A 222,695-nucleotide genomic window follows, 5' to 3' on the forward strand; every position below is an offset into this window, starting at 1 on the left:
ATCTGTCTTGTCCTGCTGGGTATCTTGCTTGGGAGGGTGGCGCGGCTCAGCTGCGCATCTTGTCGGTTTCGACCACGGCGCCCGAAGCGATCAGCGCCTCGATCTCCTCCGCGGAGAGACCTGCCTCGGCCAGCACCTCGCGGGTTTGCCCGCCGAGCGCCGGGGGCGCGCGGCGCACGGGCGGGGTCTCGCCGTCGTAGCGCACCGGATGCGAGAGCATGACCATGGGCGTGCCCTTGCCGCTTTCGACCTCGGTGAAGGCCTTGAGGTGCTGCACCTGCGGGTTGCTCTTCAGCCCGTCGTAATCCTGCACGACCTCGTGCCAGACCCCGGCCTCGGTGAGCTTGGTCACGGCCTCATCGGTGCTCAGCGCCGCCATGCCTTCGCTCACCATGCGGGAAATCTCGCCGCGCTTGGAAAACCCTTCGTCGGCGGAGAGCTCCGCCAGTTGCGGCAGGCCGAGCGCGCCCGACAGCTGCGGCGGCGTCGACATGGAGATCATCACGTGGCCATCTTTGGTGGCGTAGATGCCGTAGGGCGCGGGGCTGAACCATGTGGCCATACCGTCCGAGCCGCGCGGCCCGGCGCGATCCGCACCGTTCATCCATGCGGTGATCGACTCGCCCTGCAGATCCATCGCGGCCTGCAGCATGTTCACCTCGACGCGGCGGGCGGTGCCGGTGCGCTCGCGCTCGAACAGCGCCGCGACGATGCCTGCGACCGTCAGCGCGGCGGCGTGGTGGTCGATCGGCACCGAGCCGACCGCGACCGGGCCGCTTTCCATGCTGCCGGTATGCGCGGCGAGCCCGGCCATGGCCTGCAGCAGCACGTCCTGCCCCGGGCGCTTGGCATAGGGGCCGTCGGCGCCGTAGCCGGTGGTGGTGGCGTAGATGATGCGCGGGTTCACCTTTCGCATCTCGGCCTCCGACAGGCCCAGCTTGTCGAGCGTGCCGGGGCGGAAGTTCTCCATCACCACATCGGCGGTCTCGATCAGCCGCTTCACCGCCGCGATGCCCTCGGGCGACTTGAGGTCCACGGCGATCGACCGCTTGTTACGGCCGGTGGTGATATGGTTGACCGACGTGTCGTCGACAAAGCGGTTGGCCACCGCCCAGTTGCGCTGAAAGGCGCCATTCAGCGGCTCGACCGTAATCACATCGGCACCGATGTCGCCAAGGTGCTGCGCGGCCGCCGGGCCGGACAGGAAGTGGTTGAAGCTCAGTACTCGGATGCCATCAAGCGCGCCCATGTCGGTCCCTCTGGTTGTTTCGAGAGAGACCCTAGGTCAGATGCGGAGGCCTGAGAATATATCTGACTATGATAACTGAGCCGCCGAAAATTCGAAAAACGAATAGACTGAGGAGAGGCGAGTGATGCGCGCGACTTGGCCTTACCAAAATTGGCATTGCCAGAAACAGCCAAGGCCCCATGCCGAGAGGAATCCCGGTGGGTCTATCAGGCCGTGTGCTGCTGTTCGGAAGGGAGAGGGGAACAGCGGCGATCCCAGGGAGGAGGAGAGGGATCGCCGCCAATTTCCGGAGCTCAGGGAGGAGGAGAGAGCCCCAGGAAACCCGTTGACGCATCGCTGCGTCGTGTCTTGAAGTTAGACAATGCTGCAGCGCCGCACAATGGTCAGCTTTGCAGACCTGTCTTGCCGTGGCGTCATAGCAACAGGCGCGCCATGGCTTTGCTCAAAAGGTGAGCAATGGGGAGCGTTCGCGGCTGTCGGAGGTACGGACTGCTTCAGCTTGAAAGCGCGACCCGCAACATTTGCTCATTGATTGAGCAAATGCGCCGAGCGCGCCACGGAATGACCGGAGCAGTACAAAAATAGCTATGCGCCGGTTGCGCGCTGATCAACGATGTTTAGCTGAGGGGGTATCCGGCCGCCCCAAACCCTCCCGAAGGGGCGACCGGATCGTTGCAGATGGCTACTCCTCCCAAAGCGCCATCATGCTGGTCGATCTGCTGAGCGCCTTGCGCCAGTGGGTCGACCGGAATGTCGTGTCGTGAACACAACACATGAAGAATTGGTGACTGTCCAGTGATTTCTCACCGGCAGACGTTGCGTCACAGCCTGCATTTTAGGCAGTCGGCTGACTGTGACGGCAAGTTGCGCACGCATAGGGCGAGCGAACCCCGCATCCAGCAGCCCAACCGACGCTCACAAAAGCCGGCATTCCCTTTGACTGCAGGGGTTTGAAAGCTCAGCGCCGGGGCCTATACCAAGGGCAAGCCGCGATCAGCGCGCCCTACCCCCAAAGCCCTGCGAGGAGCCCGGACCATGCCCAATCCCACCGCCGCCATGCTGGTCATCGGAGATGAAATCCTCGCCGGTCGCACGCGCAATTCGAACATGCACTATCTGGCGCAGGAACTGACGAAGCACGGCATCGACCTGCGTGAGGCGCGGATGGTGGCGGACGAACATGATGCCATCGTCGCGGCGGTCACCGCGCTCAAAGACGCCCACGATCACCTCTTCACCTCGGGCGGGATCGGCCCGACCCATGACGACATCACCGCCGATGCGGTGGCGGGCGCCTTTGGCGCGTCGATCGGCGTGCGTCAGGACGCTTATGATCTGCTGGCCGCGCATTACGAGCGGTCGGGACGCGAGTTCAACGAGGCGCGCCAGCGTATGGCACGCATTCCCGAGGGCGCGACGCTGATCGACAACCCGGTCTCCATCGCGCCCGGCTTCACCCTTGGCAATGTGCATGTGATGGCCGGCGTGCCGTCGGTGTTCGAGGCGATGGTCGCCTCGGTGCTGCCGAAGCTGACCGGCGGCGCGCCGCTGCTCTCGCAATCCCTGCGGATCGAGCGCGGCGAAGGCGAGATCGCCGGACCTCTGGCGCAGCTCGCGGCGGATTTCCCCGATCTGTCGATCGGATCCTACCCATTCCAGAAAGATGGGATTTACGGCGCGAACATCGTCATCCGCGGCGCCGAGGGTGCGCGCGTCGATGCGGCAATGACGCGCCTCGCCGCGCTCTTTCCCGCAAGCTGACCGGGCCGATTGCCCTCGCCCGCCACAGCCGCCATAGATGATGGCAAGGATGTAACCCGTACCGGCCGCGCCGCCGGCAGAGTGCCAAGATGACGCCAGACCTGCCAAGCCTCTACGCCACGATCGACACCACTTGGCCCGCCGCCTCAAAGGTGGCCGCAGGTCCGTGGCTGCTGCGACAGGGCGCGGGCGGCGGCAAGCGGGTGTCGTGCATCACCGCCGAGGACGGCTGGAGCCCCGACGATCTGCAGGCCGCCGAACAGGCGCAGCGGATGATGCAGCAGCAGCCGCTCTTCATGATCCGCGCCGGAGAGACAGCGCTGGACGTGGCGCTCAACTCGCGCGGCTATGAACTGATCGACGAGGTCAACCTTTGGGCCTGTCCAATCTCCCGGCTGACGCAGACGCCGCCGCACCGGATGAGCGCCTTCTCGCTCTGGGAGCCGCTGGCGATGATGCGCGAGATCTGGGCCAAAGGCGGCATCGGCCCGGCGCGCGTCGGGGTGATGGAGCGGGCCGAATGCCCCAAGACGGCGCTCTTCGGGCGCGTCTCCGACAAGCCTGCCGGGGCGGGCTATTGCGGCATCCACGACGGCATCGCCATGGTGCACGCGCTGGAGGTTCTGGGCGCGCACCGCGGCAAGGGCGTGGGCAAGGCCATGATGCGCCGCGCCGCGATCTGGGCCGAGGACCGGGGCGCAAAATGGATGTCGGTGGTCTGCCTGCGCGACAACGAAGCGGCCAATGGCCTCTATGCTTCCCTCGGGATGGTGCTTGTGGGACAGTACCACTACCGCATCAAACCCGGGACCTGAGCGCATGACCAAGGACAGACCCACCGCCCTCGATCTGCCGATGGTCGACCCGCTTCCAGAACGCACCCAGAAGTATTTCGACGTCTGCGAGGACAAGCTCGGGATGGTGCCCAACGTCCTGAAAGCCCATGCTTTCGACATCGCCAAGCTCGACGCCTTCACCGGGCTCTACAACGAGTTGATGCTGGCGGACTCGGGCCTGTCCAAGCTGGAACGCGAGATGATCGCGGTGGTGGTCTCTTCGATCAACCGCTGTTTCTACTGCCTGACCGCCCATGGCGCCGCCGTCCGCGAATTGTCGGGGGATCCGCAGCTTGGCGAGATGCTGGTGATGAACTGGCGCGTCGCCGACCTGCCGCACCGCCAGCGCGCGATGCTGAGCTTTGCCGAGAAGTTGACCAAGGCCAGCGCCGAGATCGCCGAATATGACCGCGAGGCCCTGCGCGACGCGGGGTTCTCTGAGCGCGACATCTGGGACATCGCCAATGTGGCGGGCTTTTTCAACATGACCAACCGGGTGGCCAGCGCCACCGATATGCGGCCGAATGACGACTACCACACGCAGGCGCGCTAAACGCCTCCTCCCTGCCCTCGCGCTGTCGCATCTCTGTGCAGCGCCAGTTGCGGCGCTCGACCTTTCGCTGCCCGCAACCGCCCGGCTGGCGGAAGAGCGCATCACCGATCCCGGCAGCTACGCCGTGCCGGTCGCGCCCTGGACCGAGATGGAGGGGCTGCCCACCACCGCCGTTGAGGGCCGCGTGCAGCGGCAGGCGTGGCGGCTGGACGCCTCGGGGCTGACGGTCCTGCAGATCATCGACCCGCTGCGCGCGCAGTTCGTCGATGCGGGCTGGGACATCCTGCTCGACTGCGAAGCGCGCAGCTGCGGCGGCTTTGACTTCCGCTTCGCCACCGAGGTGATGCGCGCGCCGGCGATGTATGTCGACCTCACCGCCTACCGCTTTCTTGCGGCGCGCGGACCCGGTGGAGAGGTCCTCACCGTTCTTGCCAGCCGCAGCCCCGCGGCGGGTTTCCTGCAGGTGATCCGCGTCACGCCGAATGCGCCCACAACCGTCGCGCCTGCAGTGCCCGGAGCCGCCGAGGCTGAAAGCGGTGAGGACGCCGCCTCAGCGCCCGTGGTAGCCAGCGCCGAGCGCGACCTGATCGATACGCTGGAAGAGAACGGCCATGCCATCCTGCGCGATCTCGCCTTCGCATCCGGCGCCGATGAGCTCGGAAAGGGGCCGATTGACTCGCTCGACCGGCTGGCCGGCTTCCTGCGCGAGGATCCCGCGCGGCGCGTGCTTTTCGTCGGGCACACCGATGCGACAGGCTCGGCCGAGGCCAATGTGGCGATCTCGCGCAAGCGCGCCAACGCCGCGCGCAGCTATCTGCGGCAGCGCCACGATATCCCGGCGGCACAGATGGAGGCCGATGGCGCGGGCTATCTCGCGCCTGTGGCAAGCAATCTTGTCGAGGAAGGCCGGGAAGAGAACCGCCGCGTCGAGGTCGTGCTGCTGCCAGCGGTGGAGTGACCGCCGACTGATCTCAGCTTTGACGCCTCAGGGGACCAGATCGCCGACGCGGCCCGAGATCGGAGCGCCCTGCTCGCGCAGCACCGTGTCGAGATAGGCTTCGAACTGCATCGCAAGCTCGCGCGCCGGGCCGCCCACTTCGGTGCGAGAGACGACCACGCGCCGTTCGGTGTCGTAATCGGGCAGCACGCGGGTCAGGCGCCCTACGCCCAGATCCCGCGCCACCACGAAATCCGGCAGGCAAGCGATGCCCAGACCGGCAAGGCAGGCTTCGAGCACGGTGCGGGTGTCGGAAAGCTCGATCCGCCGCTCGGTGGTCACTGGCGTGTCCGCGCCGCGCCGGTCGGTCAGCGTCCAGATCACGCTCTCCTGCTCAGACGGCAGATGCAGCAGCCGATGCGAAGCCAAATCGCTGGCGCTGTTGGGGCGGCCCTGCGTCGCGAGATAGAGCGAGGAGGCCACCACCACATGGGTGCTCACCGCCAGCGGGCGCCCGTCCATCACGTCGCCTGCCTCGGTCGAGATGGACATATCGCAGCCCTCGGTCCCGGCGGGTTCGAACACCACCGATCCATCGGGATGCGACGCCAAAAACCGACCGAGCCGCGGCAGGATCATATGCTCGACCAGTTCCGCCGGCGCGGCGATGCGCAGCGCGGCCTCCTGCGGCTCTGCCAGCGCGCGCGCGCAGGTGTCGGCCCAGTCGGCCTCGGCCAGCAGCTGCCGGGTCCAACGGTAGTAGTGATTGCCTTCGGTGGTCGGGCGGACCTGCCGGGTGGTGCGTTCAAAGAGCTTCAGACCGAGCCGTCGTTCCAGCGCAGCAACATTCTTTGAGACCGCCGCTTTCGACATTCCGAGTGCTTCTGCCGCAGCGGTGAACCCGCCGTGATCCATCACATGTGTGAACGCACGCAACTCGGCAAACTTGTCCATTCCGACTCTCCAAAGACCTTACTGGGTAGTGCCCCGCCGCGGCTTATGTAGTCCAGAAGACAGTTTTTCAACATTGTTAATTACACTGTTACTGACAATGTCATGGACTTTCCGCAAATGTGCCTTAATCTCAGTGACATGACCCAGAAATCTCCCCGCCATCGCAGCAAAGAGGAAAAGAGTGCCGCCACCCGCGCCCGGCTGATTTCCGCTGCCCGGCGCCTTTTTGATAAGCACGGTTACCATAATGTCTCGGTGACCGAGATCGCCCGCGCCGCCGGGGTCACCCACGGGATGATTCACGTCTACTTCCATTCCAAGGCCGGGCTGCTCTATGCGCTGATCCGCGACAACAACGCGGCGCAGATCGACAGGCTCTCGGGCTCGTTGCACGAATATGCGACGTTCGAGGAAAAGCTGCGCCACATCGTGACCGTCTTCGCCGAGGATGACCTGTCCGACCCGCAACTGATGGCCGTGATGCAGGCCTATTTCTGGCAATGGCCCGCAGAGACCGAAGCCGAGAATCGGCTGCAGCTGCGGCAGGCGCTCGCGCCGCTTTGGCAGGCGCTGCGCGATGAGCCCCGCTTCGCACACCGCAGCGACGCTGAAATCGACGACGCGGTCGAGGCGTTCTACGCCCTCTACAGCCACGGTCTGCGCCCGGCGGTCTACACCGGGGCCAGCGCGGCGGACTGCGCTGACCGGATTGTTGCCCGCAGCTTGATGCTTTTCGGCGGATTGTCTCAGCCCGCGAGCGGCGCAGGCGCCATCGCAGCCGCCATCTAGAAGGCACCCTGCCCCCAGAAAAAAACACCCCGGTCGCGCCGGGGTGCAGGTTGGCTTGGATCGAACAGCCTGAGGAAAAACGTTTACCAGGCCTGCGGGCCTTTGTCGGCGAAGGCATGGACGAGGAAGTCGATGAAGGCGCGGACCTTCGGTTGGGTGAAACGGCCCGGCGGATAAACGGCATAGATGCCCTGCGTCTCGACCGGCAGATCCGGGATCGCATCTTCGACAAGCCCCTGCTTCATCGCATCGGCGTAAAGATACGACGGCAGATAGGCGATGCCGAGACCCGCGATACAGGCGTTGAGCAGCGACTGCCCATCGTTGACCGAAAGCCAGCCAGCGGTGCGCACCTGACGCTTTTCGCCCGACGGTGCGGTCACCTTCCAGACGTTGCCCGACGACTGGTTGGAATAATGCAGCAGCTTGTGCTCGTTGAGATCGTCGATCCGCATCGGGCGCCCGAACTTCTGGAAGTAAGACGGCGAGGCGATCATCCGTTTGGTGGTATCGGTGAGCTTGCGGGCGCGCAGCGTGCTGTCTTCCAGCTCGCCGATGCGCACGGCCATGTCGAAGCCTTCCGAGATCAGCTCGACGTAGCGGTTGTTGAGCACCATGTTGACGGTGATGTCGGGAAATTCGGCAAGGAACTCGCCCAGAACCGGGCTCAGATGGTTCACCCCGAAATCCGTCGCGACAGAAATGCGCAGCAGTCCCGAAGGGGCCGATTGCATGGAGGTGACCAGCGCGTCGGCTTCGCCTGCATCGTTCAGCACACGGCGGGCGCGGTCGTAATAGGCAAGCCCGATCTCGGTCGGCGAGACGCGGCGCGTCGTGCGGTTGAGCAGGCGCGCGCCCAGCCGGGCCTCCAGCGAAGAGACATGTTTCGAAACGGCTGACTTCGAGATCCCCATCTTCTTTGCCGCGTCTGTGAACCCTCCTTGGTCCACGACCATGGCAAAGGCCTCCATTTCGGTCAGTCGATCCATACCCATACCCTCACAATCGCTCGTCTGATATCGGTATCACCTCGGATTGGGGCAGGACTTGGACGGAGCGGAGACAATATCGGGGTTTCGATGGGCACTGTGCCTGAGCGCGAAACCCGAAGGTAAAATGTGCTGAAGAACTGTTTCCGCCCTTCAAACGACCATGCCTGCCTCAGACCTCCGCCCGTCTTCGCCGCCGCCCTATGGTCACAATTAAGGCCCTGCCCGTCTATCAGGACCCCCAGCCAGACCGCGGCTAGTGCACCGCCCTCGCACGCCCGGCGAGCCAGCGCTCGTACTCGCGCTGCGCGCTTTCCAGCGTCTCGACGTTGAGCGTGCGGGTGGTGAAGGCGCGTGACAGCGCCTTCACCCGCTTGTTCAGCGCCGGGCCCATATCCTCGCCCTCGACCCCAAGCTTGTCGTAAAGCGACAGCAGCCGGTTCTGAACGGTGCGCAGCGACATGCCGCGGCGCTCGGCGATCAGCTTGTCCTGCAACCCAAGCGCAAGATCGAGCAGCACCGCATATTCGCTCTCGTCCAGCGCATTGCGCGGCGAGGCGGTGCGACGCTGCAGCCGGTGCACCTCGCGGTCGACCATGATCTGCCCCTCCATCAGCACCGCGCGCAGCGCCAGTTTCAGACGCTCGCGGGTGGCGGTCTTCAGCACGTAGCCATAGGCGCTGTCCTCGGGCACGATGCGCGAGATGCCCCGCAGATAGGCCTCGTCGGAATAATTGGACCAGAACAGGATGCGCGTGCCGGGGCGCTCGGCCCAGATCGCGCGGGCGGCTTCGATGCCGTTGCGCCCGTCCATCTGCAGATCCATCACCACCGCCTCGATGCGGCCGTCACGGGCCTCGGCCTCGCCAGCGGCACCGTCAGAGGCATGCAGCATCTCGGTCACCTCGGGCAGAGCCTCGGCAAGCGCGTCCTGCAGATAGGAGGCGTGAAACTGGTCGTCCTCGACAAGCAAGACTTTCATTCTTCGTTCTCCGGAAGGGTGACGGTCACGCGGGTGCCGCGATCGGCCACAATTTCAAGATCGGCGCCAATCAGCTGGGCGCGGGTACGCAAATGAGAGAGCCCGGACCGGCGGCCGACCTCGGGGCCGATGCCCCTGCCGTCGTCGCTGATCGTGACGCGCAGGCGCCGGGCGGGTTCGGAACTCACAGAGACCAGGATGCGACGCGCGCCCGAATGACGCGCGGCGTTGTTGATCGCCTCTTGTGTGATGCGAAAGAGCGCGGTGCGCGCGGTCGAGCCAAGCCGGTCCGGCGCGCCATCGGTCTCATCCTCGACGTCCACTTCCACCGGCTCGGCCCCCACCGCGCGCTCCAGATGGACCCGCACCGCATGGGCGTAGCCGAAAAGATCGAGCAGCGTCGGCACCGCGGTATCGATGAGCGCGCGCAGATCGTCGATCGTGTCGGTGACCCGCTCGGCAAGCAGATCGCGGTCCAGCGGCGCGTCGCCGGTCAAATCGCGCAGAATCCGCGTCAGGTCGGCGAGCGTCTGGTCATGCAGATCCATGCCGATGCGCTGGCGCTCCTGCTCGAGCGTCTGGGTCAGTTCCAGCGCCCCCTGCCGCAGCCCCTCGGCCTCGTCCTGCGCGGCAGCACGGAAATGCGCCGCCTGCTGCGCCTTGCGCGCCGCATGCAGCGCGTGGAACCACGGGGCCAGAAGATTGCCGAGGTGCTGAAGCCGCGCGGCGTCACCCTTGTCGTAAAAGCCCTCGGTCTCATGCGAGATGTTGAGCGTGCCAGTCACCTTCCCCATAACCCGCAGCGGCACATTGATACGCGCGCGCAGGCGGTGGTTGAGGATCGGCTCGCAACAGGCGCCGGGGAACGTATAGCGCGGGTCCTCCATGGCATTGGCGCTGATCATCAACTCGCAACGGCCCTGCAGCAGATCGCGCACCGGCGAGTAATGCACTCTCGTACGGCGGTGCGACCAGCGGGTCTCGATGCCCGCCTCATAGCTGACCACCCAGCCGGGGCTGTCGTGCAGGCAGATGTCGGCATGGGTGAAGGGGATCACCTCGGCGACAAGCGGCGCGATCGCCGCAAGCGCGGCGCTAATCTCGACCTCTTCGGACAGCCGCGCGCTGATCGCGTCGAACACGGCCTGTCTGCCAAGCCCAGCAGCGGCCTGCGCTACGGGCGCAGACCTGCCTTGCGCGGCACGGGCCGCTTGCGGTGAATTCATGATGCCTCCCCACGCGCCTCCTCTTGCGCGTCTCCGCAAGATGGCGCGTTACGCCGCAGAAGAAAACACCTTTTCCCGCAGAGTTCTTGCGGCTTTCCGCAAGCGATCTGCGGGCTGCTCACTTTACGGGCAGCTGCCGCAGGGGCAGCATGGGCGTGCCCGTGGAGGACGGGCGACCAGTGAGCGCCCGCAAAGGGCGATGGGAGGGAGAATGACCAAGTTCCATTTCGGAACCCGGATGCTGCTCGGCGCGGCGGGGCTTGCCATGGTGGCAGGCGGCGCAATGGCCGACACCTCCGGCAAGCGCATCGCGCTGTCGAACAATTACGCGGGCAACTCGTGGCGTCAGGCGATGCTGCAGACCTTTCAGGAGGTCGGCTCGAAGGCTGTCGAAGAGGGTGTCGTCGCCGCGGCGGACGCCTATACCACTTCCGAGAACCAAGCGACCGAACAGGCCGCGCAGATCCAGAACATGATCCTGCAGGGCTATGACGCGATCATCCTCAACGCCGCCTCGCCGACCGCGCTGAACGGCGCCGTCGAAGAGGCCTGCAATGCGGGCGTCACCGTTGTCAGCTTTGACGGTATCGTCACCGCGCCCTGCGCATGGCGCATCGCGGTGGACTTCAAGGCGATGGGCAAGGAGCAGGTCGAGTATCTCGCGCAGCGTCTGCCCGAGGGCGGCAACCTGCTGGAGATCCGCGGCCTTGCCGGGGTTTTCGTGGATGACGAGATCCATGCGGGCATCGAGGAAGGCGTCAGCGAGAACAGCCAGTTCGAGATCGTCGGCTCGGTGCATGGCGACTGGGCACAGGACGTGGCGCAAAAGGCCGTGGCGGGCGTGCTGCCCTCGCTGCCCGATGTCGTGGGCGTGGTGACGCAGGGCGGCGACGGTTACGGCGCGGCGCAGGCGTTCAAGGCCGCGGGCCGCGACACGCCGCTGATCGTGCTTGGCAACCGTCAGGACGAGATGCAGTGGTGGGCCGAGCAACGCGATGCCAACGGCTATGAGACCATGTCGCTGTCGATCGCGCCGGGCGTGGCTTCGCTGGCCTTCTGGGTGGCGCAGCAGGTGCTCGACGGTGCCGAGGTGCCCAAGGACCTGACCGTGCCCTTCCTGAAGGTGACGCAGGACACGCTCGACGACGCGCTCGAGACCACGCCCGAGGGTTCGGTCGCCAACACGGTCTACACGCTCGACGACGCCAAGGCCGTTATCGAAGAGGCCATGTAAGCCATCATGAGTACCGCAGCCCAAGCGGCTGCGCCGATCGTCGCCCTGACCGATGCCGCCAAGCATTTCGGTCCGGTCAGGGCGCTCGACGGCGTGAGCCTGTCCATCTCTCCGGGAGACTGCCTTGGCCTTGTCGGCCACAATGGCGCCGGGAAATCCACGCTCGTCAACGTGGTCAATGGCGGGCTCGCGCCCTCCTCGGGCACCGTCACCTTTCCCGCCTCGGGGGCGGCAAACGCGCTGACCGCCGGGGTGCGCTCGGTGTTTCAGGAACTTTCGCTCTGCCCAAACCTGACGGTGGCAGAGAACCTGCGCATTTCGCATTCCGCGCTTCGCGGGCTGAACTGGCGCACCCCTGCGCGCGCCGAGATCCGCGCCGCGCTGGATCAGGTGTTTCCCGGCCACGGCATCGACGCCGACGCGCCGGTCGACACGCTGACCATCGCCGAGCGGCAGATGGTCGAGATCGCCATCGGCTTTGCCCCGCGCGGCACCGAGGCGCGGCTGGTCATCCTCGACGAGCCCACCTCGTCGCTCGACGCAGGCATCGCAGAACAGTTGCTCGCCCACATCAAGACCTTCTGCGCGCAAGGCGGTGCGGTGATTTTCATCTCGCATATGCTGGGCGAGATTTTCGAGGTCGCCACCCGCATCCTCGTGATGAAGGACGGCAAGGTCGTCGCCGAGAAGCCCGCCGGAGGCTTCACCCGTCAGGGGCTGGTGGACGCCATGGGCCATGTGGCCGCCGAGGGCACCGCCGCGCAGGCGGCGCGGGTGCAGGGCGCGGAAGTCGTGCACACGCTCGAAGGGATCTGCGCGCGCGAAGGAGAGATCGTCGGCCTTTCGGGGCTCGCCGGCCATGGGCAGGCCGAGGCGCTGGCGCGGCTCTATCTTGGGGCCACCTCCTCGTGGCGCAGCCCGCGCGAGGCGGGGATGGTCTTTGTCGCTGGGGATCGGGGCCGGGATGGCGTGCTGCCGCTCTGGCCAATTCTGCGCAACGCCTCGATCTCGATCCTGCCGCAGATCGCCAAACGCGGCATGGTCGACCGCCCCCGCGAGGCCGAGATCATCGCCGAGTGGAAAAAACGTATCGGCATCCGCACCGATGACGTGACCAACCCCATTCTGTCGCTCTCGGGCGGCAACCAGCAAAAGGTGCTCTTCGCCCGCGCGCTCGCCTCTTCCGCCCCGGTGGTGGTGATGGACGATCCCATGCGCGGCGTCGACGTCGGCACCAAACAGGACGTCTATGCCATGATCCGTGCCGAGGCCGCCAAGGGCCGCACCTTCCTTTGGTATTCGACCGAAACCGAGGAGGTCTGCCAATGCGACCGCGTCTTCGTGTTCCGCAACGGCGAGATCTCTGCCGAACTCACCGGCGACGAGATCACCGAGGAGCGCATCCTCGAGGCCTCTTTCGAGATGGAAGGGGCATGACATGAAGCTTTTTGCGAAATACCGGATCCTCTTGCCCGTGGTCTCGCTGGCGGTGCTGCTGGCGGCGACCTTCTACATGCAGCCGCGTGCGATGAGCTATTTTGGGCTCAACCTGCTCTTCAACCTCGCGGTGCCCATCGCGCTGGCGACCATCGCGCAGATGATGATCATCATGGTCAATGACATCGACCTGTCGCTTGGTGCCTTCGTGTCGCTGGTGGCCTGCGTGACGGCGACCTTCCTCAATGACAGCCCCATGCTGGGCGTGCTGATCCTGCTGGCGCTGGTGCTGAGCTATGCTGCGCTTGGCGCTGTGATCCACGCGCTCGACCTGCCCGCCATCGTGGTGACTTTGGGCATGTCCTTCGTCTGGGGAGGGCTGGCTCTGTTCATCCTGCCCTCGCCCGGCGGCGCGAGCCCCGGCTGGCTGCGCACGCTCATGACCGTCAAGCCGCCCTATGTGCCGATGGCGGTCTGCGCTTCGGTGCTCATCGCGGCGGTGACGCATGTGCTGATCATCCGCTCGGGCATCGGCACGGTGCTGCGCGGCGTCGGCGGCAACGCCCGCTCGGTGCAGCGCGCGGGCTGGCCGGTGGTGCGACTGAAGGCGCTGGCCTATGGGCTGGCGGGGCTCTTCGGGGTGTTTGCCGGGATGGCGCTGGTCGGGCTGACCACCTCGGCCGATGCCAATATCGCGCTGCGCTACACGCTGCTGAGCATCGCCGGGGTGATCCTCGGCGGCGGCGAGTTCACCGGCGGTAAGGTCAGCCCGGTGGGCGCGGTCATCGGCGCGCTCACCCTGACCCTCGCCGCGTCTTTCCTGAGCTTCCTGCGGCTCTCGCCCGATTGGCAGATCGGCGCGCAGGGGGCGATCCTGATCCTTGTCCTGACGGCGCGGCTGCTCTTCACCCGCCGCGACGCGCAGGCATGAGGAGGCGCGCATGAAACTCATCTCGAAACCCTGGATCTGGTCCTGGGTCGCCGCCGCCGCCGCCTTTGCGCTGACCGTCGTGCTCACCGAGGGGCGTGGCGCCGGAGAACTGGCCTATGCCGCGCTCAGCTTCGGGGCCTTTGCCGCCATCGTCGGCCTCGGGCAGATGCTGGTGATCACGCTGGGTCCGGGCAATGTGGACCTGTCGATCCCGGCCACGATGACGCTCTCGGGCACGCTGGCGCTAAAGGCCATGGGCTCGGATCCGGGCACGGCGTGGATGGGGCTTGGCGTGGCGATCCTCGTGGGCTTCGGCACGGGTTTGGCCAATTTCGCGCTGATCTACCTGCTGCGGCTGCCGCCCATCATTGCCACGCTCGCCGCTTCGCTGGTCTATCAGTCGCTGGCGATCTGGTCGAACCGCGGGCTGCGGATCAAGCCGCCCGCCGGGCTCGCGGAGTTCGCCACCGGGCGCTCCATGGGCATTCCCAACGTGGCTCTGGTCGGGCTCGGCCTGTCGCTGCTGATCTGGGTGCTGCTCGAACGCTCGGTCTGGGGGCGCTGGCTGCTGGCCTCCGGGCAGAACCTGCGCGCCGCGCGGCTTGCCGGGGTGCCGGTCGAAGCGGTGCGCGCCGCGACCTATGTGGCCGTCACCGTCTTTGCCGCCATCGCCGGCTACCTGCTGGCCAGCTTCTCGGGCGGCGCGGCGCTCAACATGGGGGCGGAATACCTGTTGATGTCCATCGCCGTGGTGGTCATAGGCGGCACCTCCATCGCCGGGGGCTTTTCCAATGTGCCCGGCGTCTGGGGCGCCTCGCTCTTCATGTTCCTCGTCGTCTCCATGCTCAACTCCTACGGCGCAGGCGCCGGGGTGCGCATGGTGCTGACCGGTCTCATCATCATCGGCATCGTGATTGCCGCCAGCACGAGGAGGGTTCAGCGATGATCCGCACGCCCGAACATCTGGAAATCCATGACGCGCGCTTTCGCCGCCTCGTCCATCCGATGGGCAAGCTCGAACGGCTCTGCACCGGTTTCACATGGACCGAGGGGCCGGTGTGGTTCGGCGACCGAAACGCGCTGATCTTCTCCGAGATCCCCTCGCAAACGCTGTACCAGTGGACCGAAGGGCCCAGCGGCGGGCTCAGCACCTTCCGCGCGCAGAGCCAGTTCAACAATGGCAACACCCGCGATCCTTTGGGGCGGCTGGTGGGCTGCCGCCATGGCACGCGCGACGTGGTGCGCACCGAGCACGACGGATCGCTCACCGTGCTGGCCTCCGAGCACGCGGGCAAACGGCTCAACTCGCCCAATGACGTGGTGGTCAGTTCTGATGGTGCCGTGTGGTTCACCGACCCGACCTACGGCATCATCTCGAACTTCGAGGGCAACCGCGCCGAGCCCGAGCAAACCGCCCGCCATGTCTTCCGCATCTCGCCCGAGGGCGGCGCGCCGGTGCCGGTGATCTCGGACTTCGCGCAGCCCAACGGCCTGTGCTTCTCGCCGGACGAGAGCCTCCTATACGTGGCCGAAAGCGGCTCGAGCCATGACGACAGCGTGCCCTCGGTGATCCGCAAATACGCGGTGGAGGGCGCCGCGCTCACGCCGCTCGGCGATTTCGCCACGCTCGACTGCGGCCTGCCCGACGGGATGCGCTGCGACATCGAGGGCAACCTCTGGTCCTCGGCGGGGGACGGGGTGCATTGCTTCGCGCCGGACGGCACGCTGCTGGGCAAGATCCTCGTGCCCGAGGTGGTCGCCAATCTCTGCTTCGGCGGGCCCGACGGCCAGCGCATGTATATCACCGCGACAAGCTCGGTCTACCGCGTCTTCGTCGACGTGAAAGGCGCCGAGCCCTGGACCCGCAGCACCCGCGCCTGACCGCGCTTTCATTGTTCCCCAAATACGCCCGCCGGAGGCGTCCCCCCGCCTCCGGTTCCCCCTCCGCCTTCAAAAACCCGTGTCCGGAAAGGTCGGAACAGCGGGCGGGCCCTTCCCGTTGCATATCCAGACGCGCCCAAGACGGCGCCTTGATTGCAAGACAGATGGAAGGAGACCCTCATGACCGCCATCAGCACCGCAAAGATTCTGATCATCGCCACCAATGGCTTCGAACAGTCGGAGCTCGAATTCCCGCGCGACCAGCTGCGCGTGAAAGGCGCCGAGGTCCATGTGGCCACGCTCGACGGCAAACCCATCAAGGGCTGGGAAGGCACCGACTGGGGCCGCGAGGCCGAGGCCGACGCCAAGATCGCCGACGTCAATTGGCATGACTACGACGCGCTGGTGATCCCGGGCGGCCAGATCAACCCCGACCTGCTGCGGGTGGAGCCGGGTGTCATCAACCTCGTGAAAGACTTCCACAACGAGGGCAAGGTCATCGCCGCCGTCTGCCACGCCCCCTGGGTTCTGGTCGAAGCCGGCATCGTGAAAGGCCGCGAAGTCACCTCCTACGCGTCGATCAAAACCGACGTGATCAACGCGGGTGGCAATTGGGTCGACGAAGAAGTGGCCTGCGACAAAGGCATCATCACCAGCCGCAAACCGGACGACCTAAAGGCCTTCGTCTCGAAAATCGTCGAAGAGATCGAAGAAGGTCAACACGATCGCAAGGCGGCGTAACCCTTCCGTACCGCTTTGCGACACCTGGCCGCGCCGGTCCCCCCGGCGCGGCCTTTTGCTTGCAGGGCGACAGATTTGTCCCCTGCCGCGAAAGCCTCCAAGGAAGGTGGATTTTCCGCGCCAACGCCGATTCCGCGCTCGGGTCAGTGAACCACAGTACGCGCCGATTGAGTGTCCCACGCTTGATTGAGCCGAGCGAGCATCTCATCGCACAACGCCGCCACCCCAGGGGCGATCGCGACGTCGCGCCCGGCACCTACTGACTTCGACGAGACGTGATAGCGATCGGCAGTCGCTAGAGATTGATCACCTGCGAACCGTCGGATGGCATCCGTTTCCGCCTTGGGATTTTGCACGAAAATCTCGTAAGGGACCAAAAGCACGCGCGGGTCATCCTCAAGCGCCTGCTGGAAAAAGAGCGTGTTGCGCGCGTACCAGAACAGGGCGGCGGCATCGGCTTCGGTCGGCTCTTCGACAGCCTCACGCACCCGCCGCAGCGTCTCTTCGGAGAGGTTCTCTCCGCGCCAGTCATTTCGGTCGTTCAAAAGCGCCGAGAGGTCGCGGCGCCCGTTATCCTCACCGAACATCCGGAGGTTCGAGCGCACCACATCGCGATAGTCGCGAAACATCCAAACCGCCCGGCACTGGGGAAAGCCATCCAGCATCGCTCTGGCATTCTGGCTTTCGACAAGAGGTTTGAGGACGATTAGGTCGGCCGTGTTCCTCTCCAACCGCGCCTTCACATCCTCAAGCGGACGCAGGCGCAGCCCATGCGTATCCTGCGGATCGCTCAGCGCGCTCTTTTCCGGGAACACATCGCTTCGCGGATCCTGCGACAGCACTTCGCTCAACATGGTTGTCCCGGATCGCTGACACCCAAGGATCAGCAACATGCGCCCTTCCCCAGCAGGCTCGCCGAACCGCCTCAACTTCTTGAATACGCGCCGTGTCTCTACCGAGGCGCGATGGCGTATCCGAGGCCAACTCACCGGTCTATCTCTTACAGTCAATCGCATTTACCAGACCTCAAAAAATTCAATACAAATCGCCACCACGCCTCGCAATGCGCCCTACTCTCCCGCTGAGCCCCATCGTAATTGAGACGCGGCGTAGCGGTCAGGTGACCGCCACGAGAGTGATGCGCAATGTGAGGCCCGTCGGCCTTCAAAGCAGCCCCGGGGTCGTCGGAGAAGGGTTAATTCCCCTCGGAGTTTCCAATGCGAGCCCCGCTGATCGTCATGCTGCCCTCAGCCGCGGGCTCTGGCAACGAATTTTTAACCGCAAGCGCCTCCCGCCCCCCAGCCGCCGCGCGAGGCGACTTAACAGGGCGCCGAAAAAGGCCTGCGTGAGGGATGGTTTCCCTCGACGCGGATGCTGGGTGGGGCTGGAGCATGCGCAGGCAGACCTGACTGCGGCTTCCCCGGTCAGGCCGGCAGCAGTTTCGGCAGCCTTGCGAGATTGCAGGCCGCCATTGTCAGCGTAAAGCGGGCGCGCACGCGCTCGATGCCGCGATACATGGTCTGTGTCAGGCCGCCGACGGTCTTGGCCCAGCCGAAGGGTTCCTCGATCTTCTTTCGGCACCGCTGGGATTTGGCATAGCCGGGATGTCGGGTGGTCCGACCGTCGATGGCTGAATGGCGGGACTTCTGGGCGACATGCGGCGTCACTACCATCTGGCGCAGTTCGGCGACGAAGTCGGCGCTGTCGTAGTCACGATCCGCTGCCAGGGTCAGACGCCGCGTCGATCCGGGCGAGTGCCGATGGAGCATGTCGATGGCGGCACGGCGCTCGGCGTGCCCGTCAGCTTGCGTGAGGTCGGCCTGCACGATCAAGCCGGAACGGTTCTCCATCAGGCTATGCCCCATGAAGCATAGCACCGCGCCAGCACCGGGCGACTTCTTGAACAGCCGGGCCTCGGGATCAGTCATCGACGCGTGCGTCGCGTTCGACCGACGTTCGCCACGAAAATCGACTTCGGCATTGCGGCGTGCGGGACGGGGCATGGGTTTGGGCTCGGCAGTGGATTGGTCAGGAGACGATGTTGGCGATACACGGTCATCTGGCGGATCACCCGGATCGTCGTCCCGGTCGGGCATCGCACTGTCCTTCGGCTGGAAGCTCTTCATTGATGACCAGGCCTTCACCAGCGTTCCGTTGACCGAGAAATGATCGTCCGACAGCAGCGGTGCCACCTCGCGATGCGCCAGGATGGCGGCCATGATCTTGCGGGACATGTCCGTGGTCAGCAGCCGGTCGCGGTTCTTCGTGAACACCGTGGGGACCCACACCGCATCATCTATTCCGAGGCCTACGAACCACCGGAACAGCAAGTTGTAGTCCATCTGCTCCACGAGCTGCCGCTCGGATCGGATTGAGTAGAGGATTTGCAACAGGCTGGCGCGGATCAAGCGTTCCGGCGCAATGGAAGGACGGCCCTCACGCGCATAAAGTCGATCGAACTCGGCATCCAGGGAGCGCAGTGCATCGTTGACGACGGATTTGATCTTGCGCAGCGGATGCCGGGACGGGATGCGCTCCTCAAGATCGACATAGCTGAACAGCGACCCCGTCACCTCGTCCGATCCGCGCATCGCCACTTCTGTCATGGCGCGCGCTGCCTTCGCCGGAGCGACCGCCCTGCCCTCACCCGGCGATTGGCGGGCCGCGCTCGGCGTCGGCCCTTCGGCCACCGCAGGCGACGTCGAGGCCGCGTTCCGCGCCCGCGTGCGCTTCGTGCATCCCGATGCCTCGTCGGGCGATGAGGAGGCCATGAAGGCGCTGCAGGCGGCGCGGGAGGCGGCGCTGCGGGCGCTCGGCGCGAAATGAACGCCCCCCGACTGCCGACCGACGAGCGCTTCGATCTGATCATGGCGGATCCGCCCTGGCGCTTTCACACCCGCTCCACGCGCGGCGTTACCGCCAAGGGCGCGGGCGGTCAGTACCGGACCATGTCCCTCGAGGCCATCGCCGCGCTGCCCATCGCCTCGCTCGCCGCCGAGGATTGCCTGCTCTGGCTCTGGGCCACAAACCCCATGCTGCCGCAGGCATTCGAAGTGATGGGCAGCTGGGGCTTCTCGTTCAAAACCGCCGGGCATTGGGTGAAGACCACCCGCTTCGGCAAGCTCGCCTTCGGCACCGGCTACATCCTGCGCTGCGCCGGCGAGCCATTCCTTGTCGGCACCCGCGGGCGCCCGGTCACCACCCGCGCCGTGCGCTCGGTGATCATGGGGCCCCTGCGCGAGCACTCCCGCAAACCCGAGGAAGCTTTCGCGGCCGCCGAGGCGCTCATGCCCGAGGCGCGCCGGCTCGAGCTCTTTTCCCGCCAGACCCGCCCCGGCTGGACCGCCTTCGGCGATGAGGCTGGCAAATTCGACCGCCCTGAGGAGTTTTTGTGATGATGATCGCCAGCGCCGCCGCGCGCGTTAAACCCGTGCCTCTGCCGCATCCCATGGTGCAGGCGCTCTCGTCCTCGAAGCTGACCGCGCTGGCGCTGCCGCTTGGTCCCTTCCGCACCATCGCCGCCGACGACCTTCTTTGGGTCCGTGAGGGCATGACCGTGCTCGATCGCCAGCGGGCCGGGCACCTGGACTTTTGCTATTCGGGCGACGCGCGCCGCCGCGCCGTGCCTTGGCCTGCAGCCCTCGCCCGCCCCGGTGCTGGCTTCCGCCCTGCCGAGGCCAAGCCGGTGCAGGCGTCGCGCTTCACCCTGCTGATCGAGAGCGCCGAGCATGTGCGGCTGCAGCGTGTCGAGCCCGAGGACGCGCTGCGCGCCGGGATGACGCTCGATGGCGAGGGCTTCGGCGCGCTCGGCTATCCCTTCATGCGCCCCTTCGACACGCCCCTCGAGGCGCTGCGCTTTCTCTTCGCGCAGCACCACCCCGGCGAGCCTGAGAACCCGGAGGTGGTGCTGCTGCGCTTTTCGGCCCTGTCGCGCAATATCGCGCGGATCGCCGTGCAGCCGCGAAGACGCGGCACGAGGTGGCGGAGTTCTGGCGCCGGCAGCCCTTCGATCTGCAGCTGGAGAATATCGCTGGCAACACCCCGCTCGGCAATTGCGATGGGTGCTTTCTGAAGGCCGAGGCTGTGGTCGCCGGCCTCGCCCGCGACCATCCCGAGCGCCAAGCATGGTGGGAGCGCATGGAGCGCCGCGCCTCCGATCTGTGGTTTTCTCTGTCGCCCTGGGGGCGGTTGCGGCGGCTCGTCGAGCGCGACCCTGCGCTCGTTGCGGCGCTGCGAGAGGCTTATGCGGACTGCCCGCCGCGCTCGGTTGTCGAGAGCATGATCGCCCGCCCGCCTTCGGCTGGCACCTTCTCGAGCCGCTATTCGCGGGCTGAGCTCCGCGAGAATATCGAGCGCAAGGGCCCCGGCATCTTCGATCTCGAGGGCTATTTCTGTCAGGCCGATGATGGGGAATGCACCGGGTGAGCAGCTGCCACCCCGCTCGCGCCACCATCGTCGCGCCGCCGGGCCATCCATGGCGCGGTCTGCCGCTGCAGCTGCTCGAGCAACGCGAGGGCGCACTCTCCACCAATCTCGGCATCTTCGTTCTGGATCGCTTCGGTAACTGGCGCCACGCATCCTGCGCGGCCATCTCCCTCATGCTGGAGGACTGACCCATGACAGCTTTTTTCATCCTGCTCTATGCGCTCGCGCAGATCGCCGATGTGGTGACCACGCAGCTGGTCATCGATCGCGGCGGCGTCGAGGTGAATCCGCTCGTGCGCTGGCTGATGAAGCGCAGCCGCCAGCGCTGGGCACTCGCGAAGCTGGCGCTGTCCGGTCTCGCCGCCTGCCTCATGATCATCGGCGGTGCCCCGCAGCTTTTGCTGCCGCTCGGGCTGATCGTTGGCATGGTTGCCTTCCGCAATTGGCGCATTCTTCGCCGCATGTCATGACCGGCGAGAGCACGGCGGATCGCCGCGCCTGCGGCTGCATGTTCCATGCCTTCTGCGCGCGCTACGGCTGCCTGAAAAGGGCGGCGAGACCGCTAAAACTTTAGTTACATCGCCTTTGACCGGCGCTGGGAGGCCACCCTACGCTCGTGGCCATGTCACATCGGTTCCTGTTTATCCCGTTGTTTCTCTCGCTCGCGGCCTGCGACACCGACCGCTCGAGCCGGCGAACCACCTCCATTGAAGGCCATGACTTCGAAGTCATGCAATTTCGCCGCCTCCCAAATCAGTATTATGCCGCCCCCGTCGATCGCAGCGTCTACTACCGGCCCTTTCCCGGTTTGCGCCGCAGCAATGTGGCCGCAATCGAAGCGGTCACCGGATGCGAGGTCATCGCGGAGACCATCCACCATCTCGACAACATCTCGACCGAGGCTGAGGTGCGCTGCTGATCTGCGGATCCGGCAAGCCACCGGCGTTTGGAATCCGGTCGCTGCCACCCTGCCACCCCTGCACCCGATTGCACGCTGACCTTGGCTGAAATGGTCAGCCTGCAATCTGGTGTTTACCCATGTCTGAAATCGCAAAATGCGCCGCAAAGCGCTTCCGCTCGGAGCGCGGCTATGGCTTCGTCACTCTGCCCGAGGGCGACGATATTTTCCTCCACCTCTCCATTCTGCGCGAGTGTGGCTTCGAAGCGCCGCCGCAGGGCGCCACGGTCGAGGTCGAGTATCGCCCCTCGCCAAAGGGCCTCGAGGCCATCCGGGTGCTCTCCATCGAGGGCGGCACGCCCGAGCCGGAGGTGCCCATTCCCGACCACATCGTCGCCGCTCGGGTGAAGCTCTTCGACTTCCGCCGCGGCTTCGGCTTTGCCATCCCCTTCGGCTATCCGGGGCGCGATGTCTTCTTCTCCATGGACGCGCTGGACGCCCTGCCGACCGCGCCTGCGCCCGGCGAGGCGGTCGTGCTCGTGCTCGAACCCGGGCCGCGCCCGCGCGCCGAGCGCGTCCTGCGATGGGATCAGGCCAGACAGAATGGGGAGGCTCTCGATGTCGCTTCCTGATCCCTTGACGCCCGAGCAGGTGCAGGCGCTGGCGCGCTCGCTCTCGCGCATCGGCGAGATCGACACCTCGATCAACAAGCTGGGCAAGCTGCTCTCCGACTCTCCGGTGCTGCCCGATGAACTCGGCTCAAAGTTGCGCGCGATCGTCGGGGCGCGGGTGATGCCGCATTTCACCGACGAGCGGCTCGGGCAGGTCATTCTTGCCGCCGCGATCAATGCGCTGCTGCATGAGCGTGGGCTCATCGAGGCGGTCGCGAAGGGCTTTGCGCTCGTGCCCGACGCACCCTGCCCCCGCCAAGAACTCGAGGCTATCTGGGAGACGCACGAATGCGGAACGACGAACCTGTGACCGAGGCGAGCATCGATCTTGGCTGCGGCTGCACCAAGTGCCGCGCGCTCGCCCTGCTACAAACCGCCCGGGTGATCGCGCCTGAAAGCCACGAGGAGGCCCGGCTTCTTCTGCTGATGGCAGCCGCGCTCGATACCGAGGGCACCGCCGGGTGGCTTGCCGCCACCGCGCAGGCGTTCTCGATCTCGCGCCGCATCCTTCGGGACGCGCCACCGCCGCGGAGGATGCACTGATGGCGGTCTGGATCGCGCCGCCCTGGTGGCTTGGCGATGAGGCGCATGCCTATGCCGACACCGCGCTCGAGGCGGAGCGCGCCTCCGTCTCGCGCGTGCTGGGCCCGCATGGCTGCCCCTTGCCCTATGAGGCGCGCCCCACCCTCGGCTTAGATCTGCGCCCGCAGGAGCGGCGTCATGGCTGATCTGCACCGCAACCCGCGCCCGTCTCGTGCGGCGATGAAACACGCGGCGCATCGCCAGCTGTGGCGGCTTGTCGAGGGCGCGGTGACCGACGCCTTCCGCAGCCATCCTGATTATCTCACCGACCGGGGCACCCGCCTTGCGGTCGAGAGCGTTACCAAGCGCGTTGTCGGCACCCTCGTCGGCCACGCCATCCAGACCCGCGAGGGTGGTCGCTTCGGCGGCTCTCGTCGCGCGGCCTCGCTAACAGGCCGCGCAGGCTCCGGCGATTAACGGAGCCAATCCGGGGCGACTTCCTGCGCCCCGTAGCCCGCTCGGCATGCAGGTGCCGGGCGGGCTTTTTCGTGCCCGGCGCCGGGGGTGGCAAGCCTCCGGCGTTTGGATTCCGGTCGCTGCCACCCTGCCAGCCCTGCCCGGCGTTTCAGGGTGTTGCATGTCATCGCAACGAGGAGTTTCCAAAATGACCGCATCGATCAAGCCGCTCTACGTCCGTCTGGCGCAGGCTCAGGAGGTTTTCGGCATCCACCGGGTGACCTTCTACCGATGGGCGGCCGCGGGCCAGATTCGCATCCATAAGAAGGGGGCGATGTCGCTGCTCAAAGTCTCGGAGGTCGAGGCGTTCCTCGAAAACCGTACCGAAGCGTTGCAAGACGTTGCGTCGTAATGCGCGTGCGCTTGGGGGGCTACTTGGGGGGCCGCCGTAGCGGCCACCTTTCACTTTCCTGTCTTTTCAAACACTTAGTCAGGAAAAGTGGTGCCCCCACACGGACTCGAACCGCGGGCCTACTGATTACAAATCAGTTGCTCTACCAGCTGAGCTATAGGGGCACCGTGGGCGCAGGGATATGCCAGCTTGGCCACCGGGTGCAAGGGGGATTTCACCGATTTGCCTTCGCCAAAAGTCCAACCGCCGCCAGACCGACGCCGATCACCAGCACTGCGGCGGGGGCGGCGCCTCCGAGGTTCTCCAGCGATGCCTGATCATGCACGCGGGTTGCCAGCGTCTCATAATTGAACGGGCGCAGGAGCAGCGTCGCGGGAAGCTCCTTCACGCAATCGACGAAGACCAGCAGCAGCGCCGAGGCGACCGAGCCGCGCATCAGCGGCACATAAACCTCGCGCAGGGTCTGGCCCTGCGTGCGGCCGAGCGAGCGCGCCGCGCGGGCGAGGTTGGGCGAGACCCGGCCCATTGCAGCATCCGCCGCGCCTTGGGCGATGGCGAAGAAGCGCACGAAGTAAGAGAGCACCAGCGCAAAGGCCGAGCCGGTCAGCACAAGGCCGATGTCCACGCCGGTGAGCGCCTCGACGCCATCGGCGAGCATATGATCCACCGCCGCGAGCGGGATCAGAATGCCGACGCCCAGCACCGCCCCGGGGGCCGCGTAGCCGATGGTCGAGACCGGCAGCAGCAGCCGCGGCAGTTGGCGTCCCGACAGGCGCACGCCATAGACCAGAAACACCCCGCCCAGCACGGTCAGCACCGCAGCGATACCGCCAACGCTGAGCGTGTTCGCTCCGGCGCGCCAGAGATCCGGGTCCGACCAAGCGCCCGCGTTGTCGAGCGCGTGCCCGAGGATCACCCATGCCGGCAACACAAAGCCCATGGCGAAGGGAATGGCGCAGGCCAGCGCGGCTCCCCATGCCCAGCCCCCCTCAAGGCGCGTGCGCGGCACCGGGCGGTGGCGCGACGAGAGGTTGAAGAACCGCATCTTCCGGCGCGAGCCCTTCTCCAGCAGCACCAGCAGAATCACCAGCGCCAGCACCGTCCCGGCGATCTGCGCCGCGCCGCCCGCGTTGTTGCTCTGCAGCCAGACGCTGAAGATGCCGGTGGTCAGCGTCTGCACCGAGAAGTAATCGACCGTGCCGAAATCATTCACCGCTTCCATCATCGCGATCGCCATGCCCGCGGCGATCGCAGGCCTCGCCAGCGGCAACCCCACCCGCCAGAACCGGGCAAAGGCGCCCTGCCCCAGCGAACGCGCCACCTCATCGGCGCTGCCCGGCTGCTCGCGAAAGGCGTTGCGTGCGAGCAGGTAGACATAGGGGTAAAGCGCCGCCGAGAGCACGAGGATCGCCGCGCCCATCGAGCGGATCTCGGGGAACCAATAGTCGCGCGAGGTCTGCCAGCCAAAGATCTGCCGCAGCCCGGTCTGCACCGGCCCGGCGTATTCCAGAAAATCCACCAGCGCATAGGCGCCCACATAGGCGGGGATCGCCAGTGGCAGCAGCAGCAGCCATTCGAGCCAGCGCCGCCCGGGAAACTCGTAGCGCGCGACCAGCCATGCGGCCCCGGATCCGGCGGCCCCGGCCAGCAGACCAACCCCAGCCATCAGTTTCAGCGTATTGCCGAAATAGCGCGGCAGCGTCGTCGACACGAGATGCGGCCAGATGTTCTCGCTCGGAAAGAGCGCGATCCAGAGCACCGCAAGGATCGGCGCCACCACCACAGACGCGATCAGCGCCGCCCCCAGCGACCACGGGCTCGGCCAGCGCGCGCGAAAGCGGCGGGGGGCGCTGTTGTCGGCAAGGCTCATGGCGGCTCCTTCGTGGATCCCTCTGGGTCGCGCGCGGTTTCGCTCGGGCGCAAAGCGCTTATAGTGCGCCCTAAAGGCAATCGAAAGAGCAGGCGGAACCACAGGGCCATGCAGGTCATTCTTCACATCGGCGTCCATTGCACGGACGAGGACCGGCTGCTCAAGGGACTTCTGCGCAACGCCGACGACTTTCACCGCGAAGGCATCTCTATCCCCGGCCCCTCGCGCTACCGCATGCTGCTCTCGGAAGTGGTCAGCCAACTGGGCGCGGGAGCCCCGGCGCCCGAGGCGCGCGAGGTGATGCTCGACGCGATCCTCAGCGAAGATCCGGCGCTGGTGAAACGGGTGATCCTCAGCCACGAGACGCTTTTGTCGGTGCCCAAGCTGGCGCTCGAAGGCGGCGAGATTTACCGCAAGGCCGAGCGTCGGTTGCAGGCGGTGGCCAAGCTTTTCGACGGCGATGATCTGCAAATCCTCATCGGCCTGCGCGATTTCGCCACGTGGATCCCGGCGATGCTGCGCGCAACGCCGCATGAGACCCCCGAAAGCTTTCTGGCCGGGGCCGATCCGATGCAACTGCGCTGGTCCGACCTTATCGCCCGGATCCGGCAGGCGCTGCCGGACGTGCCGCTGCTGCTGTGGTGCAACGAGGATACGCCGCTGCTCTGGGGGCAAATCCTGCGCGAAGCCGCGGGGATCGAGGCAGAGCGCAAGATCATCGGCAGTTTCGATCTCTTCTCCGAGCTTGTCAGCCCCGAGGCGATGCAGCGGTTCCGCGGCTTCCTGCGGGAGAACCCGCAGGTGAGCGAGGCGCAGAAGCGCCGGGTGATGGCGGCCTTCTTGGAAAAATACGCGCTGCCCGAGGCGATGGAAGAAGAGCTCGACATGCCCGGCTGGGACGCGGCCTATGTGGATATGCTCACCGAGGTATACGACGAAGATGTCTGGCAAATCTCGCAGATGGATGGCGTGCGGGTGTTGGCTCCCTGAGGGCTGACGACACGCGCGGCGCGCGAAAACTTTGGTGTTTGGAACAAAAGGCGCTGCGCACCCGCCCGGAATCAAGGCCGAAGGCCGCCGGGTGAGCGGTCGTTCATTGTGGCGCCATCGGTTCAAGCCCGATGGACGACGCCGTCCCGGCGGGCTGGCGCTTTTCATCGTAGCGCTGCGCTCGGAAATCACTCGGACGTGGCTGGGGTAAAGCGTGCACCTCCAAACTCGCAGCGCCACCCCACGGGCAGGCGCTCGCCCGGCTAACGCGCCGCCAATGCAAACCGCGCAAGGATCAGCCACCGCGCAACGCGCCTCTTGGCGCAGCCGCGCGGCGAGGCTACACCAGCCTTCCCGAAGACCCCCGAACCACCCCGCCGAAAGACCCCAAGGAGGCCGCCCCGTGGACACCCAGACCCGCATCGCCAGCACCATCGCGCGTGAAATTCAGGCCAGCCCGAAGCAGGTGACGGCGGCGGTCGAGCTGCTCGACGGCGGCGCCACGGTGCCCTTCGTGGCGCGCTACCGCAAGGAAGTCACCGGCGGGCTCGACGACACGCAACTGCGCAACCTGTCGGAACGGCTCACCTATCTGCGCGAGATGGAAGCCCGCCGCCGCGCCATACACGACTCGATCAAGGAACAGGGCAAGCTGACGGACGCGCTGGAGAAATCCATCGCGGGCGCCGAGACCAAGGCCGCGCTGGAAGACATCTACCTGCCCTATAAGCCCAAGCGCCGCACCCGCGCTATGATCGCCCGCGAGAACGGGCTCGAGCCGCTGCTGCGCGCCATCGAAGAGAACCGCAACGCCGATCCGGCCAAGCTGGCCGAGGGCTACCTTGGCGAGAACGTCGCCGATGTGAAGGCCGCGCTCGACGGCGCACGCGACATCCTTGGCGAAGAGCTGACCGAGAACGCGCCGCTGCTCGGCACCCTGCGCGAGTTCATGCGCGCCGAGGCCTTCATCACCGCCAAACTCGCCCCGGGTAAGGAGCAGGAAGGCGCCAAGTTTTCGGACTATTTCGACCACCGCGAGAAATGGGCCGATATCCCCTCGCACCGCGCGCTGGCGATCCTGCGCGCCTCGAAGGAAGAGGTGGTCACCGTCGACATTGCGCCCGACCCCGAGGTCTCGACCCGCCGCGGCGAGGACATCGTGGCTGCGGCCATCGGCATCCGCGGCGACGGCGCTGGCGACCAATGGCTGCGCGGCGTGGCCGATTGGACATGGCGGGTGAAGCTGAGCCTGTCGATGTATGTGGATCTGATGACCGAGCTGCGCCGCCGCGCGCATGAAGAGGCCATCGCGGTCTTTGCCCGCAACCTCAAGGACCTGCTGCTGGCCGCGCCCGCCGGCTCCAAGGCGACGCTGGGGCTCGATCCCGGCATCCGCACCGGGGTGAAATGCGCCGTGGTGGACGCCACCGGCAAAGTGCTCGACACGGCGACGATCTATCCCTTCCAGCCCAAGAACGACACGCGCGGCGCCACCGCCACGCTGATGGAGCTGATCGCCCGCCATAAGATCGAGCTGATCGCCATCGGCAATGGCACCGCCAGCCGCGAGACCGAACGGCTTGTGGGCAACGTGCTGAAGCTACTGCCCGCGAGCGTGACGAAGCCGACCAAGGTTGTGGTCTCCGAAGCCGGGGCCTCGGTCTATTCGGCCTCGGAAACGGCGGCCAAGGAATTTCCCGATCTCGACGTCTCGCTGCGCGGCGCCGTGTCCATCGCCCGCCGCCTGCAGGACCCGCTCGCCGAGCTGGTGAAGATCACCCCCCAAAGCATCGGTGTCGGCCAATATCAGCACGACGTCGACCAGCGCAAACTGGCGCAGACGCTCGAGGCGGTGGTCGAAGACGCGGTGAACGCCGTGGGCGTCGATCTCAACACCGCCTCTGCGCCGCTCTTGGCGCATGTGGCGGGCCTCGGCCCGTCGCTGGCACAATCTATCGTCAGCCACCGCGACAGCACCGGTGCTTTCCCCTCGCGCAAGGCGCTGCTGAAAGTGGCGGGGCTGGGACCAAAAGCCTTCGAGCAATGCGCGGGCTTCCTGCGCATCCGCGACGGCGCCGAGCCGCTGGACGCCTCCTCGGTCCACCCCGAGGCCTACGGCGTGGCGCGCAAGATCGTCGCCGCCTGCGGGCGCGACATCCGCCAGATCATGGGCCAGCCGCAGGCGCTCAAGGGGCTGCGCGCCGAAGAGTTCGTCGACGGCGCCTTCGGCCTGCCCACGGTGCGCGACATTCTCTCGGAGCTGGAAAAGCCCGGCCGCGACCCGCGCCCCGACTTCGTCACCGCCAGCTTCACCGATGGCGTGGAAGAGATCACCGATCTGCGCCCCGGCATGATGCTTGAGGGCACGGTGACCAACGTCGCGGCGTTCGGCGCCTTCGTCGACATTGGCGTGCATCAGGACGGTCTGGTGCATGTGAGCCAGCTGGCCGACCGCTTCGTAAAGGACCCGCATGAGGTGGTGAAGGCGGGCGACGTGGTGAAGGTCCGCGTCACCGAGGTGGACGTGCCACGCAAGCGCATCGGGCTTTCGATGCGCAAGGATGGCAGCGGTCGCGAGGCGGCGCAGGACCGGCGCGCCCAGCCCGACAAAGGGCGCGGCGGCGCACCGCGCGGCAAGGGCGGCCCCGGTAAAGGTCCGCGCGGGCCGATGAGCAGCGGGCCCAAAGGAGCCTCCAAGGGCGGCTCGGGCGGCGGTCAGGGCGCGCTTGGCGCGGCACTGATGGACGCGATGAAGAAGAAGCGCTGAACCCCGCGCTGCGCTCAAGCTGCCGGCGACAGCGTATCCCCGGCAGCCTTTCGCGGATCAGAGATAGCTCTGCAGCATCTCCATGTCGGCCTCGGTCAGCGCGACGCCCTTTTGCTCGGCCTCGGCCCGGATCTTGGCGCGGCGGTCGCCCGGTAGGCGCTCCTGCCCCGCCGCCCGCACCGTGTCAGACAGCGCGGCGACACGGGTCGCAAAGCCGTGGCTGCCACCGTGCTCGGGATCCATCACCAGCAGGAACTGACCGGTGAGCGGGATCTTCGCCCCTTCGTGCTGCGACCAGTCCACCTCGGTCGAGAACGCCCCGCCGGTGAAGGCGGCGGCGAGGATCTCGATGGTCATGGCAATCGACGCGCCCTTATGGCCGCCGAAGGGCAGCAGCGCGCCACCGTTCAGGATGACATTCGGATCATTGGTCGGCTGGCCCTCGGCATCGACGCCGGTGCCGGGCCTCAGCTCATGCCCCTCGCGCGCGGCGATCTGTACGTCGCCATGCGCCAGAGCGCTCGCCGCCTGATCCCAGACATAGGGCGCCTGCCCCGCGCGCGGCGCGGCAAAGGCCATCGGGTTGGTGCCGAAGACCGGCGTCTTGCCGCCCGGCGGCACCGCCACGGCCATGGAGTTGACCACGCTCAGCGCCACCAGCCCCTCTTCGGCAAAGGGCTCCACATCCGGCCAGAGCGCGCTGAAATGCTGCGAGTTGCGGATCGCCAGCGCCGCGACGCCCTCGGCCCGCGCTTTCGCCACCAGACGCGCGCGCGCCTCGGCCAGCGCCACCTGTGCAAAGCCGCCCTGCGCATCGACCCGGATCAGCGTGCCGCCGTCCTCGTCGATCACCGGCATGGCGCTGGGATTGCCCCAGCCGCTCCGAAGCGTCGAGACATAGCCCGGAATGCGGAACACCCCGTGGCTCAGCCCGCCGTCACGCTGGCAGGTGGCACAATTGGTCGCCAGCACCTGCGCCACGCGCGGCGGCAGGCCCTGACCTTCAAAGATTCGCGTCAGCAGACCGACCAACTCGTCAAAGGGAAGGCTCACCTCGCTCATGCGGCCAACTCGCGGGTGACCAGCTCGATCCAATAGCGCATGCCGGGCAGGATCGCCTCGTCGTTGAAATTATACGAGGGGTTGTGCAGCTCGGCGCTGTCGCCGTTGCCGTACCAGACGATCGCACCGGGGCGCTTCTCCAGCATGTAGGAGAAATCCTCCGAGCCCATCATCCGGTCGCAATTGTCATCGACATTCTCGGGCCCCGCCACAGCCGCCGCCGCGCCGACGGCCACAGCCGCTTTGCCGGCATTGTTGGCGGTGACCGGATAGCCCGGACGCCAGTCAAGCTCGACCTCGCAGCCGAACTGCTCGGCCCCGGCGTTGAGAAGACGGCGCAGATGGCCCTCGATCTCGGCCCTTGTCTCGGAATTCATCGTGCGGATCGTGCCGCCGAATGTGGCTGTGTCGGGGATCACGTTGAGCGCCCTGCCCGACCCAGCCTCGAGGTAGGTGATCGAGACAACCACCTGATCGAAGGGATCGGAAAACCGCGACACCAACGTCTGCGCCGAGGCGATAAGATGCGCCGCCGCGACCACCGGGTCAATCGACATGGTGGGCGCCGAAGCATGGCCGCCGCGCCCGGTCACCGTCACCACGAAACGATCCCCCGCCGCCATCAGCGGGCCGGGGCGCGTGGCGAACTGGCCCACCGGCAGGCCCGGCTTGTTGTGCATCGCATAGACGCTTTCGATGCCGAAGCGCTCCAGCAGCCCCTCCTCGATCATCGTGCGTGCGCCCGCGCCACCCTCTTCGGCGGGCTGGAAGATCAGCGCCACGGTGCCCGCGAAGTCGCGGGTCTCGCACATGTACTGCGCCGCGGCGAGCAGCGTCGCCGTATGCCCATCATGGCCGCAGGCGTGCATCATGCCGGGGATCTTCGAGGCGTAGGGAAGGTTGGTCTTCTCGTCCATCGGCAGCGCATCCATATCGGCGCGCAGCCCGATCACCGGGCCCTCGCCCTTGGCCCCTTTGATCAGCGCCACGATGCCGGTCTTTGCGATGCCGGGAGCGATCTCATCGACGCCAAAACCCTTCAGCTTTTCTTCGACGAAGGCGGCGGTGATGGGCAGATCGTAAAGAAGTTCGGGCTGTTCGTGGATGCTGCGGCGCCAGCTTTTCGCCGTTTCGGCGATGCGGGCCATATCGTCTGCGTGGGTCACGCGGGTCTCTCCTGTTGTCTCGATCCGGCGGCGCGGGGCGCATTGCGGCGCGGCCATGCCGGATCACGCGCGCATGCTTGCAGAAGCGCAGGCGAAGGCCAAGACGGTCAGAGAGAATCTTCGACGCGAAAGCCCTCGGGGATCTCGTCGCGCCCCTCGAGCAGCAGATCGGCCATCACCTGCGCCACCTTGGGGGCCATGCCGAAGCCGATCTTGAAGCCGCCATTGGCGATGAACACACCCTTGCGCCCCGGCCAGCCGCCCAGCATCGGCGCGCGGCTGCGTGCGCGCGGGCGCACCCCGGCCCAGCGTTCGATCACCTCGGCGCCATGCAGCGCGGGCACCGCCAGCGCGGCGCGGGCGACCAGATCGTCGCATTGATCGTCGGTGGCGGTGGGATCGTCGAACTCGCGCTCCGAGGTCGAGCCGATGGCCACCGTGCCGTCGCTGTGCGGCACCACATGCAGCCCGCCCGCAAAGAGCTGCGGCACCTCGCCCGCATCGAAGCGCAGGCTCACCGACTGGCCCTTCACCCCGGTGCCGACCCTCTTGCCAAGCGCCTGCGACAGATCCTCGAGCCCGCGCCAGCCCGCAGCCCAAAGCACCTGCCCTGCGTCCTCGGCCTCCGGCTGCACCTCCACGCCGCGCACCGCCAAGGCCGCGACCAGCGCAGCGCAGGCGCGGCGCGGGTTCATCCGCGCGGTCAGCGTGTCATGCACCAGCAGCCCGGTTGGAGAGACCGGCGCCCAATCCCCCGCCTCTTCTGCCTTGATCACCCGCCAGACCGCGTGATCGCCCCAAAGCTGCCGCGCCGTCTCTTCGCGCCCGCGCGCCAGATCCACCGCCTTGTCGTCGGCCAGCGGCTGCAAACGCCCCAGACGGCCATAGCCCGCCGAGACGCCGCCGGTCTCCTCCACAGCGGCCCAAAAGCCCGCCGCCATCAGCAGGCTTTCCAGCTGGAACGCCTTCTTGGGGTTCCAGTTCTCGGGCACATGCGGCGCCAGCGCCCCCACCTGCCCGCCGCTCGATCCGCTGCCCGCGCCGAAGGGATCGACCACCCGCACCCGCGCGCCGCGCTGCACGCAGGCCCAGGCGATCGACAGGCCGAAAATCCCCGCCCCGCGCACCGTCACATCCACGCCATTCTGCCCGCTTGCCATTCCGACCACTCCGCTTCATGTAGGATCACAGTTCTAGGACAGGTGCGCAGAATGAGCCAGCCCGACACCCCCCGGCCCGATCCCCTGCTGCCCGACGATGCACCGGAGTGGCGGGACGGAGACGTGCCGGTCTCACCACGCTTCGACGATCCCTATTATTCGCTCGAGAACGGCCTTGCCGAAACCCGCCACACGTTTCACGCGGGCAATGATCTGCCAGCGCGGCTGGTGGATGGGTTTCATGTGGCCGAACTGGGCTTCGGCACCGGGCTGAACCTGCTGGCGACGCTGGCGCTCTGGCGCGCAGAGGACATCCCCGGCGCCCTGCGTTTCACCACTTTCGAAGCCTTCCCCCTTGGCGCCGAGGACATGCTGCGCGCGCAGGCCGCCTTTCCCGAGCTTTCGGATATCGCTGCGGAACTTGCGCCCTTCTGGCAGCAGAACGCCCGCGCCTTTTCGCTGCCCGCCCTGCAGTTCACCATGGTCGAGGGCGACGCGCGGCAGACCCTTGCCGCATGGGAGCAGCGGGCCGATGCGTGGTTCCTCGACGGCTTCTCGCCGGCCAAGAACCCCGAGCTTTGGGGCCCTGATCTGATGGCCGAGGTCGCCCGCCACACCGCCCCGGGCGGCAGCGCCGCCACCTATACCGCGGCAGGCCATGTGCGCCGTGCGCTCGCTGACGCGGGGTTCGAGGTGACCCGCCAGCCCGGCCATGGCCGCAAACGCCATATGACCGTCGCGAAAATGCCTCTCGCAAGGACGCCCTGAATGGCCCAGCAGAACACCCGCCTCGGCATCTGGCTGATGGTGCTGACCACCTTCATCTTCTCGGTGCAGGACGTTCTGTCCCGACATCTATCCGAGGCCACCAACGTCTATATGGTGACGATGGTGCGCTACTGGTTCTTCGCGCTTTTCGTGCTGACGCTGGCCGCGCGCCACAAGGGCGGGCTGCGCGCCGCCGCCAAAAGCGGCCAGCCGCTGCTGCAGGCCTTCCGCGGCGTGCTCTTGGTGCTCGAGATCTGCGTGATGGTCTCGGCCTTCGTCTATCTCGGCCTCGTGGAAAGCCACGCGGTCTTTGCCTGCTACCCGCTGCTCATCGCGGCGCTCTCGGGCCCGGTGCTGGGCGAAAAGGTCGGCTGGCGCCGCTGGAGCGCGATCGGCATCGGATTTCTTGGCATCCTGATCATCCTGCAGCCCTCGGGCGGGGTGTTCTCGCCGCTCGCCGCCATCCCGCTGCTGGCGGCGCTGATGTTCGCCCTTTACGGGCTGCTGACCCGCCGCGTGGCGCGCACCGACAGCGCCGCCACCTCGTTCTTCTGGACCGGCACCGTGGGCGTCGCCACCGCCACGCTCATCGGCATGTGGTTCTGGGAGCCGATGAGCGCCCCTGACTGGGCGATGATGGCGGCGCTCTGCGTCACCGGCGCGGCGGGGCATTTCACCTTGATCAAATGCTATGAGGTGGCCGAAGCCTCGGCGGTGCAACCCTTCGCCTACCTGCAGCTGGTCTTCGCCTCGGCCTTCGGCATGCTGGTCTTCGGCGAGACGCTGCGGCCCAATGTGGCGCTCGGTGCCGCGATCATCACCTGCGCGGGCATCTTCACATTGATCCGGGCCCGAAAGGCGGCGCAGGGCTAAGCCGCAGCAAACTCAGACAGGGCGCGCCGCACCAGCCGCGCGTCCCTTGCTTCTTCTCTTTAAAAATACGCAAATCCGGCGCGGCCACCCGCACCGCGCTGCTCAGATGAGCAACTCCCGCAGCATCGCAAAACGTGGCGACGCCTTCGACATCGAACACAAGCGTCACGACGACCTGCCCCCGCCTGCATGACTGCAAACACTTGATACAAGAAGCGCCTTTGCGGTGGCGCAGCGATGCTTGCGCAAAGGGCCCCGCCGTGGCGGAGCCCCTGTCTGTCGAGCGAAAATGCAGGGTTACTGCTGGGCCGGGATCTGCTGCACGAGGCCGCGCTTGAGCTCGCGGTCGAAGGTCTTGGCAGTGGTGGCGACGACCGCTTCGGGAGTCTCCTTGTCGAGCCACATCGCCTCGACGTCCTTGACCAGCACATCGGTGGTCTTGGCGGGGAAGAAGGTCTGCACCTTGTAGCCGAAACGACCGTCGGCCACGGCGCCCGACACGGCGGTCGCCGCGTCGAAATAGGCCTTCACAACGCCGCTCGCCTCGGGATCGGTGGGGAAGTCCTGCAGCGGGATCGACCAGTAGCCCGGCCAGACCGTGGCGATGTCGACGGCGAAACGCTTGGACATGATCATGTCGAGCACCTCTGCCGCGCCCTCGATCACTTCCGAGTTGGCGTTGACCGACAGCGCGAAGGCCGCGCCGACCGAGTAGTTCGGGTAAGCCACGGCGTCCGACAGCTGCGGGAAGGCGGCCCAACCGATGTCATCGGCCTTGTCGCCGGTAAAATAGCTCATCGCCCATTGGAACGCGAAGGAGGGCGCGAAGAAGAACGGCGTCTTCTCTTCGGCCAGTGCCGAGATCGAGCTGTCGAAGTTGAGCGAGAAATAGTCGTCGCCGCCCAGATAGCCCGCCTTGTAGTAGCGGTTCAGCTCTTCCATCGCCGCCAGCATCTCGGGGCTGTCGAAGCTGGCCTCGCCGGTGAGCATCTTTTCAAGCTCGGCGGGCGGCACGAATTGGTTGATGAAGGTCGAGGAATAGTTCTCGTTGATCGGCTGCCAGCCATTGTTGCCGACGGCAGAGGCATACATGCCCTTTTCCTGCGCGGCCTTCATGATCTCTTCCAGCTCTGCGCCGGTCTTGGGAACCTCCCAGCCGTTCTCTTCGAGCACTTTGGCGTTGTAGAACATGCCGTCCGACACCAGCGAGGGCGTCATGCAGTAAAGCCCGCCCTGCTGAGTGCAGGCCTGCATCGACGGCGCGACGATACGGTCGTTCCAGCCGTATTTCTCGGCGTAGTCGCTGAGGTCGGCAAGCTTGCCCGCTTTGGCCAGCGGCGAGACCCACGACGGGCCCGAGGTGTAGACGATGTCCGGCCCTTCGCCCGCCATGACCGAAACGCGCACATCATTGTCGACGTCGTTCTTGTATTCGATCACCAGATCATAGGTGTCCTGCGCGTCGTGGAAGGGCTGGACCAGCGTGGTTTCCAGCGCCTCGCGGTACTCGGGGGACGCGCCCCAGAACCAGAGCGTGACGGTCTCGCGCGCCGCCGCCTGCAGCGGCAGCAGGGCGACGGTCGTGGCCAGAAGGGCAAAACGGGTGGAGCGGGTCATGGGAGGGATCCTGTTGGGAGGTTGGGTGTTGGGAGGAGGTTATTGCGGGTACCGCAGGCGCTGGCCTTGAGCATCGAAGTAGAGGCACTGCGCGGCTTCTGCCGAGAGGCGCAGCCTGTCGCCCGGTGCGGGGCGCGCGCCACGGGTTTCGACGCAGAGACGGGTGCCGCCCGCGTCGAGATAGGAAAAGCCAAGGTTGCCGAGATCCTCGGTGAAGAGCACCTCTGCCTCGATCGGCCCCTCGGGGTCGATGCGCAGATGTTCGGGGCGGATGCCGATCTGCGCGGCGGCCTCGGGCGCTTGCGGCAGCGGCAGGCGGCCAGTCTCTACGAGGTTGATCTTAGGCGAGCCGATGAAGCCCGCGACAAAGGCATTGGCGGGATCGTTGTAAAGCTCGAGCGGACGGCCCACCTGCTCGATCCGCCCGCCGTTCAGCACCACGATGCGGTCGGCCAGCGTCATCGCCTCGGTCTGATCATGGGTGACATAGATCATCGTATTGCCAAGCTCGCGGTGCAGCCGGGCGATCTCGATGCGCATCTCGACGCGCAGTTCCGCGTCGAGGTTCGACAGCGGCTCGTCAAAGAGGAAGATCTCGGGGCTGCGGGCCAAGGCGCGCCCGATGGCGACGCGCTGGCGCTGCCCACCCGAAAGCGCGGCGGGGCGGCGGTCGAGATAGGGCTCGAGCCGCAGCAGGCGGGCAATCTCTTCGGCGCGGGCGCGGCGCTGCGGCTTCGGCACATTGCGGATCTTCAGCCCGAAGGCGATGTTCTCGGCCACCGTCAGATGCGGGTAGAGCGCGTAGCCCTGAAACACCATGGCCACGTTGCGCTCGACCGGCGGCAGGCGCGTGGCGTCGCGCCCGGCGATCTCGATGCGGCCGGTGTCGATGCCCTCAAGCCCGGCGATGGTGCGCAGCAGCGTGGACTTGCCACAGCCCGAAGGGCCGACGAAGACGATGAATTCGCCCGCCTCGACGGCGAGATCGAGGCCGCGGATCACTTCCGTCTCGCCATAGGATTTGCGGATCTCGGAGAGCGTCAGCTGCGACATATGGGGCGGGTCATCCCTTGACGGCGCCGCGGGTGACCCCGTCGACGAACAGGCGTTGCATGAGAAGGAAGAAGATGAGCAGCGGCGCGATGACGATCACCGCCCCCGCCATCATCAGCGATTTATCCGAGGCGATCTCGCTGTTCATCGACAGGAAGGCGAGCATGACGGTGTAGCTCGACTGGCTTTGCTGGAAGGTCTGAGTGATCAGATATTCGTTCCACGCGTTAAAGCCGGTGAGGATCGCGACGGTGACAAGGCCGGGGCGCATCAGCGGCAGGATCACCAGCCGGAACACCTGCCAGTTGCCCGCGCCCTCCATATAGGCCGCCTCGTCCAGAGCAGCGGGGATCGACAGCGCGAAGCTGCGCAGCAGCAGGATCGCCACCGGCAGATTCACCGCCGAGAGGATCACCGCCGTTGCGACCGGGTTCGAGACGAGGCCAAGCTTGGCGTAGACGAAGAACAGCGGAAACAGGAACAGCTGGATCGGCACCGCCACCGTGGCAAGGAAATAAAGCATGATGATCCGCCAGCCGCGCACCGCCTTGCGGGCCAGCGGCCATGCCGCCATCGCGGCGGTGCCGGTGGTCAGCGCGACGGTGACAGCGGTGATGAGGACCGAGTTGATAAGCGCGTGGCCGAACTGACCGGTGCGCCACGCGCGGGCGAAAGCGTCAAGGCTCGGGCTCTGCGGCAGCGCCAGCGGATTGCTGACCACTTCGGCATGGGTTTTCAGCGCGTTGAGCGCCATCAGCGCCAGCGGGAAGAGCACCGCCGCCACCAGCAGAAGCAGGATCACGGTCCCTGCAAGCCGCCCGGCACGGCCCGGCACATGGGGTTGCGCGGCGCTCATTTCAGCGCCTCCCGGCTGACGAAGATGTAGGCGAAAGAGGCAAGGATGCCGAAACCGCTCATCACCACCGCCACGGCTGCCGCCTTGCCGACCTCGAAGGTGCGGAAGGCGAAACCATAGGCCAGCGTCGAGAGCATCTCGGTCGAGCCCGCCGGGCCGCCGCCGGTCATCAGGAACACGTAGTCGAAGTTCAAAAAGCTGAGGATTGTCACCAGCGCCAGCAGCAGCGCCACGGTCGGCAGGATGTTGGGCAGCGTCACCTCGCGGAAGATCTGCCAGCCGTTCGCGCCCTCGAGATAGGCCGCCTCGAGCTGATCTTCGGGCGTCTGCCGCATGGCGGCGAAGAGGATCACCGCCAGATAGCCCCAGAAGCTCCAGATATTCACCGCCGCGACGGTGTAGAGCGCGGTATCCGGATCGCCGAGCGGGTAGCCGACGGGCGTGATGTTGCGGTCGATCCAGCCCAGCAGCCCGGCGTTGTTGTCGAGGATCACATTCATCCAGATGCCGACATTGGCGACCGGAGAGATCACGAAGGGCAGCAGAAAGATCGCCTGATAGACCGCCGCCGCCTTGCGCCGCGTGGTCAGCAGCGCCGAGACGAACAGCGCCAGCGCCATGGGGATGGTCAGGAAGATGATCAGCCAGCGGCCATTGTTGACCATCGTGCTCCAGAAGGCGCGGTCGGCGAAGAGGTCCTGATAGTTTTCAAAGCCGATGTACCAAGGCTCGGACACGCCATCCCAGTCGGTCAGCGACATGGCATAGGTTGCGATGGCCGGCAGCGCGATCACCGAAACCGACAGGAGCAGCGCGGGCAGGCAGAACCAGAAGAGGCTGGAATGATGTCTCGGACTGGCGCGCATGATGCGTCCCGGCTCTCCTGTCGTTAAATCCGTGAGTGCGGCTTTCGATGAGGTATTACTATTAATACCCTTTGGTCCTTGTCAACGCCCTGACGTCAGCTTTCCTGTGTCAGCCCTGCCCCATGGGCGCCGAGTTCAGCGTCAGCCGCACCGCATCGCCCCAGACGAGGCGCGACAGTTCGATCGGGCGCTCCTGCTGGTCGAAGGTGATCAATTCCATCTCGATCCCCTGCGAGCCAAGCGGGCGTTGCAGCAAAACCGCCTGATCATTGGAAAGCTGGATCATCCCCACGCGGTTGCGCGAACGCGAGGGCGTCAGCTTGAACGCCTCGGACAACGTGCTCCAGACCGAATTGTTAAGCAGCGCATGCGGATCGAACCCCGGCATCAGCGCGGCAGGCAGCCAGCTTGTGTTGATCACCAAGGGCCGGATGTCCGCCGAGACGAGGCGCACCAGCCGGAAGCCCTGCGCTCCTTCAGGCTGCCCGAGCGCCATGGCGACGGACGCGGGCAAAGCGCAACATTCGCGGGACAGGAAGGAGATCACGCTGCGCTCGCCCTGCGCCTGTATCTGCTGCCAGATCGGCTGCATCAGCGTCAGGTCGATCTCCAGTGGCGCGGGCTGCGCCTTCACGATGGTGCCGCGCCCGTGCACCCGCTCGATAAAGCCCGCCTCTACCAGCCGCCGCAGCGCATTGCGCAGGGTGACGCGGCTGACGCCGTAGGCCTCGGCCAGTTCGATCTCGCGCGGCAACCGCGTGCCCTCGGGGGCCATGGCGCCTTGGATCGAGCGCCGCAGATCATCCTCCACCTGCAGATAGGCGGGGACCGGAGAGTCTGGGTTCACCGGTTGGAACTCGAGCGCGGGATCGGGTCGACTTTGCATGAGGGCTCCTTCTGCTGCGGCCACAGTATTGCGTCCCGAGGAAAATGAAAATATGAGGTATTACGTTTAATACCTATTGGAGCTCACATGCGTCCCCTTCTGATCGACTGCGACCCCGGCATCGACAATTCCGTCGCCATCGCCTATGCGCTGCGCTCGGGCGCCTTCGACCTGAAGGCCATCACCACGGTGTCGGGCAATCTCACCGCCGACGCCTGTTCGCGCAATGCGCGGCAGTTGCTTGACCTGATCGACGCGCCGGGCATTCCCGTGGCGCAGGGCCCGCTCAAGCCGCTGACCCGCCCCTACCCGCGCGATCCCTTCTCGCATGGTTCGGACGGTCTGGCCGAGATGGCGCTGCCCGTCAGCACCCGCCCGCTCGACCCGCGCTTTGCCGCCGATCTGATCATCGAGATGGCCAACGCCCACCCCGGCGAGCTTGAGATTGCCGCGCTGGGGCCGATGACCAATATCGCGCTGGCGCTGATCAAGGACCCGGACCTGCCGAAGAAGGTGAAAAGCCTGACCGCGATCTTTGGCGCTTTCGGCCTGCATGCCTCGGGCACCGAGCGCGCCACCGGCGACAATCCCGCCAGCGAGTGGAATGTCTATGTCGATCCCGAAGCGGCGCGGTTGGTTCTGGAGGCGGGCTTCAACTTCACCGCCTGCGGCCTCGACGTGACCACGAGGCGCGAGTTGCATCTCACCGAGACGCATCGCGCGCGCCTTGCCGCCTCGCCCCGCCCCGAGGCGCGGCTGCTGCGCGAGGTCACCGATTTTGTCGAGCGGCGCGGACATGGCACCTATTGCGGGCTGATCGATTCCGTCGCCATCGCCACCGTGCTGCACCCGGAATGGACCCGCATCACGCCGCTGCGCGTGCTGATCGAATGCATGAGCCCGATCACCCTTGGCCAAACGATCGTCGAACGGCGCGAGAACTTCAGCTGGGACGGTCTGTCGGCGCTGGATGTGGTCGAGGATTTTGATTTCACCGCCTTCATGGACGAGATCGTCGACGCCTTCTGCTGAGGCGCTCCGCAAACTCCCAAAGGCCAGCCGGTGCAATCCGCCATGGCCTTTGCGCCCCGCCTGAGGATAAATCAGACGGGCGCGCAAATTGGGAGATCTGCGATCGACACCTCGGCACGACTTCTCAGCAAGCTCCGCTTTCGGCAGGTCCGCTGCTTCATCGAGGTTGCCCAGAACGGCAGCTTCATGGCGGCGGCCGATGTGCTGGGGCTGACGCAACCAGCGGTCTCGCGCTCGATCCGCGAGCTTGAGGCGACGCTGGATGTGGTGCTTTTTGACCGCTCGCAGCGCGGCGCGGTGCTGACGGTGCATGGGCGCAAGCTGTTCGACGCTGCCGAAGCGGCGATGGCGCTGCTCACCGAAGGGCTGCAGGCGACGCAGGATATGGGCGGGGCGCGGGAATTGCTGCGCATCGGCGCGCTGCCCAACGTCTGCGGCCTGACCCTGCCCGCGATCATCGAGGACTTTCAGGAGATTTACCCGCGCACCACCGTGCGGGTCGTCTCGGGCTCTAACGCCGACCTGCTCGCCCGGCTGCGGCAGGGCGCGCTTGATCTGGTGATCGGACGGCTGTCGGATTCCACCGCGATGCATGGGTTGAGCTTTCAGCATCTCTACGACGAGTCGATCGTCTTTGCCGTGGGCACAGAGCATCCGCTGGCGCAAAGCGATGCGCGGGCCGATCTGCGGACGCTGCTGGAGCAGCCGATGCTGGCGCCGATCCCCGGCACGATCATCCGGCAGGAACTGGAGCGCTTTTTATTCAAGAGCGGGTTCGTCGCGCCGGATTTCGACATTGAATCGATCGACGCGGGCTTCATCAACAAGACCATCCGCGCCTCGCGCCATGTGGTGGTGACCGTCGAGGCGCTGGTGGCCGATGCACGCGCCGCGGGCGAGGTGGTGGTTCTGCCGATCCGCGATGCCGCGCTCAACGGTCCCGTGGGGCTGACCACCCTGCCCGGCGTGCAGGACGGCGCGGCGATGCGGCTGCTGCAGAACATGTTCCGCGAGCGCCTGTCCCGCGCCCCTCTTCATACCAATAATGATATGATCGAGGCCGAGAAGGAATAGGTCATTCTCGCGCGCATGATATATTGTCAGCGCTCAGAGGAGAGAATTCCGAACCGGAGGAGAGCGGATGTTCCACACCCTTAAATACATGACGGCCGCGGTTGTGCTGGCAAGCGCCAGCCTTCCGGCGAGCGCCGAAACGCTGAGCATTGAGGGTGGTGGCAGCGCGTCACTCACCGGCATCGTGCCGCAGACATGGGCGCAGTTCACCAGCGGCGCGGGCTATGATCTGCAGGTCTCGCTCGGTCAGGCGCTGACGCGCTCGGCGATGAAAGTCGGCGCCGGTCAGCTTGATCTGGCGGTTGTGCCGCCGCCCGCCTATGGCGCGATGACCCGCGGTGCTGGGCCTTATGCAAACGCCGCCGATCAGGCCAAGGCTTTTTCTGGCAACATGCGGCTGCTGTTCACCTTCCCCGGCGGCTCGTTCCATCCCATCGTCTGGGCCGACAGCGGCATCGAAAGCTGGGACGACATCAAGGGCAAGCGCGTCTATGTCGGCCCGCCCGCCGGAGCCGCCGCCAATCAGGCCCGCGGCATGGTGCGCGAGGCCAGCGGCGGCTTTGAGGATGGCACCGATTACGAAGGCATCCGCCTGCCGTGGGAAGCCTCGAGCCAAGCCTTTCAGGATGGCCAGTTCGACATGTTCATCATGTCCGCCGCCGTTGGCCAGCAGTCGGTTCAGGAACTGAGCCTGCAGCGCGAGATCCGCATTCTCGGCGTCGCGGATGACATCGTTTCGGGCGACGGCTGGGCTGACTACCTCGTCGATCAGGCGGTGCGCACCGATGTGGTGCCCGCGGGCACCTATCAGGGCCAGGTCAATGGCGACGAAGACCAGACCATCATGGTCACCGTGATGATGATGGGCGCCAACAAGGACCTGTCGGACGAGGCGGCCTATGCGCTCACCAAGTCGTTCTTCGACAATCTCGATGCGATGAAATCGGCCAACGCGCTGCTGACGCGGCTCAACACCGACGAGCCCTTCGCGGGCGCCAATATGCCGGTCCACCCCGGCGCGGCGCGTTTTTACGAAGAGCAAGGCATCACCATCCCGGACGCGCTGAAGGCAGAGTGATCCGGGCGCCGGCAGACCGCCGGAGCAGATGAACCGCACCCGGCCCCCATATGGGCCGGGGCACCGCCGCCACCGCGGCGCAGGGCCCACGCCGGGCCGGGAGGAAACCTCATGACATCTTCGATCGAACGCAGGGTGAAGGCCTTGCACTGGGCAGGTCTTGCCGTTGGTCTTGTCATCGCCCTCGCCGGGCTTGCCAACGTGATGCCCACCTATGGCGTGCTGCCGCGCGTCGGGCCGTTCGAGCTCGACTGGTTCCGGCCGCTGTTCTATTGGCTCTGCTTCCTGAGCTTCCTGATCTGGGACGCCCTGCGGCTGACCCGCGACGGCAAGCTCACCGTCTTCCACCTGATCGGCTACGCCATCGCGCTGGCGCTGATGAGCTGGGTGTCGTGGGACTATTATCAGGTCTCGATGGTGCTGAAGGACAGCTTCATGTTCTTCTCGGCCCGCGAGGCATGGATGGCCGCGATCCCCGCCGTGCTGTCGATCATCGCCTGCTGGCGGCTTTGGGGCGCGCCCATCGCCATCCTTGGTGCCGTGGTCTTTGCCTATCTCGCCACCGGCCCCTACTGGCCCGGCGTCTTCCAGACCATCGTCGGCGACATGAATGAATTCATCGCCCAGAACATCTGGTACGACGCCAGCCAAGGCATCTTGGGCAACATCATGGGCATCGTGCTCTCGACTGTGCTGCCCTTCATCATCCTCGGCGCGGTGCTTGAAGGTTGCGGCGCGGGCGGCTCGATGATCCGCATTTCGTTTCACCTGATGCGCCGCTTCCGTGGTGGCCCGGCCTATGCGGCGATCTCCGCCTCGGCGCTGTTCGGCACCGTCTCGGGCAGCGCCGTCGCCAACGTGGTCGGCACCGGCGTCGTCACCATCCCGATGATCCGCCGCCGCGGCTTTTCCGGCAACTTCGCGGGCGCGGTCGAAGCCGCCGCCTCCACCGGCGGGCAGATCCTGCCGCCGATCATGGGCGCTGCCGCGCTGGTCATGGCCGATATCGTCGGCGTCAGCTACCTCGCCGTGATCCTTGCTGTGCTGATCCCTGCCATCGCCTATTACGTCAGCCTGTTCCTCGCGGTCTTCTTCGAGGCCGAGAAGCTTGGCATCACCGCGCGCGAAGAAGACGAGGCGGTCGCGCCGCCCGCCGGACAGGACTGGATCAACCTCGCGCTGGTCTTCGGGCCGATCGCGCTGATCGTCTGGCTGCTGGTATCGGGCCTGTCGCCCGCCGGGGCCTCCATCGCGGCGATCTTCCTGCTGATCCCGATGAGCTTCATCAACCCCGAGATCCGCCGCGCGCCGTGGAAGCTGCTGGAATCGCTGGCCGAGGGCGGCAAGACCGTCGCGCAGCTGGCCATCGCCATCGCCATGGTGGGCATCGTGGTTTCGACGCTGAACGCCACCGGCATCCCGACCAAGTTTGCCGTGCTGCTGGCCAATGCCGCGAGCAGCTCGCTGATGGCCGCCCTGCTGATCGCCGCCGCGGGCTGCATCGTGCTGGGCATGGGGATGCCGACGCTGCCGGCCTATATCGCCATCGTCGCCGTCATGGGCCCCACGCTCACCGGCTTTGGCGTCGAGTTGCTGACCGCGCATATGTTCGTGTTCTTCTTCGGCGTCGCCTCGGTGATCACCCCGCCGGTGGCCATCGCGGCCTATGCCGCAGCGTCGATCTCGAAGGGCAAGCCCATCGGCACGGCGGTCGAGGCGACGCGGATCGGCGCGATGATCTTCCTCGTGCCCTTCGCCTTCGTCTACAACCCGGCGCTGCTGCTGGGCACCGAGGCCGCGGCCAGTGCCTCGCTCGGCTTCGTCGCCTTCTCGCTGCTGACGCTGGCGGCCTCGCTCTACCTCGCTTCCAGCGCGCTCATCGGCTTTGACAAGCAGCGCCTGCCGGGCTGGGAGCGCCTGCTGCGCCTTGCCTGCGCCGCCACCCTTCTGTCGCCCTATGTGCTCGCCGGTGCTGCCGCGCTCGCCTTGGGCATCGCGCTCGCCGTCTGGCGCCGCACCGCGAAACTTCAAACCGCCGAGGCCCTCTGATGTCCGACCGTCCCAGCTTCATCCTGTTCATCACGGACCAGCACCGCGCCGATTTCCTTGGCTGCTACGGCCACCCGATCGTGCGCACGCCGAACATCGACGCCATGGCCGCGCGCGGCACCGCCTTCGACCGCTTCTATGTGGCGAGCCCGGTCTGCATGCCCAACCGTGCCAGCCTGATGACCGGGCGCATGCCCTCGGGCCACGGGGTGCGCTTCAACGGCATCCCGCTGTCGCAGCGCAATGTCACCTTCGTCGAGTTGCTGCGCGACGCGGGTTATGACACCGCGCTGATCGGCAAGAGCCACCTGCAGACCTTCACCGGCATCGCCCCGGTGCTGACCCCGCCCGAGGCGCGCCCCGGCTACTACAAGGCCAACGGCGAGCTGAGCGAGGCGGTGCGCAATGATTTCGCCACGCCGGTCTATCACGTCGAAGAGCCCGACTTCTGGTCGGGCGAGATGCCTGCGGTACCGGTGCCCTTTTACGGCTTCAACCATGTGGAACTGGTCACCGGACACGGCGATCACGTGGGCGGCGATTACACCCGCTGGGCGCTGGAGCGCGATCCCGACATCGGCGCCAAGATGGGCGCGAAGAACCAGCTGCCGCATGACTACAGCTGCCCGCAGGCGGTGCGCACCGCCGTCCCGTCCGAGCTTTATTCCACCTCCTACATCGCCGAGCGCGCAAGCGCGTGGCTGGAGGCGCGCAAGGACAGCGACAAGCCGTTCTTCCTGATGGTCAGCTGGCCCGACCCGCATCATCCGTTCAACCCGCCCGGCGACTATTGGGACATGTACAAGCCCGAAGACATGCCGGTGCCCGAAGCTTTCACCTCAAACGACTGGACGCCGCCGCCGCATGTGGCGGGCGTGCTGGGCGCGCGCGAGGACGGCAAGGCCAACCTTCAGGGCATGAACGCCATCGGCTGCTCGGCCCGCGAGGCGCAGGAGGCGCAGGCGCTGACCTGCGGCATGATCACCATGATCGACGACGCGGTGGGCCGGGTGCAAGGCGCGCTGGCGGCCAGCGGGCGCGGCGATGAGACCGTCACCATCTTTACCTCGGACCATGGCGATCACCTCGGCGATCACCGGCTGCTGTTCAAAGGCTCCGAGCAATACGAGCAGATCACCCGCGTGCCCTTCGTCTGGGCCGACCCGCAGGGCGATCAGGGCGCACGCAGCGACCGGCTCGGTCAGACGCTGGACATCGGGGCGACGATCCTCGAACGGGCGAAGATCGAACAGGCTTGGGGCATGCAGGGGCGCGACCTGATGTCCGAGACCTCCGCCCCCGAGGGCGTGCTGATCCAATACGCGCATCAGGCGCAGATGGACGGGCTGGGCGTCTGCCCCAATGTGCACAGCCTGCGCGACGCGCGCTACCGGCTCTCGGTGTTCCAAGGGCTGGGTTGGGGCGAGCTCTATGATCTCGAGGCCGACCCGAACGAGCTGCGCAACCTTTGGGACACGCCCGAGGCCGCACCGGTAAAGGCCCGTCTGCTGGAGCAACTGATGCAGGCGGAACTGGCGCATACGGAAACCGCCCCTGCGCCTGTCGCCCGCGCCTGAGTTTGAGTTTGTGTCTGGGCCTGATCCGATGACCCGCGAAAGCCCCTCCCCGCGCGCCCTCCGGGCGCGCGCTGCCGCTTTGGTTCCCGACTGGTTCGGGCTGACCACCAAGGCCACGCTGCGCGCCGACCTGATGGCGGGCCTCACCGGCGCGACGCTGGTGCTGCCGCAGGGCGTCGCCTTTGCCGCCATCGCCGGGCTTCCCGCGGAATACGGGTTCTACACCGCGATGGTCTCGACGCTCGTGGCGGCGCTGCTCGGCTCCAGCTGGCACGCGGTGTCGGGGCCAACCACGGCGCTGTCGATCATGCTCTTCGCGACGCTCTCGGAGAGCTACCTGCCGGGATCGCCGGAGTATGTCACCGCCGCGATCACCCTGTGCCTGATGGTGGGGCTGATCCAGCTTGCCTTTGCCGTGGCGCGGCTCGGGGCGCTGGTTGATTTTGTGTCGCATTCGGTGATGACCGGCTTTGTCACCGGGGCCGCGATCCTCATCGCGCTGAGCCAGCTGCGCCATGTGCTGGGCGTGCCGCTGCCGTCGACCAGCGATCTCGGCGCCTTCGTCAGCGCCATCCCAGAGGCCGCGCTCGCCACCGATTGGCACGCCCTCATCGTGGCGCTCTCGGCCTTTGTCGTCGGGCTGGCGATCAAGATTCTGGCGTCCGCTCTGGCCCAACTATCTGGCCGCGCTGATCGTTGCCACGGGCATCAGCCTCGCGCTTGGCGGCGCCGAGGCGGGCATCGCCACCATCGGCCCGCTGGGAGAAATCCTGCCGAGCATGGACGTGCCCGACCTCTCGCTCGGAGACCTGCGCGAGTTCGGCGGCGGGGCCATAGCCATCGCCATCGTCGGCCTGCTCGAAGCGCTGTCGGTGTCGCGGGCGCTGGCGCTGCGCTCGGGGCAGATGATCGACGGCAACCGCGAATTTCTGGCGCAGGGCCTGTCCAACGTCATCGGCAGCCTGTTCCGCTGCTACCCCAGTTCGGCCTCCTTCACCCGCTCGGGCATCAATTACGACGCAGGGGCCCGCACGCCGCTGTCGGCGATCTTCTCTTCGGTCTTCCTGTTCGGCATTCTGCTGCTGGTCGCCCCGGCTTTCGCCGTGGTGCCGATCCCCGGCATCGCCGGGGTGATCATGCTGGTGGCGTGGCGATTGATCGACTTTCGCGAGATCCGGCACCTCGTCACTTCCTCCTCGACCGAGACGATCATCGCCGGGGTCACCTTCGCCACGGTGCTGCTGGTCAACCTCGAAACGGCGATCTACGTGGGCGTCCTGCTGTCGCTGGGCTTCTTCCTGCGCGGTGCCGCGCGCCCCTTCCTCGGACAGGGTGCGCCCGATCCCTCGACGCCCGGCAGAGTGTTCAAACACGCCGCCCCGAATGGGCTGGAGGAATGCCCGCAGCTCATGGTCTGCCGCCTCGACGGGCCGCTGTTCTTCGGCTCGGTGGAATACCTGCGGCGCGAGTTCCGGCGGCTCGAACGCGAGCGTCCGCTACAGCGCACCATGCTGTTCATCGTCAAGGGCGGCGGCGACGTCGATCTCGCCGGAGCCGATCTTATCCTTGATGAAGCGCGGCGGCGCGAACGCATGGGCGGCGCGCTGCACCTTCAGGTCAAGACGCCGCGCACCCTGACCAAACTGGCGCGTTTCAAAGTGGTTCGCGAGCTTGGCAGAGAGCGGCTGCACCTGTCGAAAGGCGATGCCATCGCGCTGATCGTGCCCAAGCTCGACGGCGACATCTGCGCCACCTGCACCAAGCGCATCTTCCACGAATGCGCGCGCCAGCCGGGACCGCCCGCCAAATAACGGCGGTGTGAGTACAGGTTGCGGGGATGCGCTTGCCCGCACTGCGCGAGCCGCTATGCTCTGACCTCTGGTTCCAAAGCAACGGGAGAGAGCCATGACCCCGCTCAAGACCGCCGCCGCGCTTCTGGCGCTTGCGGCCCCGACAGCGCTCTACGCGGCGCATGGGCCGGACGTGTTTCAGGAACCGGGGGACGCGGCCCTTGCGGCACAAAACGCTGCAGAGCCCTCTGGCCAGCTGCTTGCGATGAGCATCGGCAAGCCCGTCACCCTGACCCAAGGCGAACAGCAGACGCTGCGCACGCTGGTGCCCGGTCTCGACCCCGCATTGGTGCCGCCTGCCAAAGTGGGCAAGCTGCGCGCCATCCTTTACGGCCAAGGCAATGACGCCGAAAAGCGCGGCCGCATCGAGCGCCTGCTCAACTGAGCCGCGCAGCGCTTGCCGCGGCGCGCGCAAATCCGCGAGGCTCAGCAAAGAGCGCTGTCGATATGCGCAAAGGAGGCAGCGATTTCCTGCGGCAGCGCGCCACTCTCCTGTACCGACGCATCGGTGCATTCGAACGAAAAGGCGCCCTCGTAGCCCGCCGCGCGCAGCGCCGCGATCTGCTCGAGAGTGCCGCAGCGATCCTGCGCATCCACCAGCACGCGGTGCGGGTCCTGCGACGCGTCAAGCGGCACATCGGGCGCGGAGATGCCGGAGATATGCACCATCCGCGTCCACGGCGCAAAGACCTGCAACTCACCGGCGATCTGGTGCTGGAACGTGTCATGCACTATGCCGAAACAGCCGCTGCCGCCCACCGCCTCGATCGCCTCTACCGCCTCGGCTTTGCGCCGCAGGCTCGACGCGGCAAAGCCGATCGGCTCGACCAGCGCCACCAGCCGCCGCCCTGCAAGCATCTCGCGCACCTCGCGCAGCGCCTCGCGCAGCGGCACCACAGGCCGGTCATCGACCGAGGGGATCAGGCTGATCGTCTCCGCGCCCGCCGCCTCGGCGACCTCGATCAGCGCGGCGACCTGCGCCGCCCGCGCGCGGTCCCAGACGTTGATGCCATAGACCTCGCTCAGCCCCAGCAGCCGCAGCCCCCTGCCGCGCGCCATGCGCGCCGCCTCGCGCGGGTCCAGCCCGTCGAAGAACGGCCGCCCGAGATCGTCGCGCGGCTCGACCCCGACGCAGCCGAGGCGCTGCGCGAGATCGAGAAAGCCTTCCCAGGAAAGATGCCGCGCCGTCTTTTGGTTCAGCGCGCGGGGGATCATGTGGCGTCGCGCTCCATGATCCACTCCACCGGCGGCGCCGGGACGAAGCGCCACTTGCGCAGCGGCCCGGCCATCACGTTGAGATAATACATCTCAAAGCCATAGGGCGCGCCGCAGGGATGGTGGCCACGCGGCACGCAGACCACGTCGTGATCATGTACCGCCATGGTCTCGTCGAGCAGCCGGTCGTCGGTATAGACCCGCTGCACGCCAAAACCATCCGCCGGGTTGAGCCGGTGGTAGTAGGTCTCTTCGAGATAGGTGATGCGCGGGAAATCATCCTCGTCATGGCGGTGGCTGGGATAGGACGACCAATTGCCCGCCGGGGTAAATACCTCGGTGACCAGCAGGCTGTCGCAGTAATCCTCGTTCTCCATGGCGATATTGTTGATATGACGGGTGTTCGCGCCCTTGCCGCGCTGCGTCAGGGTGATCCCCTCGGGCCCGATCCGCCGCGCCTCATGACCGCCCACGCCGGGTGCCGAGCATACCGCGATAGTACACTCGCTCACCGCCTCGGCCCGCCAGTCGCAGCCATTCGGCAGATAGAGACAATGCGGCGGGGTCTTTTCAAAGACGTTCATCCGCTCGCCCAGCTCGCCCCAATCCTGCCCGGCGCCGGTGATCTTCGCCTTGCCCTCGACCATCACGAGGATCACCTCGCGCTCGCCGGTCGCCTCGGCTGCGCTCTCGCCCGGCCGCAGCCGATAGAGCGAAAACCCGACGTAGCGCCAACCGGCGCTCTGCGGCGTGATCTCATGCACCTTGCCGTGCGCGCCGAAGGGGCGGTGAAGAAGATGGCTCATCGGTCCTCCTGTCCGGGCGGCGCAATTCATGGCCCCACCCTTTCATCTTTCCAAAAATACTCGGCGCCCAACGCTCTGTTCCCTGAGCACCAATCCTTCATTGTTCCGCAAAAACGCCGGGGGTGCGGGGGCTGGCCCCCGCTGCCCCCCGCTCTCCCCCAGCGCGCTCAGTCGAAGACCCGCTGCTTGGCGGCGTTCTGCGCATAGGTCTCCCGCGCGCTCTCCAGCCGCTCCGGACCGCCCACCTGCGGCACCGCCACGTCCCACCAGTGACCGCCCGCGCCGGTGCCCGGCACCGCCGTGGTGTCGATGACGATCACCGTGGGAATGTCGCGGCTGCGCGCCTCGGCGATCTTCGCTTCAAGCTCGGCGATGTTGGCGGCCTTCTCGGCATGCGCCCCCATCGAGCCGGCGTGGCTAACGAAGTCGATCTCCGGCTGCACCTCGACGTTGCTGTCCTTGTACATATTGTTGAACTCGGCGCCGCCGCATTCGATCTGCAGACGGTTGATGCAGCCGTAGCCGCGGTTGTCGGTGAGCACGATGGTGAAGGGCACGCGCCGCATCACCGCCGTCGCCAGTTCCGAGTTCGCCATCATGTAAGAGCCGTCGCCGACGAAGCAGATCACTTCCTTCTCGGGCGCGGCGAGCTTGATGCCCATGGCACCAGCCACCTCATAGCCCATGCACGAATAGCCGTACTCCATGTGATAGCCGCCCTTGGCAGCCTGCCAGAGCACCTGCAGCGCGCCGGGCATGGTGCCCGCGGCGCACATCACCACCGTGTCCTCGGTCGAGACCCGCTGCACCGCGCCGATCACCTGCGCATCGCTCGGCAGCCCGGCCTTCTCGGGCGCCGCGATGACCTCGGCCACCGCATCGTGCCAGCCGCTCCGCGCCGCCGGATCGTGCCAGCCGTAGAGCCGGTCCTTCAGCGCCGCACCCAGCTTCTCCAGCACCACTTTGGCATCGCCGACCACCGGCTCGGCGCCGTGCTTCTGTGCGTCATAGCCCGCAAGGTTGATCGACAAGAGCCGGCGGTCCGCCGCCTCAAACACCGTCCACGAGCCGGTGGTGAAATCCTGAAATCGCGTGCCGACGCCGATCACCAGATCCGCCCGCGCCGCCAGATCATTGGCGCAGGCCGAGCCGGTCACCCCGGGCGAGCCGAAGTTCAACTCATGCTGCCACGACAGCCCGCCCTTGCCAGCTTGCGTTTCGACCACCGGGATGCCGTGCCGGGTGGCGAACTCGGCCAGCACCGCTTCGGCCCCCGAATAGAGCACCCCGCCGCCCGCGACGATCAGCGGACGCTTTGCCGCCTTCAGCATCGCCAGCGCCGCATCCACCTCTACCGGGTCGGGCTCGGGCCGGCGGATGCGCCAGACCTTGGGCTCAAAGAACGCTTCGGGGTAGTCGAAGGCCTCGGCTTGCACGTCCTGGCAAAAGGCCAGCGTCACCGGGCCGCAGTTTGCCGGATCGGTCATCACGCGCATCGCCCGCGGCAGGCAGGTGAGCAGATGCTCGGGCCGGGCAATGCGGTCAAAATAGCGCGACACCGGGCGGAAGCAGTCGTTGGCCGAGACCGTGCCATCGTCGAAATCCTCGATCTGCTGCAGCACCGGATCGGGGCGGCGGTTGGCGAAGACGTCGCCGCAGATCATCAGCAGCGGCAGACGGTTCACATGCGCCAGCGCCGCGGCGGTGACCATATTGGTCGAGCCAGGACCGATCGAAGAGGTCACCGCATGGGCGCGCTTGCGCCGCTTGGTCTTGGCATAGGCGATGGCGGCATGCGCCATGGTCTGCTCGTTCTGGCCGCGCCATGTCGGCAGCACATCCTGATAGCGGTGCAGCGCCTCGCCGATCCCCGCCACGTTGCCATGCCCGAAGATCGCCCAGACGCCCTCGATGAAGCGCTCGCCCTCTTCGGTCATCTGCACCGAGAGCCATTTCACCATCGCCTGCGCGGCGGTCAGCCTGATCGTGCCCATCGCCTCTCCTCCTTTGCGGCCGCCCGCGGCCTCTTCGTCTAGATCAAAATATCCCGGGGGCGTTCGCGCCCCGGCGCGGACGGGGGCAGCGCCCCCTCTAGTCCCGCCATCTTTCATGCTGCATTCAGCCGGGCGCCGGCGCGCGCCGCATCCCAGAGGTCGCACAGCCGGGCGTAGCGCGCCGCCATCTGCTCGACCGCCTCGCCATCGGAGATCGCGTCGCTCATCCACGCCCGCGCCGCGTCGCCAAAGATCGTGCGCCCCACGGCAAAGCCCTTCACCAGCGGCTGACGTGCGGCGAGCGCAAAGCTCTCGGCCAGTTCCTTCTCCGGCGCGTCGAGGCCCAGCACCACGATGCCGCGGGTGCGCGGATCGTTCTCTTCGATCGCCGCCACCGCCTTGGCCCAGGCCGCCTCGGTCTTGAACGGCTCGAGCTTCCACCAGTCGGGGCAGACGCCGAGCGCGTAGAAGCGGCGGATCACCTGCGCCGTGGTCTCATCGTTCACCGGCGCGACCTTCGAGGGGATCACCTCCAGCAGAAACTCCAGCCCATTGCGCCGCGCGGCGGTGAAGAGCCGCAGCACGGTCTCTTCCTGTGCGGCCCATGTCTCGGCATCATCCTCGGGGTGGCAGAAGCACAGGCATTTCACCACCTGATCGCGGGGCCATTCCCGAAGGCCGCCGTAGTCCGGCCCGAGATCGGGCTCGAGCATCAGCGGCCGCGAACCCGGCCATTCCACCGGGCGCCCGATCCACAGACCCGTGCCCTCGGCCGCGTAGAGCGCATCGCGCCCGAGCCGCCCGTCGCAGAGGATGCCATGGCCGCCGTTGCCATCGGCCACGTCCTGCGCCGCGCGCAGGCAGAGCTGCTTGAAAGCGCCGATCTTCTCGGGCGTTGCACCGGCCATCTCTTCCATCTGGCTGCGGTGGTCGAAGGCAAAGACGCGCATGGTCGACCAATCGCCCTTGCGGTTGGTGGCCCAATGCACCTGTTCAAGCGCCGCATCATTGCGCAGATCTTTGCGCTGGATGCCGCGCTCGAAGAAATACTGCAGCTCCTCCCAGCTTGGATAGGCCGGGGTACAACCGTGGCGCGAGACGGCGAAGGCACCGCACGCGTTGGCGTATTTCAGCGTGGTCGGCCAGTCCTCGCCATCGAGCCAGCCTTTCAGCAGGCCCGACATGAACCCGTCGCCAGCGCCCAGCACGTTGAACACTTCGATGGGAAAGCCCGGCCCGGTCTGGCCCGCGTCGAGGCTGCCTGGGATCGCGCCCTCGAAAGCCGTCGCTCCCATCGGCCCGCGTTTGCAGACGAGCACCGCATCCGAGACCTTGCGCACGTTGCGCAGCGCCTCCAGCGTGTCGGTCGAGCCGCCGGCGATGTGGAACTCCTCCTCGGTGCCGACGATCAGGTCGAACAGATGCAGCGTTGACTGCAGTTGCGCGGTGACCTCGGCGCTCTCGGCAAAGCGGCTCTCGCCATCGCCATGGCCAAGCACACCCCAGAGGTTCGGGCGGTAGTCGATGTCGAGCGCGGTCTGCGCGCCGTGTTTCCGCGCCAGTTCCAGCGCCTTGAGCACGGCGGCGCGGGTGCGCTCGTGGCTCAGATGTGTGCCGGTGGGCACCACCGCGCGGGCCGAGGCGATGAACGCCTCGTCGATATCCTCCTCGCACAGGCCCATGTCGGCGCAGTTCTCGCGGGAGAAGATCAGCGGGAATTGTTCCTGATCGCGGATGCCGAGGATCACCAGCGCCGTGAGCCGCTCGGGGTCGGTGACGACGCCCCTCGTTTCCACGCCCTCGCGCGCCAGCTGTTCGAGGATGAAGCGCCCCATATGCTCATCGCCGACACGGGAGATCAGCGCCGACTTCATCCCCAGCCGCGCGGTGCCGCAGGCGATATTGGTGGGCGAGCCGCCAATATATTTGTCGAAGGACCCCATGTCTTCCAGACGGCCACCGATCTGGCTGCCGTAGAAATCCACACCGGCCCGGCCGATGGTGATCACATCCAAGGTCTTGGTCATGGGTCTCCCCCCTTCTTGCTTCAGAACCCGGCGCGCCGCAGGAAGTCCCGGCTGGCCGCCAGGTCCTGCAGGATGCTGCCGCTGTTCCGTGGGTCGCGTTCCTGTTCGATGGTGATAAAGCCGCCATAGCCGAGTTCCGTGAGCAGTGACCGGATGGCGGAATAGTCGATGCAGCCCTTGCCGATCGGGCACATGACCCCTTCGGCGCAGGCGTCGAAGAAGCGGATTTCGCGCGACATGATATCCGCATAAACTTCGGCATCTATGCCCTTGAAATGTATGTAATCCACGCGATCCGCATAGGCGCGCAGCGTGGCCACCGGGTCCATGCCCGAATAGTCCATATGGCCGGTGTCGAGGCAGAGGCCCGCGGTTTCCGCGGGGATGTCCTGTGCCAGTTGATCCAGCTCATCGGCGAACTCGATGTAGCCGCCCGCATGAGGGTGGATCACCGCACGCACGCCGTAGCGGTCCCGCGCCAGCTCTGCGATGGCCCGGATGTTGTCCATCATGCCGCGCCAGTAGTCCGGCGACAGGCGCGGCGCGCGGTCCGAATGACCGGCGGCGTAATCGCGCACGTCGTGACCCCAATCCATGACCGTCAGATACGGCGCCTCGAAGCGCTGGCCCTTATGGCTTTGCGGCTTTGGAAGCGCGGTGATCAGAGCGCAGATCTCGGCGGTCTGCCGCAGCAGTTCGTCGCGATTGGAGGTTGAGACGAGATCGTCGAAAATCGTTCCTGCGACGATGGATAGACCGCGTTCTTCAAGCTCGCCTCCGACCCGACACGCATCCAGGGGCATATAGCCATACGGCCCCAACTCGAGCCCGCCGAAGCCCGCTGCGGCGGCCTCGTCCAGCACCTGCTCCCAAGGCGGCAGATGCGGGTTTCTCACATCGTCCACCCCCCAGCAGCAGGGCGCGCAGGTTATGGTGATCGGCCCGCTCATCTCAGACCGCCACATTAATGGTTTCGAAGGTGAGCCGCTTGTGGAACTGCTCGTGGAAGGCGATGAAATCCTTGGTGTGCTGCTGCTCCATGTGAAAGCCATGCGCGGCCTCATCCACCCAGCTTTCAACGAAGACCAGCTTGTCGGGATCGTCGGTGCAGGTGAAGAAATCATAGGCAAGGCAGCCCGGCTCGGCGCGGGTGGCGGCCTGCGCGATGGGCGCGCGGGCGAGGATCTCATCGCGGGTGCCGGGCATCAGCTCGATGGTGATGATGAATTTATACATGGCTCAGGCCCCTTCGATCTCAGAAAGGGCGATGCTGCGCCCCTCGGTGGCACTGCGCCGGGCGGCGTCGAGCACGGCCAGCGTGGCGATGGCCGCTTCGGCCGTGACCGGGGGCGGCGTGCCGTCACGCACCGCCTCGGCGAAGCCTTCGTAATAGGCATGGTAGCGCCCCTGCTCGGAGGGGATTTTCACCGCCCCCGCAGCGGTGCGCAGCGTGCCCCAATGCGGCTCGGCGTCGTAGCCCCAGCCTTGGGGATCATCCGCCGGGCGCTGTCCGGCAAAGATCGCCTGAGCCTGCACGTCGGTGCCAGCGGCCACATAGCTGCCCGCGCTGCCATAGGCGCGCAGTTCGCGGCAGGTGAGATGGTTGAGCTTGCTGGCGGAAATATGTGAATGCGCACCATTTTCATGGCGCAGGGTCAGCACGAAACCAGCGTCGGTCGGCCCCTCGGGCAGGTCCACCATATCAAGCTGGGCATCGACCGAGACCACCGGCCCCAGCAGCCAGAGCGCCTGATCCACCACATGGCTGCCGAGATCGCGCAGCAGCCCGCCCGTGGGGCCCGCTTCGAGCGTGGCGGGATCGTCGAAATCCATGCGCGAGTGCAGCCGCCAGACGGTCCCGAGCCGACCATCGTCGATCAGCTTGCGCAGGGTCCGGATATCCGCGTCCCAGCGGCGGTTGTGGTAGACGCCGATCGTGACACCCTTGACCCGCGCCGCCTCGGCCAGTTCGCGCGCGGCGGCGGCTGAGGGGGCGAAAGGCTTGTCGGCGATCACATGGACGCCCGCCGCGATGGCCTCGAGCACCAGCGCACGGCGGGTCTGCGGCGGCGTGGTGATGGTCACCGCATCGACGCCCGCCTCGAGCATGGCCGCAAGACTGGAGAAGATCGGCGTGCCGGGCAGCTCCGCCTGCACGGCGGCCACGGTGGCAGGCGCTCGCGCGACGATACCCGCGAGGCTGACGCCCCGCGCCGCCGCGATGAACGGCACATGGAAGTGCCGCCCGCCCGTTCCGTATCCGACAACGCCGATCTTCATGGTCTCTGCCCTCAGCGAATTATCGTGGCCTGAAGGGCGTCGATCGAGGACTGGATCCCGGCGTTGGTGGACATGGTGAAATCCTCCATCTCCAGCGAGACCCAGCCGTCGTAGCCCATCATGCCGACCACCGAGAAGAACTCTTTCCACCATTGCAGATCATGGCCCGCGCCGACCGCCACATAGTTCCATGCGCGGTTGGCCACATCGGTCACCTCCTTGAGTTCCAGCAGGCCGTTGACGTCGCAGAGGCCGCGCTCGATCCGGGTGTCCTTGCCGTGTACGTGGTGGATCGCCGGGCCAAGCGCGCGCGCCACGGCAATCGGGCAGGCCCCCTTCCAGAAGAGGTGGCTGGGGTCGAGGTTCATGCCGACCATGTCGCCCACTTCATCGCGCAGACGGAACAGCGTCTCGGGGTTCCACACCAGCATCGCCGAGAAATTCTCCAGCGCGTATTTCTCGACGCCGCAATCCTTGGCGTGCTTCACGAGGTCGTGCCAGAGCGGGAAGGCTCGGTCTTCCCATTGGTAGCGGTCGCGCTCGGGCATCTCATCGGGCCACGACTTGGTATAGACCAGCCAGTTCGGCACCATATCGCCGGGCGCCGCTTCGGGCAGGCCCGACATGGTGACGATCTTCTTCACGCCGATCTCGCCCGCGAGGCGGATGGTGTCCTCCATCTCCTTGCGGTGACGCTTGCCCATCTCGCCCGGATCGAGCGGGTTGGCCGAGCAGTTGAGCGCGGCGATCTCGAGGCCACGCGCCTCGATCTCCTTGAGGCGGCGCTTCAGCTCGGCGCGGTCGGCCAGCAGCGTCTCGGCGCGGAAATGCGGTGCGGGCGACCAGCCACCGCCGGTCATCTCGATCCCCTCGACGCCGAGGGCGACACATTTGTCGAGCATGTCGGTGAAAGACAGATCACCCATCACGTCGGTGCAGATGGAAAGTTTCATCTCGTTGACTCCGAAGAAGTAAATACAGTCCGGCGAGGCCGCCCCGATTTGGGAGTGGGAGGAGAACCAGAGGCCGCCCCGCCGTGCCGGGTCACTGGTAGGTGACCCATTCCGAGCCGCCATCGGCGGAGCGGACGCAATTTTCCAGCCAGCGCACGCCTTCGGTGCCGGCGGTGATGCCCGGGTAGTGGTGGGTGTCGAGGAAGGCCTCATCCCCGCGCGCCTTGGCGTCGATGGCCTCGGCGATCCACAGGTAGATATTGGCCCAGCTGTCCCCCAGCCCTTCGGTGTGCAGCGCGCCCATACGGTCCACCGCGAGGCTTTCATCCTCGAGATAGGGCATGCCGTGGTGCAGAATGCGGTTCGGCTCGCCCTGCACCTCATAGATCAGTTGATCGGGATGGCTGTCCGACCATTGCACCGAGGCCTTGGACCCAACAAAGCGGTACTGCTGCGAGCCCATGTTCCCGGCGTTGACCGAGCTGACCCAGAGCCGCCCGCGCGCGCCATTGTCGTAATGCATGAGCACCGTGGCATGGTCCTCGAGCGGAGCACGGCTGGGGATGAAGGCCTTGCGGTCGCAGAGCAGTTTTTCGATCCGGAGCTCGGGCAGCACCACTTCCGAAAGATAGTAGAGATGCGTGCCGATATCCCCGAGCACGAAGGTCGAACCCGCGGTTGCCGGGTTGGTGCGCCATTTCACCGCCTCGCCCGCATCGGTATCGTCCCCGGCGTTGAAACCGTGGGTGTACTGCATGTCGACGATGCGGATCTCGCCCAGCATTCCCTTGGCCACCATCGCCGCCATCTGATGCACCAGCGGATGGCCGGTGAACCCGTAGGTGACGCCGACGATCAGCCCCTTTTCCTCGGCCAGCGCGGCGATCTCGTCGCATTCGGCCACGGTGAAGAAGAGCGGCTTTTCGCAGATCACATGGATGCCTGCCTGCAGCAGCGCCTTGGTGATCTCGTAGTGGGTGAAGTTGGGCGTGGCGACCGCGACCACCTCGACGCCATCCTCGCGCCCCGCCTCACCGGCGATCAGGTCCTGATAGGTGGCGTAGCAGCGGTCCGCCGCCACGCCGAGGTTGGTGCCGAAGTCGCGACCGCGCTCGGCGTCGAGATCGAAGGCCCCGGCCAGCAGCTGGTAGGTGCCGTCGCGCAGCGCGCCGGTGCGGTGCTTGTAGCCCACCTGCCCGGTGCGCCCGCCGCCGACCATGCCCCAACGCAGGGGGCGCGAGAGTGTGCGTTCGCCGTTGATCATATCCGCCCTCCTCAGGCTGCCCGCGAGATCGGCGCTTCGTAAAGCGCCGGTTTGTCGCGCATGCGGATCATCTCGCGGCCGCCGCTGGCGACAGCGCGCAGCGCAGCATCGGCCACCAGCGTCGAGGCATAGCCGTCCCAGGTGCTCGGCCCGGTCGCCGTGCCCTCGCGGGCGGCGGCGATCCATTCGCGGAACTCCTGATCGTAGGCTTCGATGAAGCGCTCGCGCCAATCCTCGGGGATGGTCTGGCGGATACCACTGGCGTCCGAGACCACCGTGGCCGGACGGTTGGGCAGCGCCGCGACACCGCGCTCGCAGGAGGCCTCGCCGCGGATGTCATAGCCGTAGGCGATGTTCACCGAGATCTCGACATCCACGATCGCCCCGCCCGCCATATGCAGCAGCACGAAATGCGGATCGCGCAACTCGCCGCCCTGACGGGACTTGCGCGGTAGGCGCACCTCGACCGAGGCGATCTCGTCCGACAGCAGCCAGCGCGAGATATCGGCGTCATGCACCAGCGTGTCGTTGAGCGGCATTTCCGAGGTGTAGAGCCCCGGCGGAACCGATGCGTTGCGGTGCACCGAATGATACATCAGCGGAAGGCCCAGCGTGCCGCCGTCGAGCACCGCCTTCAGCCGCCGATAATCGGCGTCGAAACGGCGCATGAAGCCCACCTGCACAAGCCTGCGGCCAAAGGCGACCTCGGCCTCCATCACCCGCAGCGCCGCCTCTTCCGAGGTGACCAGCGGCTTTTCGCAGAACACCGGCTTGCCCGCGGCGATGCAGTCGAGCAGCTGCTCTTCGTGCGCCGGTCCCCACGAGCAGATCACCACGGCGTCGACATTCTCGGCGCGGATCAGCGCCTGAGGGGTGTCATAGACCTCGGCGCCCTGCGGCGCGGCAGAGGTTGCACGGTCGCGGTCGATGTCGCTCACCGCGACCACCTCGACCCCGGAGAGGACTTGGGTCAGACGGCGGATGTGATCCTGCCCGATCATCCCCGTCCCGATCACACCAACACGAAGGCTCATTTTGCACCCCCGAAATGCTTGTCGATGTAGCGCTGCATCTCGGAGCGCATGAAGGTGCCCGAGGCGTCCATGCGGTCCTCCCACGCAAAGACGCAGGCGGTCATGATGCCGTCGAACCCGATCTCGGCGAGCGTGCCAAAGAAGTCGTCCCAAGGCACTTCGCCCTGACCGATGTCGAGATGCTGGTGAATGCGGGCGTTGGTGCCCGGCGGATTGAGGATGTAGCGCAGGCCCGAGCTGGCCTTATGGTTGAACGTGTCGGCCACATGCACATGCGCCAGCACATCGGCGCATTCGCGCAGCATCGCCTTGGTGTCGTCTCCGAAGTAATAGGTGTGCGGCGCGCAGTAGAGGAACTTCACCTGCTTGGAGTTCACCGTGCGGATGATGTCGACCGCCGGCTGCAGTTCCTCGACCCAATCCTCGGGGTGCGGCTCGATGTGCAGCATGATCCCCTCGCGCTCGAAGATCGGCACGAGCTCTTCCATGGAGCGCCACCACGCATCCTCGCTGCTCTCGATCATCGAGCCGGTGTGGCAGCAGTAGCAGCCGCCCTTGTCCGGGTGCGGGCCGCGACCGAATTCGCTGTTCATCGTGTCGACGCCCAGCTCGATGCAGATCTCGATGGCACGTTTCCAGTGCCGCACCGCAGCCTGCCGCTCGGCCTCGTCGGGGCTGGCCCAGCGGTACATCGGCAGCAGCGACGCGATGCCGACGCCGGAGTCCGAGAGCGCCTTCTTGAAGCTCTTCACGCGATCCGGGAAGACGCGGGGTGCCTTGAACCACTCCAGAAAATCCGCGCGGGGGCTGAGTTCGATCCACTCGTAGCCAAGCTCGGCGACCTTCGAGGGCAGCTCTTCAAGGCTCAGGTGGCGGTGCATGAACGGGTCGAGCGCAATCTTCATGGCTCTGTCTCCTCCCTAAGAGATGTCGGGGCGCGCGCCGCGTGACGGGCGGCGCGGCTTTTTGTCCTCAGGCCACCGGCTGCGGCGGATGACCTTGGTGGGTCTCCATGTACCCTTCGATGTCGGCGTCCAGACTGGCGAGGGCCTCCCCCCCTGCCATGAGATCGGTGATCTCTTCCCGGGTCTTCTCGCCGCGCATGAAGTTGGCCGCGAGCGCGCCGCGGATCAGCACCGCGAAATGGTCGCCGACCGCCATGGCGTGGGTCACCTGGTGGGTGATGAAGATCACCGCCAGACCGCGCTTGCGTGCCTCGAGCACGATGCGCAGCACGTGGCTGGCCTGCTTCACCCCCAGCGCCGCCGTGGGCTCGTCGAGGATCAGCACGCGCGCGCCGAAGTGGACCGCGCGGGCGATGGCCAGCGACTGGCGCTCGCCGCCAGAGAGGCCGCCGATCAGCCGGTCGCCGTCGTCGATGCGGGTGATGCCGAATTCCTGCACCGCCTTCACCGCGGTCTCATTTGCGGTCTTCTTGTCGAAGATGCGGAACGGGCCGAATTTCTTGGTCGGCTCGACCCCCACGAAGAAGCTGCGCCCGATGGACATCAGCGGAAAGGTCCCGCCAAACTGGTGCACCGTGGCGATGCCGCGGTCGGCAGCGTCCTTGGGCTTGTCGAAGCTCACCTTCTCGCCGTCCATGAACATCTCGCCCGAGGTCGGCTTGTGCACGCCGGCGAGGGTCTTGATGAGGGTGGACTTGCCTGCGCCATTGTCGCCGAGCAGGCAGAGCACTTCGCCCGCGTTCACTTGCAGTGTGATGTCGTGCAGAACGTCGATCGGGCCAAAGCTCTTGTTGACGTTGCGAAGTTCCAGAACCGGATGGGTCATGCCTTGGTCCCCGCTTTCTTTTTCATGGGTGAGAAGTTGAGGGCTGCGCTGCGGAAGCTGTTGTTCATGAGCACAGCCACGAGAAGCATCACGCCGATGATCAGGCTCGACCAGTTGCGGTCGATATCGGTGAAATAGATGCCTTGGCTGACCACTGCGAAGGTGAGCGTTCCGAAGAAGATGCCGAGGATCGAGCCGAAGCCTCCGGTCAGCAGCACCCCTCCGACGACCACCGCGACGACGGCGTTGAAGATGTAGTTCATGCCGCCCGAGACCTGTGCCGAGTTGAACAGGATGGCGCCGCACATGCCCACGAAGGAGGCGCTGGTGGCCGAGAGGACAAAGAGCGCGATGGTCATCCGGTCGGTCGGGATACCGGCGTTGCGGGCGCTGATCTTGTCGCCGCCCATGGCGAAGATCCAGTTGCCGTAGCGGGTGTGGTGAACCACGAGGACCATTACGACGGTGAAGGCGAGCCACCACAGGATGATGATCTGGAACGATCCGCCAAGCAGCGTGCCAAAGATCGCCTTGGCCCAGCCGGGCGCCTGCAGCGGCACCGAGGCATTGCCGGTCAGCAGCACTGAGGCCGAGAGCACGATGCCCTGCATGGCGACCAGCGTGCCGAGGGTGATGATCAGCGAGGGCACCGAGGTGCGCACGGTCAGGATCCCGTTAATCAGTCCGACGATGACACCGATGCCGAGCGCGCCAAGGATGCCGATCACGATGGGCATCTCGTAGTAGCCCGAGATGATCGCGATGCTCATGGAGCCTGCCGGGATCATCGCGCCGATCGAGATGTCGAGCTCTCCGGCGATCATCAGCATGCCCATCGGGATGGCGACGATGCCGAGGTTGGCGGCGAAGTTCACCCAGCTGGCGGCCCCGAAGAGGCTTGTCAGATCGACGCCGCCGAAGAGCACGAAGAACAGGATCACGGCGATCAGGCTGAGGATGGATCCGGCCTCGGGCCGCTTCAGGAGTTTTCCGACGATGAGGTCATACATTGTCTCTCTCCTCAGCTTTTCTTCTTGGTGGAGTAGGACAGCGCCATCTGGCGGAAGGTGTCGTTCATCAGCACCGCAAGAAGCAGGAGTGCGCCGATGATCACGCTGCCGAGGTTCGGGTCGAACCCGGTGAAATAGATGCCTTGGTTGACCATCGAGAAGGTGATGGTTCCGAGCACGATGCCGATCACCGACCCGAAGCCGCCGGTCAGAAGCACGCCGCCGATGACCACGCACATGATCGAGTTGAAGATGAAGGATTGGCCGCCCGCGACCTGCGCGCTCTGGTAGACCATGGCCTGACTGATGCCGACAAAGGCCGAGCAGAAGCCGCTGGTCATGAACAGCGACATGGTAAGCCGCTCGGTCGGGATACCCGCGTTGCGGGCGCTGATCTTGTCGCCGCCCAAGGCGTAGATCCAGTTGCCCCAAGGCGCGACATGCAGCACGTAGCCGATGACCAGCGCGAAGGCGATCCACCAGAAGATGGTGACCTGGAACATGCCGCCGATGAACTGCCCCAGAAGGCCTTTATAGAAGGCGTCCGGCACGATCGAGGTGCTGGTCGAGCCGGTGAGCATCACCGAAAAGCCCAGCGTCAGCCCCATCACCGCGAACATCATGCCGATGGTGACGATGAGCGAGGGCACCTCGGTGCGGATCACCAGAAACCCATTGGCCGCGCCGACCAGCAGGCCGACCCCCAGCGCCGCGAGGATGCCGACGATCTCGGGCTGGCCGTAATGGCCGGAGATCACCGCCAGTGTCAGCGACGAGGCCGGGATCACCGCGCCGACCGACAGGTCAAGCTCTCCGGCGATCATCAGCAGGCCGACGGGCAGCGCGACGATGCCGATCTCTGCGGCGACGTTGAGCCAGCTGGCGAAACCGGCGGGCGACAGGAAGATCTTGCCCGCGGCAAGAGCGAAGAAGACGAAGACCGCGATCATGCCGAGCACGGAGCCCGTCTCGGGCCGGCGTACGAGCTGACCCAGAGAGGACTGCAGCGATGGTCTCGCGCTCGCCGTCGTGGATTTCTGTTGGGTGGCAGTGGCCATTTTGGCTCCCCCGTGCTGGTTCGGTCCGGTGGGTCGGGAAGACACGAGGCTCCGCGCCGCAGCCCGGGCTGCGCCGTGTCTTCCCTTGGCCGCGCGGATCACGCGCGGCCGATGCTCATGAGGTCAGGGGCGCGCTTAGCGCGTGCCTTCCTTCACGCCGGCCATGGTGGCCTCGACGTTGGAGCTGTCGATGATGCCCGGACCGGTGAGGATCTCGCGGGTCGGCACGGTCAGCCCGTAGTTCACGTAGCTGTTGAGGATCGACACCGCGAGAAAGCCCTGATGGTAGCCCTGCTGATCGATGGCGCAGGTTTGCTTGCCGTCCTTGATGTTGTTCAGGATGGTCTCGTCGAAGTTGATGCCGCAGACATGCACCTGCCCCATCTTGCCGGACTGCTGGATGCCGCTGATCGCCGAGTTGGCATCGACGTTGCCGACGGTGAATACAGCGTCGATCTCGGGGTGCTGCAGCAGATGCGCGCGCACCGCCTGCGCCACCGCGGTGGCCGAGCCGAAGGAGGTCGCCGGGAGCGGCAGCACCGAACCTTCGCCGCCGCCGTTGCCCATGCCCTCGACGAAGCCGTTGCAATAGGCCTCGATGTTGGCCGCGCCCGGCAGCGTGTTGATGCAGACGCCATTGGTCTGACCGTTCTCGGTGAGATATTCGCCGCCAGCGACACCGGCCTTGTAGTCGTCCGAGCCGACATAGTTCATCGCGCCGAGACGGTCTGCGGCATCGAGACCACCGGCGTTGTAGATGATCAGCGGAATGTCGGCTTCGACCACCGCCTGAAAGGCCGGGTCCATCGCCTCGGGCACCCAGTTCGGCCCGACGATGGCGTCGGCACCCTGATCGATCGCCTGGCGGATCAGTTCCGCGGCATCGACACCGAGGTTGTCGTAGTTCTGCGGCCCGAGCCAAGTGACGGATCCGCCCTGCGCCTCGGCGACGAGCCCGGCGTCTTCTGCGCCGCGCTTCACGATGGACCAGAAGGGATCGTCGGGCTTGCCGCCAACAACGAAGATATTGGCAGCGGAAACCGCGGTGGCGGCGACGGCTGCAACGGCGGCATACGAAACGGTGGCCGCGATACGGCTGAATTTGGTCATTGAACTTCCTCCCTGTCCCCACCTCCTCCGTGGGGGTCTCAGTGCCGAAATGTATAGCGCGAAGCTTGAAATTTCTGGAACAGAAAATAAGATCATTAGTGTCATTCGTTTCAAAATGTGTCATTCAAAATGACATGAGCCCTGGGGAGGAGCCCGAATGAACCGGCCGACAATCGCAGATCTTGCAGAAGAAGCAGGGGTTTCCGTCTCGACGGTGAACCGTATCCTTGGCGGCACCGCCTCGGTGCGTGGCAGCACGATGCAGCGCGTGCAGGCCGCCGCGGAACGGATCGGCTTCTACGGGATCGGCGCGATCGAGGACCGGTTGCGCAAATCGGCACCGACCTACCGGCTGGGATTCCTGCTGCAACAGTCGAACCGAGAGCTTTACCAACTCTTCAGTCGGCACATCATCGCCGCCTGCCGCGCGCGCCGCGACGAGGTGATCGAGCCCTTGGTGGATTTCGTCGACCTGCTGACGCCGGAAAACATTTCGGCTCGGCTGACCGCGCTTGGTCAGGAGTGCGACGCGGTGGCAGTGATCGCCGCAGACCATCCGCTGATCGGACAGGGCATCCGCGCGCTGCGCGAAAAGGGCAAGCCGGTGGTCGCCTATATCACCGACCAGTCGGCCCCCGAGCGCGCCGCCTATGTGGGCGCTGACAACTGGAAGATCGGACGCACCGCCGCTTGGCTCATCGCGCAGATGACCCATGAGCCGGGACGCGTCGCCAGCTTCATCGGCAACCACCGCTACCAGTGTCAGGACGTGGCCGATGCCAGCCTGCGCTCCTACCTGCGCGAGCATGCGCCGCATCTCACGGTCGAGGAAAGCCGCCCGACGCATGAGGAATCCGGCGTCGCCTATGAGATGGTGCGCGACCTGCTCGAGACCACCGACGATCTGCGCGGCATCCTCATTCTTGGCGGCGGCATCTCGGGGGTGCTGCAGGCGCTGCGCAAGGCACCGGAAGAGCGTCGCCGGAACATCCGGCTGATCTGCCGCGACATTGGCCCCGAGACCCGCAAGGGGCTGTCAGAGGGGCTGATCACCGCGGCGCTCTGCCACCCGCCCGAGGCCACCTCGACGCTGCTGGTGCAGACGATGATCGACGTGATCCACGACGACACCCAGAGCGCCACGCTGCAGCGCACCATCCCCTTTGACATCGTGACCCCGGAAAACATCTGACGGCGCGCGTCAGACCACCTCGATCCAGTTGCTCATCCCCGAAGCCGCATGGCCCAGCATATGGCAATGCAGCAGCCATTTCCCGGGGTTGTCGGCGACGAAGGCGATCTCGGCGCTCTGCTGCGGCATCACCAAAAGCGTGTCGCGCATCGGCCCCGCAGCGCCCTCGATCAACTGCCGGAAATGCATGCCGTGCAGATGCATGGCGTGCGGAAAGACCGTGTCGTTGACCAAGGTGATGCGCGCCGTCTCGCCAAGCCTATAGCGGGCAAAGGGATCTGCGCCGCGCCCCACCTGTCCGGCCAGCGCCCAGAACTGGCCGCGCTGGATGAGCTCCTGAAAGTTCATCTGCCGGCCCTCGAAACGCCCCGAGGCCATGCCGCGCATCGCGCCGCCCTCCATGCGCATTTCGCGCGGCGTGGCCTCCTCAAGGCCACCGATCTGCATACGCGGGTTGGGCGGCAGCGGCTGCGGCGCGGCACGCCGCGCGCCGGAGGTCCTCCCGCTGACCTCCAGTTCCACCAGCGCCTGCCAGCTGTCGTCATCCCCCGCGTAGAGTAGACCTGCGGGCGTGCCCTCTTCGGCGGTGACATCGACGATCAGGTCCACGCGCTGCGCCGGAGCCAGAATGATCTCTTCGACCAGCGGCTCGGGCGACGCCAGCGGCATGCCGTCAAGCGCCACGGTCCAGCCCTCCATCCCCTGCAGCCGCAGCACAAAGATACGGGCGTTGGCCGCATTGATCAGCCGCAGCCGCAGCCGCGCGTTCTGCCCGGCCTTCAGCCGGTGATCGAAGCGCCCGTTGACCCCGATCAAATTGCCCATCCGCCCGGCATGGCTGCGCATCATCGGGGCGGTGAAATCTGCGTAGAACTGCGCGGTGTCCGGATCGATCAGCCAGTCGTCCAGCATCAGGATCTCATCCGCGTCCACATCCGGCGGCGTCGCTTCCTCGACGATCAGCGCGCCCGAGAGCCCGCGCGCCACCTGCTCCATCGAGTTGGTGTGGGCGTGGTACCAATAGGTGCCGGCATCCGGCAGCGCGAAGTCATAGTCGAAACTTCCGCCCGGCGGCACCGCCTCTTGCGTCAGCCCCGCCACGCCGTCCATGGCGTTGTCGATGCGGATGCCGTGCCAGTGCACGGATGTCGGCACCTCCAACTCGTTGACCAGCCGCCGCGACAGCCGCCCGCCCTGCGCTGCGCGCAGCACCGGGCCGGGCAAACTGCCGTCGTAGCTCCAGACCTCGGTCATGCCGTAGCCCGGCGGCGCCAGTTGCACCGACGCGGCGCGGGCGGTGAGCGGAGCGGGCGCGCTGGCCGCCGCTCTGCCGGGGCGGATCAATGGCGCTGCGAGAAGGCCCGCGCAGACCGCGCGGCGAGACATCATCAGTGTCATGTCATTCGATCCCATTGGCGCGCTGCAATTCGCGGACATAGGCGATGATCGCCGTCACGTCGCCCGCTGTCACCCCGTCCTGCGGAGGCATATTGCCGAACCGCCAGTGATGCGCCCGGACGCCCTGCGCGGCGGCGACCTGAAAGGCGGCATCGCCGTGGTGCGAGGGCTCGTAAATCTTGTGCACCAGAGGCGGGCCGAAGCCCTGCTTGCCCGCGGCGTTCTCGCCATGACAGGCGGCGCAGACCGCGTCGAAGGCGGTTTTGCCCAAGCTGGCGGTCTCGGACAAACGTGCAGGCAGCGTCACGTCGGCGATCGGTGCGCCCTCGGCGGGCGCGGTCTGCGCCGCCGCGTCCGGCGCTGTCTTTTGCGGTACAAAAATGGCCCATCCCGCAACTGCGACAAGGGCGACGGCCGCGAGGCCGATGAGGGGTTTGGTCTTCATGGGAGCTATCCTGACTGGGATCGTCCCTGCTCATCGGGGCGATCCGGAAAATGGGGGTGCCGGACGGGTCCGGCAGCGATCATTTTCGTCAGGCGCGCGGAGGGGGCGGATCGGTGGCGACGCTATGGGCCCGCAGGACGCGCGGTGTGGGCACGCCGTGACCGGGCAGCCCAACGGCCACCACGCGCGGGGCAGCGGCCTGCCACGCCTCAAGCATCGCGCAACAGGGCGAGGCACCCGCACAGGGATGCTCGTCGTGATGCGCATTGGTGCCCGCGCTTCCATCCGGATGCGCGCACTCGCTGCAGGCGGGAGAATGGCTCATGGTCACGCCCATCGCCTGCGCGGCAACCGGCGCCAAAAGGACGGTCATCCATCCCACGAGCAACATGATGCAAAGCTGGCGCATCGGACCTCCTTGGCCCGACATATCGCCAGACAGCGCGCCCATGGTCAACAGCGCCCCGCTCACGGCTGCGCCATCTTCGCTGCGTCAGAAAATCCCGATGCGATGCGCCAGCCGCTTCCAGTCGCGCATCCGCTGGTCCATGTCGGCGCCCGAGGCCGTCGCCGTGGCGTGCACCAAAAAACTCGTCGCGGCGTTGAGCCCGAGGATGGATTCGAGGAACAGCCCGGTCTTCGAAGGCGTGTTGATCACCGCGTCGGTCACCTCATGCGCCCAGTGGCAATATTCGTCGGTGATCACCACCACCGAGCGCCCCTGCTCGCACGCCATCCGCGCCAGCGTTTCGCATTCGGCGGCATAGGGGATGACGTCGATGATCAGCAGGCAACTGCCTCCCGGCGCGGGCGGGTCGAGCCATTCCGACAGCATGCTGTCGTGGCCCGACAGGAAACGCACCCGAGGCCGCGCCAGCGCCAGCCGCCGCGCGGTGTCTTCGGCCAGTCCGCGCACGGTCTGGAACCCGGTGACATAGACCTCCTCCGCCTCTCGCAGATAGCGCTCTGCCGCCGCAAAGGCGGGCGTGTTGATCTTGGCGTAGACGGTGCTGACCGCGCGCAATTCGGCGTTCATCTGATCCTGCCAGTCTTCGGGCAGCTCGCCGCTGTCATCGGCGAGGCTCTCGCCCGTGACCGAATAGCGGTGGCGCAGCATCGCCTTGAACTCTTTCATCCCTGCGCAGCCGAAGCGGCGCAGCATGCGCCCCACGGTGATCTCGGCCACACCCGCCTTTTGCGCGATGGATTTGCCGGTCTCGAACGAAATCGAATTCAGGTTGAGCAAAAAATACTGCGCAACCTTTGCCTCCTGCTTGGGCAGCGTCGGCAGACCTTCCTCCATCCTGCTTACAAATTCATCGACCGGCGCTTCGGCATAGGAGGCGAACCCGTGAGACATGGCGATTTCCCTGACGACAGAAAACTAACATTTGACGAAAATGACAGTATCGAACCATTTTGGCGACTCAAGGCAAAACCGAAAAACAGCCTGACAGGGAGTCCTCCAACCATGAAAAAGATGCATCTTGCCGCAACAACGGCGCTGATCCTCGCGCCGCTCGCCGCCTCTGCCGAGACGTTGTCGCTCTACAACTGGGGCGATTACATCAACCCGGCCGTGCTCGAAGCTTTCACCGAAGAGACCGGGATCGAGGTCACCCTCGACAGCTACGGCTCGAACGAAGAGATGCTGGCGAAAATTCAGGCCGGCGCGACGGGCTATGACATCGTCTTCCCCTCGGTGCACATGCACGACATCATGTTCCAGCTTGGCCTGCTGGCCAAAACCGACATCGGCTCGGCCCCCGGGTTCGAGAACATCGACCCGCAGTTCATCCGTGCCAAGACCGACCCCGACGCCGAATATTGCCTGCCCTACGCATGGGGCAACGTCGGCATCGTCTACAACAAAGAGCTCGCTGGCGACATCAAGAGCTGGGAAGACTTCTTCGCCCTCGGTGCGAGCGGCAAGAAGGTCACCCTGCTGGACGATCTGCGCGAGACCATCGGCATCGGCCTGATCATGAACGGCAACTCGGTGAACTCCACCGATCCGGCAGAGGTCGAGGCGGCGGCGGATTACATCATCGAGCATCTCGATGGCGTCACGGCCTTTACCTATGACTCGGTGCCGCAGGTGATCTCGGGCGACGTGGCGGCGGCGCATTGGTACGTCGGCGCGAACCTTTACGTGTCAGAGAACCCCGACACCATCGGCTATATCATCCCCGAAGAGGGCGCGACGCTTTATCAAGAAGACATCTGCGTGCTGGAGTCCGCGCCGAACAAGGACGCGGCGAAGAAGTTCCTCGAGTTCTACCTGCGCCCCGAGATGGCCGCGCTGAACGTCGAGCAGCAGATGAACGGCACGCCGAACCTTCCCGCGCAGAAGCTGATCCCCGAGGCGATCGCCGGAAACGCGACGATCTACCCGCCGCAGGAGGTGATGGACAAGCTGCAGATCTTCGAGGATCTGGGCCGCGACCTGCAACTCTACAACTCCGAGTGGACGCGCATCAAGACCGCGCAATGACACCCTTTGACACCTCTCCGGCGGGGGTCATCCCCGCCGGCGCGCAGGACCGGACCACCATGCCCTCTCCTCTTGAAATCATCAACGCGCGCAAAGCCTTCCGCACCCCCGAAGGCGGCACGATGACTGCGCTCGACGGCATCTCGCTAAAGCTTGCCAGCGCCGAATTTGTCACGCTTCTCGGCCCCTCCGGCTGCGGCAAGACCACGCTTCTGCGCACCATCAGCGGCTTTGAGACGCTGGACGCGGGCGATGTGCTGATCGACGGCACCGCGGTCACCCAGATGCCCGCGCACCGCCGCCCGGTGAACACCGTGTTCCAGCGCTACGCGCTCTTTGGCCATATGAGCGTGGCGCGCAACGTCGGCTACGCGCTGGAGATCGCGGGCCGCGACAAGCGCGAGATCCGCGCGCGTGTGGGCGAGATGCTGGAACTGGTCGGGCTTGCGGGGATGGAGAAACGCTCGATCCAGCAACTGTCCGGCGGCCAGCAGCAGCGTGTCGCTTTGGCGCGCGCGCTGGCGGCACGGCCCAAGCTTTTGCTGCTCGACGAGCCGCTTTCAGCGCTCGACAAGAACCTGCGCCAGAAGATGCAGCAGGAACTGAAGGCACTGCAACGCGAGCTGGGCATCGGCTTTATCTTCGTGACCCACGATCAGGAAGAGGCGCTGACCATGTCCGACCGCATCGCGGTTCTGGCGCATGGCCGGATCCAGCAGATCGGTGCGCCGACCGAGCTTTACCAGACCCCGGCCAACCTCTTTACCGCCGACTTCCTTGGCGAGAGCAACCTGCTGCCCGTGAAGATCGAGGGGGGCCGCGCCTGCCTGCCCGACGGCCAGAGCTTTGCCACCGCCCACGCTCCCGGCACCGCCACGCTGCTCTTGCGGCCCGAGGCGCTTTCGGCCACGCCGCCCGAGGGCCATGCGCTGAGCTTCACCGGCACGATCCGCGAGACCTATTACACCGGCACCGATCACCAGATCGCGCTGGACACACCCGCCCATGGCACGATTACCGCCCTGCTGCGCAGCAACAGCGCCCTGCCCGGCCTCGGCAGCACGCTGACGCTGCACGCCCCGGCACAGGGGCTGCACCTCATTGACGAGGCAAAGCCATGACCCTCGCCCGCCGCAAGTTCCTGCATCTCGTCGGGCTGCTTGGCGCGCCGACGGTGTTCTTGCTGTTCTTCTTCTTCGGCCCACTGCTGATCACGCTGGTCTACAGCTTCCTCACGCCGGGCCTTTACGGCGGTGTCGACTGGATCTTCTCGCATCTCAACTACGGGCGCATTCTTGGCTGGGCCGACACGCGCTATGAGAAATTCGATCCGGTCTATATCGCCATCTTTCTGCGCTCGCTGCGGCTGGCGGCGCTGACGGTTCTTGCCAGCCTTCTGATCAGCTATCCCGCCGCGTTCTGGATCAGCCGGATGCGCCCCGGGCTGCGCGATTTCTCGATCTTTCTCGTCACGCTGCCGTTCTTCGTCAGCCTGATCGTCCGGCTTTTCGCTTGGGTGCTGATCCTGCGGCCCACGGGCTTTCTCAATCAGGGGCTGATGGCGATCGGCCTGACCTCGGAGCCGATCGAGTTTCTCTATACCGATTTCGCGGTGATCCTCGGGATGACCTATGTGTTCATCCCCTTCATGTTCCTGCCGCTCTACGGCTCGATCGAGAAACTCGACATGGCGCAGATCGAAGCCTCTTCGGACCTCGGCGCCACCCGCGTCCAGACCTTCCGCAAAGTGGTCCTGCCCGCCACGCTGCCCGGCATCATCGGCGGCTCGGTGATCACCTTCATCCCGGCCTTGGGCAACTTCATCGTGCCGTCGGTGCTGGGCGGCGCAAAGGTTCTGATGATCGGCAACCTGATCGAGCAGCAGTTCCTCTCGGCCCGCAACTGGCCCTTCGGCGCGGCCTTGGCGATGATGGTGATGTGCGCGGTTCTCGTGCTGCTGGTGATGCAGTTGCGCCTCGCGCGCCGGGAGGCCGAGGCATGATCCTGCGCCGCATTCTGAACCTCTATGGCCTGCTCTTCTTCGCCTTCATCTACGCGCCGATCCTGCTGGTGGTGATCTATTCGTTCAACGCCAACACCGTGAACATGATGATCTGGGACGGTTTCACGCTGGATTGGTACCGGCAAATCTTTGGCATGGAGACCGCGATCACCGACAGCACCACCTATGTGGATAGTTCCGACCAGCTCTACGGCGCGGTGCGCACCAGCCTGATCGTCGCGCTCTCGACCTCTGTGCTCTCCACCGTCTTCGGCACGGCGCTGGCGCTGGCGGTGGCGCGCTACCGCTTTCGTCTGGCGCGCTTTTACCGGACGCTGCTGATGATGCCGATGATCATGCCCGACATCGTGCTGGGCATCGCGCTGCTGATCTTCTTCATCACCATCGGGATGAACCTGTCGCTGCTGAGCATCGTCATCGGCCAGTCAACCTTCCTGATCTCCTACGTCTTCGTGACGGTCTCTGCCCGGCTCGCCGAGTTCGACACCAGCGTCGAGGAAGCCTCGGCAGACCTTGGCGCCACCCCGGCGCAGACCTTCCGCAAAGTCACCCTGCCGGGCATCGCGCCGGGCATTCTGGGCGGTTGGCTGCTGGCGTTCATCATTTCGATGGATGATCTGGTGATCACCTATTTCATCGCCGGGACCGGCAACACCACGCTGCCGATCCACATCTGGGGCCTGCTTCGCCGCGGCATCAAGCCCGAGATCAACGCCATTGCCACGCTGATGCTGCTGTTCACCCTGCTGATCGCCGCCATCGGCCTCTACTTCAGATCGAGACGACAGAAATGACCGTGACGACCAAGCCGCGCGCGCGCGAACTGGGCATTCCCCTGCCCGGCACTCCCGGACCGCTCAACGCCATCACCGATGTGCCGGGGATCGAAGTGGGCACCACCGAGCTGCTGTCGTCGCGCGACCCTTCGCTCGCCACCCGCGGCATTCAGGTGCAGACCGGCGTGACCGCGATCCTGCCGCGTGGCCGCGACCCCGAACCAAAGCCGGTCTGGGCCGGACAGTTCAGCCTCAACGGCAATGGCGAGATGACCGGCGCGCATTGGGTGCGTGACGGTGGCTGGCTGGCCGGGCCGATCATGATCTCCAACTCCCACGCCATCGGCCCCTGCCACACGGCGGCGGTGCGCTGGATGATCGAGACCTATGGCAGCACGTGGGAGGACAACCACCTCTGGGCAATGCCGGTCGTGGCCGAGACCTATGATGGCGTGCTCAACGACATCAACGGGCTGCATGTGACCGAGGCGCTGGCGCGGCAGGCGCTGGATGCGGCGAAACCCGGCCCGCTGCGCGAAGGCAACTCCGGCGGCGGTGCGGGGATGATTTGCTACGAGTTCAAGGGCGGCACCGGCAGCGCCTCACGCACGCTGGAGGTCGATGGCGCGAGCTTCACCATGGGCGCGCTGGTGCAGGCCAACCACGGGCTGCGGCCCTGGCTCACCGTGGCAGGCCGCCGGGTCGGGGCGCAGATGACCGAGCATCGGATCGTGGACATGATGACCGAGCGCGGCTCGATCATCGTGATCCTCGCCACCGACCTGCCGCTCTCGCCCAGCCAGCTTGAGCGCCTGTCGCGCCGCGCCGCCATCGGCATCGGCCGCGCAGGCTCCCCGGGTGGCAACAACTCGGGCGATATCTTCCTCGCTTTCTCGACCGCCAATGAGATGCCGCTGCCGCAACTCTCGGGCCCGTGGCGGCAGATGACCTGCCTGAACGACGAGCTGCTCGACCCGGTCTATATGGCCGCCGTGGAAGCGGTGGACGAAGCGGTTCTCAACGCGCTTTGCGCCGCCGAGGACGTGCCCATGGCCCGACCCGCGGTCGGCACCTGCCGCGCGATGGACACCGAAAGGCTCATGTCGCTGCTGCAGGGCTGAGCTAGGGTGGCAGGTACGGCGGCAGGCAAGGCGGCGGCGCGGCGGCGCTTGCCGAGGGCCGCCCAGCGGGGAATACTTGTCCCTCAACCGACGAGGAGCCTCATGCCCCCTGCCGCCACACCCTCCGCCCCTGCCTCGGGCCGCCCCTTCGTTCGCGCCACCGCGCTCGTGCCGGTGCTGCGCCATTTCGAGGCGCAGCACGAAGCGCTGGCGGAGATCGTCGGGGCCGAGGGGCTCGATCTTGCGGCGCTGCGCGATCCCTATGAAGAGATCCCGCTCTCGGCCTATCTGACGATCTTTGAAGGCGCGGCCCGTGCCGCCAAGGACCCGGTGCTGGGGGCCCGTCTGGGCCGCGCCATCACCCCGGCGGACCTTGGTCCGACCGGGCTGCTGCTGGCGCAATCGGCCACCATCCGGCGCGGGCTGCACCGTTTCATGGGGGCGCTGGCGGCGCTGCAGAGCGCCACCGAGATGACGCTGACGCAGGCCAAGGACGACACCGGCTGGCACAGCATCAGCTACCAGATCCGCAGCCCCACCGGCGCCCCCGGCGCGCAGGACGCCGAGTTCTCGCTGTCCTGCCTGTGCCAGTTGCTGCGCCTTTCGTTCGACCGGCATTGGGCCCCCGAAGAGGTGCATTTCACCCACGCGCCCTCGCGCCGCCCCGATCTTCTGGAACGGCTGTTTGGTGCGCCCGTGCGTTTCGAGCAAAGCGCCAACAGGATCCTCTTCGACACAAGCGGCCTCGACACGCCGCATCGGACCGAGGACGCCGGGCTGATCGCTGTGATCGAGCGCCACGTGGCCGATCTAGTTCACGCGCAGGACCCCGAGCGTAGCGTGAGCGAGCGGGTGCAACTGGTCATCAGCCGCAACCTCGGCCATGCGCCCGTTGATCTGGCGACGGTCTCGGCGGCGCTCGGCATGGCCCCGCGCAGCCTGCAGCGCCACCTCGCCGCCGAAGGTAGCTCGCTGCGCGATCTGGTCCGCGCTCAGCGCCAGACGATTGCCGAGCAGCAGCTTTCGCATCCGGGAACGCGGCTCAAAGCCGTGGCCGCCACGCTGGGCTATTCGGATGAAACCGTGTTCTGGCGCGCCTTCCGCGACTGGACCGGAGACGCCCCCTCGCGCCGCCGCAACTAGGCGACTCACCTCGGCGTGAATTCGCGCTCTGCCACGCGCGCAATCAGACCGCGCCACAAAGCGCCCAGCAAAGATGCAGCGTGAAAACGCCTTTTCCGCCCCTCGCGCCGCGCCACCGCAGGTTGCGACAAGAAAGCGCAGCTGGCGGCACATTTGGCGCGTTTTATCGAATTTTTGGCGCGTATCGCAATAGATGCACGCAGCGCCTCTCTTCAGCCTTTCGGAAAACCGCGACCCCGAGAGGACGACATGAGCGACACGATCACCGACACACCGCCCGCAGACGCCGCCGCAACGCAGCCGGTCAAACACCCGCTGGACCCGATCTCCGCGCAGGAGGTCACCACGCTAAAGGCCGTCCTCGCGGCGGCGGGCTTTGCCGGGGACAGCACGCGCTATTCCTACGTCATGCTGCGCGAACCGGCCCGCGAGACGCTGGCGAGCTTCACCCCCGGCGCCGCCATCCCGCGTGAGATCGGCGTGCTGGTCACTGACCTTGCCGCCGGGGCGCTGACCGAGATCATCGTCGACATCCCCGCCAAGAAGATCATCCACCAGCGCAGCCTCGATCCCAAGGTCGACGGCTGGGGCCCGGTGCTCGACGAGGATTATGTCGCCGCCGAAGAGATTGCCAAGGCCGATCCGCGCTTCGTCGAGGCGCTGGCCAAGCGCGGCATCACCGATCTCGACACCGTCTTTTGCTGTCCGCTTTCGGCGGGCGTTTTCGGCTTCGAGGAAGAGGAAGGCCGCCGCATGCTGCGCGTGCTGAGCTTCCAAGCGCCGAGCGCCGATGCCATCCACGCGCTCTGGGCCCATCCGATCGAGGGCGTCGTCTGCCATGTCGACCTCACCGAGCGGAAGGTGCTGCGCTTCGTCGATACCGGCTTTCCCACCGTGCCCGCGCAGAACGACGACTATCTCGATCCGGCGATCGAAAAGCGCGAGACCATGAAGCCGCTCAACATCACCCAGCCGCAGGGCGGGTCCTTCACCATGGAGGACAATGTGCTAAGTTGGGAGAACTGGTCCATCCGCGTCGGCTTCAACGGGCGCGAGGGGCTGACCCTGCACGACATCCGCTTCAAGGACGGCGACCGCGACCGCTCGATCCTCAACCGCGCTTCGGTGTCCGAGATGGTGGTGCCCTATGGCGAGCCGCAGCCGACGCACGAGTGGCAGAACTACTTCGACGCGGGCGAATACCAGTTCGGGCGTCTGGCGAACTCGCTGGTGCTGGGCTGCGACTGCCTTGGCGAAATCCACTATGTCGACGCTACGGTGGTTGATGACTTCTGCAACCCCATCGAGATCAAGAACGCCATCTGCATCCACGAAGAAGACTTCGGCACGCTGTGGAAGCACACCGACATCTTCACCGGCCGCTCCGACGTGCGCCGCCAGCGCCGCCTCGTGGTGTCCTTCTTCGTCACCGTCGGCAATTACGACTACGGCTTCTACTGGTACTTCTACCTCGACGGAAAAATCGAGCTTGAGTGCAAGGCAACCGGCATCGTCTTCACCTCGGGCCGCCCCGAGGGCGACTATGAATGGGCCACAGAACTGGCGCCGCAACTGGGCGCGCCGCAACACCAGCACATGTTCTCGGCAAGGCTCGATTTTGCCATCGACGGGCTGAAGAACCGCGTCGACGAGATCGACGTCAAGCGCGTACCGATGGGCAAGGGCAACCCGGTGGGCAACGCCTTCACCCGGCAGATCACCCGGCTCGAGACCGAAGAGGATGCGCAGCGCGTCGCCCGTAACGAGTTGGGCCGGGTCTGGCGCATCTCCTCGGCGGAGACGACCAACTACCTCGGCGAGCCCACCGCTTATGTACTGGCGCCCGAAGGGCTGCCGTTGCTGCTGGCGGATGACGCGGCCTCGATCACCCAGCGCGCGGGCTTTGCCACCAAATCGCTCTGGGTCACCAAGTTCGACCGCGACGAGATGTGGGCGGCGGGCTACACGCCAAACCAGCATCCGGGCGGCGCGGGGCTTCCGGCCTATGCCGCGGCGAACCGCTCGGTGGATGGCGAGGATATCGTGGTCTGGCACACCTTCGGCCTGACCCACTTCCCGCGCACCGAGGACTGGCCGGTGATGCCGGTGGATTACGCGGGCTTCAAGTTGCGCCCCGAGAACTTCTTTGACCGCAACCCGACGCTCGATGTGCCCAAGGACCCGAACGGCGCAAAGTGCTGCCGGTCGAACAAGATCGCGGCGGAGTGAGCCTTGTCCGGCTGGCACCTCTCCCTGCTGGCCCTCGCGGCGCTCGGCACGCTGGCCTGCATGGCCGGGGCTGACCGGGCGCAGCGCGGCGCGGCGCTGGCCTCGCTGCTGGCCATGGCGCTTGCCATGGCGGGCGGCACGCCGGGGCTGATGCTGGGAGCGGCGGGATTGCTGGCGCTGGTGCCGCTGGCCGCACGCGGCGCGGCGCCTGCGCTCTGCGCGCATCGCGCCGCCTCGAACCTCGTGATGGCGCTGGTGCTGGGGGCGCTCTTTGTCCTCAACGGCAGCGCGCTTTGCGCCAGCGGAGCCATCCCGCTGCTCACGGCGCAGGGCCTCACCCGCCTGCCGACGCCGGGGCTGGACCTCTACCTGCAGGGCGCCGCGCTGGCGCTGGCGCTCTATGCGGGCTTTGGCCTGCTGCTGAGCCTGCGCGCGCTGCTGCGCCGTGACCTCGCCCGACTGGGCGAGATCGCGCCAATGACCTTGGCCACCGCCGGTATGGGCGTGGGCCTCACCTGAAGAAGAAAAACCAACGATCCAACAGGAGACAGACATGACACGCATTGCCCCTCTCGCCCTCACCGGCGTCCTTGCGGCCCTCCCCGTCGCCGCCCTCGCCGAATACCCCGAAAAGCCGGTGGAGTTCGTCATTCCCTTCCCGCCCGGCGATCTCGAAGACATCCTGACCCGGATGATCGCCGACGAATTCCAGAGCGAATACGGCGTTGCCGCCGCGGTGGTGAACAAGCCCGGTGGCGGCGGTGGCCCCTTCCCCGGCGCTGTGGAAGTCGCAGGCGCCGCGGCGGACGGCTACACCATCGGCTCTTTCGTGTCGGACGTGCCGCTGTCGGGCCCCGAGATCGGCATCCCGCAGCTTTCGCCGAACCCCTTCGAGCCGATCGGCATCTTTGTCACCTACCCGTTCGTCATCGCCACCTCGGGTGACGCGCCCTATTCGTCGCTGGACGAGCTGGCCGATTACGCCAAGGAAAACGACGTCGCGCTTGGACACTTCGGATCCATGCTGACCCCGACGCAGATCACCTTTGCCGTGGCGCAGGCCAAGGGCTTCGACTTCGCCTACGAGAGCGCCTTCGACGCGCTCGACTGCAACACGCTGGCCTCGGGCGATGTGGACGTGATGAACACCACGCTGCAGCAGGTCTTCCCCTGCCTTGATGACATCAAGGTGCTCGCCTCCATCGGCTCCGAGCGCATCCCGCTCACCCCCGACACGCCGACCGTGGGCGAAGTGGTGCCCGAACTGAACCTCGCGCTGTGGAACGGGCTTTTCGTGAAGTCGGACGTGCCGCAGGAGGCGCGCGACAAGATCGCCGCCGTGGCCGAGAAGGTCATGGCTTCGGACGCCGCCAAGAAGCTCGCCGCTGACACCGGGGCGCTGATCTACTGGCAAGACGCCGAGGAATTGCAAGCGCAGCTCGAGGCGGATATGGCCGCGCGGGCGAAGATCGCCGAGCTTCTCGATGAGTGACCCGATCGCCAAACCGGTGCCGGGCGTGGACATTCCTCCACGCCCGGGCCAGCGCACCGGCACGCGCTTTCAGCGCGTGCTGCGCACCATCAGCCTGCGGCAGGTCACCGGCGCGCCGCGCCGTGCCGCCGGGCCGGGCGAGGTGATCTTTGCCGCCGGGTTCTTCGGCCTGTCGCTGATCCTTCTGCTGCTGCTGCCGTTCCAGACCGACTGGCTGCCGCGCACCAAAGCCTTCGTTCAGCCGCGCTTCTGGCCCGCGGTGGCGACCCTTACCATGCTGGTCTTTTCCGCCGGATACTTGCTGCGCGCGCTCGCCGCGCACCCCTCGGGCGGCGCATGGCAGGAGATCAAGGGCTGGCTGCGCCCGCTGGAATTCGCGGCATGGTTCCTTGCCTATGTGCAGCTCGTGCCGTGGGCCGGATACCTGCTGGCAACCGCCCTGTTCACCTGCGCGCTGAGCTGGCGGCTCGGCTACCGCTCGCTGCGCTGGATGGGGCTGGCGGCACTTTTTGCGCTTGGCACCGTGCTCGTCTTCCGCAGCCTGCTGGGGGTGAACATCCCGTCGGGCGCGATCTACGAGCTGCTGCCTGCGGGCGATTTCCGCTCCTTCCTGATGACCCGTTTCTGAGGCCCCGCCATGGACATGCTCCTTTCCGGCATCGGTATGCTGATGCATCTCGACGTGCTGCTGGCCCTGCTGATCGGCTCGGTCGGCGGCGTCATCATCGGCGCCATCCCCGGCGTCGGCCCCGCCGTGGCCATCGCCATCCTGCTGCCCGCCACCTTTGCCCTGCCACCGCTCGTGGGGCTGGTCATGCTGCTCGGCATCTACGGCTCGTCGATGTTCGGCGGTGCGCTGCCGGCGATCCTGATCAACACGCCCGGCACGGCGGTCAATGCGCTGACCACCTACGACGGCCACCCGATGACCAAACGCGGCGAGGCGCTGAAGGCGCTGGGGCTGGCCTATGGCGCCTCCTTCGGCAGCGGCATCCTGTCGATCCTCGCGCTGATCTTGCTCTCGCCGGTGCTGGCCAAGGTCGCGCCGATGTTTGGCTCGAAGGAGATCTTCCTCGCCGCCCTCCTTGGCCTCGTGCTGGTGGTCATCGCGCACCGCGGGCAGGCGCTGGCGGCGGGCATGCTGGCGGGCTTCGGTGTCTTTCTGGGGACCGTGGGGCTGGAGCCGCTCAAATACACCCAGCGCTTCACCTTCGATCAGCCTTGGCTGGCCTCGGGTTTCGACCTGATCGTCGTGGTGCTGGGGCTCTTCGCGCTGAGCCAAGCCTTCCTGCTGCTCTCGGGCCCAGAGGACGCGCCCGATGCCAAGCCGATCAAGGGCTCGATGGCGCGCGCCATCGGCCGTACCTTCCGCCACAAGCGGCTGGTCGCGGCGGGCACGGGGTTCGGCGTGCTGATGGGGATGATCCCCGGCGTCGGCGAGTTTACCGCGCAATTCCTGAGCTACACCTACGCGCAGAAAACCTCGAAAGCCCCCGACGCCTTTGGCAACGGCAGCGAAGAGGGGCTCGTCGCCTCGGAGGCGGCCAATAACGCCGTGCCCGCCGCGGCGATGATCCCGCTTTTGGCGCTCGGCATCCCCGGCGAGGCGCTCACCGCCATGATGCTGTCGGTGTTCTACGTGCACAATGTGATCCCCGGCCCGCAGCTCTTTCAGGGGCAGATCGATTTCGTCTACGCGCTTTATGCGGCGATGATCCTGCTCAACGTGATCGTGGTGCTGTTCATGATGGTCTCGTCGAACCTGCTGCTGAAGATCATCCGCATTCCGACGCGCTTTCTGGGGGTGATGATCCTGACGCTGAGCTTTGTCGGCGTCTACAGCCTGCGCAACTCGATCACCGATTGCATCATCGCGGCGGTCTTTGGCTGGATCGGGCTGATCCTCAAGCGGCAGGACCTGCCGCCGGTGCCGATCATCCTCGGGCTGGTGCTGGGCGGGATCATGGAGACGAAGTTCCGCCCGGCCATGGCGCGGGTCGAGGTCTTTGCCGATTTCTTCCAGCGCCCGGTGGCCGCCTTCCTCGGCCTCGCCATCCTTGCGCTGGTGGTGGGGCATCTCGCCTCGCTGCGCCGGCAGGCACTGGAACGCGCGGAAACGGCAGAAGCCTGACCCATTTGCGGCGCGCGGGTCTTGTCCTGCGCGCCGCACAAAAGCAGAGCGATTTCCCGTCCCATCCGCGGCCTGACCCTGCGACAAGAAAACGCCAGATCACAAATGGTTGAGGGATGACTTTCTCAGAGCGTGTGCTAGGGTCGCCGCACTATTTGGTTTCCAAGCAATTGACGTACGGGAGAAAAGTGATGTTGAGGCCGTATATTCTGGCGATCCCCCTAGCCTTCACTGGGCTGACAGGGGCCGCATTGGCGCAGGAGCAGACCGAGAAGCCGAACATCCTCGTTATCTGGGGTGATGACATCGGCTGGTCGAACCTGTCGTCCTACGGGATGGGCACCATGGGCTACACCACGCCCAATATCGACCGCATCGCGATGGAGGGCATCCGCTTCACCGATCACTACGCGCAGCCAAGCTGTACCGCAGGCCGCGCCGCCTTCATCACCGGGCAATACCCGATCCGCTCGGGCATGACGACGGTGGGCCAGCCGGGCTCTGCGCTTGGCCTGCAGGCCGCCTCGCCCACGCTCGCCGAAGAGCTCAAGCAGATCGGCTACCGCACCGGGCATTTCGGCAAGAACCACCTTGGCGACCGCAACGAGCACCTGCCGACGGTGCACGGCTTCGACGAGTTCTTCGGCAACCTCTACCACCTCAACACCCAAGAAGAAGCCGAGCAGCGCGACTATCAGAACTTCGGCAAGGCCTTCTCGGGTTCGCTGGAAGACTATGAGGCGCAGTTCGGCACGCGCGGGGTGATCCACTCCTTTGCCTCCGAGACCGACGATCCCACCGAGCAGCCGCGCTTTGGCAAGATCGGCATGCAGACCATCGAGGACACCGGTCCGCTGACCCAAGAGCGGATGAAGGACTTTGACATGGCCGAGGTGATCCCGCTGGCGCAGGACTTCATGCTGGGGGCCAAGGAGGCGGGCGAGCCCTTCTTCGTCTGGCTTAACACCAGCCGTATGCACCTCTACACCCGTCTCAACGACGAATGGCGTTATGCGGCCGAGCAATATACCTCCGAGGCCGATTTCTACGGCTCGGGCATGCTGCAGCATGACCATGACATCGGGGTTGTGCTCGACTGGCTCGAAGAGCAGGGCCTCGCTGACAACACCATCGTCTGGTACTCGACCGACAACGGCCCCGAGCACAATTCGTGGCCGCATGGTGGTACCTCGCCGTTCCGCGGCGAGAAGATGACCACCTACGAAGGCGGCATCCGCGTGCCCTCGATGATCCGCTGGCCGGGCCACCTGCCCGAGGGCAAAATCCTCAACGGCATTCAGGGCCATCAGGACATGTTCACCTCGCTGGCCGCCGCCGCCGGGATCGAGGATGTGGCTGCCGAGGTCATGGAAGAAAAGCAGCAGTACATCGACGGGGTGGATAACCTGCCGTACTGGATGGGCGAAGAAGATGCCTCGCGCCGCACGCATATCTTCCACTACTATGAAAGCAAGCTGACCGCCGTGCGGATGGGCCCGTGGAAGTTCCACTTCTCCACCAAGGAAGACTATTACGACAGCCTCGAAGCGCGCACCGCGCCGCTGGTCTTCAACATTCGGATGGACCCGTTCGAAAGCTACAGCAGCACCGATGCCTATGGTCACCTGATGCAGAAGGTCTCGTGGCTGATGCAGCCGATGAGCGTGCTGATGGGCCAGCACCTGCAGACACTGGCGGAATACCCGCCGGTGCAGGGCGGCGCCTCCTTCGACATGTCGAATGTGGTCGCGGACTTCCTCGACAACGCGATGCAATAAGCAGACACGGCAGGGCGCGGAGACGCGCCCTGCCCTCCGGTGCGCCCGAACCTGAACCTCCGCGCCGCGGGTCAGCAAAGATCAGCGCCGGAAGGGTCGCTGCAGTCAGGCGCTAAGCCGAAAATTTGAAGCATTGCGGCACGACATCGGCTGGAACATGCCGCTCTTGCCTCAACCCACCCTCCGCAGTCAGAAACGATCGCAAGCATGAGGCACTGCTCCCAAGCCCTTGTGTTGCCCTGCTTCCGCATGCCATCATCCCAGCGATCGGCGCGCCCATGGATAAGGCGCAGACCCTTCCTGTCGCTGGGTCGGACAGATTGTCCACGTCTGGGATCTTGATGCTTCCGGGGGATTGGTATACTGGCGCATACAATAAGCCCGCCGCCGCTCGCCGAACCAGATCAGACCCTTCGGCGCTGCAGCTTTGCCAAACACCAGTCGCAGGAACCGTCATGAGCTTGTACACCGATTACTTGCAGGAAATCGAAACGCGCAAGGGCGAGGGGCTGCACCCCAAGCCGATCGACGACGGCGCACTGGTCGCAGAGCTGATCTCGCAGATCGAGGACGAGGGCAACGAGCACCGCAAGGACTCGCTCGAGTTCTTCATCTACAACACCCTGCCCGGCACCACGAGCGCCGCAGGCGTGAAGGCCGCCTTCCTCAAGAAGATCATCCTCGGCGAGACCGTGGTTGCGGAAATCACCCCCGAGTTCGCTTTCGAGCTGCTGTCGCATATGAAGGGCGGCCCCTCGGTGGAAGTGCTGCTCGACCTCGCGCTTGGGGATGACGCCGCGATTGCTGCGCAGGCCGCCGACGTGCTGAAAACGCAGGTCTTCCTCTATGAGGCCGACATGGAGCGCCTCGAGAGCGCCTACAAGGCTGGCAACGCCGTGGCCAAGGATGTGCTGGAAAGCTACGCGAAGGCTGAATTCTTCACCAAGCTGCCCGACGTCGACGAAGAGGTGAAGATCGTCACCTATATCGCCGCCGAAGGCGACATCTCGACCGACCTTCTGTCGCCGGGCAATCAGGCGCACTCGCGTTCGGACCGCGAGTTGCACGGCAAGTGCATGATCTCGCCCGAAGCGCAGAAAGAAATTCAGGACCTGCAGGCACAGCACCCCGACAAGCGCGTGATGCTGATCGCCGAGAAGGGCACCATGGGCGTGGGCTCGTCGCGGATGTCAGGCGTCAACAACGTGGCGCTCTGGACCGGCAAGAAAGCCAGCCCCTATGTGCCCTTCGTCAACATCGCTCCGGTCGTCGCGGGCACCAACGGCATCTCGCCGATCTTCCTGACCACTGTCGGCGTGACCGGCGGCATCGGTCTCGACCTGAAGAACTGGGTCAAGAAAGTCGACGCCGAGGGCAAGCCGATCCTCAACAATGACGGCAACCCGGTGCTCGAGCAGAAATACTCGGTCGCCACCGGCACCGTGCTGAAGATCGACACCCAGAACAAGAAGCTGCTCGACGAGAATGGCAAGGAACTGGCCGACGTCGCCTCTGCCTTCACCCCGCAGAAGGTCGAATTCATGAAGGCCGGCAGCTCCTACGCCGTGGTCTTCGGCAAGAAACTGCAGACCTTCGCCGCTGAGACACTCGGCGTCGAGCCGACCCCGGTCTACGCGCCCTCGAAAGAGGTCTCGATCGAAGGTCAGGGCCTCACCGCCGTCGAGAAGATCTTCAACCGCAACGCACTCGGCGTGACCTCGGGCAAGACCCTGCACGCCGGTTCGGACGTGCGCGTGAAGGTCAACATCGTGGGCTCGCAGGACACCACCGGCCTGATGACCTCGCAGGAACTGGAAGCGATGGCCGCCACGGTCATCTCGCCCACCGTTGATGGCGCCTATCAGTCCGGCTGTCACACCGCCTCGGTCTGGGACAAGAAGGCACAGGCCAACATCCCGCGCCTGATGAAGTTCATGAACGACTTCGGCCTGATCACCGCGCGTGACCCGAAGGACCATTATCACGCGATGACCGACGTGATCCACAAGGTGCTGAACGACATCACCGTGGACGATTGGGACGTGATCATCGGCGGCGACAGCCACACCCGCATGTCCAAAGGCGTGGCCTTTGGTGCGGATAGCGGCACCGTGGCGCTGGCGCTGGCGACCGGCGAGGCGACCATGCCGATCCCCGAGTTCGTGAAGGTGACCTTCAAGGGCAAGATGGCCGATCACATGGACTTCCGCGACGTGGTGCACGCCACCCAGGCGCAAATGCTTCAGCAGCACGGCGACAACGTCTTCCAGGGCCGCGTCATCGAAGTGCACATCGGCACCCTGCTGGCGGACCAAGCCTTCACCTTCACCGACTGGACCGCAGAGATGAAGGCCAAGGCCTCGATCTGTATCTCCAACGATGAGACGCTGATCGGCTCGCTGGAACTGGCCAAGCACCGCATTCAGGTGATGATCGACAAGGGCATGGACAACGCGGCGGGCACGCTCGCAGGTCTGATCGCCAAGGCCGACAAGCGCATCGCCGAGATCCGTTCGGGCGAGAAGCCCGCGCTGACCCCGGATGCCAACGCCAAGTATTTCGCCGAAGTGGTCGTCGATCTCGACCTGATCGACGAGCCGATGATCGCCGACCCGGACGTCAACAACGCCGACCCGTCGCGCCGCTACACCCACGACACCATCCGCCCGATCTCGTACTACGGGGCCGAAAAGAAGGTGGACTTGGGCTTTGTCGGCTCGTGCATGGTGCACAAGGGCGACATGAAGATCGTCGCGCAGATGCTGAAGAACCTCGAGAAATCGCAGGGCAAGGTCGAGTTCAAGGCACCGCTCGTGGTGGCCGCGCCGACCTACAACATCATCGACGAGCTGAAGGAAGAGGGCGACTGGGAAATCCTGCAGAAGTACTCGGGCTTCGAGTTCGACGATCTGTTCCCGAAGACCCAGAACCGCACCGAGTATGAGAACATCCTCTACCTCGAGCGTCCGGGCTGTAACCTCTGCATGGGCAACCAGGAAAAGGCCGCCAAGGGCGACACCGTTCTCGCCACCTCCACCCGCCTGTTCCAAGGCCGCGTGGTGGAAGACTCCGCCGAGAAGAAGGGCGAAAGCCTTCTGGCCTCGACGCCGGTGGTGGTGCTTTCGGCGATCCTTGGCCGCACGCCCAACGCGGATGAGTACAAGTCGGCTGTCGAAGGCATCGACCTGACCAAATTCGCGCCGCCGCAAGAGGTGCCGGGCACCGCGCGCTCGGTCCACTTCTGATCGCCAAAAGCGGTCTTCTGCGGGCGTCCCTGAGCCGCCCGCAGGCCACACAGACAGACGGCACCCGCTTCGGGGCGCGCTTCAGGTTCAGGGATTTCCCCCGCCGGGTGCGCCGCCAAAGCGGGTGCCGTTTTGCGTAAGGCCGGGCTACGCGGCCCCGTAACGCATCGGCGGCGCCCCCGTAGCGCGCCAAAGCGGCCTAAATTTCGCCCCCGCAATTCCCCCACACTTCCCCCGCAGTTATCCCCGTGGACGTAGCGTAAACCTCTGGACGACTCGGTTGAGCGAAAGCCTCTGCGACCGCATCTTTGGGCTGTCGAAACCAACAGATGAGGCGATCAGCATGGCCCGGATCCTTCTGCTCCTGCCAGACCACGACCAGCGCCGCGCGCTGGATCGCATTCTTTCCGAGGGCGGCCACGCCGCCTTCCAGACCGCCACCGCCGATGACGCCCGCCCGCTGATCGAAAGCGGCCAATACGATCTGGTGATGATGGACCCCGACCTGCCCGATCAGGACGGTTTTTCGTTCCTGCGCGATCTGCGCGCGCGCAACGACCGCCAGCCGATCGTCGTGCTGAACCGCTACGCCAAGGTCGCGACGACGCTGCTCGCCAAGGGCCTCGGCGCCAGCGGCATCCTGACCATGCCCTTCACGCGCGGCGAGTTCTTCACGACCATCGACGACGCCATCGCGGCCTGAAACCAGCCGCCACGTGACGACACGAAGGCCCGGAGCGTTGCTCTGGGCCTTTTGCTATCCGCAGACAAAACAAGTGCGCAGGACATGGCACAAACCAGATTCATACCATTGTGATAAGCGCTTACGCGCCGACTCTCACGTCACATGTTGCCGAAATGTTCCCCTCAAGCTAGACTAAGGGAAAACAACGCACCGAGGCGGCAGCGAATGAGAAAAGAATACGAAACGATCCTTGGCGCCGTGACCTTTCTGGCGCTGGTCTGCATAGGCTATGCCTATTACGCGCTCGAAGCCTCGGTCGCCACGACGCGGGCTCTGCCGCTCATCGGCTTTGGCTATCTCACGGTGCTGGTGCTGGTGTTCAAGGCGCTTGGCCTCGCGCTCAGCCCCGCCAAGCGCCGCGAGTTGACCCGCCATGTGGAAGCGCATTCCGCCGCCCTGTCGCGCAACCTGCGGCTGGCGGTCAAAAAGAACGACTACAACCGGGTGATCGCCGACGAACGGCACGAGATCGCGCTGGAATTTCTCGACAGTATCGACCTGTCTTTCGACTATCACCGGATCGAGCCCGCGGTGGTCGACTACGTGCTGGCCGAGGTAGAACGGATCGAAAGCGAGGCCAAGGACGGCGGCTTTGACGCCGAGGATTACCCGAGCGATCCCGCCGAGTTCGAGCATTGGTGCGCGGCGCAATTGCGGCATTTCGGCTGGGACGCCGATGTCACCAAACGCGGCTATGATCAGGGCATCGACATCGTCGCGCGCAAGGGCGCGCTGGTCATCGGCCTGCAGGTCAAACGTTACAATTCTCCGGTCGGCAACAAGGCCATCCAAGAGGCGTTCACCGGCAAGAACTACTATGGGCTCGCCGGGGCGGCGGTGCTTGCCACGGCGGGGTTCACGCCAAGCGCGCGCCGCCTTGCCGCCACGACCGGCGTTCTGCTGCTGAGCCCGCACGACCTGCCGACGATCGACCGCGAGTTCGGCGTCGAAGGGTTCACCGAAGCCTGGGCAATGTAAGCGGCGCAAACGCCAAAAGTTCGCCACCGCACTGGGGGCCGCGCGGCGAAAGGCGCGGCACCCTCTAGAGGTGAACCAAGCATTTGTCGCATCGCCATACGTTGCGTTAGTATCGGCGCATTGAATTACCGCCGGGCCGCGCTCGGACTGCCCGCACAGCGACCCATTGCATTCAGCAGCGCCGACCTCCCGTTGTCTGGCGCAGCGCATTGATTTCAGCCGCTGGAGTTTGCCATGGCCAATCTGATCGTCTGCTGCGACGGCACTTGGAACACCCCAAGCCAAGAGGAAAACGGCAGGCCCTCGCCCACCAATGTGGTCAAGATACACTCCGCGCTGGCCCCGCTCGACGCCGATGGCACCCCGCAAAAGACCTACTACCGCCCCGGCGTCGGCAGTTCCGGCGGGCTCTGGACACGGCTCAAGGGCGGCGGGCTCGGCGTCGGCCTCGATGACGACATCAAGAGCGCCTATCACTGGCTGTCCGAGAACTACCTGCCGTCGGACAAGATTTTCCTTTTCGGCTTTTCCCGCGGTGCCTTTGCGGTGCGCAGCCTGGCGGGGGTGATCGGCAAATGCGGGCTGCTCGCCTTTCCGGGCGACGATATCACCGAAGCCGAGAAATGGCGCCGGGTCGATGCCGCCTATAAGGCCTATCGTTCTCTGGGCCCGGGCAAGAAGTGGAGCAACAGCAGCTTCGAGCGGATCGCCGATGTCAAAATCGGCTTCATGGGGGTCTGGGACACGGTGGGGGCGCTGGGGATCCCCGATGAGTTCCTCATCAACGTGCTCGACAACCGCAAGAAGTACCAGTTCCACGACACCGAGCTTGGCCCTCAGGTTGCCGTGGCGCGCCATGCAATCGCCGTGGATGAACGCCGCCGCAGCTTTGCCCCAACGCTCTGGACCAGCCACGATCCGGGCGAAAGCGACGTGGTGCAGACATGGTTCACCGGGGTGCACGGCGACGTCGGCGGCGGCTATGCGGACCGGGCGCTTGGCGACATCACACTGCGCTGGATGATCGACGAGGCGCAGCCCCATGGTGCCGCCTTCCGCGCCTCTGCCTTCGCTCAGCTTGCCGGGAACCACCTTGGTCAACTGCATGATTCCACGAAGAACTCGCTCTTCACCTACCTCAAGACCCGCCCGCGCAGCGTGCCGGACATCGACACCAACAGGACCGAGGTGCATGACAGCGTCCGCCAGCGGCAGGCGACGCCGCCGCTGGTGCAACCGGGCTATTGGGAGACACGCAGCCTGCAACCCGGCCAGAGCGACACGCTCAACGTCTATGCGCGCGAGCAGTGGAACTATAGCGGCATCTATCTACAGGCGGGCGTGACCCATGACTTCACGGCGCGCGGCGAATGGCTCGACGGCAAGATCAAATGCAGCCCCGACGGCGCGCCGGCTGGGTTTCACCTCGCCTATGCGCTGGTCTCTCCCTTCGACTGGTATCAGCGCCGCCGCCGCGAGAGCACCAAGAACCCCAATGCCACCATCCCGCTGGCCCGGCGCGAGCAGGATCTGCCGTGGTTCTGCCTTGTAGGTGTGATCGCCAGCGGCACCGGCGTGCACGCGCAGACCAAGGAGCTTTGCCCGCATGAGGTGTTCCGCATCGGCTCCAAGGCGCGCATCACCCCCAAGACCAGCGGCTATCTTTACTGTTTCGCCAATGACGTCTGGTACGCCTACGCCAACAACAAGGGGAAGGTGCGCCTGACGGTTTCGGCGTGATGATCTCGGCCCGATGATCTCGGCCGGATGATCTTGGCCCGAAAATCCTAGGGAGACGACTGCGCCGCCTAAGCCGCCATGCCGCGGGCGACGATGGCGAAGCAGGTTTTCAGATGCGTATTCCGATCCACGATCGCGTCCCACGCTGGCGCGCCCCTGCGACGAGAGCCCGGCGCGCCAAAGGCAATATCCATCAGCATCTTGGCAACGGTTCCAGCGTCCGTGACCTCGATCCGTCCCAAATCGCGCTGCCGCGTCAGCCAGTCCGTAAGCAGCTTGCGCGTATACTCCGGCCCTTCTCCCAGAAACACCGCGCCCAACTCCGGCGAGCGCTCCGCCTCCGCCACCAGCATCTGCGCCATCCCGAACCGCCGCTGCTCTGCCGCCGCGTCGAGGTTCACGAAGAAGATCCGCTCGAGCGCCTCGGCAATGGGCAGATCGTCGTAATCGCCCGGCAGATCCACCATGCTGCGGCGGTGCTCACCGACCAGCGCGGCAAAAAGATCGGGTTTGCTGGGGAACACCCGGTAGACCGTGTTCAGCGACACATGCGCCGCCGCCGCGATCTTCGACATGGTCACCCCCTGATAGCCATGCTCCAGAAACAGCGCGGTCGTCACATCAATGAGGTGCTTGCGGCGCTGCGCGTCATCCGCCGCCTTGGGGCGCCCCTTGCGGGGGGCCGGGCTAGTGCTCTGATCTTTCTTTCCCTCCGAAGTCATGTCATTCCCTCACAAAACCGCGATCTCCTCGCTTCGCACCATTTACAGTAATTCTAATTACTATAAGTGTCAAAGCGACCACTGACGGAAGGTCATCGGCGCAGCCGTGCCCTGCCCCGTCTCTCGACCTAATGACTGAACCCGGCGCCGGACTCCGCTCCGGCGGGCGCGGAAGGCGTGACCGCACGCTGCCCCATGCCCTGCTGGCGATTGAATGGATGACCGATGATGACAGTTTCCGCAACCCGTCCCGACCCTCTGGGAGCGCGCGCATGATTCCCCGCCGCCTCGCCTCTGCCGCCCTGCTCGCGCTTGTCTGCGCGGGGCCGGCTGCCGCGCAATCGGCGCAGGGCCAATCCCAGCCGATGCAGGTGGGTGTGCTTGAGATGACGCTGCAGGACGTGCCCCAAACGCTCGACCTTCCCGGACGCGCGGTGGCCTTCGAGCAGGTGGACGTCCGCCCGCGGGTCGATGGGGTGATCACCAAGATCCTCTACACCCCCGGCACCCCGCTGAAGGTGGGCGATCCGCTGTTCCAGCTTGATGATGCCGCCTATGCCGCCACCGCCGCCTCTGACGCCGCCGATCTGGCCGAGGCGCAGGCCAATCTGCCGGTGAAACAGGCCGCCTACGACCGCGCGGTAAAGCTCAAGGACAAGGGCTATACCCAAGCCGAGATCGAAAGCGCGCAGTCCGAGCTTGCCTCGGCCAAAGCCGCGCTCGATGCCGCGCAGGCGGCGCTCGATTACGCCCAGACCCAGCTGTCGTGGACCACGGTACAAAGCCCGATCGAAGGCTTTGCCGATGTGGCCGACGTCTCGGTGGGCGATCTGGTGACCTCGGGCCAATCGGATGCGATGACCACCGTCACGCGGCTCGATCCGATCTATGTGGACATGCTGCAGCCCTCCTCGCGGCTTTTGGAGGTGCGCAGCCGGATCGAGAACGGCACGCTTACCCCCAATGCCGCGCTCGACGCCAAGCTGAGGCTGGAAGACGGGCAGGTCTACACCGGCTCGGGCAGCTTCGTGTCGCCCAGCACCACCGTCTCGACCACCACAGGCACCGTCAGCGTGCGCTTCAAGTTCGAGAACCCCGACAACAAGATCCTCCCCGGCATGTTCCTGCGCGGCACGGTCGAGCTTGGCACCTCCAAGGCCTTCCTCGTGCCGCAGCGCGCCGCGCAGCGCGCCAGCAATGGCGATCTCACCGCCTTCGTGGTCGGGGACGAAGGCACCGCCAAGCAGGTCACTCTGACCACCACGGGCAGCTATCAGAACAGCTGGATCGTCACCGAGGGCCTCGAAGAAGGCCAGCAACTGATCCTCGACGGGCAGAAGACCATGGCCGCGGGCACCGCCGTCGCGCCGGTGCCGTCGCAGCTTGACGAGAACGGGCTGGTGCAGCCGCTGCAGACCGCGGCCAACGAGAGCGAATAGGCAGACCCCAATGGCCAGATTTTTCATTCACCGCCCGGTCTTTGCCTGGGTGCTGGCGATCATCGTCATGCTGGCGGGCTGGTTCGGCCTGAGCAGCCTGCCGATCTCGCAATACCCTCAGATCGCGCCGACCACCGTGCGCATCTCGGCCAGTTACTCCGGCGCCACCTCGACCACGGTCGCCAACTCGGTCACCTCGGTGATCGAGGACGGGCTCACCGGGCTCGACGGGCTGACCTATATGACCTCGACCTCCTCGTCGGGCAGTTCGTCGATCTCGCTGGTGTTCGACGAGACGGTCGATCCCGACATGGCGCAGGTGCAGGTGCAGAACAAGCTGCAGCTGGTGCAATCCTCGCTGCCCGAAGCGGTGACCAGCACCGGTGTCAGCGTCACCCGCTCCACCTCGTCGATCCTGCTGGTCGGCGCGCTGGTGTCCGAGGACGGCAGCTATGACCAGACCGAGCTTGGCGACATCCTCGACCGCACCATCAAGGACCCGGTGCAGCGCACCGACGGCGTGGGCTCGATCAACTCCTTCTCGGCGCCCTATGCCATGCGCATCTGGCTCGATCCCGACAAGCTCTACAAATACGGGCTGACGGCGAATGATGTGACCGATGCGGTCTCGGACCAGAACAGCAACGTCACCGTTGGCTCGCTGGGTGATCTGCCTGCCGCGACGGGGCAGCAGATCACCGTGCCGCTCAATGCGCAGTCGCAACTCGCCAGCGTGCCGGAGTTCGAGCAGATCGCGCTCACCACCGCCGAGGATGGCTCTACCGTCTACCTTGGCGATGTCTCCCGCATCGAGATCAACTCCGAAGACCTCGGCTCCAGCTCGCGGTTCAACGGCCACCCCGCCGCCGGTTTCGGCGTCAACCTCGCCACCGGCGCCAATGCGGTAGAGACCGCCGCGGCGGTGCGGGCGACCATCGACAAGCTTGCCTCCGCCCTGCCCGAAGGCGTCACGGTGGCCTACCCCTATGACACCTCGCCCTTTGTCGAGGAGTCGATCCATCAGGTCTACCACACGCTCGGCGAAGCCATCGTGCTGGTCTTTCTGGTGATCCTGATCTTCTTGCAAAGCTGGCGCGCAACGCTGATCCCGACCATCGCCGTGCCCATCGTTCTGCTTGGCACCTTCGGGATCCTCGCGGTCTTTGGCATGTCGATCAACACGCTGACCATGTTCGCGCTCGTGCTGGCCATTGGCCTGCTGGTCGATGACGCCATCGTGGTGGTCGAGAACGTCGAGCGGATCATGGAAGAGGAAAAGCTCGACCCGGTGGAAGCCACCGAAAAGAGCATGGATGAGATCTCAGGCGCGCTGGTGGGCATCGTGTTGGTGCTCTCGGCGGTGTTCCTGCCCATGGCCTTCATGTCCGGCTCCACCGGCATCATCTACCGGCAGTTCTCGGTCACCATCATCTCGGCCATGGTCCTGTCGCTCTTCGTGGCGCTGATCCTCACCCCGGCCATGTGCGCCAGCCTGCTCAAACCCAGCCACGGCGAGGCGCGCTTTGCCCCTGCGCGCTGGTTCAACCGCGGCGTCGGCGGCGTCACCTCCGGCTACACCGGCGCGGTGAGCCGCCTCGTCCGCCGCCCCTTCCGCATGTTCATCGTGCTGATCGCAGTGGGCTTTGGCGCGGGCTATGTCTACACCTCGCTGCCCTCTTCCTTCGTGCCGACCGAAGATCAGGGCGTGCTGATGGCCATGGTGCAACTGCCCGACAACGCCACCCGCGTGCAGACCGAACAGGCGGTCGAGCAGGTCGAGGCCTACATGCTCAACGACCAGTCCGACAACGTCGACGCGGTCTTCGCGGCGGTGGGCTTCAGCTTCGGCGGCTCGGGCCAGAACAACGCCATGATGTTCATCCGCCTCAAGGACTTCGAAGAGCGCGAGGGCACCGCCGCAGGCGATATCGCCATGGCCGCCAACATGCATTTCGGCGGCAACAGCATGGGGCAGATCATCTTCATGCAGCCGCCCGCCATTCAGGGCATGGGCTCGTCCTCGGGCTTCGACATGTATCTCGTCGACGATGGCGGCAATGGCACCGAGGCGCTGCATGAGGCCGCCGACACGCTGGTCGCGGAAGCGCAGGAGACCGGCATTCTGACCGGGCTGCGCGGCAATGACGCCGCCTCCAAGACCTCGATGCAACTCGATATCGACCGGCAGAAGGCGCAGGCCTTCGGGCTTACGATCTCGCAGGTCAACGCGATGCTTTCCACAATCTTTGCGGGAAGTTACGTCAATGACTTCACCCTAAACGACAAGCTGCGCGAGGTCATCGTGCAGGGCGACACCGAGTTCCGCATGCAGCCGGACGACATCACCAAATGGTTCGCCCGCAACAGCGACGACGAGATGGTGCCCTTTGGGGCCTTCATCGACCAGAGCTGGGACCAGACCGCCGCAAGCCTTGGCCGCTACGGGGGCACCAATGCCATCGAGATCACCGGCGATGTGGTCACCGGCGTCTCGAGCGGCGACGGCATGGCCAAGATGGAAGAACTGGTCGCCGATCTGCCGGGCAATTACAGCGCCGCTTGGGTCGGCCTGTCGCTGCAAGAGCAGGTCTCGGGCAACCAAGAGCCGATGCTCTATTCGCTTTCGGCGCTGGTGGTCTTCCTCTGCCTCGCCGCGCTTTACGAAAGCTGGACCGTGCCGTTTGCGGTGATGCTCTCGGTGCCCGTCGGCATCCTCGGCGCGCTCATCGCCGCGCAGGTCTTTGGCCAATCGAACGACGTCTACTTCAAGGTCGGCATGCTGACCACGATCGGCCTAGCCGCGCGCAACGCCATCCTGATCGTCGAGTTCGCCGAAGGGCTGCGCAAAGACGGCCAGAGCCTGCTTGAGGCCACGCTGGTGGCAGCCAAGCAGCGTCTGCGCCCGATCATGATGACCACGCTGGCGTTCATGCTGGGCATCCTGCCGCTGGCCATCGCCACCGGTGCCGGAGCCAACGCGCAGAACTCCATCGGCATCGGCATGCTGGGCGGCATCACCTTCTCGGCGCTCTTCGGGATCGTGATGGTGCCGGTGTTCTACGTCGCCGTGATGCTGCTGGTGGGTAAATTCAAACGAAAGGAGACCGCGCAATGAACGTGGTGAAGCTGCTCCCTCTGCTGCTGGCCGCGGGCTGCGCGGCGGTGGGGCCCGAGTATGAGCGCCCGCAGATGGCGCTTCAGCAAGACTTCGTCGGCGGCACCAGTGGCCCAGTGGCACAGGTCGCGGCCAAGGCGTGGTGGCAGGACTACCGCGACCCGATGCTGAGCGATCTTATCGCCCGCGGACTGAGCCAGAACCTTGATGTCGCCGCCGCGCGCGAGCGCATCCGGCAGGCCGAGGCCAATCTGCGCGCCACCGGGGTCAATGCCGCGCTCGACGGCGCGCTGGATGCGTCGCGCACCCGCAGCGGCGGCGAGGCGAGCGCGATCAGCACCGCCTCCGCCTCCGATCTCAGCGCCTCGCTGGTGCTCGACATGTTCGGCGGCATCCGGCGCGAGCAGCAGGCCGCCGCCGCCGATCTATCGGCGGCCCGTTCCGACCTGCAGCAGGCGCGGCTGGCATGGCTGGCCGATCTCGTCGCCGCCTATTCCGATGCGCGCTACTACCAGCAGGCGCTGGCGCTCTCGCGCGATACGATCAACAGCCGGGTCGAGACGGTGCGCGTCACCCAGGACCAATATGATGCCGGAGCCGAGACCGAGTATAACCTCGCCCAAGCGCAGGCGCTGCTGGATGCCGCGCGCGCCGATCTGCCGGGCTACCACGCGCAGTTCAACGCCAATGTCTTCGCCCTCGCGACGCTGCTGAACGAGCCCGCCGGCCCGCTCATGGCGCAGATGCAAAAGGGCGCGCCGCAGCTGCGCACCCCTGCGGGCGGCGCAACCGGCGTGCCCGCCGATCTGCTGCGCAACCGTCCCGACGTGCGCTACTACGAGCAGCTTTTGCAGGCCGCCGTCGCCGATGTGGGCGTGGCCGAGGCCGACCGCCTGCCCTCGCTGACCCTCAGCGGCGATCTTGGCGTCACCTCCGGCACCAGCAGCTGGAGCTTCGGCCCCGCCCTGTCGCTGCCGCTACTCAATCAGGGGTTGCTTTCGGCCAAGCGCGACGCGGCCATCGCGGAGGCGCGGCAGGCCGAGATCGACTGGCGCTCTTCGGTGCGCGGCGCGGTCGAGGACGTGCAGGTGGCGCAGTCCAACCTCAGCCTCTACCGGCAAAAGTCCAATGCGCTACAGACCTCTGCCGCCTCCTACGAGCGGGCGCTGGGGCTGGCGCGGGACAATTATCGTGGCGGGGCGATCACCCTGCTCGATCTTCTGGATACCGACCGGTCCGCCGCCTCGGCACGGATCAGCGCCGCCTCGGCCCGCAATGACGCAGCCAAGGAATGGGCGACGCTGCAGATCGCCATCGGCGCAGGCGCAGGCGTGAGCGCGACCGGCGGCAGCTAACAGGTGGGCGTCCGGAAGAGATCACTTTTGGGCGCCAAGGGGAAAAAACTCAATCGGAGGCGACGGAAAGCCAGGGACTGTCCGTAGAACCTCCAACCCATGAAGGAGAAAGACATATGTTGCGCAACTTCACCCTCGGCCTCATCGGCGCGGCCATGATCGCGCTGCCCGCAGGTATCGCCAGCGCACAGGGCAAGGATTGCAACGCCGGTGGTTCCAAAGCCACCTGCAGCGCCCCGGCAAACGGTCATGGCGCTCAGGCCCAGAAGGGTCAGCAGCAAGGCACTCAGCAGGGCAAGCAGCAGCAGGCCAAAGCCCCCGCCCAGCAGGCCAGCCCCACCGCCAAACAGGCGAGCGCGAAATCCTCCGCCCCGCAACCTTCAGCCAAGATGGCGCGCGGCGCGCATTTCGACGGGGGCGAGAAGATCTCGGACCCCAAGGCGCATGGTCTCAGCCAAGAGCGCGGCGTCAGCTACTACAAGAAGGACGGCCAGCTTTACCGCGTCGATGACGACACGCGCGAAATTCTCGCCGTGGTTGGCGCGGTGGCAGAGCTGCTGAACTGATCGCGCAGACACACACCGGTGCGGCCCCAAACGGGCCGCGCCGGATCAGAGAATCTCGCCGCCGTCGATCACCAGCGCCAGCCCGGTGACAAAGGCCGACCGGTCGGAGGCGAGGTAGAGAATGCCCTCGGCGATCTCCTCGGTGCTGGCCCAGCGGCCCATGGGAATGGTGTCGGCGACATAGCTCTCCAGCGCCGCGCGCCCGCCCATCTGCTTTTCGAACCCCAAGTTGAAGGGCGTGTCGACAAAGCCCGGACAAAGCGCGTTGAAGCGGATCTTCTCGCGCGCGTAATCCACCGCCATCTGCTTCACCATCGCCACGGCGGCATGTTTGGTGGTGGCGTAGGAGACCATGCCACGATCGTATTGGCAGCCCGAGTTCGACGCGGTGATGATCACCGACCCGCCGCCCTGCGCACGCATATGCGGGATCACCGCGCGCGAGGCGACAAAATGCGCCCGCACGTTCAGCGCCCATGCCGCATCCATCTGCGACGGGCTGACGTCTTCGACCTTGCCCTCGATCTGAATGCCCGCGTGGCTGTGCAGCACGTCGAGCCTTCCGTGGTCCTTCGCCACCCGGTCAATCACCCCCTCGACCGCCGCATCGTCGCGCACATCGAGCTCCAGCGCCTCGCCGCGCCCACCGATGCGTTCGATCTCGGCCAGCGTCTCGGCGGCCAAGGCGCCCCGCAGGTCGGTCACCACCACATAGGCGCCCTCGCGGGCCATGGCCACGGCACCAGCGCGCCCGATCCCCGATCCGGCGGCGGTCACCAATGCGACACGATCTTTCAGCATGGGTATCTCCTGAAGTTCTGAATTAGGGGCGGGCTTGCGCCTGCGAGCGCCGCAGCAGCACCTGCGCGACGATCAGCATGAGCAGCGAGGCCGCCATGACCATCGTGCCGATCGCGTTGATCTCGGGCGTCACGCCGCGGCGGATCGACGAAAAGACGTAGATCGGCAGCGTGGTCTCCGCGCCCGCGACGAAGAAGGCGATGATGAAATCATCGAAGCTGAAGGTGAAGGCGAGTAGGAAGCCGGCAAGGATCGCCGGCAGGATCTGCGGGAAGGTCACCTGCCAGAAGGTGCCCATCGGCGTCGCGCCAAGATCGCCAGAGGCCTCGATCAGCGCGCCGTCCAGCGTCTCCATCCGCCCGCGCACCAGCAGCACCACAAGCGACATGGTGAAAAGCCCATGCGCGCCGATCAGCGAGCCCGTGCCCAGCGACAGTTTCCAGCCGGTCAGGGCCTCGAGCCAGGGGTTCACCAGATCGAACACCGAGACCAGCGCAATCAGCGTTGCAATGCCGATGACGATGCCGGGGATCATCACCGCGATCTGCACCAAGAGGTCAAAGACCTTGCGCGTGCGTCCGCGCATCCCGGTCAGCGCCAGCGCCGCCATCGTGCCCACCACCGTCGCCAGCAGCGCCGACAGAAAGGCGACGCGCACCGAGGTCCAGAGCGCCTCCATCACGAAAGGGTTGTTCAGCGCCCGCCCGTACCATTGCAGCGAGAACCCCTGCATCTGCGAGGCCGAGCGCCCCGCCGAGAAGGAGAACAGCGCGATGATGCCGATCGGCAGGTAGAGAAAGGCGTAGACCGCCAAAGCGTAGAGTCTCATCAGGGTCTCCGGGGGCTCACATCAGGCCGACGTCGTCGCGGCTGGCGCCGAAACGCTTCACGAGGCGGGTGTAGATGCCGACGGTGATCAGCATGATCACCACCAGCGCCACCGCCACCGCCGAGCCAAAGGCCCAGTTGCGCGACTGCAGGAAGAGATCGACCAGCGCGTTGCCGACAAAGAACACTTTGCCGCCGCCAAGGATCGCCGGGATCAGGAACTCGCCCATGAGCAGGATGAACACCAGCATCGAGCCGGTCAGAACGCCGGGCATCGACAGCGGCAGGGTGATTTGCAGAAACGCGCGCCACGGCGGCGTCCCCAGATCGGCGGCGGCCTCCAGCAGCCGCTTGTCGAGCTTCTCCAGCGCCACGTAGATCGGGAAAACCATCAGCGGCAGATAGCCATAGACGATGCCCACCAGCACCGCGAAGGGAGTGTTGAGCAGCCGCACATCGTCAAAGCCGATGGCCTCGAGCAGCGCCGGGATGCCCTTGCCGCCGAGCAGGAAGATCCACGCGTAAGAGCGGATGAGGATCGAAGTCCAGAACGGCACGATCACCAGCACCAGCAGCATGGTCTTCCATTTCGGGCTCACCTTCACCGCAAGGAAATAGGCCAGCGGATAGGCGATGAGCAAAGCCGCGATGGTTCCCACCGGCGCGAGGGTGAGGGTGTTGCGGAAGGCCGCGAAACGCGCCGGCAGGTTGGCGTATTGCTCGAAGGTAAAGCCGGGAGCGTAGCCGCCAATGGCGCTGCGCTCGCCGAAAGAGAAGATCAGGACGACAGCCAGCGGCAGCAGCAGCATCGCCGCATACCACAGCCCTGCCGGTGTCAGCAGCAGCGCTCGCGCCCTCGATTGGGTCATGGCCATCGTCCGTCTCCGTCTTTGGTTTTACGCCGACTTGAAGCGCGCCATCAGCTCGGCACGGTTCGGGTCGGTCAGGGTCACCGCCGCGCCGAATTCCAGCGGGCTCAGCGCCTCTGCGGCCGGGTAGATGATCGGATCGTTCAGCAGATCCTCGGGCAGCAGCGCATTGGTGCGGCTGTCGGCGACCGGATAGCCATGGGCGAGCGCTTCGCGGGCGTTCACTTCCGGATCGAGCAGGAAGTTGATCAGCGCATAGGCTGCTTCCTTGTGGGGCGCGTCCTTGGGGATGGCGTAATAATCCGACCAGATCTCGCCGCCTTCCTTGGCCAGCGCAAAACCGATCTCGGGCATGTCGGTGTTCATCTGCTTGCCGTCGCCGGTCCAGCACATGGTCAGCCACGCATCGCCGTTGCGCATCGCGGGCTGGTAGTCCGAGGAGATGGCATAGAGATGCGGCTTCACGTCGATCAGCAGCTTCTCGGCCTGCGCCAGTTCCTCGGGGTCCACCGAGTTGAACGAGAACCCGTGGTAGCACAGGGCGTTGCCGATGGTGGTGAGCTGGTAGTCATGCACCATCACCCGGCCATCCCACGCGTCGCGGGCGCCGTCGAAGAAGGCTTTCCAGCTGTCGACCACGCCGCCGGTCTTATCGGCGTTGAAGGCGATGCCGGTGGTGCCCCAGTTCTTCGGCACACCGTAGACGACGCCGTCGATGGTGCCCGCATCCGAGAAGCGCTTGTCAAAAGCCGCCGCGTCGTAATTGGGGATTTTCGACAGATCGAGCGGCTCGATGAGATCGGCTTCGACATAGGTCGGGATGGCGTAGTTAGTGGGAACGAACACGTCCCAGCCCGAGCCGCCAGCCTGAATCTTCGCCAGCATCTCCTCGTTCGAGCCGAAAACGTTGACCTGCGTATAGGCACCGGTCTTATCGGTAAACATGTCGAAATCAGCGGGGTCGTGGTAGTTCGGCCAAGTCGCCAGCACCACCCGGTCGCCGATGTCCTGCGCACGGGCGCGGCTCGGCAGAAGCCCCGGCATGGCGCCGCCCATGACCGCTGCGGCGGTGCCGAGACCGGTCACACCAAGGAAGTGCCGGCGCGTGACCGAGCCCTTCTGATAGCGCCGCAGCTCTTCCATGAACGCCTTGCGCGAGATCGGCGTATTATCGTCTTTCATCTCGATTTTCCCTTGTTGGACTTTGACTTATCTAAATGTCTTCAGTCGTCGGCGGCGAGAACGAGACCCGTTCCCTCCGGCCAGAGGACATGGACGGAGGCGCCCACGTCATGCCCGCCCAGAATTCTTTCGGCCTGTCGCGGGATATTGACCTGAAGCGGGCCGATGCGATCGGCGCTCAGCAGGTATTCGGTGTGATCGCCCAGAAATGTGCGATGGGTGACGCGGGCGGGGACAGCGGCTGTCCCCGCGGGGACAGCGGCGTCCCGCGGGGCGAGCGAGAGCGCCTCGGGGCGCACGGCGACCTCTGCCGTCTTGCGCGTGTCGCCCGGCTCGTCGCGCAGCACGACCTTGACGCCATTGCCCAGAACCGCCTGCGCCATGCCGCCCTGCCGTCCGCTGATCCGCGCCGAGACGATGTTCGCCTTGCCGACGAAATCGGCGACATAGCGGCTGCGGGGACGGTCGTAGAGCTCTTGCGGGCTGCCCACCTGCGCGAGGCGCCCCTTGCCCATGATGCAGATGCGGTCGGACATGGCGAGCGCCTCTTCCTGATCGTGGGTGACCAGAACGAAGGTGATCCCAAGGCTGCGCTGAAGCTCCAGAAGCTCGCGCTGCATCTCGCCGCGCAGCTTGGCGTCGAGCGCCGCCATCGGCTCGTCGAGCAGCAGGATCTTCGGCTCGTTGACGATGGCCCGTGCGAGCGCCACGCGCTGTTGCTGGCCGCCCGACATTTCCCAGATCCGCCGCGGCCCGAAATCGGCGAGCCGCACCGTGGCCAGCGCCTTGGCGACCTTCAGTTCGATCTCGCGCTTGGCCAGACGCGGGCGGCGCTGGCGCAGCCCGTAGCCGACGTTCTGCGCCACGGTCATATGCGGAAACAGCGCGTAATGCTGGAACACCATATTCACCGGGCGCTTGTAGGCGGGGACCGAAGACACATCGCGCCCGTCGATCAGCACCTCGCCCTCGGTCGGGCTTTCGAAACCCGCCAGCATGCGCAGCGCCGTCGTCTTGCCGCAGCCCGATGGCCCGAGGAAGGACAGAAACTCGCCGCGCCGGATCCGCAGGTCGATGCGGTCGGCGGCAACGACCTCGCCGAAGCGCTTGGTCGCGCCGACAAATTCCGCCACGGCCTCTGCTGTGCGTATGTGAGTGGTGGAGGCTTCGGCCATGGTCGGTTCCTGAATCATCTTTCTCCCCGTCGGCTTATCCTTTGCCTGCCTGCGGGTCGGATTTACCTTGCGCCAAGCGACATATGCCGTACTTTCCAAAAACGCTACGAAAAGAGCGGATGGCTGTATATACCTCAAAGGGCATAGGTCGCGATGAAACCGCAGATGGAAGAATGGGTGATCGCCAGCGCCAAGGTCCTCGAGACGCTTGGCACGGCAGGATTTGCCAAGGCGCTCACCGATGCGATGCGCTGCATCGTACCGTTCGAGTTCACCGTCACTTTCGCCTATTATCGCGACAGCCGACCCCTTGATTTATATGACGATTTTCCCGCCGCGAAGCGCCGGGTGATGGTCGATGACTATCAAGAGGGCCCCTATCTTCTGGACCCGTTCTACCTGCATTCGGCGGCCCCCACGACGTCGCGGCTGGTGCGCCTGCGCGATCTGGCGCCGGACCGGTTCTATCAGGCCGAATATTTTCGCAACTACTATGTGCAGACGGGACTTGCCGAAGAAATAGGCTTCATCGTCGACGTCGGCCAAGATGTGAGCGTGGTGATCTCGGCGATGCGCGAGCACAAGGCGTTCTCGGCGCGGGAATTTCGCGACCTGCAGACCATCTTCCCCTTTGTCGAATCCGCCGCGCGGCGGCACTGGTCGGGGCTGATCGAGGAGTTCTCGGAGCGTCCCGCCTCGGCACCGCCGCGCCTGCCGCAACTGATCGACGACGCCTTCCAGCGCTTCGGGCGCAACCTGCTGACCCCGCGCGAGGCGGAAGTGGTGGAATATATGCTCAAAGGCTATTCCGCCGACGCCAGTGGCCGCGCGCTCGGCATCGCCTCGGGCACGGTGCGCATCCACCGGCGCAACATCTACGGCAAGCTTGGCGTCAGCTCGCAAGGAGAGCTTTTCTCCAAGTTCATGTCCTCGCTCGAAGATCTCTGAGCCCGCGCGCAAAACGGTTGCGCGGATGGATCAGGTCAATTCTTTACAATTTGCTGCCTTTTTATCGCCTTAAAGGCGAGCAAGATCGCGGCCATGACAGGTTATGCCCCACACGCCCCGCGCGGCGCCAAAGCGCCACACCCGCTGCTCATCGCGGCTGCCGCGCTGGGTTTCGTGGCGCTCTGCGCGCTTTATTGGCCGTTCGCGGCGGATGACGCCTTCATCGTCGGGCGCTATGCCCGCAATGCCGCCGCCGGGCATGGGCTGGTCTACAATATCGGCGAGCAGGTCTCGGCGCTGACCTCGCCCTGCCGCTAGGCGCCCTGCCCTTCACCAGTCTGCGCCACGAGGTGCCCGCCGCCCACGTCAATCAGCGGCAGGCGCGCCGGGGCGTCGCCCAGCGGACGGATCGGGGACGGCATCTCTCCGGCGGGGCGCACATGCGCGCGGCCCTTGCGCGACGGATCGGGGATCGGCACCGCGTCGAGCAGGCGCTGCGTGTAGGGATGGCGCGGATCGCCAAAGACCTGATCACGCGTGCCCATCTCGACGATCTGCCCCAGATACATCACCGCCAGCCGGTCCACGACGTTCTCGACCACCGCCATGTCGTGGCTGATGAAGAGATACGACACGCCCATCTCTTGCTGCAGCTCTTCGAGCAGCGCCAGCACCCGCGCCTGTACCGACACGTCCAGCGCCGAGACGCTTTCGTCGCAGATGATCAGCCGGGGTTTCAGCGCCAAGGCGCGGGCGACGCAGATGCGCTGGCGCTGACCACCGGAAAACTCATGCGGATAGCGGGTCATCTGCTCGGGCGTGAGGCCGACGCGCTGGAACAGGTCGGCGGCACGGGCGCGGTGCTCTTCGGCGCTGCCGACACCGTGGATCAGCAGCGGCTCGGCCACCGCCTCGCCCACGGTCATGCGCGGATCGAGCGCGGCCATCGGGTCTTGGAACACCATCTGCACGTCGCGGCAGATCTCCTTGCGGCCCTGCGCGGTCAGTTCGGACAGTTTCTTGCCCGCGACCTCGATCAGCCCGTGATGCGGCACGAGCCCTGCCAGCGCCTTGGCGATGGTGGATTTGCCGCAGCCGGACTCGCCGACGAGGCCGAAGGTCTCGCCCGGGCGGATGTCGAAGCTCACCCCCTCGACCGCATGCACACGGTGGGTCGGACGTCCGAAGAAATTGGCACCGATGTCGAAATGCACCTGCGCGTCGATCAGCCGGGCGACGGGCACCGGAGCTTGGGGCGGCAGCGGGGCGGCGCGCGCGGCCCCGGCCCCGAGGCGCGGCACGGCGGCGAGCAGGTCGCGGGTGTAGGGCTGCGCGGGCGCGTCGAAGATCTGCGCCACCGGGCCGGATTCCACCATGCGCCCGGCCTTCATGACCACCACGCGGTCGGCGGTTTCGGCCACCACGCCCATGTCATGGGTGATGAGGATGATGGCGGTGCCGGTCTCGGCCTGCAGATCGCGCAGCAGATCCAGCACCTCGCGCTGCACGGTGACATCGAGCGCGGTGGTCGGCTCGTCGGCGATCAGCAGTGCCGGGCGCATGGCCAGCGCAATGGCGATCATCACGCGCTGCCGCATCCCGCCCGACAGCTCGTGCGGATATTGGCCCATGCGGCGCTCTGGCTCGGAGATGCGCACCCGGCGCAGCGCTTCAACGGCGGCGGCGCGGGCCTCGCGCTGGGGCAGCGGATCATGCGCGCGGATCGCCTCGATCAGCTGCGTGCCGATGCGGTGCACCGGGTTGAGCGAGGTCATCGGCTCCTGAAAGATCATCGCCACCTTGGCCCCGCGCAGGCCGCGCATCTCGGCCTCGGGCAGCGCGGGAAGATCGGTGCCCTCGAGCAGCGCCTGCCCGGAGGTGACCGAGACGTTGTTGGGCAAAAGCCCCATCAGCGCCAGCGAGGTGATCGATTTGCCCGAGCCCGACTCCCCGGCGATGGCCAGCGTCTCGCCCGCCGCCAGATCAAAGCTGAGCCCCTCGACGATGGGCCGCAGCGTGCCGCGGTCGCGCACCGAGACGGTCAGCTCCTGCACCGAGAGCAGCGGGGTGGTAGCCGCCCCCTGAACGGGGGCAGCCATGGTTTGCGCCAGATGCGTCATTCGAAGACCGCGCGCGGGAAGTAGAAAGAGACCACCCAATTCGGCGCGTCGACGATCTCGGAGATCCGCAGATCGCCGCAGGTCGAGACCAGCATATAGGCGTCGACCGCCGACATGCCGTGCTGCGCGCAGAGCAGATCGACCATGCCCGCCACCGCGTCGCGCGCGCCGCTCATCAGGTCGGGCCCGACGCCGGTGGTGACCTCATAGCCCTTGGCGTCGAGATGGTTGGTCACCGGCCCCGCCGTGGTGAAGCGCGGCATCTTGAGGTTCGCGCCCTTCACCAAATCGAGCGTCAGGGTCACATCCATCGGGCTTTCGATGGCCGTGCCGCAGACCTCGCCGTCGCCCTGCGCCGCATGGGTGTCGCCGACCGAGAAGAGAGCCCCCGCCACCTCGACCGGCAGATAAAGCACCGTGCCCGCCGAGATGTCGCGGATGTCGAGGTTGCCGCCCGTGCGCCGCGGCGGCACGATCGAATGCAGGCCGGGCTCGGCCAGCGCGACGCCGATGGTGCCGGTGAAGGGTTTCAGCGGCACCTTGCCGGTGCTGCCCCAGAGCGCCGGGGCCAGCGTTTCAGCGTCATATTTCCACAGGGTCAGCGCCGGGTCGGTGAACTGATCGGCCAAGAGGCCAAAGCCGGGAATATTCGCCGTCCAGCCCCATGCCGAGCCTTCCTGCACCCGCGGGGCAAAGCCTTCGAGGGTGATTTTCAGCGCGTCACCGGGCTCGGCTCCGTCGATGTAGATCGGGCCGGAGACCGGGTTGATCTTGCCGAAATCGAGCGCCGCCACGTCTTCGACGGTGCTCGACGGGCCAAGCTGGCCCGCCGAAGAATCCATGCAGTTGAACAGGATGGTGCTGCCCGGCGCGACCATCTCGACCGGGGCAATGGAATTGTCCCATCCAAAATGATGCTGCGCGCCGTGGATGGTGTAATCGCAGTGTTTGCACATGGGATCACTCGGTCACATAGACGTAGTCATAGTTCACCGGGATCGAGACCGGATCGACGTAGAGCGCGTCATCGCCGCCCATGCGCTCGGACTTCATGGTGTAGCGCTGCTCGTTGAACACCGGCACCCAAGGCGCTTCTTCCATCACCTTCATGTAGACGTCCGACCACATCTCGAGCCGCTCGGGCGCCGAAGGATCGGTGAAGCTGTCGGCTTCGGTGGCCATGGCGTCGATGCTTTCGTCGCAGAACTTCGACCAGTTCCAGCCGCCCTCGCCCGCACCGGCGCAGCCGAGGATCGGGCCGTAGAAGTTCGAGGGATCGGGGAAGTCGGCGATCCACGCCATGCCGCCCGACCAGATCATCGGCGCCTCACCGGCACCGCCAGCCTCGATCACATTGGCCTGCGCGAGCGAGCGGATTTCCACATCCACGCCGATCGCCTTCAGGTCCTGCTGGATCGCCTGCGCGATGCGCGGGTTGGGGTCGGTGTTCATCACGTAAAGCTCGGTCGAGAAGCCGTCCTCCAGACCCGCTTCGGCGAGCTTGGCCTTGGCGGCCTCGGCGTCGAAGGCATAGCCTTCGTAACCTTCGGTGTAGCCGGGCATCGACGGCGGCAGCGGCTGGGTCGCGGGCACGGCGCGGCCGTTGATGATCTGGGTGATGCGCTCTTTGTTGATCGCCATGTTGATGGCTTCGCGCACCTCGAGCTTGTCGAGCGGCTCCATGCCAACGTTGAGGGTGATATAGCCGGTGTGCAGCTGGCCGCCTTCGACCACGCGCTCGGCCTGCGCCGGATCGCCCATGACCTCTTGGAATTTCGCCGGCGGGATGCCGTCGCCGGGCACATCCACCTCGCCCTGTTGCAGGCGCAGCAGCGCAACGATCGGCTCTTGGCCGACTTCGAAGGTCACGCCGTCGAGATAGGGCACGCCGTCGCGCCAGTAGTCGGCGTTCTTTTCGAACACGAGGCGCTGACCGATGGTCCATTCGCCAAGGCTGAACGCGCCGGTGCCGACCGGGTGCTTGCCGAAATCAGTGCCGTATTCGTCCACCGCTTCCTTGGGCACGACCGAGGCAAAGTTCAGCGCCATCACGTGCAGGAAGGTGGCATCGGGGCGCGAGAGGGTGATCTTCACCGTCAGCGGGTCCACCACCTCGACGCCCGAGAGCGTGTCGGCTTCGCCGCTGGAGATCTCGTCAAAGCCCGCGATGGAGGCGAAGAAGCCCGCGCCGGGCGACTGGGTTTCGGGGGTGGTGACTCGGTCAAGCGAGTATTTCACGTCTTCGGCGGTCATCTCGCGACCGTTGTGGAATTTCACCCCTTCGCGCAGTTTGAAGGTGAAGACGGTGCCGTCCTCGCTGACCTCAAAGCTTTCAGCAAGGCCGGGGCGCAGTTCGGTGGTGCCGGGCACATAGTCCATCAGACCGTCGAACAGCGATTTGATCATCGACCAGTTCTGCCAGTCGTAGCCGATCGCCGGGTCGAGCGTGGCGACATCGTCCTTATAGGTGACGGTGATCATCCCGCCGGGGGTGGCGTTGGGATCGGGCGTGTAATCCTGCGCGAGCACCGGGATCGCCGAGGCGAGCAGGATCGCGGTGGAGGTGAGCAGTGCTTTCATCTTGTGGTTTTCCCTGTTGCTTGTGGTGACCGTTGTCCGTGAGTGGTGGTGTCCGGCCTTTTCGTGAGTGGCCTTGTCGTGCGTGGTCTTTGGGTCGTTTTGGGTCGTGAGTGGTGGTGGATGTGGTCCCTGAAAAATAGGCGGGACCGGGGGTAATCAGGGTCAGCGCAGCTTGATGCGCGGGTCGATGAACGGGGTGATCAGGTCGGCCAGCAGGTTGCCCAGCACGATGGCGGTGGCCGAGACCATGGTGACGCCCATGATGATCGGGATGTCGACGCGCTGGATCGCCTGCCACGCCAGTTGTCCGATGCCGGGCCAGCCAAAGACGCTCTCGACGACGACGATGCCGCCCATGAAGATGCCGATGTCGATGCCGATCATCGCGATGATGGGAAGGATGGCGTTGGGCAGCGCGTGGCGCAGCAGCACCCGGCCCCGCGTCAGCCCCTTGGCGCGGGCGGTGCGGATGTAGTCCTGCCGCAGCACGTCGACCATCGACGAGCGCATCATCCGGCTGTACCAGCCCGAGCCCATGATCCCCAGCGTCACCGCGGGCAGCACGAGGTGGGCAAAGGTGCCGTAGCCGCCGATGGGGAACCAGCCCAGCTGCACCGCGAAGAGATAGAGCAGCAGCAGGCCGACCACGAATTGCGGCGCCGAGACCGCGACAAAGCTGGTCACCATCAGGCCCTGATCGAGCGGGCGGCCCCGGAACACGGCGGCGACGATGCCCAGCGTCAGCCCGATCAGCAGCTCACAGACGATCCCACCCGCCATGAGCAGCAGCGAGGCCGGGAGCCGTGCGGCGATCAGCGTCGAAACCTCGGTCTTTTGCAGGTAGCTGCGGCCCATGTCGCCCTGCACCAGCCCGGTGAGATACCGCCAGTATTGCACCATCAGCGGCTGATCGAGGCCCAGCTGATGGCGGATGTTCTCGACCGTCTGTGCCGTGGCCGAGCGCCCGGCGATCTGGCGCACCGGGTCGGCGGGCAGCACGTAGAGCAGCAGGAAGGTGATGAAGCTCACGCCCAGCAGGATCAGCGCGGATTGGATCAGGCGGCGGGTCAGGTAATTGAGCATCAGTCGTTGCCCCTCTGCGTCGGGTCGAGCACGTCGCGCAGCGCGTCGCCCACGAGGTTGAAGGCCAGCGCCAGCAGCAGGATCGCCGCGCCGGGGATGAACACCAGCCAGGGCGCCGCCTGGAAATAGGTCTGGTTCTCGAAGATGATGTTGCCCCAGCTGGGGGTCGGCGGCTGCACGCCCACCCCCAGAAAGCTCAGCGTCGCTTCCAGCAGCACGGTGACGGAGATGCCCAGCGTGCCCCAGACGATCAGCGTCGGAATGAGGTGCGGCAGGATGTGGCGGAAGAGGATGCGGGCCTGCGAGGCGCCGAGGGTCTTCTCGGCGGCGATGAACTCACGCTCGGCAAGGCTGGTGGTCTCGGTATAGACCACGCGGGCGGTCTGCACCCAGTTGACCAGCGCAATGACCATGGCGACGATCCACAGCGAGGGCTGGAAGATCGCCGCGAGGCAGATCGCTAGCAAGAGCGCCGGGAAGGCCATCATCAGATCGGTGAAGCGCATCAGCAGCGCGCCGAACCAGCCGCGCACGAAGCCCGCCAGCACGCCCACCAGCGTGCCGATGATCAGCGCCACGCCGTTCGCCACAACGCCGATGATCAGCGAGGTGCGCGCGCCGTAAAGGATGCGGGTGAAGAGATCGCGCCCAAGAAGGTCTGTCCCCATGAGGAAATCCCCGCCCGGCGGCAGCGGCTCGCCATAGAGCGACAGCCCCTCGAAAAGCTGCTCATCCGGCGCGAACGGGGCGATCCACGGCGCGAAGACCGCGCCGCCGACCACCAGCGCGATGATCGCCAGCCCGAAAAGCGCCAGCTTGCGGCGCAGCAGGCGGCGCAGGGCGCCCGCCGGAGCGGTGCCGGCAAGGGATGCGGTGGTGTCAGCCATGATCGCTGCCTTCCTCTGGCTCGGGATTGTGTGCCGCGACGATCCGGTCCGCCGCCTCTTCGAAGCTCACCCGCCATGCCATCGCCATGGCGCGCAGTTGCTCGTAGGCCTGATCCTCGGTCTTGCCGCGCGCCGCGAGCAGCGCCACGGCGCGCACCACGGTCTGGCGCTGGCCGAGACGGCGGCGCAGCGCGTCGATCTCGCCCGACTTCTCGACGCGCGCATCAAAGGTGGCGCGGGCGATCAGCAGCGCCGAATAGACGCCGCCATCGCCGACCGGCTTCAGGATCTGCGCGTCAGCCCCGAAGTTCATCAGCCATTCGATGCGCCCCGGCGCCTCGGACCCGATAAGCGCGATGGTCGGCAGCGGCGCCTCGCCCGGCTCCCATGGGAACTGGTCGTCATAGGCGGTGTCGACGTCGATAAAGAGGTAATCCGCGCCGCGCGCCGAGGCGGGAAGATCGGGCCAGTGGCAATCGACCTCAAGCCCGATGGCCTGCAACTGGCGCACCAGCGCGGTGACCGTGGCGTGCGGACGGTGGAGGATCGCGGCTCTTGCGCCGCCCAGATCGGGAATGCGCAGCCGCCGTCTCATTTCACCACCCGCAGCTTGGTCGGCGCAGTCTCGCGCTCGCGGGTGAGATAGGGATCGCCCTCGACCGGCGCTTCGGTGCGCAGCGGCACGAAAGCCCCGTCGCGCACCTGCGCGATGGCCACCGGCAGGCGGGTGTGATGGGTGCGGGCACACAGGCCCATGGCCGCGGCGCGCGGCTGCGCCAGCAGATCCGACAGCGGCAGGTTTTCCGCGCCCGGCGCATCCGCCAGAAGCCGCGCCAGCATCATCACCGAGGCGTGCCCCGCCGCTTCCAGCGACGAGCCAAAGTCTTCGCGCCCGAAGTTGCCCGGCAGCGCCGGGTGCTGGCCGCGGAACCAAGGCCCCGCCGAGATCAGCCCCTCGGCCGCCGCCCCCATTGCAGGCAGTTCGCACTCGGTGACATTGCACGACAGCACCGGGCAGCGCCCCGAGCCGAAGAAGGGATCGCGCTGCCGCAGCTCGGCCATCGCCGACAGAAAGGCGTATTGTGACGGGCCGATCAGCTGATTGAGCACGAAGTCGGGCTTGAGATCAGCGATTTCCTCGACGATCCGGGTGATCTCGGTGGAGCCGAGCGGCAGGTAGCGTTCGCCCAGAACCTCGCCGCCTGCGCGCATGCCGATCTCGCGCGCCAGCCGGTTCATCTCCCAGCCCCAGATGTAGTTGGAGCCGGTCAGATAGCTGCGCGTGCCGAACTCGGCAAAGACGTAATCGAGCAGCGGCAGCAGGTGCTGGTTCGGGCTGGCGTGGGTGTAGACGATGCGGTCGGAGGCCTCGAACCCCTCATAGGGGGCGGGATACCACAGCGCGCCATCCATCCGCTCCAGCGCCGGGATCACCTCCTTACGGCTCCACGAGGTGGTGCAGCCGATGACATGGCGCGCGCCGCTGCCCTGCAGGATTTCCTCGCAGAGCGGCGCATAGGCATCCACATTGCCCTGCGGGTCGCGCTCGACCGGGCGGAAGGTCATATCGAGCGAGGCATCCGCGTTGACCTCTGCGATCGCCTTCAGCGCCCCGGTGCGGCTTGCCTCGCTGATGAGGCTGTAGGTGCCAGAGCGGGAAAACAGGATCCCGAGGTCTATCTCGCGCGTCACGGCGCCCTCCTAAAACGAAAAAAGCCCCGCTGATCCCAACCGCCCGAAGGGGCGGAATGCGGGATCGCGAGGCGCTTTTGCCGACTATGTTGAGGCCAGCATCAGCGCGGAGAGGACGCGCTGTCAACGCTCTTGCCGGGGGGTGCCAAGGGTGCCGCTAAGAAATTCGCGCCGTTTGCTGATAATTTGTGCCGCCAAGACACCTTTGGGCGACCAGCCACTCTGATTTTCTACCCTAAGGCGGCGCGCGCCTGAGCTTTTGTCTGTGCCTGCCCGTTGGCTGGGCATTCACACCGGGAGGGATCAGACAAGCGGCTGTCAGCGCAGGGAATTTGATGCGGCGCAAAGTGCGCCCCCCGCGAATTTGCTTACCTTGCGGCAGGATTGTCCCAGCGAGGACCCGCATGACAGCAGAAATGATCGGCCCGGCAGGAGAGGTTGTCGCCATTCGCGGCGCGGTGGTGGACGTGCGCTTTCAGGGCGGCCCCCTGCCAAAGATCAACGACGCGCTGCTGGTGCAGCGGCCGGGCGGAGAGGATGTGACCATCGAGGTACAGGCGCATCTCGACGCCGCCACCCTGCGCGGCATCGCGCTGCAGGCAACTGGCGGATTGCGGCGCGGCGCGCGGGTGCGGCCCATTGGCGGGCCGCTCGAAGTGCCGGTCGGCGAGGCGGTGCTGGGACGGCTGCTGGATGTCACCGGCGGCATCGGCGACGCGAAAGCGCCGCTGCCCGCCGACGTGTCGCGCCGCCCCATCCACCGCGCCCCGCCGCCCTTTCGCACCGGCGCGGGCCATCCCGAGCTGTTTCACACCGGCATCAAGGTCTTTGATCTGCTCACCCCGCTGGCGCAGGGCAGCAAGGCGGCGATGTTCGGCGGCGCGGGCGTCGGCAAAACGGTTCTGGTGATGGAACTGATCCACGCCATGGTCGCCAGCTACGAGGGCATCTCGGTCTTTTCCGGCGTGGGCGAGCGCTCGCGCGAGGGGCATGAGTTGCTGGTCGAGATGACCCATGCCGGGGTGCTGGACCGCACCGTGCTGGTCTATGGCCAGATGAACGAGCCGCCGGGCGCCCGCTGGCGGGTGCCGCTGACCGCGCTGACCATCGCCGAGCACTTCCGCGACGAGGCGCAGCGCAACGTTTTGCTGCTGATGGACAACGTCTTTCGCTTCGTTCAGGCGGGGGCCGAGGTCTCGGGGCTGTTGGGCCGTCTGCCCTCGCGCGTGGGTTATCAGCCGACGCTGGGCACGGAAGTGGCCGACCTGCAGGAGCGCATCGCCTCTTCAGGCAGCGCCTCGGTCACGGCGGTCGAGGCGGTCTATGTGCCCGCGGACGATTTCACCGATCCGGCGGTGACCACGATCGCCTCGCATGTGGACAGCATGGTGGTGCTCTCGCGCGCCATGGCCGCCGACGGCATGTATCCTGCTATTGATCCCGTGGCGTCTTCGTCGATCCTGCTCGATCCGCTGATCCTTGGCGAAGAGCATGTGCGTGTGGCCAACGAAGTGCGCCGCGCCATCGAGCATTATCGGGGGCTGCAGGATGTGATCTCTCTGCTGGGGATGGAGGAGCTCGGCCGCGAGGACCGGCAGATCGTCGAGCGTGCCCGGCGGCTCCAGCGGTTCCTCACCCAGCCCTTCACCGTGACCGAAGCGTTCACCGGCATTCCCGGTCGCTCGGTGCCGGTGGAAGAGACCATCGCGGGCTGCCGGGCGATCCTCGCAGGCGACTGCGACGCATGGGACGAGCGCGCGCTTTACATGGTCGGCACGCTCGAGGAGGCGCGCGAGAAGCAGGGCGCCGGAAAGGACGCGGCATGAGCGGGCTGCATCTCACCGTCACCACACCGATGAGCGTTCTGGTTGACGAGACCGGCGTGACATCCCTGCGCGCCGAGGACCGCAGCGGTGCCTTTGGCATTCTGCCCGGCCATACTGCGTTCCTGACGGTGCTGCCCGCCTCGGTGCTGCGCTGGCGCTCCGCCGACGGGGCGCTGCACTTCTGCGCGCTGCGCAGCGGACTGCTGACGGTGGAGCGTGGCGAAGCGGTGGCCGTGGCCTGCCGGGAGGGGGTGCTGGGCGATGATCTTCATGCGCTGGAGGCAGAGGTCGACAGCCTGCGCGCCGCCGATGCCGATGCCGACCGCCGCGAGCGGGTCGAGCAGATGCGGCTCCATGCCAGCGCGGTCCGGCAGCTGATGCAATATCTGCGTCCGGGGCGCCCGGCAGGCCCATCGGCCCCGCCCTTCGCCTCCGGTGGAGAGGGCCCATGACCGACGAGCAGAAGAACCATATCGCCGAGGCCGCCCGACGTTCGGCGGACCGAGACCGGCTTGGGAAAGAGACGCCTGAACCCTCGCTCGGGGCGCGCCTTGGGCAGATCGGCATCCTTGGCTGGGCCGTGGTGGTGCCGACCCTGCTGGGCGTGGTGCTGGGCCGCGCCGCCGACCGCGCCTTTGGCACCGGCGTCTTCTTCACCGCCCCGGCGATCATGATCGGCGCCGCGATCGGCTTTCACGCCGCATGGAAATGGATGCACAAGCAATGACCCTGCCCGACACGCCCTACGCTCTCGCCACCCTCGCGCTCTGCCTTGGCTTCGCGCTGGGATGGGCGCATTTCGCCAGCCTGCGGCGGTTGACCGACCTTTATCTCGGGTCTGGCCCGGCGTGGCTGGCGCTGGTCTTGCAACTTGGCCGTCTCGCCGTTCTGGCCGGGGTCTTGGTCGGGCTGGCCCTACTGGGCGCGCTGCCGCTGCTGGCGGGCACGATAGGGCTGCTTCTGGCGCGGCAGATGGTGCTGCGCCGGTCCCGGAAGGGCGCGTGATGGACAGCCCGCTTTCCCTCGATCCGCTGTTCTATCTGGGGCCGGTGCCGATCACCGAGCCGGTGCTGGTGACATGGGCGATCCTCGCGTTTCTGACACTCGGCTGCTGGCTTGCCACCCGCAACCCGTCGCTGACACCGGGACGGCTGCAGACCGTGCTGGAGCTGTTCGTCGGCACCGTCGATGCCCAGATCAGCGACACGATGCAGCGCGACCCGCGCCGCTACCGCGCGCTCATCGGCACGATCTTCCTCTTTGTGCTGGTGGCCAACTGGTCGTCGCTGCTGCCCGGCATCGAGCCACCGACCGCGCGCCTTGAGACCGATGCCGCGCTGGCGCTGATCGTGTTCGCCGCCACCATCTGGTACGGCGTCGCCGCGCAGGGGCTGCGGGGCTATCTCGCCACTTTCGCCGAGCCGTCCTGGGTGATGATCCCGCTCAACGTCGTCGAGCAGATCACCCGCACCTTCTCGCTGATCGTACGCCTCTTCGGCAACGTGATGAGCGGCGTCTTCGTCATCGGCATCATCCTCACGCTCGCCGGGCTGCTGGTGCCGATCCCGCTGATGGCGCTCGATCTGCTGACCGGCGCCGTACAGGCCTATATCTTCGCCGTGCTCGCCACCGTCTTCATCGGCGCCGCCGTGGGCGAGCAGGCGCCATCCCCCACATCGCCATCCGCTTCCGCAAAGGAGACCCGCCCATGACCGCAAACCTTGTCGAGATCGTCAGCATCCTTGCCGCCGCGCTTGCCGTGTCCTTCGGCGCCATCGGTCCGGCGCTGGCCGAAGGGCGCGCCGTGGCCGCCGCCATGGACGCCATCGCCCGCCAGCCCGAGGCCGCGGGCACGCTCAGCCGCACGCTCTTTGTCGGGCTCGCGATGATCGAGACCATGGCGATCTACACGCTGGTGATCGCGCTGCTGCTGCTCTTCGCCAACCCCTTCGTCTGAGGCAGGCATTGCGATGAGTTTCGACTGGTGGACATTGGCGCTGCAGACGATCAACCTTTTGGTGCTGCTGTGGATCCTGTCGCATTTCCTGTTCAAGCCGGTGTCGGAGATCCTCGAAAAGCGGCAGGCGGCGGCAACCGATGCGCTGGACCATGCGCGCAGTGCAAAGGCTGAGGCAGAGGCCGCTCTGGCCGAGCTTCGATCCGGCGATGCCGCCGTCGCAGAGCGCCGCGCAAAGCTTCTGGCGACGGCGCAGGCCGAGGCCGAGCGCGCCCGGCGTGAACTGCTGGACGCGGCGCGCGAGGATGCCGCCAAACTGCGCGCCGAGGCGCAGGCGGAGATCCAGCGCAGCCGGAGCGATGCCGAGCGCGCGATGCAGGACGAGGCGGCGGATCTGGCGGTGGACATCTCGCGGCGGCTGCTCGACCGGTTGCCCGCGCAGATGCGCAGCGCGGGGTTCATCGACGGGCTGGCGGAGGCGGTGGCGCGGCTGCCAGAGCAGACGCGGGAGGGTCTCGGCGGCTCGGGGCCGATGGTGGTCCGCGCGGCCAGCGCCCTCAGCGATCCAGAGATGGCCCTGCTGCAGGGCCGTCTCGCCGAGGTGCTGGGCCATGAGATCGCGCTTTCCGTGACCGCCGATCCCGCGCTGATCGCCGGGCTGGAGCTGGACGCGCCGCATGCGGTCGTGCGCAACCACTTCCGCGCCGATCTTGACCACATCCGGCAGGAGTTGCTGCGGCATGACTGAAGAGCCCCCCTCTGCCGACTGGCTGCGCCGTGGCCGTGCCACGCTCGCCCGCACCGAGCTTGCCCCCGAGGCGGAGCCCATCGGCCGGGTGATCGCGGTGGCGGACGGGATCGCGCGGGTCTCGGGCCTGCCGGATGCGCCGCTTGGCGCGCTGTTGCGCTTCGAAGGCGGACAGGCGGGATTTGCCCAGACGCTGGATGCGCGCGAGATCGACGCGGTGCTTTTTGACGATGTGACCGGGATCGAGGCCGGGAGCAAAGTCACCGACACCGGCGATGTGGTCCGCGTGCCGGTGGGGGATGCGCTGCTCGGGCGCATCGTCGATCCGCTGGGCCGTCCTATCGATGGCGGCGCCGCGCTCGAGACACAGGAGGCCCTGCCCATCGAACGCCCTGCCCCCGGCATCATCGAGCGCGCCTTGGTCTCGGAGCCGCTGATGACCGGCGTGCTGGTGGTCGACAGTCTTTTCGCCATCGGGCGCGGCCAACGCGAGTTGATCGTCGGCGACCGGGCCACGGGAAAGACCGCGTTGGCGGTCGAGGCGATCCTCAACCAAAAGCACAGCGAGGTCATCTGCATCTACGTCGCCGTCGGCCAGCGGGCCACGGCGGTCGAGCGGGTGATCGCGGCGGTGCGCGACCATGGCGCACCAGAGCGCTGCGTCTTTGTCGTCGGCAACGCCGGAAGCGCGCCGGGGCTGCAGTGGATCGCGCCTTTCTCGGGCATGACCATGGCCGAATATTTCCGCGACGCGGGCCATGACGTTCTGATCGTGATCGACGATCTGACCCGCCACGCCGCCACCCACCGCGAGCTTGCGCTTCTCACCCGGGAGCCGCCGGGGCGCGAGGCCTATCCGGGCGATATCTTCTACCTGCACGCGCGGCTTTTGGAGCGCGCCGCCAAACTGCCGCGCGAGACCGGCGGCTCGATCACCGCCCTGCCCATCGCCGAGACCGACGCGGGCAATCTGTCGGCCTATATCCCGACCAACCTGATCTCGATCACCGACGGGCAGATCGTCCTCGACTCCCATCTCTTTGCCGCGAACCAGCGGCCTGCGGTGGATGTGGGGCTGTCGGTCAGCCGGGTCGGCGGCAAGGCACAGGCCCCGGCGCTGCGCGCCGTCTCGGGGCGGCTCCGGCTAGATTACGCGCAGTTCCAGGAGCTTGAGATGTTCACCCGTTTTGGCGGCATCTCGAGCACGCGGGTCAAGACGCAGATCGCGCGCGGCGAATGCATCCGGGCGCTGCTGGGCCAGCCGCGCTATGCCGGGCTGCGGCTCGTGGATCAGGTCGCGCTGCTGGCGGCGCTGGCCGAGGGGGCGCTCGATGGCATCCCGGCAGAACGCCTGAGCAGGATGCGGCAGGAGTTGCCGGGGCGGCTCGACACGCAGGGGCATGAGCTTGTCGCGGCGCTGCAGGAAAACGGCACGCTCAGCGACGCGCAGCGCACGGCGCTCGTAGCGCTGGTGGTCGAACTGGTGGGTGAACTGGCTGGGGGGAATGGGCCGGAATGAGCGGCACGCTTTCCGACGTCGAGGAACGCATCGGCACGGTCCACAAACTGTCGGCGGTGATCGCCGCGATGCGCGGCATTGCCGCCTCGCGCCTGCAGGACGCCAATGCCCATGTGGGTGCGATCCGCCTCTACGCCGACACCATCGGCGAGGCCATCGGTCAGGCGCTTGGCCTTTCCGAGGCCGAGCGCGCGGCCCCGACGAGCGCAGCCGGGGGCGGCGCGCTGCACATCGTGCTTTGCGCCGAACAGGGCTTTGCCGGGAATTTCTCGGCGCGGATGCTCGAAGCCGCCCAGCATGCGCTTGTCGAGGCGGACCGCACGCATGAGGTCTTGCTCATCGGCGACCGCGGGCTGCTCATCGCGCATGACTACGGCATCACGCCAAGCTGGAGCGCCCCGATGATCGCCCATCCGGCGCGCACGGCGCATCTGGCCGGGCGCATTGCCGAAGCGGTGTTTCAGCGCATCGCGGGCGGGCGCGCCAGTTCGGTGACGATCCTGCATGCCACGCCGGGCGGGACCGAGGGATATGACGTTGTGCACAAACGGCTCGTGCCTTTCGACTACGGGCGCTTCCCCGCCCCCAAGACGATGCTGGAGCCGCGGATCACCCTACCCCCCGAGGACCTGCTTGCCCGGCTGGTCGAAGAATATGTCTTTGCCGAGATCAGCGAGGCGCTGATGCTGTCCTTCGCCGCCGAGAACGAGGCGCGCATGCGCGCGATGATCGCCGCCCATGACAATGTCACCGCATCGCTTGAGGCGCTGGTCGGACAGGCGCGGCGGCTGCGGCAGGATGCGATCACCGAAGAGATCATGGAGCTTGCCACCGGCAGCCTGCCGGCGCGCTAACCGCTAGAGGTCGGACCATGGCTGACATTGACCCGCAAAAGCCCTACCTCGAACAGGCCCGCGCGTCTTGGGCCTAAAAATCCAAATGGTCGAGCGGGCACAGCCTGCAAAGAAGCTCCAGATCGCATTCGCCGCAGGTTCTGAGCTGATGCATTTGCCCAAAGAGGAAGATGGCACGCTTCCCGGCGGCCACCGCAAGCACCAGCGCACCGGACGCAATAGCCATTTCCAGTGCCGCGAAGGTCTTGTCCGCGGCGTAGATGGCAGAGCAGATGAGGATCCCGGCAATCGCGCCCGCGCCAAGCGAGAGGATCACGCTCAGTCGCAGCAAAAGCGGCAGGGTCCGGGCAAAGAAATCCTGAGTCACGGCGGGCCTTGAAATTGAGTTACCTAGAAAACGAGCGCACTCCCTGCCGCTCAGACTTCCGCAGTTCTTACGCTCGGTCAAGGCGGCAGGGCAAGGGATCGGCTGCGGCCGAGCTCGGTCGCCGCAGCTGTGCTCAATCCAGCCGCTTTCGGAACCGCAGCGAGGCGACGATCAGCCCCAGCACGGCAAAGCCCAGCAGCCAGCCCGCGTCGGGCAGCAGATCGCCCAGTGCCGCATCGCGCAGCACCACGCCGCGGATGATCCGCATGAAATGGGTGGCGGGCAGCAGGTCGGCGAGCATCTGCGCGCCCTTGGGCATGCCCTCATAGGGGAACATGAAGCCCGACAGCAGGATCGACGGCAGCAGCACGAAAACGGTCATCTGCATCGCCTGCAACTGGTTGCGCGCCAGCGTCGAGAGCACCAGCCCCAGCGAGAGGCTGGCGAGGATGAACAGCAGCGTCACCAGCAGCAGCACCCAAAGCGCGCCTGCCACCGTCACCGAAAACAGCAGCGCGCCGAGCCCGAGGATGATCCCGACCTGTATGAGGCCGATGCCGACATAGGGAATGATCTTGCCGATCATGATCTCGACCGGGCGGATCGGCGTGGTGATCAGCATCTCCATATTGCCGCGTTCGCTTTCGCGCACGATCGCGGCAGAGGTGAACATAATCATCGTCATCGTCAGGATGATGCCAACCAGTCCCGGCACGATGTTCACCACGGTGCGCTGTTCGGGGTTGTAGAATAGCGCCACCTCGAAGGTCGGCACCGCGGCATTGGCGGGCTCGCGGAACATCTCGCCCAGAGGCATCGAGCGCAGCGCCCGGATCGCCCCGGCAACCAGCGTGTCCGAGCCGTCGGCGATCCACTGCGCGATGGGCCGGGCGGTCGGGTCGTCGACCCCCGAGGCGAACCGGCTGCCGATGGCGGGGCTGCGCACCAGCCGCTGCGCCACATCGCGCGGGATGATGAAGGCAGCGCGGGCCTCGGCCCGGACGATGGCGCGTTCGGCCTCGGCGACGGTGGCGAGATGTTTTTCGAACCGCACCACCTGCGTCGCCTCGACCATCTGGATCAGGCTGCGGCTGAGGTTGGTGTCGCTCTGGTCAACCACCACCGCCGGGATGTGCCGGATCTCGGTGTTGATCGCATAGCCGAAGAGCACCAGTTGGATGAGCGGGATCATCACGATCATCCCGAAGGTCAGCCGGTCGCGCCGCAGCTGCAACAGTTCCTTGCGCAGGATCGCCATGATGCGCCGCCCCGAGATCATCGCCCGGCCCCGGGGGTTTCGGCTGTTTCGGTGGGTTCGGCGGCCTTAACTGGCCGCTGCGTTGCCAGCACGAAGACATCCTCGAGGTTCGGCGCAATGGCCCGCACCTGCGCTCCCGGATGCGCGCTCAGAGCCTGCTGCACCAGCCCGACCGGATCGCCCGTACCTTCGGCCACCAGCACCCGCAGCCGTGCGCCGATCTGCGCCACCGAGATAATCCCCGCCCCTCCGCTCAATGCCCGGCCAATGTGGCGCGGATCGTCTGCGGCCACCTCCACCGCGCGCCCCTCGATCCGTGCCATAAGCTCATGCGGCGTGCCGTCGGCGCATTTGCGGCCCCGGTCGAGGATGGCGATGCGGTGGCACCGCTCGGCTTCATCCATCAGATGGGTCGAGACGATCATCGTGGTGCCCTTGTCCACCAGATCGAACAGCCGCTCCCAAAAGGCGCGGCGGGTCTCGGGATCGACCGCCGCCGTGGGCTCATCGAGGAACAGCAGCTCGGGCTCATGCATGACCGTCGCCGCCAGCGCGAGGCGCTGCCGCTGCCCGCCGCTGAGCGATCCGGCCAGAACATGGGCCTGTTCGATGAGCGTGTAAGTCTCCAGCAGTTCGGCGATGCGGCGGCGTTTGGCTTTGGCTGGCAGATCGTGGATGTCGGCGATGAACCGCAGGTTCTCGAGCACGGTGAGGTCGCGGTAGTGGGTGAAGCCCTGCGTCATATAGCCGATGCGCCGCTTCACCGCCTCGGCATCGCCCGGCAGCCGCGCGCCCAGCACCTCGGCGTAGCCCTCTGTGGGCGTCAGCAGACCGGTGAGCATCCGCATGGCGGTGGTCTTGCCAGAGCCATTGGGACCGAGCAGGCCATAGACCACCCCCTTCGGGATCGCGAGATCGAGCCCGTCGACGGCGGTCTTCTCGCCGAAGCGTCGGCTCAGGCCGAAGGTCTGGGCGACATTTGCGGTCATGGCAGCGCCGCCGAAACCGGCAGCCCCGCCGGCAGCTCCGCCGCCGCCTCGGGCAGCGCGACCTCGGCCGGATAGACCAGACGGCTGCGCTGCTCTTGGTTGAGCGCGTAATAGGGCGTGAAGGCGGGCTCGTTGTTGATCCACCGCAGGGTGCCCTCATAGGCCTGCTCGGCGCCGTCGAGCCGGACACTGACGGGATCGCCGATCGAAAGCCCTGCCCGCCGCATCTCGGGCACATAGACGCGGGCATAAGGCCGGTCGTCGGTGAGCAGCACCGCCACCGGGCTGCCCAGAGGCACGCGCTCGCCCCGGTTCCACGGCAGGCTGTCGAGCAGACCGTCGCGCGAGGCGCGGATGGTCAAATCCGACAGCCGCGTGCGTTCCGCCGCCACCTGCGCCTCGGCGGCGGTCACCTTGGCCTCGGCAATGCGGATATCCTCGGGCCGCGCACCGGTCCGGAGTTCCTGCAGCGTCTGCTCGGCGCTGGTCAGCTCGGCCAGCGCAGAGTTGCGCCGCGCCACGTCCTGATCGAGCCGCGCGGCGGTGACGGTGCCGGTCTCGAGCAGGCGGGCGTTGCGATCGTAGCTGGCCTGCGCCTCCTGATAGACCGCCCGCGCGCCCTCGACCCGCGCCTCGGCGATGGCGATCTCTTCGGACCGTGCGCCGGTCTGCATGCGTTCAAGGTCGGCCTGCGCCTCGGCAAGCTGCGCCTGCGCCACCGCCAATTCGGCCTGCTGCAGCGTATCGTCGAGCTGGACCAGAACGTCCCCGGCGGCGACCGCGCTGCCCTCGGCGACGGGCAGTCCGGTGATGATCTCGTTGGCGGTGGCCGTCAGCACGACCCGCTCGCGCATCAGAAGGCCAAGCGCCACATCCGGCCCCCGGCTCTCACACGACGGCAGCGCGAGCGGCAGCAGCAGCGCCGGTGCCGCCAGTAGCCTCAGCAATGCGATCATGACCGTCCCCTCCTTGCGCGCCCGCTGGTCAAGCCTCGCGCGCCCGGCCCTTCACGTCCATGACTTTGATCAAAGCCTTGCCTCGGGAGCCTTGCGCGGATCGGCACAGCAAAAGGGCCGCTGCAGAGCGGCCCTTTGAGAGGTTTCGACAGATGCGCTGCGGCTCAGTTCGCCGTGCCGCGCCATGCGTCGCGGTCGATGTCGAGGTCGGCGTAATCGTCCGGGTTCAGCACCGGACGGTCGACGCCCGCCTTCAGCTGTGCCCGGAAGTCACGCAGCAGGCGCAGCGCCACCGGGAAGAGCATCATGATCGCCAGAAGGTTCACCACTGCCAGCACGCCCATCATCGGATCGGAGAAGAAGAACACCGCCGTCGCGCCGGGCGCCACCGCGCCGACAAAGACGATGGCCATGATCGCCAGACGGAAGAGCACCAGCGACACCGGGTGCTTGGACAGCACGCTCAGGGCGTTCTCGCCGAGGTAGTAGTTGTAGATGATCGACGAGAAGGCGAAGAGCAGGATCGCCCCGGTCAGGAAGTACTGCGCCCATGCCCCGAGGTGCGACACCAGCGATTGCTGGGTCAGCGCCACGCCGTCGATGCCTTCGGCTCCGGGCACATAGACGTCGCCCAGCAGGATGATGAAGGCGGTGCACGAGCAGATCAGGATGGTGTCGATGAACACCGAGAAAGACTGCGTGATGCCTTGGCTGATCGGGTGGCGCACTTCGGCGGTGGCCGCCACGTTGGGCGCCGAGCCGAGGCCCGCCTCATTCGAGAAAAGCCCGCGCCGCAGACCCTGCGCCAGTGCCGCGCCCATGCCGCCGCCAACCGCCTGCTCGAAGCCGAAGGCATTGCTGACGATCGACGAGATCACGCCGGGGATCTCGGTGATGTTGAGCACGATGACGATCAGCGCCAGCGCCAGATAGCCCACCGCCATGATCGGCACGATCACGTCCGACGCCTTGGCGATGCGGTGGATGCCGCCGAAGATGATCGCGCCCGCGATCAGCGACAGCGCGATGCCGGTCCACAGACGGTCAATGCCGAGGCTGTCCTGAACGGCGCCCGCCACGGTGTTGCCCTGAAAGGCGTTGAAGCCGAAGCCGAAGGCCGCGATCAGGCAGATCGCGTAGACCACCGCCAGCCAGCGGAACTCTTTGCCCAGACCGTGGATGATCGACAGCGCCGGGCCACCGCGGAAGGTGGTCTCGTCCACGCGGCGCTTGAACAGCTGCGCGAGCGAGCATTCGACGAGGCTGGTGGCCATGCCGACCAGCGCCACCGCCCACATCCAGAAGACCGCGCCGGGCCCACCGAGGGTGATCGCCACGGCGACCCCCGCGATGTTGCCGCCGCCGACGCGACCGCCGACCGAAACCAGCAGCGCCTCACGCGCCGAGATGCGGCTCGGGTCATCCGAGTTGTTGGCGCTGCTCAGCACGCGGAACATGCGCCCGAAGAAGCGGAACTGGACGAAGCCGGTCGCCAGTGTGATGAAGCAGCCAAAGATCACGAGGATCGGGATCAGCGACCAGCCCCAGGTGAGATCTCCGATCTTGCCGAAGATCATTTCCAGAAATTCCATGCACTCCTCCTAGGTCTATGCGGTCAGTTTCACGCGGATTGGCGCGCACACTAGGCAGGCAAAAGCGGAATACCATTTCACTAGCTTGCGCCCCCCTGACGCGGGTTGATACGGGAGCGCATCAACTAGCGAAGGATGTGCGGATGTCGCGCGATCTGTCCCGGAACCTCAGGCTGCTGTGCAGTTACCACAAGTCGATTGCCGAGGTGTGCAGACAGCTTGGAGTGAACCGCTCGCAGTTCAACCGCTACCTTTCGGGCGAGACCTTCCCCTCGCTCCGGCTGATGCAGCGGATGTGCGATTTCTTCGGCGTGGACGAGAGCGAGTTGCTGCTGCCGCACGCCCAGTTCGCAGAGATGGTGCGCCTGCGCCCCGGCCATATCGCCGCCACGGTCGAGCGCAACGTGGTGGCCACCACGGCCAATGACATCAGGCTCGACTCGCAGCGCGCGCTGCAGGCCTACACGGGCACCTACCGGGTCTATTACAACTCGATGTCGCATCCGGGGCAGATCCTGCTCTCGGTCGGGCGCATCTATGCAACGCCCTTCGGGATGAACGTGAAGACCATCGAGAACGTCGGCAAACCGGGGCGGTCGAAGTTCACCTGCAAGTATCAAGGTGCCTGCTTTGTGCTCGGCGACCGGATCTTCATGACGGTGATGGAGACGCTGACCCGCAACGAGGTGATGCAGATCATCCTCTATCCCAGCTACAACAACCGCATCCGCTATCTGACCGGCGTCGTCTCGGGCGTGGCGGCGCGGGCGCCGCGGCCTCCGGCGGCGACGCAGATCGTCTTTGAATACCTCGGCGACAAGGCCGACCTGCGGCGCGAGATCCGGCGCAGCGCGCTTTACGCGCCCGACAGCGCCGACATCCCCGAAGAAGTGCGCGAAATGCTGGGCTCGTGGGAGCAGCGCCGCGGCCCGCTGATCGAGGCGCCGCTGGCCTGAGGCCTAAGCTCCCTAAGGCTTAAGCCGTGCGCATCTCGCCACAGACCGGGGTTTCGAGGAAGGCACGGCACTGGTCGAAACTGGCGTGCAGCGACAGCGCGTAGTGCAGCTTGGCATAGGCCATCTCGGGCGTCATGTCGCGCCCGTCGATCACCCCGCTCTCGCGCAGCACCCCGCCCGCCGCATAGGTGCCGAGGCTGATACCGCCCTCGGGGCTCTGGCTGACCGCCACCACCGGCACCTGCCGCTCAGCCGCCAACGCCAGCGCGGCGCGCAACTGCGGCGTGTCCGGCGCGGTGCCGGCACCGTAGCAGCGCAGCACGATGCCATCGCATTGCTCTGCCGCGAAGCGCAGCACATCGATGCAAGCGCCGGGCGCGATGGACAGCACGGCGACACGGTGTGGCAGCACCTCAACCGCCATGGGATCCGCCGCTGGGGACAGCGGCGCTCCGGCACTCTCTGCCGCGACGAAGGCATCCAGCGCAGAGGAATGCGCCTTGCGCACGCGCGCGCCGTGCAAAAGCCGTCCGGCGAATTGCACCCAGACTCCCGGAGCCGTGCGCGTCGCGGCATTGAGCGCATCGGCAAGGTTGTCCCACCCGTCGCTGCCCTCCACCGTCAGCGGCAGCATCGACCCGGTTACGATGACTGGCTTTGTAAGCCCGTGCAGCGCGAGACACAGCGCAGCGGCGCTGAAGGCGAGCGTGTCGGTGCCATGGGTCACGACGACACCGTCGAACTCGGCCTGCGCCTCGGCCAAGAGGCGGCTGAGGCGGTTCCATTCGCGCGGCGTTGCCTCGGCGCTGTCGATCAGCCGGTCGAGTTGGCGCAGCGTGACATCCTGCGGAATGCGCCCCTCGGTTTGGAGCCGCTGCAGCGCGTCCTCGATCACCCCGGCCTGCGGCGCGAAGCCTTGCGGCGTCGCGGCCATGCCGATGGTGCCCCCGGTGTAAATCAGCAGAAGTCGCACGTGTCCCCTTTCGCGTTGCGCGGCGCGGTGGCCGCAGGCCTGTCTCTCGAATTTTCCGGCGCCGGGCCAGATGCCCCGGCAGAGCCGCCTGACGCGGACCATGCCCGGGGTCGCGTCAACCAGCGTCACCTTCGCCGCTACCATAGAGATTGCACGTTGCCACCGCATCCCGGCGCGGTAAACGCCGCCGCGAAGTCACCGGGAGGAAAGACCGTGCGAACCGAATTTGATTCACTGGGCCACTATGAGGTGCCCGACGATGCGCTCTACGGCATTCACACCATGCGCGCCTATGACAACTTCCGGATCTCGGATGTGCCGGTTTCGGAGTTCCCCGAGCTTGTGCGCAGCCTTGCCATGGTCAAGAAAGCGGCAGCGGCGGCGAACCACCGTCTGGGCGTGCTGAGCGCAGAGAAGACCCATGCCATCGACGTCGCCTGCGACGCGCTTCTGGCGGGCGAGCACCACGCGCATTTCATCGTCGACATGATGCAGGGCGGCGCGGGCACTTCGACCAACATGAACGCCAATGAGGTAATCGCCAACCTCGGCCTGCGCCACATGGGCCATCCGCCGGGCAGCTACGCGCAGCTGCACCCCAATGACGACGTGAACAAATCGCAGTCCACCAATGACGCCTACCCCACCGCGCTGCGCCTTGCGGTGCTGCAGCGGCTCGAGGGGCTCTCGGTCGAGCACCAGCGGCTGTGCGACGCCTTTGCCGCCAAGGCCGAAGAGTTCGACGCCATCCCCAAGCTGGGCCGCACCCAGTTGCAGGACGCGGTGCCGATGACGCTCGGGCAGGAATTCCGCTCTTTCGCCAACACCATCGAGGAAGATATCGAGCGGCTGCGCGACGTGTCGGACCTGCTGATGGAAGTGAACCTCGGCGGCACTGCCATCGGCACGGGGGTCAATGCGCCCTTGGGCTATGCCGCCGTGGCGGTGGAAGAGTTGCGCCGGGTCTCGGGTCTGCCGCTGCGGCAGGCGCGCGATCTGGTCGAAGCTTCGTCGGACCTCGGCGGCTTCGTGGCCTTCTCTGGCATCCTCAAGCGGGTGGCGGTGAAACTCTCGAAAATCTGCAACGACCTGCGTCTGCTCAGTTCGGGCCCGCGCTCGGGGTTTGGCGAAATCCGCCTGCCCGCGGTGCAGGCAGGCTCGTCGATCATGCCGGGCAAGGTGAACCCGGTGATCCCCGAGGTGGTCAATCAGGTGGCTTATCAGGTAATCGGCAACGATCTGACCGTGACCATGGCTGCCGAGGCCGGACAGCTGCAGCTCAACGCGATGGAGCCGGTGGCAATCCTCAACATCCTGCAGTCGATCCGTATCCTCAAGCGTGCGATGGCCTGCCTGACCGACCGCTGCGTGGTGGGCATCGAGGCCGACGAGGCGCGTTGCCGTGGCCTGCTGGAGAACAGCCTCGCCGTCGCGACCTCGCTGGTGCCGCAGATCGGCTATGAGAGCGCGGCGCGCGTCGCCAAACACGCGCTGAACAGCGGAATATCGGTGCATGAGGCGCTGAGGGAACTGGGCATCGACGCCGAGCCGCTGGCCTCCTGAGCCGACTTTCCGCCGATCTCAAAACGGGCGACCCTTGGGCCGCCCGCTGCAAAAGCCGGGTCAGCCCGGCGCGTACCAGATCGGCGAGGTATAGGCGCGCTCGGTGGTGATCATCGGCACCTCTTCGGGCATCTCGACGCCAAAGCGTTTCGCCTCATAGGCGGTCCAGCGCGGCGTCGGGATCTCGATCACCCGCGCGTAGTAGAAGGCTGGCAGCGCCGCATCGAACTCCGGGTCCTGCCAGACGCCGATCAACTCGGGCGCGCCGATGGTGTTGGTCCAGCTTGCGTTGGCCACATCGACCGTATTGCCCACATCCGGCAGCTTGCCGTTTTCATCCGGCGCCCGGTCGCCCGACCAGACCACGTCGAAAACCTTTTCATGGGTCTCGCCTTCGGCGTCGATCCAGCCTTTGACCACCTGAATGCGGTCAAGGTTGCCCGACAGCGGGTCCTTCAGCGCCGCCATCAGAAAGCTGGGCGCGGCGCCATCCGGAGCAGCCCCGAGATCGCCGCCCATCGGCACCCCCTTGGCATAGCCCGCGTCCGCCGGAAGGCGGCTAATCGTGTCGGCCTCGGAAAAGTCGTAGCCGCCGAAGAAGCGCACCGTCATGCGCGAGCCGGTGGTCGCATAGGTCTCTTTGCGCATCATCGCGTCGAAGATCGCCGCGCGGGTGTTCTCGGAGGCCCAGACCGCGCCGAGGCCACCCGCCGCCTGTTTCCAGCCGTAGATGGTCAGCGAGGGGTCGGGCGCTTCGATCACCACATGCTCCCAGCGGTGCGGCTCGGGCTCGACGCCCGAATGCTTGCCAAAGAAGTTATCCTCCTGCGCCGTGGCCATGCCGGTGTGCGAGTCTGTGGCGCCGACCATGCCAAACTTGAACGGGTTCACCCCAAGGTCGCGCTCGATGGCAAGCCCGCGCTTCAGCGCCTCGCGGGCGTATTCCCCGGCGAGCATGTCGGGCGTTTTCACCTCGGTGCCATTGAGGTTCGAGGCGTCCCAAGTGTCATGATCGGCGAACTCATCATCGGGGCTGAGGAACGGATGCGCCTCGCCGTCGCCCTTGATCTGTGTCGGCTCGTAGAGTGGCTCGAACCGCGCGCGCATCTGCGCAATCTCTTCGGTCAGGGCCGAGCCGTCATAGGCGTTCATCGAGAACATCCGCCCGTTCGACAGGTTGCCATTGTGCGGGATGGCCAGCACCTCGGCGCCGCTGCGTGCCTCATAGTCGGCGAGATAGCTCCAGAGGTCCTCGGGGTTCTTGCTGTCATATTGCGAGAAGGGCCGGGTCTGGTTCGCCCGCGCCGCATCGTCACGGAACAGCACATTGCGGTGCAGGTTGTTCGCGCCCTCGGTGGTGTATTCATAGCCGATGATCGCCGAGAACACGCCCGGCTCATTGTAGCGATCGGCGAGCGCGGTGTAATTCTCCCACGCGTGCTTGATGGCCTTGGGATTGTCGATCGGCGGCTCTTCTCCTGACAGCGAGGCAACGATCTCCATCGCGGTGTCGAAGGCCCGCTGTGCATCCCCGGCGGTCAGCGCCTCGTACCAAAGCCGCCCCTGCTCGGTGGCAAGCACCTGCGCATCGCCCGACAGAAGCTGCGGCATCAGCCCGTACATCTCAGCGTGGTCGGAAATCACCAGCCAGTCGAGCGGACGCGACAGTTTGGCGCGCAGCCCGTGGGTGGTGGTCACTTCCTCACCGCGTGCAAAGCGATAGGCGTCCTCCTGCGACAGCCGCGTCATGGTGCCCGCATCGACCGAGACCATCGTGTGCAGATGCGAGTCCCCCCAGAGCGGTATCTGCGGGAAGTTGCGCCCGGCGTAGGGCGAGAAGGCGTCGGGCGCGAGCACCACTTCGGTGTCCGCCTGCTCGGTGGAATATTCCTGCGCGGCGGCGCCCAAGGCCCCCAGACCGAGCGCAGCCGCGCTGAGCGTGAGCGCGGCGCGACTGGATAAGGTGTATATTTGATTAAAGAATATTGGCATTGAGTGTTTCCTCCCCAAGACAATTTCTCAAAGGAAGCACCAAGAACCCCACACTAGGGTTTGTACCACATTTTCCTATGCCGCGGGATGAATATGAGCGCAGGCGCGCCCGAGTTGGGGCAGAGACTGCCGGTCCCGGCCCCGATCAGGCTTCAAGTCTTAAGGGGCCGCCGTGCTTATGACGGGCCGCTTGGCTTGTGCGTGGAAACCGTCAGTCGCAGCGCACCGACATGCCGCCGTCGACGACGATTTCGGTGCCGGTGACAAAGCGCGCCTCGTCGGAGGCGAGGAAGAGCGCCGCATTCGCCGTGTCACGCCCATCGCCCATCCAGCCCATCGGGATCCGTGCCAGCCGCTGTGCCAACAGCGCGTCCACATCGCCGCCCGCGCGCTGGCCTGCCAGTCGCGCCTCGACCATTGGCGTGTGCAACTGCCCCGGCACCACCGTGTTCACCCGCACGCCCTTGGGCGCGTATTCCACCGCCGTGACCTTGCCGAACTGGATCACCGCCGCCTTCGACGAGGCATAGGCCACCTGCGCCGCGCCGGTCCAACGGGTGCCCGAGGTCGAGGAGGTGTTGACGATCGCGCCCGAGCCCTGCGCCTCCATATGCGGCAGCACCGATTTGCAGGTCAGAAAGACGGACTTCAGGTTGAAATCCATCTGCCGATCCCAGTCGTCCTCGGAAAGCTGCGCCGCGCCGCCCTTGAACGAGCCGCCGACGTTGTTGACCAGAATGTCGACCCTGCCAAAGCGGGCGATGCAGGCCGCCACCATGGCCTCGACGCTGGCGCGGTCGGTGACATCGCAGAGATAGGGCTCCACCTCGTCGCCCGCATCGCGGGTGCGGCTCAGGGTCTCTTCCATCGTGTCGGCGCGCAGATCGACCGCGAAGATCTTTGCCCCCTCTTCGGCAAAGCGCACGCAGGCGGCGCGGCCATTGCCCCAGCCCGGCCCGACGCAGCCCGCGCCGGTGATGATGGCGACCTTGCCTTCAAGCCGCCGGGTCATGCGAGGTCTCCGAAATCGTAGAGCTTCGCGGGGTTGTCCACCAGCAGACGCTGGAGCGCGTCCGCTGTCGGGACGATCACCTTCAGCGTATCGACCAGCACGCCATCGTCCGGCGGTGCGGCGCGGAAATTCGGATGCGGCCAGTCGGTGCCCCAGATGGTGCGCTCGGGGTAGAGCGCGACCAGTTTGGCGGCAAAGGACGTTGCGTCGGCGTAGGGAGGTTCCTGCACCGAGCAGCGTTCGGAGCCCGAGACCTTGAGCCAGATATGCTCATTCTCGCCCAGCCGGATGAGATCCTGAAACGGTGCCTGATCCATCCCGAGGCTGGCATCGATCCGGCCCATGTGGTCGATCACCACCGGGCACGGCAATTCAGCCAGCACCGGCGCGAGCTCGGCGATCAGCTTTGCCTCCATATGGATCAGCAGCTGCCAGCCGTGCTGCGCCAGCCGCGGTGCCAGCGCGCGCAACTGGTCGTGGGTGGCGCCGGGCGCGAGATGCGACATGTAGTTGAAGCGCACGCCGCGAAAGCCCTGGGCGTGCATCTCGGTGATCTGCGCATCGGTGATCTCGGGCGAGGCGAGCGCGATGCCGAGGTACCGCCCCGGACGCGCCGCCATGGCGTCGGCCACCACCGAATTGTCATGGCCGTGACAGCCGGACTGGACGATCACGCAGCGGTCGATCCCGAGCATGTCATGCAGCGCGAAAAGCTCTTCCTTTGGCGCGTCGCCGGGCTTGAAGCCGCTCTCGGGCGCATAGGGGAAACGGGAGGTGGGGCCGAAGACATGCACATGGCAGTCGGCGGCGCCCTTCGGCAGGGTCAGCGTCGGGGCGCTGCGGTCCGGGTTCCAAGTGATCGGGGCGTCGTTCATGTCAGCTCCTTCGGCGCGTCTTGGGGCGGGGAGATGCGGAACACGTTGAGCGTGGCAGAGATCAGCGTGTAATAGCCGATGACTCCCACCAGATCGACGAGCCGCTGCGTGCCGAGCACCGCTTCGGCTTCGGCGTAAAGCGCATCGGGCACGTTGTTGGTCGTCAGCACAGAGACGGCGACGAGGTGGGTCACGCGCTCTTCGGCGTCACCGTAGGGCGGCTCGGCGCCGGTGCGCAGCGCCTCGACCAGATCGGGCGAAAGACCGGCCTTAAGCGCCGGGGGCTTATGCGCAAACCACTCGTATTCGGCGCTCCAGTGACGGGCCATGGTGAGGATCGCCAGCTCGCTCAGCCGCGGCTCCAGCGCGCTGTCATAGCGGCAATAGCGCCCAAGCTCCTGCGCCTTGGCGGCCAACTCGGGGCGGTGCAGCCAGACCGCGAGCGGCCCGCGCACGCCGCCGCGCGGGCCCGAGGCGATGGCCGCGTGGATCTCGCGCTGGCGATCAGTGTAGGTCTCGGGATCGGGAGCTGCGAGGCGCTGTTTCGGCCAATCGGTCATTGCGGGGCCTCCGTTGCCTTGAATGCGGGTTCGGCGGCGGCGAAGCGCTCGAGCCAAGACGCCAGTTCGGGCCAGCGGTCGCGCCACAGGACCGGCGCGCGCCAGTCGAGGTAGCCAAGCGCGCAGGCCAGCGAGATCGCCGCCGCGTCGGTACGGGCCGGGTCCGGCGGCAGGGCGGCGAGCGACGACAGCCCGCGCTCGACCTTGCCACGCTGGTGCGCCAGCCAGTCATCCGAGATTTTCTCGGCGCTGCGGAAGCGCCCTTCGTAGACCATCAGCAGCGCCGCATCGGTGACGCCGTCGGCAAGGCACGCGCGGGTCAGGCAGTGAAAGCGCGCCCGCCCCTCACGAGGGATAAGGCCGCGCCCCTCGGAGAGCGTGTCGAAGAACTCGAGGATCACCCGGCTGTCGTAGAGCGTCTCGCCATCGGTCATCAGGCAGGGCATCTTGCCCAGCGGATTCTGCTGGCGCAGGTCGTCGGCGGGATCGCGAGTGTCGGCGGCGACCAGTTCGATCCGCTCCGAAAGCCCCAGCACCTGCGCCGCCATCCGCACTTTGCGCCCATAGGGAGACGTCAGCGTGGTGCGCAGGATCGCCCGGCCGCCCTCCCCCGCGCCGCAAAGCGCGAGGGGTTTGTCGAGGGTCATGCTCATAGCATCGTCTCCGGCAGGAAGAGTGCGATTTGCGGCACAAGGCACAGCAGCACCAGCATCGCAAAGCCCGCCAGCACGAAGGGCAGCAGCCCTTTGAACACCTGCTCCAGCGAGACCCGCCCGTTCGAGGCCGATTGCACCACGAAGCAGTTGATCCCCACCGGCGGCGTCACCGCGCCGATCTCGACCAGCAGCACCACGAAGATGCCGAACCAGATCGGATCGAAGCCGAGGTTCATCATTACCGGGTGGGTGATCGGCAGGGTGATGGCCAGAAGCGCGGGCGCGTCCATCATCATCCCCAGCGCGAGGTAGATCAGCGAGACCAGCAGCACGATCACCCAGCGGTTCACCTCGAGCCCGGTCAGATAGCCGCCCACCGCATTCGCCACGCCCGAGAGCGCAAGGAACTTCGAGAAGACCAGCGCGCAGATCAGGATGCCGAAGATCATCGCCGAGGTTTGGATCGTTTCCAGCAGCGTCTTGCGCAGCTCCACGCCCTTGATCCCCCGGTGCCGGATGATCGCCAACAGGAAGGTAGCAAAGGCGCCGATGCCGCCCGCCTCGGTCGGGGTGAAGATGCCGACGTAAAGGCCCACCACGATCAGCAGGATGATCAGCACCAGCGGACCGGCCAGCTTCAGCGAGGCGAATTTTTCGCGCAGGGTGAAGCTGTAGCTTTCCTGCGGTGCCAGCGACGGGTTGCGCAGCACAGTCAGCCAGATGGCGAGGCAGAGCACGATGGCGAAGACGATGCCGGGGATGAAGCCCGCGATCAGCAGCGCGCCGATCGAGCTGTCGGTGAGGATGCCGTAGACCACCACCAGCGCCGAGGGTGGGATCATCACCGCCAATGTGCCCGCGATGGCGATCGAGGCCGAGGCGAGGCTTTTATCGTAGCCCCGGTCGAGCATCTGCGGCAGCGCCAGCTTGGTGAAGACGGTCGCCGTGCCCACCGAAGACCCCGAGGCCGCGCCGAAGGCCGCCGCGCCAAGCGTCGTCGAGATCGCCAGACCGCCGCGCAGGTTGCCGAGCCACTTGGTGGTGGCCTCGAAAAGGTCTTCGCCGAGGCCCGCGCGCATGGCGAAAAAGCCCATGAGCAGGAACAGCGGGATGACCGAGAAGTGGAAGCTGTGGGTGGTGTCGAAGAAGACGGTGCCAAGGATCGCCGTCGCGGCCTTGAAGCCGACGAGCGAGGCAAGGCCGAAGGCGCCCACAAGGCCCAGCACCACCATCACGTTGATGCCCAGCAGGATGCCGCCGAAAAGTCCGGCCACGCCAATCCCGCCAATCAGGAGCGAGCTCATTCCATCACCTCATCAGAGTCGTCGTCGAGCGTTCCGCCAAGCGCCACCCAGATCCCGTCGAGCAGGTACTGGATCGCCAGCAGGCCAAGGCCAAAGCAGATCGCGAATTTGATCGGCCAGATCGGGAAGCGGATCGAGCCACGTTCAAGCTCGCCGATGGCGAAGCTCTTGGCCGCCATCAGCCAGCCCGCGTAGGCGGCCCATGCGAACAGCACAAAGCCCGCCAGCATCGCCAGCACCTTGGCGGCGCGCGCGACGCCGTGCGGCAGGCGCTGGGTCAGCAGCACCACCTTGATGTGGCCGCCATGCATCTGGGTCAGCGCCAGAGACAGGAAGATGATCAGCGGCAGCGCGCTTTCGGTCAGCTCCAGCGTGCCGGTGACCGGCTGATTGAAGACGTAGCGCATCACCACATTGGCCACGACGAGCAGCATGACCGCGAAGATCAGCACGCCCGAGGCGAGGCCGCATAGCGACAGGAATGCGCCGTAGCGACGGCGCAGGGTTTCTAGCGTTTGCATCTTTCGGGACTCTTTCGAGGGAGAGGTCCCGCGCCGGGGGTACGCTTTGGCGCGGGACCGGTCACGTCCGGATCAGGACGGTGTGTCGAAGTCGAAGCTCTTGGCGATCTCGTCAGCCGGAACGCCAAGGCCGTTCGCCTTGTCGATCCATTCCTGACGCACGTCCTGCACGCCTGCATCGTCCAGAACGCCCAGCAGTTCTTCTTGCGGGAAGGGGATCACCTCGACGCCCAACTCGCCTGTCCAAAGCTCGCGCACGCGCGCCGCGTCTTCGTCGAGCACGCGGGCGTATTCCACGAGGTAGTCCTTGCCGAGCTGGTCGATGACAGCCTTGGTCTCGTCGTCCATCCCGTTGTAGCTGTCGAGGTTCATCGCCAGCAGGTGGCCAAAGGAGGCGCCCAGCGGAATCTCGATGTAGTATTTGGCAACCTCGTCGTACTTCCAACCGCGTGCCAGCGCCGGGCCGATCGGGGTGCAGTCGATGATCGAGCGCTGCAGGGCCTCATAGGCCTCGGAGGTGGCGATCGACACCGGCGACGCGCCGAGCGCCTCGATCAGCTTGGGATAGGCAAAGCCATAAGAGCGGATGCGCAGGCCCTTCATGTCCGCCGCGCTCTTCACCGGCTTGGTGCAGAGCAGGCCGTAATCCTCGAGCGGACGGAAGCCGAAGGCGTGCAGGTTCTGGCTTCCCAGCTCTTCGCTGAACTGCGGATAGGTGGCGTGCATCTCTTCCATGAACTGCCCCACTTCGAGGGTGTTCATCGGCTGCGGGATGAAGAAGCCGACCGCGTTGTTGAGCGGCATGAGATCGGGGAAATAGGGGGTGATGATGTCGCCGAAATCACCGACGCCCGCGGCCAGCGCCTCGGGGATCTCTCGGGTCTTGGCGACCGAGCCGCCCCAGAACACCTCGATGCTGTGCGTGCCGCCGGTGCGCTCGGCGAACTGGTCAACGAGCCACTGCGTGGTGATCGCCTGCGCGTCGCCCGCGCCCTGCGGCTTGAAAGTGATCCATTTGTAGGTGTCCGCCTGTGCCATGCTGGCAAGGCCGGTTGCCGTCGCGAGCGCAAGCGCCGACGACCGCAGGAATGCGTTCAGAGACATGTGTCCTCCCAAGGTTGCGGACCCTCCTCCGGGCCCGTCTGAGGCGATACTCGGAGATCGCCAGACATGATTCAAATACTGTTATATGATCGACGCGATACCTTTTAGGTATTGCTCAGCGCCAGATGCCGGACGCCACGAGGTCGCCGACGATGTCACGCACCAGAGCCTCGACCACCTGAATTGCCTTCTTGCCGCGCTGGTCGGCCTTGGTGGCGGTGCAGAGCGTCCATGCCATCTGCGGCTTTACGATGGGCCGCGCCTCGAGCGTGCCGTTCTGCACCTCCGAGAGCACCCCGCCATAGGTCAGGATGGTGAACCCATGGCCGTGCCGGACCAAGGATTTCAGGTGCCACACCCCATCCACCCGCTGCACGATGTTCAATTCGGCGCCGATCTCGTCAGCGTGCTTGTCGACGAGGATGCGCAGAAAGTTGGGGCGGCTCGGCATGATCAGCGGCATCGCCGCGGCCTCGGCGAGCGTGTAGCTGTCCTTGTCGAGCGCGCCGCAGGGGCCGACGACATTGAGGTGCTCGACCAGAAGCTCGGTGGTGACGATGTCGTCCTGCAGCGGCGCGTCATGCATCACCGCCAGCCCGATCTCACCCTGCGAGAGCTTGTGTTCGAGCGCGTTCGAAAACCCCTCGACGAAGCGCAGCTCGATCTCGGGATACTCGGCTTTGACCCGCGACAGCAGCGGCGGGGTGATGAACTCTCCCGGCGTCGGCGGCATCCCGACCACGACCACCCCCTGCGGGCGATCGGCATGGGCGGTGACATCGTGATGGGCCTGCGCGATCTGCGCCATGATCGCATAGGCGCGGCGCTGCAAGATCTCGCCCGCCTCGGTCAGTTCCATCCCCCGCGCCGTGCGGTTGAACACCTTGAGCGCCAGATCGCTTTCGAGCCGGGCGATCTGACGGCTGAGCGCGGGCTGGGCGATGCGCAGCCGCTCGGACGCGCGCGTCATGTTCTTTTCCTCCGCCACGCAGAGGAAATAGCGCAGGGTGCGCAGCTCTGGCTGCCAATCGCGCAGCGTGCTTCCGGTTTCGACCATCTCCCCCCTCCCTGGCTCAGTCGTCGGGCCGGATAAGCTCCCACGCCTCGGTGACGGTGGCATAGTCGCGATAGCCCATGCGCGAGATCGGCCGGGCCTTCACCGTGTCGAAGCGTCCGCCGGTGATATATTCGTCGCGAATGTGGGTCTGCACCACTTGCCCGATGACCATGAAACGGTCGATCGGCGTGCCGGTCCGGTCGGTGAGTTCGGTCACCGAAAGCGTCACGCATTCCAGCGCTGCCGGGCTTTCGGCGACGAAGGGCGCATTGGTCTCGATGCTGGTCCCGAGGGTCAGCCCCGCCTTCTCGAACTCATTGGCGCCGTCGGGCATGGCTTCGGACGAGATGTTCATCTCCTGCGCCAGCGCCTCGGTCGCCAGCGAGAAGGTGAACTCGCCCTGATCGCGCGCATTGACCACCGAGTGCTTCAGCCCGTCCGAGGTGAAGCAGATCATATGCGGGCTGTTGCCGATGGCGTTGAAGAAGGAATAGGGCCCGAGGTTCGGCACACCTTCGGCATTGCGCGTGCCGATCCAGCCGATGGGACGCGGCGCGATGATCGCCTTGAACGGGTCGAACGTCAGGATATCGGGGCGGGTATCGCCGTAATGCATGGGGCCTCCTCGGGAATTCACACGCTTTTCTAAGGCGAAGGCAGCCCGGAACACCATCGCTTTCGCGACGTCGCTGCACGTGCGGACGGCGTCTGGCTGAGTTCAAGGACTGGTGTTTGGCGGCGCTGACCGCTCTGCAGGTGCCATAAACGTCGCGCCCCTCCCCGTTAGAACGGGCGCGGACAGCGCTGATTTGCGCGCCAAAGTACAATCGGGCGGCGCCAGCAGGGCACCGCCCGAATAGACCACAACCGGTCAGAACGCTCAGGCGAAGAGCGCGTCGCTCGGCGTGAAGGCGAGCGTGTCGATGCGCATCGGCTCGTTGCCGCGATCACCGACGCCATAAAAGATGATCTCGTCGCCCGCTTCGATGTCGACGTCTTCGATCACGTGGTGCGTCAGGGTCTGCTTGTTGGCAAAGGCGCTGCCGAGGTTCTGATCCCAGTACCATGCTTCGAGCACTTCGTCATTGAGACGCACCTCAAGATAGGACACCCCGTCGTTCTCGTCGAAGTAATCGATGCGCATGTCATAGGTGCCCGACTCGCCCTCGAACGTGGTGGTCGCCGTCCCTTCATGCTGCGATTTGATGACCTTGCGGCCCGAAGCATCCCCCAAGCTGGCGGTCCGAAAGTCCCCTGAAAGATCAAAGTCCTCCGCCTCGATGCTGAATGCCTCGGCCGAAGCCCCTGTGTCGCGGCTCGCGGTGACCGTCTGCTCATCAGAGCTCGTATCCTCCTCGTCCGCGCTATCGTCTGGTGCGTAACTCAAATCGACAGAGACGGTCGGAGCGGAGCCGAACCCATCGAGCAGCCCGTTGATGTAATCCTCGATGTTGGCGATCCCGTTTCCATCCGCATCGCCCTGTGCATCCGCCTTGTTGACGTTCGACCCAAGCAGCACCTCATGGACGTCGGGAATGCCGTCGTCATCGCTGTCTTTCAGCGCCGAGGAACTGCCACGGTCAAGGTAGCCGCCCACATCCTTTGGCGCGTCAATAAGCTCGCCAGTATCGTTCAGCACCGTCTTGATGATGCGCTGATCGATCTCGCTCCGTTCGCCATCAATCATGACGCCCGCATGCGAAAGCACCCAGTCGAGAACCTTGCTCGTCGGGAGAATTTCCTCCGTCGCCGGATCGAAAACGAGGCCACTCTTGATCTTGTTGGTCGCATCGCCCCCGATTTCCGAGACATTGTCCGAAATGTAAAATGCATTGTCGCCCGAGCCGGAATTGACCCGGATTGCCGGGCGTCCGTCGGAATCGTCGCCGGAAATCATCACGTTGCCGATGGCATGAAGGCTCCCGCCGTGGACTTCGAGGCCCTGCCGACCGTAATTGTAGACGACGTTATTCACGAACTCGATGCTCTCGGAGGCATCTTTGACGATCGCGTTGCGTTGGTCGTTGCTGGCGAAAAGATTGCCGATGATGCTGATGTTGGAGCTGCCATCTCCGATCAGCATACCCATGCTGTGATCGCCCTTCGAGTGCGATGAATTCACCAGGCCTTCGGCGATGATGTTGTTCGACCAGGTGACATTGCTGGGGCCACCCCAGGTCGATGCGTTCTCGTCGATCGCCCAGGACAGCGAATTGCTGTCGATGATGACATTTTTGACCACACGTCCGTCCTTGCCGACCGAAATGCCATCTCGATTGTCCGGATCATGGCCATCTTTCGAGTCGCCCGGTCGCACATTCATGCCGCGGATGATCACATTGCTTTCGACGACACGCAGCCGCGCGCCGGTCACGGTGATGCCGCCCGGCGCCGTTTGCCCGGCCAGGGTGACATCACCGTTAATTTGAATTTGGTCAGTGAGGTCGATTTGTCCGCCGACCTCGAACACGACAATGCGAGGTCCATCGAGGTCCTCGAGCGCCCACCGCAGCGAGCCTTTTCCGGAGTTGTTCAAATTGGTAACCTTAACAACCTCACCACCACGCCCCCCGGTCGTGTTCGCACCAAATCCTTGCGCTCCCTCGAACGCCAACGTTTTATTGCTTTCTACGCCCATCTGAAAATTAATCCCGAAATTCATCCTAAGGTTGTAAGCTCTTGGTCTGACATGGAAAATGCTCAGACGCCCCATCCGCCCAGAGACATCTTTCGATGGGAAGCTTTGCCAGAGGATCTGGGAGATTTACCGCCGACAGGGCGCGAGCGGTTCTGCGCTCAGCCCCAGCATTCCGGGCGGTGTTCCGGGGAGATTCCTGCCAACTCCGCCCGGAATGCCGCCGTGCAGCGCCTGAATTGATCTGCATATTTTTCGAAACAATTGAGTTTTAATGGGTTATGTACGGAAACGTTAAGTGAGCGCCCAACATTTGTTCGGCGAACAATTGCCGGAGCGTCACAGGCGGAATTCCGCACTCTGGCTGCCCGAAAAACAGGCTTAGGCTCAATTTTCAGCACTTTTCGCTGTGTTTTGGGGTCAGCCGCCCCAAAATGAACGCAGTTCACCCGGCGCGTTCGTCCAATTGCGCTCGAGCAACCGTGCCCCCGGCAGGGGTGGTCGGCACCGCGCATGGTCGACGCTCGAGGGCCAACGGACGAGACAAGACTAACCGGAGACGTCCCAAACTTTCCAGCGCATTAGCCCGAAACCTTACGTCGCCCCGCCGTCGAAATGAGCCCGCAACATCAGCAAACCGCAGATGACGTGGCCTAAACGCCGCGCCGATCTACCTCCGGGGACAAGGGCCCACGCGGCCAGTGACCAGCAAGACCGAAGGATACCCCCCATGAAACAGATCGCGATCAAGGCACCCGGCGGGCTCGACAATCTCATCCTGTCTGACGCCCCGGACGCAGCGGCTCCCAATCCCGGTGAGATCACCGTCCGCCTTCACGCCAACTCTCTGAACTTTCACGATTACATGGTCGCGAAGCGCGAAAATGGTGCCGCAGACGGGCGCATTCCAATGGCCGATGGAGCCGGTGTGGTGACGGCGACGGGGGACGGCGTGACGGAGTTTTCTGTGGGGGATCACGTCGTATCGTGCTTCTTTCCCGACTGGCAGGACGGCGACGACCGCCCCTCCGATTTCGCGCGTGTTCCCGGCGACGGAATCGACGGCTACGCCCGCGAAACGGTGACCCTGCCCGCGACTTGGTTCACCCGCGCGCCGATGGGCTGGAGCCACGCCGAAGCCTCGACCATCACCACCGCCGGGCTGACCGCCTGGCGTGCGCTGGTGGTCGACGGCGGTCTGAAGCCCGGCGATACGGTCGCGGTTCTGGGCACTGGCGGGGTGTCGATCTACGCGCTGCAACTGGCCAAGGCGATGGGCGCAAAGGTTATCGCCACCTCCTCTTCGAACGCGAAGCTCGAGCAGCTCCGGGCGCTCGGGGCCGATCATGTCATCAACTACCGCGAGACCCCGGAGTGGGGCGCCGAGATGCAGCGGCTCGCCGGCGGGCGCGGCGTCGATCTGATCGTCGAGGTCGGCGGCCCGGCCACGCTAGCGCAATCGATCACCGCTGGCCGCCCCGGTGCGCATATCGCGCTGATCGGGATCCTGACCGGCGTCGCCGGCGATATCCCCACGGCCACGCTCATGCGCAAACAGCAGCGACTGCAGGGGCTCATCGTGGGCTCGCGCAAACATCAGCAAGATTTCGTTGCCGCGCTCGATACCCTCGAAATCCGCCCGGTCATCGACCGAAGCTTCGAACTGGCCGATCTGGCCGAGGCCTTCCGCTATCAGGAAGGCGGCGCGCATTTTGGGAAGATCTGCGTGACCATGTGAAGCTGGAAGGCCCCGGACCCGGAGGGAAACCGGTCCGGGGCCTTCTCGCTGTCCGCATCGCTGTGGCAGGCGTGCCTGCCCTGCCTTGGCGACGGGTCTCAGAACGTCATTGCGGGCGCCTTTCTCAAGGCGTGCGCAGCGGCGTTACGGGACAGATACCGCCGATACTCCCGGTTGAAGCGCTTCTCCAGCCCCAATCGTCGTTCCGTCCCGACTTAGTCAGTTTTACTTGGCCTCGCGCTCGCCTTCAAGTTGCAAGCGCCCTCCTCACGCGGGAACGCGGCACCTTCCGAGGGCGCAGAGGCAGAGCGCCCGGCTCAGCGCCGGCGGAAGGTCATATAGTGGGGCGTGCGGCCTTCGCGCAGGGCCTTCTGCTCGTAGCGGGTCGAGATCCAGTCGCCCCAAGGCTCGCGCCAGTCGGCGGGGCCTTCGGCGAGCCATTCGAACCCGGCTTTCGGCACTTCGACCATGGTCTGGCGCACGTAGTCGGGGATGTCGGTGGCAACGCGGAAGATCGCGCCCGGCTTCATCGCCTTCGCCAGCGGCTCAAGGTGCTCTTGCGTGACGAAGCGGCGTCGGTGGTGCTTCTTCTTCGGCCAAGGGTCGGGATAGAGGAGGAATGCCCGGTCGAGGCACCCGTCCGGCAGCACATCGAAGAGGTTGCGCGCATCGCCCGGATAGACCTTGAGGTTGTCCACCTTCGCATCGCGGATCTTACCCAGCAGCATGGCAACGCCATTGATGTAGGGCTCGCAGCCGATGATCCCCACGTCGCGATTGCTGGCCGCCTGATGCACCAGATGCTCGCCGCCGCCAAAGCCGACCTCGAGCCACACCGGCTTGCCGCCGAACATGGCGTCCATGTCGAGGGCGTCGCGCTCGGGGTTCACCTCCCAATCCACCGGCCCCGGCGACAACGCCGCCAGATCCTCTTCGAGGTAGGTCTCTTGGCTCGGACGCAGGGTCTTGCCCTTCACGCGGCCATAGAAATTGCGCCACGGGGCGCCGGGATGTTTGTTCGAGGTGGTCATGCGCCGCGATTTAACGGCGAAGCGGGCGCGGAGCAATCCTCTCCGCGCCCTTTTATGACAGGGCATGCGCGCACCGCAGCCGCGATGGCTTTGGTTGGCCCGCGCGATGCCGCCCCTCAATAGGGGAACGGATGCGCCTTGTGGGTGGCGTCGATACGTTCGAGCAGCTCGTCGGACAGTGTGACCTCCGCCGCGCCGAGCAGATGCTCGAGCTGGCCGAGGGTGGTCGCGCCGAAGATCGACGAGGCCACGAAGGGCCGCCTCGCCGACCACGCCAGCGCCATATGCACCGGGTCGATGTCGAACTCACGGGCAAGCTCGAGATAGGCCGCCACCGCCGGGAAGACACGCTCGGAGGCGCGTCCGCCCAGATCGCCGTTGATCGACATGCGCGAGGCCTCGGGCACTGCCCCATCCTGATATTTGCCGGTCAGCAGCCCGGCCCCGAGCGGCGAATAGGGCAGCAGGCCCACGTCTTCGTTGACCATCAGCTCGCCAAGATCGGTGTCGGCCATCCGGTAGAGCAGCGAATATTCGTTCTGCACCGAGGCGACACGCGGTCCGCCCACCTCATCGGCCAGGCGCAGCCATTCCGCGGTGCCCCAAGCGCTGTCGTTCGACAGACCGAAGGCGCGGATCGTGCCACGTTCGACTTCGCGCTGCAGCGCACCCAGAGCGTCGGCCATATGCTGGCGCGTCGCCTCGCGGTCCTGTTTCCACGGCGCGAAGGTCCAGTTCTGGCGGAAGGCGTAGCTGCCGCGGTTCGGCCAGTGGAACTGATAAAGGTCGATATAGTCGGTCTTCAGCCGCTTCAGCGAGGATTCGACCGCCACGGGGATCGTCTCGGAACTGATCGGAGCCTCGTCGCGGACCAGCTTGGACGGCCCGGTGTGCTTGCTGGCGAGGATCCATTCGCCGCGGCGACCGGTCTTCTCGAACCAATCGCCGAGGATTTCCTCGGTCCGGCCCACGGTCTCGGCACGCACCGGGTTCACCGGGTACATCTCGGCGGTGTCCATGAAATTGATGCCGGCGTCGAGCGCGCGCTCGATCTGCGCAAAGGCGTCCTCGGGCGGCGTCTGGTTGCCATAGGTCATCGTCCCGAGGCAGAGCTCGGTCACCGACATGCCGGTACGGCCCAGCGGATTTTTCTTCATTGGGAGTCTCCTGTTAGCGCAGGGGCGGACACTAGTGGCCTTTGCCGCGTTGCCAAGCCCCCGAGGCGCACATTGACTCTGCGGCAGCGCGCTTTGCACAGCATGCAGGCAATGCATAGGTCCTGAACAAGTCCGGACAAGCCCGGCACTTCAAGGAGAATTTCCCATGCCTTCCCTGCCATCCCAGCGTTTTGACCGTCAGACCGCCATCGTCACTGGCGCGGCCTCCGGCATCGGTGCCGCCATCGCCGAGCGTCTGGCCGCCGAAGGGGCCACCGTCATCATCGCCGATCTCAAGCTGGACGCGGCCGAAGCCATGGCCAAGACCCTGCCCCGCGCCATTGGGATTGCCGTGGATGTCTCGGACGAAGGATCGGTGGCCGCGCTGATTGAGAAGACCGTGAAACGCACCGGGCGGCTCGACCTGCTGGTCAACAACGCCGGGATCGGCGGCCCCGCTGCCACGGTCGGCGACTATCCGACAGAGGCTTGGCGCAAGGTGATCGACGTGAACCTCAGCGGTGTCTTCTATGGCATGCATTTCGCCATCCCCGAGATGAAAAAGACCGGCGGCGGCGCGATCGTCAACATTGCCTCGATCCTCGGCTCGGTTGGCATCCCCATGTCGCCCGCCTATGTCGCCGCGAAACACGGCGTGGTGGGGCTGACCAAAAGCGCGGCGCTGGAGCACGCGAGCGACAAGATCCGGGTCAACTCCATCGGGCCGGGCTTCATCCACACGCCACTTCTGGATCAGACGCTGGACGCCGCGACGCAGGATCACCTCGCCGGGCTGCACGCGATGAAACGCATGGGCACCCCCGAGGAAGTGGCCGCGTTGGCCGCCTTCCTGCTCTCGGACGAGGCGAGCTTCATCACCGGCTCTTACCATCTGGCCGACGGCGGCTACACGGCGCAGTAACCGCGCCCACCGCAGAGCCATTTTCCCTGAGGCACAAAAACGACGCCGCCCTGTCGCCTTCGGTCGCGACAGGGCGGCGCAGGCATGGCCCTAAGCCCCCATGCGCCTGCCACTTTCCTTCGCCGCCCTCTTCCTCTCCGTCATCCTGCAGCAGCTCTCGTCCGGCGGCGTCGGTCCGCTGGATGCGCTCTCGGGGTTCGCGCTGAATTTCACCACCGCGCAGATCGGCTTTCTCGGCTCGGCGCATTTCATCGGCTTCTTCATCGGCTGCTGGTGGGCACCGCGGCTGATGGGCTCGGTGGGCCATTCGCGCGCCTATGCTGCCTTCACCGCTGCCGGGGTGATCGGTCTTGTGGCGCACCCGCTGCTGACCACCGCCGAAGCATGGGCGGTCTTCCGCATCGCCACGGGCCTGTCGGTGGCCGGAGCCTATACGGTGATCGAAGCCTGGCTGCAGGCCGAGGTCACCAACCAGACCCGCGGCCGCGCCATGGCCGCCTACCGCATGGCCGACATGGGCGCGGCGCTGGTGGCGCAGATGCTGATCGGCGTGCTCGAGCCCGCGCATTACGTCAGCTACAACCTGCTGGCGCTGCTGTGCTGCACCGCCATGCTACCGATCACCCTGACCCGCCGCGCGCAGCCCGCCACGCCTTCCGCCCCCCGCCTGCGCCCCGGCCTTGCTGGCGCGCGCTCGCCGCTGGCGGTGGCAGGGGTCATCGTCTCGGCGCTTTCGGGCGCGAGCTTTCGGATGGTCGGCCCGATCTACGGCGCGGGTGTCGGGCTGCGGGCCGATCAGATCGGTCTCTTTCTTGCCGCCTACATCGCGGGCGGCGCGGCGGCGCAATACCCGGTGGGCTGGCTCGCCGACCGTGTGGATCGCCGCACGGTGCTGATCTGGCTGTCGGTCGCCTCGATCCTCGTGGCGCTGGCGACGGCGAGCCTGCCCGCCCTGCCCGCGCCTGCGGTGATGACCATGGCCGCGCTCTTCGGCGTCGTCACCTACCCGATCTATTCGGTCTCTGCCGCCCACGCCCATGACTTCGCCGACAGTTCCGAGCGGGTCGAGCTCTCGGCGGCGCTGATGTTCTGGTACGCGGTGGGGGCCATTGCCGCCCCCTATGGCGCCGCGCTGCTGATGGCCGCATACGGCCCGTCGTCGCTGTTTCTGCTGATCGCCGCCGGGCACCTCGTGCTGGTGATCTTCGGCCTGATCCGCATGCGCGCCCGCCCCGCCGAGCGCCGCACGCCATATGTCTACGCACCGCGCACCAGCTTCCTCATTGGTCGCCTGCTGTCGCGCCAGCGCGACGACAGAGAATAGAACCTCCGCTTCGTCTAGAGGCAAATATCCTCGGGGTAGCGCGAGGGGGCAGACAGCCCCCTCGCTGCTGCACTGGCAAGCCCGCGCAACATCCGCTAAGGACGCGACAACTCCAAATTCATTCGCGGGACGAACATGGCACGTCATCTGATCACCTCGGCGATCCCCTATATCAACGGGATCAAGCATCTCGGAAACCTCGTGGGCAGCCAGCTGCCGGCCGATCTCTTCGCCCGCTACCAGCGCGCGCGCGGCAATGAGGTGCTGTTCCTCTGCGCCACCGACGAGCATGGCACACCCGCCGAGCTCGCCGCCGCCAAGGCTGGCAAGCCGGTGGCCGAATATTGCGCCGAGATGCATGAGACCCAGTCGAAGATCGCCGAGGGCTTCCGCCTCAGCTTCGATCACTTCGGCCGCTCGTCGAGCCCGCAGAACCACAAGCTGACCCAGCATTTCGCCGGGGTGCTGGCCGAGCGCGGACTGATCCGCGAAGTGTCCGAGACGCAGATGTATTCGCCCACCGACGGGCGCTACCTGCCGGACCGCTACATCGAGGGCACCTGCCCCAACTGCGGCTTCGAGGATGCGCGCGGCGACCAATGCGACAATTGCACCAAGCAGCTCGATCCGGTGGACCTGATCAACCCGCGCTCGGTGATCTCGGGCGCCACCGATCTGCAGATGCGCGAGACCAAGCACCTCTACCTCTGCCAGAGTCTGATCAAGGACGAGATCGAGGCCTGGATCGACAGCAAGACCGACTGGCCGGTGCTGACCACCTCGATCGCCAAGAAATGGCTGCACGACGGTGACGGCCTACAGGACCGTGGCATCACCCGTGATCTCGACTGGGGCATTCCGGTCAAGAAGGGCGACGAAGACTGGCCGGGTATGGAAGGCAAGGTCTTCTACGTCTGGTTCGACGCGCCGATCGAATATATCGCCTGCTCGCAAGAGTGGGTCGACGCCGGCAAGGGCGACGATTGGGAGCGTTGGTGGCGCACCGACAAGGGCGCGGAAGACGTGACCTACACGCAGTTCATGGGCAAGGACAACGTGCCCTTCCACACGCTAACCTTCCCGGCCACGATCCTCGGGTCGGGCGAGCCGTGGAAACTGGTCGACTACATCAAGTCGTTCAACTACCTCAACTACGACGGCGGCCAGTTCAGCACCTCGCGCGGGCGCGGCGTGTTCATGGATCAGGCGCTGGAGATCCTGCCGGCGGACTATTGGCGCTGGTGGCTGCTCAGCCACGCCCCGGAAAGCTCGGACTCCGAGTTCACATGGGAGAACTTCCAGTCCTCGGTGAACAAGGACCTCGCCGACGTGCTGGGCAACTTCGCCTCGCGCGTGACCAAGTTCTGTCGCTCGAAGTTCGGCGAAGTGGTGCCCGAAGGCGGCGCCATGGGCGAACTGGAGGCCAAGCTGATCGCCGATCTGGCGGAGAAGATCCGCGAGTATGAGACGCAGATGGAAGCGCATGAGGTCCGCAAGGCCGCCGGTGCGCTGCGCGCCGCATGGGTGCTGGGCAACGAGTACCTGCAGGAAGCCGCGCCCTGGTCGACCTTCAAGACCGACCCCGAGGCCGCGGCGATGCAGATCCGCCTCGCGCTCAACATGATCCGTCTCTACGCGGTGATCTCCTCGCCCTTCATCCCCGACGCCTCGGCGCAGCTTCTGGCGGCACTGAAGACCGAGGACGACAGCTGGCCGGGTGATCTGGCTGCGGCGCTCGATGTGCTGCCCGCGGGCCATGCTTTCGAGGTCCCCGACGTGACCTTCCGCAAGATCACCGACGCTGAGCGCGACGACTGGCAGGAGCGCTTTGCCGGCACGCGCTGAGACGCCTCCGGCGGGCGTATTTTGGGAACAATGAAAGCGCGCGGTCCAAACTGGGCCGCGCGCTTTTCTTTAACCGAGCGAGGCCAAGCCTAAGGCATTTGTGGCCGCGGGCTTTGGCCCCCAGTGGTGCGTCGGTCTTCGCCAGTCCGAGTGAATAGCACAGGCCCCTACTCGCGCAGGATGCTCGCGCTTCAGTGCGGGGAGCCGACGCGCCGACACGGCGTGGTCGCTCTTCGATTTCGAGATGCTTGCGGGCAGACGGCACACCGATCAACGCAACCACACAGCAACGATCGCGGCTCAAGGGGCCCTGAAGATAGGGAACCCGGAAACCCTTATATTTCTGCGACTTTGAGGAATAATGTCACTCACCCCGTGATCTCGTTGTCAGGGTTTATGGCGGAGAGGAAGGGATTCGAACCCTCGAGACGGTTCCCCGCCTACACACTTTCCAGGCGTGCGCCTTCGACCACTCGGCCACCTCTCCGCGGACCGCTCTACAGGAAAGTCCGGGCCGGGTGCAAGAGGCGGTTTGCCAAAAAATTGAGCCCCGGTGCAGAACCGGGGCTCGACGTTTGGTCAGGCAGGGATCGCGGGCGGAAAACGCCGCCCCGCGGCCTTACATATTGGGGTAGTTCGGCCCGTCGCCACCCTGCGGAACGGTCCAGTTGATGTTCTGCGAAGGGTCCTTGATATCGCAGGTCTTGCAGTGCACGCAGTTCTGGAAGTTGATGACGAACTCCGTCTTGCCGTCCTTCTCGACGAACTCATAGACACCCGCCGGGCAGTAGCGCTGCGAGGGGCCTGCGTATTTCGGCAGGTTATCCAGCAGCGGCACGCGCGGATCCTTCAGCTTGAGATGCGCCGGCTGGCTCTCTTCGTGGTTGGTGAAGGAGAAGCTGACGTTGGTCAGCCGGTCGAAGCTCAGCTTGCCGTCGGGCTTGGGGTAATCGATCGGCTGATGCGCCGCGGCGCTCTCGGTGGCCGCGGCATCGCTCTTGCCGTGCTTGACCGTGCCGAAGAGCGAGAAGCCGAAGCTGTTGGTCCACATGTCGAGGCCGCCGAGCGTCAGCGAGCCCAGCAGGCCGGTTTTCGACCACAGCGGCTTGACGTTGCGCACCTTCCACAGGTCCTGCCCGATGGCCCCTTCGCGCACTTCGCTCTCGTAGGCGGTCAGCTCGTCCGAGGCGCGGCCCGCCTGGATCGCCTCATAGGCCGCCTCCGCCGCGGCTTTGCCCGAGAGCATGGCGTTGTGGTTGCCCTTGATCCGCGGCACGTTGACCATGCCCACCGAGCAGCCGAGCAGCGCCACGCCGGGCGCGACCATCTTCGGCATCGACTGGAAGCCGCCCTCGGAGATAGCCCGCGCGCCATAGGCCACGCGCTTGCCGCCTTCGAGCAGATCCGCCACATGCGGGTGATGCTTGAAGCGCTGGAATTCCATGTAGGGGAAGAGGTGCGGGTTGCGGTAGTTCAGGTGCACCACGAAGCCGACGTAGACCTGATTGTTGTCGAGATGGTAGATGAAGGCCCCGCCCCCAGCATTGCCGCCCAACGGCCAGCCCATGGTGTGCTCGACCCGGCCTTCCTGGTGCTTGGCAGGGTCGATCTCCCAAATCTCCTTCATGCCGAGGCCGAACTTCTGCGGGCATTTGCCGTCCGAGAGGTTGTATTTCTCGATCACTTCCTTCGACAGCGAGCCGCGCACGCCTTCCGACAGGAAGACGTATTTGCCGTGCAGTTCCATCCCCGGCTCATAGCCCGGACCGGGGGTGCCGTCGGCGTTCTTGCCGAACTCGCCCGCGACCACGCCCTTGATCTCGCCATTCTCACCGTAGACCAGCTCCGAGCAGGCCATGCCGGGGAAAATCTCGACGCCAAGCGCCTCGGCCTGTTCGGCCATCCAGCGGCAGACGTTGCCCATGGAGACGATGTAATTGCCCTCGTTCGACATGAACTTCGGCATCGGCCAATGCGGGATGGTGACTTTGCCAGCCTCGCCCAGCAGATAGAATTTGTCCTGCGTCACCGGAACGTTCAGCGGCGCGCCCTTCTCCTTCCAGTCGGGGATCAGCGCGTCGAGACCGCAGGGGTCAAGCACCGCACCAGAAAGGATATGCGCGCCGACCTCGGATCCCTTTTCGAGAACCACAACATTCAGGTCGGCATCGAGTTGCTTGAGCCGGATCGCTGCGGAGAGGCCTGCCGGCCCCGCCCCCACGATCACCACGTCATATTCCATCAACTCGCGCTCGATCTCGGCCATGTGGTTCCTCCGCTGGCTGTTCGCTGTAGCTGTTCGCTGTAATTATCTTGCGCATTGGCGTAGCGCGGCGGTGCAGCACAGGTCAATCGAAACGCGGCATAAAAGGTGCCTGACGCGACCTTAGGAAAATAATAGTTGGCGCGGCGCAAAGTCCGCTCGGCGGAGCCTCGCGCAGACCATCGCCCTACCCTGCTGGCCCGCCGCGCCGCAGCGCACCCTTGCCAAAGCGCGGGACAATCCCCACTCTTGCCAGAAACGACCACTCATGGTTTTAGACGGCAAACGCAAAAGGGCCGGGGGAGGCCCTCGGGACAGTTCCGGAAAAACTCAATGGAAAAGATACTGATGACCCGCGCGGGCTTCACCGCGCTCGAAACCGAATTGAAAACGCTCAAGTCCGTTGAGCGTCCTGCCATCATCAAGGCCATCGCCGAAGCACGTGAGCACGGCGATCTGTCGGAGAACGCGGAATACCACTCCGCGCGCGAAAAGCAGAGCTTCATCGAAGGCCGGATCAAAGAGATCGAAAGCGTGATGTCGCTGGCCGAAGTGATCGACCCGGCGAAGCTGACCGGTGCGATCAAGTTCGGCGCGACAGTCACCGTCGTCGATGAAGACACCGACGAAGAGAAGACCTGGCAGATCGTCGGCGAATATGAGGCCAACATCGAAAAGGGCCTGCTCAACATCAAATCGCCCATCGCCCGTGCCCTGATCGGCAAGGACGAAGGCGACAGCGTCGAGGTGCGCACCCCCGGCGGCGAGAAGAGCTACGAGATCCTGACGATCGCGTACAAGTAACACCCAAAGGTAAGGGTCGCGCCGCATCATGGCAGACAGCAACGACAGCCGCTCGGCGCCCATCGGCGTCTACGACCGCGAGGAAAAGCGCGGCATGACCGGGATCGAGATCGCCGCGCTCGGGCTCAGTGCGCTCTGGCTGGTGATCGCCGGTGGCTACGTCTTCACCGGCGGCAGCACCGAAGGCGTGGGCGGCCTGCGCTTCTTGCTGGTTGTGATGGTTGTCTTTCTACCCATCGCGATGATCTGGGTGGCGGCGATGACCATGCGCGCCAGCCGTATCATGCGCGAGGAAAGCGCGCGGCTGCAGACCGCCATCGAGGCGATCCGCAAGTCGTACCTCACGCAGGCGCAGACCGGCCGCAATGATCCCTCGGCCAGCACGCTGGCGCGCAAGCTTGACGAGGTGGCCGCCGCGCAGCGCAAGATCGAGACGACGCTGGCCATGCTCGGCTCCACCCGCGCGGCGCAGGCTGCGGTGCAGGCGCAGACCGCCGCCGCAGCCGCCGCCCCCGAGCCCGCCGTGGACGATCAGCCCGCGCTGTCGCTCGGCACGCCCGCCGAGGCGCTGGAGCCGCCGCTGGCCAACACCGATTTCATCCGCGCTCTGAACTTCCCAGACACTGCCGAAGATCTCGAAGGGTTCGCGGCGCTGCGCCGGGCGCTGAAGGACCGGCAGGCGGCACAGCTCATTCAAGCCTCGCAGGACGTGCTAACGCTGCTGTCGCAGGACGGCATCTATATGGATGATCTGACGCCCGACATGGCCCGCCCCGAGGTCTGGCGCGCCTTCGCCAAGGGCACACGCGGGCGCGAAGTGGCCGCTCTCGGCGGTGTGCGCGACCGCGCCTCGCTGGCGCTAAGCTCGGGCCGGATGAAGCAGGACGCGATCTTCAAGGACGTCGCCCATCATTTCCTGCGGCTCTACGACCGCGCCTTCGTGCGCTTCGAGGGACAGGCAAGCGACGCCGAGATCACCGAACTGGCCAACACCCGGACTGCCCGCGCCTTCATGCTGCTGGGCCGCGTTGCGGGCGCCTTCGACTGACGTAAGGCGCCTGCGCAAGCCACAGCGCCTCCTTGCATTTAAGGTCAGCCTCCCTGCCCGATTGCATCTCCCTCAAAGGGTCGCTACGGCTTGCCCGGTTGACGGGAGGCAAGGCACCATATGGCACGATCGGACACGGGTTCATACTACTGGCAGGGTGTGCGCGCAGGCCTGCCGTTCCTGCTGGTGATTGGCCCCTTTGCCACGCTCTTCGGCGTGCTCGCCAATGAGGCGGGGCTGAACCTCTTCGACACGCTGTCCTTCTCGGTGGTGGTGATCGCCGGGGCCGCGCAATTTGTCTCGCTGCAGATGCTGCAGGACCATGTGCCCGCGCTGATCGTGCTGGCTTCGGCGCTTGCTGTGAACCTGCGTATGGCGATGTACTCCGCCGCGATCACCCCGCATCTGGGCGCGCTGCCGCTGTGGAAACGCGCGATCTGCGCCTATTTCCTCGTCGATCAGACCTATGCGTCGTCGGCGCTACAATTCGAACGCTCGCCCGAGATGACCCTGCCGCAGAAGTTCGCCTTCTTCATGGGGACGATGACGCCGATTTGCCCGCCGTGGTACATCTTCACGCTGGTCGGTGCTTGGGTGGGCGAAGCGATCCCCGCCGATTTTGGCCTCGATTTCGCGCTGCCCATCGCCTTTCTGGCGATGATCGCCCCGGCGCTGCGCACCGGCGCGCATGTGGTGGCGGCGCTGGTGGCGACGCTGGGCACGCTGCTGCTGGCATGGATGCCCTATAACCTTGGCGTACTCTGCGCCGCCGCGCTCGGCATGATGGCCGGGGCCGAGACCGAACGGAGGATGCAGCGATGATCGAACGCGGAGATCTCTGGCTGGTGATCCTCGGGCTGGGGCTGGGCAGCTTTGCCCTGCGCTTCCTGTTCCTCGGGCTCGTCGGCGACCGCCCCCTGCCTGCGTGGCTGACGCGCCACCTGCGCTACACCGCCGTGGCGATGATGCCCGCGCTGGTGGCGCCGCTGGTGGTCTGGCCCGCCGCGACCGACGGGCAGACCGATCCTGCCCGTCTGATCGCCGCATTGGTGACGCTCGGCGTCGGGCTGGCAAGCAAGAACGTGATCCTTGCCATCCTCAGCGGCGCGGTGGCGCTGATCGCGGGCGGTTACTGGCTCAGCTGATCGCTGTCGCCCGTGCGCTGCTCGAAGGCGGCGATCGCCAGCGTCTTGTCGTCGGCATCCTGCTCGCGCAGCACCTGCTCGGTCACCCCCGGCATCGCCGCAAGCTCGTCGGCGAGCTTGTTGGGGAACCACGTGCGGCCAACCCCTTCAAAGCCCGGCAGTTGGCTCAGCACGCCAGAGGTCGCCACGGTGCATTGCGTCTGCGACACCGGTCCATGCGCCTGCACCATCTTCAGCGCGCGTTCGGCCACCTCGGGCGATACCTCGATGCGCTGGATGCGCACGCGGTAGGTCTCGCGTGCATGGGCACGGGCGTAAAAGCGTTCGACCTCGGGGGTCACCCCATAGAGCACATCGTCGACCTCGGGCACATTGCGCGCCCGGACGGATCCCGCCGGATCGAAGATCACCCGCTGCGACGGCGCGCTGATCATCAGGCTGGAATGCGCCCCGGCGTCCGAGCGGTTGTTGATCATCGTGTAGAGCGTCAGCGCGGGCGGGCCGCCATCGACATAGCGCGCGGCGGCAACCTCTTCTGGCGTGGCATTGGGATAGCGCATGGCCGGAGTGGTACAGCCCGCAACCGTAAGTGCTGCGAGACCGGCCAAAAACGTGGCGCGATAGAACATGAAAGCCGACCCTTTCCGGTCAGCGGGCAGCCTCCTCCGCCGCCCGGCCTTGACTGACGTCTAGATGAATTCCCCTCCCGAAGGCGCGAAGCTCAGGAGTTGAAGATCGCCAGGAAAAGCAGCACTGCGATGATCACATAGACCATGCGGATGGTGAACTTGATGAAGCCGTGGAATGTCTTTTCCTGCTCCGTGATGTCCATGCTGCCGGGCTTGTAGTCTGCCATATGTCCGTCCTGTCTCCATCCCCAACGGGCGTTTCTTCTCCGCTCAGAGGCTTAGCGGATTCTGCGCAAGCTGTCACCTGTTCTTGAGCCCTGCGTGAGCCCGCTCAGCCGCGTGCGGCCTGCCACAGCCATGCGCCATCTGCGCCTTCGGTCCGTGTCGCCCGGCCTTCCAGATAGAGGTGCTGGCAATGCGCCATGGCCTCGACAATGGCGAGCCCGTATTCCGCATCACCAATAGTGCGCTTGAAGAGCGGCGCAAAACACGCGCCCGCGCTCTTTGGCGTGTCGAGGTAATCCTCCAGCCGCTCGAGCGCGCCGTGGTGATTGTCGATCAGCTGGCGCAGGCGGAAGGGCAGCCCGGTGAAGGGCAGCTTGTGCCCGCCCAGCACGTAGTGATCGTCGCGCGCCATTGTGGCCAGCCGCTCGCAGGATTTGAGCCAATCGCCCACCGGATCGGCCTCGGGCTCGGTGGCATAGACGCCAAGGTTCGAGCTGATCGTCGCCAGCACCTGATCTCCAGCCAGCACCAGCGCATCGTCTTTCGACCAGAAAGTGGCGTGCTCGGGCGCGTGGCCATTTCCCATATGCACCTCCCAGTCACGCCCGCCCATGCGCAGCACCTCGCCCTGCTGCAGCCGAGTGAAGCCAAGGGGCATCGGCCAGACGCAATCGGCGAAGTTGAAAGGCCGCTCCTTGCGCCGCCGCTCCAGCACCCGCGGCTCCATGCCGCAGCGCTGCCAATAGGCGATCTGCTCGGGCGGCGGCGCCTCCTGCGCATCAAGTTGCAGCATGCGCGCGAACAGCCACGCGGTGCGCGTGGTCAGCAACTCCGCGCCCCGCTCCTGAAACCAGCCCGCCAACCCCATGTGATCGGGGTGGTGATGAGTAACCACCACCCGCCGCACCGGTTTGCCCGCCAAAGGCCCGGCGAGCAGCTTTTCCCAGATGCCCCGCGCGCGCCCCGAGTTGATGCCGGTGTCGATCAGTGTCCAGCCGTCGCCGTCATCCAGCGCGTAGCAATTCACGTGATCGAGCTTCATCGGGAGCGGCAGGCGCAGCCACAGAACGCCCTCGGCGATCTCTGTGGCCTCGCCCCACGCAGGCGGTGTTTCGTGCGGGTAGTGCAATCCGGGCTTCATCAGGCGGCAAGATCCTCGGCAGTGATGGCCATCAGCTCGGCATCTGCCGCCGCGACCTCGGCCAGCAGGCCGACATGCTCGGGCAGAAGCCTCGTAATGTAGAAACGCGCAAGCCGTGCATGCGCGCCCGACGGGTCTGCCATGGCCGCGCGCAGATGGAAATGCCCCCCGAGCACCCGGGCGAAGGCGCGCAGATAAGGCACCGCCACGCCGAACCGCTCGGCCATGGGGCGCGCCACCAGCGCCTCGGTGGTCTCGCGCAGCGTCTCCGCAGCCTGCCAGACCGCCTCGGCCAGATCGGGCATCTGCGCTTTCGCCGCCTCCGACTGCGCCTCGATCTCATCCAGCAGCCGCGCCGCCGCTTCGCCGCCGTCCATCAGCTTGCGCCCCACGAGGTCCATGGCCTGAATGCCGTTGGTGCCCTCGTAGATCGCCGTGACCCGGACATCGCGGTAATATTGCGCGGCGCCGCTTTCCTCGATGAACCCCATGCCGCCCCAGACCTGCACGCCTGCCTCTGCCGAGGCGATGCCCACGTCGGTGCCAAACGCCTTGGCGATCGGCGTCAGAAAGGCCGCGCGGGCGGCCCAGTCGGCCTCGCCGGTCGCCGAGGCCATGTCGAGCGCCACCGCGCAGCTGAGCGCGATGGAGCGCGCCGCCAGCACATCCGCCTTTACCCCTGCCAGCATCCGCCGCACATCCGCATGGCCGACGATAGTGCCCTCGGGCGTGCGGCCCTGCTTGCGCTCCATCGCATAGCCAAGCGCGTGCTGATAGGCGCCCTCGGCGGCCCCCACACCCTCGCAGCCGACGCCTAGCCGCGCGTTGTTCATCATGGTGAACATGGCGCGCATGCCGCCGCCTTCCTCGCCGATCATCCAGCCGCGCGCGCCCTCAAAGCTCATCACGCAGGTCGGCGAGCCGTGCAGACCCATCTTATGCTCGAGGCTGACCACCCGCAGATCATTGGCCACACCCGGAGCGCCGAACTCGTCGGGGATGTATTTCGGCACGAGGAACAGGCTGATGCCCTTGGTGCCCGGTGCCGCATCCGGCAGGCGCGCCAGCACGAGGTGGCAGACGTTGCCGGTGAAATCGCAATCCCCCCAAGAGATGAAGATCTTCTGCCCGGTGATCGCATAGGTGCCATCGCCGTTTGGCACGGCCTTGCTCGACAATGCGCCCACGTCCGAGCCCGCCTGCGGCTCGGTCAGGTTCATCGTCCCCGACCATTCGCCCGAGATCAGCTTGGGCAGATACAGCGCCTTGATCTCCTCGCTGGCGTGATGTTCCAGCGCCTCGATCTGGCCTTGGGTCAGCAGCGGGTTGAGATGCAGCGCAAGGCAGGCCCCCGACATCATCTCGTTGACCGCCGAGGCGACGGTCAGCGGCAGCCCCATGCCGCCATGCTCGACCGGCCCGGCCACCGCCACCCAGCCGCCCTCGGCGATCGCGCGGTAGCCTTCGGCGAACCCCGGCGTTGAGCGCAGCACGCCATTTTCGAGCACCGCGCCTTGCAGATCGCCGGCGCGGTTGAGCGGCGCCAGCACCTCGTCGCAGAGCCGCCCCGCTTCGCCGAGCACCGCCGCGACCATGTCGGGGGTGGCCTCGGCATGGCGCTCTATCGCCGTTACCGCGTCAAAGCCCACCACCTTGTCGAGTAAAAACGTAAATTCAGCGACAGGCGCGCGATAGGCCATGGCATTTCCTCCGATCCCGGTTGGCAAGTCGGAGCCCCTCGGCTAGGGAGGATCCGACGATTTCGGTGCGACCCTAGGACGATGGCTCGCCGCCGACCAAACGGAACGCAGCGTCACGGATAGACCGATGCCCGACACCCCTACCCTGCGCCTGCCCGCCGACGAGGCCGGGATCGCGCGCGCCGCCGAGTTGCTGCGCGCCGGAGAGCTTGTCGCCTTCCCGACGGAAACGGTCTACGGGCTGGGGGCCGACGCGCGCAATGATGCCGCCGTGGCGGGCATCTACGAGGCCAAGGGCCGCCCCAGCTTCAACCCGCTGATCGTGCATGTGCCCAGCATCGAGCACGCCAAGGAGCTGGTGGAATGGTCGGGCACCGCCGAAAATGTCGCCCGCGCCTTCTGGCCCGGTCCGCTGACGCTAGTGCTGCCGATCCGCTGGGACGCCGGACTGTCGGACCGCGTCACCGCAGGCCTCGACACGCTGGCGGTGCGCCTGCCCGCCGCGCCGCTGGCGCGCGAGCTGCTCACCGCCTTCGGCGGCCCGCTCGCTGGCCCCTCGGCCAACCGCTCGGGACGGATCAGCCCGACCACCGCCGATCACGTCCTGAGCACGCTCGACGGACGCATCGCGGCGGTGCTCGATGGTGGGCCCTGCAAGGTGGGCCTCGAAAGCACGATCCTTGGCCTGTCGGGCCGCCCCACCCTGCTGCGCCCCGGCGGCATCAGCGCCGAGCAACTCTCGGAGGCCCTCGGCCACCCGGTGATGCGGCGTCAGGACAACGCGGCCATCTCGGCCCCCGGCCAGACCGCCTCGCATTACGCGCCGCGTGCCCGCATGCGCCTCAACGCCGCCGACTGGCGCGAGGGCGAAGCGCGGCTCGGGTTCGGCGACATGGAGTGCGATCTGAACCTCTCGCCGAGCGGCGATCTCGAGGAGGCGGCGGCCAATCTCTTTGCGCATCTGCATCTGCTCGACGCCAGCGGAGCAAAGATCATCGCCGTCGCCCCGGTGCCGCATTTCGGCGCCGGTGTCGCGATCAACGACCGCCTCAGTCGCGCCGCCGCCCCGCGCTGAGCGCCGCGGCTTCATTGTTCTGAAAATACGCGATCCCAGCCATGCCAGACGGTCTGCAGGCGGAACGGCTGGGAACGCCTCCGGCGGGAGTATTTGACGAAAGATGAAAGGGGCTGTGCCGCGCTCAGGCCCGGCCGCCCTCGCCCGAAAGCGCCAGTGCCGGGATGCCAAGCACATCGAGAGCGGCGCTCCATTTGCCAGCGTCGGGCGTGGCGAAGACCAGCTCGCGGCTCGCCGGGCAGACCAGCCAGGCATTCTCGGCCAGCTCGCCCTCGAGCTGCCCCGGGCCCCAGCCCGCGTAGCCCAGCATCGCCATCCAGTCGCGCGGCCCGTCGCCGCGCGCGATATGCTCCAGAACGTCGAGCGTGCCGGTCATGAAGATCGCGTCGTCGACCTGCAGCGTGGTGAGTTCCGAGCGGTAGTCGGCGCTGTGCAGGACGAATCCCCGGCCCATTTCTACCGGCCCGCCGAAATGCACCGGCTGCTGGCCGGACCCCGGCTCGGCATCGATGCCAAGCTGTTCAAAGAGCCCTTCAAGGGTGACGTCCGCCGAGGGTTTGTTGAGGATCAGCCCCATCGCCCCTTCGTCTGAATGGGCGCAGAGGTAGATCACCGCGTGTTCAAAACGCTCGTCGCCCATGCCGGGCATGGCAATGAGGACGGAGCCGGTCAGATCGGTGGCGCCGGAGGCGGTCTCGCTGTGCGTCATGGGACCCTTTCTGAAGTCTGCCTTCTGAGTGTGACCGTCCCGCAGTGTCGGTGCAAGCACACAAGCGGGCAGAATTGCCACGCTCTCGCTGCAATGTGACTTGGCAGGAGCCCCGCGAGGCTCCATTTGAAATGCATGATCCAGAATACTTTCAGAGCCGCCACCCTTGGCTGCGCGCTGGCGATGTCCGGCGTTCTCGCCAACGACGCCACCGCGATGGAGCCGGTCAGTGCCGAGCTGCGCCCCGGCTGGCGTTTGCCCAATGGCGATCACATGGCGGCGCTGCATCTGACGCTTGCGCCGGGGTGGAAGACCTATTGGCGCGCCCCCGGCGATGCTGGCATCCCGCCGGTCTTTGACTGGAGCGCCTCGGACAATGTCGCCGATGTCGCCGCGCTCTGGCCGACGCCGCATGTGTTCCGCCAGTCCGGCGCGCGCTCGGTGGGCTATAAGGGCGAGCTGGTCCTGCCGCTGCGCGTGGCCGCCACGGGCGGGCCGGTGACGCTGGAGGCGAATATGCTGATCGGCGTCTGCAGCGACATCTGCGTGCCGCAGGAACTGCATGTGCGCGCCATGCTTCCCGACAGCAGCAGCGTCGATCCGGTGATCGCCGCGGCACTGGCCGAAGCGCCCTTCACCGCCAGCGAGGCCAATGTGGGCAAGGTGCAATGCTCGATCAGCCCGGCCAAGGGCGGGATGGTTCTGCGCACCGAGATCGATATGCCCTCTGCCGGTGGGCAGGAGGAACTGGTGGTCGAGGCGGGGCAGCCCGAGATCTGGGCGTCCGAGCCGAAGACCCGCCGCGAGGGCGGCAAGCTAGTGAGCAAGACCAAGCTGATGCATATGGAAGGCAAGCCCTTCGCCCTCGACCGCTCAAAGCTGCGCATCACCGTGCTGGGCACGCAGCACGCGGTGGACATTCACGGCTGCTCTTCCTGAGACACCCTGCGGGGCTGAGGCTGCTTAGCCCACCCTCTGGCCGCGCAGCGCCACGGCGAGCGTGGCCAGCCAGACCAGCCCCAGCGCCAGAGCCACCCCGGCGACGAACAGCGTGAAACCGGCGAGCGCCGGCGGCAGCGCCGCCAGCGGGCCAAGCGCCAGCGCCGCCGGAAGCGCGCCGGTCACCGCAACCGCTCCCATGGTCGCCGCCAGCCAGCCCAGCACCAGCGCGAACAACCCCAGCGTCAGCGCGCGCACCTTTGCGTGGCGATGCCGCGCGCCGCGCCGGAAGGCCGCGATGCGCCGGGCGATGTCATGCTGCGCCGCCAGAAGCGCGGGCACCACCATCAGCACCAGCAGCATGCCAAAACCCAGCCCGTAGACCAGCGTGATCACCGTCGGCTTCAGGAACTGCGCGTCCGAGCTGCGCTCGTAAAGCAGCGGCGCGAGGCCGAGCACGGTGGTCGCGGTTGTCAGAAACACCGGACGCAGCCGGTCCGCCGCGCCGTCGATGATCGCTTGGAACATGCCGCGGTCGGGGGCGTATTCGTCGATTTGCGTCACCAGCACGATGGAATCATCGATGATGATCCCGGTCATCCCCAGCAGGCCGACGACGGTGAACATCGACAGCGGCACATCCCACAGCGCATGGCCGTAGATCGTGCCGACAAGGCCGAAGGGGATCACCGCCATCACCACCAACGGGCGCGTCCAACTGGCAAAGACCCACGCCAGCACGAGGTAGATGCCCAGCAGCACCAGCACCAGCCCGGTGCCCGCGTCCGAAAGGAAGTTGCGCTCGTCCTCGGCCATGCCGGACATGCGGAACTCCACCTGTCGCTCGGCGGCAATGGCGGGAAGGATGTCCTCCTGCAGCGCCTTCAGGATATCCGCGGCGCGCTCGGGATCATCCTCCGAGATATCGCCGGTGACCGAGACCGTGCGCAGCCCGTTCTCGCGCCGCACCGTAGAGAACCCGCTCTGCCGCTCGACCCGCACGATGTCGGCCAATTGCACATAGGCGCCCTCGGGCGTGCGGATTTGCGTGCGCTGCAGGAAATCGGCGGTCTGTTCGCGGTCCGGCAGTTCGACGCGGATCTCGGCGCTGCGCGGGCCGACCGGGAAGGTCGCCGCCTCGAGCCCGCCGATACGCGCGCGCAGCACCCGGCCCAGATCGTCCACCGTCAGCCCCAACGCCTGCCCCTGCGGGGTCAGTTCCAGCACCAGCTCGTCCTTGTCGTAAGACAGATTGTCCTCGACCGCCGAAACCTCGGGGAAGCGCAGCACCGCTTTCTTGAGGTCTTCGGCGGCAGCCTTGAGCACGCCCGCATCGGCGCCGAAGAACTGCACGTCCAGCGCATCGCCTCCCGGCCCCGAGCGCCAGCCGCGGAAGCTGATCACCTCGACCATGGGCATCGCCGCCACCCGCTCTTGCAGCTCGCCGACGAACTGGAAGCTGGAATAGGGCCGCAGATCCGGCTCGATCAGCTCGATCGAAATGGCGCCCAGCTGATCGGCCTCCTTGTTCTCGGCCTCGGCCAGCGGGCGCCCGGAGTTGCCGCCGATCTCGGCGATCACATAGTCGAGCGGGTTGAGGCCGTAGCGTTCTTCATATTCGCGCCCCAACGCCTCGGTGGCACGCTGCATCTCGCGCATCTGTGCCAGCGTGTCCGCGCGGGTCGCGCCCGGTGTCATGGCGAAATTGCCGCTGACCGAGGGCCGTTCCGGCGAGTTGAAAAAGCGCCAGACCACATCGCCCCGGATGAAGCTGGCCGCCTGCGAGGCGAGCAGCAGCACCGCCAGCGCCAGCACCACGTAGCGCGCCGTGATCACCCCGGCCATGAACGGGCGGAACAGCCGCTCGCGCACCCAGCGGAACCCCCGGTTCACCATGCGCGAGGGCCAATCGTACCAATGGTGCTCGGTCGATTTGGCGATGGCATGGGCCATGTGGTTGGGTAGGATCAGGAAGCATTCGATCAGGCTGGCGATCAACACGACGATCACCGTGAAGGGAATGTCAGCGATCATCTCGCCGAACCGCCCCCCGATGGCGGTGAGCCCAAAGAAGGCGATGATCGTGGTCAGCGTCGAGCTGAACACCGGCAGCGCCATGCGCCGTGCGGCGGTCTCGGCGGCTTCGACCGGCCCCAGCCCCTTGCGATGCAGATGATCGGCGTGCTCGCCGACGACGATGGCGTCATCCACCACGATGCCGAGCGTGATGATCAGCGCAAACAGCGAGATCATGTTGAGCGTCAGACCCGAAGCATACATCAGCGCCAGCGCCGCGAGCATCGAGGTCGGGATCCCCGCCGCCACCCAAAGCGCGGTGCGCGCATTGAGGAACAGGAACAGCAGCCCAACCACCAGCACCAGCCCCGACAGGCCATTGTGCAGCAAGAGGTCCAGCCGGTTGGTGATCGCCTCGGCGCGGGTGCGGATCAGCTCGATCGTCGTACCCTCGGGCAGCACCGGCTGAAAGTCACGCGCCACATCGGCCACGGTCTGCTGGATCTTGATGGCATCGCCATCCGCCGAGCGGTCGACCCGCACCGAGATCGCCGGATCGTCGCCGACGAAATAGGCGCGCTCGCGGTCGATGCCCTCTTCACGCAGGATCGCCACATCGCCGACGGTCAGCTTGGTGCCGTCGGGCTGCGAGCGCAGGACGATGGCGGCAATGTCACGCAGCGCTCGTTTCTCGACCCCGGCGCGCACGCGGGCGTTTGCGCCCGTCACATCGCCAGCGGGCGCGGCATCGACCTCGGCGGCGATCGCCTCCGAGATCTCCTGCATGGTCACATCATAGCCCAGCAGGTTGGCGGTGGGCACTTCGACGATGATCTGCGGCGCGGCGACGCCGCGAATGGTGGTGCGGGTGACGCCTTCGGCAAAAAGGCGCACCACGAATTCGTCGGCGAAGCGGCCCAGCTGATCCACCGCCACGGGCCCCGAGATCACCAAATCCGTCACCCGGTCGCGCCAGCCGCCCGAGGTGACGCGCGGATCGTCGGCCTCTTCCGGCAGATTGTCGACACCGTCCACGGCGGTCTGCACGTCGTCCAGCGCCTTGGCCATATTGTAATTGGGCTCGAACTCCAGCTCGATCTGCGCCGAGCCCTCGCGCGAGCGGCTCTCGGAGGCCACCACCCCTTCGACCGCAAGCAGCTTCGGCTCGAGCAATTGCACGATGGCGTTGTCCACGTCCTGCGCCCCGGCGCCGTCCCAGCTAACGCGGACGCCGATCTCATCCTCGACCACATCGGGGAAATGCTGCGCGCGCATGTTGGGCACCGCCAGCAGCCCCGCCCCAAGCAGGATCACCAGCAGCAGGTTGGCCACCGTGCGGTGCCGGGTGAAGTAGCTCAGCAGGCCACTGGCAGATCCGGGGATGTGGCGCATGGCCTCAGCCTCCCATCCGCGCTTCGAGCCGTTCGATCACCTGCGCGGGCACCTTGGGTTCCGAGATCTGCGCCAAGAGCCGCTGCTTTGCCTCCGCCGGCATGCCGCTGTTGCCCTCGATGAAAGCGACCAGCCGCGCGCGGCGTTCGGCGCTGAGTTCCAGCATCGCCGCCTCGGAGGTCACATCGGGCCCGCTCGGCCCGCCCGCCGACGCCTCTGCGCTCAGCGGCCGAACCTTGATCCCCGCACCCAGAAGCGGCGTGCGCTCGGACACCACCAGCCGCCCGTCCAGCGCCGCGGCGCGCACGATCACCTCGTCGCCCTGCCGCCGCAGCAGTTCCACCGGCAGCGCCTCGAGCCGCTGTTCGGCGTCGAGCACAAGCACATCGCCATCGGCCCCGAGCGCGGTTGCCGGCAGGCGCACCACCTGCTCGAGCGCTGGCTCGGCGATCTTCACGGTGACGAAATCCCCGGGCTTGAAGCCGCGCGGGGTCTCCAGCGAGGCAAAGAGCAGCCGCCCGGTCTGCCCCTCGCCGACCGCCGCCCCCTCGCGGGTGAGCGTCCCGGCGCTGCTGACCGAGGCGCCGTAGAAATCTAGCGTCACTGTGACCGGCAGTTCGCGCGGGCGGTCCGAAGCGTTGAGCAGTTGCAGATATTGCTGGGTGGAGACGCGGAAGGCCACCTCCAGCGCCTGCGGGTCCACCAGCGTTGCCAGCTGTTCATTGGCCGAGACCCGGCGCCCGGCCACCACCGAGACATCCTCGAGCTGGGCATCGAAGCCGGCGCGGATTTCTGTCTCATCCAGTCGCCGCTGCGCCTCGTCAAGCGCGATGCGCGCGCGCGCCAGCGCGGTGCTGCTCTGGTCCACCCGCGCCTCGGCCTGCGCCAGCGCCTGCCTGCGGGTCACCACCGCCTGCCGCGCCGAGGAAGCGGAAAGCTCCGCCTCTTCCACCAACGCCGACGTGCCCACGCCGCGCGATTGCAGATCGGCCTGCCGCTGGTAGGCGCGCTGGCGCAGCTCGGCCTGTTCCTCGGCCGCCGCCAGCGCATCCTTTTCCAGCTCGACCGCGCGGATCGCCTCGCGGCGCTCGGCCTCGGCATCTTCCAGCGCGCTTTGGGTCCGTTCCAGTTCCGCCTGCATGTCCGCCGGATCGATCCGCGCCAGCAGCGTGCCCGCCGCGACGCGCCCGCCCTCGACGAACTCGGGCGCCAGTTCCATCAACGTGCCGCCCACCGCGGTGCGAAGCTCCAGCGTGCGGCGGCTCTGGATCTCGCCAAAGGCGGTCATCTCTGGCGAAACGCTGCCTTCCCGCGCCTCCACCACGTTCACCGCAAAAATCCGTTCGCGCGCCTCCGGAATGCGCGGCGTATCGCTGAGCCGCGCCTGCACGGCATCGCGCACCAGCAGCCCGGCCCAGACCAGCAGGCCCAGCGTCAGCGAAAGAAGAAAGAGCCCGGTCAGGCTCCGCCGAAGAAACCGCATATGAACGTCCCGCGAAATCGAGGGGCATCGCCCCCCTGTCTGGCTGATATCACCTTATGCCCGAGCCCAAGCACAAGGAAAGCCATGACAAGGATACGCGGGCGCGCGTCATTTCCGCCGCTTATGCTCGTCGAGACGCGGAAAAATCTCAACAAAGTTGCAGGGACGGTGCCGATAATCGAGCTGCCAGCGCAGGATCTCGTCCCATGCGTCCTTGCAGGCGCCGGTGCTGCCGGGCAGCGCAAACAGATACGTGCCCCCCGCAACCCCGCCCGTAGCCCGCGACTGCACCGCAGAGGTGCCGATTTTCTGCATGGAAACAAGAGTGAAGACCGTCCCAAAGGCTTCGATCTCTTTCTCGTAGACGTCGCGGTGCGCCTCGACGGTGACATCCCTGCCAGTGAGCCCGGTACCCCCGGTCGACAGGATCACATCCACCTCGGGATCGGCGATCCAGACGCGTAGCTGATCGGCGATGCCCTCGCGGTCATCCTTCACGATTGCGCGATCTGCCAGCTTATGCCCCGCCTCGGTCAGCCGCGCCACCAGCGTATCGCCGGAGCGGTCCTCGGCAAGGCTGCGGGTGTCGCTCACCGTCAGCACGGCAATGCGCACTGGAATGAACTCTCGGGTTTCGTCGATGCGGCTCATGCGGCCTCCGGTATCTAAAGCTCAGGGACAGGGCTGCGCCAGCGGCAGGCGCGGCACCGAAAAGATGCGCTCAAAGCGGCGGGCGGCGCCATCCGTGGCGAGGCTGCGGGCGAACCGCACCCAATCGGCCTCAGGCGTCGGACAGGCCCCCGGCTGCGCCTGCCGTGCGGCGGCAAGCTCGGTCATCAGTGCCGCGCGGCGCGCCTCCTCTGCCAGCGGCGGATGGGTGTTCCGACCGGCAAACTCGGCGGCCTTCATCAGCAGTGTCGCCAGCCTGTCGCGCCCGGCGGCACTCAGAAGCGCGGGGCAAAGCTGCACGGCGGCGGTGATCTCGACAAGCCGCTGCAAGGCGCAGCCCGCGCGGCCATAACCACTTTGATCTTCGGCCCGGACGACCGCGCCGCTGCGCCGGGTGAGGATCACCGGCCCCGGCAGTTCGAGCACCTCGGTGCCCGGCGATGGCGTCGCGATCTCGGCGGCGTGTTTTTCGAAAAGCGCATCAAAATCCGGCGTAAAGCCGCGCTCGGCGCGCAGCGGCCCTGCAAGCCCGCACCAGAGCATCCCGCAGAGAATCCCGGCCCAGACGCCCCCCGGCCACGCCGCCGGGCGCATCACCCCAGCGCCTTGAGCTTGGCCTGAAGCTCCAGCAGATCGGCCCATGCGTGGCGCTTCATGCCTGGCTGGCGCAGCAGGTAGGCGGGGTGGAACATCGGCATCACCGGACGGCCTGCCGCCTCGGTCCATTTGCCACGCAACCGGGTGATGCCGCGCTTTCCAAGCAGCGCATCGCAGGAGATATTTCCCATGATCACAAGAAGATCGGGATCAGCCAGCTCGATGTGCCGCGTCAGGAAGGGCGTCATCATGGCGATCTCATCGGGCCGCGGATCACGGTTCTGCGGCGGACGCCAGGGCAGAACATTGGTGATGTAGACCGACTCGGCGCGGCTCAGCCCGATGGCCCCGAGCATCCGGTCCAGCAACTGCCCGGCGCGCCCGACGAAGGGCTTGCCCTGCCGGTCTTCCTCGCGCCCCGGCGCTTCGCCGATGATCATCACCCGCGCCTCGGGCACCCCATCGCAAAAGACGAGGTTGCGCGCGCCACGTTTTAGCTCGCAATGCTCGAAACCCGCCAGGGCCTCGCGCAGCCCCTCGAGACTGCCCGCGCCCCGCGCCGCCTCGCGCGCGAGATCCACCGGATCGGGCCCCTCGGGCTCGGCCATTGGCGCCGCCGCGGCACCGGGTTTTAGCTCGGGCGCTGCTGCCGGCGCGGCGCGCGCTGCCTGCTCCGCCGCCTCATGCGCAAAGCGGTCCACCGGCGTCTCGCCGATCGCCTCGTCGATGCCCAGTTCGACCTGCCAGTCGAGCGCAGCGCGGGCCCAGTGCCAATCCATCCCCGAATCCATGATGCGACCCTAGCCGAGCCCGCGGGCAGAGCAAATCTCCCCTGACTTCATCTTTCCACAAATACTCATGGTGACGCCTATGCCCACGCAAAGGCCATGAGTATTTTTGGAAAGATGAAAGATCAGGGCCACTGCCTTCCCTCTCACGAGCGGGGCTTCTTGCGGGCGCGGATCAGCGTGTTGTGGCTGATGATCTCATAGCCGAGGCGTTCGACCAATTCGCGGCGCAGGCGCTCGATTTCCTCGCTCTCGATCTCGATCACCTCGCCGGTGTCCACATCCACGAGGTGGTCATGCTCTGCCGCCGGGGTCACTTCGAACCGCGCGGGCTCGTCTTCGAAGCTCAGCTTGCGGATCAGCCCGGCCTCTTCCAGCGCCGAGAGCGTGCGGTAGACCGTGGCGAAGGAGACCGAGCCGTCGATCACCTTGGTACGTGCGAAAAGCTCGTCGGCATTGGGATGATCCTCGGCCTGCATCAGCACCGACAGCACGATCATACGCTGCTGCGTGACGCGCAGCCCCGCGTCGCGCAGGGCCTGTGCAAAATCCGGTGCAACCGATGACATGGGCAAACTCCTGTTCAGGGCGGTTTTCTATCCCCTGCCCCGGGACGTGGCAACAGCGTGGAGGCGTGCCGCCTGAAGGTAACGCAAATGAGAACAACTCGCATTAGCCATTGACTAATGCGAATGCCTCGCATTTACATTCACACGACAGAACCAAAGGAGTTCCCATGCCGTCCCGTCTCGCCCTGATCCTCGGAACCGCCGCCCTTACCCTTGCCAGCGCAGGGGGCGCGGCGGCAGAGAAGATGAAGGTGGTCACCACATTCACCGTGCTCGCCGACATGGCGGCGCAGGTCGCCGGAGACGCCGCCGATGTGGTCTCGATCACCAAGCCCGGCGCCGAGATCCACGGCTATGCCCCCACCCCGCGCGACATCGTGCGGGCGCAGGACGCCGATCTGATCCTGTGGAACGGGCTGAATCTGGAACTGTGGTTCGAACAGTTTCTGTCAAACCTGCGGGACGTGCCCTCGGTCACTCTGACGACGGGCATCGACCCGATCCCCATCGCCGCCGGCGCTTATCAGGGCAAACCCAATCCGCATGCGTGGATGGGGCTGGAGAACGCGCAGATCTACATCGACAATATCGCCAAAGCCTTTGCCGAGCAGGATCCGGAGAACGCAGCGGTCTACGAGGCCAACGCCGAGGCCTATAAGGCCAAGCTGCGCGCCACGCTCGAGCCGCTGCGCGATGCGGTGGCGCAGATCCCCGAGGCGCAGCGCTGGCTGGTCACCTGCGAAGGCGCCTTCAGCTATCTGGCGCGGGATTTCGGCATGAAAGAGCTTTATCTCTGGCCGATGAACGCCGACCAGATGGGCACGCCGCAGCAGGTGCGCGCGGTGATCGACGGGGTGAAGGAGAACGACATCCCCACGGTGTTCTGCGAAAGCACCGTCAGCACCCGCCCCGCCGAGCAGGTGGCGCGGGAAACCGGCGCAAGCTATGGCGGCGCGCTTTACGTCGACAGCCTCTCCGAGCCCGGCGGGCCGGTGCCGAGCTATCTCGACCTGCTGCGGGTGACTTCGGAGACCATCGCAGACGGGCTGACGCAGGGCCTGTCGCGATGAGCCGCGCGGAAGGCACCACTGACACTGACACTGACACTGACACTGACACTGGCATCGCTGTCACGGGCGTCACCGTCACCTATCGCAACGGCCACACCGCGCTGCGCGACGCCAGTTTCGAGGTGCCGCGCGGCACGATCACCGCGCTGGTCGGCGTCAACGGGGCCGGCAAGTCGACGCTGTTCAAGGCGATCATGGGCTTCGTGCCGGTGGCGAAGGGCGAGATCAGCCTGCTCGGCCAGACGGTGAAACAAGCGCTGAAGTGCAACCTCGTCGCCTATGTGCCGCAGGCCGAAGAGGTGGACTGGTCTTTCCCGGTGCTGGTCGAGGACGTGGTGATGATGGGCCGCTACGGCCATATGGGGTTCTTGCGCCGCCCGTCGGTGGCGGATCACGCGGCGGTCGAGGCGGCGCTGGCGCGGGTCAATATGAGCGATTTTCGTCACCGCCAGATCGGCGAATTGTCGGGTGGGCAGAAAAAGCGCGTCTTCCTCGCCCGTGCGCTGGCACAGGAGGGTCAGGTGATCCTGCTCGACGAGCCATTCACCGGCGTCGACGTCAAAACCGAGGAGCAGATCATCGCGCTGCTGCGCGAACTGAAGGCGGAGGGCAGGGTGATGCTGGTCTCGACGCACAACCTTGGCACGGTGCCCGAGTTCTGCGACCGCACGGTTTTGGTCAAGGGCACGGTGCTCGCCTATGGCCCGACCGAGACCACCTTCACCCGCGCCGCGCTGGAAGAGGCCTTTGGCGGGGTGCTGCGGCATTTCACCATCGAAGGCGCGGATCTGCACGACGACGAAGACCCGCGCCGTGTCTCGATCCTCACCGACGACGAACGACCGCTGGTGCGCTATGGCGGCGAGACGCGCCGGGCCAAACGGGAGGCGCAGGAATGAGCCTGCTGGAGCCCTTCACCTACGGCTATATGACCAACGCCATGTGGGTCTCGGCACTTGTGGGGGCGGTCTGCGCCTTTCTGTCGAGCTACCTGATGCTCAAGGGCTGGTCGCTGATCGGCGATGCGCTCTCGCACTCGGTGGTGCCGGGCGTGGCGGGCGCCTACATGCTTGGCCTGCCCTTCGCGCTGGGAGCGTTCCTGTCGGGCGGGCTGGCGGCGGCGGCGATGCTGCTGCTGTCGGACCGCTCGGGGCTGAAGAGCGACGTGGTGATCGGGCTGATCTTCACCTCGTTCTTCGGGCTTGGGCTGTTCATGGCCTCGGTGAACCCGATGGCCGTGTCGATCCAGACCATCACCATGGGCAATATCCTCGCCATCACGCCGCAAGACACAGCGCAACTGGCGATCATTGGCGTGGTCTCGCTGGCGGTGCTGCTGGCCAAGTGGAAAGACCTGATGGTGGTGTTCTTCGACGAGAGCCACGCGCGCTCGATCGGGCTGCGGCCGGGGCTGCTGAAGGCGCTGTTCTTCATGTTGCTGTCGGCCTGCGTGGTGGCGGCGATGCAGACTGTCGGGGCGTTTCTGGTGGTGGCCATGGTGGTGACGCCGGGGGCGACCGCCTATCTGCTCTGCGACCGCTTTCCGCGGCTGATCCTCACCTCGGTGGCGATCGGCACGCTGACCAGCTTTGCCGGCGCCTATCTCAGCTACTTCCTCGATGGGGCCACCGGCGGGATCATCGTGCTGCTGCAGACGGCGATTTTCCTGCTGGCCTTCACCTTCGCGCCAAAGCACGGACGGCTGGCGGCGCGGCGCAAGGCGCGCGCGGCGCTGGAGGAAGCGGCATGATCGAGAGCCTGACCCTGCCGTTTCAATTCCCCTTCATGCAGAACGCCTTTGCGATCTGCACCATCGTGGCGCTGCCCACCGCGCTGCTATCGTGCTTTCTGGTGCTCAAGGGCTGGGCGCTGATGGGCGACGCGGTGAGCCATGCGATCCTGCCCGGTGTGGTGCTGGCCTATGTGCTGAACCTGCCGCTGATCCTCGGGGCCTTTGCCGCGGGCATGGTGACGGCGCTGGCCACGGGGTTTCTTGCGGGGAACAGCCGGGTGAAGCAGGACACGGTGATGGGCGTGGTCTTCTCGGGCATGTTCGCGCTGGGGATCGTGCTTTACACGCAGATCCACACCAATGTGCATCTCGACCATATCCTCTTTGGCAACATGCTGGGCGTGGGGGCCGAGGACCTCTGGACCGCTGGGCTGATCTCGCTGGCGGTGAGCGCCGCGCTGCTGCTGAAGTGGAAGGACCTGCTGCTTTTCGCCTTCGACCCGGCACAGGCACGGGCGAGCGGGCTGCCGGTGGGGCTGCTGCACTATGGGCTGCTGACGCTGATCTCGCTGACCATCGTGGCGACGCTGACCGCGACCGGTCTGATCCTCGCGGTCGGTCTGCTGATCGCGCCGGGCGCCATCGGCTTTCTGCTGGCGCGCAGCTTTGGCCGGATGATGCTGGTGGCGAGCCTTGCCAACCTTTGTGCGATGCTGGCGGGCACCTACCTCAGCTTTCACCTCGACAGCGCGCCTGCGCCGACGATCATCCTGATCCTGTCGGGGATGTTCCTTCTGGCGCTGGCCCGGCGCATCGCGTTGACACGCCGGGCGTCGGCACAGGGTTAGGGCGCGGGAAAGGCGATCTGCACCTTCATCGCGCGAGTTTTGTCGGCGGCCAGCTCGAACGCCTCCTGCGCCTGCGCCACCGGCAGCACGCCGGTGAGCAGCGGTTTGACGTCGAGCCGCCCGCTGTCGATCAGCCGCGCCGCCGTGGCAAACTCGGGATCGAAGCGGAAGCTGCCCATCAGGCGCAGTTCCTTGGAGACGATCACGGTCATCGGCAGCGGCGTCTCGGGACCAAGGCCCACGGTCACCAGCGTGCCGCGCGGGCGCAGGATCGCGCAGGCCGCGCCCACCGCGACCGGCGCACCGGAGCATTCAAACACCACATCGACCTGCCCCTTGCCCGCCTGCAGAGGGCTCAGCGCGCCCTCATGCTCGGCGATGTTGAGCACCCGGTCTGCGCCCATGGTGCGGGCGGCCTCCAGCGCGGCGGCGGAAATGTCGGTGGAGATGATCTCTTCGGCCCCGGCCAGTTTTGCCGCGGCGATGGTCAGGCAGCCGATGGGACCACAGCCCGAGACCGCCACGCGCTTACCAATCAGGCTGCCTGCCTGCCGCACCGCGTGCAGGCAGACCGCCAGCGGCTCTGACATAGCGGTGAGCGCCAGATCGGCGCCATGCGACAGCAGCACCGCCTGCCGCGCAGGCAGGGTCAGCTGCGCGCGAAAGAACCCCTGCTCATGCGGCATCCGCATGGCCGAGCCGGCAAAGCGCATATCGAGGCAATGGTTGGCCATGCCGCGCAGGCAGTATTCGCAGTCGCCACAGGGCCGCGACGGGTTGATCGCCACCTTGTCGCCTTCCGACAGGCCGCTGACCCCGGCGCCGACATCGGTGATGATCCCCGAGACCTCATGCCCCAGCGCCATCGGCTCGCGGATGCGGATCGCACCGAAACCGCCGTGCATGTAGTAGTGCAGGTCCGAGCCGCAGATGCCGCCATGGCTCACCGCGATGCGCACCTCGCCGGGACCGGGCGCAGGCGCCGCAGAGATAGTGTCGAGCCGCAGATCCTTCGGGGCGTGGATGACGACGGCGTCCATCAGCGAACCCCTCCGCGCTGTGTCACGAAATGGGCGGTGGGCGTCTTGGCATCGGTCATGATCAATGGGGTCTCCTCACTGGCGCGGGTGCGCCGTTCCTCGGCTCCAGCTAGACAGGCGGCGCGCGAGGTTTCAAGGCGAAACGCGGGAACCCGCAAGACGCAACAAGGGGCGCCTTTCGCCGCCCCCTCGCAGGTCAGTTGCGGATGCCGCCCCGCGCTCAGGCGGGCTCGGCCACGCCTTCGGGCACCGCCGCGCCGGTCATATAGGCCACCGCGTCGGACATGCTGTGCTCTTTGGGATTGATCACGCAGAGCCGCTTGCCCAGCCGGTGCACATGCACCCGGTCCGCCACCTCGAAGACATGCGGCATATTGTGCGAGATCAGAATGATCGGAATGCCCCGCGCCCGCACCTCCTGAATGAGGTCGAGCACGCGGCGGCTTTCCTTCACCCCAAGCGCCGCGGTGGGCTCGTCGAGGATCACCACGCGTGAGCCGAAGGCCGCTGCACGCGCCACCGCCACACCCTGCCGCTGGCCACCCGACAGGGTCTCGACCGGCTGGTTGATGTTCTGAATCGTCATCAGGCCCAGATCGGCCAGCTTCTGGCGCGAAAACTCCTCCATCTTGCGCTTGTCGAGTTTGCGGAAGACCGAGCCCATCACCCCCGGCATTCGCAGCTCGCGCCCCATGAACATATTGTCGGCGATGGACAGCGCCGGGGACATGGCGAGGGTCTGATAGACGGTCTCGATCCCCTCGGCGCGGGCATCGTTGGGTGAGGCGAAGCTGACCGGCTGGCCTTCGAGGAGCACCTCTCCGGCGTTGGGCTGGATGGCCCCCGAGAGGGCCTTGATCAGCGTCGATTTCCCGGCACCATTGTCGCCGATGACGGCGAGGATTTCCCCCGGCATCAGGTCGAAATCACAATGGTCCAGAGCGGTCACCTTGCCGTAGCGCTTGACGAGGCCACGGCCTTCGAGAACGGGTTTCTGGCTCATGCCGTCACCTTTCTGATCCATTGGTCCACGGTCACGGCGGCGATGATCAGCACACCGATGAGAAGATAGGTCCACTGCGGGTCGGCCCCGGCCATGCGCAGGCCCAGTTCGAACACGCCGACGATCAGCGCCCCGAAAAAGGCCCCGAGGATCGAGCCGCGCCCGCCGAAGAGCGAGATGCCCCCGATCACCACGGCGGTGATCGCCTGAATATTGCCGATGACGCCGGTGGTGGCAGAAGGAGACACAGAGCCGAAGCGCCCGATCATAACCCAGCCCGCAAGCCCGCAGATGAAGCCGACCAGCATGTAGACCGACATGATCGTGCGGTGCCGGTCGACACCCGCCAATTGCGCCGCCTCGGGATCGTCGCCCACGGCATAGACATGGCGGCCCCAAGCGGTGGAGCGCAGCACATAGGCCAGCACCAGCACGAGGCCGAGCATCAGCGCCACGCCCAGCGTGAACACCGCGCCGCCGACGTTGAACTTTGTGCCGAGGAACTGCAGGAAGGGCGCCTGCGCCTCGATGTCCTGGGCGCGGATCGTCTCGTTGGCGGAATAGAGGTAGTTCACCGCCAGCACGATCTGCCACATGCCAAGCGTGACGATGAACGGCGGCAGTTTGACCTTGCTGACCAGCCAGCCGTTGACCGCCCCGATGGCGGTACCGCAGGCAAGGCCGATGGGCACCGCAAGCACCGCAGGCACACCGTAGCGGAAGGTCACTTGCCCCATGATCACCGAGCAGAGCACCGCGACCGCGCCGACCGAGAGGTCGATCCCGGCGGTCAGGATGATCAGCGCCTGCGCCGCAGCCAGCACGCCGACAATCTGCACCTGTTGCAGGATCAGCGTCAGCGCGAAGGGCGAGAAGAATTTCGAGCCGAGCACCAGCCCGAACACCACGCAGGCCCCGATCAGCACGATCAGCGGCACGATGGCCGGCGTCGTGTGCAGAAGCTCGTGAAAGCGCCCCCAAAGGCCCTTTCCGCTGTCCTCGAACTCGGCGAATTTTTCGTCGCTCCGGGTTCGGACCACGTCTTCGTATCGGTCCGCTTCGGCCATGTCGCGCCCTCCTCTCGCGTTTGCGCGCCTCAGGCCCCTCACCGGCCAATGCGCGCACGGGTTGCGGTTGGTTGTGTGCGGCCCGCCCGGTTGTCGCGCGGGCCGCAGACGTCAGGGATCAGCCCCAGCAGAGGTCCGTGCCCTCTTCGACCGAGATCGACTCGACGCCCTCGACGGGCTGATCGGTCACCAGCGCCACGCCGGTATCGAAGAAGTTCTTACCCTCGGTCGCTTCGGGCTTGGTGCCATCCTTGGCGTAGGCGGCGATCGCCTCGATGCCCTTCGACGCCATCAGCAGCGGGTATTGCTGCGAGGTGGCCCCGATGACGCCCTCAGCGATGTTCTTCACCCCCGGGCAACCGCCATCGACCGAGACGATGAGCACGTCGCCCTCGCGCCCGATTGCCTTCAGCGCCTCATAGGCACCGGCAGCGGCGGGCTCGTTGATCGTATAGACGACGTTGATCATCGGGTCGGTGGCGAGAAGGTTCTCCATCGCCTTGCGGCCCCCCTCTTCGTTGCCCTGCGTCACGTCGTGACCGACGATGCGGGGATCATCCTCATCGCCCCATTTGTTCTCGTCCTTGGTGTCGATGCCAAAGCCCTTCATGAAGCCCTGATCGCGCAGCACGCCGACGGTGGGCTGGCTGACATCGAGATCGAGGAAAGCCACACGCGCATCGGCAGCAGCGTCGCCAAGCTTGGCGGCAGCCCATTGCCCGATCAGTTCACCGGCCAGATAGTTGTCGGTGGCGAAGGTCATATCGGCGGCGTCGATGGGATCGAGCGGGGTGTCGAGCGCGATCACCAGAATGCCCGCGTCGCGCGCCTGCTGGATCGACGGCACAATGGCCGAGGTGCTGGACGCGGTGATCAGAATGCCGTCGACGCCATTGGCGATGCAGGTCTCGACCGCAGCCACCTGAGTCTCATTGTCGCCGTCGACCTTGCCCGCATAGGAGTTGAGCGTCATGCCCAGTTCCTCGGCCTTGGCGGCGGCACCCTCGCGCATCTTCACGAAGAACGGGTTGGTGTCGGTCTTGGTGATCAGGCAGGCGCTGCCGCCCTCTTGTGCAAAGGCACCGGCGGTGGATGCGAGCAGCGCAAACGCGCTGACGGAAATCAGCTTCTTCATGGGGTCTCCTCCTCCCTCTGGGTCGTGTGGCGGCACGTTGGCCGCCGTGAAACTCTCCGTCCTCCAACGGATTGCCCATGTTGATAGCGTCGATTCTGACTTTGCGTCAATAAATAATTAAAATTGATTTATTAACCCGAGCGGGTAGTCTGGGGCCCAAGAGAAAGAGACCCGGAGGAGAGCGGGCCATGGACATCTGCGAGATCCGCAAGCTCAGCGACGGCGCCAATCAGATCGGCGTGCGGGCTCATAACGAGCGGCTGATCCTGTCGTTGATTCAACGCTATGGCGCCCTGCCCGGCAGCGACATCGCCAAGCACACCGGGCTGTCGGCGCAGACCGTATCGAACATCCTGCGCAAGCTGGAGGCCGAGGAATTCCTGCTGCGCGGCGAGCCAAAGCGCGGGCGGGTCGGCAAGCCGTCGGTGCCGATGACGCTCAACCCCGATGCGGCTTTGTCGTTTGGCCTGAAGATCGGGCGCCGCTCCGCCGATCTGGTGGTGATGAACCTGCTGGGCGACGTGCTCGGCCAATCGCAGACCACCTACCGCTACCCCATGCCCGCCGAGATCTTCGCCTATCTCGCCTCCGGCATGGACGAGCTGTCGCACGGGTTGAGCGCCTACCAACGAGAGCGTCTCTGCGGCATCGGCATCGCCGCGCCCTCGGAGATCTGGAGCTGGACCGAGGTGCTGGGCGCGCCGGTGGATTTCAGCGTCTGGGCGGAAATCAACGTGCAGGAAGAGATCGCCAAGACCTCGGATCTGCCGCTCTTCACCGAAAACGACGGCACAGCCGCCTGCCGCGCCGAGCATGTCTTTGGCCGGGGCCGCGAGTTCGGCGACTACGCGTATTTCTTTATCGGGTCCTTCATCGGCGGCGGCGTGGTTCTCAATTCCAGCGTCACCGTCGGCGCGCATAACAACGCAGGTGCCTTCGGCTCGCTACGTGTGCCTGCGCCCGAGGGCGGTGAACTGCCGCTGATCGACGCCGCCTCGCTCTATCTTCTGGAGGCAGCGATCGTCGCCGACGGGCTTGATGCCACGGCGCTCTGGACACAGCCGCAGGACTGGCGCGCCTTCGAGGCGCAGATCGGCCCTTGGGTGGACCGCACCGGCGACGCGCTGGCGCATGCGATCCGCTCGATCGGCTCGGTGATGGATTTCGAAGTGGCGCTGATCGACGGCGCCATGCCCGCCGACGTGCGCGACCGGGTGGTGACGCGCACCCGCGAGGCGCTCGAAAGGCTCGACACCCGCGGCATGCTGCCCCCCCGCCCCGAAGCGGCGCAGGTCGGCGCCAACGCGCGCGCCCTCGGCGCAGGCTGCGCTCCGATCTACGCGCAGTATTTCTTTCAGTAAGGCGATGGCTCGAGATCTCTTCTCGACATGAATGCCGATACGTTATATCGTTACCTTGCATTCCCGATCACGCGCGCCGGGTCCCATTTAGGCCCCCGCGCTGACTGAAATTGCGCGCAAAGCAGACATGCGGCCCCATGCGAATGGCGGTCGCCAAACTCCGTTTCACATTTCTTTCATCCAATCATCACACACCCGTGACGCAGATGCGGTCTGAGGCCTGAGACACCCTCAATCGTGCAATGGGCCCCGCCCCCCGAACTTCGGAGCGTCACAGTCGTGAAAACGATCTTCACCACCACCTCTCTCGCCATGATCCTCGCCGCTGGTACCGCCAGCGCTCAGGATCTCCCGCAGGCCAATGACGCCTGGTTCACCGCCGGTCAGGACGCCATTCAGGCGATCATCAACCGCGAAGTGAACACCGGCCGCGCCAAGAACGTCATCCTGCTGGTTGCCGACGGCAACGGCGTGGGCACCAACTACGCCACCCGCCTCTATGCCGGTCAGCAAGAAGGCAAACTGGGCGAAGAGCACGTGCTGCCCTATGAGACGCCCGACTTCCACAGCGCGCTGGTGAAGACCTACAACATCAACGCCCAGACACCGGACTCAGCGCCCACCGCGGGCGCGATGAACACCGGCGTCAAGCAGCGCTTCAACCTGATCAACCTCGGCGGCGACGCGATCCACGACGATTGCGCGACCGTGGCAGGCAACGAACTGACCACCTTTGCCGAGATCGTCACCGGCATGGACAAATCGGTTGGCGTGATCTCCACCGCGCGCCTCACCCACGCCACCCCGGCGGGCGTCTACGCCAAGACCGCCAACCGCAACTGGGAAGGCGAAGTGCCCGAGGGCTGCACCGCCCAGAAGGACATCGCGGCCCAGCTGATCGACCAGATGGACGCCGGTGTCGTCGACCTCGCCATGGGCGGCGGTCGCCGCTATTTCGCCGGTGAGGATGTGACCCTCGACGAGGGCGGCAACGGCCGCCGTCCCGATGGCGTGAACCTGATCGAGCAGGCCACCGGCAAGGGCACGCAATACGCTTGGAACACCGAGACCTTCAGCGGCCTCAACCTCGACGGCGAGACCCCGATCCTCGCGCTGTTCAACGACAGCCACATGGAATATGAAGCCGACCGTGCCGAGGATGACGAGCCCTCGCTGGCCGACATGACCAAGGCGGCGATCGAGTATCTGTCGAAGAACGACAACGGCTATTACCTCGAGATTGAAGCAGGCCGCGTCGACCACGCCAACCACGCGGGCAACGCCAAGCGCACGATGATCGACGGCATGGCCTTCGCCGACGCCGTGGCCATGGCCGACGAGCTGACCGATGACGCCGACACGCTGATCATCGTCACCGCCGACCACGAGCACTCGATCGCCTTCAACGGCTACTGCGGTCGCGGCACCCCGATCGAGGGCCTGTGCTACGACGTCGCCAAGACCGGCGAGATGCACTCGGACGAGCTGGTGCTGGCCGACGATGGCAAGCCCTACACCGTGGTGGGCTACCTCAACGGTGCCGGCTCGGTGCTGGTACAGGAAGGCAACGACTACGCCGGCTCGCGCCCCGATGTGACCCAAGAAGAGGCCACCGACCTCGACTATGTGCAGCAGGCGCTGATCCCCAAGTCGTCGGAAAGCCACTCGGGTGAAGACGTCGCCGTCTACGCCAAGGGCCCTTGGGCGCATCTCTTCGACGGCACCATCGAGCAGAACGTGATCTTCCACGTGATGAACCACGCCGTCGCCGCCGAGTGACCCTGATCTGATATGCTGGGCGGGGGCGGCGCTGACCGCCCCCGCTGCCGTTCCGACCGATAGGTACCCCAATGCTGACCCGCCGCAGGCTCATCGCCTCCGCCCTCGCCACACCCTTCATTGCCACCACTGCTGCCGCCGAAGACCCGCTGAAAGTGCGCGAGCTCTATCAGGCCAAGGGCCGCGGCCTTTCTGACCTCGCCAAGACCAGCGCCGGAAAGCGCCTGACGGTCGAGGGTTTCATGGCGCCGCCGCTGAAGGCCGAGAGCCGGTTTTTCGTGCTCACCAAGATGCCCATGGCGGTCTGCCCCTTCTGCGAGACCGAGGCCGAATGGCCCAATGACATCGTCGCGGTCTACACCAAGCGCATCGTGGATGTGACGCCCTTCAACGTGAAAATCGTCACCAGCGGCGTGCTGGAGCTCGGGGCTTACAAAGACCCAGAGACCGGCTTTCTCAGCATGATGCGCCTCACCGACGCCAGCTACGGCTGAGCTGCCATGTCCCTCCCTCTCGAGATCTCCGGGCTGACCGTGCGCAGCCCCCGCGACCGTGTTCTGCTGGATGTGCCCAGCCTCTCCGCCCCGGCGGGCACGCTGATCGGCATCCGCGGCGCCTCTGGCGCTGGCAAATCCACGCTGCTTTACGCCATCGCCGGGCTGCTCGAGCGCGCCACCGGCTCCGTGCGCTGGGGCGAGACCGACCTGCTTGCGCAGAGCCCCGAGCGCCGCGCGCGCTTTCGCGCCGGGAACATCGGCATGATCTTTCAGGACTTCCTGCTGTTCGAGGAGCTTGGCGCTCTGGACAATGCCGCACTCACCGCCCTCTTCCGCCCGCGCGCCGAGCGTGCCGCCCTGCGCCAGCGCGCCGCCCAGCGCCTCGCCGCGCTCGGGCTTTCCGACACCGACCGGCGTGTCACCAGCTTCTCGGGGGGTGAGCGCCAGCGCGTCGCCATCGCCCGCGCCATGGCCGCCGAAGCGCCGGTCCTGCTGGCCGACGAGCCCACTGCCAGCCTCGACCGGCCCAATGCCGACCGGCTGATCGACGATCTGGTTGGGCTGGTCCGAACGCAGGGCACCACGCTGATCGCCGTCAGCCACGATGCGGCGCTGCTGGCGCGGATGGACCGGGTGCTGACCATCGCAGACGGACGTCTCGCACAGGACGAGGTGGCGGCATGAGGATGCTCTGGGACAGCCTGCCGGTGCTGGCGCAGGACATCGGCCTGCTGATCCTGCTGCTGGCGCCTGCGCTGCTCACTGGCCTTTTGGTACTGCGCGGCTACGCACCTTGGCCGCTGCTGCGCGGGTTCCTCAGCCGGTTCCGGACCAGCGCCGCGCTTTTCGTTCTGCTGATCGCCATTTCGGTTGGCATGGGCGTCGGGCTGCTCGCGCAGGAGCGCGGGCTGCGTCACGGCACCGCGCGGGCCGCCGACAAGTTCGACCTCATCGTCGCCGCGCCGGGCAGCGAGCTGACCGCGCTGTTCGCCTCGGTGTTCCTGCAGCCTTCGGATATGGCGCTGATCTCGGGCGCCACCTATGCCGAGATCGAGACCCACGAGCATGTGGCCATCGCCGCGCCGCTGGCCTTCGGCGACAGCTATGGCAACGCCCCCGTGGTGGGCACCACCGCCGAATTCCTGCGCCACCTGAGCGATGATCGTATCGAGGGCAGTCTCTGGCAGGATCACGCAGAAGCGGTGATCGGCGCGCTGGTGCCGCTGGAGATCGGCGCGCAGTTCACTCCGGCGCATGGGGTTGGCGACGCCGCCGATACCGAGGCGCATGGCGATGAGCACGGTCATGGCGGCGGCATCACCGTCACCGGGCGCATGGCCCCCACGGGCACGCCATGGGACCGGGCGATCCTCATCCCGGTCGAATACGTCTGGGAAATCCATGGTCTTGCGAATGGTCATTCGCCGGATCGCGACACCCAGATCGGCCCGCCCTTCGATCCCGAATATTTCCCCGGCACGCCTGCTGTGGTGATCCGCTCCGACGAGCTTTGGGCCAATTATGCCCTGCGCTCGGAGTTCACCCGCGATGGCGAGACCATGGCCTTCTTTCCCGGCGCGGTGCTGTCTGGCCTCTACCGGGTGATGGGCGACGTGCGGCAGGCGATGTCGCTGATGGCCTTGGTCACACAGGTTCTGGTCGCCGCCTCGGTCCTGCTGGGCCTCTTCATCCTCACCCGCCTGTTCCGCCGCCAGATTGCCTTGTTGCGCGCGCTTGGTGCACCGCGCCGCTTTGTCTTTGCCACGGTCTGGGCGTTCAGCGCGGCGCTGCTGCTGAGCGGTGCGGTGCTGGGGCTCGGGGTCGGCTGGGGCGCGGCCGAGCTTTTGTCGCGCGTGGTCACCGCCCGCACCGATATCGCCATCTCTGCCCCGCTGGGATGGGGCGAGCTGCATTTCCTTGCTGGCTTTGTGTCGGTGACCATGCTGCTGTCGCTGCTGCCCGCCGCGATGGTGCTGCGACAGCCGGTTGTGGACGGGCTGCGCAGCTAAGCTGATGCTCCCCAGAGGCGCGACACCAAGCCGCCCCCTTCGCGCCCTCTGACCGTTTGTGATTGTTGCGCGACGGCGAACTAGCCGCTATTCGGTGCCTGCTTCGGTTCCGGGCGGCCTGCCGCTCGGTGAATAGGGAATGCGGTGCGGGCCTTGGCCCAACTCCGCAACTGCCCCCGCAACTGTAAGCGGAGAGCGATGCCGGACCATGTCACTGCTCCCTTCGGGGGCGGGAAGACCCGGCGAAGCTGTGACCCGCGAGTCAGGAGACCTGCCGAAGCCGATCACCCAGTCCCGGCGCGGGGAGCGCTGCGGGCGACGGACCTTCCGTAGAGGTGGCATGACGCTAACCGTCTGCGGAAGGAGAAGTCCCTTCTTACGACACATAAAAAGGAAGAAGGGACAATGAAGCGACCCATTTTGTTCGGCCTGCGCGCCGCAACTGCCCTAGCGGCAGCCAGCCTGTCCGGCGCGGCCTACGCGCAGGAGGGCTATGACCTCGGCACCATCACCCTCAGCGCCAACCGCGGCGAGAGCACCGAGATCGAGCGCAGCGGCGCGACGGTTGAGGTTGTGACCAAGGAAGATCTGGAAAAGACCGGCGAGACTCGTGTCGCCGACTATCTTGCCAGCCTTCCGGGCATCAGCGTGACCACCAACGGCGGCATCGGCACCAACACCACCCTGCGCATCCGCGGTGCCAGCGGCCAGTACATCGGCGTCTACATCGACGGGATCAACGTCAACGATCCGTCGGGCACGCAGATCGAATACGACTTCGGCGCGCTGACCACCGCAGACGTCAGCCGGATCGAGGTGCTGAAAGGCTCGCAGTCGGCGCTCTACGGGTCCGAGGCCATCGCCGGTGTGATCAACATCACCACAGCGCGCCCGACGGAGCCCGGCCTCAGCCAGAACGTCGCCGCCGAATACGGCAGCTACAACACCCGCAAGCTGAGCTATAACCTCGGCTATCTGGGCGAGCGCGGCAGCTTTGCCACCACCCTGAGCCGGGTCGAGACCGATGGCTTCTCTGCCGCCGACGAGGACGATGGCAATGACGAGGCAGACGGCCACGAGTCCACACGGCTCAGCTTCTCGGGCGATTACGCGCTGACCGATACGGTCAGTCTGGGCGCATCCGGCTTCTGGCAGAAGACCGAAACCGAATACGACGAAAGCTACCCTGTCCTTGCCGATGGCACCCATGACGAGGTCTCCAAGAGCGAGCAATACGGTCTGCGCGGCTTTGCCCGCATCGACGCGGGCGCGCTGAGCCACGAACTCTCGCTCCAGTATTTCGAGAACGACCGTTCGACGTCGAGCAACGGCTACGACTACCCGTTCTATGGCCAGCGCTGGACCCTCGGCTATCAGGGACAGGCAGAGCTTTCGGCCACCACGCTGACCTTTGGCGCCGATGCCACCCGCGAGCAGTATGAGAATGACGGCGACGAGGGCGATCAGGACACCTATGGCATCTGGGCCCAGGCAAATTGGCACCTGTCGGACCAGATCGAACTGGTGACCGCCCTGCGCCACGACGATCACTCGGATTTCGGCGGCAAGACCACCGGCCGCGTCTCGCTGGCCTATCTGCCCAGCGATGATGTCACCCTGCGCGCCAGCGTCGGCACCGGCTTCCGCGCGCCTTCGCTCTACGAGCGCTACAACGCCTATGCCGGCAATCCCGATCTCGAGCCCGAGACCTCGCTCAGCTACGAGCTTGGCGCCGAGAAGCGCTTTGACGGCGGCAAGATCACGGCGACACTCTTCCGCACCGAGATCACCGACCTCATCGAGTACAACTACGACACTTGGGCGTACTCGCAGGTCGAAGGGACAAGCTGGATGCAGGGTGTCGAGCTGTCCGGGGAAACGCAGATCACCGACAGGCTTGGGCTGGCGGCAGCCTACACATGGACCGACACCGAAGACGCCGAGACCGGCGACCGTCTCACCCGCGTGCCGCTGCATGATCTTGCGCTGACGCTTGATGCGGCGTTCACCGATGACTTCAGCGGCGCCTTCCGCGTGCGGCACGTCGCCGGGGTGGAGGACACCAACAACTCCCTGCCCGACTACACCGTCGCCGATGTGAATTTCCGCTACGCGCTGAGCGGCAATGCCGAGCTTTACCTGCGGGTCGAGAACCTCTTCGACGAGGACTATCAGACCGTGACAGGCTATGGCACCTCGGACCGCGCCGCTTATTTCGGCGTCCGGGGCAGCTTCTGATGCTGCGGCGCGCGCTGCTCTGCCTTGCCCTGGCCACCGCTCCGCTCGCGGGCGCGGCGGGCGAGGCACCGGCGCGCGTCGTCTCCATGAACCTTTGCACCGACCAACTGGCGATGCTGCTGGCCGCGCCGGGTCAGTTGGTCTCTGTCTCCGATCTGGCAAGCGACCCGCACAGCTCGGCCATGGCCGAAGAGGCTCGGGCCTATCCGGCGAACCACGGGCAGGCCGAGGAGGTCTGGCTGCTGCGCCCCGATCTGGTGATCTCGGGCAGTTTCACCGCGCAGGCGGCGGTGCAAATGCTGCAGCGCCTCGGCACCGAGGTGCTGACCCTGCCGCCCGCCTATTCGCTCGATGATGTGCCGGACCGCATTCGCGCTGTCGGGGAGGCACTGGGGCGCGAGGCACGCGCCGAGGCGCTCATCGCTGAGTTTCAAACGCAGCTCGCCGCGCTGCGCGCAGAGATCGCACGCCAGCCCACCGCCGCGCTCTACTACGCCAATGGCTACACCACGGGCGACAACACGCTGGCCGGGGAAATCCTTCTGGCCGCGGGCTTCGACAATATCGCCGGTCCGGGCGGCGGCGGTCATCTGCCGCTCGAAGCTCTGGCCATGGCCGATCCCGAGGCGCTGATCACCGCGCGCCCCTACCCCGGCGCATCGCGGTCCGAGGAAATCCTCGCGCATCCGGTGCTGCGCCAGATCCGCGAGGCGCGCGCCGGACATCAGATGACCGGCAGCGACTGGATCTGCGGCACCCCACACGTGCTGCAGGCCATCGCCGACCTCACCGACTTCCGCAAGGAGATCAAATGACCCGCGCCCTCGCGCTTCTCCTGCCGCTGGTGCTGGCGCTGGCGGCTCTCTCGCTGTCGCTTGGCCCCGCCGATGCGACCCTGCCCCAGAGCCTGCACGCGCTGATCGCGGGCGGCGACGGCCCGCTGCCCATGGTGATGCGCGAGATTCGCCTGCCGCGCATGCTGCTGGCGCTGATGATCGGCGGCTCGCTGGGGCTGGCGGGGGCGGCGCTGCAGGGCTATCTGCGCAACCCGCTCGCTGAGCCGGGCCTTTTGGGCGTCTCGGCCAGCGCCGCGCTTGGCGCCGTGCTGGCGATTCAGACCGGGCTCTCCGCCGCCTTCGCGCTCGCCCTGCCGCTGAGCGCGCTGGCCGCCGCGGTGGTTGCCGTGCTGATCCTCATGCTGCTGGCCGGGCGTGGCGGCGAGACGCTGACGCTGATCCTTGCCGGGATCGCGCTGTCGGCAGTGGCCGGCGCGCTGACGCAACTGGTGCTGAACCTCTCGCCCAACCCGTTCGCCGCCAGCGAGATCGTCTTTTGGATGATGGGATCACTGGCCGACCGTTCGATGTTGCACGTCTGGCTGGCGCTGCCCTTCATGGCGGTGGGTGTGGTCCTGCTCGCCGGTGTCGGGCGCGGGCTGGACGCGCTGACCTTGGGCGAGGACGCCGCGGCCTCCATGGGCATCAACCTGCAGCGCTTGCGCCTGCGTGTGGTGCTGGGCACCGCCTGCGTCGTCGGCGCGGGCACGGCTGTCGCCGGGGCGATCGGCTTTGTCGGGCTGGTGGTGCCGCATCTGCTGCGCGGCACCGTGGGCGGACGGCCCGGCGCACTGCTCTGGGTTTCGGCGGCGGGCGGCGCGGCCATGCTGCTGGCCGCCGACATCGCGGTACGGCTGGTGGCCCCCGAGCGCGACCTGAAGCTCGGCGTGCTGACCGCCCTCGTCGGCGCGCCCTTCTTCCTGCATCTCGTCTGGCGCAGCCGCGGAGACCGCGCATGACCCTGCTGAGCCTCTCCGATCTGTCGGTCACCCTGCGCAATCGCCCGGTCTTTTCGGGGCTTTCGCTGGAGATTGCCGAGCGCGAGGTCGTCGGCCTCATCGGTCCCAACGGCGCGGGCAAGACCAGCCTGATGCGCGCCGCGCTGGGGCTGATCCCGGCGCAGGGTCAAAGCTCGCTGGCCGCACTCACCCCCCAGCAACGCGCCAAGGCCGCCGCCTGGATGCCGCAGGCGCGCGAGATCGCCTGGCCGGTGAAGGTCGAGGATCTGGTGGCTCTGGGACGCCTGCCGCATGGCGACCGCGCCAGCGCACCGGTCGAGGCGGCGATTGCCAAGATGGGCCTCGGCCCGCTGCGCAAGCGCCGCGCCACCAATCTTTCGGGCGGCGAGCAGGCCCGCGCGCTGATCGCCCGCGCGCTGGCACAGGAAACGCCGCTGCTGATGGCCGACGAGCCCACCGCAGGGCTCGACCCGGCGCATCAGATCGCCACGATGGAGGTCTTCCGCGACCTCGCCGCCGAGGGACGCGGCGTGCTGCTGTCGCTGCATGACATCGGTCTGGCGGCGCGGCATTGCACAAGGCTAGTGATGCTCGCCGAGGGCCAGCTTCTGGCGGACGGCAAGCCTGAGGAGGTGCTGACCGACGCGCTGCTGGCGCGCGGCTTTGGCATCACCGCCTATCACGCGCAAACCCCCGATGGGCCGGTGTTCCAGCCCATGGGCCGGGCGCGCTGAACCTAGCTCAGCCGGGCAGCAGGACCGACAGAAGCCCCCAAGCGGCGACCTCTGACAGCAACTGCGCCGCGCCCAGAACGTCGCCGGTGACACCGCCCAGCCTGCGCCGCGCGATAGCTCCGAGCGCCAAGGCTACCACGGCGCAGACCGCTGCGACCGCAAGGCCAGCCAGCCCGGCGCACAGCACCGACAGCAGCACCGCCACCAGCAGCGCCACCTGTCCCGCGCGGCTGCGGCCCGCCGCGAGATGACCCATGCCGTCGGCCCGCGCCGGAGGCAGGCTTTCCTGCAGAGCGCTCATCGCCCCGCGGCTCAGCGCGCCGATCACCATGAAAAGCAGCGGCCCGGCGGCCTCTCCCAGTTCCGCCAGCGCGGCGGCCCAGAGGCCAGAGGCGAGGATCAGCGCCATGACGCCGTAGCTGCCGATGCGGCTGTCGCGCATGATCTCGAGCGTATGCGCCCGGTCGCGACCGCCGCCGAGGCCATCGGCGAAATCCGCCAGACCGTCGAAATGCAGCGCGCCGGTGGCCAGCACCGTGATCGTCAGGCACAGCAGCGCCGCCAGCAGCCCAGAGCCTCCCGCGGCCAGCGCGCCTGCAAACACCGCCCAGCCGATCAGCCCAACCAGCGCGCCGACCAGCGGAAAGGCCCAGCGGGCCTCGCGCAGCGCGGGCGCATCGCCCGAAAGCCGCCCGGCTGGCAGGCGGGTCAACAGCATCACCGCCACCTGAATCTCGCGGCGCCTTTTGCCTAGGGCGCGCAGCGCGCTCATCCCCCGGCGACCCCGGCCTCGGCGAAAGTCGCCATGCCGTTGTGGCACTCCAGCGCCGCGCGCAGCACCCCCAGCGCCAGGGCCGCGCCCGAGCCCTCGCCAAGCGCCATATCGAGCGACAGAACCGGCGCTTTGCCCATGGCCTCGAGCAGGCGGGCGTGCCCCGGCTCGCGGCTGACATGACCGACGAGGCAATGATCGAGCAGGCTAGGATTGGCCTTGAAGAGCGGTGCCGTCGCCGCCGTGCAGATGAACCCGTCGAGGATCACCGGAATGCGCCGCGCCCGTGCCTCGAGCACCGCACCGCAGATCGCCGCCTGCTCGCGCCCGCCGAGCGCCGCCAGAAGCGCCGCGCCCTCCACCCCGGCGTGACGCGCGCAGGCCCGGCGCACCGCATCGGCCTTGCGCGCCAGCCCGTCCCCGTCCGAGCCGGTGCCGCGCCCGATCCAGCCCTCGGCGTCGCCGCCGAAACTGGCGCAGGCCAGCGCCGCGGCGATGGTCGAATTGCCGATCCCCATCTCGCCAAGGATCACCACCTGCGCACTCTCGGGCACCGCCTCCGCGCCGCGGCGCATCTCGGCCAGCGTCTCGGCCTCACTCATCGCGGGGCCTTCGGTGATGTCGGCGGTGGGCCGGTCCAGATCAAGCGCGATCACCGCAAGCTCGGCGCCGGAGGCCCGGCAAAGCTGGTTGATCGCCGCGCCACCGGCCTCGAAATTGGCCACCATCTGCGCGGTGACCTCCTGCGGGAACGGGTTCACGCCCTGCGCGCAAACGCCGTGGTTGCCCGCAAAGACCAGCGCCTGCGCCCGCGTGATCTCGGGGCGCGGCGTCGCTTGCCAGCCCGCCATGAAGACCGCCAGTTCCTCCAGAAGCCCCAGCGAGCCCGGCGGCTTGGTCAGGCTCATCTGCCGCGCGCGCGCGTCCTGCGCCGCAGCCTCATCGGCAGTGGGCAGCGTCCCGGCAAGGCCGGCGACCGCCGAAAGCGCGGTCACGTCAGAAAGAATGCTCATTTGGTTTTACCTTCATTGGATAGCCGGCCACCGCCAGCCACACCTCGTCACAGGCCGCGGCGACAGCCTGATTCATCCAGCCCGCCGCATCGCGGAACTCGCGCGCGAGCCGGTTCTCCGGCACGATGCCCGCGCCCACCTCGTTGGTCACGAAGATCACCGGCGCCGATTGCCGGGCGATGGCCTCGACCAGCGCCTGCGTTTCCTCGCGCCAGTCGCCGCCCTCAAGCAGCAGATTGGTCAGCCACAGCGTCAGGCAATCCACCAGCCGCGGCAGCCCGCCATCGCTGCCGTCAAGCGCACCGCACAGATCGCGCGGCGCGTGCAGGGTCTGCCACATCTCGCCGCGCCGCGCCTGATGCTCGGCGATCCGCGCTGACATCTCCGCATCGCCCTCGTAAATCCGGGCGGTGGCGATATAGATGGCCTGTCCGCACACCGACAGCGCCTTGCGTTCCGCAAGGGTCGATTTGCCGGAGCGGGCCCCGCCGGTGATAAGGATCGACCTTTTCATAACCGCATGGGAAACCACCAAAGCCGGAAAAAGAAAAGGGCAAAGCAGTCAGTTGCACGACAGAGCACCGCACACCGCAGAGTTGATCCTGATCCGCCACGCGCCGCTGGCCGAGGCCGGGCGGCTGTTTGGCCACACCGATGCCGCGGCCCGCATTGAGCCCGAGGCGATCGCCGCGCTGCGCGCCCGCCTGCCCCGGCCCGCCCGGCTCATCAGCAGCCCCGCGCAGCGCTGCCGCCAGACCGCCGAGGCGCTGTGGCCTGATCTGCAGGTGCAACAGGACGCGCGATTGTGGGAGCAGGATTTCGGTGCCCATGACGGGCTGCGCTTCGATCAGATGCCCGATCTCGGGCCATTGGATGGCCCCGATCTGGCGCGCTGGACGCCGCCCGAGGGCGAGAGCTTTGCCGATCTCTGCGCCCGCACCGCGCCAGCGCATATCCAGCACGGGCAGACGGCGGCAGAGCTTGGCGCGCCCGTGGTGCTGATGGTGCACGCCGGAGTGATCCGCGCGGCGCTTTCGCTGGTCTGCGGTGCGGTTCATGCCGGGCTCGCCTTCGAGGTCGCGCCGCTTTCAGTGACGCGCCTGCGCTGCGGCGCGGACGGCCCCCTCTCGGTGATCGGGACCAGCGGCGCATGAGAGGCGTGGTGACGGTCTCCGGCCACTTTGGCGAATGGCTGCAGGGGTGCATGGGCGAGGATGGCCCTGTGGCCCTCGTCACGCTGCCCTGCCCGGTGCTGCATGTCCATGCGCCAGCAGAAGCGGGGTCCGAACCGCCACTCTTTGGCCCCGCCGAGCTGCGGCGTTTTACGCAGCTGCTGGGGATCGCGCCGGACTTTCCGAACGCTTCACGGAACTTCGCACCCGGCCTTGGTGCCGGGGCGTCGACCGCCACGCTGGTCGCACTGGCCCGCGCGGCGGGGTTTCGCGGCGATGCGGGGACCCTTGCCGCCGCCTGCCTCGCCGTCGAGGGCGCGACCGACCCGCTGATGTATCCCCAGCCCGACCGGCTGCTCTGGGCTTCGCGCGAGGCACGAGTTCTGCGCCACCTGCCCCCGCCGCCACCTTGCGAGATCCTCGGCGGCTTCTGGGGCGCGCCGCAGCGCACCGATCCGTCAGACAGCGGCTTTGACGATATCTCCGACCTCGTGGCGCAATGGGAGGACCCGGCCTGCGACCTGACGCGCCGCGCCGCGCTCGCCTCGGACTCCGCGCGCCGCTGCAGCGCCCGGCGCGGCCCGGCCTGCCCGATGCCGGAACTGGCGCATGACCTTGGCGCGCTTGGCTGGCTGCGCGCCCACACCGGCTCGGCCCGAGGGCTGATCTTCGCCCCCGGCACCGTGCCTGCGCGCGCGGCAGACGCGCTGGCCGAAGCCGGACTCACCAGCATCCTGAGCTTCCGGGCGGGCACGGCATGAGCTTTGCGCTGATGATGCTGGGCGGGATGGCGCTCGATCTGCTGCTCGGTTGGCCGGGGTGGCTCTACGCCCGGATCGGCCATCCGGTGACATGGCTCGGCCATGCGATCACCGCGCTGGAGCGGCGCTGGAACCATGGCGCCCGCCCGCGCAGGCTGGCCATGGGCGCTCTGGCAGTGGCACTGATCGTGGCGCTGGCGGTGCTGCCTGCGCTGGCCATTCAGTGCGCGCTTCCGAATAGCCTCACCGGCAGCCTGATCGGCGCGGCACTGGCTTGGCCACTGATCGCCATGCGCGCCATGCACGCCCATGTCGCCGCCGTGGCGACCCCGCTGGCGCGCGGGGATCTGGCAGCCGCGCGCGCCGCCGTGGCGATGATCGTCGGGCGCGATCCGGCGCAGCTGGACGCCGCCGGGATCGCCCGCGCCGCCACCGAGAGCCTTGCCGAGAACACCTCGGATGGGATCATCGCGCCGCTTTTCTGGGGCGCCATCGCGGGACTGCCGGGGATTGCGGGCTACAAGGCGATCAACACGCTCAACTCGATGATCGGCCATCGCAATGACCGCTTTGAAGCCTTCGGAAAGGCCGCCGCGCGGCTCGACGATGTGGTGAACTGGCTGCCCGCGCGGCTGACCGGGGCGCTCTTTGCCATTGCCTCTGGTCGCCATGCCCTGCGCGGGCTGCGGGTGATGCGGCGCGACGCGCCCAAGCACCGCTCGCCCAATGCCGGGTGGCCCGAGGGTGCCATGGCCGCCGCGCTGAACATCCGCCTCTCGGGGCCGCGCGTCTACGGCACGCGGGTGGCCGAGGAGCCTTGGCTGAACGGCAGCGCGCCCGACCCGGCCGCAGGCGATCTGACCCGCGCCCTGCGCCTCTACCGCCGCAGCATGGCGCTCTGCGCCCTTGCGCTTGCCGCCGTGATCCTGCTTCGCTGCGCCGCATGACCACGCCCGACACAAAGACCCGAGACCACGGCGGCAACCTCGATGCCGCGATGACCCGTTTCGGCGGCACCCGCGCCGACTGGCTCGACCTCTCCACCGGCATCAACCCCGAGCCCTACCCCGTGCCCGCGATCCCCGCCGAGGCCTGGGCCGCGCTGCCACGCAAGGCTGACATGGCCCGGCTCATCGTAGCGGCGCGCGAGGCCTACGGCTGCCCCGGCCACATCGTGCCGATGAACGGCGCGCAGGGGGCGATCCAGATGGTGCCGATGCTGCGCAGGCCGGGACGCGCCGCCGTTCTGGGGCCGACCTACAACGAGCATGCCGCCGCGCTGCGAGCGCACGGCTGGGAAGTGACCGAGGTCGCCAGCCTCGCCGCGCTCGCGGGTGCGGATCTCGCCGTGGTGGTCAACCCGAACAACCCCGACGGGCGGCGCAGCCAGCCGGGCGCGCTGCGCGATCTGGCAGGCCGCGTCGGGCTTTTGGTGGTGGACGAGAGCTTTGCCGATCCCGAGCCGGAGCTTTCCATCGCCCCCGGCCTCGACGGCGGGCTGTCCAATGTGGTGGTGCTGCGGTCTTTTGGAAAGTTTTACGGTCTCGCCGGGCTGCGGCTGGGGTTCGCTCTGGCCGAAGGCGATCTGGGCCAGCGGCTTGCCGAGCTTGCAGGTCCATGGCCGGTGTCAGGCCCGGCGATCGAGATCGCCTCTGCCGCGCTCACCGACCGGCCATGGCAGGAGGAGACAATTCGGCGCCTGAGCGCGGACGCAGCGCGCCTCGACGCGCTGGCAGGCGCGGCGGGATGGCCGCTGATCGGCGGCACGCCGCTCTTTCGCACCTACGCCTGCCCGGGTGCCAAGGCAGCGCAGGAAGCCCTGGCGGCGCGGCACATCTGGAGCCGCATCTTCCCCTATTCAGACAGCTGGATCCGCCTCGGCCTGCCCCCATGCTCGCGATGGGGTCAGCTCGAGCGCGCGTTCCAAGCGCTTTAGCGGCTCAGAACTCCCTCCCGAAGAGATTGCCCGCCTGCGTCCATCACGGTCACCCAAAGAATGGCCGCGATGGGGCGTCGCTTGGCGCTCTGTCCGGCCCGTTAGCCTTGGGCTCGACGGCAGTCCAGTTTGCGTATTTTTAAAGAGAAGAAGATGGGACGGATGTGGCGGCGCTTGCGCGCCGCAGCCGTTGCCTCAGCGCTGGATGACGCCGGATTTGGGCCGGATTTTTGAGCCGTCGGAAAAGCGGTGCAGCCGGAACGGCGCGGGGTCGACGACCGGGCTGCGCCCGGTGATCAGATCCGCCGCAAGCCGTCCTGCGCCGGTGCCGAGGCCGAAGCCGTGGCCTGAAAAGCCGCTCGCCACATAGAGCCCGGGCAGCCCGTTCTTTACACCCTCGGTGCCAGAGATCACCGGGATGATGTCGGGCAGCACGTCGATATAGCCAGCCCATTTCTGCGCGACGGTGGCGGTCTCGAAGGCCGGATAGGAGGATTTCACCACCGCAAGCGCGCGGTCGATCATCGTGCTGTCGGGATCGGGGTCGAGCACGCGGGTTTTCTCGAACGGGCTGACCTCGGCGCCGCTCCAATGGCGCGGCGTGCGCAGCGCCTCGAAGAAGGACGGCCCGACCCCGAGGTTGATGCTGCGCCATTCATTCCGCAGCGCTGGCAGGAAGGCCTTGAGCAGGCGGAAGCTGTCGGGGGTCAGCTGGTAGGGGCTGGGCAGCGCCGAGGCGATCGTGTAGCCGCCATCGGCGCGCCTGCGCATGGCGAACTCGGGATATTTGAGCGTGCCTTCGGGCCCCTCGGGCACAGGATCGGTGCGCAGCACGTTGCCCTTGGTGCGCAGCTGCGGCAGGTCGATTCCGAGGTTGCCCAGAAAGAGCCGGGACCAGACCCCGCCCGCCACCAGCACCGCCGAACAGGCGATGCGGCCCTTCTCGGTCACCACGCCCGACACGCGCCCGGCCGCGGTTTCGACCACCCGCACGGCGCAATGCTGATGCACGCTGCCGCCGCGCGCCTGAACCGCGCGGGCGATGGCCGGTGCCGCCTTCTGCGGCTCGGCGCGCCCGTCGTAGGGATTGTGCAGCGCGCCCTTGATGTCGAGCGACAGGCCCGGAAACATGCCCAGCACCTCGTCACGGCTGAGCATCCGGGCCGGGATTTGATACGGCGCAAGCTCTTCCAACGACTCGCGCTCGGCGGCCAGCGCCGCCTCGCTGGCGCAGGTGAAGGTCACGCCGCAGCGCGTGTAGCCGGTGTCTGCGCCGATGCGCGCGTCCAGCCCCTGCCAGATGCGCTGCGCTTCGACCATCAGCGGCAACTCGCGGGTGTCGCGGTGGGTCAGCCGCACCCAGCCCCAGTTGCGGCTCGATTGCTCGCCCGCCACATGGCCCTTTTCGCAGATCGCCACCTTGAGCCCCTGCTCGGCCAGTTCCAGACCGGCGCAGACCCCGGCGATGCCGCCGCCGATGATCACCACATCCGCCCGCTCGGGCAACGCGGCGCTGTTCTCTACCGGATCCGGCTTCGGTCCTGGCATGGTCTTTCTCCCAAAATCGGCGCCGTGCGCCTTAGGTCTTTCCTGCCGTGCTGCCGCGCCCAAAGGCCGGTCTCCCCGGCGAGGGACGGCGACACATCACCCGGCACGTCAGTAGGTCTCGCCAAGCTGGCAGTTGACGTGGAACTCGGCGACGCTGGCCTCATTGGGCAGGTCGATCAGCATGTGGATCACCCGCGCCAGATCCTCGGGCTGGGTCATCGTCGCCGGATCGCGGCCCTCGACGGCGGTCGCCATGTCGGTGGCGACAAAGCCGGGACAGACCGCCACGGCGCGGATCCCGCGGTCATAGCCCGCTTGGCGCAGCGCATGGGCGAGCCCCACCACGGCGAATTTCGAGACAGCATAGGACCCCGCACCGGGGGATTTGACCCGCTTGCCCGAGAGCGAGGCGAGCAGCACCACCCGGCCCCGGCCCGATGCGGCCAGCGGCTCCCAACAGGCGGCGGCAAGGCGGCGCGGCCCCTGCACGTTGACCTCCAGCAGCTGCGCCATTTCGGCGTCGGTGATCTCGACCGGGGTCTTGCGCAGCGAGATGCCTGCGCTGGCGACCACCGCGTCGATACGGCCCAGCCTCTCCATCACCTCCTGCGCCCAGCCGGTGGCCGTGGCGGGGTCTGTGGCCTCATAAGTGTAGAGATGCACCCGCTCCGGCGCATCCTTGGCCCAGTCCGGCATCTGCGGGCGGCGCATGCCCAGCGACACCGTCCAGCCCGCGTCGAACAGAGCTTTCGCGGTGGCGGCGCCAATGCCGCGCGCGGCGCCGGAGATGAGCGCGACCCGCTCGCTAGTCAGTCCCATTTCGTCCTCATCTTCAGATAGGCACGCTTGAGCATGCGCATGAATTGCGCGCGGTCCTCCGGCTCGATGAAGTCGAAGAACTCCGCTTCCTGTTGGCGGATGATCTCGCGCACCTCTTGTGAGAGCGCATGGCCCCGCTCGGTGATGAAGAGCGCTTGGGCGCGCTGATCGTCCGGGGCAGCCTCGCGGCGGATCACCCCAGAGGCGACGAGCCGGTCGATGATCCTTCCGGTGGCGGGGCGGTCGCGCATCAGCACCTCGGCGATCTGCGACGGGCGGATGCCGGGGTAATCATCCACCAGCAAAAGCGCGGTGATCTTGCCCTTGCCCTTGGCGATCTCTAGATGCGCCATCCGCTTGTCGAGATCGCGCGAGACGACGGCATCCATCGTGCGAAAGTACCAGCTGAAGGCACCTTCAAGGATGTCTATCCTGAGCCCTCCGATTTCGATCGGAGGATCGTCAGGGCGCTGCGGGTTTGGCGCGTCGGAGAACGGCGGCATGGGGCAAACCTGTCGGGTCTTGGTCCTTTGCATGACGTCCGATCGGCGCGCCGCTGGCAAGGGAAAGGTTGTGAAACGCAACCGAATGGTTGTCAAAAACAACCGATGTGCAAATTTCCTGCGCGAGCTTCGCTGAAACCGCGCTGCATGGCCCAGAAGCGCGCCACGCCGAATTTCCATGGCGCCGGTCAGCGCGCCGGGCTAGAGCCGGGGCATGAGCACCGGAACCCATATCACCAGCCTCAACCGTCCCGGCCTTGGCATCGCGCTGATCTGCGCGGGCGTCGTCGGGATCTCGATCAACGACATGCTGATCAAGCTGCTTTCGGACGGCTACCCGCTGCATCAGATCGTTGCCACACGCTCTGCGGTCGGGCTGTGCATCATCCTTGTCATGCTGCAGATCGAAGGCGGCTGGCGGCTACTGCGCAGCAACACGCCGTGGCTGCATCTGGCGCGCGGCGTGCTGGTGGTGCTGGCCAATATGACCTTCTACGCCTCGGTCGCGGCGATGCCGCTGGGGCAGGCGACGGCGCTTTTCTTCGTCGCGCCGCTCTTCATCACGCTGCTGTCCGTGCCGCTTTTGGGCGAAAAGGTCGGGCCTTGGCGGCTCGGCGCGGTCTGCGTCGGCTTTTGCGGTGTGGTCATCATGCAGCAGCCATGGGCAGACACCTCGGGCGGCGCGCGGCTGGTGCTGCTGTTGCCGGTGCTCTCGGCGCTGCTCTACGCGCTCTTGCAGGTGCTGACCCGCAAGCTCGGCGTCACCTCCCGCGCCTCGGCGCTGGCGGTGCATCTGCAGCTGATGTTCCTCGTGGTCTCGGCAGGCTTCTACCTCGTCGCCGGAGACGGGCGCTACATGGACGCTTTCGACAGCGATGCGGCGCGCTTCCTGCTGCGCCCATGGGTCCTGCCGAGCGGTCAGGACATGCTGGTCTTTCTGGGGCTGGGATGCATCTCGGGCTTTGTCGGCTACGCGCTGAGCGCCTCTTACCGGATGGCCGATGCGGCGGTGATCGCGCCCTTTGAATACATCGGCCTGCCGATGGCGATCTTCTGGGGCTGGACGATGTTCGGCGAATGGCCCGCGCCCGCCACATGGGCGGGCTGCGCGCTGATCGTCGGCGCGGGGCTGGTGGTCTTCCTGCGCGAGCGGGCGAAGGCCCGGCCCCAGCCGGGACGGCAGCGCGGCAGCACCGCCGTCAGGCGCTGAGCGTCGCTTAGGCGGTGACCGTGCTGCGCACCGTGTCGATCATCAGCTGAACATTCTCGGGGTTGGCATCGGGGGTGATGCCATGGCCGAGGTTGAAGATATGCGGCCCTTTCGAGAAGGCGCGCACCACCCGCTGGGTCTCGCGCACCAACTCCTCGCCGCCGGTCACCATGTGCGAGGAGGCAAGGTTGCCCTGCACGCAGCCCGAGGTCTGCACATTGGCCGCCGCCCATTCCGGCGACACGCTGTCGTCCACCGCGACGCAATCGGCGCCGGTGGCCTCGTGAAAGCCGATGTAATTCTCGCCCGCCTGACGCGGGAAGACGATCACCGGCAGACCGGGGAAGCGCGACTTCATTTCCTGCGTGATCACCTTCGCGGGCTCCAGCGCGTATTTGCGGAAGTCATCACCCTCGAGCGAGCCCGCCCAGCTGTCGAAGATCTTCACCACCTCGGCGCCCGCTTCGACCTGTTTCGACAGATACTCGATGGTGCCCTCGGTGAGCCGGTCGATGACCTTCTCGAACAACGCGCGGTTCTCGGCCTTCAGCGCGTGCGCGGGGCCCTGATCCTTGGTGCCGCGCCCGGCGATCATATAGGTCGCCACGGTCCAAGGCGCGCCGGCGAAGCCGATCAGCGTGGTCTCTTTCGGCAGCTCGCGCGAGAGGATGCCGACGGTCTCGTAGATCGGGCTGAGCGTGTCGTAAATCGCCGAAACCGGCTTCAGCGCGTCGAAATCCGCATCGCTCTGGATGGTCGACAGCCGCGGCCCTTCGCCGGTGACGAACCACAGGTCGAGCCCCAGCGCCTGCGGCAGCAGCAGGATGTCGGCAAAGAGGATCGCCGCATCGAACCCGTAGCGGCGGATCGGCTGCAGCGTCACTTCGGCGGCAAGCTCGGGGTTGTAGCACAGCGAGAGGAAATCCCCGGCCTGCGCGCGGGTGGCGCGATACTCGGGCAGATAGCGCCCCGCCTGCCGCATCATCCAGATCGGCGGGGTGGGCAGGGTCTCGCCAGCCAGTGCGCGCAGGATCGTCTTGGTCATGGGAAACCCCCGTCTGAATTGCCTATCTCGTCGGGGCGGCAATATGTCAAAACGCCCCCCATTGCCACATCTCTTCCCGCGACATAAAGCTCTGACCATGACAATCGAGACCCCCATCGCCCTGCCCTCGCCCGACGCCCCGCTGAAGATCGGCACCCGCGGCTCGCCGCTGGCGCTGGCGCAGGCCCATGAGACCCGCGACCGTCTGGCCGCGCATTTCGACCTGCCCACTGAGGCCTTCGAGGTGAAAGTGATCAAGACCATGGGCGATGATCGCGCGATGATCGCCGCCGACCGGCCCCTAAAGGAGATCGGCAACAAAGGCCTGTTCACCCGTGAGATCGAAGAGCAGCTTCTGTCGGGCGGCATCGACATCGCGGTGCACTCGATGAAGGACATGCCGACCGAGCAGCCCGAGGGGCTGATCCTCGATTGCTACCTCCCGCGTGAGGACGTGCGCGACTGTTTCATCTCGCCCGGCCATGCGGCCATTGGCGATCTGCCCGAGGGCACCGTGGTCGGCACCTCGTCGCTGCGCCGCCGGGCGCAGCTGCTGAACCGCCGCCCCGACCTGCAAGTGGTGGAATTCCGCGGCAACGTGCAGACCCGCCTCAAAAAGCTCGAAGACGGTGTGGCCGCCTGCAGCTTCCTTGCCATGGCCGGGCTCAACCGGATGAACATGGCGGGCGAACACATGACGCCGATCGCCCCCGAAGACATGCTGCCCGCCATCGCGCAGGGTGCCATCGGCATCGAGCGGCGGATCAGCGATGCGCGCGTGGCCGCGATGCTCTCGGCGATCCATGACCGCCCGACGCAGCATCGGCTGGACGCGGAACGCGCTTTCCTCGCCACGCTCGACGGCAGCTGCGAGACGCCGATTGCCGGTCTGGCGCTGCTCGAAGGCGACGAGATCTGGCTGCGCGGCGAGATCCTGCGACCCGACGGCAGCGAGGCCCTGAAGGGCGAGCGCCGCGGCCCCATCGCCGAGGGCGCGCGTATGGGCGCCGATCTGGCGCGCGAGCTTCTGGCGCAGGCGGGCGACGGGTTCTTCGACTGGCGCGAGGGCTGAACTCGCCCGGAATCAAGGCGAAGCCGCCGGGTGAGCGGTAGTCCATTCTGGCGCCATCGGTTCAAGCCCGATGGACGACGCCGTCCCCACGGGATGGCTCTCTTTCACCCGCGCGCAAAGTTCCGGTGTCATTCGGATTTGGCAGGCTTAAAGCGCCTCGCTCAGATGCTGGTGCGCCTTCCCACGGGACGGCGCTCGCCCGGCTCCTGCCACACAACTGGCGACTTACCGCTCCGGGCAATCCTCACCCAGCGGCGTGCCGTCATAGGCCTTGTCGCCGCATTCGTTGATCTCTTCCCAGATGTAGCCGCGGCCGTCGCCGGTCACCGCCACCACCCGGTCGATGCCGAACTCGATGTTGCGCTGCGAGGTGTAGACATGTGCGGTGCCCGCGGCGATCTCATCGCCGATGTCTTCGGCGTCAAAGCAGCCGAACCAGAACGGCGCATTGCGCGGCTCGGACCCTTCGTATCGCTCAAAGAGCGGGTCGAGCGTTTGTGGGCTCTCGGATGTGGAGAAGCAGGCGCGGTAGCGGATCGGCGAGGAGGTCGCGTCGATCCCCTCGAAATCCTCGAAGGCGATGGCGCGCGGCGCAGTGCCATCAAGCGGCGTCAGCAGAACCTCCGCCTCTTCCGCCGGCAGGTCGTAATAGTAGTAGAACACCTGCGTGTAGTAGACGACCGCGCCAAAGATCAGCGCGGCCGCGATAATGCCGATCCCGAGGATCTTGCCGCTCATGCGGCGCTGCCTGCGGCCTCTGGCATCCAGCCGCCCGCCTCGGTGCTCACGAAGGCATCGGCGCATTTCTTCGCCAGCGCGCGCACGCGTCCGATGTAGGCCTGACGCTCGGTGACCGAGATCACCCCGCGCGCGTCCAGAAGGTTGAACAGATGCGAGGCTTTGATGCACTGGTCATAGGCCGGATGCGCCATGACGATGCGCTTGCCGGTCTTGGGGTCGCTCTCGTCGCGGGCGAGGATCGCCTCGCATTCCGCCTCGGCCTCTTCGAAATGGCGCAGCAGCACGTCGGTGTCGGCCACGTCGAAGTTGAAGCGCGAGTATTCCTCTTCGGTCTGGCGGAACACGTCGCCGTATTTCAGCGCGATCGGCGCACCCGGGTCGTTGAACGGCATGTCCATCACGTGGTCGATGCCCAGCACATACATGGCAAGGCGTTCGAGCCCGTAGGTCAGCTCGCCCGAGACCGGATGGCAGTCATGGCCGCCGACCTGCTGGAAATAGGTGAACTGCGACACTTCCATGCCGTCGCACCAAACCTCCCAGCCAAGGCCCCACGCGCCCAGCGTCGGGCTTTCCCAATCGTCCTCGACGAAGCGGATGTCATGGCTGGCCATGTCGATGCCGATCGCTTCGAGCGAGCCGAGATAGAGCGCCTGCAGGTCCGGCGGGCTGGGTTTGATCAGCACCTGAAACTGGTAATAGTGCTGCAGGCGGTTGGGGTTCTCGCCATAGCGCCCGTCGGTGGGGCGGCGCGAGGGCTGCACATAGGCCGCGGCCCAGGGCTTCGAGCCGAGCGCCCGCAGCGTGGTGGCCGGGTGGAAGGTGCCCGCGCCGACTTCCATGTCGTAAGGCTGCAACACGGCGCAGCCCTTGCTGGCCCAATAGGTCTGCAGACGCAGGATGATCTCCTGAAAACTGCGCGGCTTGCTTGTCTCGCTCATGCTCGGCATCGTCATGGCATCCTTCCCTTGGCGTGCTCGCCCGCGGCGCAGGACGCGCGCCGCTCTTCGACTGGTCGGCTGCCTGATTATGCGTGCAACGGTCAAGGGTCAATGCGCAGCTCTGACCATCTTTTGAGATGACGCGAGGCACGCGTCTGTTACATCCTTTGAGTGAACAGCAGTCAGAGACGAGAAACGGCGCGCAGACGTCCGGGCCCGAGGAGCGAGTTAATCTATGTTGAGAACCATTCTTTTTGCAGGCACGGCGGCATTGATGCTGGCGCAAGGCGTGGCGGCGCAGCAGGGCGATGTGGTCTACATCCAGATCGAAGCCCAGCCCAGCCTGACCGAAGCCGAAGCGCGGCTGCGCGACTATTCGGCCGGGCTGCAGAATGTGAACGGCTTTTCACTGGGTGGCGGCTGGTACGGCATCGCGCTTGGCCCCTTTGATCCGCAGGTCGCCGCCGACCGGCTGCGCGCCCTGCGCGCCGCGGGGCAGATCCCGCGTGATTCCTATCTCGCAGCGGCGGGTGAATATGGGCGGCAGTTCTGGCCGGTTGGCGCGGGTGTCGCGCAAAACGCAACGCAGCCGCCAGTAAGCGCCGAGCCGCTGGAGCAAACGCCGACCGAAAACGCCGCGGGGGCCCCGCAAACCGAGCAGACGCAGGAGAGCACGTCTGCATCGGAACTCGCGGCGGCGCTTGCCGAGGTCGAGGCCGAACCGGCAGAGCCCGAGATCCCCTATGAGACCGTCTCGCAGGCGCGCCGCGGCGAGCAAAGCCTCAGCGCTGCCGAGCGCCGCCAGCTGCAGGTCGCCCTGCAGTGGTCAGGTCATTACGACAGCGCCATCGACGGCGCCTTTGGTGCCGGCACACGCAACGCCATGGGCGCATGGCAGCGCGACAATGGCTATGAGGTGACCGGCATCCTCACCACCCGCCAGCGCGCCGACCTGCTGGGGCAGTATAACGCCGTGCTCGACGGCCTGGGCATGTCCGAGGTCAGCGATGCGCAGGCCGGTGTGGCCGTATCGATGCCGACCGAGTTGGTCTCTTTCGACCGCTACGAGGCCCCCTTTGCCACCTATTCCGGCAATGGCGAGGTCGAGAACGCGCAGGTTCTGCTGATCAGCCAGCCCGGCGATCGCAAGACTTTGGGCGGGCTTTACGAGATTCTGCAGACGCTGGAGATCGTGCCGCTGGACGGGCCGCGCAGCCTGCGCCGTGACGGCTTCAGCATCACCGGCGAAAACAGCCGCATCGCAAGCCGCACCGAGGTGACGCTTCAGGGCGGCGAGATCAAAGGCTGGACGCTGGTCTGGCCCGCGGGCGACGACGCGCGGTTCGAGCGTGTGGCCGGGGCCATGTCGGCCAGCTTCCGCCCCATCCCCGGCGTCCTCAACCCCGCCGAGGTCAGCGACAATGGCCAGACGCTCGATCTGGTCTCCGGCCTGCCGATCCGCACCCCGCGCGCGACCGTGGCGGGTTTCTTCGTCGATGGCCGGGGCACGGTGCTGACCACGGCAGAGGCGGTGCAGAACTGTAGCCGCCTGACCCTCGACGGCAGCTATGATGCCGAACTTCTGCAAAGCGATGCGGCGCTTGGCGTGGCGCTGCTGCGGCCCTCGGCGGCGCTGGCGCCGCGCGGCGTGGCGCGGCTGCGCACCGATCTGCCGCGCCTCAACTCCGAGGTCGCCGTGGCGGGCTTCCCCTATGGCGGCGTGCTGAGCACCGCGACGCTGAGCTTTGGCGCGCTGCAGGACAGCAAGGGGTTGGGCGGCGAGGAGACGCTGGCGCGGCTCGCGGTCGATGTTACCCCCGGCGACGCGGGCGGCCCGGTGCTGGACGCCGGCGGCGCGGTGGTCGGCCTGCTGATGCCGCGCGATGCGGGCGGCAAGCAACTGCCCGAAGATGTCGCCTTCGCCACCGATGCGGCTGCGCTCATCGAGTTCCTGCGCGGCGCGGGCATTTCGGGCACCACGATGCAGGGCGACAGCGCGCTGGCGCCCGAAGACCTGACCACCGCTGCCCGCGACATGACCGTTGCGGTGAACTGCTGGGAGTAATCCTCGACACCCTCTCGCAGCCCCCCGTGGCGCGCGACGTCGCGCCACGCTTCTCTCTGCCGCCGGGCAATGCTAGCCCTTAGAGCGGAGGAGAGAGGGATGGACCACATCGGATGGATAAGGATGCGCTGACGCAGGCCGGGCTGAATCTCATTCAGCAGGCGCTGTCGATCTATGACCGCGATTTGCGGCTGGCGGTCTGCAACCGCCGCTTTGCTGAGATGTTCGACCTGCCCGAGCGGCTGACCCATCCCGGGGCCAGTTTCGAAGATACGGTGCGCCATCTGATCGAGGCGGGCGAATATGGCGAGGTCGATGACCCCGAGGAGTTTCTGCGCGTCCGCGTCGAGCAGGCCCGCGCCTTTGCGCCCCACTACATGGAGCGCCGCCGCGCCAATGGGCGCTGGATCTCGGTCGAAGGATCGCCGCTGCCGCAGGGCGGCTGGGTCACCGTCTACACCGATATCACCGCCGTGAAGGCGCAGGAGGATCTGCTGCGCACCCGCTCGGAACTGCTCTCCGAAGAAGTTATCCGCCGCGCCGAGGCGCTGGCCGCCAGCAACCGCGAACTGGCCGCCACCAATGCGGCGCTGGAAGAGGCCCGGCGCGAGCTGACCGAGATGGAGGCCCGCACCCGGCTCACCACCGAGATGATGCCCGCCCATATCGCCCGCGTTGACGCCGAGGGGCGCTATACCTACTCCAACCGCCGCCTGTCGCAGGTGATGCCCGGGCGCCCGTCGGAGATCACCGGGCTGCATGTCTCCGAGGCGCTTGGCGCGGCCTACGAGAAGGTTCGCCCGCATCTGGCGCGGGCGCTGGACGGGGAGCAGAGCATCTTCGAGTTCACCGACGCCGGATCGTCGCGGCGCATCCGCGCGGTGTTCACCCCCGACCCGGCGGAACGCGGCGTCTACATCCTGTCGCTCGATGTCACCGAGGAAACCCAAGCCCGCGCGGCGCTGCAGCAGGCGCGGCGGCGCGAACTCGCGGCACAGCTGACCTCGGGGCTGGCGCATGACTTTTCGAACCTGCTGACGATCATCCTTGGCATGCAGTCCAAGCTTGCGCGGATGGCCCTGCCGGACGAGGCCGCGCCGCTGGTCAGCGGCACGCTGCAGGCGGCAAGGCGCGGTGGCGCGCTGCTCGACCGCATCGCCGGGATCACCGCGCCGCGCGCGTGGACGCCGGAACCGGTGGACCTCGCCGGTTTCCTGCGCGACCTGCGCACGCTGGCCGGTCCGGCGCTGCCCGAGAATGTGACGCTGGAGATTGGCCCCGCGCCGCAGGGCGCCTTCCTGCTCGATCCGGGGCTGCTGCAGGACGCGGCGCTGAACCTCGTGCTAAACGCCCGCGACGCCTGCAGCGAGGCAAGCGCGGGCGGCGGGCATATCCGCCTCGACATGCGCGCGGTGCAGGGCACATGGCTGGAACTGGCGGTCAGCGACAGCGGGCACGGCTTTTCGGAAGAGGCGCTGCGCCACGGGCTGGATCCCTTCTTCACCACCAAGGGCGGCGCCGGGTCGGGGCTGGGGCTCGCCATGGTCTACGATATGGCCAAGCTCGCTGGCGGGACGATCAAGCTGGCCAATGGCGCGCGCGGCGCGCGGGTCACTTTGCGCCTGCCGCTGCGCCCCGCCCCGGCGCTGCCACCCCGCGCGCGCGGGCTTGCACTGCTGGTCGAGGATGACCCCGAACTGCGCGAGCAGTTGCGCGACATGCTCACCGCGCTTGGCCATGCGGTGGTCGAGGCGTCCTCGGTCGCCGAGGCGAAAGCGTTGGCCGAGGGGCTAGATCTGGACCTCGTGCTTTCGGATGTGCTGCTGGAGGGCGGCACCCCCGGCTCGGCGCTGCCCGCCGCCCTGCCCGGCCTGAACGTGCGGCTGATGACCTCGCTGCCGCCGGGCGATCCGCGCCGCGAGGCCGCCGAGGCTGCAGCCCCGGTGATCGCAAAGCCCTTCAGCGAGGGACAGCTCGCAGCCTTTCTCGGCATGGTGCCCGCATGAGCGCGCCGCTGATTTCGATCCTCGACGATGAGCCCGCGATCCGCGCGATCCTCTCCGAAGCGCTGACCGAGGCGGGCTTTCGCACCATGGCCTTTGGGCGCGCGACCGAGTTCGAGGCGGCGCTGAAACGCGCCACGCCGGATGTCTGCCTCGTGGATCTCGGCCTGCCTGATCGCGACGGGCTGAGCCTCGTGCACCGGCTGGCGCTGGAACAGGGCGCCTCGGTGATCATCGTCTCGGGACGCGCGCAGGTGCAGGACCGGGTGACCGGGCTGGAACTGGGGGCCGACGATTACATCATCAAACCCTTCGATCCGGCAGAGGTGGTCGCCCGCGTCCGCGCCCGCCTGCGCGCCCCGCGCAGCGCGCCCACCCGCAGCGAGACCGCCCGTTTCGCAGGCTGGACCGCGCATTTCGATCGCTACGTGCTGGAAGACGCCAAAGGCGCGGAAACCCCCTTCTCCCATGCCGAGGGCGAGGTTCTGCGGCTGTTTCTGGAAAGCCCGAAACGTCTGATCACCCGCGCGCATATGCAAGAAAGCCTTGGCGGCGCGGCGGGGGAAAGCTTTGACCGGGCGATGGACGTGCGCATCTCGCGCCTGCGCACCAAGCTGCGCGAGGATCCGAAGAACCCACGCCTGATCAAGACGATCTATGGCGCGGGCTATATCTTTCTGGGGGATGTGGACTGGGCCTAGGCCGGGGCAGCCGCGTGCCTCAGTTTTCCTTCGGTGCCTCGGGAAGCGAACGCTCTTCGCCCTGCACCCCTTGCAGAAGGTCCTGCAACTCGCCCTGCATCTGCACCAACTCGTCGCGGTAGCGCGAGGGCTCCATGGCCTTGATCACCTCGGTGAAGCCTGCGAGCACCTTGGCCTCGGACGCGCGGATGCGGTCCATCATATCGCCGTCGATGCCGCCAAAGACCGAGCGCACCGAAAGCCCGGCGCGTTTCATCGCGGCGCTCATGGTCTCGGACGGGTCCGCCTCGCCGCCGACGGCGGTGATCAGCGCGGTCAGGCGCTGCACCTGCTCCACATGCAGCCCGTGAAAGCGCACCGCGACAAAGCGGAACTCGGGATCGGATTTTTCGACCATCTCGTCGAACCACGCCCGTGCGCCGACGCTGCGCGCTTGCAGATGGTCCAGCAGCTCAAGTTGGCGGGCGCTGGCGGTGATCACGTGCTGGTCTCTCGGAACATCCTTCATGGCCGTATCCTCCGGTTGTGTCACCGGATTAACGTGCCTGCGCGCAGCCGGTTCCCCGCGCCGCCCAGCCTTCAGCCGAGCGCCGCCACCGCCCCGGCCAGCGCCTGCAGCCCGGTCACCAGGTCCGCCTCATTGGTATCTTCCGCGAAATCATGGCTGATGCCGCCGATCGACGGCACGAAAAGCATGGCCACCGGCATCAGGTTCGACAGGTTGGTGGCATCATGCAGAGCCCCCGAGGGCATCAGCCGCCACGCACCCGGCGCGGCCGCCTCGGCCCCCTGCTCCAGCGCCGCGCGCAGCCGCGCATCCATGGTCACCGGCGCCAGTTCCAGCTTCGGCGCGAATGTGAGTTCCAGCCCGGTCTCGGCGCAGACCTCATTGATCGTCTCGCGGGCGATGGCCTCGATCCGATCCAGCCGGTCCGCATCGCCATCGCGCCATTGCAGGGTAAAGCGCACCTCGCCGGGCACGATGGCATGGGCGTTGGGATGCACCTCCACATGGCCAATGGTCCAGACCGTCGCTGGGGTGACCACGTTGCGCAGCCGCTCATTGAGCCGCGTGGTGAATGTGGCGAGCCCCTGAAACGCATCCTTGCGCAGGCGCATCGGCGTGGTGCCCGCGTGGTTCTGCTGACCCTTGAGCACCATGGTCTGGTTGCGCATGCCCACGATGGCCGCGACCACGCCGAGGCTGCCGCCCTCGGTGTCGAGCACCGGGCCTTGCTCGATGTGCATCTCCAGAAATCCGGTGAACCGGTCGGGATCGAGGAACGCCCCGGCGCGCGCCCCCAGCCCCTTGCGCGCCTCGGCCAGCGTCACACCATCCGGACCCTGCAGCGCGTCGGCTTCGGCAAGGCTGATGTTGCCGCCCCAGATGGCGCTGCCGGTGGTCACGCCAAAGCGGCCTTCCTCATCTTGAAACGACACGCAGGACACCGGCGGGCCGCCCGCCTCCTGCGCCGCGCGGGCCACCTCGAGCCCGGCGATCACCCCCAGCGCGCCATCGAGCCAGCCGCCCTCGACCTGACTGTCGGAGTGCGAGCCGATGAGCAGCGATGGCCCGTCGGTCAGCCCGAAGAGCGAGCCCACCGGGTCGAAATGGCTGCGCAGACCCGCCTCTTCCATGCGCCCCGCCAGCCAGTCGCGCGCGGCGATATCCGCCTCCGAGAAAGCCGGGCGGCACACGCCCTTGCCGACCCCGGTCGCGCCGAAGCTGCGCAGCATGTGCAGGTCGGACAGAAAACGCTCGGGGTTCACGGGAATGCCGGTCATGGCGCGGTCTCCTTGGGGTTGGTGTCTCGGGGTGGTCAGCCGCCGCGCAGGATGGTCTCCAGCGCCGCGCGGTAATTGGGCGGGATCGGCACGGGGCGGTTTTCGGAATCGGCGGCCACATGCACCACAAAGCCCTCGGCGCAGGCGCTCTCGCCGTCGTTGCGGAACAGCCCCACCTCGAAGCGGGCCGAACTGCGCCCAAGGTGGCCGCAGCGCAGCCCCGCGTGCAGAAGGTCGGGAAACCGCGCCTCGGCATGATAGGTGCAGCCGTTCTCGACCACCAGCGAGCGCAGCGCCCCCTCGCCCTCGATGGCGATACCCCGATCCAGCTGCCAGAGCGTCACCGCCGTGTCGATGAAGGAATGATAGGCGGCGTTGTTCAGATGCCCGTAGGCGTCATTGTCCTCCCAGCGGGTGGGAATGGCAAAGAAGGCCGCATAGTCGGCGCGGCGGGCGGGCGCGGGCCGGCTCATCCCGAGCGGATCGCCCGGAACGCCGCCGAAGCGCCCCAGCCGGCGATCGCCGCGATGGCCAGCGACAGCAGCCCGTACGCCAGCGGCATCTGCCGCGAGAGCGTAAACAGCCAGCGCTCCAGCCCGACCTTGCCGACCTGAATTTCGCTGTCGTGCTCGGCCACCACCTTGCCGCCGCGGGTCAGCAGCACGCGGGTCAGATAGCGCCCCTCGGAAATATTCGCGGGCATGGAGATCGAGGTGTCGAACAGCGTGCTGTCGCGCAGCTCGACGCTGTCTTCCTCGACGCGGTAGAGCCCCTGCCGCTCGCGCACGCGGATCAGCGCCTCGGTGAACGCCTCGGAATCCATGATGTCCATCGGCGCCCCGACAGAGCGGATGGCGCGCGGGATCGAGACCTCATGGCGCAGATCCTCAACCGCCGAGATGGTCTCGTTCCATGGCGCCGAAGTGGCGACCGCGTAGAAGCTCGGCGCGCTGTCGATCTCCACCGCCTCTGCATTGACCCAAATCCCCAGCTTGCGCGCCTTGCGCCAGACGGTGACCGGCTCGAGCGGGCCCTCGACAGTGACAATCACCTGCAGCGGCGGGTCTCGCTGGATCGCCGCCTCGCGTTTGACCGCGCCGAAGATGAGAATGTCGGAGCCGTCGAAATCGGTGGTGATCGACACATTGGTGCGCGACAGCCCCATGACCACTTCTTCGGCCCGCGCGGGCAGCGCGGCGATCAGCAGAAGAAGCGCGGCCAGAAGTCTCATCCCGCCACCAGTTCGTAAAGTTCAGACGGGGTGATGAAGAGGTCCAGCGCCAGCTTGCCGCAGACCAGCAGCACCAGCGAGGCCAGCGCGATGCGCAGTTGTTCGGCCTTGAGCCTTGTGCCGAAGGCGGTGCCGATCTGCGCGCCGATGACCCCGCCGAGGATCAGGATCAGCGCCAGCAGGATGTCGACGGTGTAATTGGTGCTGGCATGCAGCAGCGTGGTGAAGGCGCTGACAAAGATGATCTGGAACAGCGAGGTGCCAACCACCACCTTCGTGGGCATCCCCAGCAGGTAGATCATCGCCGGAACCATGATGAAGCCGCCGCCCACCCCCATGATCGCCGCCAGCACGCCCACCGAAAAGCCCACCAGCACCGGCGGGATCGCCGAGATGTAGAGCCCCGAGGTGCGGAAGCGCATCTTGAACGGCAACCCGTGCACCCAGCCATGGTGGCGCCGCTTCGGGGCCGCACCCTTGCGCGATTTGAAGATGGCGTTGAGGCTCTCGACGAACATCAGCCCGCCGATGATCCCCAGAAACACCACATAGCAAAGCCGCACCAGAAGATCGACCTGCCCCATCTCTTTCAGCAGGTTGAAGATCCAGACCCCCAGCGCCGCGCCAACGAGACCTCCCGCCAGCAGCACCAGCCCCATCCGCAGGTCCACCGTCTTGCGCTTGAAATGCGCCAGCACGCCGGAGATCGAGCTTGCGACGATCTGGTTGGCGCCGGTGGCCACGGCGACGGCGGGCGGAATGCCCATGAAGAACAGCAGCGGCGTGATCAGAAAGCCGCCGCCGACGCCGAACATGCCCGACAGAACGCCGACGATCCCGCCCAGACCGAAGAGCAGGAAGACATTGACCGAAACCTCGGCGATGGGGAGGTAGATCTGCATGCCGCTGACTTTGCGTCCGCGCTGGCGATTTGGCAACCAAGCGGGATGTGACGTTGATGTGTCGCGGCGGAATTCACGCAGCCCCCGCGCCGCGCCGGGTGGCTGGTGAAGCGATGCGTATTTTTAAAGAGAAGAAGCCCGCTGCCGCAGCGCATGTCCCTTCTTCTCTTTCCAAATACGCCGGGGAGCGCGAGGGGCAGCGCCCCTCGCACCTTTGATCAAACTACCTCAGCGTTCCTTAACATAGGGCTCGCCACCGGCGCGCGGCGGGATCGCCTTGCCGACAAAACCGGCAAGGATCACCACGGTCAGGATGTAGGGCAGCGCGTCCATCACCTGCACCGGGATGATGATCCCGCCAAGGTCGATGTTCTGATAGCGCAGCGCCACCGCCTGCAGCAGGCCGAAGAGCAGGCAGGCATAAAGCGCGTACCACGGCCGCCATTTGGCGAAGATCAGCGCCGCCAGTGCGATATAGCCGCGCCCGGCGGTCATCTCGCGCACAAAACCCGCCTGCAGGCCGGTGGCGAGGTAAGCCCCCGCGAGGCCGCAGAGCAGCCCGCAGATGGCGATTGCCGCATAGCGCAGCGCGACCACCGAGACACCGGCGGTGTCCACCGCCTCGGGCGCCTCGCCCACAGCGCGCAGGCGCAGGCCAAAGCGGGTGCGATAGAGGATCCACCAGGTCAGCGGCACCATCAGGAAGGCGACATAGACGAGGATCGAATGGCCGGAGATCAGCTCGTAATAGAGCGGGCCGATGACGGGCACGCCGCGCAGCGCCTCGGCGAAGGGAAGCGTGATGCTCTCGAAGCGGCCGCCGCCCATCAGCGAAGGCGTGCGCCCGCCCTGAGAGAACCAATCTTGCGCGATCAGCACCGTCAGCCCCGAGGCGAGGAAATTGATCGCTACGCCCGAGATCAGCTGATTGCCGCGGAAGGTGATCGAGGCGAAGCCGTGGATGAACGACATCAGCATCGAGGCGGCGATGCCCGCCAGCAGGCCGAGCCAGACCGAGCCGGTGACCGCCGCGATGGCCGCCGACAGGAACGCCGCGGCGAGCATCTTGCCCTCGAGCCCGATGTCGACGATGCCCGAGCGTTCCGAGAACAGCCCCGCAAGGCAGGCCAGCAGCAGCGGCGTGGCGAGGCGCACGGTGGAATTGAGCACCTGCAGAAGCGTCGCGTAATCCATCACGAGGACCTCCGGCGCATGGACATGAAGAGCTTTTCGAGCGGCAGGCGAACCATATTGTCGAGCGCCCCGGTGAAGAGGATCACCAGCGCCTGAATCACGGTGATCAGCTCACGCGGGATATTGGTCCAGAGCGCCAGCTCCGCCCCGCCCTGATAGAGAAAGCCGAAGAGCAGCGCCGCGAGGAACACGCCCACCGGATGCGAGCGGCCCATGAGCGCCACGGCGATACCGATGAAGCCCGCGCCCTCGGTCGCGTTGAGCACCAGCCGTTCGGCCTCGCCCATGGTGGTGTTGAGGGCCATCATCCCCGCAAGCCCGCCGGAGATCAGCATGGCGACGACAGTGATGCGCACCGGCGAGATGCCCGCATAGCGCGCGGCGCTTTCGGACTGGCCGAAGGCGCGGATCTCATAGCCGAGCTTGGTGCGCCAGATGAGGAACCAGAAGGCGATGCAGGCGGCGACCGCGAGGAAGAAGGTCACATTTGCGGGCGAGCCGCGGAACAGCGGGTTGCCCTCGGTGGCGAACATATCCTGGAACGTCGGCAGATGGGTCGCTGCCGGGAAAGTGCCGGTGGCGGGCTCCATGGCGCCGACCGGGCGCAGCAGGTTCACCAGAACGTAGTTCAGCAGCGCCGCAGCGATGAAGTTGAACATGATCGTGGTGATCACGATGTGGCTGCCGCGCTTGGCCTGCAGCCATGCCGGGATGAAGGCCCATGCCGCACCGAAAGCCGCCGCTGCCAGCGTCGCCACCAAAAGCGCCACCGACCAATGCGGGAAGGGGATGAACAGGCACGCCAGCGCCACACCCAGCCCGCCGATCATCGCCTGCCCTTCGCCGCCGATGTTGAACATCTTGGCATGGAAGGCGATGGCGACGCAGAGGCCGGTGAAGATGAAATTGGTCGTGTAGTAAAGCGTGTAGCCCCAGCCGGACGAGCGCATCAGCGCGCCGTCGACCATCAGCTTGAAAGCCTCGATCGGGTTCTCGCCAATGGCGAGGATTACCCCGGCCGACAGGATCGCCGCCAGCAGGATCGAGATCAGGGGCACGAGCACCGCATCGGCCCAGGCGGGCATCTTATCCATTCGGAACCTCGTTCGTCTTTCTGGTCCGGGCAGCGCCCTGCGGGCGCTGATGCCTCCGGCGGGCGTATTTGGGGAAAAATGAAGCGGCGCGGTCAGTCATGCTGGCGTGCCTCGCGCGCTTCTTTCTCGTGCAGCGAAGCGTCGACCGCGTCGATGAGCTTGCCTTCGGGCTTTTCGGTGACCCCGGCCATCAGCAGGCCAAGCTCGGTCTGGTCGGTTTCATCCGGCATCCGCTCGCCCATGATCTTGCCGTCGAACATCACCGCGATGCGGTCGGACAGCGAGAAGATCTCGTCAAGCTCCACCGAGACCAGAAGGATCGCCTTGCCCTTGTCGCGCAGGCGGATGATCTCCTGGTGGATGAACTCGATGGCACCGATGTCGACGCCGCGGGTGGGCTGACCGATCAGCAGCACCTCGGGGTCGCGCTCGATCTCGCGCGCGAGCACGATCTTCTGCTGGTTGCCGCCCGAGAAGTTGCGCGCGGCCAGCGCCGGGTTCGGCGGGCGCACGTCATAGCGGGTCATCTTGTCCTGCGCCTCCTCGCGGATCAGCGCATTGTTCATCAGGATGCCCGACTGGTAATGCGGATCGCGGTGGTAGCCGAAGACCGTGTTTTCCCACGCGGTATAGGCCATGATCAGCCCCTCGTGCTGGCGGTCTTCGGGGACATGACCGATGCCGACGGCGCGGCGCGCGCTGCCATCGGCGCCAGCGCCCGAGAGCGGCAGGTTTTGGCCGTGCATGATCACCGTGCCGGTGCCCTCGGCAGAGCCGCCCAGCACCGACAGAAGCTCGGACTGGCCATTGCCCGCGACACCCGCGATGCCCAGCACCTCACCGGCGCGCAGTTGCAGCGACACGCCTTTGAGCCGCTCGACCCCGGCGCTGTCCATATGGCGCAGGTCCTGCACGTCGAGCAGCACCTCGCCGGGCTGCGCGGCGGCCTTGTCGACGCGCAGCAGCACCTTGCGCCCGACCATCAGCTCGGCGAGCTGCTCGGGCGAGGTCTCGGCGGTCTTGACGGTGGCGGTCATCTGCCCGCGGCGCATCACCGAGACGGTGTCGGTGATCTCCATGATCTCGCGCAGCTTGTGGGTGATCAGGATGACGGTTTTGCCCTCGACCCGCAGGTGGTCGAGGATGCGGAAGAGGTGATCGGCCTCGGCCGGGGTCAGCACCCCGGTGGGCTCGTCGAGAATGAGAATATCGGCCTGACGGTAGAGCGCCTTGAGGATCTCGACACGCTGCTGGTGGCCAACCGAGAGGTTCTCGACCAGCTCGTCGGGATCGACGGCCAGTTCGTATTCCTCGGCCAGTTGCTTCAGAACGCCGCGCGCGCGCGCCAGCGAGGGGCGCAGCATCGGGCCGTCCTCGGCGCCGAGGATGACGTTTTCCAGAACGGTGAAGTTCTGCACCAGCTTGAAGTGCTGGAACACCATGCCGATGCCCGCCGAGATCGCGGCCTGACTGTCGGTGATGTCCTTCTTGGCACCATTCACCCAGATCTCGCCCGCGTCGGCCTTGTAGAAGCCGTAGAGGATGGACATGAGGGTGGATTTACCGGCGCCATTCTCGCCGATGATGCCGTGGATCGTGCCGGGCATCACGCGGATCGAGATATCCTTGTTGGCCTGGACGGGGCCGAAGGCTTTGGAGATGCCCTTCAGCTCGATGGCGGGGATGTCGTTCATGCGGAGCCTCGCGGCATTGGATAGTACGGCCCGGCCTCCTGTAAACGAGGAACCGGGCCACACGAAAGCAGAAATCGGGGACACGCCAGCAGGCACGCCCCCGATCGTCAAGAGGTGATCAGAAGTTCAGCGCGGGGCAGCTGTCATCCGCCGAGTAATCGTGAACCTCGATCTCGCCAGCGACGATCTTCTCGCGCGCCTCGTCAACGGCGGCTTTCATCTCGTCAGAGAGCAGCTCGGCGTTGTTCTCGTCGAGCGCGTAGCCGACGCCGTTCTCGGCGAGGCCCAGCACCTTCACGCCCGTCTTGAGCTCGGTGCCTTCGGTCATCGCCTCGGCCACGGCCACGTCGACGCGCTTGAGCATGGAGGTCAGAACCTTGCCCGGGTGCAGGTAGTTCTGGTTGCTGTCGACGCCGACCGAGAGGATGCCCTCGTCCGCGGCGGTCTGCAGCACGCCGATGCCGGTGCCGCCAGCGGCGGCGAAGATCACGTCGGCGCCCTGGCTGATCTGTGCCTTGGTCAGCTCCGAGCCCTTCACCGGGTCGTTCCAAGCGGCGGGGGTGGTGCCGGTCATGTTGGAGATCACGTTGATGTCATCGCTGACCGCTTTGGCACCCTGCGCGTAGCCGCAGGCGAATTTGCGGATCAGCGGGATGTCCATGCCACCAACGAAGCCGACGGTGCCCGACTCGGAGGCCATCGCCGCCAGCATGCCGACGAGGTACGACCCTTCGTGCTCGGAGAAGAGGATCGACAGGACGTTGGGATGCTCTTCGGGGTCAACGAAACCGTCGATGGTGACGAATTTGGTGTCCGGGTAATCCGCGGCGATTGCGGCGATCGGCGAGGACATCGAGAAGCCGGTGGTCACGACCGGGTTGAAGCCAGCCTCGGCAAAGCGGCGCAGGGCCTGCTCACGCTGGGCTTCGGACTGCAGTTCGATGTCCTTGTAGGAGCCGCCGGTCTCTTTGGCGTACATCTCGGCGCCGTTGTAGGCGGCCTCGTTGAAGGATTTGTCGAACTTGCCGCCGAGGTCGTAGATCAGCGCCGGATCCGCCAGCGCGGCGCCTGCGGTCAGGGCCAGCGTTGCGGCGGTGCCGAGGATGGATTTCATGAGGGTCATAGGGTGCTCCCGGGTCTGGACGAGCGGGGTCTGTTCTGCGTGCCCCGCACTTTGGACTGCCCTGTGGCAGATCATGCCCGATAATGCGTTGCCCTAGCGGCGGGTCAACAGGTTTTTGCAAGTCCGCGCACAGGGTTGGCCTGCCGCAACGCCTAACCTCAGGTAAGCGCACGGCTCATGAGCAGCGCATCGTCGCGCCCGCCGCCGGGGCGGTGGTAATAGGCTTTCCGCCGGCCGGTCACCTGATAACCGCAAGCCTCGTAAAAGCCGCGGGCACCTAGGTTTTCCGACGCAACCTCGAGAAAGACGGTGGCCACACCGCGGGCCGCGGCCTGCGCCTCGAAGGCCTGCAGAACCGCCCGCCCCGCCCCCTTGCGCTGCTGCGCGGGATCGGTGGCGAGCGCGAGAATTTCGGCCTCATCCAGCACCACGCGGCCGAGCACAAAGGCACCCTCGCCGCGCACCAGCAGGCTGGAGGGCTGATCGAGCGTGCCCGCAAATGCCGCCTCGGTCCAAGGGTCCATATGGGTGTAGGCGCGGGCCGAGAGCGCGGCCAGTTCGGCGGCGGTCAGGCTCATGGGCTCAGTCCAACAAGCGCGGCGCCGCATCGCGCGACGGCGCGGCATCGGCGGCGCGGATGTAAAGCGGAGCAGGACGGCGGCCCGGCTCTTTCTGTGCGGCGACCTGTGCGATGCGGATCGCCAGCTCTCGCGGCTCGGGCGGCAGCACTGCGTCGCTGTCTTCGGCAGAGACCAGCGCCGGGGTCTCCCAGTTGCGCTGCACGTAGATCTGCCCGCGCGGTGCGGGCACCCCGGCCAGAACGTCGGGCTGTTCGTGATGGATCGCCTCGAAGGTGCTCACCCCGATGGCCGGAGCCTCCAGCCCCAGCGCCAGCCCGCGGGCGGTGGAGACCGAAATGCGGATCCCGGTGAAATTGCCCGGTCCGATGCCCACGGCGACCAGATCGAGATCGCCCCAGACAACCCCGCCCTCGGCCAGCACTTCCTCGAGCAGCGGCATCAGGCGCTCGGCCTGTCCGCGGCCCATCTCCTCGGCCCTCGCCGCCAGCACCTCGTCGCCACGCAGCAAAGCGGCCGCGCAATGCGCGGCCGATGTGTCGAAGGCAAGGATCAGTTGATCAGGCATGGATCGCTCCGGTGCGCTCAGACGGCGACCGGGCGCACCTCGGTCACTTCAGGGATGTAGTGGCGCAGCAGGTTCTCGATGCCCATCTTCAGCGTCAGCGTCGACGAGGGGCAGCCCGCGCAAGCGCCCTGCATGTGCAGGTACACGACGCCGCGGTCAAAGCCGTGGAAGGTGATGTCACCGCCATCCTGCGCGACGGCCGGACGCACGCGGCTGTCGAGCAATTCCTTGATCTGGCCGACGATTTCAGCGTCCTCGCCTTCAAAGGCCTTGTGGCCCGAGGCTTGCGCTTCGCCCGCCATGACCGGCTCGCCGGACTGGAAATGCTCCATGATCGCGCCCAGAACGGCGGGCTTCACATGGTCCCAATCAGCGGCTTCGTCCTTGGTGACGGTGACGAAATCATTGCCAAAGAATACGCCGGTGACACCGGCGACCGAGAACAGGCGCTTGGCCAGCGGCGAGTTGTCCGCGCCATCGGGCGTGGGGAAATCCGCGGTACCTGCCTCCAGCACGGTCTGGCCCGGCAGGAACTTCAGCGTCGCGGGGTTCGGGGTGGATTCGGTCTGGATGAACATCTGCGATAGTCCTTTTTGCGGGCTGGACCCTATATGCGCCTCCGCCGCTCCAACGTCAAGTTTTGGAATCGTTCTAAATCAGCAGTACCAGCAGAAATCCCGACACGGGCGGTCGGCGATACGGACCGACGCACCAAGACGGCACCCGCCCTCCGCCACCCCGGATGGCCGCTCAGGTGATCGCCTCGAGCCGTTCCTTGGACATGTCTCCCGGCACGATGGTCAGCGGGATCGGCAGGCTGCCCGAACTGCGGGTCATCTGGCTGACCAGCGGCCCCGGCCCTTTCTTGTCGGCGGCGGCACCCAGCACCAGCACGCCGATCGACGGGTCTTCATCAACCTGGGCGAGGATCTCGGTCACCGGATCGCCCTCGCGGACCACCAGTTCGGGATCGACCCCCTGACGGTCACGCATCCATTTGGCGAAGACCTCGAAATGCGCCTCGATCCGCTCGCGGGCCTCGGCGCGCATGATGTCACCCACACCGATCCAATGGTTGAACTCATCGGGCGGGATCACCGACAGGATCGACACGCCGCCCTTGGTCTTGGCCGCGCGCATGGCGGCGAAACGCATGGCATTGAGACATTCGCGGCTGTCATCCAGCACGACGAGGAACTTGCGCATTGGGCTCTCCTTCGCGGCGATCATGGCGCAGGGGGCAGGCGCAGGCAATGTCGATTTCTCATCACGCGACCCGCGCCGCCAGACCGCGTGCGGCGGGCCGCAGCAAACGCGCGCCCAGCCAGCCGCCGAGGGCCGTCAGCGCCTGCGCAAGCGCCAGCCAGACCATCAGCCCCGCGGCGATCGCATGATCCGAGACGCGCACCAAGGCCCGGAAGCTGCGGGATTTTCCAAGCACCTCCATCACCCCGCGCGTCTCGCTGCCCGCCACATCCGACACCCGCGCGAGCCGCGCCGCATCCTCGGCGCTGTCCACATGGCGCAGCAGCAGCACGCCGTCGGTCATCGAGGTGTTGCCGACCACCCGGCTGACGTCACCCGCCAGCGCCTCGGCTCTTGCCAGTCGTGCCGTGTCGGCCGCCGCGCCGCTGCCGCTGGCCAGCCGCCGCAGCATGCCCGCGTCCGCGAGGCGCGCCAGTTCATCCAAGAATGAAGGCGTCAGCGTGTTCAGCCGCCGCCCCATGCGCAGCGCCGTGGCACCGGCCTTGACCGAGGCGGAACTGCCGCCGGTGACCACCAGCGCGCCGGTCGCCGCCAGCCCGACGGTGGCCAGTGTCACCTCCACCCCGTCCACATCGCTGCCGCTGAGCCAGTCACCGCCCGCCCGGCGCAATGCGTTGAGATCGCCGAGCGGCGTCAGTTCCAGCGGGATGCCGCAATAGGCCAGCATCTGCAGCGAGGGGCAATTGGCGATATCGGCGGCGCAGGTGCCGCAGGTGGCGACCTTACCCCAGACGCTGTCCTTAGCCTCGCGCAACTCCTCGATCTGCCGCGCCTGCGCCGCGTCCGGCTGCTGACCGACGCGTGCGGCCAGTGGTAGCAGCATATCGATCCGGTCAAGGTCCTGCGCCTCCAGCGCTTCGGCGATCTGCTGCGCGAGCCGCTCCGGGCTCAGCGCCCGCGCCAGCCCGGCGTCCAGCGCCTGCCGCACCTCGGCGGTGCTGGCCTGCAGAAAAGGCCGCGCGAAAGGGTTGGTCGAGAGGGTCCAGACCATCAGCAGCAGGCTGACCAGCAGCGGCAGGGCGCGGATCGAGCGCGCCAGCCCCCGGCGGCGCCGCCTCGGACGTTCATGACCGCGCGGCTCAGACCGGAGATCGCCCCCCGGCAGATCGCGCCGCGGGACGTCCGTTTCGGCATAGCGGCGTTCGGCCCGCAGCACCGGGCGCTGCGGGTCCTTGGGGCGTGTCGCGACGAGCGGCGGCTCGCGGCGCAAGGCTCAGCCTTCGCTGAGTGCCCAGTCCCAGTAAAGCTCGCGCACGCGGCGCGTCACGGGACCGATCTGGTAATTGGTGTCTTCAAAGCCCGACACGGCGGTCACTTTCTGCAGGTTGCCCGAGAGGAACACTTCGTCGGCGCCCTCGAAGTCCTCGAAGCTGAGCACCGCCTCATGCACCTCCATGCCGTCGGCGCGCATGTTCTCGATGTGACGCGCGCGGGTGATCCCCGACAGGAAGGTGCCATTGGCGATCGGGGTGAACACCGCGCCATCCTTCACCATGAAGGCGTTGGCCGTGGCGCTCTCGGCGACATTGCCGAGCGCATCGGCCACCAGCGCGTTGTCGAACCCGCGCGCGCGCGCCTCGACCAGCATCCGCGCATTGTTGGGATACAGGCAGCCCGCCTTGGCGTTGCAGACCGAGCTTTCCAGCACGGGCCGGCGGAAGCGCGTACGGCCCAGCCGCGCCGCGGCGGTGTCGGGCGCCATGGGGATCTCTTCGAGCGAGATGGCAAAGGCGGTGCCTTCGGCGCCCGGCACGATGGCGGTCGCGTCACCCTGCGTCGCCCAATACATCGGGCGGATGTAGATGGCGGCCTCCTTGGGATAGGCCGAGAGCCCCTCCCAGACGATCTGCACCATCTCCTCGGCGGTGATCGTCGGCGTCAGCATCAGCGCCTTGGCCGAGCGGTTGATCCGCGCGCAATGGGCGTAGAGATCGGGCGCAATGCCATTGACGTAGCGCGCGCCGTCGAAAACCGAACTGCCGAGCCAGGCCGCGTGATCTGCCGCGCGCATGATCATCGCGTCCCCGTCGTGCCAGGTGCCCTGGAAATAGGTGCGGATGTTCTTGCCCGTTGCCATCGTCGTGTCTCCTGCGAAAGTTGCGCGGACCCTAAGCCCGCGCCGCCGCCGCGTCCAGACCGCCCCGCCGCGCCCTCACGGAAGAGCGAGCGGCGCCCCCGCCCCTTTCATCTTTCCACAAATACTCGACAACACCCGCCCCAAGGCGCAGCAAGCTTCTTCATTGTTACCCAAATACGCAAACACCCGCGCCAGACGCGCCGCCGCCGGGCCGCGTCAGCCCAGCGTCACGTCAAGGAACATCATCAGGATCAGGCCAAAGAGCAGCCCCGTTGTCGCCCGCTTTTGATGGCCGTTGCGGTGGGTCTCGGGCACGATCTCATGGCTGATGATGTAAAGCATCGCGCCCGCCGCGAAGGTCAGCCCCCAGGGCAGCAGCACCGAACTGACCGAGACCGCGACCACACCCAGCAGCGCCCCCACCGGCTCGACCAGCCCGGTGAGCGCGGTGTAGAGCAGCGCCTTGCTGCGGGAATAGCCCAGCCCCACCAAGGCCACCGCCACGGCCAACCCCTCGGGCATGTCCTGCAGCGAGATGCCGGTCATCACCGAAAAGCCGTTGGTGCGGTCGAGACCGTAAGCGACGCCGATCGACAGGCCTTCGGGGAAATTGTGGATCGAGATCGCCAGCACGAACAGCCAGATCCGCGCGAAGGTCGCCTGATCCGCCCCGCCCTCGGGACCGGTCTTGAAATGCTCGTGCGGGATCGCGTGGTTGAGCCACGCCACGAAGCCCGAGCCGAAGGCGATGCCGCAGGCGGCGATGGCGGCGGCGATCCAGACCGAGCCGGTCTGTTCCTGCGCCACGTCGATGCCCGGAATGATCAGCGAGAAGTAAGAGGCCGACAGCATGACACCGGCGGCAAAGCCCAGCATCATGTCCGAGGTCGCCTGCGTCATCTTGCGCCCGACCAGCGCCGGGATCGCCCCTGCCGTGGTGGCAATCGCGGCGATCATGCCGCCACCGACGCCCCAGAGAATGTCCTGCATGATGCCTCCGATCTGCATTCGCGCGCACTAAACGTGCTCTGCCGGGGAGATACAAGCACACGTCATTGCGCAAACTCTGGCGAAGCGGTAAGGAAACCTGACCACATAGCGGAGGAAGGCGGCCCATGCCGGTGATCACAGAGATCGAGGACCTCAAACGCATCTATCGGCGCAGGGTGCCGAAGATGTTCTACGACTATTGCGAGTCGGGCAGCTGGACAGAGCAGACCTTCCGCGAGAACAGCTCGGATTTCGACGATCTCTATCTGCGCCAGCGCGTCGCCATCGACATGACCGGCCGCAGCACCGCGACGCAGATGATCGGTCAGGACGTGGCAATGCCGGTGGCGCTGGCTCCGGTGGGCATGACCGGGATGCAGCACGCCGACGGCGAGATCCACGCCGCGCGCGCGGCCGAGAAATTCGGCGTGCCCTATTGCCTGTCGACCATGTCGATCTGCTCGATCGAGGATGTGGCCGAAAACACCTCCAAACCGTTCTGGATGCAGGTCTATACGCTCAAGGACGACGACTACATGAAGCGGCTCTTCGACCGCGCCAAGGACGCCAAATGCTCGGCGGCGGTGATCACGGTCGACCTGCAGATGCTGGGTCAGCGTCACAAGGACCTGAAGAACGGCCTGTCGGCCCCGCCCAAGCTGACCCCGAAGTCGGTCGCCAACATGATGACCAAAGTGCCGTGGGGGCTGGAGATGCTGCAGACCAAGCGGCGCTTCTTCGGCAATATCGTCGGCCATGCCAAAGGCGTGACCGACCCCTCGTCGCTGACCACATGGACGGCGCAGAGCTTTGATCAGGCGCTCGACTGGGACCGCATCCGCGAGTTCCGCAAGATGTGGGACGGCCCGCTGATCATCAAGGGCATCATCGACCCGCGCGACGCTTTGGAGGCCTGCAACGTCGGGGCCGATGCCATCGTGGTGTCGAACCACGGCGGGCGGCAGCTTGACGGCGCGCTCAGCTCGATCCGCGCGCTGGCGCCGATCATGGACGCGGTGGGTGACAAGATCGAAGTGCATCTCGACAGCGGCATCCGCTCGGGACAGGACGTGCTGAAGGCCATCGCCATGGGCGCCAAGGGCTGCTGGATCGGGCGTGCCTATATCTACGGGCTGGGCGCCATGGGCGAGGCCGGCGTCACCCGCGCGCTCGAGGTGATCCACAAGGAGCTGGATGTGTCGATGGCGCTTTGCGGGCGCACCGACGTCAACACCGTGGACCGCGATATCCTGATGATCCCCAAGGGATTTTCCGGCGACTGGGAAGAATAACCGGGAGGTTTATGCTTAGGACCGGTGATGGCGCGGCGCCTAGCGTCGCGCCATCAAGGGCAGCAGCACCAGCGGCACCGCCAGCAAAAGCAGCGCCACCGCGCCGAAGGCGGCGCGCAGGCCAAAGAGCTCGGACAGCCCGCCCATCAGCGGCGGCCCGAGGAAGAACCCCGCATAGCCGATCACCGTCGCGCGGCTGACCGCCAAGGCTCGCGCCCGGGGCGTCACCCGCCCGCCCATCCATGCGTAGGCCATGGGTGCCAGCACCGAGACGCCAAAGCCCAGCACCGCAAATCCCGCCCAGCCGATCAGCGCCGTCGGCGCCAGCGCCGCCACCAGCGCCCCAAACGCGGCAAGCCCAGCCCCTGCCCCCAGCACGCCCGCGCCGTTGAGCCGCCCGATCACCCCCTGCCCGGCAAGCCGCCCGGCGCCCATGGTCAGCCCCAACAGCGTCGGCGCCAGCGCGCCGCCCACGGCGCCCGCGCCAAGGTTGCGCTCCAGATGCAGCGCCGACCACGCCTCGGTCGCCTGCTCTGCAAGAAAACCGATGCAGATGACCACCCCCGCCAGAACAACCACCACCCAAGGCAGCGGACCGCGCGCATCGGAACCCGGCGCGGCGCTCTCATGGTGCGGCAACACCGCGCCGCCGCGCGCCACCAGCGCCATCGCCAGCGTGACCACCGCCGCGCCCATGAAGATGCTCCACAGCGGCAACCCCGCCCCGCGCGCAATGCCCGCCGTCAGCGCCGCGCAGGCATAGACCAGCGAATAGCCGCCGTGAGCGAGGTTCATCAGCGGCCGCCCGGACTTTGCCTCGAGATGCGACAGCTGCGCGTTCATCGCCACGTCGACGGTGCCCGCCGCCGCTGCGCAGCACAGCATGATCGCGCCGAACTGTACGCCCGAGGTCGCCAGCCCCGGCAGGGCAAAGCCGCAGGCCAGCAGCGCGATGAACACCGGCATGGCCCAGCGGCGCAGCCGCTCTTCGGCCCATGGCGCCAGCCACATGGCGGCGATCGCGCCGCAGGTCGAGATCAGCATCGCCGTGGCGAAACCGCCGTCGCCCAGCCCGGTCTGCGCCATGACCACGGGCACGCTGCCCGCAAACACACCCCAGCACACGCCGATCCCGGCAAAGCCCGCCAGCGGCGCGCGGATCATCCGCAGATCACTCAATACGCTCATGGTCCCTCCGTTCGCCGCAAGCCGTCGCACGGCCCGGCGGGAAGATCCAGCCACCCCCGGTCCTGCCTCCCGCACGCGCGGAGCAACCGCCACAGAGGATTAGCCCTTGCCCAAAGAGGGAATCCGGTCTAATGGGCTGCCTTCATCGCGGGGTGACAGCCTTGGAGGCACCCCCACAGACATATGGAGATACAAAATGGCTGGTGAGATTCCTGATCTCGAAGCCCTGGAACGGTCGGGGACGGGCAAGGGCGCCGCTCGGCAGGCCCGCCGCGACGGCATGGTTCCGGGGATTGTTTTTGGTGGCGAAGCAGACCCGCTTGCTATCCAGATCCCGTTCAACACGCTGCTCAAGCGCCTGAAAGCAGGCCGCTTCAAGTCGACCCTGTTCAACCTCAAGGTTGACGGCCACGACGACGTGCGCGTGATCTGCCGCGACGTTCAGCGCGATGTGGTGAAGGACCTTCCGACCCACTTCGACCTGATGCGTCTGCGTCGCACCTCGCGCATCAACCTGTTCATCCACGTTGATTTCATCAACGAAGAGCAGGCACCGGGCCTGAAGCGCGGCGGCGTTCTGACCATCGTGCGTCAGGAAGTCGAACTGAACGTTCTCGCCGGCGATATCCCGGACCACATCACTGTGGACCTGGCAGGCAAGCAGATCGGTGATGTCATCCACATCAACGACGTCGTGCTGCCGGAAGGCGCAAAGCCGACCATCGACCGTAACTTCGTGATCGCCAACCTCTCCGCACCGCGCGGTCTGGTTGAAGCTGAGGCCGAAGAAGGCGAAGAAGAAGCCGCCGCAGAGGAATAATCCTCGCGCAGCTTCGCTGAAAAGACGGCCCCGCCATTTGGCGGGGCCGTTTTCGTTTGGCGGGCTGGCGCCTACTCCAGCACCTGCACCGCCGAGAAAATCTCAAGCTCGGGCCCGCCGCGATACATGCCCTCGCGGCTCTTCGCGCCTTTATGGGCCATGCGGAAGGCCTCGCTCTTGGTCCACGCGATGAAGCTTTCCTCATCCTCCCAGACCGTGTGCGAGGCATAGAGGATATGGTCCTCGCGCTCCGGCCCTTTGAGCAGCGCGAAGCTGCGGAAGCCGGGCACGCTCTTGAGCTGGCTGTCGCGCTGCGCCCAGACCTCTTCGAACTCCGCCGCCCGCTCGGGCACCACCTTGAAGCGGTTCATCGTGAGATACATGGTCTCTCCTTCGTTGCTGTGCTATCGCCATCCCTGCCCTATCTAGGGGGCGAGGCAACCAATTCGGAGACGCGGCGTGCAGATTTTCGTGGGTCTGGGCAATCCCGGCGGCAAATACGCGAAGACGCGGCACAATATCGGCTTTATGGCCGTCGACCGGATCGCCGAGGATCACGGCTTTTCGCCGTGGCGCGCGCGGTTTCAGGGCGAAGTGGCCGAAGGCCGGCTCGGCACCGAAAAGGTGCTGCTGCTGAAGCCGCAGACCTTCATGAACCTCTCGGGCCAATCGGTCGGCGAGGCCATGCGCTTCTTCAAGCTCGAGCCGGGCGATGTAACCGTGTTCCACGACGAGCTTGACCTCGCGCCGGGCAAATGCCGGGTGAAGACCGGCGGCGGCCACGCGGGCCACAACGGGCTCCGCTCGATCCACCAGCACATCGGCGAGGCCTATCACCGCATCCGTCTCGGCATCGGCCATCCGGGCCGCAAAGAAGCGGTGGCGGGCTATGTGCTGCACGAATTCGCCAAGGCCGAAGAAGGCTGGCTGGACGATCTGATGCGCGGCATCTCCGACGGCGCTAAGGCGCTGGCGACGGGCGACAAGCCCGGCTTCCAGAACGCCGTGGCGCTGCGCGTGGCGCCGCCGCGCTCCTCACAGGGCACAGGTCAAAAGGGTGCGGGCCAGAAGGGTCCAGGCCAGAAGAGCGCGGGCAAGCCGGGCAGCGACAAGGCCAAGGACGGCGACGCCGCAAAGCCGCAAACCGCATCAAAGGCACAAGCCGCGTCCGAAGCCGCCGCTGAGGACAGCCGCAGCCCGCTGCAAAAGCTCGCCGACAAGTTTCGCTGAGCATTCGGGGCATCGCCTTGCCTCTCCTTGTCCAAGGCCTGCGGTCTGCTAGGCTTGGCCGCATGAGTTCTCGGTAACGGAGGGACGAACATGCAGAAAGACAAGGCGATCAACGTTCTGGGCGAACTGCTACACCCTTGCTCGGTCGACCCGATGACCGGCTATTTCCGCGACGGGCACTGCAACACCTGCACCGAGGATTCCGGCAGCCACACGGTCTGCGCCGTGATGACGGCGGAGTTCCTCGCCTATTCGAAATACGTCGGCAATGATCTGTCGACCCCGCGCCCCGGCCTGCGCTTTCCGGGGCTGAAGCCGGGCGATCAATGGTGCCTCTGCGCGCTGCGCTTCCTGCAGGCCCATGACGAGGGCTGCGCGCCGAAGGTGCAACTCAACTCCACCCATCAGCGCGCGCTGGAAGTGGTGTCGCTGGACATCCTCGAACAGCATAAAGCCGACTGAGGCCCACAGGAGGCCCAAAGCCCCGCTGCAATGGAAAAGGCCGCCCCGAAGGGCGGCCTTTCGTGTCTCAACAAACTCGGATCAGGCGATGTCGACGCCGAGGTGCTTGGCGACGGCAAAGATGTCCTTGTCGCCCCGCCCGCACATGTTCATGACGATGATGTGGTCCTTGGGCAGCTCCGGGGCGATCTTCATCACATGGGCGAGCGCATGGCTCGGCTCCAGCGCCGGAATGATACCCTCGGCCGAGCACGACAGCTGGAACGCCTCGAGCGCCTCCTTGTCGGTGATCGCCACATATTCAGCACGGCCGGTGTCATGCAGCCAAGCGTGCTCCGGCCCGATGCCCGGATAGTCGAGACCGGCCGAAATCGAGAAGCCCTCGAGGATCTGCCCGTCGTCATCCTGCAGCAGATAGGTGCGGTTGCCATGCAGCACGCCGGGGCGACCGCCGGTCAGCGATGCGCAATGCTCCATCTTCTCGTTGACGCCCTTGCCGCCCGCTTCGACGCCGATGATCTTGACGTCCTTGTCGTCGAGGAACGGGTAGAACAGGCCCATGGCGTTCGAGCCGCCGCCGATGGCGGCGATGATCGTGTCGGGCAGACGGCCCTCGGCCTCCATGATCTGCTCTTTGGTTTCCTTGCCGATGATCGACTGGAAATCGCGGACCATGGCCGGATACGGGTGCGGGCCCGCCACCGTGCCGATGCAGTAGAACGTGTCGCGCACATTGGTCACCCAGTCGCGCAGCGCGTCGTTCATCGCGTCCTTCAGCGTGCCGCGGCCCGAGGTC

General features: G+C 66.4%; 217 protein-coding genes, 2 tRNA genes, 1 pseudogene and 1 riboswitch (2 of these 221 running past the window's edge). Of the genes and pseudogenes, 106 read left to right on the forward strand and 114 right to left on the reverse strand.

Going from position 1 to position 222,695, the window contains the following annotated elements; translation table 11 throughout:
* Nucleotides 1-2 carry a 2-nt sliver of an acyl-CoA dehydrogenase family protein gene (locus tag ACXAD2_RS25965; RefSeq protein WP_475177064.1) on the reverse strand. Its footprint begins 1,159 nt before the window's first position, so just 2 of its 1,161 coding nucleotides fall inside the window; only part of the start codon is in view: it crosses the left edge, with 2 bases visible at nt 1-2; its stop codon lies beyond the left edge, outside the window.
* Nucleotides 3-46: 44 nt separating this feature from the next.
* Complete coding sequence (locus ACXAD2_RS25970; RefSeq protein ID WP_475177067.1) at nt 47-1,249, reverse strand: CaiB/BaiF CoA transferase family protein; 1,203 nt, start codon at nt 1,247-1,249, stop codon at nt 47-49.
* Between the two features lie 1,035 nt (nt 1,250-2,284).
* On the opposite strand from ACXAD2_RS25970, the gene ACXAD2_RS25975 reads away from it, so the two are divergent.
* The 4 genes from ACXAD2_RS25975 (at nt 2,285) to ACXAD2_RS25990 (ending at nt 5,357) form a co-directional block, all read left to right on the forward strand.
* Entirely contained in the window at nt 2,285-3,010 is a 726-nt protein-coding gene (locus tag ACXAD2_RS25975) for a competence/damage-inducible protein A (RefSeq protein ID WP_475177069.1), read from the forward strand.
* 89 nt (nt 3,011-3,099) lie between these two features.
* Nucleotides 3,100-3,825, forward strand: coding sequence for a GNAT family N-acetyltransferase (locus ACXAD2_RS25980; protein ID WP_475177072.1), 726 nt, complete (start codon nt 3,100-3,102; stop codon nt 3,823-3,825).
* 4 nt (nt 3,826-3,829) lie between these two features.
* Nucleotides 3,830-4,399 carry a peroxidase-related enzyme gene (locus ACXAD2_RS25985; protein WP_475177073.1) on the forward strand — a complete coding sequence of 190 codons (570 nt, stop codon included), beginning with the start codon at nt 3,830-3,832 and terminating at the stop codon, nt 4,397-4,399.
* A complete protein-coding gene (locus ACXAD2_RS25990; RefSeq protein ID WP_475177074.1) occupies nt 4,371-5,357 on the forward strand; it encodes an OmpA family protein in 987 nt (328 codons plus the stop codon). Before ACXAD2_RS25985 ends, ACXAD2_RS25990 begins: the two co-directional genes overlap by 29 nt.
* A 27-nt stretch (nt 5,358-5,384) precedes the next feature.
* Here the strand turns inward: ACXAD2_RS25990 and ACXAD2_RS25995 are convergent, their stop codons facing one another.
* A complete protein-coding gene (locus tag ACXAD2_RS25995) occupies nt 5,385-6,290 on the reverse strand; it encodes a LysR family transcriptional regulator (protein ID WP_066110148.1) in 906 nt (301 codons plus the stop codon).
* A gap of 102 nt (nt 6,291-6,392) precedes the next feature.
* Between ACXAD2_RS25995 and ACXAD2_RS26000 the strand changes: the two genes are divergently transcribed.
* The gene (locus tag ACXAD2_RS26000; protein WP_475177078.1) at nt 6,393-7,079 is read left to right on the forward strand and encodes a TetR/AcrR family transcriptional regulator; all 687 of its coding nucleotides are present in this window, start codon (nt 6,393-6,395) and stop codon (nt 7,077-7,079) included.
* 83 nt (nt 7,080-7,162) lie between these two features.
* Here ACXAD2_RS26000 and ACXAD2_RS26005 read toward each other — a convergent pair whose 3' ends face one another.
* The 3 genes from ACXAD2_RS26005 to ACXAD2_RS26015 form a co-directional block, all read right to left on the reverse strand.
* A complete protein-coding gene (locus ACXAD2_RS26005; protein WP_164180532.1) occupies nt 7,163-8,068 on the reverse strand; it encodes a LysR family transcriptional regulator in 906 nt (301 codons plus the stop codon).
* A gap of 256 nt (nt 8,069-8,324) precedes the next feature.
* The gene (locus ACXAD2_RS26010) at nt 8,325-9,050 is read right to left on the reverse strand and encodes a response regulator transcription factor (protein ID WP_066110153.1); all 726 of its coding nucleotides are present in this window, start codon (nt 9,048-9,050) and stop codon (nt 8,325-8,327) included.
* Complete coding sequence (locus ACXAD2_RS26015) at nt 9,047-10,192, reverse strand: GAF domain-containing sensor histidine kinase (RefSeq protein WP_475177079.1); 1,146 nt, start codon at nt 10,190-10,192, stop codon at nt 9,047-9,049. Before ACXAD2_RS26015 ends, ACXAD2_RS26010 begins: the two co-directional genes overlap by 4 nt.
* A 295-nt stretch (nt 10,193-10,487) precedes the next feature.
* On the opposite strand from ACXAD2_RS26015, the gene ACXAD2_RS26020 reads away from it, so the two are divergent.
* The 6 genes from ACXAD2_RS26020 (at nt 10,488) to ACXAD2_RS26045 (ending at nt 16,500) form a co-directional block, all read left to right on the forward strand.
* Nucleotides 10,488-11,510 carry a substrate-binding domain-containing protein gene (locus ACXAD2_RS26020; RefSeq protein WP_475177081.1) on the forward strand — a complete coding sequence of 341 codons (1,023 nt, stop codon included), beginning with the start codon at nt 10,488-10,490 and terminating at the stop codon, nt 11,508-11,510.
* Between the two features lie 6 nt (nt 11,511-11,516).
* Nucleotides 11,517-12,947, forward strand: a complete 1,431-nt coding sequence (locus ACXAD2_RS26025; RefSeq protein ID WP_475177082.1) for a sugar ABC transporter ATP-binding protein — start codon at nt 11,517-11,519, stop codon at nt 12,945-12,947.
* A 1-nt stretch (nt 12,948) separates the two neighbouring features.
* Nucleotides 12,949-13,878, forward strand: coding sequence for an ABC transporter permease (locus tag ACXAD2_RS26030; RefSeq protein ID WP_368667692.1), 930 nt, complete (start codon nt 12,949-12,951; stop codon nt 13,876-13,878).
* Nucleotides 13,879-13,888: 10 nt separating this feature from the next.
* Nucleotides 13,889-14,824 (forward strand): ABC transporter permease, encoded by a 936-nt coding sequence (locus ACXAD2_RS26035; RefSeq protein WP_475177085.1) that lies wholly within the window; start codon nt 13,889-13,891, stop codon nt 14,822-14,824.
* Complete coding sequence (locus ACXAD2_RS26040) at nt 14,821-15,759, forward strand: SMP-30/gluconolactonase/LRE family protein (RefSeq protein ID WP_475177086.1); 939 nt, start codon at nt 14,821-14,823, stop codon at nt 15,757-15,759. Before ACXAD2_RS26035 ends, ACXAD2_RS26040 begins: the two co-directional genes overlap by 4 nt.
* Before the next feature lie 180 nt (nt 15,760-15,939).
* Nucleotides 15,940-16,500: a type 1 glutamine amidotransferase domain-containing protein gene (locus ACXAD2_RS26045; protein WP_475177088.1), complete on the forward strand. Its 561-nt coding sequence runs from the start codon at nt 15,940-15,942 to the stop codon at nt 16,498-16,500.
* A 143-nt stretch (nt 16,501-16,643) separates the two neighbouring features.
* On the opposite strand, the gene ACXAD2_RS26050 is transcribed toward ACXAD2_RS26045, so the two are convergent.
* Together ACXAD2_RS26050 and ACXAD2_RS26055 are read right to left on the reverse strand one after the other, a co-directional pair.
* On the reverse strand, nt 16,644-17,393 hold the full coding sequence (locus ACXAD2_RS26050) for a sulfotransferase family protein (protein ID WP_475177091.1): 750 nt from the start codon (nt 17,391-17,393) through the stop codon (nt 16,644-16,646).
* A gap of 531 nt (nt 17,394-17,924) precedes the next feature.
* A complete protein-coding gene (locus ACXAD2_RS26055) occupies nt 17,925-19,091 on the reverse strand; it encodes an IS5 family transposase (protein ID WP_475178409.1) in 1,167 nt (388 codons plus the stop codon).
* Between the two features lie 13 nt (nt 19,092-19,104).
* Between ACXAD2_RS26055 and ACXAD2_RS26060 the strand changes: the two genes are divergently transcribed.
* The 13 genes from ACXAD2_RS26060 to ACXAD2_RS26120 all read left to right on the forward strand — a co-directional run bounded on the left by ACXAD2_RS26060 (nt 19,105) and on the right by ACXAD2_RS26120 (nt 23,884).
* A complete protein-coding gene (locus ACXAD2_RS26060) occupies nt 19,105-19,326 on the forward strand; it encodes a J domain-containing protein (protein ID WP_475177094.1) in 222 nt (73 codons plus the stop codon).
* The gene (locus ACXAD2_RS26065) at nt 19,323-19,895 is read left to right on the forward strand and encodes an MT-A70 family methyltransferase (protein WP_475177095.1); all 573 of its coding nucleotides are present in this window, start codon (nt 19,323-19,325) and stop codon (nt 19,893-19,895) included. The genes ACXAD2_RS26060 and ACXAD2_RS26065 overlap by 4 nt, the downstream gene beginning before the upstream one ends.
* Nucleotides 19,895-20,572 carry a hypothetical protein gene (locus ACXAD2_RS26070; RefSeq protein WP_475177098.1) on the forward strand — a complete coding sequence of 226 codons (678 nt, stop codon included), beginning with the start codon at nt 19,895-19,897 and terminating at the stop codon, nt 20,570-20,572. Before ACXAD2_RS26065 ends, ACXAD2_RS26070 begins: the two co-directional genes overlap by 1 nt.
* Before the next feature lie 11 nt (nt 20,573-20,583).
* On the forward strand, nt 20,584-20,925 hold the full coding sequence (locus ACXAD2_RS26075; RefSeq protein WP_475177100.1) for a hypothetical protein: 342 nt from the start codon (nt 20,584-20,586) through the stop codon (nt 20,923-20,925).
* Nucleotides 20,922-21,113 carry a hypothetical protein gene (locus ACXAD2_RS26080; protein ID WP_475177102.1) on the forward strand — a complete coding sequence of 64 codons (192 nt, stop codon included), beginning with the start codon at nt 20,922-20,924 and terminating at the stop codon, nt 21,111-21,113. Before ACXAD2_RS26075 ends, ACXAD2_RS26080 begins: the two co-directional genes overlap by 4 nt.
* 3 nt (nt 21,114-21,116) lie before the next feature.
* Nucleotides 21,117-21,395 carry a DUF5658 family protein gene (locus tag ACXAD2_RS26085; RefSeq protein WP_475177105.1) on the forward strand — a complete coding sequence of 93 codons (279 nt, stop codon included), beginning with the start codon at nt 21,117-21,119 and terminating at the stop codon, nt 21,393-21,395.
* 152 nt (nt 21,396-21,547) lie between these two features.
* Nucleotides 21,548-21,844 carry a hypothetical protein gene (locus tag ACXAD2_RS26090; protein WP_475177107.1) on the forward strand — a complete coding sequence of 99 codons (297 nt, stop codon included), beginning with the start codon at nt 21,548-21,550 and terminating at the stop codon, nt 21,842-21,844.
* Between the two features lie 119 nt (nt 21,845-21,963).
* The gene (locus tag ACXAD2_RS26095; protein WP_475177108.1) at nt 21,964-22,455 is read left to right on the forward strand and encodes a cold-shock protein; all 492 of its coding nucleotides are present in this window, start codon (nt 21,964-21,966) and stop codon (nt 22,453-22,455) included.
* On the forward strand, nt 22,442-22,804 hold the full coding sequence (locus ACXAD2_RS26100) for a hypothetical protein (RefSeq protein WP_475177110.1): 363 nt from the start codon (nt 22,442-22,444) through the stop codon (nt 22,802-22,804). Before ACXAD2_RS26095 ends, ACXAD2_RS26100 begins: the two co-directional genes overlap by 14 nt.
* Nucleotides 22,783-23,037 carry a hypothetical protein gene (locus tag ACXAD2_RS26105; protein WP_475177112.1) on the forward strand — a complete coding sequence of 85 codons (255 nt, stop codon included), beginning with the start codon at nt 22,783-22,785 and terminating at the stop codon, nt 23,035-23,037. The genes ACXAD2_RS26100 and ACXAD2_RS26105 overlap by 22 nt, the downstream gene beginning before the upstream one ends.
* Entirely contained in the window at nt 23,037-23,222 is a 186-nt protein-coding gene (locus ACXAD2_RS26110) for a hypothetical protein (protein ID WP_475177113.1), read from the forward strand. Before ACXAD2_RS26105 ends, ACXAD2_RS26110 begins: the two co-directional genes overlap by 1 nt.
* Nucleotides 23,215-23,493 carry a hypothetical protein gene (locus tag ACXAD2_RS26115; protein ID WP_475177115.1) on the forward strand — a complete coding sequence of 93 codons (279 nt, stop codon included), beginning with the start codon at nt 23,215-23,217 and terminating at the stop codon, nt 23,491-23,493. The genes ACXAD2_RS26110 and ACXAD2_RS26115 overlap by 8 nt, the downstream gene beginning before the upstream one ends.
* 187 nt (nt 23,494-23,680) lie before the next feature.
* Nucleotides 23,681-23,884 (forward strand): helix-turn-helix domain-containing protein, encoded by a 204-nt coding sequence (locus ACXAD2_RS26120; protein ID WP_164181486.1) that lies wholly within the window; start codon nt 23,681-23,683, stop codon nt 23,882-23,884.
* 88 nt (nt 23,885-23,972) lie between these two features.
* On the opposite strand, the gene ACXAD2_RS26125 is transcribed toward ACXAD2_RS26120, so the two are convergent.
* Together ACXAD2_RS26125 and ACXAD2_RS26130 are read right to left on the reverse strand one after the other, a co-directional pair.
* Nucleotides 23,973-24,048: transfer RNA gene (locus tag ACXAD2_RS26125), tRNA-Thr, on the reverse strand.
* A gap of 50 nt (nt 24,049-24,098) precedes the next feature.
* Nucleotides 24,099-25,754: an ABC transporter permease gene (locus tag ACXAD2_RS26130; protein ID WP_475177117.1), complete on the reverse strand. Its 1,656-nt coding sequence runs from the start codon at nt 25,752-25,754 to the stop codon at nt 24,099-24,101.
* A gap of 108 nt (nt 25,755-25,862) precedes the next feature.
* On the opposite strand from ACXAD2_RS26130, the gene ACXAD2_RS26135 reads away from it, so the two are divergent.
* Together ACXAD2_RS26135 and ACXAD2_RS26140 are read left to right on the forward strand one after the other, a co-directional pair.
* Nucleotides 25,863-26,744 carry a hypothetical protein gene (locus ACXAD2_RS26135; protein WP_475177119.1) on the forward strand — a complete coding sequence of 294 codons (882 nt, stop codon included), beginning with the start codon at nt 25,863-25,865 and terminating at the stop codon, nt 26,742-26,744.
* A 403-nt stretch (nt 26,745-27,147) separates the two neighbouring features.
* Nucleotides 27,148-29,511, forward strand: coding sequence for a Tex family protein (locus tag ACXAD2_RS26140; protein ID WP_475177121.1), 2,364 nt, complete (start codon nt 27,148-27,150; stop codon nt 29,509-29,511).
* 57 nt (nt 29,512-29,568) lie between these two features.
* On the opposite strand, the gene ACXAD2_RS26145 is transcribed toward ACXAD2_RS26140, so the two are convergent.
* From ACXAD2_RS26145 to ACXAD2_RS26155, 3 genes are all read right to left on the reverse strand, one after another.
* Nucleotides 29,569-30,573 carry an Ldh family oxidoreductase gene (locus ACXAD2_RS26145; protein WP_475177124.1) on the reverse strand — a complete coding sequence of 335 codons (1,005 nt, stop codon included), beginning with the start codon at nt 30,571-30,573 and terminating at the stop codon, nt 29,569-29,571.
* Nucleotides 30,570-31,739 carry an amidohydrolase gene (locus tag ACXAD2_RS26150; RefSeq protein ID WP_475177125.1) on the reverse strand — a complete coding sequence of 390 codons (1,170 nt, stop codon included), beginning with the start codon at nt 31,737-31,739 and terminating at the stop codon, nt 30,570-30,572. The genes ACXAD2_RS26145 and ACXAD2_RS26150 overlap by 4 nt, the downstream gene beginning before the upstream one ends.
* 107 nt (nt 31,740-31,846) lie before the next feature.
* A complete protein-coding gene (locus ACXAD2_RS26155) occupies nt 31,847-32,899 on the reverse strand; it encodes an NAD(P)/FAD-dependent oxidoreductase (RefSeq protein ID WP_475177126.1) in 1,053 nt (350 codons plus the stop codon).
* Nucleotides 32,900-32,950: 51 nt separating this feature from the next.
* Here ACXAD2_RS26155 and mnmC2 point away from each other — a divergent pair, with 51 nt between their 5' ends.
* A complete protein-coding gene (gene mnmC2 / locus ACXAD2_RS26160; protein WP_475177128.1) occupies nt 32,951-33,667 on the forward strand; it encodes a tRNA (5-methylaminomethyl-2-thiouridine)(34)-methyltransferase MnmC2 in 717 nt (238 codons plus the stop codon).
* Nucleotides 33,668-34,540: a DMT family transporter gene (locus tag ACXAD2_RS26165; RefSeq protein ID WP_224904864.1), complete on the forward strand. Its 873-nt coding sequence runs from the start codon at nt 33,668-33,670 to the stop codon at nt 34,538-34,540.
* A 297-nt stretch (nt 34,541-34,837) separates the two neighbouring features.
* Here the strand turns inward: ACXAD2_RS26165 and ACXAD2_RS26170 are convergent, their stop codons facing one another.
* From ACXAD2_RS26170 to ACXAD2_RS26190, 5 genes are all read right to left on the reverse strand, one after another.
* Entirely contained in the window at nt 34,838-36,157 is a 1,320-nt protein-coding gene (locus ACXAD2_RS26170; RefSeq protein WP_475177131.1) for an ABC transporter substrate-binding protein, read from the reverse strand.
* Between the two features lie 39 nt (nt 36,158-36,196).
* Nucleotides 36,197-37,210, reverse strand: a complete 1,014-nt coding sequence (locus ACXAD2_RS26175) for an ABC transporter ATP-binding protein (protein WP_475177133.1) — start codon at nt 37,208-37,210, stop codon at nt 36,197-36,199.
* Nucleotides 37,211-37,220: 10 nt separating this feature from the next.
* Nucleotides 37,221-38,066: a carbohydrate ABC transporter permease gene (locus ACXAD2_RS26180; protein ID WP_475177135.1), complete on the reverse strand. Its 846-nt coding sequence runs from the start codon at nt 38,064-38,066 to the stop codon at nt 37,221-37,223.
* On the reverse strand, nt 38,063-38,932 hold the full coding sequence (locus tag ACXAD2_RS26185; protein WP_164181448.1) for a carbohydrate ABC transporter permease: 870 nt from the start codon (nt 38,930-38,932) through the stop codon (nt 38,063-38,065). Before ACXAD2_RS26185 ends, ACXAD2_RS26180 begins: the two co-directional genes overlap by 4 nt.
* Before the next feature lie 109 nt (nt 38,933-39,041).
* The gene (locus tag ACXAD2_RS26190) at nt 39,042-39,818 is read right to left on the reverse strand and encodes a GntR family transcriptional regulator (RefSeq protein WP_475177138.1); all 777 of its coding nucleotides are present in this window, start codon (nt 39,816-39,818) and stop codon (nt 39,042-39,044) included.
* Between the two features lie 87 nt (nt 39,819-39,905).
* On the opposite strand from ACXAD2_RS26190, the gene ACXAD2_RS26195 reads away from it, so the two are divergent.
* From ACXAD2_RS26195 to ACXAD2_RS26230, 8 genes and pseudogenes are all read left to right on the forward strand, one after another.
* Complete coding sequence (locus ACXAD2_RS26195; protein WP_475177140.1) at nt 39,906-40,850, forward strand: nucleoside hydrolase; 945 nt, start codon at nt 39,906-39,908, stop codon at nt 40,848-40,850.
* Between the two features lie 42 nt (nt 40,851-40,892).
* Entirely contained in the window at nt 40,893-41,924 is a 1,032-nt protein-coding gene (locus ACXAD2_RS26200; RefSeq protein WP_224904878.1) for a LysR substrate-binding domain-containing protein, read from the forward strand.
* Nucleotides 41,925-41,991: 67 nt separating this feature from the next.
* Nucleotides 41,992-43,002 (forward strand): TAXI family TRAP transporter solute-binding subunit, encoded by a 1,011-nt coding sequence (locus tag ACXAD2_RS26205; protein ID WP_475177143.1) that lies wholly within the window; start codon nt 41,992-41,994, stop codon nt 43,000-43,002.
* 111 nt (nt 43,003-43,113) lie between these two features.
* On the forward strand, nt 43,114-45,051 hold the full coding sequence (locus ACXAD2_RS26210; protein ID WP_475177145.1) for a TRAP transporter permease: 1,938 nt from the start codon (nt 43,114-43,116) through the stop codon (nt 45,049-45,051).
* A complete protein-coding gene (locus ACXAD2_RS26215) occupies nt 45,051-46,628 on the forward strand; it encodes a sulfatase family protein (RefSeq protein ID WP_475177147.1) in 1,578 nt (525 codons plus the stop codon). The genes ACXAD2_RS26210 and ACXAD2_RS26215 overlap by 1 nt, the downstream gene beginning before the upstream one ends.
* A 133-nt stretch (nt 46,629-46,761) precedes the next feature.
* Nucleotides 46,762-47,785: pseudogene (locus ACXAD2_RS26220) on the forward strand (SulP family inorganic anion transporter); the annotation flags it as partial.
* 252 nt (nt 47,786-48,037) lie between these two features.
* The gene (locus tag ACXAD2_RS26225; protein WP_475178412.1) at nt 48,038-48,439 is read left to right on the forward strand and encodes an STAS domain-containing protein; all 402 of its coding nucleotides are present in this window, start codon (nt 48,038-48,040) and stop codon (nt 48,437-48,439) included.
* A 94-nt stretch (nt 48,440-48,533) separates the two neighbouring features.
* Nucleotides 48,534-48,863, forward strand: coding sequence for a hypothetical protein (locus ACXAD2_RS26230; protein WP_475177150.1), 330 nt, complete (start codon nt 48,534-48,536; stop codon nt 48,861-48,863).
* Between the two features lie 41 nt (nt 48,864-48,904).
* On the opposite strand, the gene ACXAD2_RS26235 is transcribed toward ACXAD2_RS26230, so the two are convergent.
* From ACXAD2_RS26235 to ACXAD2_RS26305, 15 genes are all read right to left on the reverse strand, one after another.
* Complete coding sequence (locus tag ACXAD2_RS26235; protein WP_475177152.1) at nt 48,905-49,693, reverse strand: TIM barrel protein; 789 nt, start codon at nt 49,691-49,693, stop codon at nt 48,905-48,907.
* Nucleotides 49,690-50,499: a 5-deoxy-glucuronate isomerase gene (gene iolB, locus ACXAD2_RS26240; protein ID WP_475177154.1), complete on the reverse strand. Its 810-nt coding sequence runs from the start codon at nt 50,497-50,499 to the stop codon at nt 49,690-49,692. The genes ACXAD2_RS26235 and iolB overlap by 4 nt, the downstream gene beginning before the upstream one ends.
* 167 nt (nt 50,500-50,666) lie before the next feature.
* Nucleotides 50,667-52,493, reverse strand: a complete 1,827-nt coding sequence (gene iolD, locus ACXAD2_RS26245; protein ID WP_475177157.1) for a 3D-(3,5/4)-trihydroxycyclohexane-1,2-dione acylhydrolase (decyclizing) — start codon at nt 52,491-52,493, stop codon at nt 50,667-50,669.
* Between the two features lie 113 nt (nt 52,494-52,606).
* On the reverse strand, nt 52,607-54,520 hold the full coding sequence (locus tag ACXAD2_RS26250) for a bifunctional 5-dehydro-2-deoxygluconokinase/5-dehydro-2-deoxyphosphogluconate aldolase (protein ID WP_475177159.1): 1,914 nt from the start codon (nt 54,518-54,520) through the stop codon (nt 52,607-52,609).
* A 20-nt stretch (nt 54,521-54,540) separates the two neighbouring features.
* Nucleotides 54,541-55,470, reverse strand: a complete 930-nt coding sequence (locus ACXAD2_RS26255) for a TIM barrel protein (RefSeq protein ID WP_475177162.1) — start codon at nt 55,468-55,470, stop codon at nt 54,541-54,543.
* Between the two features lies 1 nt (nt 55,471).
* Nucleotides 55,472-55,756 carry a putative quinol monooxygenase gene (locus tag ACXAD2_RS26260; RefSeq protein ID WP_475177164.1) on the reverse strand — a complete coding sequence of 95 codons (285 nt, stop codon included), beginning with the start codon at nt 55,754-55,756 and terminating at the stop codon, nt 55,472-55,474.
* Nucleotides 55,757-55,759: 3 nt separating this feature from the next.
* Nucleotides 55,760-56,800 carry a Gfo/Idh/MocA family protein gene (locus ACXAD2_RS26265; RefSeq protein ID WP_475177167.1) on the reverse strand — a complete coding sequence of 347 codons (1,041 nt, stop codon included), beginning with the start codon at nt 56,798-56,800 and terminating at the stop codon, nt 55,760-55,762.
* A gap of 11 nt (nt 56,801-56,811) precedes the next feature.
* Complete coding sequence (locus tag ACXAD2_RS26270; protein ID WP_475177169.1) at nt 56,812-57,753, reverse strand: sugar phosphate isomerase/epimerase family protein; 942 nt, start codon at nt 57,751-57,753, stop codon at nt 56,812-56,814.
* 91 nt (nt 57,754-57,844) lie between these two features.
* Nucleotides 57,845-59,017 (reverse strand): Gfo/Idh/MocA family protein, encoded by a 1,173-nt coding sequence (locus tag ACXAD2_RS26275; protein WP_475177172.1) that lies wholly within the window; start codon nt 59,015-59,017, stop codon nt 57,845-57,847.
* An 11-nt stretch (nt 59,018-59,028) separates the two neighbouring features.
* Nucleotides 59,029-60,051, reverse strand: coding sequence for a Gfo/Idh/MocA family oxidoreductase (locus ACXAD2_RS26280; RefSeq protein ID WP_066110250.1), 1,023 nt, complete (start codon nt 60,049-60,051; stop codon nt 59,029-59,031).
* Nucleotides 60,048-60,956 (reverse strand): sugar phosphate isomerase/epimerase family protein, encoded by a 909-nt coding sequence (locus tag ACXAD2_RS26285; protein WP_475177174.1) that lies wholly within the window; start codon nt 60,954-60,956, stop codon nt 60,048-60,050. The genes ACXAD2_RS26280 and ACXAD2_RS26285 overlap by 4 nt, the downstream gene beginning before the upstream one ends.
* Nucleotides 60,957-61,023: 67 nt before the next feature.
* On the reverse strand, nt 61,024-61,842 hold the full coding sequence (locus ACXAD2_RS26290) for an ATP-binding cassette domain-containing protein (protein ID WP_475177177.1): 819 nt from the start codon (nt 61,840-61,842) through the stop codon (nt 61,024-61,026).
* Nucleotides 61,839-62,852: an ABC transporter permease gene (locus tag ACXAD2_RS26295; RefSeq protein ID WP_066110255.1), complete on the reverse strand. Its 1,014-nt coding sequence runs from the start codon at nt 62,850-62,852 to the stop codon at nt 61,839-61,841. The genes ACXAD2_RS26290 and ACXAD2_RS26295 overlap by 4 nt, the downstream gene beginning before the upstream one ends.
* Nucleotides 62,853-62,863: 11 nt before the next feature.
* Nucleotides 62,864-63,910: an ABC transporter permease gene (locus ACXAD2_RS26300; RefSeq protein ID WP_066110257.1), complete on the reverse strand. Its 1,047-nt coding sequence runs from the start codon at nt 63,908-63,910 to the stop codon at nt 62,864-62,866.
* Nucleotides 63,911-64,045: 135 nt separating this feature from the next.
* Nucleotides 64,046-65,020 carry a sugar ABC transporter substrate-binding protein gene (locus ACXAD2_RS26305; RefSeq protein ID WP_066110259.1) on the reverse strand — a complete coding sequence of 325 codons (975 nt, stop codon included), beginning with the start codon at nt 65,018-65,020 and terminating at the stop codon, nt 64,046-64,048.
* 157 nt (nt 65,021-65,177) lie between these two features.
* Between ACXAD2_RS26305 and ACXAD2_RS26310 the strand changes: the two genes are divergently transcribed.
* A complete protein-coding gene (locus tag ACXAD2_RS26310) occupies nt 65,178-66,212 on the forward strand; it encodes a LacI family DNA-binding transcriptional regulator (protein WP_066110261.1) in 1,035 nt (344 codons plus the stop codon).
* 9 nt (nt 66,213-66,221) lie between these two features.
* On the opposite strand, the gene ACXAD2_RS26315 is transcribed toward ACXAD2_RS26310, so the two are convergent.
* The 4 genes from ACXAD2_RS26315 to ACXAD2_RS26330 form a co-directional block, all read right to left on the reverse strand.
* Nucleotides 66,222-67,610 (reverse strand): multicopper oxidase family protein, encoded by a 1,389-nt coding sequence (locus ACXAD2_RS26315; RefSeq protein ID WP_475177182.1) that lies wholly within the window; start codon nt 67,608-67,610, stop codon nt 66,222-66,224.
* A 1-nt stretch (nt 67,611) separates the two neighbouring features.
* Complete coding sequence (locus ACXAD2_RS26320; RefSeq protein WP_475177183.1) at nt 67,612-68,055, reverse strand: c-type cytochrome; 444 nt, start codon at nt 68,053-68,055, stop codon at nt 67,612-67,614.
* An 88-nt stretch (nt 68,056-68,143) separates the two neighbouring features.
* Nucleotides 68,144-68,464 carry a hypothetical protein gene (locus ACXAD2_RS26325; RefSeq protein ID WP_475177185.1) on the reverse strand — a complete coding sequence of 107 codons (321 nt, stop codon included), beginning with the start codon at nt 68,462-68,464 and terminating at the stop codon, nt 68,144-68,146.
* A gap of 84 nt (nt 68,465-68,548) precedes the next feature.
* On the reverse strand, nt 68,549-69,415 hold the full coding sequence (locus ACXAD2_RS26330; RefSeq protein ID WP_475177188.1) for a MurR/RpiR family transcriptional regulator: 867 nt from the start codon (nt 69,413-69,415) through the stop codon (nt 68,549-68,551).
* Between the two features lie 111 nt (nt 69,416-69,526).
* On the opposite strand from ACXAD2_RS26330, the gene ACXAD2_RS26335 reads away from it, so the two are divergent.
* The 16 genes from ACXAD2_RS26335 to ACXAD2_RS26410 all read left to right on the forward strand — a co-directional run bounded on the left by ACXAD2_RS26335 (nt 69,527) and on the right by ACXAD2_RS26410 (nt 89,950).
* Nucleotides 69,527-70,549 (forward strand): ABC transporter substrate-binding protein, encoded by a 1,023-nt coding sequence (locus tag ACXAD2_RS26335; RefSeq protein WP_475177190.1) that lies wholly within the window; start codon nt 69,527-69,529, stop codon nt 70,547-70,549.
* Nucleotides 70,546-71,670 (forward strand): ABC transporter ATP-binding protein, encoded by a 1,125-nt coding sequence (locus tag ACXAD2_RS26340; protein WP_475177193.1) that lies wholly within the window; start codon nt 70,546-70,548, stop codon nt 71,668-71,670. Before ACXAD2_RS26335 ends, ACXAD2_RS26340 begins: the two co-directional genes overlap by 4 nt.
* Nucleotides 71,667-72,551, forward strand: coding sequence for an ABC transporter permease (locus tag ACXAD2_RS26345; RefSeq protein ID WP_475177194.1), 885 nt, complete (start codon nt 71,667-71,669; stop codon nt 72,549-72,551). Before ACXAD2_RS26340 ends, ACXAD2_RS26345 begins: the two co-directional genes overlap by 4 nt.
* Nucleotides 72,548-73,366, forward strand: a complete 819-nt coding sequence (locus ACXAD2_RS26350; protein WP_475177196.1) for an ABC transporter permease — start codon at nt 72,548-72,550, stop codon at nt 73,364-73,366. Before ACXAD2_RS26345 ends, ACXAD2_RS26350 begins: the two co-directional genes overlap by 4 nt.
* A complete protein-coding gene (locus tag ACXAD2_RS26355; RefSeq protein ID WP_475177198.1) occupies nt 73,363-74,469 on the forward strand; it encodes a DmpA family aminopeptidase in 1,107 nt (368 codons plus the stop codon). The genes ACXAD2_RS26350 and ACXAD2_RS26355 overlap by 4 nt, the downstream gene beginning before the upstream one ends.
* Before the next feature lie 102 nt (nt 74,470-74,571).
* Nucleotides 74,572-75,612: an AraC family transcriptional regulator gene (locus ACXAD2_RS26360; protein WP_475177200.1), complete on the forward strand. Its 1,041-nt coding sequence runs from the start codon at nt 74,572-74,574 to the stop codon at nt 75,610-75,612.
* A 249-nt stretch (nt 75,613-75,861) separates the two neighbouring features.
* Nucleotides 75,862-77,841, forward strand: coding sequence for a primary-amine oxidase (locus ACXAD2_RS26365; RefSeq protein ID WP_475177201.1), 1,980 nt, complete (start codon nt 75,862-75,864; stop codon nt 77,839-77,841).
* A 3-nt stretch (nt 77,842-77,844) separates the two neighbouring features.
* Complete coding sequence (locus tag ACXAD2_RS26370) at nt 77,845-78,360, forward strand: hypothetical protein (protein ID WP_475177204.1); 516 nt, start codon at nt 77,845-77,847, stop codon at nt 78,358-78,360.
* A 34-nt stretch (nt 78,361-78,394) separates the two neighbouring features.
* Nucleotides 78,395-79,333, forward strand: a complete 939-nt coding sequence (locus ACXAD2_RS26375; protein ID WP_475177205.1) for a tripartite tricarboxylate transporter substrate binding protein — start codon at nt 78,395-78,397, stop codon at nt 79,331-79,333.
* Complete coding sequence (locus ACXAD2_RS26380) at nt 79,326-79,961, forward strand: tripartite tricarboxylate transporter TctB family protein (RefSeq protein ID WP_164181411.1); 636 nt, start codon at nt 79,326-79,328, stop codon at nt 79,959-79,961. Before ACXAD2_RS26375 ends, ACXAD2_RS26380 begins: the two co-directional genes overlap by 8 nt.
* Before the next feature lie 9 nt (nt 79,962-79,970).
* Nucleotides 79,971-81,464, forward strand: a complete 1,494-nt coding sequence (locus ACXAD2_RS26385; RefSeq protein WP_475177207.1) for a tripartite tricarboxylate transporter permease — start codon at nt 79,971-79,973, stop codon at nt 81,462-81,464.
* A 191-nt stretch (nt 81,465-81,655) separates the two neighbouring features.
* Nucleotides 81,656-83,242 (forward strand): arylsulfatase, encoded by a 1,587-nt coding sequence (locus ACXAD2_RS26390; RefSeq protein ID WP_475177209.1) that lies wholly within the window; start codon nt 81,656-81,658, stop codon nt 83,240-83,242.
* Nucleotides 83,243-83,697: 455 nt separating this feature from the next.
* Nucleotides 83,698-86,487, forward strand: coding sequence for a bifunctional aconitate hydratase 2/2-methylisocitrate dehydratase (locus tag ACXAD2_RS26395; RefSeq protein ID WP_475177212.1), 2,790 nt, complete (start codon nt 83,698-83,700; stop codon nt 86,485-86,487).
* 343 nt (nt 86,488-86,830) lie between these two features.
* Nucleotides 86,831-87,190 (forward strand): response regulator, encoded by a 360-nt coding sequence (locus tag ACXAD2_RS26400; protein ID WP_157374299.1) that lies wholly within the window; start codon nt 86,831-86,833, stop codon nt 87,188-87,190.
* Nucleotides 87,191-87,397: 207 nt separating this feature from the next.
* A complete protein-coding gene (locus ACXAD2_RS26405; protein WP_224903737.1) occupies nt 87,398-88,210 on the forward strand; it encodes a restriction endonuclease in 813 nt (270 codons plus the stop codon).
* Between the two features lie 234 nt (nt 88,211-88,444).
* Complete coding sequence (locus ACXAD2_RS26410) at nt 88,445-89,950, forward strand: DUF2235 domain-containing protein (RefSeq protein ID WP_475177215.1); 1,506 nt, start codon at nt 88,445-88,447, stop codon at nt 89,948-89,950.
* Between the two features lie 68 nt (nt 89,951-90,018).
* On the opposite strand, the gene ACXAD2_RS26415 is transcribed toward ACXAD2_RS26410, so the two are convergent.
* Nucleotides 90,019-90,672, reverse strand: a complete 654-nt coding sequence (locus ACXAD2_RS26415; RefSeq protein WP_475177218.1) for a TetR/AcrR family transcriptional regulator — start codon at nt 90,670-90,672, stop codon at nt 90,019-90,021.
* 272 nt (nt 90,673-90,944) lie between these two features.
* Between ACXAD2_RS26415 and ACXAD2_RS26420 the strand changes: the two genes are divergently transcribed.
* The 4 genes from ACXAD2_RS26420 to ACXAD2_RS26435 all read left to right on the forward strand — a co-directional run bounded on the left by ACXAD2_RS26420 (nt 90,945) and on the right by ACXAD2_RS26435 (nt 97,147).
* Nucleotides 90,945-92,111, forward strand: a complete 1,167-nt coding sequence (locus tag ACXAD2_RS26420) for an efflux RND transporter periplasmic adaptor subunit (RefSeq protein ID WP_475177220.1) — start codon at nt 90,945-90,947, stop codon at nt 92,109-92,111.
* A 10-nt stretch (nt 92,112-92,121) separates the two neighbouring features.
* On the forward strand, nt 92,122-95,226 hold the full coding sequence (locus tag ACXAD2_RS26425; protein ID WP_475177221.1) for an efflux RND transporter permease subunit: 3,105 nt from the start codon (nt 92,122-92,124) through the stop codon (nt 95,224-95,226).
* A complete protein-coding gene (locus tag ACXAD2_RS26430) occupies nt 95,223-96,581 on the forward strand; it encodes an efflux transporter outer membrane subunit (RefSeq protein WP_475177224.1) in 1,359 nt (452 codons plus the stop codon). The genes ACXAD2_RS26425 and ACXAD2_RS26430 overlap by 4 nt, the downstream gene beginning before the upstream one ends.
* Before the next feature lie 116 nt (nt 96,582-96,697).
* Nucleotides 96,698-97,147, forward strand: a complete 450-nt coding sequence (locus tag ACXAD2_RS26435; protein ID WP_475177227.1) for a hypothetical protein — start codon at nt 96,698-96,700, stop codon at nt 97,145-97,147.
* A 45-nt stretch (nt 97,148-97,192) separates the two neighbouring features.
* On the opposite strand, the gene ACXAD2_RS26440 is transcribed toward ACXAD2_RS26435, so the two are convergent.
* Genes ACXAD2_RS26440 through ACXAD2_RS26460 form a run of 5 tightly spaced genes read right to left on the reverse strand, consistent with a single transcriptional unit; the run spans nt 97,193 to nt 102,020 of the window.
* The gene (locus ACXAD2_RS26440) at nt 97,193-97,948 is read right to left on the reverse strand and encodes an SDR family NAD(P)-dependent oxidoreductase (RefSeq protein WP_475177230.1); all 756 of its coding nucleotides are present in this window, start codon (nt 97,946-97,948) and stop codon (nt 97,193-97,195) included.
* A gap of 22 nt (nt 97,949-97,970) precedes the next feature.
* Nucleotides 97,971-98,777, reverse strand: coding sequence for an ABC transporter permease (locus tag ACXAD2_RS26445; protein ID WP_224903753.1), 807 nt, complete (start codon nt 98,775-98,777; stop codon nt 97,971-97,973).
* Nucleotides 98,778-98,793: 16 nt separating this feature from the next.
* Complete coding sequence (locus ACXAD2_RS26450; protein WP_475177232.1) at nt 98,794-99,651, reverse strand: ABC transporter permease; 858 nt, start codon at nt 99,649-99,651, stop codon at nt 98,794-98,796.
* A gap of 21 nt (nt 99,652-99,672) precedes the next feature.
* On the reverse strand, nt 99,673-100,827 hold the full coding sequence (locus tag ACXAD2_RS26455; protein ID WP_224903756.1) for an ABC transporter substrate-binding protein: 1,155 nt from the start codon (nt 100,825-100,827) through the stop codon (nt 99,673-99,675).
* A 41-nt stretch (nt 100,828-100,868) separates the two neighbouring features.
* Complete coding sequence (locus tag ACXAD2_RS26460) at nt 100,869-102,020, reverse strand: ABC transporter ATP-binding protein (protein WP_475177235.1); 1,152 nt, start codon at nt 102,018-102,020, stop codon at nt 100,869-100,871.
* Between the two features lie 135 nt (nt 102,021-102,155).
* Between ACXAD2_RS26460 and ACXAD2_RS26465 the strand changes: the two genes are divergently transcribed.
* The gene (locus ACXAD2_RS26465) at nt 102,156-102,950 is read left to right on the forward strand and encodes a helix-turn-helix transcriptional regulator (RefSeq protein ID WP_066107153.1); all 795 of its coding nucleotides are present in this window, start codon (nt 102,156-102,158) and stop codon (nt 102,948-102,950) included.
* Nucleotides 102,951-103,043: 93 nt separating this feature from the next.
* Complete coding sequence (locus ACXAD2_RS26470; protein WP_475177242.1) at nt 103,044-103,268, forward strand: hypothetical protein; 225 nt, start codon at nt 103,044-103,046, stop codon at nt 103,266-103,268.
* Here the strand turns inward: ACXAD2_RS26470 and ACXAD2_RS26475 are convergent.
* The 7 genes from ACXAD2_RS26475 to ACXAD2_RS26505 form a co-directional block, all read right to left on the reverse strand.
* Entirely contained in the window at nt 103,265-105,049 is a 1,785-nt protein-coding gene (locus ACXAD2_RS26475) for an ABC transporter ATP-binding protein (RefSeq protein ID WP_475177247.1), read from the reverse strand. The genes ACXAD2_RS26470 and ACXAD2_RS26475 overlap by 4 nt on opposite strands.
* A 17-nt stretch (nt 105,050-105,066) precedes the next feature.
* Entirely contained in the window at nt 105,067-106,026 is a 960-nt protein-coding gene (locus tag ACXAD2_RS26480) for an acetamidase/formamidase family protein (protein WP_475177249.1), read from the reverse strand.
* 4 nt (nt 106,027-106,030) lie between these two features.
* Nucleotides 106,031-107,650 carry an ABC transporter substrate-binding protein gene (locus ACXAD2_RS26485; protein WP_475177251.1) on the reverse strand — a complete coding sequence of 540 codons (1,620 nt, stop codon included), beginning with the start codon at nt 107,648-107,650 and terminating at the stop codon, nt 106,031-106,033.
* Between the two features lie 162 nt (nt 107,651-107,812).
* The gene (locus ACXAD2_RS26490; RefSeq protein ID WP_475177255.1) at nt 107,813-108,733 is read right to left on the reverse strand and encodes an ABC transporter permease; all 921 of its coding nucleotides are present in this window, start codon (nt 108,731-108,733) and stop codon (nt 107,813-107,815) included.
* Entirely contained in the window at nt 108,733-109,620 is an 888-nt protein-coding gene (locus ACXAD2_RS26495; RefSeq protein WP_164181378.1) for an ABC transporter permease, read from the reverse strand. Before ACXAD2_RS26495 ends, ACXAD2_RS26490 begins: the two co-directional genes overlap by 1 nt.
* Nucleotides 109,613-110,215, reverse strand: coding sequence for an ANTAR domain-containing response regulator (locus ACXAD2_RS26500; protein WP_475177257.1), 603 nt, complete (start codon nt 110,213-110,215; stop codon nt 109,613-109,615). The genes ACXAD2_RS26495 and ACXAD2_RS26500 overlap by 8 nt, the downstream gene beginning before the upstream one ends.
* A complete protein-coding gene (locus ACXAD2_RS26505) occupies nt 110,212-111,312 on the reverse strand; it encodes a transporter substrate-binding protein (RefSeq protein ID WP_475177260.1) in 1,101 nt (366 codons plus the stop codon). The genes ACXAD2_RS26500 and ACXAD2_RS26505 overlap by 4 nt, the downstream gene beginning before the upstream one ends.
* A 404-nt stretch (nt 111,313-111,716) precedes the next feature.
* On the opposite strand from ACXAD2_RS26505, the gene atpD reads away from it, so the two are divergent.
* The 9 genes from atpD to ACXAD2_RS26550 are packed head-to-tail and all read left to right on the forward strand — an operon-like array spanning nt 111,717 to nt 118,216.
* On the forward strand, nt 111,717-113,138 hold the full coding sequence (gene atpD, locus ACXAD2_RS26510) for a F0F1 ATP synthase subunit beta (RefSeq protein WP_475177264.1): 1,422 nt from the start codon (nt 111,717-111,719) through the stop codon (nt 113,136-113,138).
* Nucleotides 113,135-113,590: a F0F1 ATP synthase subunit epsilon gene (locus ACXAD2_RS26515; protein ID WP_475177268.1), complete on the forward strand. Its 456-nt coding sequence runs from the start codon at nt 113,135-113,137 to the stop codon at nt 113,588-113,590. Before atpD ends, ACXAD2_RS26515 begins: the two co-directional genes overlap by 4 nt.
* Entirely contained in the window at nt 113,587-113,865 is a 279-nt protein-coding gene (locus ACXAD2_RS26520; RefSeq protein ID WP_066107191.1) for an AtpZ/AtpI family protein, read from the forward strand. The genes ACXAD2_RS26515 and ACXAD2_RS26520 overlap by 4 nt, the downstream gene beginning before the upstream one ends.
* Nucleotides 113,862-114,143, forward strand: coding sequence for an N-ATPase subunit AtpR (locus tag ACXAD2_RS26525; protein ID WP_475177271.1), 282 nt, complete (start codon nt 113,862-113,864; stop codon nt 114,141-114,143). Before ACXAD2_RS26520 ends, ACXAD2_RS26525 begins: the two co-directional genes overlap by 4 nt.
* On the forward strand, nt 114,140-114,850 hold the full coding sequence (locus tag ACXAD2_RS26530) for a F0F1 ATP synthase subunit A (protein WP_475177273.1): 711 nt from the start codon (nt 114,140-114,142) through the stop codon (nt 114,848-114,850). The genes ACXAD2_RS26525 and ACXAD2_RS26530 overlap by 4 nt, the downstream gene beginning before the upstream one ends.
* Nucleotides 114,847-115,095, forward strand: a complete 249-nt coding sequence (locus ACXAD2_RS26535) for a F0F1 ATP synthase subunit C (RefSeq protein WP_066107200.1) — start codon at nt 114,847-114,849, stop codon at nt 115,093-115,095. The genes ACXAD2_RS26530 and ACXAD2_RS26535 overlap by 4 nt, the downstream gene beginning before the upstream one ends.
* A gap of 13 nt (nt 115,096-115,108) precedes the next feature.
* Nucleotides 115,109-115,843 carry an ATP synthase F0 subunit B gene (locus ACXAD2_RS26540; RefSeq protein ID WP_475177282.1) on the forward strand — a complete coding sequence of 245 codons (735 nt, stop codon included), beginning with the start codon at nt 115,109-115,111 and terminating at the stop codon, nt 115,841-115,843.
* The gene (locus ACXAD2_RS26545) at nt 115,836-117,362 is read left to right on the forward strand and encodes a F0F1 ATP synthase subunit alpha (protein WP_475177286.1); all 1,527 of its coding nucleotides are present in this window, start codon (nt 115,836-115,838) and stop codon (nt 117,360-117,362) included. Before ACXAD2_RS26540 ends, ACXAD2_RS26545 begins: the two co-directional genes overlap by 8 nt.
* A complete protein-coding gene (locus ACXAD2_RS26550; protein WP_475177290.1) occupies nt 117,359-118,216 on the forward strand; it encodes a F0F1 ATP synthase subunit gamma in 858 nt (285 codons plus the stop codon). The genes ACXAD2_RS26545 and ACXAD2_RS26550 overlap by 4 nt, the downstream gene beginning before the upstream one ends.
* Nucleotides 118,217-118,289: 73 nt before the next feature.
* Here the strand turns inward: ACXAD2_RS26550 and ACXAD2_RS26555 are convergent, their stop codons facing one another.
* From ACXAD2_RS26555 to ACXAD2_RS26575, 5 genes are all read right to left on the reverse strand, one after another.
* A complete protein-coding gene (locus ACXAD2_RS26555) occupies nt 118,290-118,664 on the reverse strand; it encodes a hypothetical protein (protein WP_475177292.1) in 375 nt (124 codons plus the stop codon).
* Nucleotides 118,665-118,716: 52 nt separating this feature from the next.
* A complete protein-coding gene (locus ACXAD2_RS26560) occupies nt 118,717-119,862 on the reverse strand; it encodes an ABC transporter permease (protein ID WP_475177297.1) in 1,146 nt (381 codons plus the stop codon).
* Nucleotides 119,859-120,830, reverse strand: coding sequence for an ABC transporter ATP-binding protein (locus ACXAD2_RS26565; RefSeq protein ID WP_475177303.1), 972 nt, complete (start codon nt 120,828-120,830; stop codon nt 119,859-119,861). The genes ACXAD2_RS26560 and ACXAD2_RS26565 overlap by 4 nt, the downstream gene beginning before the upstream one ends.
* A complete protein-coding gene (locus ACXAD2_RS26570) occupies nt 120,827-121,786 on the reverse strand; it encodes an HlyD family secretion protein (RefSeq protein WP_475177306.1) in 960 nt (319 codons plus the stop codon). Before ACXAD2_RS26570 ends, ACXAD2_RS26565 begins: the two co-directional genes overlap by 4 nt.
* A 164-nt stretch (nt 121,787-121,950) precedes the next feature.
* Nucleotides 121,951-123,378 (reverse strand): alanine/glycine:cation symporter family protein, encoded by a 1,428-nt coding sequence (locus ACXAD2_RS26575; protein ID WP_164181364.1) that lies wholly within the window; start codon nt 123,376-123,378, stop codon nt 121,951-121,953.
* A 143-nt stretch (nt 123,379-123,521) separates the two neighbouring features.
* On the opposite strand from ACXAD2_RS26575, the gene ACXAD2_RS26580 reads away from it, so the two are divergent.
* Nucleotides 123,522-124,334 (forward strand): helix-turn-helix transcriptional regulator, encoded by an 813-nt coding sequence (locus ACXAD2_RS26580; RefSeq protein ID WP_475177312.1) that lies wholly within the window; start codon nt 123,522-123,524, stop codon nt 124,332-124,334.
* 19 nt (nt 124,335-124,353) lie between these two features.
* Here the strand turns inward: ACXAD2_RS26580 and ACXAD2_RS26585 are convergent, their stop codons facing one another.
* On the reverse strand, nt 124,354-125,307 hold the full coding sequence (locus tag ACXAD2_RS26585; protein ID WP_475177315.1) for an asparaginase: 954 nt from the start codon (nt 125,305-125,307) through the stop codon (nt 124,354-124,356).
* Nucleotides 125,308-125,520: 213 nt separating this feature from the next.
* Between ACXAD2_RS26585 and ACXAD2_RS26590 the strand changes: the two genes are divergently transcribed.
* Nucleotides 125,521-126,870: an aspartate ammonia-lyase gene (locus tag ACXAD2_RS26590; protein WP_475177319.1), complete on the forward strand. Its 1,350-nt coding sequence runs from the start codon at nt 125,521-125,523 to the stop codon at nt 126,868-126,870.
* A 60-nt stretch (nt 126,871-126,930) separates the two neighbouring features.
* On the opposite strand, the gene ACXAD2_RS26595 is transcribed toward ACXAD2_RS26590, so the two are convergent.
* From ACXAD2_RS26595 to ACXAD2_RS26645, 11 genes are all read right to left on the reverse strand, one after another.
* Nucleotides 126,931-128,862, reverse strand: a complete 1,932-nt coding sequence (locus ACXAD2_RS26595) for a DUF3604 domain-containing protein (protein WP_475177324.1) — start codon at nt 128,860-128,862, stop codon at nt 126,931-126,933.
* 211 nt (nt 128,863-129,073) lie between these two features.
* The gene (locus ACXAD2_RS26600) at nt 129,074-129,874 is read right to left on the reverse strand and encodes an SDR family NAD(P)-dependent oxidoreductase (protein WP_475177329.1); all 801 of its coding nucleotides are present in this window, start codon (nt 129,872-129,874) and stop codon (nt 129,074-129,076) included.
* A complete protein-coding gene (locus ACXAD2_RS26605) occupies nt 129,871-130,749 on the reverse strand; it encodes an amidohydrolase family protein (RefSeq protein ID WP_475177334.1) in 879 nt (292 codons plus the stop codon). The genes ACXAD2_RS26600 and ACXAD2_RS26605 overlap by 4 nt, the downstream gene beginning before the upstream one ends.
* Entirely contained in the window at nt 130,746-131,309 is a 564-nt protein-coding gene (locus tag ACXAD2_RS26610; protein ID WP_475177339.1) for a carboxymuconolactone decarboxylase family protein, read from the reverse strand. Before ACXAD2_RS26610 ends, ACXAD2_RS26605 begins: the two co-directional genes overlap by 4 nt.
* A complete protein-coding gene (locus ACXAD2_RS26615) occupies nt 131,306-131,962 on the reverse strand; it encodes a glutathione S-transferase N-terminal domain-containing protein (RefSeq protein WP_475177344.1) in 657 nt (218 codons plus the stop codon). The genes ACXAD2_RS26610 and ACXAD2_RS26615 overlap by 4 nt, the downstream gene beginning before the upstream one ends.
* Entirely contained in the window at nt 131,959-133,269 is a 1,311-nt protein-coding gene (locus ACXAD2_RS26620; RefSeq protein WP_475177348.1) for a TRAP transporter large permease, read from the reverse strand. Before ACXAD2_RS26620 ends, ACXAD2_RS26615 begins: the two co-directional genes overlap by 4 nt.
* A complete protein-coding gene (locus ACXAD2_RS26625; RefSeq protein WP_475177352.1) occupies nt 133,266-133,790 on the reverse strand; it encodes a TRAP transporter small permease subunit in 525 nt (174 codons plus the stop codon). The genes ACXAD2_RS26620 and ACXAD2_RS26625 overlap by 4 nt, the downstream gene beginning before the upstream one ends.
* Nucleotides 133,791-133,862: 72 nt before the next feature.
* Nucleotides 133,863-134,894 (reverse strand): C4-dicarboxylate TRAP transporter substrate-binding protein, encoded by a 1,032-nt coding sequence (locus ACXAD2_RS26630; protein WP_475177354.1) that lies wholly within the window; start codon nt 134,892-134,894, stop codon nt 133,863-133,865.
* Between the two features lie 115 nt (nt 134,895-135,009).
* A complete protein-coding gene (locus ACXAD2_RS26635; RefSeq protein ID WP_475177356.1) occupies nt 135,010-135,951 on the reverse strand; it encodes a LysR family transcriptional regulator in 942 nt (313 codons plus the stop codon).
* A gap of 16 nt (nt 135,952-135,967) precedes the next feature.
* Nucleotides 135,968-136,567: a flavin reductase family protein gene (locus ACXAD2_RS26640; RefSeq protein WP_475177361.1), complete on the reverse strand. Its 600-nt coding sequence runs from the start codon at nt 136,565-136,567 to the stop codon at nt 135,968-135,970.
* A gap of 264 nt (nt 136,568-136,831) precedes the next feature.
* Entirely contained in the window at nt 136,832-138,613 is a 1,782-nt protein-coding gene (locus ACXAD2_RS26645; RefSeq protein WP_475177364.1) for a hypothetical protein, read from the reverse strand.
* A 703-nt stretch (nt 138,614-139,316) separates the two neighbouring features.
* On the opposite strand from ACXAD2_RS26645, the gene ACXAD2_RS26650 reads away from it, so the two are divergent.
* A complete protein-coding gene (locus ACXAD2_RS26650) occupies nt 139,317-140,324 on the forward strand; it encodes a zinc-dependent alcohol dehydrogenase family protein (RefSeq protein WP_475177365.1) in 1,008 nt (335 codons plus the stop codon).
* A gap of 317 nt (nt 140,325-140,641) precedes the next feature.
* Here the strand turns inward: ACXAD2_RS26650 and trmB are convergent, their stop codons facing one another.
* Together trmB and ACXAD2_RS26660 are read right to left on the reverse strand one after the other, a co-directional pair.
* Nucleotides 140,642-141,355: a tRNA (guanine(46)-N(7))-methyltransferase TrmB gene (gene trmB / locus ACXAD2_RS26655; protein WP_164181343.1), complete on the reverse strand. Its 714-nt coding sequence runs from the start codon at nt 141,353-141,355 to the stop codon at nt 140,642-140,644.
* Nucleotides 141,356-141,471: 116 nt separating this feature from the next.
* The gene (locus tag ACXAD2_RS26660; RefSeq protein ID WP_475177372.1) at nt 141,472-142,512 is read right to left on the reverse strand and encodes an aldo/keto reductase; all 1,041 of its coding nucleotides are present in this window, start codon (nt 142,510-142,512) and stop codon (nt 141,472-141,474) included.
* 166 nt (nt 142,513-142,678) lie between these two features.
* Here ACXAD2_RS26660 and ACXAD2_RS26665 point away from each other — a divergent pair, with 166 nt between their 5' ends.
* The 3 genes from ACXAD2_RS26665 (at nt 142,679) to metG (ending at nt 146,603) form a co-directional block, all read left to right on the forward strand.
* The gene (locus ACXAD2_RS26665) at nt 142,679-143,434 is read left to right on the forward strand and encodes an SDR family NAD(P)-dependent oxidoreductase (RefSeq protein ID WP_475177376.1); all 756 of its coding nucleotides are present in this window, start codon (nt 142,679-142,681) and stop codon (nt 143,432-143,434) included.
* 100 nt (nt 143,435-143,534) lie between these two features.
* Nucleotides 143,535-144,758: an MFS transporter gene (locus ACXAD2_RS26670; protein WP_475177380.1), complete on the forward strand. Its 1,224-nt coding sequence runs from the start codon at nt 143,535-143,537 to the stop codon at nt 144,756-144,758.
* 135 nt (nt 144,759-144,893) lie between these two features.
* Nucleotides 144,894-146,603, forward strand: a complete 1,710-nt coding sequence (gene metG, locus ACXAD2_RS26675; protein WP_475177384.1) for a methionine--tRNA ligase — start codon at nt 144,894-144,896, stop codon at nt 146,601-146,603.
* Nucleotides 146,604-147,000: 397 nt separating this feature from the next.
* Here metG and ACXAD2_RS26680 read toward each other — a convergent pair.
* Together ACXAD2_RS26680 and ACXAD2_RS26685 are read right to left on the reverse strand one after the other, a co-directional pair.
* Nucleotides 147,001-147,090: transfer RNA gene (locus ACXAD2_RS26680), tRNA-Ser, on the reverse strand.
* 132 nt (nt 147,091-147,222) lie between these two features.
* The gene (locus ACXAD2_RS26685; protein WP_475177389.1) at nt 147,223-148,869 is read right to left on the reverse strand and encodes an electron transfer flavoprotein-ubiquinone oxidoreductase; all 1,647 of its coding nucleotides are present in this window, start codon (nt 148,867-148,869) and stop codon (nt 147,223-147,225) included.
* A gap of 330 nt (nt 148,870-149,199) precedes the next feature.
* Between ACXAD2_RS26685 and greA the strand changes: the two genes are divergently transcribed.
* The 4 genes from greA (at nt 149,200) to ACXAD2_RS26705 (ending at nt 151,863) form a co-directional block, all read left to right on the forward strand.
* Nucleotides 149,200-149,670 (forward strand): transcription elongation factor GreA, encoded by a 471-nt coding sequence (gene greA, locus ACXAD2_RS26690; RefSeq protein ID WP_066107293.1) that lies wholly within the window; start codon nt 149,200-149,202, stop codon nt 149,668-149,670.
* Between the two features lie 28 nt (nt 149,671-149,698).
* Nucleotides 149,699-150,718, forward strand: a complete 1,020-nt coding sequence (locus tag ACXAD2_RS26695; protein ID WP_475177399.1) for a hypothetical protein — start codon at nt 149,699-149,701, stop codon at nt 150,716-150,718.
* Nucleotides 150,719-150,838: 120 nt separating this feature from the next.
* Nucleotides 150,839-151,540: an AzlC family ABC transporter permease gene (locus ACXAD2_RS26700; protein ID WP_066107299.1), complete on the forward strand. Its 702-nt coding sequence runs from the start codon at nt 150,839-150,841 to the stop codon at nt 151,538-151,540.
* Entirely contained in the window at nt 151,537-151,863 is a 327-nt protein-coding gene (locus tag ACXAD2_RS26705) for an AzlD domain-containing protein (RefSeq protein ID WP_066107302.1), read from the forward strand. The genes ACXAD2_RS26700 and ACXAD2_RS26705 overlap by 4 nt, the downstream gene beginning before the upstream one ends.
* On the opposite strand, the gene ACXAD2_RS26710 is transcribed toward ACXAD2_RS26705, so the two are convergent.
* From ACXAD2_RS26710 to ACXAD2_RS26725, 4 genes are all read right to left on the reverse strand, one after another.
* Nucleotides 151,848-152,492 (reverse strand): hypothetical protein, encoded by a 645-nt coding sequence (locus ACXAD2_RS26710; RefSeq protein WP_475177405.1) that lies wholly within the window; start codon nt 152,490-152,492, stop codon nt 151,848-151,850. The genes ACXAD2_RS26705 and ACXAD2_RS26710 overlap by 16 nt on opposite strands.
* A gap of 92 nt (nt 152,493-152,584) precedes the next feature.
* Complete coding sequence (locus tag ACXAD2_RS26715) at nt 152,585-152,719, reverse strand: aa3-type cytochrome c oxidase subunit IV (RefSeq protein WP_475177407.1); 135 nt, start codon at nt 152,717-152,719, stop codon at nt 152,585-152,587.
* A 104-nt stretch (nt 152,720-152,823) separates the two neighbouring features.
* The gene (locus tag ACXAD2_RS26720) at nt 152,824-153,858 is read right to left on the reverse strand and encodes an MBL fold metallo-hydrolase (protein WP_475177411.1); all 1,035 of its coding nucleotides are present in this window, start codon (nt 153,856-153,858) and stop codon (nt 152,824-152,826) included.
* Nucleotides 153,858-155,558 (reverse strand): acyl-CoA dehydrogenase, encoded by a 1,701-nt coding sequence (locus ACXAD2_RS26725; protein ID WP_475177413.1) that lies wholly within the window; start codon nt 155,556-155,558, stop codon nt 153,858-153,860. Before ACXAD2_RS26725 ends, ACXAD2_RS26720 begins: the two co-directional genes overlap by 1 nt.
* A gap of 127 nt (nt 155,559-155,685) precedes the next feature.
* Between ACXAD2_RS26725 and ACXAD2_RS26730 the strand changes: the two genes are divergently transcribed.
* On the forward strand, nt 155,686-156,633 hold the full coding sequence (locus ACXAD2_RS26730; protein ID WP_224903859.1) for an L-threonylcarbamoyladenylate synthase: 948 nt from the start codon (nt 155,686-155,688) through the stop codon (nt 156,631-156,633).
* Nucleotides 156,634-156,757: 124 nt separating this feature from the next.
* Here the strand turns inward: ACXAD2_RS26730 and ACXAD2_RS26735 are convergent, their stop codons facing one another.
* Nucleotides 156,758-157,342, reverse strand: a complete 585-nt coding sequence (locus tag ACXAD2_RS26735; protein WP_475177420.1) for a YqgE/AlgH family protein — start codon at nt 157,340-157,342, stop codon at nt 156,758-156,760.
* A gap of 135 nt (nt 157,343-157,477) precedes the next feature.
* Between ACXAD2_RS26735 and ACXAD2_RS26740 the strand changes: the two genes are divergently transcribed.
* On the forward strand, nt 157,478-158,281 hold the full coding sequence (locus ACXAD2_RS26740; protein WP_475177424.1) for a protein-disulfide reductase DsbD domain-containing protein: 804 nt from the start codon (nt 157,478-157,480) through the stop codon (nt 158,279-158,281).
* A gap of 24 nt (nt 158,282-158,305) precedes the next feature.
* Here the strand turns inward: ACXAD2_RS26740 and ACXAD2_RS26745 are convergent, their stop codons facing one another.
* The 6 genes from ACXAD2_RS26745 to ACXAD2_RS26770 form a co-directional block, all read right to left on the reverse strand.
* Entirely contained in the window at nt 158,306-161,689 is a 3,384-nt protein-coding gene (locus ACXAD2_RS26745) for an efflux RND transporter permease subunit (RefSeq protein WP_475177428.1), read from the reverse strand.
* Nucleotides 161,690-161,693: 4 nt separating this feature from the next.
* Nucleotides 161,694-163,172, reverse strand: coding sequence for an efflux RND transporter periplasmic adaptor subunit (locus tag ACXAD2_RS26750; protein WP_475177432.1), 1,479 nt, complete (start codon nt 163,170-163,172; stop codon nt 161,694-161,696).
* A gap of 108 nt (nt 163,173-163,280) precedes the next feature.
* Complete coding sequence (gene moaB, locus ACXAD2_RS26755) at nt 163,281-163,823, reverse strand: molybdenum cofactor biosynthesis protein B (protein ID WP_224903863.1); 543 nt, start codon at nt 163,821-163,823, stop codon at nt 163,281-163,283.
* A 21-nt stretch (nt 163,824-163,844) separates the two neighbouring features.
* Nucleotides 163,845-164,435: a hypothetical protein gene (locus ACXAD2_RS26760; protein WP_475177437.1), complete on the reverse strand. Its 591-nt coding sequence runs from the start codon at nt 164,433-164,435 to the stop codon at nt 163,845-163,847.
* Nucleotides 164,435-165,229, reverse strand: coding sequence for a uracil-DNA glycosylase (locus ACXAD2_RS26765; RefSeq protein WP_475177440.1), 795 nt, complete (start codon nt 165,227-165,229; stop codon nt 164,435-164,437). Before ACXAD2_RS26765 ends, ACXAD2_RS26760 begins: the two co-directional genes overlap by 1 nt.
* A 143-nt stretch (nt 165,230-165,372) precedes the next feature.
* Entirely contained in the window at nt 165,373-165,795 is a 423-nt protein-coding gene (locus ACXAD2_RS26770; protein ID WP_475177443.1) for a Fur family transcriptional regulator, read from the reverse strand.
* Nucleotides 165,796-165,962: 167 nt separating this feature from the next.
* Between ACXAD2_RS26770 and ACXAD2_RS26775 the strand changes: the two genes are divergently transcribed.
* Genes ACXAD2_RS26775 through ACXAD2_RS26790 form a run of 4 tightly spaced genes read left to right on the forward strand, consistent with a single transcriptional unit; the run spans nt 165,963 to nt 169,445 of the window.
* Nucleotides 165,963-166,865, forward strand: a complete 903-nt coding sequence (locus ACXAD2_RS26775; protein WP_475177446.1) for a metal ABC transporter substrate-binding protein — start codon at nt 165,963-165,965, stop codon at nt 166,863-166,865.
* Nucleotides 166,862-167,764: a manganese/iron ABC transporter ATP-binding protein gene (locus tag ACXAD2_RS26780; protein ID WP_475177451.1), complete on the forward strand. Its 903-nt coding sequence runs from the start codon at nt 166,862-166,864 to the stop codon at nt 167,762-167,764. The genes ACXAD2_RS26775 and ACXAD2_RS26780 overlap by 4 nt, the downstream gene beginning before the upstream one ends.
* On the forward strand, nt 167,761-168,615 hold the full coding sequence (locus tag ACXAD2_RS26785; protein ID WP_066107343.1) for a metal ABC transporter permease: 855 nt from the start codon (nt 167,761-167,763) through the stop codon (nt 168,613-168,615). Before ACXAD2_RS26780 ends, ACXAD2_RS26785 begins: the two co-directional genes overlap by 4 nt.
* Nucleotides 168,612-169,445 (forward strand): metal ABC transporter permease, encoded by an 834-nt coding sequence (locus tag ACXAD2_RS26790; RefSeq protein WP_475177458.1) that lies wholly within the window; start codon nt 168,612-168,614, stop codon nt 169,443-169,445. The genes ACXAD2_RS26785 and ACXAD2_RS26790 overlap by 4 nt, the downstream gene beginning before the upstream one ends.
* Here the strand turns inward: ACXAD2_RS26790 and ACXAD2_RS26795 are convergent.
* The 4 genes from ACXAD2_RS26795 to ACXAD2_RS26810 all read right to left on the reverse strand — a co-directional run bounded on the left by ACXAD2_RS26795 (nt 169,442) and on the right by ACXAD2_RS26810 (nt 173,690).
* Entirely contained in the window at nt 169,442-170,485 is a 1,044-nt protein-coding gene (locus ACXAD2_RS26795) for an L-idonate 5-dehydrogenase (RefSeq protein ID WP_475177461.1), read from the reverse strand. The genes ACXAD2_RS26790 and ACXAD2_RS26795 overlap by 4 nt on opposite strands.
* Nucleotides 170,486-170,705: 220 nt before the next feature.
* Entirely contained in the window at nt 170,706-171,488 is a 783-nt protein-coding gene (locus tag ACXAD2_RS26800) for an ATP-binding cassette domain-containing protein (RefSeq protein ID WP_224903870.1), read from the reverse strand.
* Nucleotides 171,485-172,555, reverse strand: a complete 1,071-nt coding sequence (locus ACXAD2_RS26805; protein ID WP_224903871.1) for an ABC transporter permease — start codon at nt 172,553-172,555, stop codon at nt 171,485-171,487. Before ACXAD2_RS26805 ends, ACXAD2_RS26800 begins: the two co-directional genes overlap by 4 nt.
* 118 nt (nt 172,556-172,673) lie before the next feature.
* The gene (locus ACXAD2_RS26810) at nt 172,674-173,690 is read right to left on the reverse strand and encodes a substrate-binding domain-containing protein (protein ID WP_475177468.1); all 1,017 of its coding nucleotides are present in this window, start codon (nt 173,688-173,690) and stop codon (nt 172,674-172,676) included.
* A gap of 188 nt (nt 173,691-173,878) precedes the next feature.
* Between ACXAD2_RS26810 and ACXAD2_RS26815 the strand changes: the two genes are divergently transcribed.
* The 9 genes from ACXAD2_RS26815 to ACXAD2_RS26855 all read left to right on the forward strand — a co-directional run bounded on the left by ACXAD2_RS26815 (nt 173,879) and on the right by ACXAD2_RS26855 (nt 184,103).
* Complete coding sequence (locus ACXAD2_RS26815; RefSeq protein WP_475177473.1) at nt 173,879-175,051, forward strand: ROK family transcriptional regulator; 1,173 nt, start codon at nt 173,879-173,881, stop codon at nt 175,049-175,051.
* A gap of 312 nt (nt 175,052-175,363) precedes the next feature.
* A complete protein-coding gene (locus ACXAD2_RS26820; RefSeq protein ID WP_475178416.1) occupies nt 175,364-176,830 on the forward strand; it encodes an alkaline phosphatase in 1,467 nt (488 codons plus the stop codon).
* A gap of 71 nt (nt 176,831-176,901) precedes the next feature.
* The gene (locus ACXAD2_RS26825) at nt 176,902-177,324 is read left to right on the forward strand and encodes a hypothetical protein (protein ID WP_475177478.1); all 423 of its coding nucleotides are present in this window, start codon (nt 176,902-176,904) and stop codon (nt 177,322-177,324) included.
* Between the two features lie 6 nt (nt 177,325-177,330).
* Entirely contained in the window at nt 177,331-178,011 is a 681-nt protein-coding gene (locus ACXAD2_RS26830; protein ID WP_475177483.1) for an ABC transporter ATP-binding protein, read from the forward strand.
* Nucleotides 178,008-179,336, forward strand: coding sequence for an ABC transporter permease (locus ACXAD2_RS26835; RefSeq protein ID WP_475177486.1), 1,329 nt, complete (start codon nt 178,008-178,010; stop codon nt 179,334-179,336). The genes ACXAD2_RS26830 and ACXAD2_RS26835 overlap by 4 nt, the downstream gene beginning before the upstream one ends.
* 87 nt (nt 179,337-179,423) lie before the next feature.
* Nucleotides 179,424-179,629, forward strand: a riboswitch (cobalamin riboswitch).
* A gap of 112 nt (nt 179,630-179,741) precedes the next feature.
* Nucleotides 179,742-181,574 carry a TonB-dependent receptor plug domain-containing protein gene (locus tag ACXAD2_RS26840; protein ID WP_475177491.1) on the forward strand — a complete coding sequence of 611 codons (1,833 nt, stop codon included), beginning with the start codon at nt 179,742-179,744 and terminating at the stop codon, nt 181,572-181,574.
* Nucleotides 181,574-182,389: an ABC transporter substrate-binding protein gene (locus ACXAD2_RS26845; RefSeq protein ID WP_475177494.1), complete on the forward strand. Its 816-nt coding sequence runs from the start codon at nt 181,574-181,576 to the stop codon at nt 182,387-182,389. Before ACXAD2_RS26840 ends, ACXAD2_RS26845 begins: the two co-directional genes overlap by 1 nt.
* On the forward strand, nt 182,386-183,369 hold the full coding sequence (locus ACXAD2_RS26850; RefSeq protein ID WP_475177496.1) for a FecCD family ABC transporter permease: 984 nt from the start codon (nt 182,386-182,388) through the stop codon (nt 183,367-183,369). Before ACXAD2_RS26845 ends, ACXAD2_RS26850 begins: the two co-directional genes overlap by 4 nt.
* Entirely contained in the window at nt 183,366-184,103 is a 738-nt protein-coding gene (locus tag ACXAD2_RS26855) for an ABC transporter ATP-binding protein (RefSeq protein ID WP_475177499.1), read from the forward strand. The genes ACXAD2_RS26850 and ACXAD2_RS26855 overlap by 4 nt, the downstream gene beginning before the upstream one ends.
* A 7-nt stretch (nt 184,104-184,110) precedes the next feature.
* On the opposite strand, the gene cobS is transcribed toward ACXAD2_RS26855, so the two are convergent.
* From cobS to cobU, 3 genes are read right to left on the reverse strand one after another with little or no spacing between them, the layout of a single operon-like run.
* Nucleotides 184,111-184,875 (reverse strand): adenosylcobinamide-GDP ribazoletransferase, encoded by a 765-nt coding sequence (cobS, locus tag ACXAD2_RS26860; RefSeq protein ID WP_475177503.1) that lies wholly within the window; start codon nt 184,873-184,875, stop codon nt 184,111-184,113.
* On the reverse strand, nt 184,872-185,888 hold the full coding sequence (cobT, locus tag ACXAD2_RS26865) for a nicotinate-nucleotide--dimethylbenzimidazole phosphoribosyltransferase (RefSeq protein WP_475177504.1): 1,017 nt from the start codon (nt 185,886-185,888) through the stop codon (nt 184,872-184,874). Before cobT ends, cobS begins: the two co-directional genes overlap by 4 nt.
* A complete protein-coding gene (gene cobU / locus ACXAD2_RS26870) occupies nt 185,872-186,402 on the reverse strand; it encodes a bifunctional adenosylcobinamide kinase/adenosylcobinamide-phosphate guanylyltransferase (protein ID WP_475177506.1) in 531 nt (176 codons plus the stop codon). The genes cobT and cobU overlap by 17 nt, the downstream gene beginning before the upstream one ends.
* Nucleotides 186,403-186,454: 52 nt before the next feature.
* Here cobU and ACXAD2_RS26875 point away from each other — a divergent pair, with 52 nt between their 5' ends.
* From ACXAD2_RS26875 to cobD, 4 genes are read left to right on the forward strand one after another with little or no spacing between them, the layout of a single operon-like run.
* Nucleotides 186,455-187,042, forward strand: coding sequence for a histidine phosphatase family protein (locus tag ACXAD2_RS26875; protein WP_475177509.1), 588 nt, complete (start codon nt 186,455-186,457; stop codon nt 187,040-187,042).
* Nucleotides 187,039-187,821, forward strand: a complete 783-nt coding sequence (locus ACXAD2_RS26880) for a propanediol utilization protein (protein ID WP_475177511.1) — start codon at nt 187,039-187,041, stop codon at nt 187,819-187,821. The genes ACXAD2_RS26875 and ACXAD2_RS26880 overlap by 4 nt, the downstream gene beginning before the upstream one ends.
* On the forward strand, nt 187,818-188,768 hold the full coding sequence (gene cbiB, locus ACXAD2_RS26885; protein ID WP_475177513.1) for an adenosylcobinamide-phosphate synthase CbiB: 951 nt from the start codon (nt 187,818-187,820) through the stop codon (nt 188,766-188,768). Before ACXAD2_RS26880 ends, cbiB begins: the two co-directional genes overlap by 4 nt.
* Nucleotides 188,765-189,757 carry a threonine-phosphate decarboxylase CobD gene (cobD, locus tag ACXAD2_RS26890; RefSeq protein ID WP_475177516.1) on the forward strand — a complete coding sequence of 331 codons (993 nt, stop codon included), beginning with the start codon at nt 188,765-188,767 and terminating at the stop codon, nt 189,755-189,757. The genes cbiB and cobD overlap by 4 nt, the downstream gene beginning before the upstream one ends.
* A 195-nt stretch (nt 189,758-189,952) precedes the next feature.
* Here the strand turns inward: cobD and ACXAD2_RS26895 are convergent, their stop codons facing one another.
* The 3 genes from ACXAD2_RS26895 to ACXAD2_RS26905 form a co-directional block, all read right to left on the reverse strand.
* Nucleotides 189,953-191,305: an NAD(P)/FAD-dependent oxidoreductase gene (locus tag ACXAD2_RS26895; protein ID WP_475177518.1), complete on the reverse strand. Its 1,353-nt coding sequence runs from the start codon at nt 191,303-191,305 to the stop codon at nt 189,953-189,955.
* Nucleotides 191,306-191,413: 108 nt separating this feature from the next.
* Nucleotides 191,414-192,124, reverse strand: coding sequence for an SDR family NAD(P)-dependent oxidoreductase (locus ACXAD2_RS26900; RefSeq protein ID WP_475177520.1), 711 nt, complete (start codon nt 192,122-192,124; stop codon nt 191,414-191,416).
* The gene (locus ACXAD2_RS26905) at nt 192,115-192,627 is read right to left on the reverse strand and encodes a MarR family winged helix-turn-helix transcriptional regulator (RefSeq protein ID WP_475177523.1); all 513 of its coding nucleotides are present in this window, start codon (nt 192,625-192,627) and stop codon (nt 192,115-192,117) included. Before ACXAD2_RS26905 ends, ACXAD2_RS26900 begins: the two co-directional genes overlap by 10 nt.
* 214 nt (nt 192,628-192,841) lie before the next feature.
* On the opposite strand from ACXAD2_RS26905, the gene ACXAD2_RS26910 reads away from it, so the two are divergent.
* A complete protein-coding gene (locus ACXAD2_RS26910) occupies nt 192,842-193,837 on the forward strand; it encodes a DMT family transporter (RefSeq protein WP_475177524.1) in 996 nt (331 codons plus the stop codon).
* 7 nt (nt 193,838-193,844) lie between these two features.
* Here ACXAD2_RS26910 and hemE read toward each other — a convergent pair whose 3' ends face one another.
* Nucleotides 193,845-194,882, reverse strand: a complete 1,038-nt coding sequence (gene hemE / locus ACXAD2_RS26915) for a uroporphyrinogen decarboxylase (RefSeq protein WP_475177526.1) — start codon at nt 194,880-194,882, stop codon at nt 193,845-193,847.
* A 97-nt stretch (nt 194,883-194,979) separates the two neighbouring features.
* On the opposite strand from hemE, the gene hemC reads away from it, so the two are divergent.
* Nucleotides 194,980-195,954, forward strand: a complete 975-nt coding sequence (gene hemC / locus ACXAD2_RS26920; RefSeq protein ID WP_475177529.1) for a hydroxymethylbilane synthase — start codon at nt 194,980-194,982, stop codon at nt 195,952-195,954.
* Between the two features lie 225 nt (nt 195,955-196,179).
* On the opposite strand, the gene ACXAD2_RS26925 is transcribed toward hemC, so the two are convergent.
* Nucleotides 196,180-196,692 (reverse strand): DUF6446 family protein, encoded by a 513-nt coding sequence (locus ACXAD2_RS26925; RefSeq protein WP_224903910.1) that lies wholly within the window; start codon nt 196,690-196,692, stop codon nt 196,180-196,182.
* The gene (locus ACXAD2_RS26930; RefSeq protein ID WP_475178417.1) at nt 196,689-197,636 is read right to left on the reverse strand and encodes a glycine--tRNA ligase subunit alpha; all 948 of its coding nucleotides are present in this window, start codon (nt 197,634-197,636) and stop codon (nt 196,689-196,691) included. The genes ACXAD2_RS26925 and ACXAD2_RS26930 overlap by 4 nt, the downstream gene beginning before the upstream one ends.
* A 235-nt stretch (nt 197,637-197,871) precedes the next feature.
* Between ACXAD2_RS26930 and ACXAD2_RS26935 the strand changes: the two genes are divergently transcribed.
* From ACXAD2_RS26935 to ACXAD2_RS26945, 3 genes are all read left to right on the forward strand, one after another.
* Complete coding sequence (locus ACXAD2_RS26935; RefSeq protein WP_475177531.1) at nt 197,872-199,701, forward strand: serine protease; 1,830 nt, start codon at nt 197,872-197,874, stop codon at nt 199,699-199,701.
* Nucleotides 199,702-199,814: 113 nt separating this feature from the next.
* Nucleotides 199,815-201,707, forward strand: a complete 1,893-nt coding sequence (locus ACXAD2_RS26940) for a PAS-domain containing protein (RefSeq protein WP_475177532.1) — start codon at nt 199,815-199,817, stop codon at nt 201,705-201,707.
* Complete coding sequence (locus ACXAD2_RS26945; protein WP_475177534.1) at nt 201,704-202,405, forward strand: response regulator transcription factor; 702 nt, start codon at nt 201,704-201,706, stop codon at nt 202,403-202,405. The genes ACXAD2_RS26940 and ACXAD2_RS26945 overlap by 4 nt, the downstream gene beginning before the upstream one ends.
* 19 nt (nt 202,406-202,424) lie before the next feature.
* Here ACXAD2_RS26945 and ACXAD2_RS26950 read toward each other — a convergent pair whose 3' ends face one another.
* The 16 genes from ACXAD2_RS26950 to ACXAD2_RS27025 form a co-directional block, all read right to left on the reverse strand.
* Nucleotides 202,425-202,913 (reverse strand): DUF2383 domain-containing protein, encoded by a 489-nt coding sequence (locus tag ACXAD2_RS26950; protein ID WP_475177536.1) that lies wholly within the window; start codon nt 202,911-202,913, stop codon nt 202,425-202,427.
* Nucleotides 202,914-202,984: 71 nt separating this feature from the next.
* Entirely contained in the window at nt 202,985-204,190 is a 1,206-nt protein-coding gene (locus ACXAD2_RS26955) for a hydantoinase/carbamoylase family amidase (protein ID WP_475177538.1), read from the reverse strand.
* A 35-nt stretch (nt 204,191-204,225) separates the two neighbouring features.
* On the reverse strand, nt 204,226-204,663 hold the full coding sequence (locus ACXAD2_RS26960) for an acyl-CoA thioesterase (RefSeq protein ID WP_475177541.1): 438 nt from the start codon (nt 204,661-204,663) through the stop codon (nt 204,226-204,228).
* Nucleotides 204,660-205,421, reverse strand: a complete 762-nt coding sequence (locus tag ACXAD2_RS26965; protein WP_066107438.1) for a TIGR02186 family protein — start codon at nt 205,419-205,421, stop codon at nt 204,660-204,662. Before ACXAD2_RS26965 ends, ACXAD2_RS26960 begins: the two co-directional genes overlap by 4 nt.
* Nucleotides 205,418-206,323, reverse strand: coding sequence for a sulfite exporter TauE/SafE family protein (locus tag ACXAD2_RS26970; protein ID WP_475177544.1), 906 nt, complete (start codon nt 206,321-206,323; stop codon nt 205,418-205,420). The genes ACXAD2_RS26965 and ACXAD2_RS26970 overlap by 4 nt, the downstream gene beginning before the upstream one ends.
* Before the next feature lie 228 nt (nt 206,324-206,551).
* Entirely contained in the window at nt 206,552-207,517 is a 966-nt protein-coding gene (locus ACXAD2_RS26975; protein ID WP_475177547.1) for an ABC transporter permease, read from the reverse strand.
* A complete protein-coding gene (locus tag ACXAD2_RS26980) occupies nt 207,517-208,611 on the reverse strand; it encodes an ABC transporter permease (protein WP_066107447.1) in 1,095 nt (364 codons plus the stop codon). The genes ACXAD2_RS26975 and ACXAD2_RS26980 overlap by 1 nt, the downstream gene beginning before the upstream one ends.
* A 92-nt stretch (nt 208,612-208,703) precedes the next feature.
* Nucleotides 208,704-210,305, reverse strand: a complete 1,602-nt coding sequence (locus ACXAD2_RS26985) for an ABC transporter ATP-binding protein (RefSeq protein ID WP_475177550.1) — start codon at nt 210,303-210,305, stop codon at nt 208,704-208,706.
* Between the two features lie 118 nt (nt 210,306-210,423).
* Entirely contained in the window at nt 210,424-211,428 is a 1,005-nt protein-coding gene (locus ACXAD2_RS26990; protein ID WP_066107453.1) for a BMP family lipoprotein, read from the reverse strand.
* 158 nt (nt 211,429-211,586) lie between these two features.
* Nucleotides 211,587-212,006 (reverse strand): ribosomal protein S18-alanine N-acetyltransferase, encoded by a 420-nt coding sequence (gene rimI, locus ACXAD2_RS26995; RefSeq protein WP_475177553.1) that lies wholly within the window; start codon nt 212,004-212,006, stop codon nt 211,587-211,589.
* A gap of 4 nt (nt 212,007-212,010) precedes the next feature.
* Nucleotides 212,011-212,574 carry a tRNA (adenosine(37)-N6)-threonylcarbamoyltransferase complex dimerization subunit type 1 TsaB gene (gene tsaB, locus ACXAD2_RS27000; protein WP_475177555.1) on the reverse strand — a complete coding sequence of 188 codons (564 nt, stop codon included), beginning with the start codon at nt 212,572-212,574 and terminating at the stop codon, nt 212,011-212,013.
* Nucleotides 212,575-212,591: 17 nt separating this feature from the next.
* Nucleotides 212,592-213,152 carry a NifU family protein gene (locus ACXAD2_RS27005; protein ID WP_475177557.1) on the reverse strand — a complete coding sequence of 187 codons (561 nt, stop codon included), beginning with the start codon at nt 213,150-213,152 and terminating at the stop codon, nt 212,592-212,594.
* A 172-nt stretch (nt 213,153-213,324) separates the two neighbouring features.
* On the reverse strand, nt 213,325-213,780 hold the full coding sequence (locus ACXAD2_RS27010; RefSeq protein WP_066107462.1) for a universal stress protein: 456 nt from the start codon (nt 213,778-213,780) through the stop codon (nt 213,325-213,327).
* Nucleotides 213,781-213,841: 61 nt separating this feature from the next.
* Entirely contained in the window at nt 213,842-215,050 is a 1,209-nt protein-coding gene (locus ACXAD2_RS27015) for a hypothetical protein (protein WP_475177558.1), read from the reverse strand.
* Between the two features lie 3 nt (nt 215,051-215,053).
* Entirely contained in the window at nt 215,054-215,917 is an 864-nt protein-coding gene (locus ACXAD2_RS27020) for a branched-chain amino acid aminotransferase (RefSeq protein ID WP_475177560.1), read from the reverse strand.
* A gap of 216 nt (nt 215,918-216,133) precedes the next feature.
* The gene (locus ACXAD2_RS27025) at nt 216,134-216,907 is read right to left on the reverse strand and encodes a ZIP family metal transporter (protein WP_475177563.1); all 774 of its coding nucleotides are present in this window, start codon (nt 216,905-216,907) and stop codon (nt 216,134-216,136) included.
* A gap of 125 nt (nt 216,908-217,032) precedes the next feature.
* On the opposite strand from ACXAD2_RS27025, the gene ACXAD2_RS27030 reads away from it, so the two are divergent.
* Nucleotides 217,033-218,199 carry an alpha-hydroxy acid oxidase gene (locus tag ACXAD2_RS27030; protein ID WP_475177566.1) on the forward strand — a complete coding sequence of 389 codons (1,167 nt, stop codon included), beginning with the start codon at nt 217,033-217,035 and terminating at the stop codon, nt 218,197-218,199.
* A gap of 39 nt (nt 218,200-218,238) precedes the next feature.
* Here the strand turns inward: ACXAD2_RS27030 and ACXAD2_RS27035 are convergent, their stop codons facing one another.
* Nucleotides 218,239-219,387, reverse strand: coding sequence for an MFS transporter (locus tag ACXAD2_RS27035; RefSeq protein WP_475177569.1), 1,149 nt, complete (start codon nt 219,385-219,387; stop codon nt 218,239-218,241).
* Nucleotides 219,388-219,583: 196 nt separating this feature from the next.
* Here ACXAD2_RS27035 and ACXAD2_RS27040 point away from each other — a divergent pair, with 196 nt between their 5' ends.
* Nucleotides 219,584-220,207 (forward strand): 50S ribosomal protein L25/general stress protein Ctc, encoded by a 624-nt coding sequence (locus tag ACXAD2_RS27040; RefSeq protein WP_066107473.1) that lies wholly within the window; start codon nt 219,584-219,586, stop codon nt 220,205-220,207.
* A 71-nt stretch (nt 220,208-220,278) separates the two neighbouring features.
* Here ACXAD2_RS27040 and hmuQ read toward each other — a convergent pair whose 3' ends face one another.
* Complete coding sequence (gene hmuQ / locus ACXAD2_RS27045; RefSeq protein ID WP_066107476.1) at nt 220,279-220,590, reverse strand: heme-degrading protein HmuQ; 312 nt, start codon at nt 220,588-220,590, stop codon at nt 220,279-220,281.
* Nucleotides 220,591-220,666: 76 nt separating this feature from the next.
* Here hmuQ and pth point away from each other — a divergent pair, with 76 nt between their 5' ends.
* Both pth and ACXAD2_RS27055 read left to right on the forward strand, forming a co-directional pair.
* Nucleotides 220,667-221,437, forward strand: coding sequence for an aminoacyl-tRNA hydrolase (gene pth, locus ACXAD2_RS27050; protein WP_475177577.1), 771 nt, complete (start codon nt 220,667-220,669; stop codon nt 221,435-221,437).
* A 90-nt stretch (nt 221,438-221,527) separates the two neighbouring features.
* Entirely contained in the window at nt 221,528-221,899 is a 372-nt protein-coding gene (locus ACXAD2_RS27055; protein WP_475177579.1) for a DUF2237 family protein, read from the forward strand.
* A gap of 81 nt (nt 221,900-221,980) precedes the next feature.
* Here the strand turns inward: ACXAD2_RS27055 and trpB are convergent, their stop codons facing one another.
* Nucleotides 221,981-222,695: the 3' portion of a tryptophan synthase subunit beta gene (trpB, locus tag ACXAD2_RS27060; protein WP_475177581.1), read on the reverse strand. It continues 506 nt past the right edge of the window; only the last 715 of its 1,221 coding nucleotides appear in the window; its start codon lies beyond the right edge, outside the window; its stop codon occupies nt 221,981-221,983.

This window comes from Salipiger sp. ABN3_019 (genome assembly GCF_056158605.1).

Bases quoted from the DNA above. Each gene is read 5' to 3' on its own strand.
- ACXAD2_RS25970 (WP_475177067.1), bottom strand. From the start codon at position 1,249: ATGGGCGCGCTTGATGGCATCCGAGTACTGAGCTTCAACCACTTCCTG.
- ACXAD2_RS25975 (WP_475177069.1), top strand. From the start codon at position 2,285: ATGCCCAATCCCACCGCCGCCATGCTGGTCATCGGAGATGAAATCCTC.
- ACXAD2_RS25980 (WP_475177072.1), top strand. From the start codon at position 3,100: ATGACGCCAGACCTGCCAAGCCTCTACGCCACGATCGACACCACTTGG.
- ACXAD2_RS25985 (WP_475177073.1), top strand. From the start codon at position 3,830: ATGACCAAGGACAGACCCACCGCCCTCGATCTGCCGATGGTCGACCCG.
- ACXAD2_RS25990 (WP_475177074.1), top strand. From the start codon at position 4,371: ATGACGACTACCACACGCAGGCGCGCTAAACGCCTCCTCCCTGCCCTC.
- ACXAD2_RS25995 (WP_066110148.1), bottom strand. From the start codon at position 6,290: ATGGACAAGTTTGCCGAGTTGCGTGCGTTCACACATGTGATGGATCAC.
- ACXAD2_RS26000 (WP_475177078.1), top strand. From the start codon at position 6,393: ATGGACTTTCCGCAAATGTGCCTTAATCTCAGTGACATGACCCAGAAA.
- ACXAD2_RS26005 (WP_164180532.1), bottom strand. From the start codon at position 8,068: ATGGATCGACTGACCGAAATGGAGGCCTTTGCCATGGTCGTGGACCAA.
- ACXAD2_RS26010 (WP_066110153.1), bottom strand. From the start codon at position 9,050: ATGAAAGTCTTGCTTGTCGAGGACGACCAGTTTCACGCCTCCTATCTG.
- ACXAD2_RS26020 (WP_475177081.1), top strand. From the start codon at position 10,488: ATGACCAAGTTCCATTTCGGAACCCGGATGCTGCTCGGCGCGGCGGGG.
- ACXAD2_RS26025 (WP_475177082.1), top strand. From the start codon at position 11,517: ATGAGTACCGCAGCCCAAGCGGCTGCGCCGATCGTCGCCCTGACCGAT.
- ACXAD2_RS26030 (WP_368667692.1), top strand. From the start codon at position 12,949: ATGAAGCTTTTTGCGAAATACCGGATCCTCTTGCCCGTGGTCTCGCTG.
- ACXAD2_RS26035 (WP_475177085.1), top strand. From the start codon at position 13,889: ATGAAACTCATCTCGAAACCCTGGATCTGGTCCTGGGTCGCCGCCGCC.
- ACXAD2_RS26040 (WP_475177086.1), top strand. From the start codon at position 14,821: ATGATCCGCACGCCCGAACATCTGGAAATCCATGACGCGCGCTTTCGC.
- ACXAD2_RS26045 (WP_475177088.1), top strand. From the start codon at position 15,940: ATGACCGCCATCAGCACCGCAAAGATTCTGATCATCGCCACCAATGGC.
- ACXAD2_RS26050 (WP_475177091.1), bottom strand. From the start codon at position 17,393: ATGTTGCTGATCCTTGGGTGTCAGCGATCCGGGACAACCATGTTGAGC.
- ACXAD2_RS26055 (WP_475178409.1), bottom strand. From the start codon at position 19,091: ATGCGCGGATCGGACGAGGTGACGGGGTCGCTGTTCAGCTATGTCGAT.
- ACXAD2_RS26060 (WP_475177094.1), top strand. From the start codon at position 19,105: ATGGCGCGCGCTGCCTTCGCCGGAGCGACCGCCCTGCCCTCACCCGGC.
- ACXAD2_RS26065 (WP_475177095.1), top strand. From the start codon at position 19,323: ATGAACGCCCCCCGACTGCCGACCGACGAGCGCTTCGATCTGATCATG.
- ACXAD2_RS26070 (WP_475177098.1), top strand. From the start codon at position 19,895: ATGATGATCGCCAGCGCCGCCGCGCGCGTTAAACCCGTGCCTCTGCCG.
- ACXAD2_RS26085 (WP_475177105.1), top strand. From the start codon at position 21,117: ATGACAGCTTTTTTCATCCTGCTCTATGCGCTCGCGCAGATCGCCGAT.
- ACXAD2_RS26090 (WP_475177107.1), top strand. From the start codon at position 21,548: ATGTCACATCGGTTCCTGTTTATCCCGTTGTTTCTCTCGCTCGCGGCC.
- ACXAD2_RS26095 (WP_475177108.1), top strand. From the start codon at position 21,964: ATGTCTGAAATCGCAAAATGCGCCGCAAAGCGCTTCCGCTCGGAGCGC.
- ACXAD2_RS26100 (WP_475177110.1), top strand. From the start codon at position 22,442: ATGTCGCTTCCTGATCCCTTGACGCCCGAGCAGGTGCAGGCGCTGGCG.
- ACXAD2_RS26105 (WP_475177112.1), top strand. From the start codon at position 22,783: ATGCGGAACGACGAACCTGTGACCGAGGCGAGCATCGATCTTGGCTGC.
- ACXAD2_RS26110 (WP_475177113.1), top strand. From the start codon at position 23,037: ATGGCGGTCTGGATCGCGCCGCCCTGGTGGCTTGGCGATGAGGCGCAT.
- ACXAD2_RS26115 (WP_475177115.1), top strand. From the start codon at position 23,215: ATGGCTGATCTGCACCGCAACCCGCGCCCGTCTCGTGCGGCGATGAAA.
- ACXAD2_RS26120 (WP_164181486.1), top strand. From the start codon at position 23,681: ATGACCGCATCGATCAAGCCGCTCTACGTCCGTCTGGCGCAGGCTCAG.
- ACXAD2_RS26130 (WP_475177117.1), bottom strand. From the start codon at position 25,754: ATGAGCCTTGCCGACAACAGCGCCCCCCGCCGCTTTCGCGCGCGCTGG.
- ACXAD2_RS26135 (WP_475177119.1), top strand. From the start codon at position 25,863: ATGCAGGTCATTCTTCACATCGGCGTCCATTGCACGGACGAGGACCGG.
- ACXAD2_RS26145 (WP_475177124.1), bottom strand. From the start codon at position 30,573: ATGAGCGAGGTGAGCCTTCCCTTTGACGAGTTGGTCGGTCTGCTGACG.
- ACXAD2_RS26155 (WP_475177126.1), bottom strand. From the start codon at position 32,899: ATGGCAAGCGGGCAGAATGGCGTGGATGTGACGGTGCGCGGGGCGGGG.
- mnmC2 (WP_475177128.1), top strand. From the start codon at position 32,951: ATGAGCCAGCCCGACACCCCCCGGCCCGATCCCCTGCTGCCCGACGAT.
- ACXAD2_RS26165 (WP_224904864.1), top strand. From the start codon at position 33,668: ATGGCCCAGCAGAACACCCGCCTCGGCATCTGGCTGATGGTGCTGACC.
- ACXAD2_RS26170 (WP_475177131.1), bottom strand. From the start codon at position 36,157: ATGACCCGCTCCACCCGTTTTGCCCTTCTGGCCACGACCGTCGCCCTG.
- ACXAD2_RS26175 (WP_475177133.1), bottom strand. From the start codon at position 37,210: ATGTCGCAGCTGACGCTCTCCGAGATCCGCAAATCCTATGGCGAGACG.
- ACXAD2_RS26180 (WP_475177135.1), bottom strand. From the start codon at position 38,066: ATGAGCGCCGCGCAACCCCATGTGCCGGGCCGTGCCGGGCGGCTTGCA.
- ACXAD2_RS26185 (WP_164181448.1), bottom strand. From the start codon at position 38,932: ATGCGCGCCAGTCCGAGACATCATTCCAGCCTCTTCTGGTTCTGCCTG.
- ACXAD2_RS26190 (WP_475177138.1), bottom strand. From the start codon at position 39,818: ATGCAAAGTCGACCCGATCCCGCGCTCGAGTTCCAACCGGTGAACCCA.
- ACXAD2_RS26195 (WP_475177140.1), top strand. From the start codon at position 39,906: ATGCGTCCCCTTCTGATCGACTGCGACCCCGGCATCGACAATTCCGTC.
- ACXAD2_RS26200 (WP_224904878.1), top strand. From the start codon at position 40,893: ATGGCCTTTGCGCCCCGCCTGAGGATAAATCAGACGGGCGCGCAAATT.
- ACXAD2_RS26205 (WP_475177143.1), top strand. From the start codon at position 41,992: ATGTTCCACACCCTTAAATACATGACGGCCGCGGTTGTGCTGGCAAGC.
- ACXAD2_RS26210 (WP_475177145.1), top strand. From the start codon at position 43,114: ATGACATCTTCGATCGAACGCAGGGTGAAGGCCTTGCACTGGGCAGGT.
- ACXAD2_RS26215 (WP_475177147.1), top strand. From the start codon at position 45,051: ATGTCCGACCGTCCCAGCTTCATCCTGTTCATCACGGACCAGCACCGC.
- ACXAD2_RS26225 (WP_475178412.1), top strand. From the start codon at position 48,038: ATGGTCTGCCGCCTCGACGGGCCGCTGTTCTTCGGCTCGGTGGAATAC.
- ACXAD2_RS26230 (WP_475177150.1), top strand. From the start codon at position 48,534: ATGACCCCGCTCAAGACCGCCGCCGCGCTTCTGGCGCTTGCGGCCCCG.
- ACXAD2_RS26235 (WP_475177152.1), bottom strand. From the start codon at position 49,693: ATGATCCCCCGCGCGCTGAACCAAAAGACGGCGCGGCATCTTTCCTGG.
- iolB (WP_475177154.1), bottom strand. From the start codon at position 50,499: ATGAGCCATCTTCTTCACCGCCCCTTCGGCGCGCACGGCAAGGTGCAT.
- iolD (WP_475177157.1), bottom strand. From the start codon at position 52,493: ATGGGCACGATCAGGCTGACCGCCGCGCAGGCGATGGTGAAATGGCTC.
- ACXAD2_RS26250 (WP_475177159.1), bottom strand. From the start codon at position 54,520: ATGACCAAGACCTTGGATGTGATCACCATCGGCCGGGCCGGTGTGGAT.
- ACXAD2_RS26255 (WP_475177162.1), bottom strand. From the start codon at position 55,470: ATGAGCGGGCCGATCACCATAACCTGCGCGCCCTGCTGCTGGGGGGTG.
- ACXAD2_RS26260 (WP_475177164.1), bottom strand. From the start codon at position 55,756: ATGTATAAATTCATCATCACCATCGAGCTGATGCCCGGCACCCGCGAT.
- ACXAD2_RS26265 (WP_475177167.1), bottom strand. From the start codon at position 56,800: ATGAAGATCGGCGTTGTCGGATACGGAACGGGCGGGCGGCACTTCCAT.
- ACXAD2_RS26270 (WP_475177169.1), bottom strand. From the start codon at position 57,753: ATGAAACTTTCCATCTGCACCGACGTGATGGGTGATCTGTCTTTCACC.
- ACXAD2_RS26275 (WP_475177172.1), bottom strand. From the start codon at position 59,017: ATGATCAACGGCGAACGCACACTCTCGCGCCCCCTGCGTTGGGGCATG.
- ACXAD2_RS26280 (WP_066110250.1), bottom strand. From the start codon at position 60,051: ATGAGCCTTCGTGTTGGTGTGATCGGGACGGGGATGATCGGGCAGGAT.
- ACXAD2_RS26285 (WP_475177174.1), bottom strand. From the start codon at position 60,956: ATGAAGATTGCGCTCGACCCGTTCATGCACCGCCACCTGAGCCTTGAA.
- ACXAD2_RS26290 (WP_475177177.1), bottom strand. From the start codon at position 61,842: ATGACCCATCCGGTTCTGGAACTTCGCAACGTCAACAAGAGCTTTGGC.
- ACXAD2_RS26295 (WP_066110255.1), bottom strand. From the start codon at position 62,852: ATGTATGACCTCATCGTCGGAAAACTCCTGAAGCGGCCCGAGGCCGGA.
- ACXAD2_RS26300 (WP_066110257.1), bottom strand. From the start codon at position 63,910: ATGGCCACTGCCACCCAACAGAAATCCACGACGGCGAGCGCGAGACCA.
- ACXAD2_RS26305 (WP_066110259.1), bottom strand. From the start codon at position 65,020: ATGACCAAATTCAGCCGTATCGCGGCCACCGTTTCGTATGCCGCCGTT.
- ACXAD2_RS26310 (WP_066110261.1), top strand. From the start codon at position 65,178: ATGAACCGGCCGACAATCGCAGATCTTGCAGAAGAAGCAGGGGTTTCC.
- ACXAD2_RS26315 (WP_475177182.1), bottom strand. From the start codon at position 67,610: ATGACACTGATGATGTCTCGCCGCGCGGTCTGCGCGGGCCTTCTCGCA.
- ACXAD2_RS26320 (WP_475177183.1), bottom strand. From the start codon at position 68,055: ATGAAGACCAAACCCCTCATCGGCCTCGCGGCCGTCGCCCTTGTCGCA.
- ACXAD2_RS26325 (WP_475177185.1), bottom strand. From the start codon at position 68,464: ATGCGCCAGCTTTGCATCATGTTGCTCGTGGGATGGATGACCGTCCTT.
- ACXAD2_RS26330 (WP_475177188.1), bottom strand. From the start codon at position 69,415: ATGTCTCACGGGTTCGCCTCCTATGCCGAAGCGCCGGTCGATGAATTT.
- ACXAD2_RS26335 (WP_475177190.1), top strand. From the start codon at position 69,527: ATGAAAAAGATGCATCTTGCCGCAACAACGGCGCTGATCCTCGCGCCG.
- ACXAD2_RS26340 (WP_475177193.1), top strand. From the start codon at position 70,546: ATGACACCCTTTGACACCTCTCCGGCGGGGGTCATCCCCGCCGGCGCG.
- ACXAD2_RS26345 (WP_475177194.1), top strand. From the start codon at position 71,667: ATGACCCTCGCCCGCCGCAAGTTCCTGCATCTCGTCGGGCTGCTTGGC.
- ACXAD2_RS26350 (WP_475177196.1), top strand. From the start codon at position 72,548: ATGATCCTGCGCCGCATTCTGAACCTCTATGGCCTGCTCTTCTTCGCC.
- ACXAD2_RS26355 (WP_475177198.1), top strand. From the start codon at position 73,363: ATGACCGTGACGACCAAGCCGCGCGCGCGCGAACTGGGCATTCCCCTG.
- ACXAD2_RS26360 (WP_475177200.1), top strand. From the start codon at position 74,572: ATGCCCCCTGCCGCCACACCCTCCGCCCCTGCCTCGGGCCGCCCCTTC.
- ACXAD2_RS26365 (WP_475177201.1), top strand. From the start codon at position 75,862: ATGAGCGACACGATCACCGACACACCGCCCGCAGACGCCGCCGCAACG.
- ACXAD2_RS26375 (WP_475177205.1), top strand. From the start codon at position 78,395: ATGACACGCATTGCCCCTCTCGCCCTCACCGGCGTCCTTGCGGCCCTC.
- ACXAD2_RS26380 (WP_164181411.1), top strand. From the start codon at position 79,326: ATGAGTGACCCGATCGCCAAACCGGTGCCGGGCGTGGACATTCCTCCA.
- ACXAD2_RS26385 (WP_475177207.1), top strand. From the start codon at position 79,971: ATGGACATGCTCCTTTCCGGCATCGGTATGCTGATGCATCTCGACGTG.
- ACXAD2_RS26390 (WP_475177209.1), top strand. From the start codon at position 81,656: ATGTTGAGGCCGTATATTCTGGCGATCCCCCTAGCCTTCACTGGGCTG.
- ACXAD2_RS26395 (WP_475177212.1), top strand. From the start codon at position 83,698: ATGAGCTTGTACACCGATTACTTGCAGGAAATCGAAACGCGCAAGGGC.
- ACXAD2_RS26400 (WP_157374299.1), top strand. From the start codon at position 86,831: ATGGCCCGGATCCTTCTGCTCCTGCCAGACCACGACCAGCGCCGCGCG.
- ACXAD2_RS26405 (WP_224903737.1), top strand. From the start codon at position 87,398: ATGAGAAAAGAATACGAAACGATCCTTGGCGCCGTGACCTTTCTGGCG.
- ACXAD2_RS26410 (WP_475177215.1), top strand. From the start codon at position 88,445: ATGGCCAATCTGATCGTCTGCTGCGACGGCACTTGGAACACCCCAAGC.
- ACXAD2_RS26415 (WP_475177218.1), bottom strand. From the start codon at position 90,672: ATGACTTCGGAGGGAAAGAAAGATCAGAGCACTAGCCCGGCCCCCCGC.
- ACXAD2_RS26420 (WP_475177220.1), top strand. From the start codon at position 90,945: ATGATTCCCCGCCGCCTCGCCTCTGCCGCCCTGCTCGCGCTTGTCTGC.
- ACXAD2_RS26425 (WP_475177221.1), top strand. From the start codon at position 92,122: ATGGCCAGATTTTTCATTCACCGCCCGGTCTTTGCCTGGGTGCTGGCG.
- ACXAD2_RS26430 (WP_475177224.1), top strand. From the start codon at position 95,223: ATGAACGTGGTGAAGCTGCTCCCTCTGCTGCTGGCCGCGGGCTGCGCG.
- ACXAD2_RS26435 (WP_475177227.1), top strand. From the start codon at position 96,698: ATGTTGCGCAACTTCACCCTCGGCCTCATCGGCGCGGCCATGATCGCG.
- ACXAD2_RS26440 (WP_475177230.1), bottom strand. From the start codon at position 97,948: ATGCTGAAAGATCGTGTCGCATTGGTGACCGCCGCCGGATCGGGGATC.
- ACXAD2_RS26445 (WP_224903753.1), bottom strand. From the start codon at position 98,777: ATGAGACTCTACGCTTTGGCGGTCTACGCCTTTCTCTACCTGCCGATC.
- ACXAD2_RS26450 (WP_475177232.1), bottom strand. From the start codon at position 99,651: ATGGCCATGACCCAATCGAGGGCGCGAGCGCTGCTGCTGACACCGGCA.
- ACXAD2_RS26455 (WP_224903756.1), bottom strand. From the start codon at position 100,827: ATGAAAGACGATAATACGCCGATCTCGCGCAAGGCGTTCATGGAAGAG.
- ACXAD2_RS26460 (WP_475177235.1), bottom strand. From the start codon at position 102,020: ATGATTCAGGAACCGACCATGGCCGAAGCCTCCACCACTCACATACGC.
- ACXAD2_RS26465 (WP_066107153.1), top strand. From the start codon at position 102,156: ATGAAACCGCAGATGGAAGAATGGGTGATCGCCAGCGCCAAGGTCCTC.
- ACXAD2_RS26470 (WP_475177242.1), top strand. From the start codon at position 103,044: ATGACAGGTTATGCCCCACACGCCCCGCGCGGCGCCAAAGCGCCACAC.
- ACXAD2_RS26475 (WP_475177247.1), bottom strand. From the start codon at position 105,049: ATGGCTGCCCCCGTTCAGGGGGCGGCTACCACCCCGCTGCTCTCGGTG.
- ACXAD2_RS26480 (WP_475177249.1), bottom strand. From the start codon at position 106,026: ATGTGCAAACACTGCGATTACACCATCCACGGCGCGCAGCATCATTTT.
- ACXAD2_RS26485 (WP_475177251.1), bottom strand. From the start codon at position 107,650: ATGAAAGCACTGCTCACCTCCACCGCGATCCTGCTCGCCTCGGCGATC.
- ACXAD2_RS26490 (WP_475177255.1), bottom strand. From the start codon at position 108,733: ATGCTCAATTACCTGACCCGCCGCCTGATCCAATCCGCGCTGATCCTG.
- ACXAD2_RS26495 (WP_164181378.1), bottom strand. From the start codon at position 109,620: ATGGCTGACACCACCGCATCCCTTGCCGGCACCGCTCCGGCGGGCGCC.
- ACXAD2_RS26500 (WP_475177257.1), bottom strand. From the start codon at position 110,215: ATGAGACGGCGGCTGCGCATTCCCGATCTGGGCGGCGCAAGAGCCGCG.
- atpD (WP_475177264.1), top strand. From the start codon at position 111,717: ATGACAGCAGAAATGATCGGCCCGGCAGGAGAGGTTGTCGCCATTCGC.
- ACXAD2_RS26515 (WP_475177268.1), top strand. From the start codon at position 113,135: ATGAGCGGGCTGCATCTCACCGTCACCACACCGATGAGCGTTCTGGTT.
- ACXAD2_RS26520 (WP_066107191.1), top strand. From the start codon at position 113,587: ATGACCGACGAGCAGAAGAACCATATCGCCGAGGCCGCCCGACGTTCG.
- ACXAD2_RS26525 (WP_475177271.1), top strand. From the start codon at position 113,862: ATGACCCTGCCCGACACGCCCTACGCTCTCGCCACCCTCGCGCTCTGC.
- ACXAD2_RS26535 (WP_066107200.1), top strand. From the start codon at position 114,847: ATGACCGCAAACCTTGTCGAGATCGTCAGCATCCTTGCCGCCGCGCTT.
- ACXAD2_RS26540 (WP_475177282.1), top strand. From the start codon at position 115,109: ATGAGTTTCGACTGGTGGACATTGGCGCTGCAGACGATCAACCTTTTG.
- ACXAD2_RS26545 (WP_475177286.1), top strand. From the start codon at position 115,836: ATGACTGAAGAGCCCCCCTCTGCCGACTGGCTGCGCCGTGGCCGTGCC.
- ACXAD2_RS26550 (WP_475177290.1), top strand. From the start codon at position 117,359: ATGAGCGGCACGCTTTCCGACGTCGAGGAACGCATCGGCACGGTCCAC.
- ACXAD2_RS26560 (WP_475177297.1), bottom strand. From the start codon at position 119,862: ATGATCTCGGGGCGGCGCATCATGGCGATCCTGCGCAAGGAACTGTTG.
- ACXAD2_RS26565 (WP_475177303.1), bottom strand. From the start codon at position 120,830: ATGACCGCAAATGTCGCCCAGACCTTCGGCCTGAGCCGACGCTTCGGC.
- ACXAD2_RS26570 (WP_475177306.1), bottom strand. From the start codon at position 121,786: ATGATCGCATTGCTGAGGCTACTGGCGGCACCGGCGCTGCTGCTGCCG.
- ACXAD2_RS26575 (WP_164181364.1), bottom strand. From the start codon at position 123,378: ATGGAATTTCTGGAAATGATCTTCGGCAAGATCGGAGATCTCACCTGG.
- ACXAD2_RS26580 (WP_475177312.1), top strand. From the start codon at position 123,522: ATGTCGCGCGATCTGTCCCGGAACCTCAGGCTGCTGTGCAGTTACCAC.
- ACXAD2_RS26595 (WP_475177324.1), bottom strand. From the start codon at position 128,862: ATGCCAATATTCTTTAATCAAATATACACCTTATCCAGTCGCGCCGCG.
- ACXAD2_RS26600 (WP_475177329.1), bottom strand. From the start codon at position 129,874: ATGACCCGGCGGCTTGAAGGCAAGGTCGCCATCATCACCGGCGCGGGC.
- ACXAD2_RS26605 (WP_475177334.1), bottom strand. From the start codon at position 130,749: ATGAACGACGCCCCGATCACTTGGAACCCGGACCGCAGCGCCCCGACG.
- ACXAD2_RS26610 (WP_475177339.1), bottom strand. From the start codon at position 131,309: ATGACCGATTGGCCGAAACAGCGCCTCGCAGCTCCCGATCCCGAGACC.
- ACXAD2_RS26615 (WP_475177344.1), bottom strand. From the start codon at position 131,962: ATGAGCATGACCCTCGACAAACCCCTCGCGCTTTGCGGCGCGGGGGAG.
- ACXAD2_RS26620 (WP_475177348.1), bottom strand. From the start codon at position 133,269: ATGAGCTCGCTCCTGATTGGCGGGATTGGCGTGGCCGGACTTTTCGGC.
- ACXAD2_RS26625 (WP_475177352.1), bottom strand. From the start codon at position 133,790: ATGCAAACGCTAGAAACCCTGCGCCGTCGCTACGGCGCATTCCTGTCG.
- ACXAD2_RS26630 (WP_475177354.1), bottom strand. From the start codon at position 134,894: ATGTCTCTGAACGCATTCCTGCGGTCGTCGGCGCTTGCGCTCGCGACG.
- ACXAD2_RS26635 (WP_475177356.1), bottom strand. From the start codon at position 135,951: ATGGTCGAAACCGGAAGCACGCTGCGCGATTGGCAGCCAGAGCTGCGC.
- ACXAD2_RS26640 (WP_475177361.1), bottom strand. From the start codon at position 136,567: ATGCATTACGGCGATACCCGCCCCGATATCCTGACGTTCGACCCGTTC.
- ACXAD2_RS26645 (WP_475177364.1), bottom strand. From the start codon at position 138,613: ATGAATTTCGGGATTAATTTTCAGATGGGCGTAGAAAGCAATAAAACG.
- ACXAD2_RS26650 (WP_475177365.1), top strand. From the start codon at position 139,317: ATGAAACAGATCGCGATCAAGGCACCCGGCGGGCTCGACAATCTCATC.
- trmB (WP_164181343.1), bottom strand. From the start codon at position 141,355: ATGACCACCTCGAACAAACATCCCGGCGCCCCGTGGCGCAATTTCTAT.
- ACXAD2_RS26660 (WP_475177372.1), bottom strand. From the start codon at position 142,512: ATGAAGAAAAATCCGCTGGGCCGTACCGGCATGTCGGTGACCGAGCTC.
- ACXAD2_RS26665 (WP_475177376.1), top strand. From the start codon at position 142,679: ATGCCTTCCCTGCCATCCCAGCGTTTTGACCGTCAGACCGCCATCGTC.
- ACXAD2_RS26670 (WP_475177380.1), top strand. From the start codon at position 143,535: ATGCGCCTGCCACTTTCCTTCGCCGCCCTCTTCCTCTCCGTCATCCTG.
- metG (WP_475177384.1), top strand. From the start codon at position 144,894: ATGGCACGTCATCTGATCACCTCGGCGATCCCCTATATCAACGGGATC.
- ACXAD2_RS26685 (WP_475177389.1), bottom strand. From the start codon at position 148,869: ATGGCCGAGATCGAGCGCGAGTTGATGGAATATGACGTGGTGATCGTG.
- greA (WP_066107293.1), top strand. From the start codon at position 149,200: ATGGAAAAGATACTGATGACCCGCGCGGGCTTCACCGCGCTCGAAACC.
- ACXAD2_RS26695 (WP_475177399.1), top strand. From the start codon at position 149,699: ATGGCAGACAGCAACGACAGCCGCTCGGCGCCCATCGGCGTCTACGAC.
- ACXAD2_RS26700 (WP_066107299.1), top strand. From the start codon at position 150,839: ATGGCACGATCGGACACGGGTTCATACTACTGGCAGGGTGTGCGCGCA.
- ACXAD2_RS26705 (WP_066107302.1), top strand. From the start codon at position 151,537: ATGATCGAACGCGGAGATCTCTGGCTGGTGATCCTCGGGCTGGGGCTG.
- ACXAD2_RS26710 (WP_475177405.1), bottom strand. From the start codon at position 152,492: ATGTTCTATCGCGCCACGTTTTTGGCCGGTCTCGCAGCACTTACGGTT.
- ACXAD2_RS26715 (WP_475177407.1), bottom strand. From the start codon at position 152,719: ATGGCAGACTACAAGCCCGGCAGCATGGACATCACGGAGCAGGAAAAG.
- ACXAD2_RS26720 (WP_475177411.1), bottom strand. From the start codon at position 153,858: ATGAAGCCCGGATTGCACTACCCGCACGAAACACCGCCTGCGTGGGGC.
- ACXAD2_RS26725 (WP_475177413.1), bottom strand. From the start codon at position 155,558: ATGGCCTATCGCGCGCCTGTCGCTGAATTTACGTTTTTACTCGACAAG.
- ACXAD2_RS26730 (WP_224903859.1), top strand. From the start codon at position 155,686: ATGCCCGACACCCCTACCCTGCGCCTGCCCGCCGACGAGGCCGGGATC.
- ACXAD2_RS26735 (WP_475177420.1), bottom strand. From the start codon at position 157,342: ATGACGCACAGCGAGACCGCCTCCGGCGCCACCGATCTGACCGGCTCC.
- ACXAD2_RS26740 (WP_475177424.1), top strand. From the start codon at position 157,478: ATGATCCAGAATACTTTCAGAGCCGCCACCCTTGGCTGCGCGCTGGCG.
- ACXAD2_RS26745 (WP_475177428.1), bottom strand. From the start codon at position 161,689: ATGCGCCACATCCCCGGATCTGCCAGTGGCCTGCTGAGCTACTTCACC.
- ACXAD2_RS26750 (WP_475177432.1), bottom strand. From the start codon at position 163,172: ATGCGGTTTCTTCGGCGGAGCCTGACCGGGCTCTTTCTTCTTTCGCTG.
- moaB (WP_224903863.1), bottom strand. From the start codon at position 163,823: ATGAGCCGCATCGACGAAACCCGAGAGTTCATTCCAGTGCGCATTGCC.
- ACXAD2_RS26760 (WP_475177437.1), bottom strand. From the start codon at position 164,435: ATGCGCCCGGCGGCGTGGCCGGGGGGCGTCTGGGCCGGGATTCTCTGC.
- ACXAD2_RS26765 (WP_475177440.1), bottom strand. From the start codon at position 165,229: ATGGATTCGGGGATGGATTGGCACTGGGCCCGCGCTGCGCTCGACTGG.
- ACXAD2_RS26770 (WP_475177443.1), bottom strand. From the start codon at position 165,795: ATGTCATCGGTTGCACCGGATTTTGCACAGGCCCTGCGCGACGCGGGG.
- ACXAD2_RS26775 (WP_475177446.1), top strand. From the start codon at position 165,963: ATGCCGTCCCGTCTCGCCCTGATCCTCGGAACCGCCGCCCTTACCCTT.
- ACXAD2_RS26780 (WP_475177451.1), top strand. From the start codon at position 166,862: ATGAGCCGCGCGGAAGGCACCACTGACACTGACACTGACACTGACACT.
- ACXAD2_RS26785 (WP_066107343.1), top strand. From the start codon at position 167,761: ATGAGCCTGCTGGAGCCCTTCACCTACGGCTATATGACCAACGCCATG.
- ACXAD2_RS26790 (WP_475177458.1), top strand. From the start codon at position 168,612: ATGATCGAGAGCCTGACCCTGCCGTTTCAATTCCCCTTCATGCAGAAC.
- ACXAD2_RS26795 (WP_475177461.1), bottom strand. From the start codon at position 170,485: ATGGACGCCGTCGTCATCCACGCCCCGAAGGATCTGCGGCTCGACACT.
- ACXAD2_RS26800 (WP_224903870.1), bottom strand. From the start codon at position 171,488: ATGAGCCAGAAACCCGTTCTCGAAGGCCGTGGCCTCGTCAAGCGCTAC.
- ACXAD2_RS26805 (WP_224903871.1), bottom strand. From the start codon at position 172,555: ATGGCCGAAGCGGACCGATACGAAGACGTGGTCCGAACCCGGAGCGAC.
- ACXAD2_RS26810 (WP_475177468.1), bottom strand. From the start codon at position 173,690: ATGAAGAAGCTGATTTCCGTCAGCGCGTTTGCGCTGCTCGCATCCACC.
- ACXAD2_RS26815 (WP_475177473.1), top strand. From the start codon at position 173,879: ATGGACATCTGCGAGATCCGCAAGCTCAGCGACGGCGCCAATCAGATC.
- ACXAD2_RS26820 (WP_475178416.1), top strand. From the start codon at position 175,364: ATGATCCTCGCCGCTGGTACCGCCAGCGCTCAGGATCTCCCGCAGGCC.
- ACXAD2_RS26825 (WP_475177478.1), top strand. From the start codon at position 176,902: ATGCTGACCCGCCGCAGGCTCATCGCCTCCGCCCTCGCCACACCCTTC.
- ACXAD2_RS26830 (WP_475177483.1), top strand. From the start codon at position 177,331: ATGTCCCTCCCTCTCGAGATCTCCGGGCTGACCGTGCGCAGCCCCCGC.
- ACXAD2_RS26835 (WP_475177486.1), top strand. From the start codon at position 178,008: ATGAGGATGCTCTGGGACAGCCTGCCGGTGCTGGCGCAGGACATCGGC.
- ACXAD2_RS26840 (WP_475177491.1), top strand. From the start codon at position 179,742: ATGAAGCGACCCATTTTGTTCGGCCTGCGCGCCGCAACTGCCCTAGCG.
- ACXAD2_RS26845 (WP_475177494.1), top strand. From the start codon at position 181,574: ATGCTGCGGCGCGCGCTGCTCTGCCTTGCCCTGGCCACCGCTCCGCTC.
- ACXAD2_RS26850 (WP_475177496.1), top strand. From the start codon at position 182,386: ATGACCCGCGCCCTCGCGCTTCTCCTGCCGCTGGTGCTGGCGCTGGCG.
- ACXAD2_RS26855 (WP_475177499.1), top strand. From the start codon at position 183,366: ATGACCCTGCTGAGCCTCTCCGATCTGTCGGTCACCCTGCGCAATCGC.
- cobS (WP_475177503.1), bottom strand. From the start codon at position 184,875: ATGAGCGCGCTGCGCGCCCTAGGCAAAAGGCGCCGCGAGATTCAGGTG.
- cobT (WP_475177504.1), bottom strand. From the start codon at position 185,888: ATGAGCATTCTTTCTGACGTGACCGCGCTTTCGGCGGTCGCCGGCCTT.
- cobU (WP_475177506.1), bottom strand. From the start codon at position 186,402: ATGAAAAGGTCGATCCTTATCACCGGCGGGGCCCGCTCCGGCAAATCG.
- ACXAD2_RS26880 (WP_475177511.1), top strand. From the start codon at position 187,039: ATGAGAGGCGTGGTGACGGTCTCCGGCCACTTTGGCGAATGGCTGCAG.
- cbiB (WP_475177513.1), top strand. From the start codon at position 187,818: ATGAGCTTTGCGCTGATGATGCTGGGCGGGATGGCGCTCGATCTGCTG.
- cobD (WP_475177516.1), top strand. From the start codon at position 188,765: ATGACCACGCCCGACACAAAGACCCGAGACCACGGCGGCAACCTCGAT.
- ACXAD2_RS26895 (WP_475177518.1), bottom strand. From the start codon at position 191,305: ATGCCAGGACCGAAGCCGGATCCGGTAGAGAACAGCGCCGCGTTGCCC.
- ACXAD2_RS26900 (WP_475177520.1), bottom strand. From the start codon at position 192,124: ATGGGACTGACTAGCGAGCGGGTCGCGCTCATCTCCGGCGCCGCGCGC.
- ACXAD2_RS26905 (WP_475177523.1), bottom strand. From the start codon at position 192,627: ATGCCGCCGTTCTCCGACGCGCCAAACCCGCAGCGCCCTGACGATCCT.
- ACXAD2_RS26910 (WP_475177524.1), top strand. From the start codon at position 192,842: ATGAGCACCGGAACCCATATCACCAGCCTCAACCGTCCCGGCCTTGGC.
- hemE (WP_475177526.1), bottom strand. From the start codon at position 194,882: ATGACCAAGACGATCCTGCGCGCACTGGCTGGCGAGACCCTGCCCACC.
- hemC (WP_475177529.1), top strand. From the start codon at position 194,980: ATGACAATCGAGACCCCCATCGCCCTGCCCTCGCCCGACGCCCCGCTG.
- ACXAD2_RS26925 (WP_224903910.1), bottom strand. From the start codon at position 196,692: ATGAGCGGCAAGATCCTCGGGATCGGCATTATCGCGGCCGCGCTGATC.
- ACXAD2_RS26930 (WP_475178417.1), bottom strand. From the start codon at position 197,636: ATGAGCGAGACAAGCAAGCCGCGCAGTTTTCAGGAGATCATCCTGCGT.
- ACXAD2_RS26935 (WP_475177531.1), top strand. From the start codon at position 197,872: ATGTTGAGAACCATTCTTTTTGCAGGCACGGCGGCATTGATGCTGGCG.
- ACXAD2_RS26940 (WP_475177532.1), top strand. From the start codon at position 199,815: ATGGATAAGGATGCGCTGACGCAGGCCGGGCTGAATCTCATTCAGCAG.
- ACXAD2_RS26945 (WP_475177534.1), top strand. From the start codon at position 201,704: ATGAGCGCGCCGCTGATTTCGATCCTCGACGATGAGCCCGCGATCCGC.
- ACXAD2_RS26950 (WP_475177536.1), bottom strand. From the start codon at position 202,913: ATGAAGGATGTTCCGAGAGACCAGCACGTGATCACCGCCAGCGCCCGC.
- ACXAD2_RS26955 (WP_475177538.1), bottom strand. From the start codon at position 204,190: ATGACCGGCATTCCCGTGAACCCCGAGCGTTTTCTGTCCGACCTGCAC.
- ACXAD2_RS26960 (WP_475177541.1), bottom strand. From the start codon at position 204,663: ATGAGCCGGCCCGCGCCCGCCCGCCGCGCCGACTATGCGGCCTTCTTT.
- ACXAD2_RS26965 (WP_066107438.1), bottom strand. From the start codon at position 205,421: ATGAGACTTCTGGCCGCGCTTCTTCTGCTGATCGCCGCGCTGCCCGCG.
- ACXAD2_RS26970 (WP_475177544.1), bottom strand. From the start codon at position 206,323: ATGCAGATCTACCTCCCCATCGCCGAGGTTTCGGTCAATGTCTTCCTG.
- ACXAD2_RS26975 (WP_475177547.1), bottom strand. From the start codon at position 207,517: ATGGATTACGCGACGCTTCTGCAGGTGCTCAATTCCACCGTGCGCCTC.
- ACXAD2_RS26980 (WP_066107447.1), bottom strand. From the start codon at position 208,611: ATGGATAAGATGCCCGCCTGGGCCGATGCGGTGCTCGTGCCCCTGATC.
- ACXAD2_RS26985 (WP_475177550.1), bottom strand. From the start codon at position 210,305: ATGAACGACATCCCCGCCATCGAGCTGAAGGGCATCTCCAAAGCCTTC.
- ACXAD2_RS26990 (WP_066107453.1), bottom strand. From the start codon at position 211,428: ATGACCCTCATGAAATCCATCCTCGGCACCGCCGCAACGCTGGCCCTG.
- rimI (WP_475177553.1), bottom strand. From the start codon at position 212,006: ATGAGCCTGACCGCCGCCGAACTGGCCGCGCTCTCGGCCCGCGCCTAC.
- tsaB (WP_475177555.1), bottom strand. From the start codon at position 212,574: ATGCCTGATCAACTGATCCTTGCCTTCGACACATCGGCCGCGCATTGC.
- ACXAD2_RS27005 (WP_475177557.1), bottom strand. From the start codon at position 213,152: ATGTTCATCCAGACCGAATCCACCCCGAACCCCGCGACGCTGAAGTTC.
- ACXAD2_RS27010 (WP_066107462.1), bottom strand. From the start codon at position 213,780: ATGCGCAAGTTCCTCGTCGTGCTGGATGACAGCCGCGAATGTCTCAAT.
- ACXAD2_RS27020 (WP_475177560.1), bottom strand. From the start codon at position 215,917: ATGGCAACGGGCAAGAACATCCGCACCTATTTCCAGGGCACCTGGCAC.
- ACXAD2_RS27025 (WP_475177563.1), bottom strand. From the start codon at position 216,907: ATGCAGGACATTCTCTGGGGCGTCGGTGGCGGCATGATCGCCGCGATT.
- ACXAD2_RS27030 (WP_475177566.1), top strand. From the start codon at position 217,033: ATGCCGGTGATCACAGAGATCGAGGACCTCAAACGCATCTATCGGCGC.
- ACXAD2_RS27035 (WP_475177569.1), bottom strand. From the start codon at position 219,387: ATGAGCGTATTGAGTGATCTGCGGATGATCCGCGCGCCGCTGGCGGGC.
- ACXAD2_RS27040 (WP_066107473.1), top strand. From the start codon at position 219,584: ATGGCTGGTGAGATTCCTGATCTCGAAGCCCTGGAACGGTCGGGGACG.
- hmuQ (WP_066107476.1), bottom strand. From the start codon at position 220,590: ATGTATCTCACGATGAACCGCTTCAAGGTGGTGCCCGAGCGGGCGGCG.
- ACXAD2_RS27055 (WP_475177579.1), top strand. From the start codon at position 221,528: ATGCAGAAAGACAAGGCGATCAACGTTCTGGGCGAACTGCTACACCCT.